Below are 171,903 nucleotides of genomic sequence, written 5' to 3' on the forward strand. Positions count from 1 at the left end.
CCCCGGTACAAGGAGCAGATCAAACTCCCGTGCCCGCGCGCAAAATGCCGCATCATCCTTCTCAAGTGCCTTTGGAAAGAGGTAGAAGGCTCCCTGTGGCTTCATGCAGGAAAAACCCGCGGCAGTCAGCCCTTCATAGAGCAATGCCGCATTGTGTGCATACGTGCTGAGATCGGCCGTCTTTCCTACGCAGCGCGCGATAACGAGCTGCCAAAGGGACGGCGCGTTGACGTGCGTCAGGACACGCGCTGCACCTGCAATGGCACCGTAGACGCGCGCAAAATCCGCGACAGAATCCGGCACAACGATGTAGCCGATGCGCTCGCCCGGCAAGGAAAAGGACTTGCTGTAGGAGTAGCAGACAATCGTGTTGTCATAGTAGAGCGGAATGCACGGGACGGTATTACCATCGTAGACAATCTCGCGATACGGCTCATCTGCGATGATAAAGATCGGATGCCCGAACTCCGTCTCCTTTCGGCATAAGAGTTCGGCAAGCTGACGAATGACCGACACGCTGTAGACCGCACCGCTCGGATTGTTCGGCGAGTTTATGATGACGGCTTTTGTGTGCGGTGTGACTGCCGCTTCGAGTGCCGTGAAGTCGATCTGGAAATCATCCGTCTTCGCGGGCACAACGACGAGCCGCCCCCCGCACGCCTCGACAAAGACGCGGTACTCCGGGAAGAACGGCGCAATCGTGACGAACTCATCGCCCGGCTCCGTCAGTGCCTTGCACGTGATTGTCACGGATGCTGCTGCGCCCGCCGTCAAAAAGAGATTTTTCCCTGCAAACTGCGTTCCGAAGCGCTTGTTCAGATCGGCGGCCAGCATCTCGCGCACCTGTGGCTTGCCGGGGGCAATCGTATAGCCGTGCACCTCCATCGGATCACTGTGTACGAGGATGTCGATGGCGGCATCGCGGATGAAGTCCGGCGTTGGCACGTTCGGATTGCCGAGACTGAAGTCAAAGACATTCTCCGCACCGACCTGTGCCGCACGCATCTGTCCGTATTCGAAGATCGTGCGGATGGTGGACTTCTTCGTGCCAAGTTCATACATCTGTTCCGAGACCATATAATGCACTCCTTTTTCAAAAGAAAGGGTGCCCCCGCCACCATACAACGGCAGGGGCACCTGCAACCCGACTCACGCATTCCGCAGGAATACGTCGTAGCCCTTCTTCATCTCGTAGATATCCACCTTGCTCGTGACCTCCCACGGCGCGTGCATGCTCATGACAGCGACACCATTGTCAATGACATCCATGCCATAGCGCGCCATGATGTAGGCGATTGTACCGCCGCCGCCAAGGTCGACACGCCCAAGCTCCGCAAGCTGATAGCTGACGTTATTTTCGTCCATCATGCGGCGCAGCTGCCCGAGGTACTCCGCGCTCGCATCGCTCGAACCGGACTTGCCGCGCGCACCCGTGAACTTGTTGAACACCATTCCGCGCCCGAGGTAGGCGACATTTTTCTTTTCGAATGCGTCCGCATAGAGCCCATCGTAGGCGCTCGATACATCCGAGGAGAGCATCTTCGAGTGCGCGAGCGTGCGGCGCAGTGCGATCTCCGTGTACTGTCCGCAGGCGGAGAGCACCTCTGCGACCATGTTCTCAAAGAAGCGCGACTGCATCCCCGTCGCGCCGACGCTGCCGATCTCCTCCTTGTCCACAAGCAGACAGCACGCCGTGCGCTTTGGCGTATCTGTCTCAAGCATGGAGCGGAGTGCGGTATAGGAGCAGACGCGGTCATCCTGCCCGTAGCCGAGCACCATGCTGCGGTCAAAGCCAAGCTCACGTGCGCGCCCTGCGGGAACGAGCGTCAACTCTGCCGAGTTAAAGTCCTCCTCAGCAATATCGTAATATTCCTTGAGGAGCGCGAGGATTCCATCCTTGACGGATTCCTTGTCCTCCTTTTTCAGTGCGTAACCACCGATAAGCACGTCCAGCTTCTCGCCCTCAATGACCTTCGACGCCTTTTTCTCAAGCTGCTCCTGCGAGAGATGAATGAGAAGATCGGTCACGCAGAAGACGGGATCGTCCGCCTTCTCGCCGAGCGTGATCTCCACCACCGTGCCGTCTTTCTTCACGACAACGCCGTGCAGGGCAAGTGGGATCGTCACCCACTGGTACTTCTTGATGCCGCCGTAGTAATGCGTGTCGAAATACGCAAGACCGTTATCCTCATACAGCGGATTCTGCTTCACATCGAGGCGGCAGGTGTCAATGTGTGCGCCGAGGATATTCATACCGCGCTCCATTGGCTCCGTACCGATGTGGAAAAGGACAACCGCCTTCTTCATATTGACGGCGTAGACCTTGTCCCCCGCCTTGAGCTTGGCGCCCGCCGCAATCACGTCTGCAAGGTCACGGTAGCCCGCCGCCTGCGCCAGACGTACCGCCTCCGTCACACTCTCGCGCTCCGTCTTGCAGTCCGAGAGGAAATCAATGTAGCCGCGCGCGAGTTCATCGACTGCAGCGCGCTCCGCCTCCGTGTACTTCGACCAGACCGAAGTCTTCTTATCGTCACTCATATATATCCCTTTCTATAGATCCCACGCATCGCGCAGAATATTGACAAACTCCTCACGCGACGCCGCGCGGTTAAATCGCTCACGCAGCTCCGCACTTCCTTTCAGACCGCGCGTATACCATGCCGCATGCTTTCGCATCTCACGGATGCCGATGTATTCGCCTTTATAGCCGACAAGCAGATCGAGATGCCGCAGGATGACCTGTGCACGCTCCGTGCGTGTCGGCGGGGGCAGCTCCTCCCCCGTGCGCAGCCAGTGAATGAGCTGCGGGAAGATCCACGGATTCCCCTGTGCTCCGCGCCCAATCATGACGGCATCTGCGCCCGTTATGTCGAGCGCACGCGCGAGATCGACGGGACGGCGAATGTCACCGCTCACGATCACGGGAATATTTACGGCACGCTTCACCTCGGCAATCGCCGCATAGTCTGCGTTGCCGCTGTAGAACTGCGCGCGTGTACGCCCGTGCACGGCGACGGCATCCACGCCGATCGCCTCTGCCATCCGTGCGATCTCCACGGCGTTGCGCGAGGCATCGTCCCAGCCGAGCCGCATCTTCACCGTGAACGGCAGCTTCGTGGCGCGGCGGATCGCCGTGAGAATCTCCTCCGCCTTTTTCGGCTCACGCATGAGCGCCGAGCCCTCGCCGTTCTTCACAACCTTCGGTGCGGGGCAGCCCATGTTAAAATCCAGAATATCTGCCGTGCCAATCTCCTCGATGTAGGCAGCTGCCTCCGCCGCCATCGCCGCCGACTTTGCGAAGATCTGCATGGCAATCGGACGCTCGCCCACCTCCGTCTTTAGCATCTTCATCGTATGCTCGTTGCGGTAGTGGATCCCCTGGCTGCTCACCATCTCCGCAAATGCGAGCGGGCAGCCCATATCGTGCGCAATCACGCGGTACGCGGTATCCGTTACCCCCGCCATCGGCGCGAGAAAGACGGGATCATCAAACGTGAACGCGCCTATTTTCATCGGACTCACGGCTGATTCCGCTCGTAGAGAACGCGCAGCCCCGTCAGCGTCAGGAAGTGATCGACTTTGTCAATCGTCTGTGATTCCTTTGCCACCATACGCGCAAAGCCGCCCGTCGCGACCACCTTCATCTCCATTGCAAGCTCTGACTTGATGCGTCGGACAATTTCATCAATCTGCCCGACGTAGCCATAGATGATGCCTGCCTGCATGCCCTGTATCGTGCTGCGGCAGACGACCGTCTTCGGTGGCACAAGTTCGATGCGCGGCAGCTGTGCCGCACGCTGAAAGAGTGCCTCAGCACTCGATCCAAGCCCCGGCGCAATGACGCCGCCGAGGAAGTCCCCGTTCTCCGCCACGATGTCGAACGTCGTCGCCGTCCCGATGTCGATGACAACGAGAGGGCCGCCGTACTGCTCGTGTGCCCCGACGACATTGACAATGCGATCCGCACCAATCGCACGCGGATTTTCATAGTTCAGGCGTATCCCGGTTCGTATGCCGGGGCCTACGATCAGCGGGCGGATGCGGAAATACCGCTCGCACATCTTGCGCAGGGGAACGACGAGCGGCGGCACAACTGAGGAGATGATGATTGCCTTGATATCGGACATCGCAATGCCCTGATAACGAAACAACTCATTGAACAGAATGCCGTATTCGTCGCCCGTCTTTTGCCGATCCGTCGAGATGCGCCAATGCCGCAGGAGTTTTTTCCCCTCGTAGGCGCCCATGACAATATTGCTGTTGCCGATGTCCAGTACTAGCAGCAATTTCTTTCCTCCATACTATTTCTTCGGGCGGATGGATACATCCCCCGCTAACACGCGCCTTCTCCCAGTCTCTGTATCAATCAGAAGGGCTCCCTCTGCGTCGATGTCCGCCGCAACGCCCTCGAACTCCTCGCCTGCGGGCGCAATCACACGTACCGTCTGCCCGAGCGTCACCGCGTATTCCCGCCATGCCGCCAAGACGGGTGCAAAGCCCTCCCGCTGCACATCTGCATAGAGTTCGTCAAGCGCTCGCAGGAGTTCCTGCAGGAATGTCACGCGCGGCAGCGGCTCCCCCTTCATCTGCATAAGTGACGTAGCGACGGATCTCAGTTCGGCGGGGAAATCCTCCGGCGCGATGTTCACATTGATGCCGATCCCGATCACAACGTAGTTGACGCGATCCATCTCCGCGCTCATCTCCGTGAGGATCCCCACGAGTTTGCGTCCATCGTGCAGAATGTCGTTCGGCCACTTGATCGCCGCGCGCAGTCCAAATTTTTCCATTGCACGCGCAACCGCAACCGCAGCCATCAGCGTGCACTTCGGCGCATCCTGTGGCAGAAATGTCGGGCGCAGGAGGATACTCACCCAGATCCCCTTGCCGGGCGGCGAGAAAAAGGAACGCTCCATGCGCCCACGCCCCGTCCCCTGACTGTCCGCGACGACGACCGTACCGTCCTCCGCGCCGCTGCGCGCAAGCTCTTTCAGCACAAGGTTGGTCGAGTCCACGGCATCGTATGCAATGATCTTTCGCCCGATCAGCTGCGTCTCAAGCCCCTGTGTGATTTCCGCCTCAATCAGGCGATCCGGTGCCGCACGCAAAGCATAGCCGCTGCGCGGGGCACTTGCGATATCGTAGCCTGCATTACGCAGTGCGGCAATCTTCTTCCAGACTGCTGCGCGTGTTACGCCAAGCCGCTCCGCCATCTTCTCCCCCGATATATAGCCACCCGCCGCACGCAGCAGCTCCAACACATCCCTACTCATGGAACACCACCCAATCGAAACGCCGTTATCCGCCCTATTATAGCGCAGATAACGGCGTCCTGCCACAAAAATATGGAAAAATACGAACCCACTACTCACGTACTGCGCGGAAAAGCCATTGGAAGGTATCCACGTCCTCCGGGTCTACATGAACGTTGCGCAGGGAAAGAATCTCCTCGCGAAATTCCCGCAATAATTGCTCAAAAGGATGTCGCTTGCCCCTGATCTCATCAATGACAAGCTCAGCACCTTCAAACAACTTAACTAGCTCGTACTTCGTAAAGAAACGATAATGTGTACGGTCTAAGAGTCCCATATCCTGATACGTCCAGCATCCGCTGAGGACATTATAGAGATTGCTGATATGCGCCACGTTCGGAATGCTCGCAATAATTGCCCCGCCTGATACGAGCAGTTCACGCATATTGCGGATCGCCGTCCATGGATCGAGCAAATGCTCAATCACATCGCCCATTACAATGTAGTCAAACCGCTCCGAGATTTCTGCAGGATCCAGATTTTCCACGTTCATGGAGAGAATCGTGGCAAACGGCGCAGCAACAGCAGCGGCGTGTTCGTTTAGTTCCACGCCATAGAGTCTCGCCGTGGGGTTGTGCATGCCAATCTCCCGCAGCGTCGCGCCGCAGGCACAACCAATCTCAAGCACACGCAGCCCCTCACGTTTCAGATCCATCATCTGAAAGAGATCCACGCGCGGATGAAATGAATAGTCAAGGGATACGCCCCATTTGGAGCGGAACATCAAACGTTCCCGTTTCTGCAGCTGATCGTATTCCGGCGGCTCCTGTGCAGGAATACTCTCCTCATGATGCACATAGGCACCCATCAAGGAGGCAATTCCATAACCCGCACGGGTCATGCGGATCGTATAATCATACGCCGCAAGCGCGGGCACTGTAAATTGCTCATCCAGAAAACCCGCTGCCTCTGCCGCATCCCGCCGCACCATCAGGGCAAACATCTCCGCAAGAATCTCGGGGTAGAGCGCGCTTTCTCGTGCGCGAAGTTCCTCTGCAACTGCAGCAAACTCCTCCCATGACCGATACTCCGACGGCGGAGCAACACGCGAACGCTCGTATGTACGAGAAGCGACAGCACTCACCGCCCCCACGGTGGGGTTCTCGATCAGGGCATCCAGCATATCCTCTGCCGTATGCGGCGCGAGCAGGACATCCGCATGGAGAAAGAGCAGCACCTCTCCCACGGACGCACGAAGCCCTGCATTCACCGCATGAGAAAAGCCATGTCGCTCCGCACTGCGAAGAATCCGTACATCGTCCCCCGCCGCCGTAACGACAATTCCTGCATCTTTCGAGGGTCCGTCATCGACAATGATCATCTCGTATGGAAAGCGTACTGTATTCCGTATTGCCGCAAGGCATTGATTGAGCTGATCGCCCATATTGTGTACGGGAATAATAATGCTTAGTTTTGCCATAACAGCCTCTCATCGTTGAATACAAAAGACAACGGTATCGCCCAGCAGAAAATGATGCAGCTGCTGACGATTCTCACCTGCACTGTCCAGAATCTTTACGGCAAGCTCTTCAAACGCCGTCATATCAGCAAAGAGATGCGGGCATCTCGCGTATCCAATGCGAACGGCATCGGACGAAAAGCGTTTGTTGACCTCTGTAATAAGGCGTTCCACGGGAAATACCCGCCGCCCATCCATCGGCAGAATACTGTCATAAGTGTCATGCGGGGTGTTATTCGGCAGGCTCTCCATCGTCCGCTCAAAGCTGTTGTAGTTGTGCAGAGAGGCATAGACGAATCCGTGCGGACGGAGGTGGTCATGACATCCTTGAAAGAACGGAATGATACGTGAAATCGGCAGATTGTTGAGCGGTGCGCCGACAACGATCATGTCATAGTGCACATTCTGTTCCGCAAAGAGATGATCCAAGGACTCCATACAGATGGTTTTGTCCGCCATATATTTCGTATCCTCCATGTATGCCGGATCGATAACAATGGCATCCAGTGTGACCGCCCGTCGAAGTTTACGAAAATAATTGCGGATCTGAAGAAGCCCCTCGCCAAACATCGGCTCGATAACGAGTACGCGCGCGGGAAAAGCGTCTGCGGACAGATCTTTGATAAACGCGTCCATAAAGTGCAGATGCCCGCGCGACTCCCACGGATCGACCTTCCACTTTTCGCGAAAGACGGGGCGCATGGAAACAATGCTCTTGTAGTTGCCGCGCTTGGTGCGCACCTCGTTCAGCGTGACTCCGCCAAAGTGGTGAATGAAGGTATCCTTTGCGAGGATCTGGTGAAAGCCCGAGCGGCGCAGCATTGCCGAGAAGTCATCGTCCTCAAAATCGCACATGACATAGCGATAGTCGGCACGAATCTCGGGTACGTCAAAGAGATTCGGCACGACGCTCACAAACGGCATGAGAACAGCGCGATCTTCCCAGAGAAGTGGATTGGACACGTTGTGGTGGGCGGCAAACGCCTCCATCTCCCCCATCGCCTCAAAGGTATTGTCATAGCTGACCGGGATTCCCTGATGGTTTGAGATGCAGTTTTCATTGCAGGTCGGCACAACCCAGAAGACATCCTTCTCCGCCGCATGAACAGCAAGCAGATTTTCGAGCCAATGCGGCGTTGCAACCGCATCGTTTGAAAAATAGACGACATACGCCCCCTCGGCAATGTGACGGGCAATGCCCCAGCCGAGATGATTGTATACGTTGTACTTCAGATTGATTTTCTTCTCATGCGGAAGACTGTTGAAGTATGCCTCCGTTTCATCGGACGAACCGTCGTTGATCGTGATGAGCTCAATGTCTCCCCGTGCAAAATCCGTATGACGAAAGAGACTTTCGATCGCACAGCGTGAGAACTCCACCTTATTGTAAGCGGGTACGATGATCGATATGCGGTACTTGAAGTCCGTTCGTCGCGGCCGTTGGCGCGCCGCTGCAAAGGCAGCGATCGTCTCCTGGAGATATGACGCATCCCTCTCGGGATGCCGCAGAATATGATATTCCAGATCAAGCTGGCAGCCGAGATCCAAAAAGAGTGGGCGCACCTCATATGCAAAGATTTTTCGCGCTTCCTCGACAGCGTTCACAGACAATACCTTTCCCGCCGAATGTGCTGCATTCAGCGCATAGCGGCGGCATTTCTCGACGAGCGTTCCCTCCTCCCGTGACAGACAGTCCGCCACGGACTCCATCGCCGCAGCAAAGTCCGTCAGTACCTGCCGCGTCTCCTCCGCAAGCACATCATGCACGTCCAGCGCGCGCCCGACATAATCGACCGCCTCTTCGGCTGTCGTCATGATCTCCTCATACCACTGCATACAAACCTCTCTTTGCATCGCTGCCCCAGATCGGGAGCACGGATCAATGCGGCACCAATTCCGCGAACTACACAGTATCAGTAATTCCTCTATACTATCGTCAAAACGTCGAAAATTCTAAAGAAAGGGCGCTGCTGCACACATTTCATGCAGCAGCGCCTTCGCTGTGTTCTCTATTTATTCCATCGGGTTACGTTGAACTTCGGCTCTGTGGTCGGAACAGGCGCAGGGCGCTCCTCCGCAGCACGCTCCGCCTCCTCGCTCGTCTGCGTGGAATCATCAATGACGACATCGACGGGGATCATCAGCGGTTTACCCGTATCATCAGGCGTGTCATCCTGCGTTTCCTTATCGCTGATCGCGCCCTTCGTCATGAGTTCCTCAAGCTCGCTTGCACTCAGTGTCTCACGCTCAAGCAGTTCATGCGCGATGAGATCGAGCTTGTCACGGTTCTCCGTGATGATGATGCGACACGCCTCATACGCCTCCTCAATGTAGCGGCGCACCTCACGGTCAATCTCGCCCGCGACTTCCTCGGAGTAGTTGCGGTCACGGTTGAAGTCACGCCCGAGGAAGACCTGATGGTTCTCCTCGCCGTAGGCGATGGGACCGATGGACTCGCTCATGCCATACTGCATAATCATGCTGCGGATGATCTGTGTCGCCTGCTGGATATCGCTCGACGCACCCGTGCTGATCTCGCCGAGCACAACCTCCTCCGCAACGCGTCCGCCGAGCGCAACCTTGATGCGGTCAAACAGCTCGGAGCGCGTGCGATAGGAGCGATCCTCCTTGGGCAGGGAGAGCATGTAGCCGCCCGCGCGCCCGCGCGGAATGATCGTGACCTTGTGCACGGGATCGGCGTGCTCGAGCAGGAGTCCGACGAGCGTATGACCGCCCTCGTGATACGCCGTGAGGCGCTTCTCCTCCTCCGTCATGACATGGGACTTGCGCTCGGGCCCTGCCATGACGCGCTCGATTGCCTCCTCCATCTCCGCCATGTAAATTTTCTTCTTGTTCCGCCGTGCGGCAAGAAGCGCCGCCTCGTTGACGAGATTGCTGAGATCTGCGCCCGTAAAGCCGGGCGTACGACGTGCAAGCACGTCCAGATCTGCGTCCTCAGCAATGGGCTTGCCCTTCGTATGCACCTTGAGGATCGCCTCACGTCCGCGCACGTCGGGCTTGTCCACGACGATCTGACGGTCAAAGCGACCGGGACGCAGAAGCGCGGGATCGAGTACATCGGGGCGGTTCGTTGCCGCGATGATGATGATCCCCTCATTCGAGGCAAAGCCATCCATTTCGACGAGCAGCTGATTGAGTGTCTGCTCGCGCTCGTCATGACCGCCGCCAAGCCCTGCGCCGCGCTGACGACCGACGGCATCAATCTCATCAATAAAGACGATGCACGGTGCGGACTTCTTCGCCTGTTCAAAGAGGTCACGCACGCGCGAGGCACCGACACCGACGAACATCTCGACAAAGTCCGACCCGCTGATTGTAAAGAACTGCACCCCCGCCTCACCGGCAACCGCCTTCGCAAGGAGGGTCTTACCCGTGCCCGGGGGACCAAAGAGCAGCACGCCCTTCGGGATGCGCGCGCCGAGTTCATTGAATTTATCTGGCGTCTTGAGGAATTCGACGACCTCCTCAAGCTCCTGCTTCGCCTCATCCGCACCTGCGACATCAGCGAACGTCACCTTTTTCTTGTCGCTCACCATCAGGCGCACACGTGACTTGCCAAAATTCATCATGCGTCCGCCGCCCATCTGGGACTGCTGCATGATGAAAAACCAAAAGCCGATCAGAAGTGCGATTGGAATGAGCGAGGTAAGCAGGGTCTGCCACCATGGCGGCTCGGGCGGGTTCTCCGCCGAGATATGGATGCCTTTGTCTGCAAGCCGCTTGTAGAGATCGCGGTCACTGTTCGGTGCATCCGGCGCAATGGTCGTGAACTCCGTGCCGTCTGTAAGCGTACCTCGAATATTGTTCTGGATGATGACGACTTTGTCTACCTCGCCCGCATCTACCTTTGCATTAAAGTCACTGTAGCCAAGTGCCGTCGCCTGTGGTCCCTGATGACTGCCGGACATGTAGTCGGCAATCGTCCACACAACGAAGAACATAAGCGCATAAAAAGCAAGATTTCTAAGGATTGATTGATTCAATTCCTACCTCCTCTGCATCATTCATAAACGGAGCGCTTGAGCACTCCGATGTAGGGCAGATTCCGATATTTCTCCGCATAGTCCAGACCATAGCCCACGAGGAATTCATCCGGCACCTCATGCCCCAGATAGTCGATCTCCACGGGGGCAATCCGCCGCGAGGGCTTCGACAGGAACGCGCAGATCTTAATGCTCTTCGGGTGACGCCCCTGAAGCATCTGCTTCAGATAGTGCATCGTTGTCCCCGAGTCAATGATGTCCTCGACGATGATGACATGCTTGCCCTCGATGGAGAAGTCAAGATCCTTGAGAATCTTGACCTGTCCGCTTGAAACAGTCGCCTCCCCATAGCTGGAAACAATCATGAAGTCAAAAGCGATGGGACGATCAATCGCGCGTACGAGATCGGTGAAAAAGACTGCAGCGCCTTTCAATATTCCGACACAGTAGACCGTTTCAGAAGCATCACGGTAGTCGTTCGTAATCTCCGCGCCGATCTCCTGCACACGCGCATGAATCTCATCAGCGGAAAAGGAAATGCGCTCAATGTCACTGCTCATCATTTGGCATCGTCTCCTTCACACATACAATGCTCAAAATATCCGTACTGGATGCCGTCACGGGAGCAAGCACACTACGCCGTCCGCCCGCAATCCAGAAAATCTCGTAGGTATCCGCAAGCGCAAGGAGAGGCATCCGATCCCGCACTTCCTGCGGAACCTTATCGTCAATCAAAATCTCCTTGAGCTTCTTTCGTCCAATGGGGAGCTGCATGAAATCCCCGGCACGCCGCGTCCGCAAGACAAGCGGAGGCAATGCCGCAAGGTCGGCATAGACAGCCTCCCTCTGCTTCATCCTGCGCCAATCCTGCTCCGTCATACACATCAGCCGCCGGATGTGAAACGCCATACCCCGAAAATTTATTATAGCATATTCACGGCTGAAAGGAAGTATAATTTCACTATTTTCCGCAGGGGCTTGCATCGCGGTCGAACGCTGCAGCGTAAGTATACCATAGCGTGCAATCCCCCGCCACCCGCCCGGCATCTCCGCATGTGCGGTTCCCTTTTCAAAGATGAGCGCACGCAGACGCTCCGCATGGAGATAGGAAAAGTCCTGTGTCGCTCCCGTCCGCTGCGTCCAAAACATGCGCAGAACGCGGCGCTGCAGCGCGGGGTGCAGTGTCTGCAGTACCGCAGTCAAGAGCCCCGCAGGGCAAAAGGCACGTGCAAGCGCATCGGCGGCGAGATCTGACAGAAGATCCGCCTCCTCGGCGGCAAGCGCACTGAGTCGCGTAAGTGCATCCTCGACCGCCGGATTGTACTGCGCACGAAGCAGCGGCAAGAGTTCATGGCGCACGCGATTGCGCCGTGCATCCACAGCATCATTCGTCGCATCATGCCGTGGCTTCATACCGCGTGTCCGCACATAGGCCTCAATCTCCGCGCGCCGCATGCTGAGGAGCGGGCGCAGATGTGTTCCATCCCACACACGCATGGCACCGAGCCCCGCAGGTCCCGTGCCGCGCAGAATGCGCAGCAGCACAGTCTCGGCAAGGTCGTCTGCATGATGCGCGAGTACAACGGCATCGCAGACCTGTTCCTCCCGCACCCGATGGAGGAAGTCATATCGGCAGAGCCGCGCCGCTGTTTCAAGCGAGAGCCTGTGCTCACGCGCATACGATGGAACATCCCCCGACGCACATACGCACGGGATCTCCCGTGCCCGGCAAAATTCCTGCACAAAACGTGCATCCGCACGAGAATCTGCCCCACGTATGCCATGCTCATAATGGGCACATACGATCTGTGCACCGCCGCTGCTCTGCAGCACAAACAGCACATCCAAAAGGGCAAGCGAATCCACCCCGCCGGAACAAGCGACGAGCAGCGTGCACGTGGGCGAAAAAAAATTATGCGCGCGAAGAACGCGCTCCACCTGTTGCTGCAATGTATGTCTCCGCTGCAAAAAGGGCACTCCGCATGGAGTGCCCTTTGTTATCCTCATCCGGACAGGTATGCCCTGTCGCTTTGGCATCAGCACTTCCCTGTGATCAGCCGCGGCGCGATCCGCGCCCCCCCCGCTTGGAATCCGTCTTGCGGCGCAGATCGGTCAATCGCTCATCACTGTCCTTCAGGAAGCGCGACAGCTTGTCCTCAAAGGAAGGAGAGCCAATCTGCCGTGATGCTGCGGTGCGCCGCAGATCACGCGGGGGACGCGGCGGGCGTGTCGGAGCCGCAGACGGCTGCACAGGGGCGGCCGGCTTATCCTGAAGCGCCTTGATGGAAAGCCCGATCTTGCCGCGATCATCCACCGTGAGCACCTTGACCTTGACCGAATCGCGCTCCTTGAGAAAATCGTGCACATCGTTCACATAGACATCGGCGACCTCTGAGATATGGATGAGTCCTGTCTTCCCCTCGGGGAGTTCAACAAAAGCGCCAAAATTGGTGATACCCGTTACGACGCCCTCTACTACACTGCCAACTTCGATGGCCAATACAACTCTTCCCTTCAACTACAAACCGTCAGGGGTCTCCCCCAGTATCATTACCCGCTCATTATACAGGGCAGGGATACTCTGTGTCAAGAAATTCTCAGCTGCCGCCGGAACGCTTTCCGGGTGCGTACGGAAGTTCCCCCGCCCCCGTCATCCCCAGCTCCTCGCGTGCCAGCTTTTCGATGTAAGGCAGCTCGCCAAGACGCGCCTTCTCCGCACGCAGACGGTCATTTTCCGCGCGCGCTTCCATGAGCCGCTGCGTCGCAAGCGTCTGATCCTCATGAACATGGGAAAGGTACAGTCCCTGTGATACGATCATTGCGCCAAAATAGCCCAGAATAAGCAGCACCGTGATGACAAACCAGCGCGGCCTTCTAGATGTTCTGCTCTGTGCCATACATACCTCTCTTCCTTGTCATCAGTGCAATCAAATCCGCCGCAACATCCTGCGCCGCCTCCTCGCGCGCGCATCGACGTGCCGCTCTGCGCATCTCCGGAATGCGGTGCGCAAGGATCTCCTCCACGGCGGGTGCCATGCGTTCCCCCGGATGCAGCCACACAGCCGCACCGCGCCGCGTCGCATAGATAGCGTTCTCCGTTTCGGGTCCCGGGATCGGATCGTGCAGCAGGAGCGGCAGCCCCGCCGCAAATGCCTCGCTGAGGGTCAGCGCTCCCGGTTTTGTAATGAGGAGATCCGCTGCACGCATGAGTACATGCACCTCATCAGTATAGGAAAAGACACGGATCGTATGCCGCGAGCGAGATGCAACGGCGCGTGCATGTGCCGCAAGCGCGGCATTGTGCCCCGCCACAACGAGAATGGAAAAGCGCTGCTCGATCGTCTCAAGTTCCGCGAGCGTGCGGTCCATGCCGCCGAGACCAAGCCCGCCGCCCATAAGGAGAAGGGTTGGCAGATCCTCCGTAAGCCCAGCCTTCGCCTGTGCCGCATCCCGCGCCATCGCATAGTCGGCGGACGCGATGGGAATGCCCGTTGCACGCACCATACTGCGATCAAAACCGCGCACTTCCATCCCCTCCACCATCGCCTCCGTCGCGACAAAGTAGAGATCCACACCGCGTACGAGCCAAATTGTATGCAGTGCATAATCCGTCAGGAGCGCCGCAAGCGCGTAAGTGCCGCCGTGTCGTGTGCGCCAAAGAGCTGCCGCCCCCTCGGGAAAGGGGTGTGTAGCGATGATCAGATCCGGAGCATACGCCCTTATGATCCGCCCCATAGTACGTACCATCACCTGTGCAAATGCGCTGCGCACAATGCCGCCGCTCGCGTTTTTTCCTGCGATGCGGAAAAACACATCGTAAAGATTGGGCACAAAGCGCAGCATTGTCAGGTAAATGCGCTTCATGAGGTAGTGAATCATGGAGACTTCACGCGCCATAAAGTCGACCACATCGACCTGCATAGCGGCTGCCTGCAGGTGTGCCGCAAGTGCCGCACGAATTGCCTCGGCTGCCCGCGTGTGTCCCGCGCCAATCGATGCCGTCAAAATGAGAATACGGGCACGCTCCATGTTTCACCCCCTCACACAATCATGATTATTCTATCACAATTTTGAACGACGGACAAAAGTTTTTTAGATTTACGCCGTCAGCCCGCCGTCAACGCGATAGATGCTCCCCGTCACCCACGCTGCAGCAGGAGATGCGAGAAAAGCGATCACCCCCGCCACCTCATACGGCGTGCCAATACGCCCCATGGGGTAAGGATCCGCCATCGCACGAAGCTGATCGGCGCGTGGGAGATGCGGAGAGAGCTGCCGCTCCGTGAGCGGTGTGAGCACATCGGCGGGTGCAACGGCATTCACGCGCACCGTATCGTGCGCCAGTTCGAGCGCGAGCGAGCGCGTAAAGGCAATGACCGCCCCCTTGGTCGCCGCATACGCCGCACAGCAGTAGTTGCCGTGCAGTCCCGCATCCGAGGCAACATTGATGATCGCGCCGCGCGTCCTCCTCAGATACGGCAGCGCTGCCTGCGTCAGCAGAACGGTTCCCTTGACATTCGTCGCCATCATGTCATCAAACGCATGCTCCGCAAGGTCGTCCAGCGCTCCCTCCGCATAGATCCCGGCGGAATTCACGAGGATATCCACGCCGCCAAACGCATGCGCACATTCCGCCGCAGCGCGCATGCAGTCCGTGCGCATACGGACATCCCCATGAACAACGCGTGCCCGTTTTTTCGCTCCAAGCACATGGAGCGCGTGCGCCCCACGTGCCTCATCACGTCCCATGAGGGCAACGCACGCCCCTCCCGCAAGAAAAATTTCTGCACAGGCAAGTCCAATCCCCGAGGTGCCGCCCGAGATCAGAGCGGTCTTCCCTGCAAAGGCATCGGCTGAAAAAATTGTCTTTTCCATATCCATCCTACGATATGAACAAAAAACCGGACTCCCCATCGGAAGTCCGGCCATCCTGCAAAATCAGTTCACAGAATCCTTCAGAGCCTTGCCAGCCTTGAACACAGGCATCCTCGAAGCCGCAATCTCGATCTCGTCGCCCGTCTGCGGATTGCGTCCCTTGCGCGCCTTGCGGTCTTTCACCTCGAATGTGCCAAAGCCGATGAGCTGGATTCTATCGCCCTCGCCAAGTGCATTCTTGATCGTTTCAAAAACGGCATTGACCGCCTTTTCTGCGTCCTTCTTTGTCAGACTTGCCTGCTCTGCTACGTTTGCGACCAATTCCTGCTTGTTCAAAGTAGCATCCTCCTTTAGATATTTTCCATTTACTCAACGACCACAAGGGGTCGCACTGTCATGAGAGAATTTAACAGAATTACCTAGAAAAATCAAGGGGGAAAATAAAAAAAGCAAGTTTTTTCCCTAAAATCCGGTGTTTTTTTAGGTATTTTCCCAAAAAGTAGGAGCGTATGGAATGAAAAGTGTGGTCAGATGGTCGATATCCGGCTGCCAATCGAGTTCAAAAAGCGGGATGCGCTGAATCCGCTCATCAGGCAGCGCAAGATGGTGCAGATAGATGACCTCCTGCGTATCGGAAAAGTGCTCCATCAGGAGAATCTTGAGATCGGAGGCAAGCTCGCGTGAGTAGACCTGCGTGATGATAAGATCCTGCGCAGGCGGTGCTGCAACGGCGTCCTCATTCATCGCGTCGATGATGGAAAGCCCGTCGGCAGGGTCGATGCTGAGTGCGGCGAAAAGAGGCTCCAAAAAGCTCATCGCCGGCAGAATCTCAAGGGGGATGCCTGCCTCTGCAGCATGCTCCCGCAGGAGCTGCACCGTGCGCTCCGCGACAAAGGGACTGCCCGGAACAAGATAGAGTACATCGTGCTCTGCTGCACGCGCAAAAAGATCATCGACAATCTCTTCATAGAGTTCCTCAAAATCATCCGCTTCCTCGTAAAAGTCATCGTAGGTCGCATAGGAGATCCCTTCCGCATCGAGTACCTCCACCGTCGGATGGATGCGCGTGCGCAGGATAATATGCTCCGCCGCCTCAATGCGCGCCCACGTCTCGCGCGTAATAAGCCCCGCGCTGCCGGGACCAAGCCCTGCCACTGTCAACTGATATGCCATGTGTCACTCTCCACTCACCATCTGCACGACTTCCAGTGCCGTGTCCAGTATTTCCCTGCGTTCCTGCGGCTGCAAGCGGATGCGGTAGCCATCGCCCTCGGGCAAGGGTCCGACCCGCCGCCCGTATGCGCGATCGAGGCACATCAGTGCCGGCAGCGGAAGTTTCTCCCCTGTCGGCAGCACAATGTCAAGCGCCTCTCCCTTCGCCCCAATGCTGCGGGCACCAAAACTGCGCGCATAGTTCTTGACCCGAGCGATATCCAGAAGCGCAAGCACTGGTTTCGTCGGCTCGCCAAAGCGATCAATCAACTCATCGAGCAGCGTGTCCAGATCCTCATTTGAGCGCACAGCGGCAACCTTCTGATAGATCTCGATCTTGTGCATAGCATCGTCGATGTAGCCGCCGTCAATATACGCCTCCACGGGCAGATCGATCACCGGCTCCACGGGCGGCGGAGGCTGTGCTTCACCGCGCTTACGAGCCACGGCTTCCTCAAGCAGCTTCACATACATCTCAAAGCCAACGCCTGCGATGTGTCCGTGCTGCTGCGCACCGAGGAGGCTGCCCGCCCCTCGGATCTCGAGGTCGCGCATGGCGATCTTGAAGCCCGAACCGAGCTGGGCGAACTCCTTCATCGCCTGCAGGCGCTTCTCTGCCGTCTCACTGAGTACCTTGTCACGCCGATAGGTAAAGTAGGCGAATGCCATCTTTGCCGAGCGCCCCACACGTCCGCGCATCTGATAGAGCTGTGAGAGGCCAAAGTGATCGGCATCGTAGATGATGATGGTATTCGCGTTGGCAACATCGATTCCGTTTTCGATGATGCTTGTTGCGAGCAGGATGTCATAATGCCCCTCGTAGAAATCCATCATAACCTGCTCGAGAATATCCTCGTTCATCTGCCCGTGTGCCGAAGCGATCCGTGCCTCTGGAACGAGACGGAGCAAGTGCTCACGCATCCGATCAATGCTCTCCACACGATTGTATATAAAGTAGATCTGTCCGCCGCGCGCGAGTTCACGTTCAATCGCGCCGCGTATCACCTGATCGCTGCTCTCGACAACGTAGGACTGCACAGGCAGACGGTCAGCGGGCGGCGTTTCGATAATGCTCATGTCACGCGCCCCCGCGAGCGACATGTGAAGGGTGCGCGGAATCGGCGTCGCCGAGAGCGTCAGCACATCGCCCCCCGCCGCAAACTCCTTGATCTTCTCCTTCTGTGTGACCCCGAAGCGCTGTTCCTCATCCACGATTAAAAGACCGAGGTTCTGAAAGCGCACGCGCTTCCGATTGAGGATCGCATGTGTCCCGATGAGGATGTCCACGCGGCCGTGCGCCACCTCGTGCAGCGTCGCTGCCTGTTCCCGCACGGAGCGAAAACGGCAGACCACATCCACCTTGGGGGCAAACTCGGCAAAGCGTGAAGCGAATGTCTGGTAGTGCTGCTGCGCAAGAACCGTCGTCGGCACGAGCACGGCGACCTGAAAGCCGTCCATTGCCGCCTTGAACGCCGCGCGTACGGCAACCTCCGTCTTGCCAAAGCCCACATCGCCGCAAAGCAGCCGATCCATCGGCTTTTCACTCTCCATGTCGCGCTTGATCTCGGCAACGGCACGCAGCTGATCCTCCGTCTCCTCGTAGGGAAATGCCTCCTCGAACTCGCGCTGCATCGCATCGTCCGGCGTGAAGGCATGCCCCTTTGCAAGCTGGCGCTCGGCATAGAGTGCGAGCAGGTGATCGGCAATATCCTCCACGGATTTCTGCGCCTTCGCGCGAGCCCTTGCCCAGTCCGCCGTCCCCATGCGATGCAGACGCGGAGCAGCCCCCTCGGAACCAATATACTTCTGTAGGAGTCCGACCTGATCCGTCGGCACAAAGAGCTTGTCGTCGCCGCCGTACTGGATGCGCAGATAGTCGCGGTGAACCCCCGCCACCTCAAGCGTCTCCACGCCGAGATATTTTCCGATGCCATGCGCAGCATGAACAACATAGTCGCCGGGCGCAATCTCACGGAAGTGACGAATGCGCTCCCCTGCCGATGCCGTACGGCGCAGCTTTGCCTTATGGCGTCCGAAGATGTCCTGCTCCGTGAGCACGGCGACCCGCGCCCCGCCCAGTTCAAATCCTGCACGCAGCGTACCTGAGGAAACGAGTACGGCATCCTTTGCCGTCTCCCCCTCTTTACGAAGGACAACTGCAGGAATCTTCCACCCCATCAGCATATCGCGGACAAGATTTGCGCGCTCCACACCGCCCGCGAGCACCAAAACCTGTACCTCATCCGCAAGATAACGGCGCAGCTCACTCTCAAGCATCGCAAACTGGCGCTGAAACGCCGTCATGGGCACTACATGAAAGCCGATCAGCATGGCCGGCGCACATGCCGGGAAAGAGCGGCTCATCAAGGAGGCAAAGACTTCATGCCCCTCCGCCCCTGCCGCAACCATGTCCTCCCATCGAAACAAGCGCGCCCCGCGCACCTCGTCCTCCTGCACGGCATCCGCCAGCGCCGCAGTCAGGCGCGTGGGTTCATCGAAGATCGTCATGCCCGCGCCGCCAAGGTACGTCAAAAAGCACGCCTCCCCCTCATCATCCGCTGCACACAGCGGCATGATGGAAGCCGTGCCAATGTTCTTGATGGAGCGCTTCGTCAGCGGGTCGTACTCACGCATGGAGTCGATCTCCATGTCGAAAAACTCCACACGGATGGGCGAAAGCGCATTGATCGGAAAGATGTCCACAATGCCGCCGCGCACGCTGAACTGTCCCGCGTACTCCGCCTCACTCACGTGTTCGTAGCCGAGTGTGCTCAAACGTTCTAGTAATGTCTCACGCGGAAGTTTCTCCCCAAGGCGCAGGGAGAGTGCAGCACGCGAAAACTCTGCCGTGCTCAGCCCCTTCTGTGCCGCCGCTGCAATATCTGCAAGCACAATGATCGGCTCGTGACGCAGCAGGCGTGCGAGGATATTCATGCGCTGCGCCGAGCGCTCCATCCCCTTTGCTGCACCGGGTGCGGCAAAACCAATGCGATCCAGCTCCGGCAGCTCATAGATGTCTGCCTCCGGAAGCAGTGCCGCCAGATCCTCCTGCCATGCACGCAATGCCTCACGTCCACTCGTCACGATGGCGAGGGGACGTGGGTGGCAGTCATAGGCAGCCGCAGCGGCGGCGTGCTTCATGGAGCCTGCAAAGCCATGTGCCAGAATCTGCTGCGGCGCCCCCGTAAGTGCTTCACTCAGTTGGCGTACCGCAGGATCCGTGCGCAGTATGGAAAAGAATGTGCTCATTTGGGCAGGGTAGAAAGTGCCGCACGCACAAAGCCCGCGAAGAGCGGATGCGGGTGATTCGGCCGCGACTTCAGCTCCGGGTGGAACTGCGAGGCGACAAACCATGGATGATCCGCGATCTCCACAACCTCGACAAGGCGGTTGTCCGGACTCGTTCCGGCAATGACCAGCCCCTTCTCCGTGAGCTGCTCCCGATAGGCATTATTGAACTCGAACCGGTGGCGATGACGCTCACTGATCTCAGCCGCATCGTACTCTGTGCGCGAACGGGAACCGTCTGCAAGCACGCAGGGATATGCCCCGAGCCGCATCGTTCCGCCCTTTTCCTCCACCTCCTGCTGATCCTCCATCAACGCAATGACGGGATGCGGCGTCTCCGCCACGAACTCCGTGCTGTGTGCGTTTGTAAGACCCGCGACATGGCGTGCAAACTCAATGACGGCACACTGCATGCCAAGGCACAGCCCAAGGAACGGGAGCCCATGCTCACGCGCATATTGGATCGCGCGGATCTTTCCCTCAACGCCGCGGTCACCGAACCCGCCCGGCACGAGAATGCCCTTGCAGCCGACAAAGAGTTCGTCGAGGTCGGCGTTCGGATCTTCCAGTTCCTCCGCATTGATCCACGTGATCTTCACCTGTGCATCGTTTTCGATGCCGCCGTGATGGAGCGCCTCGGTCACGGACATATAGGCATCCGGCAGAGCGACGTATTTGCCGACAACGGCGATCTTTACCTTCTTCGCGGGATGATTGATCTTAAAGACCATCTTCTCCCACGCCTCCATATTCGAGGGATCGAAATTCATCGCCATCTTTTCAAGAACGATGCGATCCAGCCCCTCCTGCTGCATCATGAGGGGAACCTCGTAGATCGTCGATGCCGTACGGTTCTCGATAACGGCATCTGCATCCACATCGCAGAAGAGCGCAATCTTCTCCTTCATCTCACGCGAAATCGGCTGCTCTGTACGGCAGACGAGGATGTCCGGCTGAATGCCGATGGCGCGCAGCTCCTTGACACTGTGCTGGGTCGGCTTCGTCTTGAGCTCGCCCGCTGCACCAATGTAGGGGAGCAATGTCACATGGATGTAGAGGGCGTCGTTCTTGCCGACCTCCTTCTTGACCTGACGGATCGCCTCCAGGAAGGGCAGACTCTCGATGTCGCCGACCGTCCCGCCGATCTCCGTGATGACGACATCGGCATTGTCCGCCTTTGCCACATCGTAGACGCGCTGCTTGATCTCATTCGTGATATGCGGAATCACCTGCACCGTCGAGCCAAGGTAGTCGCCATGACGCTCCTTGTTGAGCACAGACCAATAGACCTTGCCGCTCGTGATATTCGAGCGCTTTGTGAGGTTGATATCGATAAAGCGCTCATAGTGCCCGAGATCGAGATCCGTCTCCGCCCCATCGTCCGTGACAAACACCTCGCCGTGCTGATACGGACTCATCGTCCCCGGATCAATATTGATATAGGGGTCAAATTTCTGAATCGTAACCTTCAGCCCGCGATTCTTCAGCAGACGACCGAGGGAAGCCGCCGTAATGCCCTTGCCGAGCGATGAAACAACGCCGCCCGTGACGAAAATATACTTTGCCATGCCGTTCCTCCGAACATCTCAGGTCAGTTCTGAATACTCTCGAGTTTCTTCTTGCGCGCCGCTTCCTTGGTGATTGCCGTCTTTGCCGACGTTCCCGACGAACGGGAAGAGGAACGCTTCACCTCGGGCGGAACCCACTCGGTCAGCCCCCACTTGCTCTCTCCCTCGTAGTGAAAGCGGCTGTCCATATTGATCATCGTATAGATCTCGGAGATCGCCTGCGACTGCGACTGCACGGGCTTATGCGTCACCTCAATGACCTCAAGGATCAGATCCTTATAGTGCAGCGGCGTCCCCTTCTGCATGAGAATGTGATAGGCGGCGTCCACTTCTGACATACGTTCAAAATCCATTAAGATACGCTCCTTTCAAGCAGCGGTTACATCTTCTCCGGTGCCGTGACTCCAAGTACGCCAAGGCTGTGGCGAATGACACGCCCCGTCGCAAGGACGAGGGCAAGGCGTGCGGAAGCAAGTCCCTCTTCCTGACCGACAATGCGGCACTGATTGTAAAACGAATGAAATACCCCCGCCAGTTCATGACTGTAGCGTGCAATGCGATGGGGTGCAAACTCCGCCGCTGCGCGCTCGATCTCCTCGGGATAGGCAGCGATCTTTTTGATCAGCGCGATCTCCGTTTCATCCGTCAGAAGTTCCAGTTCCGCGCCAAACTTCGCGGCAAGCCCCACCTCATCTGCCTGACGGAAGATGCTCGCGATACGCGCGTGTGCATACTGGATATAGTAGACGGGGTTTTCGTTGGACTTCTTCGTTGCAAGGTCGAGGTCAAAGTCGAGCTGGCTGTCCAGTGAGCGCATGAGGAAGAAGTAGCGTGCTGCGTCGACGCCGACCTCCTCCATCAGCTCGCGCAGCGTAACCGTTTCTCCCGTACGCTTGCTGAGCTTCACGAGCTGCCCATTGCGATAGAGGCTCACCATCTGCAGAAGCAGCACCGTCAGCGCTTCGGGATCGTGTCCGAGTGCCGCCATGGATGCTTTGACACGCGCCACATAGCCATGATGGTCAGCCCCCCAGATATTGATGAGCCGCCCGTAGCCGCGTCCATATTTATCATCATGATAGGCGATGTCCGCCGCAAGATAGGTCGGCACACCGCTCGCACGGAAGATGACGCGATCCTTGTCGTCTCCGTAGTCCGTCGAGCGCAGCCAGACGGCACCGTCCTTCTCATACGCCGTACCGCGCTCCAAAAGGATATCCACGACGCGGCGCACGGCGCCCGGATGCAGCGTGCGCTCACTGAACCAGCGATCAAACGTCACACCGAAATCCGCCAAATCGTCCTTGAGTGTAGCAAGTTTTTCACGATAGGCGACATCCTGAAATAGTTTTAGGCGTTCCTCCCCAGGCAGCGCAAGATACCTGTCCCCGTCGCGATCAATGATGCGCTGTGCTGTCTCCGTGATATCCGCACCATGGTAGCCGTTGTCGGGAAACTCCACCTCTTTGCCGAGCAGTTCCAGATAACGTGCATTCACAGACACGGCAAGCAGATTCATCTGATTGCCCGCATCGTTGACATAGTACTCGCTGTCGACGGCATAGCCAGCCGTACGCAGGAGCTTCACCAGGGCCGAACCGACAGCGGCTCCGCGCCCATGCCCGACGTGCAGCGGACCAGTTGGATTCGCACTGACGTATTCCACCTGAATGCACGGCGCATCCTTCGGCGGGAGCGTCCCATAGGCCTCCCCTGCGGCAAGGACGGCACGCAGGGTATCGGCAATCACCGCCTTCTTGAGGTAGAGATTGAGGAAGCCGGGACCTGCGACCTCTGCATGATCGAGCCAATCCCCCGTGAGGTGCTCCCGAATCGCCGCCGCAATCTTCTGTGGAGACTGCCGGAATACGCGCGCCGACTGCATCGCAAAATTCGTGGCAAAGTCGCCGAGCTTCTTTTCCGGCGGCTCCTCCAAAAGCACGGGGGGCAGTTCCGCCCCCTCCGGCAGCTGTCCCGCAGCCACCGCAGCCTCCACGGCACGTACGAGCGCCTGCTCAATCTGCTGTTTAATATCCACCTTTGCTACTTCTCCTTTACATCGGCTCGATTCGTATTTCCAATGTGTTATCGCTCTGCCGCACGCCATCCACATAGAGGGTATAGAAGATGTAGATCTCCTCCCTCCCATCCGGAAACGCGCGCATGCGGAGACGCCGCGTCATCGTCTTGATGAGAAATGTGCCGTATGGTGTGCGGTAGTTGCTCGTGCGCTCCTCTCCGGCGGCAAAGTGCTGCGTCCAGCGCACGACACCGCGACGCTGGAGCATAACACCCGCAGATGCGATGCGCAGCACCGACGGAATGATCGCGCCGTCAATCAACGTACCATCATCGTAACTGACATAACGGCTCTCACCACGCAAAAAACGCCGTCCGGTAACGGACAGCGCAATGCGGCTCTCCTCGCCCGCAGCGTCCACCTGTCTCCCATCAAGGAAGACACGCACCTGCTCTGCACCCTTCATCGAATGCTCCCTCCGATAAAAAGTGTTCTGCACGGTTTACATTTGATCGACGGCAATCGCCAGATCCACCATCTGATCGCTGAAACTCATCTCAACGACGAGATATTGTCCATCGCTGATCTTGACCTCAAAATCCTTGCCGACAGTCAGCGACGGCGTGGATATATCAACATCAAGTCCGAGTCCCGTAATATTCGTCGCAGTATGTGCTGTCAGCATATTGCTGAGTTCCGAGATCGCACTCTGCGCCATCTCATCGAACGTCTCTACGGGCATGCCCATCATCATCTGGGACGCGATAAAACGCGCTGTTTCCTCACTCATATTGTAGACAACATTCCCACGGATCTGCTTCGTAAAGCCGACCAGCATCGACACACCGAAACTCTTGACCCGTGATGAGGCCGCATAGAGTTTTGTACGTGTCGGTTCTGGGAAGCCCAGCATCGGCATGACCGTTGTAAAGGCATCCACAAAAGGATTGATCAGTTTTGCATCCATTGACTACTCTCCCTCTGCAAAGCCCACATTCATTCGTACCATTCCGATTGGCAGCTGTATACTAATACAGAACGTCGTCATACGGGGGCTGACAATATGCACCTGCGACCCGCGGATCGTGCCCGGCGGTGTGAGTCGCAGTTCCTTTCCATCAAGCACATTGTTGATCTTCGAGACAGCACGCCCCGCAAGAATGTTTGCGGCCTCCTCCACGGCATCCACAGCCTCGACATCATCGACTTCCTCTACCGTCGCACGCCCAAGCATATGCATCGCAAACAGCTTAATCACGGGTTCGTCCACATAGAGGATCGCACGTCCCGTCGTAAATCCCGTGATCCCGATGATCACCGCCGCACCGCTCACATCGAGCGAGCGCGCGTCATACGACTCGATCACGACTTCTCCCTCCATGCCGAGCAGCCCCATAAGTCCCTGCTGAAGCGCACGCCCAAACGGCTTGGCGTAGAGTTCACGAAAAAGCGTTTCCTGACTTGCAGACGACTCACAGATCAAGTGGAGCGTATCCACCAGATCGGGCTTCGATGCCGGCTTCTGCAAAAATGCGCGGATACCGATTGCCTTCCCCTGCACGATGAGGTTCAGATCCTTCATCGCACTGACCATCAAAATCTTCGCATTCGGATCCGTGGCGAGAATGCGTCTGCTGCATTCCAACCCATTGGTATCGGGCAGGTTCATATCCATCGTCACAAGATCCGGACGATGTTCTGTGTAGAGTTTCAATGCCTCCACCGCGTCTGCCGCCATACCGCAGACCTCGAAATCCGTATCCCGCAGATTCTCAGCAATCATCACGCGGCTGATCTTGGAATCATCCACGATCAGCACCCGTAATTTCCCCATACAAGTTCACCCTCTTTTAACGGACTATTTCATGTATCCCCTATTATACACGAAAGTATGTCTTTCGTCACATGTTTTTTGGCAAAACTTCAATCCAGTATCCATCCGGATCCTCGACAAAGTAAATCCCCATCTCTGAATTTTCGTAGCAGATAATGCCCATCTCTGCATGCTTTGCACGTGCCTCCTCATAATCATCCGTGTGAAGGGCGAGATGGAACTCCTTTTCCCCAAGGTTGTACGGCTCTGTGCGTACATCCAGATGGGTCAGTTCCAGCTCAAACTCCGTTGCACCGTCCCACAGATAAACGAGCGTAAAGCCATCTGCCTCGAGGCGCCGCTTCTCACGAAATCCAAACGCGCGCTCATAGAAGTCCATGCTGCGTGCAAGATCGAGCACATTAAAGTTCACATGCGTAAATGTAAATGCCATCGTATTCTCCTATTCAAGCCACATTATAGCACAAAAGTCCTAAACGTACGGTAACGAATGCAACATCTACTGCCGTTTCACGCGGTCAAAGAGATCCGTCACCGCCGGCGCTGGTTCACGATCCAATTTGCTGACCACATAGATGGCAAGCAGCCCGAACAGGAAGCCGGGCACGATCTCATAGAGGCCAAGCAGCGCAAACTGCTTCCAGACGAGAACGGTCACACCGCCCGTCACAATCCCTGCGAGCACGCCGCGCTCCGTCGTACGCCGCCAGAAGAGACACATGAGAAGCGCAGGACCAAACGAGGCACCAAAGCCCGCCCACGCATACGCCACCATATCGAGAATGAAATTATCCGGACTAAGGCCAAGATAGAGTGCCGCCGCTGCAATCAAGAGTACCGACAGGCGACTCACCCAGACCAACTCTACCTGCTGTGCGTGCGGGCGGAAACTGCGCCGATAGATGTCCTGCGCAAACGCCGATGCCGCAACGAGCAGCTGCGCGGATGCCGTACTCATGATTGCCGCGAGCACTGCCGCGAGAATCAGTCCTGCAATCACGGGTGGGAAAAGATCTCCCGCCATCGCGAGGAAGACCGTCTCCGCAGCCGTACCCTCAAGCGGAGTTTTCAGATAGACGGCTCCGACCATACCAACCAGAATGGCAGCAGAGAGAGAAATGACAACCCACGCCATCGCAATCCGCGTCGCCTGCGGCAGCTCCTGGGCATGGCGAATCGCCATAAAGCGTACAAGGATATGCGGCTGACCGAAATAACCAAGCCCCCATGCCATCAACGAGATAAACTCAATGAAACCGATCGTACTCCCGTCCACCTTCGTCAGCGGAGAAAAGAACGAGGCGTGCGCCGTGTAGATCATCTCTGCTGTCGCCCCGAATCCACCGAGCATCATCGCAGCGCCCACAGGAACTACGAGAATTGCAAAGAACATCATCACGCCCTGTATGAAGTCCGTACGCGATACGGCAAGGAAGCCTCCAACCAGTGTATAGAAGACAACCACGCCTGCGCCGGCAAAGAGCGCCGTCAGATAGGGCAGTTCGAAGATCGTCTGAAAAAGGCGACCCGCCGCTACAAATCCCGAAGACGTATAGAGGATGAAGAAGATCAGGATAAAGATCGCCGGCACAATGCGCAGTGCGCCCGATGTGGCAAAGAAGCGATTCTCAAAGAAATCCGGCAGCGTCAGTGAGTTATTCGCTAGTTCCGTATAGACACGCAGACGCGCTGCGATGAACTGCCAATTTGCCCACGTTCCAAGTGTAAGACCGAGGGCGATCCAGCCTGCGTTCAGCCCCGCAATGTACGCAAATCCGGGCAGCCCCATGAGCATCCAGCCCGACATATCCGACGCCTCGGCACTCATCGACGTCACCCACGCCCCAAGTTTTCGGTTGCCGAGAAAGTAATCGCTCATATTGCGCGTACGGCGGTAATAGTAAACGCCGATCCCCATCATCAAGAGCATATATACAACGAAGATAATGCTGATTTCAATTTGCTGTGCCAAAGACAAGTCCCCCAAAATAAAACAATATGTCGTTCATTATACGGGATTTTCCTCTGAAAAGCAAAACATTTGAGCAGATCATATAGGAGTATGAAAAAACCCCGCTGACGCGGGGCCAATCTTCAAAAACGCAGTGCTACTCCTGCTGCTCAAACAGCGTCTTGTCCACGCCGCAGAGCGGGCAGACGAAATCATCCGGCAGATCCTCGAACGCGACACCGGCAGCCAGATCATAATCGGCATCTCCTGCCGCCTCATCATAAACCCAGCCGCAAACCGTACAAACCCATGTCTTCATGGGAAGCCCTCCTTTAATATAATACACGTTTCAATATAATACACACAATGTATCGGGATATTTGACTCATGTTCAAATTACTACCCAATAACGATTATTATATTACAACATTTTTTTGTTTTTGACTAGGGGGTTTGCAAAATTTTTATAAATTTTTTCCGTGCCGATACTCCGTCGGTTTAACCCCCATGTGTTTCTGAAAAATTTTGCTGAAATAGCGCGTATCCTGATAGCCGCATGCCGCTGCAACCGCATAGATCTTCTCATCGCTCTCACGCAGCATCTGCCCCGCACGGCGCAGACGGCAATCCGTCAGATAGGAACTGAACGAGGTGCCGCAGCGTGCAAAGAGTTTGTGCAGGTAGCTGACGCTGAGGCCGAGTTCCTCCGCCACCTCGCGCACGGTAATCGGCTCTGCCATGTGTTCCTCCATGTGACGAACGGCATGAAGCAAATAGCCGCGAATCGGCTCCTCCTCGGGCAGATTCAGGTGGACGCAGCCGCCATCGGCACTGGCAACATCATGCAGGTGAAAGCGGCGCTCCTCGATATGATCTGCCGCAAGCCGCACGGCGGCGGCAAGCTCCTCATCATCAAGCGGCTTCAACAGGTAGGCGCATACGCCAAGTGAGATAGCCTGCTGAGCATACTCGAACTCGCTGTATCCGGAGAGAATGATATACTCCGCATCCAGCTCCTCGCGCAGCCGCGCGATCACGTCCAGTCCGGAGAGCCCCGGCATCTTGATATCCACAATGAGCACATCGGGGCGATGTTCGCGCGCGAGGAGAATCCCCTCCATGCCGCTGCCCGCCGCGCCAATCACCTCGGCACCAAAATCCTCCCACGGTGTCAGGCGCACAATGCCCTGCCGCTGCATGGGTTCATCATCGATAATAAGCACTTTAATCATAACGAGGAGCCTCCTCCCAGTACTTCAGCGTCAGTATTACCTCGGTTCCCTTCCCCTCTGTACTGTGCAGTGTAATCCCGCAGCCCGCATCTCCATTCAGAACAGCACGCGTATGCACATTATAAAGACCAAAATGATTATCATCCCGCCGCGCAAGCACTTCCTTCTGCCGTTCCTCTGATATCCCCTGTCCATTGTCCTTTACGCGAAAGATCAGGTGCTCCTCTTCCCGCACACCTGTGATTGTGATATGTCCGCCACTCTCCGTCATCTCAATCCCATGTTGGATGGCATTCTCGACAAGCGGCTGCAGAATCAGCTTCGGCACATAGCAGCCATAGACCGCAGCATTGACGCGTACCGTCACGCGCAGACGCCCCTCAAAACGGCACTGCTGAATCTTCAGATAGGTGCGGAGAAAGGTCAGCTCCTCCACCACCGGAACAAACTCCTTCATGCTCACCGAGGCGCGCAGAAGTTTCCCCAGCTGCACCGCAATATCCGCAGCGCCCTCACTGTCCCCGAGCTTTGCGCTCCACTTGATGAGGTTCAGCGTGTTATACATAAAGTGCGGTCGTATCATCTCCGTCAGCGACTTCACCTGCGCCACACGCAGCGTCCGCTCCCGCTCCCGATTCTCCGCCAGCAGCGTCCGTACGTGCGTGACAAGACTGTTGAACGTGAGCGCCAGCTCCCCGATCTCATCACCGCGCTGTGCATCCACCTGCACGGAGAAATCATCCTGACTGCGTACGCGCCGCATCGCCGTCGCAAGCGTATGCAGCGGCCGCCAGAGATGACGGCTCAAACGATAGGCAAGGTACGCCGTCACACTGAGTGCAACAGCATCCACCATGAGCACGAGGCGAAAGAGATAGTCAAGCGGAGCCGAGTCCAGCCGCTGCCGCAGGTGAACGGAAAAACCGGTATCCGGCGAGGAATACGCATAGTCGCGAAAGACAGACTCCGAGGCTCCCTCCTCAGGCGCTGAGAAAACCGTGGAAAACCCCTCGCGGTGATGGTCAAGCATATCCATCATCACATAGTTATAGCGATCCGTCAGAATGATCTGTCCCTCGTTGCCATCCTGCACGCGCTGAATCAGCGGGACGAGCGCCTCACGCCGCATATCTACGACGGCAAAGCCAAGAACCTCATCCCCCTGACGAATTGCGCGTGCCATCGAAAAGACCGTCTCCCTGCGATCCGCCTCATAGCGATCCGCCGAGGAGATCACCCAGTCCTGCGCGTTCACGGCACGCCCAAGCAGTCCCCAATGCAGATGCTCCGGCAGCCGGTAGTCACGCGGCAGATCGTCCGTTGCAACGACCCGGCTCCCATCCGCCGAGAGGAGATAGATCGCCGACTCGCCGGATCGTCCCGCGAGAATCGCATAGAGATCCCCGTAGATATGCTCCACATCCGAACGCTCACCACGGAGAAATGCAAGCATCTCGCTGCGTACGAGCAGCGGTGTCATCAGGCGTTCGTAGCTTCCGACAAGGTTGTCGATCTCACGCGAGATCCGCTGCACCTCTGCGCGTCCCCCTTTTGCCTGTGTATTTTCATAGACACTGTCCGCCGCATAGAGTATCATCACGGAGGCAAGCAGCAGGGGAAACAGCCCGCCGACAAAGAGATAGGCAAGCAAGCGACTCTGATAACTGATCCGATATCGTCCCATGAATGGCGCAACTCCTCCCCAGCCGCAAAAACACACGGCGGAAAACGAGTAAAACAAAAAGCCGCCCTTAATCTTCAGACTATAAAGAAAGAATACGGATAAATTTCATTTCTGTCAAGTAAAATCGTAAAAACATCGAAAAAGGAAAACCGCCACACAAAGTGACGGTCTTGGAAGGGGAAAATATGGGAATGGGGGGATGGGGGGAAATGGGGATTTATTTGATAACCGCCGCGCGCCATTTGCTTAGGAATTCGTCTCGAAAGGAGACGGCGCGCTGCGTATCAAACCAAGTGTAACGAATCTCCGAAAGTGGACGAAGATTCGCGGGTGCCGGTATGTCGGCACGCGTGGAGCGCCGTTCAAAATCGCCGAGGCGCTCATGAACCTGACGGCTCATCAAAAAGTTGAGAAATCGTTTTGCATTTTCAGCATGTGGTGCGTTCTTGATGATTGCAACACTCCCAGCGGAGACAGCCGTCCCCTCTTGAGGATAAACAATCTTGATATGTGCACCGCTTGCAATGTATTTGAGCACCGGCTCCTCGAACGTCGCTGTGACCGCATACTCTCCATCGGAGAGTGCCTTGATCTGCTCCGCCGAACTGCCAATGATGCGTCCATCCAAATTCTCCGCTACTGCCCCGATGATATTCGGATCTCCACCGAGGGCATCCATCATCGTCAGGAGCACGTCATAGGAGGATGTAGATTTCGCAGGATCCGCGAGTGCAATGCGCCCATGGAATTTCGGATCAAGGAGATCCCGCCACCCCTTCGGAGCATCCGCCTCACTCACGAGATCCGTGTTATAAGCAATGACGTAGGGATCCATGACCATGTTGTAGAACGCATCGTTCCTGCGCACAAACTCTGGGCGAATCGCAGATTTTTCAGGAGACACATAGGATTCCAAATAGGATTCAAGTGAAACGTAGGCATCCGCCGTACCACCCCAGATAATATCGCCATGCGGGCTTTCCTGCTCCGTACGCACACGCGCCATGAGTTCTCCGGAACTTCCGCTGACAAGCTGTACCTGTATGCCTGTCTGCTCCTGAAATTCTTTGGCGATCGGAGCTGTCCAGTCATCGGCATTACAGTTGTAAACAACAACGATATTCTCTTCTGTCTGTTGGGTCTGCGCCGTATCGCCGCAGGCGAGAAGCAAGAGGCTCACGGTGAGAAGAAGCGTCGCACCCCATATCTGCATACGCTGAAAGATGATCATCGTGCGACACCTCCTCAATGAGATGTCATCAATTTCAAATCTTTTTGATTATTATAAAATAATCTGAACTTCCATGCAATCATACAGTTCGTCAATTTTGGGGGAGAATCCTATCTTCTATTGTTTTCCACGAAGTTCGCGCTGTGCTTCAAAGAAATGGAAGACCGCCTCCGCCGAAGGGCGATTCATTCCGGTGACAGAGGCGAGTTCATCGACCGAAGCCGCCTTGATTTTCTCCAACGTCCCAAAGTGCGACCACAGATTTTGTCGTCTCTTTGGACCAACGCCAACGATATGATCCAATACAGAAACGAGATTCCGCTTGCCGCGCAGCTTGCGATGAAAGGTGATGGCAAAGCGGTGCGCCTCGTCGCGAATGCGCTGAATGAGGTAGAGCGATTGACTGCGGCGCGGCAGTTCCACCGGCTCGGAATTGCCCTCGGTAAAGACGAGCTCAAACTGCTTGGCGAGTCCAACGACAGGCACATCCTTATGCCCCGCCTCGTTTCGGATGATCTCAAGCGCGGAGGAGAGCTGCCCCTTGCCGCCGTCAATGATAATGAGATCGGGCAGTTCATCCTCCGGCAGTCCGACGTAGCGACGCGTCGTTACCTCGCGCATGGAAAGGAAGTCATCGGGCTTGCCCTCGGCACTCCTGATCTTGAAGCGGCGGTAGTCCGACTTCTTCGGCATGCCGCCTTCGAATACGACCATCGAGGCGACGGTCTCCTGCCCCTGATTGTGTGAGATATCGAAGCACTCCATGCGATACGGCGGTCTCTTGAGTCCAAGATAGCGCCCGAGTTCCTCGACCGCGCCGAGTGTCTGCTCGTCTGCAAGACTGCGACGCGTTTCCTCGTCCGCGAGGAATTTTTCCGCGTTCCCCGTTGCCATCACGACAATATCGCGCTTCGTACCGCGCTGCGGTGTGAGGAGCGCGACCTTTCCCCCACCCTTCTTCTCCGCAAGCCAGCGTTCGATGATCTCCTGCCCCACCGCATCAATCGTATGCGGCAGCAGCACTTCGCGCGGGACAAACGTCGCCTGATTGTAATACTGTTCGAGAAATGCGCGCAGAATGTCCGCATCGCTCTCCTCCTCACTCCCGCGCAGGAGAAAATGCTCGCGCCCGATCATCTTACCGCCGCGGATGAAGAAGATCTGCACACAGACCCCCGCCGCAGACCGTGCCATGCCAATCGCGTCCTGATCGCCCGCGCCCGTCACGATGTTCTGCCGCTCCGCCGCCTTGCGCACTGCAGTGAGCTGGTCGCGCAGGCGCGCCGCCGTCTCGAAGTGATAGGCTTCTGCTGCAAGCGTCATACGGTGCTCCAGCTCGCGCTCCACATCATCCGTCCGCCCCTCAAGGAAGAGCAGAACGGCGCGGATCATTGCGCGGTAGTCCTCCTCCGTCACCTTCCCCACGCAGGGCGCGAGGCAGCGCTTGATGTGGTACTCCAGACAGGGGCGGTCGGGCATCGTCCGGCACGTACGCAGAGGAAAAAGGCGCTTCAGGAGCTTCAAGCTGTCCCGCAGCGCCGTCACATTCGTATAGGGGCCGAAGTAGCGCGCTCCATCACGCAGCACACGCCGCGTGATGAAGACGCGCGGATATTCCTCCTGCACCGTCACTTTTACGTATGGATAACTCTTATCGTCCTTTAGCCTGATATTGTAGCGGGGACGATGTTTCTTGATTAGGTTCGCTTCCAAAATCAAGGATTCGACTTCGTTTGCGGTCATGATCGTCTCGAAGTCGGCGATGTGCGAGACCATCGCCCGCACCTTCGGAGCTTGATTTCGGCTGCTCTGGAAATACTGCCGCACGCGGTTCTTGAGGACGATTGCCTTGCCCACGTAGATGATCTTCCCGCGCGCGTCCTTCATGAGATAGACCCCCGGCGAATCGGGCAGCAGTTTCAGCTTTTCGGCAACGAGGTCTGTCACGTTTCAGTGTCCTGCCTTCATCCGATTGATCGCACTAAAGAGAGCAAGGATGGACGAGGTGATGATATCCGTGTCCAGTCCCGCGCCCCAGTGGACATTGCCGTCCTCGTCCGTGATGCTGATGTAGGAAATGGCGCGTGAGGTCTGACCGATCTCAAGTGCGTGCTCGCTGTACGTCAGGTTCGTGTAGCGGAGTCCGAGATTCGCCTGCAGCGCATTCGAGATTGCATCAAGGCGTCCGTTGCCGCGCGCCTCATACGTGCGTTCCTCGCCGTCCACCTTGAGGTGAACATCGCCCATGCGTGTACCGTCCGGCTGTTTTTTCAAATGGAAATCCAAAAGCTCGAACGGGAAAGTGATATTGACGTATGTATCTGTAAAGACCTTATAGATTTCATCCGGCAGGAGTTCCTTGTGTCCACTGTCGGAGACAGACTTCACACGATAGCTGAGATCCTCGCGCATCTTCTTCGGCATGCTGATGCCGTACTGCTGCTCCATGATGTAGCCGACACCGCCTCTGCCCGACTGGCTGTTGATACGAATGACATCGCCGTCGTATGTGCGCCCGATATCCTTCGGGTCGATGTAGAGGTATGGCAGTGACCAGTGCTTCGGCTTGTTCTCCTCCCAGTGCTTCATGCCCTTGGCGATGGCGTCTTGATGAGAGCCGGAGAACGCAGCAAAGACAAGCGCACCGGAGTATGGCTGACGCGGATTGACCTGCATCCGTGTCACCTGCTCATAGACCTCGACGAGGTGTGGGATATCGGAGAAATCAAGCTTCGGGTCGACGCCGAGCGCGAACATATTCATCGCGACCGTAATGATGTCGACGTTGCCCGTGCGCTCCCCGTTGCCGAAGAGCGTGCCCTCAACGCGGTCTGCGCCCGCGAGCAGCCCCATCTCCGCATCTGCCACGCCGCAGCCGCGGTCATTGTGCGGGTGAAGGGAGAGAACGACGCTGTCACGATACTTCAAGCGTTCGTTAACATAGGCGATCTGCATACCGTAGACATGCGGCATCGACATCTGCACGGTCGAAGGCAGATTGATGATCGCCTTGCGGTCGGGGGTCGGCTGCCATACATCGAGAACGGCATTGCAGACCTCAAGCGCATACTCCGGCTCCGTGCCCGTGAAGCTTTCGGGCGAGTATTCAAACCGATAGTTCGCTCCCGCCTCCTCCGTCAGCTTCTTGAGGAGCTTCGCGCCGTCCACGGCAATCTGAAGGATCTCCTCCTTCGAGCGTGCAAAGACCTGCTCACGCTGTGCCGCAGATGTGGGGTTGTAGACGTGCACAATCGCGTTCTTCACGCCGCGCAGCGCATCGAACGTCTTTCGGATGATATGCTCACGTGCCTGCGTCAGCACCTGTACGGTCACATCATCGGGGATGAGATTGTCATCGACGAGGCGGCGCAGGAACTCGTACTCCGTCTCCGACGCAGCAGGGAAGCCAACCTCGATTTCCTTGAATCCCACACGCACGAGAAGATCGAAAAATGCCAGCTTCTCGTCCATGCTCATTGGGATGATGAGCGCCTGATTACCGTCGCGCAGATCGACCGAGCACCAGATCGGCGCCTTGTCGGGTGCGTCCTTGCGCAGCCAGTCCAGACGGATCTCGGGCGGCATATAGTATCCCTTGGTGTACTTCGTGTGATTCATGATCGTTCCCCCCGCATAAAAAATTCCCATATTGGGTCTACGTCAAATGTTACGGACGCGCGAGCTCCTCGCAGACCCCTCGTTACGCAAGCGGTCGGGCACTTATCTGCCTAAATACCTGCGGATTTCAAACGCGCTTCGCTTGGACGGTCAAAATCCGCAGGGGACAGAACGTGCCCTCTATTCCGCTTACTCCACTAGGGTTTGCTACGGAGCATCGCCGTCCGCATTCTTCCGTAACATTTATCATAGAACCATTATATACAAGAAAGTCCCTCGCCGCTGATGTGGGGCGAAGGACGAGCCTGCGTTATCCTAGCGTTGTGCTATCTTACCATATTCACGTGCAGTTTGCAAATCCGACCAAGGTCGCATTAAACTTTTCGATCAGCTTCTCGGGCTTGTAGGACTCCTTTGCCTTACGCAGCCCCTCGATCCCCATATCCTCCTCGCGGTTGATGTAGGTCAGATGGCTCCACGCGTGCTCCACGAACCCCTGATTGATCGCGGGATACGCGCCGCGCAGCTCGGGATCCGCCTTCTCGACATGAATCACCGCCGTATCCGTGTTCAGCTGCTCGCCGAAGGTAAAGGCGACGACGCGCCCACCGAGGAGAATTGCCCCTCCCTTCAGACCGAAGTCCGCGAAGTTGTTCAGCACCTCAAGGATCGCCGTGCGCTCATAGCCGATGAACGGATCGACTGTCCCGTCCTCCTGCTTGTGCTGCTTGTACCAGCTGTTCAGCTCAAGCTTGCACAGCGTTACGATCTCATCTGTAATCGGCACGAACTCCGCATCGGGATGCTCCTTGCGAAACGCATTCAGATGATTCTTCTTCGAGTGCAGCTTGCGCCCCGCGAGACTGATGAGCTTTTCCGAAAGGTACACATAGTCATAGTTGTCGCGGTCAGCGACCACCTCGAAGTTGGCGCAGTCGCAGCTGCGCAGGAAATCTGCATAGCCGCGCTCCATGTCATAGATGTGAAAGGGCTGCTCGATGTCCTCGAAGTACGCGAGCAGCTTCTTCGTCGCTGCGGGGTAGAGCGCGGGATCGCAAAACGGCTGCAGCGCTGAAACGCGCGCCTTCCACTCGCTCACCACATAGAGAACGCTATCCTCCTCCGCGATATGAACGTGGAACGGCTCGCGCCACATATAGAGATTCGTAAAATTAAAATGCGAATTCTCGTAGTAATTCGCACAAAAATAGCGATCAAGCAGGGGCTTGTCTTCCTTTGTCAAGGCATGAAATTCGATGAGTCTCACCTTCCCTTTGGGTTTCCTAGAAAGTTCTCCTAATGGTTTCATTATAGCAAAGCCGTCAAGCCCCGCGTGTCATATTTTACTAAGAATGAGCGCTCCGTCCCCACACAGTTCATAGTGTCCAAGCCCCGCCGGCAGGAACACCGACGCGCCCTTCTGCACACACAGTTCCTCCCGATTGCCGTGGAGCGTCAGTCTGCCGTCCAGTACGGTCAGGCACTGAAAGGAATCCGCGCCCGCATAAAGCGCACACGTCCCCTGGATTGCAAGATGATAGACGGTGAAGAAATCGCACGCGGCGAGGAGGCGCACCTCTGCTCCTGCAATAATGTCAATCGGCGGGGCAGAGGCGGCATGCTGCGTGACGGGAGCGAGACGTGTCACATCGAGAGCCTTTTCGATATGGAGGTCACGCGGCTTGCCGTCTGCTCCGATGCGTCCATAGTCATAGATCCGATATGTCGTGTTCGAGTTCTGCTGAATCTCGCAGATGAGGATGCCCTTGCCGATTGCATGGAGCGTGCCCGCAGGGATGAAGAATACATCCCCCTTCTTGACCGGCACGCGCCGCACCACATCGAGCAGACTGTTGTCCTCAATGCGGCGGCGAAACTCCTCCTTCGTGATCTCGTATTGGAAGCCATAGAGCAGTTCCGCGCCAACCGCGGCGTCCACAACGTACCACAGTTCCGTCTTGCCATATTCTCCCTCGACGCGCAGTGCATAGTCATCGTTAGGATGCACCTGCACAGAGAGATCGTCATGTGCGTCAATCAGCTTGATGAGTAGGGGGAAGTAGGGAAACTTCGTCGCCTTCGTTCCAAGCGCTCCCGCCCCTTCCGCCGCAAGCCAGTCCGCAAGTGTCCGTCCTGCTGCTGCACCATTTGCGATCACGCTCATGCCATCCTTATGACAGGCGAGTTCCCAACTCTCGGCAACTTTCGTCAGCTGTGTTTCTTTTCCGTATTCGTCCCTCAGCCGCGTTCCGCCCCAGAGATAATCCTTGAGCGGCGCTTTGAGTTTCATCGGGTATTTCATAGGTCACTCCTTATTCACGATCATTGGACTATCTTACCGAATCCTGTCAAAAAGTGCAAGGGGGGCAGAAATCGTGGCACTACGATAAATGTTACGAGCAAAAGAAAATGCGGTACTCCTAAGCAAGCCCTAGTGGAGCAAGCGGCGTAGAGTGTGCGACCCGCCCCCTGCGGATTTTAATCGTTCAAGCGCAGCGCGTTTGGAATCCGCAGGTATTTAGGCGGACGAGCACACGTCCGCTTGCGTAACGAGGGTTCTGCGTGGAGTACGCATCGCGAATCCGTAACATTTATCATAGACCCGAAATCGTCATTGTCCCCCGCCGCCGTCTATGGTATCATAAGGACGCCTGCCGCAGGCGGGCTTTATGTATTCAAACTTCCACAATCCATCTGAAACGGAGTGATCTTATGTCCCAAAAGACGATTGATACAACGGAGCGTCCGCCGCTCCTGACGACCATCCCCCTTTCGCTGCAGCACCTCTTCGCGATGTTCGGCTCGACGGTGCTCGTTCCGATCCTGTTCCACGTCAACCCCGCGACCGTGCTGCTCTTCAACGGCATCGGCACGCTCTTCTACCTGATTCTCTGCAAGGGGAAAATTCCCGCCTATCTTGGTTCGAGCTTCGCGTTTCTCTCGCCCGTCTTTCTCGTACTCTCGCAGTACAGCTACGAGGCGGCGCTCGGCGGCTTCATCGTCGTCGGCATTGTATTCTGTGTGGTCAGCTTCATCGTGCACACCATCGGGACAAGCTGGATCGACGTGATCTTCCCGCCCGCCTCGATGGGCGCGATCGTTGCGGTCATCGGACTCGAACTCATGCCGACGGCGGCAAATATGTCGGGACTGACAGGGGAAAACACGGATGCCACCGTCATCTTCGTCTCAATCGCAACCCTTGCCATCACCATCTTCGCCTCAATGGCGTTCCGCGGCTTCCTCTCCATCATCCCGATTCTCATCGGCGTAGTCGCGGGCTACATCATCGCATTCTGTGTGGGAATTGTCGATCTCTCGCACGTCGAGAGTGCGCCGTGGCTGGCGCTGCCGACCATCTACACGCCGGAGTTCGACCTGCGCGCGATCCTCATCATCCTGCCCGCCTCCATCGTCGTCATCGTCGAGCATATCGGACATCTCATCGTGACGGGCAACATTGTCGGACGCAACCTTGCAAAGGATCCGGGACTCGACCGTTCCCTCCTCGGCAACGGCATTTCGACGATCTTCTCCGGCTTCTTCGGCTCGACGCCGAATACAACGTACGGTGAGAACATCGGTGTCCTCGCCATCACGAAAGTCTACTCCACATGGGTCATTGGCGGTGCGGCGATCTTCGCGATCCTGCTCTCCTGTCTCGGCAAGCTCGCCGCACTCATTCAGAGCATTCCAACGCCCGTCATGGGCGGCGTTTCCATGCTGCTCTTCGGTGTCATCGCCGCCTCCGGCATCCGCATTCTCGTCGAGGCGAAGGTGGACTACAACAATCCGATGAACCTCCTCCTCACCTCCATCGTCATGGGCGTTGGTGTATCGACGGCGAGCCTCACCATCGGCACGGTCACGCTGCGCGGTATGGCGCTCGCAACCGTCATCGCCATCATCCTCTCCATCTCCTTCCGCATCATCCTCGCCCTGCGCGGGCAGGAACAAAAGCAGAGCGAATGACGGAGCACATTGTCGCACTGCCGGAGGGTGAAATTTGCCCCGCAAAGACATATCTGATGCGCGTATGCGGCATTTCGTCGGGGCTCTGGAAGCGGATCAAGCACAGCGGCACCTTCACCGTGAACGGTATGCCTGCCATCGCCGCGCGTACCATGCTGCGCGCAGGAGATATTGTCTCATACGAGCTACCAATCATTTCTTCGGTCATCCCCGAACAACTCCCCCTTGCGATCATTTACGAGGACGAGGATCTCCTCGTCCTCGACAAGCCCGCAGGACAGCTTGTTCATCCTACGACGAGGGAGGCACACGGAACTGTTGCCAACGCAGTCCTTGGACTCTACGCGGCGCGCGGCACACAGCTTGACTTTCATCCGTGTCACCGCCTCGACCGCAATACGACGGGACTCCTGCTGATTGCAAAGCATCCCGAAACACAGTATCAAATTGCAAAGCAGAACACGCTGACGCGCACGTACCTTGCCCTGATTGAGGGACTGCTCACACCAAAAGCGGGCACAGTCGATGCGCCGATAGCGCGTGCGCTGCCAAGCATCATCCTGCGCCGCGTTTCTCCCGATGGAAAGCCGGCGCGTACCCATTACAAAACGGAGTGGACAAACGGCAGTCATACACTCCTGCGCCTTCGCCTTGAAACAGGGCGCACCCACCAGATCCGCGTGCACCTCGCCCACCTCGGACATCCCCTGCTCGGGGACGACCTCTACGGCGGCAGCACAGAACTGATGACACGTCACGCCCTCCACTCGGCGCAGCTTACGCTCACACATCCGCGCACGCATGAAAATCTGACGGTCACAAGCCCTCTGCCGGAGGATATGGCACGTATTCTATCATTATAACGATAGAAAAGCACCGTAGACGGTAGCATTCCGTCTGCGGTGCTTTTTGTTATTCAGTGATTCCTTTACTTGCTTGCGCCGAACCACTTCTGATAGATTTTGTCGTATTCGCCGTTATCGTGCAGCTTCTTGAGCGCCTCGTTGATCTTCTTCTGGAGGTCTGCGTTATCCTTCGCCATCGCGATGCCGTAGTCCTCCGCAGAGAGCTTGTCCTCAAGCGACTTCACGCCGACTGCCTGCGACTGCTTGATGTAGTAGTCGTTGACGGGGCGGTCGTTGACGACCGCATCCACACCGCGCGCCTTCAGCTCCATAAAGCAATCAGCAGGGGTGTTGAGCTCTGTGACTGTAACGCCCTCCATCTCCTTGACCATGTTCGCACTCGTCGTGCCGATCTGGACGGCGACCTTGTGTCCCTTGAGATCCTTGAAGGACTTAATCGCCTCCTCATCGCTGCGCACAACCATCGTGAGTCCCGACTGGTAGTACGGATCGGAGAAGCTCACCTTCTGTTTGCGCTCATCATTGATCGTCATGCCGCTGATGATGACATCGATGTTCTTTGCCTGCAATGCGGGGATCAGCCCGTCAAAGCCGATGTTCTGAATCTCTGCCTCACTGCCCATCTCCTTCGCGACGGCACGGATGAGATCCATATCAAAGCCCTGATAGTCCTTCTGTCCCTCGTCCTGGAACTCAAACGGTGCAAAGTCGATTGCAGAACCGACGCGGAGCACCTTTGCCTCCTGCTTTGCCTGATCGCCGCCACCGCAGCCAACGAGAGCGAGGCTCACGAGAGCGCCGGTCAGAATGAGTGCCAATTTTTTCAGTTTCATAGGGAAACCTCCTCAAGTGAGATAAAATCAAAGGAGGGATGCCGCAATAACTGCAACAATCCCTCCATGAAGGGGGCTGTGCCCCTTAAACTCCTTAGAAACGTGCTGCGCGCTTCGCGTTGAAGCAGTCGCGGCAGTAGACCGGACGATCCGTCTTCGGCTCGAACGGGACTTCCGTGTCCTTGCCGCACTCGGCACAGACCACATGGAACATCTGGCGCTCGCCGCTGCTCTGCTCGTCACGACCACGGCGACGCTTGTCGCGGCAATCACGGCAGCGTGCCGGCTCGTTCTCAAAGCCCTTCTCTGCGTAGAACTCCTGCTCACCAGCGGTGAATACGAAGTTGCTGCCGCATTCCTTGCATACGAGTGTCTTGTCTTCAAATGCCATTCTTCCACAATCTCCCTTGAATAAATATAGAGTCTCTCCATTCGCCGAACTGGGAAAGCGTTCACTGAGATTATGGTACAGCAAAGCTTGCTTACATATACAAGGCTTCACACGTTCATTGAACGACTATCAGGTCTTGAGGAACGGATTTCAACGCTCTGTATTATACAGATGTTTTTCATAAAGTGCAAGCATTTTTTCGAGTCTATGGCAACTGTTACGGATGCGCGATGCGCACTCCACGCAGAACCCTCGTTACGCAAGCGGACGTGTGCTCATCCGCCTAAATACCTGCGGATTCCAAACGCGCTGCGCTTGAACGATTAAAATCCGCAGGGGGCGGGTCGCACACTCTACGCCGCTTGCTCCACTAGGGTTTGCTTAGGAGTACTGCATTTTCTTTTGTCCGGAACTTTTATCATAGTTTCATTTTTCTATGCCTGAAATGATCGGTCAAAACAGGCACTCCTGCACCTCCAACCAGCTTTCCTGCTGCGCCTCATGGATACGGTCACCCTTCTCCGCATGTCCGATCAGAAAGGGCGATGCGGGGTCATGGCGGCATCTGTTTTTTGCGACACGCGCGCAATTCGTATTTGCATAGCAGTAGCGACAGAGATGCGGGCAGCTGTCATACGCACCAATGTCCGCGCCGAGGTAGCAGTCACACTCCTTGCGCTGCCGCTGATACTTCGGGAAGCGAATGCGCCGTTCGAGCGCACGCTCGTAGATGCGCGGCGTCATGCAGCCACCCGTGTCCGCACCGCATACGGCAAGTTCATCCCCGCTGCCGCACGGGTAGACGGTCATGCCATGCGCTTTCGCCGTCTCAACGATGGATGCGCCGAGTTCAATCCGCTCTGCGTGCGCAACATCGCGCCCCTCGGGGAAGTTGCGCCGCGTCTTGGCGTAGCGCATGAGAAAGCTGATGACAACCATCTGCGTCGCCCCGGCAAGAATCTCCGCCATCTGCGCAAATATCTGTCGGTGCCAATCAAGCGTATGCCGTTCGTCGATGATGATGGGATCGTAGCGCCAGCCAATCGCGTGCGTACCGACAATCTCCGAGAGCCGACGAAACGTGCGTGCAACCTCCTGCCACGGCGGAACGTTCGGCTCGATATCTCTGCCGTAGGGCGTGATCGTGACGTACCAGAACTGCCCGAACGGCGCGAGGAGATTCATATAGGGGAGCATGGGCGCGGGATTCTTCGTACAGAAGGCAATGAGGTCGACGACGGACGGATCGAGACGATAGCGCGTGACCTGCTGCTCATTGTACGGGTTGCGCACACACACCTCGCCCGCACGCAGACGATTGACGAACCACGGCGTGTAGAACGCGGGAATATCCGTACGCATCCCCGTATGCAGAATCATGATCCTCCCCCCTTTTTCCATAGCGTAACACAAACAAGCGCAAAGATAAATCCCCGACTGCCGCTGCAATCGGGGATGCCATCGCACGAATCGTTCAGAGATAACGAATCCAGACGTAGATATTCGAGACGATGATGGTGAAGATCATGACGGGGAATGCGACCTTCATAAAGCCGAGAAAGGAGATCGGGCGGCCGCGCTGCGCCGACATGGAGGCGACAACGACATTCGCGCTCGCACCGATGAGCGTACCGTTGCCGCCAAGGCAGGCGCCAAGTGCAAGCGACCACCACATTGGATCGAGATTCGTAAGCCCCATCTCGCCCATGTCCTGAATGAGCGGTATAAGCGTCGCAACAAACGGGATATTGTCGATGAACGCCGATGCGAATGCACTCATCCAGAGGATGAGGATTGCCGTCGCGTCGACATTGCCGCCCGTCGCCTTAATTGCCTCAGCTGCGAGCATACGGATCACGCCCGTCTCAACAAGTGCACCGACGAGAATAAACAGACCGCCAAAGAAAAAGATTGCCGGCCACTCGATCTTGGAGAGTACCTTCACGATCGTCTCCTCGTCGCGCGTCGCCGTGAGGAGCAGCAGCAGCCCCGCACCTGAGAGGGCGACGGTCGCAGACTCAAGGCCAAGACTTCCATGCAGGACAAAGAGCGAGATTGTGAGAAAGATGACCGCAAGGCATTTCTTCAGGAGGCTGTGATCCGTAATCTGCGCACTGGCAGGCAGCCGCATGATCTTGTCCTGAAGCTCCGGCTGGGTATGCAGACCTTTGTGGTAGAGGGCAATAAGTATGAATTGTACCAAGATAAAGATAATGATTGAGATGAGTGTCAGATTTTCCACGAATGCCATGAAATCAAGTCCGACAGCACTGCCGATCATGATGTTCGGCGGGTCACCGATGAGCGTCGCCGTACCACCAATGTTGGATGCCAGAATCTGTGAGATAAGGTACGGCATAACATCGACCTTGAGTTGTGATGTAATACTGAATGTGATGGGCACGGTCAGCAAAACCGTTGTGACGTTGTCGAGGAGTGCCGAGCAGACCATCGTAATGGTCGAGAGAACGACGAGGAGCGCGATCGGCTGTGCCTTTACCTTCTGCGCCGCCCATATTGCGAGGAAGTTGAACAGTCCCGTCTCACTCGTGATGTTCACAATGATCATCATACCCATGAGGAGCCCCAGCGTATTGAAGTCGATATGGTGGACAGCGGTCTCCTGCTCGATGATTCCACAGAGGATCATAAGCATTGCGCCGAACAGTCCGACGATGGTGCGGTGCACCTTTTCAGAGATGATGAGCGCGTACGCGATGACGAAGATGACAATCGCCACAATCGTTGCATTTTCCATCATTACACATCCTTCTTCTCGTTACGAGAAATCCATCACGTTGCCGTGATAATCACCTGCCGGTCCTTGCGCTGAATTTTAAGCTTATAATGCTGCACGCCTTCCTGCGCCAACATCAGCTTCAGCTCCATCAGTACGCGACCAAGCTCATCCACCTGTGCAGAGGAAAGCCCTGCACGGGCAAGGTCGGCAGGAGGTTCCTGCGCTGCACTTGCGCGTGCGCGTTCCTCCGCCTGCCGTTCCTTTCTCAACAGGACTTCTGCGAGGGTCTCCTCCTCCTCAAAGCCTTGCATCATATCTTTGTCCGACCGGTTCTTCGGTATCTTTGCCACAGCAAACCTCCTTATGCCACCCGCATCGGGCGACATGACAGACACGCAGTGGGGATCACTTTACCTTGCTCCATGTGTCCTTCAGCCCGACCACGCGATTGAATACGATATGATCCGGTGTAGTATCCGGGTCAACCACAAAGTAGCCGACGCGCAGGAATTGGTAGTGTGCTCCTGCCGCCGTGAGGCGGACGCTGGGCTCGACCTTCGCGTCCGTCAGGATCTCAAGCGAGTGCGGATTGAGCGCGTCAATGAAATGTGCCGGCTCCTCCTCGCCCTCAGGTATATCACGCAAAAGGCTCTCGTAGAGGCGCACCTCCGCCGTGAGCGCGTGCTCTGCCGCAACCCACTGAATCGTCCCCTTGACCTTGCGGTTTGCCGCAGCACCGCCGCTGCGCGTCTCTGGATCATAGGTGCAGCGCAGCTCCGTAATTTCCCCCGCCGCATCCTTTATGACTTCCTCGCATTTGATGATGTAGGCGTGCTTGAGACGCACCTCACCGCCCGGCTTCAGACGGAAGAACTTCTTCGGCGCATCCTCCATAAAGTCCTCGCGGTCGATGTAGAGTTCCCGCGCAAACGGCACATAGCGCTGCCCCCCATGCGTGGGGCTGTTCTCCGCGAGCAGATATTCAGTCTCCCCCTCTGGGTAGTTGATGAGAACAAGCTTGACCGGACGCAAGACAGCCATCACACGCGGCGCATTGCGATTCAGCTCGTCGCGTACGCTGTGCTCAAGCATGGCGTTGTCTACCGTACTGTTGCTCTTGGCGACGCCAATCTCCTCGCAGAACGCGCGCACAGCCGCGGGCGGGTAGCCGCGGCGGCGCATCCCAGAGATGGTCGGCATACGCGGATCATCCCAGCCGCGCACATGTCCCTCCTCGACGAGCTGACGCAGCTTGCGCTTGCTTGTGATCGCCCCCGATAGATTGAGCCGTGCGAACTCAATCTGGCGCGGACGCTCTCCTGCCGGAAACCCAAGAGACTCAAGCAGCCAGTCATAGAATGGACGATGCTCTTCAAATTCGAGGGTGCACAGCGAGTGCGTAATCCCCTCGATTGCATCCGAGATTGGGTGCGCGAAATCGTACATTGGATAGATGCACCACTGATCGCCCGTCCGATGATGCGGCACATGGGCGATACGGTAAATCACCGTGTCGCGCATGACGAGATTCGGCGATGCCATGTCAATCTTTGCACGCAGGACGCGCGCGCCATCTGGGAACTCTCCCGCACGCATGCGCGTGAAGAGGTCGAGATTCTCCTCCACGGAGCGATTGCGGTACGGACTTTCCCTCCCCGGCTCGGTCAGTGTGCCGCGATGCGCACGAATCTCATCTGCCGAGAGATCATCTACGTATGCAAGTCCTTTTTGAATCAGCGAGACGGCATAAGTATACATCTGCTTGAAGTAATCTGACGCGTAGAAACGGCGATCCCCCCACGAGAAGCCAAGCCAGCGGATATCCTCCTGAATGGAGTCCACATACTCGACATCCTCCTTCGTCGGATTCGTATCGTCAAAGCGCAGATTGCAGAGCCCATTGTAGTCCTCTGCTACGCCGAAGTTGAGACAGATAGACTTTGCGTGTCCAACGTGCAGATAGCCGTTCGGCTCGGGCGGAAAGCGCGTATGAATGCCCTCCGCGTGCCGTCCTGCACGCAGATCCTCGTCGATGATATTGCGGATAAAATTCGATGTCTTTACGTCTGCCATGGTATCCCTCTATCCGTATAATTCCAATCAATCGTTCCGTGCGCAGCACCGTTCGATATAGGCACGCAGGTGCGCGACGCCCTCGGCAATCCCCTCCTGCACCGGAAGGCTCTCAATAAAGGCGTCCACATAGCCACGATCCACAATGCGGCGCAGTGTCCACATGAAATTGATGTCATAGATCCACATGAGCCGTACGATCTTGCGATCACCATGCGTGCGCAGGCGATAGTAGTCCGCCTGTCGTCCCGCCGCGAAGTCTGCCACGAAGTCAGGGCTAACCTCCTGTGCTGCATCCGACGGCACGAAGTTCGGCGCTTTCTCCGCCCCATCGGGCGCGAGAAACGGCAGGAGGACACGATAGATGTCAAGCTTGTCCGCGTCGCGGATCACCTTGGCAAAAAACAGCTTTCGCTCATCGTCCGTCGGTGCAATTTCCTTCTTATTGTGGTATTTTATCGCAAAGCGCACAATGTCCGCATCCGCGGGTGTGAGCCGCTCCAGAAAGTCCACTTCCTCTGCGAGCACCTTCAACCCGAGTTCGGCATGATCCTCTGAGGCGGCATCGTTGAACGTCTGATAAATGGCATACTGTCGGAACCGCCCCACATCGTGAAAAAGTCCAATGATCTCGGCGAGTGCCGTGTCGTGCGCATTGCATCCGAGAAACTTTGCAAGTGCACGCGCATTCGTCGTAACATAGCCCGTGTGAATCTCTTTGAGCCGAATTCCGCGCATGACCTCGGGATCATCCGTACGAAAGGAACGCATATAGTCATTCATCCATCGGTGCATCTCGTGCAGAAGCTCCTTCATCTGCGTTCCTCCTTTCACATACTTCCTGCCAATCAGCCCTCAGAAACAGGGATATACGTATCGTCAAAATCCGTCGCAATGAGCGTCGCCTGCACCTTTCCCGCCATCTCCTCCTGGACGACGAGTCCCACGATCACGTTGACCTCAGGATGGGCGCTCTTACGAATATAGTGCACCGCCTCATCGACATCGCGCAGACTCATCGTGGGATCACCCGTGAGATTCAGCACAACGCCGCGCGCGCCTACGACATCACGGTCGAGCAGAGGGCTTTCAACCGCCCTTTGCACGGCCTTCTGCGGTGTCTCAGCCACGCCGATGGCGAGCAGGGCATCACTCGATGGACTCTGCCGAAAGATCGTCGTCACATCCGCAAAATCGACATTGATAACCCCAGTGGTAAGAATCAGCTCCGCTACGCAGCCAACGGTATGCCGCAGCACCTCATCCGCGAGGGCAAAGGCATCGACAAAGGACATCGTACGGTCAGGTGCAATCTTGAGGAGATTGTCGTTGCGAATGGTGATAAAGGCGTCCGTATGCCCCTCCATTTGAGCGATTCCCGCCTGCGCCGTCTGCATTTTGCGCGCCATCTCGAAGTGGAACGGTGTGGTCACGACACCAATCGTGAGGATGCCCATATCCTGCGCGATCTCTGCCACAATAGGCGCTGCACCCGTCCCGAACCCGCCGCCCATCGTCGCTGCAATGATGACGAGATCGGCTCCTGCGATCATCCCGCGTATCGCCTTCTCCTCATCACGCGCCGCCTGCTCGGCAATCTCGACCCGTCCGCCCGTGCCGCGTCCGTTCGTCATTTTCTCGCCGACGGGCAGAACCGCAATCCCCTGCTTATGCAGTGTATTCAGCTGCCGCAGATCGGAATTGATGCCGATGAGCGTCATATCGAGATCGTATTTTTCGCGCACACAGCGCACGATATTGTTGCCGCCGCCGCCCACGCCGACCACCTTTATTGTGATTTTTGGTTTGATGATTTCAGCTGCCGGCATATACATACTCCTATCGAAGTACCGATTCCATCAGTTGTTCCGCATTTTCCCTGTCCCGCGTACCTGTGCCATAAGCGCACCGCCGAGGAGGAGCGCACAGCCCATCATCTGAACGCCGCTCATCGTCTCCCCGAGGATAATCCATCCCGCCACGGCGGCAAAGATCGCCTCCGTCGACATGAGGATCGCCGCCTGCGTTGGCTCTACATACGCCTGCCCTAGAATCTGACAGGTATAGGCAACACCGCAGGAGAACAGGCCGGCGTAAAGGATTGGAACTGCCGCACTCCAGAGATCGCTCCACGCAAAACTTTCGTAGATTGCAGCAAGAGCAGCACTGCCAACGGTACAGACAATCATCTGCATAAAGCAGAGCTCAATCGCATCGACGGCGCGTGCATAGCGGTCAATCAAGAGAATCTGCGCCATCCAAAAGAAGGAACAGATGAGGACAAGCAGATCGCCCGTGTTGATCGAACGTTCTCCGTATGCAGAGAGGAAGTAAACCCCCGCAAACGCAAGGATTGCGCCGCCCCACTGCACCGCGCGGACACGCTGTCCGAGCAGAACGGCGGCGAGCGGTACAAGCACAATGTAGAGCGTTGTGATGAACGCCGTTTTGCCCGCCGTTGTGTAGAGGAGCGCGACCTGTTGGAGCGTCACGCCGACAAACATGGCAAGCCCCACGGGAATCCCCGCGCGAAAGCCCGAGCGAAATGTCCCCGCGCGCCTCTGCGCCGCACGCTTGTCGCGGTAGAGAAACCACAGAGCCCCAATGAAGAGAACGCCAAGTGCAAAGCGTGAAGCTGCGTAGGTGTAGGGACCGAGCCCCTCCATCCCAAGGATCTGGGCAACAAAGGTCGTGCCCCAAAAAAACGATGCTGCCAGCAGCATCAACGTCCCGCGCAGATGCATCAATCAGAGCACCTTCGACAGGAAGCTGCGCGTGCGCTCCTCCTTTGGGTTCTCAAACACCTCGCGCGGGACGCCCGACTCAATGATGCGCCCCTCGTCCACGAAGAGCAGACGGTCGCCCACCTCGCGGGCAAAGCCCATCTCATGCGTCACAATAACCATCGTCATACCCTCGTTTGCAAGCGCACGCATGACATCGAGCACCTCGCCGACCATCTCGGGATCGAGTGCCGAAGTCGGCTCATCGAAAAGCATGACCTTCGGGTGCATGGCGAGCGCACGGGCGATTGCCACGCGCTGCTGCTGACCGCCCGAGAGATTGTCGGGGTAGGCATCCGCCTTCTCCGCAAGCCCCACGCGCGCGAGCAGCTCCCGCGCCGTTTTCTCCGCCGCATCGCGTGCGACGTGCTTCACCTTCATCGGCGCGAGCATGATATTTTCAAGTACCGTCATGTGCGGAAAGAGGTTGAACCGCTGGAACACCATGCCGACCTCTTCGCGCACCTTGTTGATATTCGCCTCACTTGAGAGCGTGATGCCGTCAACGACGACCTCGCCCCCCGTCGGCTCCTCAAGATGGTTCATGCAGCGCAGCAGCGTGCTCTTGCCCGAACCCGAAGGACCGATGATAACAACGACCTCTTTCTCATCAATCGAGAGATCGATCCCCTTCAGCACTTCGTCCGTGCCAAATGCCTTACGCAGTCCCTTGATCTCAATCATGGACGCGATACCTCCGTTCCAGATATGCGACAAAGCGCGAGATGGTCAGCGTCATGACAAGATAGATGACGGCGACGCTCATCCAGATTTCAAACGAGCCGTACGTCTTTGCAATGATGAGCTGCCCCCGACGCGTCAGCTCCTCGAAGCCGATGACCGAGACGAGAGACGAGTCCTTGAGCATGGCGATGAACTCGTTGCCGAGCGGCGGGATAACGCGTTTGAATGCCTGCGGCACAATGATGTAGCGCATGGTCTGCAGCCACGTCATGCCGAGCGAGCGCCCCGCCTCCATCTGCCCGTCGTCCACGGACTGAATGCCCGCGCGAAAGATTTCCGCCACGTATGCGCCCGAGTTGATCCCGCACGCCGAGATCGCCGCAATGAAGGGATCGATGCGCTGCCCCGTAATGACGGGCAGCGCGAAGTAAAAGAGAAAGATCTGCACGAGCAGCGGCGTCCCACGGAAGAACTCCACATAGACCTCCGCGAGCATACGCAGCACGCGCAGATTCGAGATACGCGCCACACCCACGATCAGACCAATCACAAAGCCAATCGCTGTCGAGAGCACCGTGATCTGGATCGTAACCCCCGCGCCGATGAGCAGCAGCGGAAATGAGTTAACGACGAGATTCATATCAAAATTCATAAGACCATCCATTCTCCCCGCAGGAATTGATAATTCCCATGATAATCATGCATAAATAGCCGTTCTCCATATTATATTTCAATCACAGAGTGGTGTCAATAAATTCGCGCCCTTTGTCGATCGCTATGTCAATTCGCATTCCCAAATCTCACGACACATATCTCTATTTTTGTCCCATTCATTATAGGCTTCGCTCTTTGTCCGATGAAATCCAAACTTAGCATAAAGATGGCGTGCAGGTTTCAGTATATCAAGCGTCCCCAAAAAAAGGTGGCGATAACCTTTCTTGTGGCAAAAAGAAATCGCCTCCGCCAGCAGGCGATTTCCAAGCCCATGACCCTGCACATCCATATCTACGCCGAGCCAGCGCAGCTGTGCCCTATCCGCGCCCTTTTTGATGACTGCAATATCGCCAATCATCTTCCCATCAAGCTCGGCAATCCACATCTGACTACCCTCCAAATCATCGTAGAGTTCCACCATCCCGCGCAGCATCTCCTGCTCATAAAACCCGTTGAAACCATACTGACGCCTGTAGAGTTCGTATTGAAAATAACAAACCTTGCTTGGATCTCCCGGCTGATAGGTACGAAGTATAATCTCACTTGCCATCTTCTCATCCCCATTTTATTTCATTCAGTGAATGAAATTTCCCCCATAAGCACACAGAACGATGCTGCTTATGGGGGACTGCTATTGTTTTCAAGTCAATGCCGATGCCTGCAAATCACAGCTTCTTGGACAGCGCCTCGATGCTGTCGGATATCGCCTTTGCCTCCTCAACGGACGCACTGATCTCCTTCATGTTCGCCGCCTGATTCTCGATCAGACCGTTGATGGACTTGATGCGCTCGGCAATATGATTTGCCGCCTTTCCCATAGAGCCGAGTTCTTCAAGAATTTTGCTTGCTGCATCGCGGCTGCTGTCAGCAAGTTTCCCGACCTCCTCCGCCACAACAGAGAAGCCGCGCCCTGCCTCGCCCGCGCGGGCAGCCTCAATGGAGGCATTCAGCGAGAGAAGGTTCGTCTGCTTCGAGATCGTCATGACAAGCTCAGACATCTTGAGTGTGTTCTCCGTCTGGCTGCGCGTATCCTCCGCCGCCTTCGTGATCTCCTCCTGTACGCTCGAGATCTCCATCGTGCGCTCCATCGTTTGGCTCACACTCTCTGTAATCGTGTCGATGGACGCATACAGACTGCTGAGCATCGTCTCAAGCTCGCCGTAGAATTTTTCCTTCTTCCGCGATGTCTGATCCAACGCCTCTGATTTCCGCTTCTCCTCGTCGATATCGATAAAGACGCCGATGATCTCCTCCGGATGTCCGCTTCTGTCGCGCACAACATTGCCAGAGGCATGAAACCAACGATAGCTGCCGTCGTGTACCTTCAGACGGTAGTCCACATCGTACGGAGTGCGCCCGCTGAGATCCTTGATGCAGGCGTTAAAGGAGGAAAATGTCCCCTCCACATCGTCCGGGTGCAGACGTGAACTCCACGCCTCCACTGTATTCGGAAAATCAGACTCTCCGCGGAACCCGACCATGCGGCGGAACTCATCCGACCAGATTGCATAGTCGATGCTGAAGTCCGGCTTGATCTTCATGTACCACATGCCGGAGTTGATCGCCTCATTGACCGTACGAAGACGGAACCGCTGATACTCAAGTTCCTCATTCATGCAGTCAATCAGCGCATTGAGTTCAGCCGCAAACGGCTCACTGCCACGTAGCTTCGTAAAGAGTTCGTTCTTCTCATGTCCTGCGACGATATTCTGTATCGTCCCCGCCAGATCCTGCGCCCCGGCTGCAGCGCTGTTCTTGTCAAACATTGCATTCCCTCCAAAAAGCATTACGCCCTGTATTAGGTTTATTGTACCATACCCCTCCATATATGCAAGCCCTAATGCGTGCACATATAAAAATTCCCTCGGACATTTTTGCCCGAAGGAATTTTTACAAAATGTACCCGATCAGAACTGATAACGCACGCCGATTTCGGCATAGCGTGCCGGCTGGGGGTAGCGTGTGCCGCTGTAGGAGGAGTAGGCCTGATTCGTCGCGTTGCGCAGACGTGCGTAAATCGTCCCACCATCTGCGAAGTCATAGCCTGCGCTTAACTCAAGCGCTGCATAGCGGCTGCGTCCGTAGTACTGCTTGGACAGACCGCTTGCCATCGTGCCGAGGACATTCGCGTGCCATCGACCATTGTCGTAGTGCACGCCGATGCGCCCGCCGTTCGGTTGGCTGATATGGTTAAGATAGTCACGCGCTGTGCTATTGTAGTCATCCTTGGACTCCGTATGCGTATAGGAATAGCCAAGATCATAGCTCCAGTGCTTATCTACCTTCTTCTGAAAGAGAATCTCCATGCCGCGCTTCTTCTCGTGCGCAATATTAGTGACACGGCTTGTAAAAGTCAGGGGATTATAGTACCAATGAATCGCATCACTGAGCTTCGACTGGAAGAAGTCCACACTAAGAGAAGTACGCGCATCGAAGTTGTGGGATATGCCAAGCGACTCCGTATGCCCGCTCTCAGGGCGAAGGTCTGGATTACCATACATCATCCACCCCATATTGTTATAAAACAAATCATCTGCCGTCGGAGCCTTGTAGACACGTCCCCACGAGGCGTAGACACGCGTCTTCTCGTCCGCATTGTAGTTCACAGCAAATTTTGGTGAGCCATGTGAGCCGAATCTGCTGTGATGATCGAGACGCACGCCCGGTACGAGTACCCACTTATCCCCGAGACGGATCGTATCCTGCACATAGACCGCCTTATTCGTGATCTTCTTGTTGCTATACCCGCCATTGGCAACATTTGTCGAGTGACTCGTACGCCACTCCAGTCCTGCTACAAGCGTATGATCCTTGCCCAGCTTCCAGCCGTTCTGATACTCGCCGCCCTGCACGTGTGTATCATATTTCCCACTGAAGTCCACGGACTTAAAATTGCCATAGTAGCGCAGATAACCCGGCGTTCCCGTCCCCTCCTTAAAATTATAGGAGGCAGATACGGTATTATAAATTGCATCATGATGCGACGAAGGAGCAAAATTATAATACGAATTTGCATCAACCGTCCGGTGCAGTACCGAGAGCGTTAGCGATTGACGTGGATCGATCCGGTGATCAAGGCGCAGGGAAAGGCTGTTGTTCGCATAGTCGCTGCTTGGCATCCGATGCGTCTTTCCATCCGTCCCCTTATACCTCATGTAGCTGCTGCGGTCAAGCCCCGCTGTGAACTGCCAGCTGAGGGTTCCATCCGTCCCCGCATGTGAGAGTTCATAGCCATGCGTACCCCACGATCCCGTACGCAGATCAAGCTCCGTCTGTTCCTTTGCCGCACGCTTCGTGATGATGTTGACGACGCCGCCAATCGCATCCGATCCATAGAGCGCCGACCCCGCTCCCTTGACAACTTCGATGCGCTTGATATTCTTCACCGATGGGATCATGCGCAGATCGACGCCGGCACGCCCGTTCACAACGCCCTGATCGTTGTTCAGACGCACACCGTCCACCATGACGACAACACGATCATCACCGTTTAGGCGCACATACTCCTCCCCGCTTGCACGATCAACAACGACGCCGTTGATGTGTTCGAGGGCTTCTGAAATACTCCGATAGTGGTTCTGCTCGATCTCCTGTGCTGTGATGACCGCAACATTCGCTGGTGCCTGACGCACGCTCAGTGGCGTGCGTGTCGCCGTGACGACGGTCTCTCCCAGTGAATGCTCATCCGCAGATGTACGATCATTTGCAGCATACGCTTGTCCCCCAATGGACAAGGAACCAACAGCGAGTGCGGCTGTCACAGCCATACGAATACTCTTCTTCATCGCAAACTCCTCCTAAAATCACCCTACTACTAAAACTTCTTATGACATGTCGGCATGGACTCCGACAGACAAAAGCATATTACAATCGCCCCAAGGCGAAGCACTGCGTGTGTATCTTCTGCTCCCAGTCCGCACGCGAGCGCTGGCAGAACTCATGGACGAGATAATCCGGCTGTATGGCATCGAGAATATGGCGTGCTGCATCTGTCCGAAACGGCTCATGCCGATCCACGTGCATGACATAATCCATCGCCTCCTGCCATTGCAGCGGACGCAATTCTCCCGCATGGCGGCGCATCATCTCCCGTGTATACGAACCCGAGAGCGACTGATGCAGATGAATTCCATAGACATACTTGCCCGCCGCGCCGAGGGCGCGGTAGATTTTTGTCACGTATGCCGCCCCCTCTTCCTCACTCCGCAGCGCAAGATTCGTATTCATCAGATGTCCGACATCCAGCATAAAGCCCGTATCGGGATAGTTGACCTGCTCCAGGAGCATGGCGGCGAGATGCGGCTGACAAAAGGTCAGCCCCGGCCACCAAAGGTTTTCAAAGAGAAGTTTGCAGCCCTTTGGGATTTCGGCGGCAATCTCATGCACCAGCTCGATGGTCGCACGGATTACATCCTCATCCGATAGTGAGAATCTTCTCTCATACATCTCCGATGTGCGGTTGTGTGCGACATGAAAGACGAGATACTCTGGTTCACACTCCGCCGCCCGCCGCAGATTCTCCTTCCACGCCGCGATCCAATCACCAACATCCAAAGAGCCGTAGTAGGCGCGGATCTTCTCCTCGCTGCCAAACTCCTCCATAAGCGCCGCGCGGTCGCCGTGCCAAAAATCCACCCACGTCGGCCAGAACAGGAGATGTACGCCCTTGATATACCTCGTTGGAAACACCGCACAATCCCACGGCGCACAGAGCATGAACTCAATGCCGTCCAGCCTGTGTGTGCGCAGGATCTCTGCGAGTGTATCCGAACTGTTTTGGAGCAGATCCTCTGCATCACAGTCTGCATTGGATAGATTCGTCAGTGTAAGCATATATGCCCTTTTCTACCAAATGGGTGGATGCGCGCGGCGATCAGAACCGATAGGAGTAGCTCAGGAGATAGTTGATCGGAGCGACGTAGTAGGCAGATCCATTGTGCATCGTTGTGTCATCACGGTCAAGCACGTTGTCGATGTGCAGACTGAGCTCACTGTTCTCATCCGGCGCATAGCTTGTGTTCCACGTCGTGAGCAGATACGGCTTGCAGCGATACGATGGTTCATCAGACGGTGACTGAACACGGTCAGCGAGATAGGAAGCCGTGAGCGCGGAGGTCCACTTGCCGCGCTGATAGCTCACACCGCCCGTCAGCTGAAGTCGCCCGAAGGTGCGATCCCATCCAATCGCCTTCTTGTTGCTTTTGGTCTCCGGATTCTGCCATGTCACACCCCAGTTATAGGAAAGTCCGTGCGATCCGCGAATCTCATTGGAGAGTTCCAATCCAATGTTGCGGAAGTCCTCATTCGTATACTGATATTCCGCACGTCCACTTCTGCGAGTGACCTTTGCTGTAATATTGTCCGCAACGCGCATATGGAAGAGCGCTGCCTTCCATGAATGTCCGTCATGCTTCTGCTTCCACCCGACTTCATAGGTAACGCCCTTCTGCGGGCGCAGGTTCGGCGCAGCCGTCTGACGATCATTGTTCGGGTACATCTGGGAAAACGTCGGCATGACAAAGGACTGACTGATGTTCAGATAAAGGCTGTTCTCGCGATTGAGCTTATGCAGCCACTGCCCAGATGCGCTGAGATTGTGATAGTTCTGATCGCGTGCAGCACCCGTCGTCCATGTTTCACGCAGCCCGAAAATCCCCGTGTTTTTCTCATCGAAGCGTTGCTCCCATTGCCCAAAGATCCCCCAGTTGTTGCGCGAATACCGTGCGTCATCGGTACTTACCGGCGTTGGAAGATCCGCAAACATCTCATGCATAAGATCCATGCCCAGAATAGCGGTTGCCTTTGGATTCACCTGCCATGTTCTCTGCAGATCAATGCCGTACGTCGTGTTTTTCTCACGTGTGTGATACCGGCCGTCCGGCGTTTTTTTCCCTGTTCTGTTGTTAAAGTAGCTCGGCCCCATAAATTCCAGCGTTCCGGTGTTGAAGAACAGGCTCCCCTTCCAGTCCGTGTCGCGATAGTTCAGCTGCGTAATATACTGCTTCGTTTCATACTTGCGCTGGTTGTACGGCGCTCCGACGGGGATGCGCTGCATACGCGTAGGTGCGTGCGTATTATCCACAGCAGTGATCGTCCGCTTGTATTTCCCCTCTGTCTCATAGTAGCCAATCTGGAAATCAAGGCGCGGATTCACATGATAGGTCACGCCCATATTCTGCTTGAGAATATCGTAAATGTCTGTACGTGTCTGTCCACGAAGCTTGTCCTGTGCATACTCCGTGTAGCTCACGCCGTCCCTGCGCCCAAACTTATCGTAGTTGTAGTAGAACCCAAAGCGTTCATCCCCGGCACTGACGCCATAGCTGCGCTGCCCATAGTTGCCGAATCCCGCGTGCACCTCATTTGCATGCTTCTTCTTCGTAATGATGTTGACAACACCGCTCATCGCCTCACTGCCATAGAGCACAGAGACGCCGCCCTTGACAACCTCAATGCGCTCGATCTCACTCGCTGGGATTTGATCGAGGTTATACTTTCCACGCCATGCAATCGGATTCCCGTTCATAAGAACGAGCGCGCCGCTCTTGAGGCCTCGCACATTGACTTCGTTTGTCATTGCTCCCATCGCTGCACCATTGGGACCAAAGGACTTATAGACGAAGCCGTCGACCTTCGAGAGCACATCCGCAGCATTCGATGCGCCGCTTTGTTTGATGTCCTCTGCTGTAATCACTGTCGTCGCCGCCGGCACATCAATATCCCGCTTCTGCGTACGTGTTGCCGTCACGACAACCTCGCCGAGGGAATATGTCGGCAGTGCCTCGTCATCGCCCGTCCCCGTATGCGCCGTCTCCGCCGCATAGACCTGCCCCGTCATCGCCGAGAGCGCGACCACGGCCGCAAGAAATTTCTTGTTCCACATCTTCATTGTCATACCTCCATAAAATCAATTCAACTGAAAGCGGAAGGTCTTTGTCCAGACACCCCGCCGCCCATTGTCCCCCGGATTAAACTGAAACTGCCAACCGGCAGCGACCGCCGCCCTGTCCATCGCACGATAGCCCGATGAGGACGCGACATCGACTGCCTCCACGGAGCCGTCTGCCGCGACAAGAATCTTGATTGTTACCGATCCCTCGACATCATCGTCGATGAGTTCCTGCGGATACTCCGGCCGAGCCTCCACACGCAGGCTCGCCTCCACACGTTCCTGCGGCGGTGCGGGAGCGGCGCCAAGCCCCGCAGTCCCGTCGCTGTTTCCCGCGCTCGTTCCGCTGCCCACACCGACGGTGCCGGAGCCAGTTCCGCTTCCTTGCCCACTGGCGTTGCCCGCAGTTCCCGTCTGTGTCGCACGGACAGGACCCTGCGTGGGGCGCGACGTATTCATCTGCGGTTTTCTCTCCTGTTCCCTCTCTTCCTGCTGCACAGTATTCTTGTCCTGCACAACAATGTCATCCACCGTCACCACAGGAGCCGCAGCCGGTGCAGAATCCCCTACGGCGCTGCTTCCTGCATCACTCCCCGCATCGTAGAGCACAACATCGATGGGCGGCCGTTTGCCTGGCGGGTTTGCGACGGAGAACAGCCCCATCGCCGCCGCAGTCAAAAAGAGTGTAAGATGCAGCAGCAGAGAAGCCCCAAGCGCTTTACGCTCGCCGTCACGCTCCATCACATCCTCATCCATGTCACCCTCCCTCCTTCATGTGTCTGCGCAGCAGATACAGGAAATAGGGCGTGCCGATGAATGCCGTCATGATGCCGACACGGATCTCCATCCCATGCAGCAGGATGCGTCCCAGCGAATCACAGAGCACGAGGAACACCGCGCCCGCAAGGAGACTCGCGGGCAGCAGCCGGCGATGATCGGGACCGATGAGGAGGCGCACCATGTGGGGCACGACAAGCCCCACAAAGCCGATGTTGCCGCTGATACAGACTCCGGACGCCGTCGTCAGCGCCGCAAGTACGAGAAAGAGCAGGCGAAATGCCGTCACGGGCATCCCCGCCGCACGAGCCTCCACTTCACCGAACGCGAGCAAATTGAGGTGACGTGCAAGCAGTACCATGATCGACATGCCGACGCCGATTGGACCGATGCCGAGCAGGACGTGATCCCAGCGGCGATAATCCAGTCCGCCGATTGTCCAGAAGAGATATTGCTGCATCTTCTGCTCGTTCATCACCGTGAGGATCGCTGCCGTGCATGCCGCGAGGAACATCCCCACGACAACGCCCGAAAGAAGGAGTGTCATGACCGGAATCCGCCCACGCCGCATCGACAGCGACACGGTCAGCCCCACCGCGAGGATGGCACCCGTGAAGGCAAAGGCAGGCAGTGTGAGCACGCTTCCCGCCGTCACGCCGATGCCGATGGCAAGGACCGCTCCGACGGAGGCACCGCTCGATACACCGATGATGCCGGGGTCGGCGAGCGGATTGCTGAAGATCCCCTGCAAAACGGCTCCCGAGACACCGAGCCCCGCTCCAACCATCATGCCGACAAGCGTGCGCGGGAGACGAATGTGCCAGAGCACCGCCTCCTGCTCCGGTGTCACAACGACATCCGGGAGGAAAGGAAGCCCTGCCGCATGGGCAAAGGAGGCAACGACAGCCTCCATCGGTATATCATACTGCCCCGAGCTCATGGACAGAAGGAACGCAAAGAGGAGCGCTCCCACGAGAGCACATAGAAAGAGCTGTGTTCGATGCCGGTCAAGACTCATGCCGTCACCGCCCTTTCATCCGCACGCCCAAGAATGACAGAGAGAAGCTGCTCCTTTTCCGCTGCGGCCGTCTCTGCCTCGGTAAAAACCTCTGCGTGATGCGTCAGCGGGTTCTCAACGACCCGCACGGGAGCACCGTATGCCTGCGACAGGAGCTCATCCGTCAGGACATCTCTTGGCGCGCCGTCAGCAAGCAGTTTTCCATGTCCGATGAAGAGCAGCCGCGAGCAGAACCGCGCAGCGAGGCTCAGTTCGTGCGCGACAAGCAGGACGGTCTTGCCCGCCTCACAGAGTTCACGACAGAAGCGGAAGATCTCCTCCTGATAGATGATGTCGAGTCCCGTCGCAGGCTCGTCGAGAAAGAGCACGGGCGTCTGCTGCGCGAGCACCTTCGCGAGCAGGACGCGCTGCCGCTGTCCGCCCGACATGGCGTGCAGGGGCTTATCGGCAAGCTCCGACACGCCTGCATACGCCATACACGCCTCGGCAATCGCCAGATCGTCCGCCTTTTCCTGACTCCACCACGAGAGATATGGATAGCGTCCCGCAAGCACGACATCACGCGCTGTATACGCAAAGGTCATCGCAACGTGCTGCTGCAGATATGCCACGCGGCGCGCAAACTCCTTTGCATCGAGCACATTGATATCGTCCCCCATCAGCGTGACCGTCCCGGACAAGATGGGAAGAATGCCGCGCAGCGTCTTGAGCAGCGTGCTCTTGCCCGCACCGTTCGGACCGATCACACCGACGATCTCCCCTGTCCCCACGGTAAACGACACATCGTCGAGAATGACCTTTCCATGATACCCCGCGTAGATATGTTCTGCGCGAATCATCTCATCCAAGCAAATCCCCCCTTCCAGATGATTACTTCACCGCCGAGAGGTGTTCATCCTCCCCCTGCTTGAACGCATCACCGTAAACGCGGTATGCAATCTCCTGCACGCCGAAGACAAAGTCCTGCGAACAGTTGTAGATATAGCCCTCGAACGGCTCGGCGAACGCCTTGCTGCGGATCGCCTTCATCGTCTGCAGAGACGGATCCCCCAGATAGTCCCTGCGGAACGCATCGACATCGTATTTTCCGCGATCATTGTACGTCGGCAAAAAGAGGATGTCGGGATCGATCTGAACGAGCTGCTCCTTTGTCATGACCTGAAAGTCACGAATCCCCAGCTCCGCACGCCCGTTGATGACCCCCGCATAGCGGCACGCCTCGTCAAAGCTGCTGCCAAGTCCGCCATAGCCACCCATGAGCGAGATGAGGACGACACGCTTGCGCTCTGCCTGTGGGATCTTCTCCACCTTTTCCTCAATTTCCGCGAGTTTCTCATCCATCATCGCGAGGAGTTTCTGTCCACGCTCCGGCTCTCCCGCTGCGGCAGCGAGCAATGTGACGGTCTCGCGAATCTCAGCAAGATTACTTGCCCCCTTGCAGACGACTACCTTCAGCCCTGCCTCACGAAGCGAGGGCACGATGGTGAGATCGCCCCAGTCCGGCACGACGACGAGGTCGGGCTGCAGTGCCATGATCTCCTCCACCGTCGGACTGCCGATGCGCTGCGGAATGTCCTTGACAAGTGCCGTCACATTGGAGCTGACGGGATCATCGAGCAGCCCATTGACCGCCGCCATGCGCTCCGGCTCCACAAGGCCGAGCATTGTCTCATCCGTACTCATTGAGAGCGTGACAATGCGCTTCGGCGGTGCAGGGAAGTCGACCTCCGTTCCCTCGATATCCGTCACCGTATATGCCGCAGGCTTCTCCTCAGCCGCCTTTGGTATGCTGCATGCCGTGAGCAAGACACACAGCATACAGAGAAGAACCACAGGGAGCTTTTTCTTTAACAACATCTCTCTTCCTTTCCGGCACGTCTATGCAAATGATCTTGATCCGACCGATTCCCTTTATGAAAGAGAGATCTTTCGCCGCAAGATATTGCCGTTCCAGAGCTGCTCCTCGATATAACGTGCGCCGCGCAGCCCCATAAATGGACTCTCTGTCAAATGCAGCGCATCCTGCACGGGATAGGCAACGGCAAGATACTGCGCCCCCTTCGGGTCGATGTGCGCCGACTCGTTGCTGCTGCCGAGCAGCAGTCCGCCCTCCATCACAGAGAGTAGCCCCTGTATCCTGCGTGCATCTGTCTCGCCGAGGATCTCGTCCACAATCGCCGACGCCTCACGCCCCCCCTCAGCATCTGCTGCAACGACGAGGTGACATACATCCGCCCACTCCGTGCGCAGTGCCTGTGCAAGTCCCCACGCAACGGAGCGCGGGGCGCGAATGAATGCAGTGTCATAGCGGAGCTCTCCCCAGAGGCTCTTGCACTCATTGATGCGCAGGAAGTCCTCGCGCGTTATGCGTGCGATCTCCGCCTCTGCATCTTCCATACGCGGGGATGGCAGTGCGTGCCCAATCTCCTCAAACCATCGCCGCGTCCCCGCGCGTCCATACGGCGGCAGAGGCGTGATATAGGGCATGCCGCAGATGCTCTCAAGCAAGCGGGCGCTCTCTACCGCCAGTTCATCATGCACCACGATATTGAGTGCCGCACACGTCAGATCCCCCAACGCAGCGGCGGACATCTCACTGCCGAGAACAGCATTCACCGCATAGCCGGCAGACTCAAGCAGTTGGATCAGCTCATGTGCATCATTCCCACCATTGTAGTAAGCGCTCGTCATGCCGAGCAGATTGACAGCATTCGCCTTTGCTATCTGACGTGTCGGAGGAAATGCCTGAAGCGTGCAGCACGCCGCCTTGTCCCATCCGTCCGCAAAGCTGCCGATGAGTCCGCTGCTGTCAAGTACAATGATCGGACAGGTGATCCCCGCCCCGCGTGCAATCGCCTCGACATCGTCACCGATCAGCCCCGCCGCGCAGCTGCTGATGATCGCAAGCAGCGTGGGCGGCTGCTCCACATAAGGGGCAAGAGCCTCGTGCAGATATTCCTCTGCACCGAATACAATGGCGTCATTATCCAACTGCGTGCAGATCATACGATGAGAGATTGTACTCTGGCTATGCTCAATATGACGCATCGCGAAAAAATAACACCAGAGAGGCCCATTGACCACGATCACAGCGTCCTTGATCCCCGCAAAAAAAGCAGATGCACCGGCAAGCGCGCAGGTGTCCGTACACATACAGACATCATCAAAGGATCGTTCCCGATCAGCCATAGATCAGTCCTCCCCTGCTCTCATGGCGGTGCAATATCTGCCGCATATCGTCCATGAGCTGCCGCCCCATCGACCAGCCGACCGACGGCAGCAGTGCGAGGAAAAGCTGGCGCAGCTTCGCATCGACGAGTTCGTGTGTCGTGAGGACGAAGTCTGCCGCATGCAGCATCTCATCTGCCGCCGCATCCCCCTCGTAATGGATGGGGACATCAGTCAGGCACCGCAGAGCCTCCTCCATCACGGCACGCCGCTCCGGCATAAAGCAGTCGAGCAGAACGATTCCGGTAAGTGTCACGTTGACCTTATCCAGCAGGCGCAGGATGATCTCCGGCTGGAACCACGTGAGATCACGTCCAATCGCAAGAGCGCAGCAATGCCCTGCGAGATTGGTACGAGCCTTTTCTGCTGCGACAGCAAAGGCAGCCTCCTCCGCCGCGATGACACGCTCAGCCTCCGCTTCCCGATGACAAAGTGCCCCAACACGGCGCAGCCAGACCTTCGTCTCCTCCGCGCCGACAGCATAGACATCGGCGAGATACGGCGTGCCGAAGCGCTCATGTATATGCTCCGCCAGCTCTGCAAGTTGTGCTTGTTTCTCATCGTCCATCCGTCTCCCGAGCAGGATGATGAGCTCCGCCTCCGGCACCGCCTGCATTTCATCGAGAGAAAGGTAGGACGGGAACTGCGCTGTCACCTTGAGATCGAGCAGGGCGAGCAGCCGCCGCAGCTCCTTCACATATTCTCCGTGCAAGCCCCCGCAGTCGCCGAGCAGGACAACGGTTCCCACCTTTCGCTCGGCGGGCTGCATAAAGCGATCCACAAGTGCACGCGCAGTATCAAGGTAGCCCGCATAGTACTCCCCATCGAGGAAGCCATGCGCTGACACCGCCATGACAGGAATCCCAAGCTCCGCCTCCATCTCCTCCGCAATCGCCTTCGTATCGTCGCCAATCACGCCGCTGACACAGGAGTTCGCGATAAATACCGCTTGCGGGTGATACTTCTCTGCGGCAAAGCGGATGCACTCCCGCAGCCGATCCTCCCCGCCGAAGATCGCCTCGTTCTCCCCAAGACCGCTTGTCAGGAGCGGTACGGGAGAGAGCCGTACCGAGGTTCCAGCAGCCGTCAGGCGATGAAAACTGCTCACATCCATCCCGTGCGCGATGTGTGCACATGGACGCGGGCTGTGGAAAATGACAAGCGCACCGCGCACGAAGGACAGCGCACGCCAGACACCCGGCATGCTGCAGCTGCAGTTCGTTCGGCGGACACCAACGCGCTTGACCTCAATCCCCATAGCGCTCCACCAGATCCTCAAGCTCTTCGAACTCCATCGGCGTCGGAACGGTCAGCATTTCGTTCGTATCGATTGCCTGTGCAAGCCGGACGTAGTACTGTGCCTGTTCCGACTCCGGCGCGTATGCAATCAGCGTCTGCCGATGAATCTCCGCCTCGTGCACGGCGCGCGAACGCGGGATGTAGGCGATGAGCTGCGTTCCGAGACGCGCGGCAAACGCCTCAAGGAGTTCCTGCTCGTTCAGCACATCACGACCATTGCCAATGATGCCGCCGAGCTTTACCGCGCCACGTGCGGCAAAGCGCTGCACCCCTTTTGCGATATTGTTTGCCGCATAGAGTGACATGAGTTCGCCCGAGGAGACAATGTAGATTTCCTCCGCATATCCCTCGCGAATCGGTACGGCAAAGCCGCCGCAAACCACATCTCCGAGGACATCATAGAGTACAACATCCAGATTATCAAAGGCATGGAGTGCCTTGAGCCGCTCAAGCGCAACGATAATCCCGCGCCCCGCGCAGCCGACGCCGGGATCCGGCCCGCCGGCCTCAATGCAGCGAATGCCGCTGAACCCCTCGTGGACGAGATCGGCGAGCGTCAGCGCCGCCCCCTTTTTCTCCCGCTCCAGATCAAGGATCGTGGAGGGTGCAATACGTCCGAGCAGGAGGCGCGTCGAGTCATTCTTCGGATCGCAGCCGATCTGGCAGACGCGCCGCCCCATCTGCGCAAACGCAGCCGATACATTCGCGGCGGTTGTGGATTTTCCGATGCCGCCCTTGCCGTAGAAGGCAATTTTTTTCATAGGATCACCTTATTCCACGGCCGTAAGGAACTCGTGGCGCGACTGCTTGAAATCGTCGCCGTAGAGAATCCATGCCGTTTCCTGAATACCATACACAATGTCCTGCGAGAGATTGTAAACATAGCGCGCCCACGGATGACCGATCTGGCGCTCCCGCACGGCAGTCATCTGAGCAAGCGAGGGGTCCTCCAGATACTGCCGCCCGTAGTTCTCCTCGTTGGTCGCACCATCTTCATAGCTTGGGAAAAAGAGGTAGTCTGGGTTCGCCGCAACGAGCTGCTCCTTCGTCATCTCCTGCCCCATGCGGTTGCCTGCCGCCGCCTTGGCATTGATCGAGTCCGTATAGCGGCAGAGTTCGTCAAAGGTACAGCCCGCACCGCCGTAGTTCACCATGATGGAGATGAGTGCAATGCTCTTATGTTTCTTCTCCTCGGGAACCGCTGCTACCTTGGCGCGAATCTCCGCGAGCTTTTCCTCCATCATGCCGATGAGTTTCTCTCCGCGCTCTGTTTCGCCGACAGCCGCCGCATAGAGTCGGATATTATCGTGAATATCCTCCATGGTCGCAGCAGATTTGCAGACAATTACGGGCACATTCAGCTCGCGGATGGCATCGATGTTCTCACGCGGCATCCACGGCGTCACAACGACAAGATCCGGATGCAGCGCCGCAATTTGCTCTACCGACGGGCTGCGGGGGACGACCGTCGGAATCCGGTCACACACCCACGGGATATTCGTATGCTCCCGATCAGCGAGAGATTCATTGATCGCCGCCATGCGCTCCGGCTCCACAAGCCCGAGCATCAATTCGTCCGTACCGGCACTGACGGTCAGAATGTGCTGCGGCTTGTGTGCAAATGTGACGACCGTGCCCTCCACATCGGTCACCTGATATCCGCCTGCCGGCTCCTTGGACAGATCGACACAACCGCCGAAAGCGCATACTGCAAGCATGATAAAAAACACAAAAAGAAGCCTCATTTGATTTCTCACAGCATTCCCTCCGCCCGTTCCTCAAGATCCCCCTCGATGGAGAGGTAGAGGCTGCGCAGTTCGGCAAGGGTATCCTCGGATGCGTTCCACAGTCCGCGCTGCTGTGCCTCAAGCAAAACCTCCGCCATGCGGTGAAGCGCCCACGGGTTGACATCCTGCATCCATTCCTGCATCCCCGCATCCAGCACATATTTGCGTGCGTAGCCCTCGTACATCCAGTCCTTCATCACGCCGCTTGTCGCATCCCACTGATAGCTGTGCGCAAGATAGTTCGCGAGATCGGAGGCTCCCTTATAGCCGTGCCGCTTCACGCCATCGATGAACTTTGGATTCATCGCCTCCCCGCGAAAGAGACGCGCCGCCTCCTCCGCAACGGTCCGCACAACGATGCGCTCGCGGTCACTTGAGTCGCCCGTGTAGGAATGTGGAGCCTTGCCCGTCAGCGCCCGCACAGTCGCAATCATGCCGCCGTGGTAGGCGTTGTAGTCATCCGAGCTGAACATGTGCGTCTCACGCGTATCCTCGTTCTTGACCGTGACATCCAGCCCCGCCATGCGTCGCTGAAAAACCTCGGGATCATAACCGCGTGCGAATCCGTCACCGCCGTATGCAGTCCCTGAAAAGCGCGTATAGACCGCTGCCAGATCATCGAGCGTCTCCCACGCCTTTGATTCGAGCAGTGCACCGATGCCCGCGCCGTAAGCACCCGGCGGATCGCCGAAGATGCGTACGGAGGCACGCTCCCATGCGCTTGTCCGTTCTTCCCCCTGCTCCTCAAGCCACGCGGTATCTGCAAGGACATGCTTGCGCACATAGTTCTCCTCATCGCTCTCGTCGAGGTCGCGCACCATGCGCACAGCCTCATCCCCCCAGTGCACGGCGTTGGGCACAGCATCGCGGAACAGACCGCTGATGCGTGCTGTCACGTCGATGCGCGGCCGCTTCAGCTCCGCGATGGGGATGACCTCAAGGCCGCAGACGCGCTGCGATGGTCGCCGCCATACAGGACGCACGCCCATGAGATAGAAGAGCTCTGCAATGCACTGCCCGTGGCTGCGCATATTCGAGCCCGCCCAGAAGACGATGCCGACCGCCTCGGGGTAGCGCCCCTCGTCGTTGATGTACTGCTCGATGAGTGCATCTCCAAGCTGTTTCCCGTACTCCCATGCGGCAGGTGTCGGCATACAGCGCGGGTCAAGACCGTAGAAGTTCCGCCCTGTCGGCAGGACATCCACGCCGTTTGTCGTCGGTGCTCCTGCAGGGCTCGGCTCAATGTATCTGCCTGTGAGAGCGCGCAGCGTCTCCGTAATCTCCCCCTCCGTGCGGCGCAGACACGGCACCATATCCCCCGTGATCTCGCGCAGCGCATGGGCAAATGCGGCACGCGCCTCCGCAGAGGATGCGGCAATCACAGGGAGCATCATCGCCCGCTCGACCGCCTCCGGCGCATAGTCATGTGCACCGAGGAAGGAGATCAGAGCGCGCATCTCCTTCTCGACCGCATCCAGCTTTCTGCCGTAGGTCATGCCGTCCGATGTCATACGCTCGCTGTGCGTGAGGAGCTCCTCATAGTCATAGCCTGCCTGCTCTGCGATCAGGCGGAGGAGCGATTTTTCCCCGCCGTGCTCCATACGCACGAGTGCACACAGGAAATCGATCAGCTCCTCGCCCTCGGGCGCACGCCCGAGAATATGCAGTCCCGTGCGGATCTGCATATTCTTGATGTCAGTCACATAGTTGTGGAGACGCGCCGCATAATCGTCGAAGTCATCCCCCTCATCAACCTCGCCCTCAAAATGACAGGCAGCCGCCTTTTCACGGACAATATCCCGCACAGCCTCGATGTTGTCCGGCTGTGCTGCACGGAAGTGGACGTACTCATCGAGTGCCTGTTCCAGTTCCTCGATCTCCTCAAATCCGCCCGCAAGCTGCATGGGTGGCGAGAGATGACTGATGAGGCATGCCGCACCGCGCCGCTTTGCCTGAATCCCCTCTCCGACAATCGTAATCCAGTAGGGATAGATGTCCGGCAGATCACCCAGCGACACATCCGGATAGCACGTATTCGAGAGCCCCGTCCCCTTGCCCGGCAGCCACTCAAGCGAGCCGTGCGTCCCGACGTGAATGACCGCGTCTGCCCGCCAGATATCGCGCAGCCAATGATAGTAGCCGATGTAGTGATGTGTAGGCGCGGCATCGGGCGAGTGCAGGAGCTTGCCGGGATCCTCACCGAATCCGCGCGGCGGCTGCACCGTGATGAAGATGTTGCCGTTCAGTGTGCCCGGGACGAGGAGCGCACCGTCGTAATTGAACACATCCCCCGGAGCCTCCCCCCAGTCTTGCACGAGCTGCGTGCGCACCTGCTCGGGCAGCTCCGTAAAAAATGCGCGGTATTGCTCTGCTGTCAGCTGTCCGTCGGCAGACTTTGCCTGTTCCATACTCATAAAGCGGCGGTCATTCGTCGCGTGATCCGTCAGCAGCTTCATAAACGCCTTGCTGCTCTCCGGAATCTCATCCATGACATAGCCTGCGGCACGCATCGCCGTGAACAGACGGAGCACGCTCTCGGGGGAATCCAGTCCCGCTGCACTGCCGATGTTTGCGTTCGTCGGCGGATAGTTGTGGAAAACAATCGCAATCTTTTTCTCCGCATTTGGCTTATGCCGCAGTACCGCCCATTTTCGCGCCTTGCGTGCGATCCGCTCCATGCGTTCATCGAGGGCTGCATAGCTGATCTCTCCACTCTCGTCGCGCACCTTCGCCGCAATCGGTACGGCATGGATCACGCCGTCAAACTCGGGCATGGCAACGCTCATCGAAACCTCCATGGGGTCAAGCCCCGCCGGAGATTTCTCCCACTCCTCCTTCGGAGCGAGCACCGTGTACGCCTCAAGCACGGGAATGCCGAGTGCATAGAGATCCTCGATGCGCGTGCCGCCCGCCTTGATGGAGAACTTCATCGTGCTGATGATGACATCGACAAAGGGCTGTCCGTCCCTGCAGAAATATTTCTGAATCGCATCCATCAGCGTCGGCGACTCTACACGTTCGTCGCGATAGGCGTTCGAGAACACGGCGACCGCATTCATCCCCTCTGCCTCGATTGCACGAACAAGTGCTGCATGATAGGTAAAGTCTCCCGTAATCCACTCCGAGCGATAGAAGATCACGCCGATGTTCGGTCGTCCATTCTCGTAATGAGCGGCGAGGTACCCCGCGATGTCCTCGGGATCCCCCGCCCAGTCCGGATGATAGACACCGTTCCATGCGAGCGGACGCGGCGGCTCTGCCGTGCAGGCAACCCCCCCGAACTCCCTGCCGAGCCAAAGAAAGAGATTGCGCATATTCTCCTCGCCGTCATAGCGAAAATATGCCCATGCCGTCTGGATCTGTTTCTCCGAGAAGCCATACGTCACCTTATCATGATCGGCATTGTCCACGACGATCAGATGCGCAGTCCTATGCTTCTGCAAATAGCGCGACGCCTTCTTCAGGAATTCATTGTCAAGCCCCGTACCCATCCAGAGAAAGAGATGGAGATCGGCCTCTGCGCGCATCGCATTCCAATCGTCCATGCCGCTGACAGGGCACACGCACACCTCGGGTTCCGCCATATCGGCGGCGCATCGGCGCGCGAGCACAGTAACGCGCAGGATGTTCGTATAGACTGCAATCTTCATCTATTCTGACTCCTTTTCTTTGCAGGTGCTATCTCTGCATGCTGCGGGATGCGCGAACGATCTCAAGTACGCCCTCTGCCGAGAGCCGCTCCAATGTATAATAACGCGCATTCATGTGACGCGCAAGTTCCGGTGCAAGTCCGACGCGCGGAACGGAGCGCTCCGTATCGAGGACAAGCGTGAGCGCCTGCGTGTCCGCGATCTCTTCCGCCGCACGCAGGGCACGCTGCACGCCGTCATCGCCATCCCGCACAGTGTTCGTCCGTCCGTCTGTGATGAGGACAAGTACCGTTTTCTCGCTGCCCTTGCGCTCCAGTTCACGCAGTGTTTGCAGAGCACAGGCGAGCCCCTCGGCAAGCGGTGTCCGTCCGCCCGTCGGCAGGTCGCGCAGCTGCTTTTCTGCCAGCTCCACACTGCGCGTCATCGACAGGAGCATCTCCGCACGATCCCGCCGAAAGGCGATCAGCCCGACACAGTCACGCTTTTGATATGCCTCCTGCAGAAGGGCAAGGATGGCTCCCTTCACCATCCTCATGCGCTCGCGTGCGCCCATCGAACCACTTGCATCGACGAGAAAAAGAATATTCGCCGCCGCGTGTTTCGCACGCACCCAGACGCGCACATCTTCAGGTCGGATCACAACCGTCTGCGTCCCCTGGCGCGTGCGTTGATACGGGGCTGCTGCACGCAGCGTAGCGGAGAGTGCGAGATCGAGGCGGGCACCTGCGCGCGGCAGTTCCGTGCGCAGGCAGCGACCATCCGCCGTATGCGTCTGGACAATGTTGCGTTTTCCGCTCTTTCCGCCCTGCGCACGCATCGTCATAGAGAGCAGTGAGAGTCGCGCCATGACGTTCTCAAGCGGTGCTGCGACACGATCATCTCCACCTTCATGTGCCTCCTCCGGCGGGGACGGAGCGTCCTCCCCATCCTGAGGCTCATTCTGTGATTCGTTCTCCGACGAGGCTTCATGAGGCATTTCCGCGCCGCCATCCTCCCGCGGAGGAGGTGTTTCCTGCGGCTCATTCGGCATCTCATTCCCGTCCTGCTCCGGGGCATTCCCATCATCGGGCGGCTGCTGTTCCTCCTGCGGACGGCTCATCCGATGCACGAGCACGAACGCTGCGGCCTCCTCCACATCCGTAGGCATGACGAACGCTCTGCCTGCGAGCGCTGCAATCGCACACGCTGCCTCGATGAGATAAATCTCCGCATGGTTGCCGATACAACAGGCACGCGCAGCACAGGCGGCCGCAAAGTGAAGAATGGCAGACGGAACCTCTACGCACGGCAACAATGCGCGAGCACGGCTGATCATCGCCCCAAATGCCACCTCCTGTGCAGCGTAGGAGGCACGAAAGGAGGCCGGATCGCGCTCGTACGCGAGTACACGCGCGGCAATCGCGCTCCGCTGTACCGGATCCTCCTCCTCCTCCATCGTCACAAACATGCCGAAAGAATCCAGCAGAGCAGGGCGAAGCGTGCCCTCTGCGGGATCCATCGTACCGACGGGCGTATAGGAAACCTCCTCGATGAACGACAGCCCATCCCGTTCGAGGCGAAAAAAACTATCTCTCGCACACTTCAGAACCGTGGACAGAATATCCTCGCGCAGGAGGTTGACCTCATCCATATAGAGGATGGTATCGTGCGCACGGTGCAGAAGTCCGTGCCGCAGGCAACGCTCCCCTTTTTGGAGTGCCGCCTCCATGTCGATTGTGCCGAAGATCATATCCTCCGCCGCGCCGAGCGGCAGCTCCATAATTTTTCCGGTTGGTGTAAACGGTGCTGCCGCACGGACGAGAACGGATTTTGCCGTGCCCCGCATGCCGGAGATCAGGAGACCTCCCGCACGAGGGTTGATGAGTGCAATCGAAAGTGCGCGCCGTGCGTGCTCCTGCCCGACAACGGCCGTCAACGGATAACGCGGAGTATCCAAGTTTTTTCCTCCGAAAAGCTATTTATGCACGTTCTCCCAAGATCGCGTCCACCGCACTCCAGTCGACCGCGCCCTCCTCGAACGGGCGGCGGCGCATGCGGTGTGCAAGGACGAGGCGGCTGACGCGCCGCAGATCCTCCGCCATCACTGCACTGCGCCCTGCAAGTGCCGCATGTGCAATGCCCGCCTTGATGAGCGTGATGTCTGCGCGGTGTCCGTCGACGCCGAGCGTCAGCGAGATCCGAGCAGCATAGCCGAGGATTTCATCCGGCACTTCCACGTGGGCGACACGCGCACGCGCCGCTATGATCTTTTCACGCAACTCCTGCTGGGTGTCTGCATAGGTTTCAGCAAAGGCATCGGGATCACGCTCATAGGCAATCCTGCGGCGGATGACCTCGACGCGCGTCCCTGCTTCGCGTTCCCCCGCAACGGTCACGGAGAGCGCAAAGCGATCGAGGAGCTGCGGGCGGATGTCCCCCTCCTCCGGATTCATCGTCCCGACGAGGACAAAGCGCGCCGGATGGGCATAGGAGATGCCCTCACGCTCCACGGTATTGACCCCCATCGCCGCAGAGTCGAGCAGGATGTCAACGATATGATCCTCAAGCAGATTGATCTCATCTACATAGAGGATGTTGCGGTTCGCCGCCGCCAGGATGCCCGGCTCGAACTCCTTGCGCCCGTGCTGGATCGCCGCCTCCATGTCGAGTGTCCCGACCACACGATCCTCTGTCGCGCTGACGGGCAGCTCCACCACGCGCATCGGAATTTCCTCCGCCGTGAGATCTTCTCCGGTTGCCTGCCTTACACGGCAGGCATCACAGTACAGATCTGGCAGCGCAGGATCACAGTGGCACGTACAGCCGCGCACCGCCCGCAGATCCGGCAGGAGTGCTGCAGCGGCACGAACGGCAGTGGACTTCGCCGTCCCTTTCTCGCCCTTGATGAGCACACCTCCGAGAGACGGCATGACAATGCTGAGTAAGAGTGCTGTCTTCATCTCCTCCTGACCGACAATGGCTGTAAACGGATAAACCGCTGTTGTTTTCATGTGGGTATCCCTTCGTATGTATGACTATCCGAAATATGTACCGTCTGCATCGCCGCCCGTTTCAGTGCACATTCGGCATTGGACAGAGCCGAATGCTGCTGCCCCGCCCAACGTGCATAACACGCACCGCCGCAGCCCGCGAAGTCTGCACACGCCCTGCAAAACGCCATGGCACTCTGCATCTCACGTGCCACCTCCTCCTGCCGCTGAACGTCGATTCCGTGCTCCACATCGCCGAGCAGAAAGCGCGCATCACCGACAAAGGAAGAACAGGCGTAAGCCCGTCCGGCGGCATCAATATGCACGCCCGCCCCACTCATCGCGTGACAGTGGGAAAAACCATCGCCCGTGCGCTGCGAAAGACACGCCGCCTGCTCCTCCTGCGCAATCGAAATGCGGTATCCGTGCAGCCGACCAAGGTGTTCGTTCCGCACAAAGACCTCCGTCATCGCCCGCGCCATCTCCCCCTCGCGCGCGGGGCGGACAGCCGCGCCGCGCCCCTGCATGCGCAGAAGATCAAAGCCGATATGGCGCACATTGCCGAGGTAGTATGCCATCTCTATGATGCCGGGGAGTTCCCCGACATTCTCCGCCGTAACAACACAGGTCAGGCCGACCGCGATGCCGCGCTGACCGAGACGCTGAATCCCCGCAATCACATCCATCGACGAGCCGCACCCATCAGGGTAGCAGCGGTGCACATCGTGAACATGGGGTCTGCCGTCGAGGCTGACGCCGATGCCAATGCCCGCACCGCGTAGGAAGTCTGCCGTCTCATCCGTAATCAATGTCCCATTCGTCTGGAGATCCATGCGAGCCCGTATTCGATTGATGCGGATATAGTCCGCCATCTGCCGCAGGAGAGGAAGTGACAGCAGCGGCTCTCCGCCCGAGAACTGGAGGATGAAAGAGGTTCCACCCTCCGCTGCGAGGTCGATTGCACGCCGTGCCGTCTCCCACGTCATCGTTCTGCGGTCTTGAGCGGATGCGTAGCAGTAACGGCACGCAAGATTGCAGTTTCCCGTGAGACTCAGCACAAGCATCCGCAGCGGCATCATTCTCGTTTTCTCACTTCTCATCTGCAAAGCGCTCGGGGTAGACCGCACGCGCAAGCTCATAGACACACTCGATGGCATTCTGTCCCGCGCTGTACCGGTAGGTATCGGGCACGGTGTAGAGATGATTCTCCCGCACCGCCTTGACGTGCATAAACAGGGGATCATTGCGCAGCTTTTGACGAAAGTCCTCGGTCTTTTCCCCCTCTGCACTCCATGTTGGCAGAAGGAACACATCGGGATCAAGCGCAACGATCTGCTCCATAGATACCGGTGTATCTGCTGTGAGCCCAACCATGGCGGCACCGTTGCGGAGGGATGCGTGCCGACACATATCGTCAAAGAGACCGTCCTTCTGCCCGAACACGCCGCTAAACGCAAACGCCACGATAATCGGTCGCTTCTCCTCGGGGATGTCCCCGACACGGCGCTCGACATCGGCGAGACGTGCACGCTTCGCGGCGATAAGTGCAGCGGCATTTTCCTCCTGACCGATGAGCTTTCCAATGGTATCAATCCGCGTGAACACGCCCTCGATGCGCTTCGGAGTACGTGAGGCATAGACCGTCAATCCGAGGTCGCGCAGACTCTCAACCAGTTCTTTTGGCACACCGTCCGTTGTGAGAACGAGATCAGGATCAAGTGCGAGCACACGCTCCGGGCTTTTGTCCTTGAGCTTGACCGAGACCGCCTTCGCCGCCTCGCTCATAGCGGATAGTCCGGGATCATCCGAATACGAGGTAAGCGCGGCAATCTGCTCGGGCGGTGCAATCGCAAGGAGGATCTCGTCTGTGGCAAGCCCGAGCGAGACGACGCGCTGCGGCTTCTCGTGCAGCACGACCTCCATCCCCATATCGTCCGTCCCACGATAAAACACAGATTGCTCTGCCACATTCTGCTGCTCCCCCGCACAGCCGGCAATCATGCCGACGAGCGAGAGGAGCAGCAGAAGCGCACAGAGCTGTACATTAGAACGCATGCGTATACGTCAGTCGGAAGTTGCGCCCAAGATCGAGATTGCCATAGCGGTTGGAGTAGTTTTCACGGTTCAGCAGGTTGTAGATGCCAAGCGACACCACGTCATCCTTGCTCGCCGTATAGATCACATTCATATTGAGCTGGATCTTGTCGGGTACATCCTGTGCAGCACCATATCTTTGCGCCGTGTACTCACGGTCGCCAAGGTATTTCAGATTGAGATTTCCCTGCCACTTCGCCATCTGATAGTCGAGACGGACAAGCCCTTCGAGGCGTCCGGCATCCTGCACCCATTCCTTTTTCTTGGCACTCGGATCCTGTACCTTGGGATTCGATACGCTCCCGCCGAGAGTAAGTCGCCATGCGTCATTAAAGCGTTTCGTATACTCGACCTCGACGCCTGTATTTTTGAAGTTCCCCTTGTTCGTGGGATAATTTTCCTGTGTTGCCGGATCCTTCGCCCAACCTATTTTGTTCTTCATGTCCATGTGATAGACGGCAGCTTTCCATGTGTCGTTTCCATGGCGCATCTTGAGCCCTGTTTCATAGGTCCATCCTTCCTCCGGCTTCAGCCCCGAGGGATTATACTTCGTATAGCTGAAGCTGTCATCTACGGTCGGCATTTGGAACGCCTTGCCGACATTGATGTACCATGCCGTATTCCGATCAAATTCATAATTGGTCTGAAACTGCGGCATGAAGACGTTTTGATCCTTCACAGGGTCATTGATGAACTCACCACGCAGACCAAGCGTAAAGTTAAACTTCGGCGTAAACTGTTTGCTGTAAGAGGCATAAAGGGAGTTGCCTGTACGAACTGCAGAACGCCTTTTTGCAGGTGTATCAATCGCCTCACGCTTGTAGGAATATCCAAAAACAAGGGAGTCTGCATCAAACTTCCAGTTCTTTTGGACATCAAAGATCTCTCCATCCATGGTCGCATTGGACGCTGATGCACGGTTTGCAATGAAATCGTACCCCCATACCTTGCGGTAGGTATAGCCGAGAAGCGCGCGAATGCCGTTCTCCTTTCCCTGATAGACGAGACTTGTCGTGTGGCGATAGTCGTTATGACGATAATTGTATTTGGTTCCCTCGGGGACAAGCGCCGTCCCCGCAGGATTCTTTTTATAACGAATCCCACCGCGCGTGATATCAGCATCCATATAATTGTAGTTGAGCGAAACTTCATCGGTGAGTTGAGCCATGATGCCGATGCGATTCTTTTTCCCCTTGCCGACCCACCAGTCAACCCAAGAGATCTTATCGATTCCAAAACCGTTGGAGTGCGGAAGATCCTTCGACCATTCGCGGCTCACATCAACAACGATTCGCTCCCCTACATAAGTCGCCTCGCTCTTCTTAAAGTAATTGCCAACGGTCTGACTGAGTTTAAACTCGGTTTCCTGTTCCGTCGGTTTCTTCAGGATAATGTTAACGACACCGCCCATCGCATTCGCACCATAGAGTGTCGATGCTGCGCCCTTAACAATCTCAATGCGCTCCACCATCGATGCGGGAATGCCTTCTGTACTTGGATAATTCTTGAGATTCATCGGTACACCGTTCACCATGACGAGCGTACCGCGGTCAAAGCCGCGCAGGACAATGCGCCCCGCAGCAAAGCCAAAGTCCTGCCCTGCCTCACCGTACGACGTACTCGTCGAGCCGATCTGCTGGTCGATTGCCTCGAAGACGTTGCGGTAGCCCGCCTTCTCGATTTCCTTCGCTGTGATGATCGTCGTCGTTGCAGGCGTATCAAGATCGCGCTTTACTCGGCGCTGCGCCGTCACAACCGTATCGCTGAGCGCGTGCGCCTCTGCGGAGTCTGCTGTCTGCTCCGCTGCATACGCCGTTCCCACAAAACTTGCACCGGAAAATGCTGCAAGTACCGCAAGCGTCCACTTTTTCTCTCTTGTCATGATCCTTTGTCACCTTTCTTTTTCGCGCGCTCCATGCGCCACATTCATATTTTAAAAACTTTTAGTCATAGCAGAAAATGAAAAGCCCCTTCCTGCCAAAGCAGAAGAGGGCTTAATTTACACACAATAGAAGAGTCTGAATCCCCATCCCCATCACTCGCAGGTCAAACGGCGATTGTTAATCAGGCAGTTCTCCTGGCTCCAGTTCGCCGCTCGCCCGCGCCTTCCCAGGGGTCATCCCCCAGTGGCATTCGTGGAAATACAACCCGTATTTCCATGCGGGTTCGCTCACTGTCACAGTGGCGGGACCGCTCCGGCTTTATCGGAAATATTCCCTTTACCGGATTTTCTATTAAACATTCGTACCTGACCCAATGCTATAAAGTTTTTGTAAAATACTCTGATAAAGATAGCATTGGATGAAGTACTTGTCAATACGTCAAAGAGATATTTTACGAATCATCTCAATATACTTCTCTCTTGCCCTATTTATTTTCCAGCAGATAGAGATAGTCCCCATAGCCCTCGCGCTCCATGTCCTCCTTCGGAATGAAGCGCAGGGAGGCGCTGTTGATGCAGTAGCGTAGACCACCCGTCGCCGCAGGACCATCGTTAAAGACGTGTCCGAGGTGTGCACCGCTGCCCGCCGCCATGACCTCCGTACGCACCATGCCATGTGAGCGATCCTCGTGCTCGGCAATGAGCGCACTGTCAATTGGACGCGAGAATGCCGGCCAGCCACAGCCGGAGTCGTATTTGTCCGTCGAGATGAAGAGAGGCTCGCCCGTCGTAATGTCGCAGTAGATCCCTGCGCGGAATTCATGATCGTATTCGTTGCGGAAGGGCGGTTCCGTCGCCTTCTCCTGCGTGACGGCATACTGCATCCCCGTCAGACGCTCTTTGAGTTCGGCATCCGATGGCTTTTCATACGTACGTGTAGGCTTCGCCGCCTCCGCACGCTCTGCCGCCGCACGCTTCTCGCGCATCTTGGCGATGAGTGCGGGTGAAATATGGCAGTAGCCATTCGGATGTTTCTCGAGATACTCCTGATGATCCTCCTCCGCACGGTAGAAATTCACAATCGGTTCCACCTCAATAGCGACCTTTTTACCGATGCGCTTCTGCAGCGCCTCGAGCGAGGCACGGATCACGGCGGCATCCGCGCTCTCGCTGCCGTCCGCATTCGATACATAATAGATTCCGGAGCGGTATTGACGTCCGATGTCGTTGCCCTGCCGATCCACCGTTGTCGGGTCGATGGAGTCATAGAATGCCGTGAGAATCTCATCAAGCGAAACGATCTTCGGGTCATAGACAACGTGAACCGCCTCCGCATGGCCGCTGCCGCTGCACACCTCACGATAGGAGGGGTTTGCGGTAGTCCCGTTCGCATAGCCACTCTCTGCGGAGACAACACCATGGATCAGATCGATATAGAGTTCCGTTCCCCAAAAGCAGCCGCCCGCAAGATAGATCTCCTTCTGTCCCTCCGTCGGCGCGTTTTTCTGTACGATCTCATGCGGCATCTCCGCCGATGTTGCGGCAGGTGTTCCGCAGCCGCCGAGGCAGACGAGCAGACCAAGTGCACAGATATTGCGCAGGGATGAAATTTTCATGATATTTCTCCTTTCCGCTGTTTTGTGATGGAGTAACACATACTTTTACAAAATACCGTTCAGTCTTCCGATTTCCTGTATTTTCTCCGCAGAGAGTTTGGTAACACGCGCGATCAGATCGAGCGACATTTTCTCCCGCAGAAGGGCAAGCACCGTTTCCATGCGCCCCTGCTCGAGTCCCTGCTCGAGTCCCTGTTCGAGGCCGTATTCCACGCCATCCCTATATACACCTTCGCTCAAATTGCACATTTGTGCCACCCCTTTCTCCAAATTCGGCGTCATGATAACATTATATCAGCGATTCCTAAATGTATCCCTAAATTCTATGTCGTGATCTCCTCCGCCGGCGGAAGCTGCCACTCGATTGGCGACTCACCTGCTGCCATGAGAAAATCGTTGACACGCGAAAAGGGGCGGCTGCCGAAGAAGCCGCGATGCGCCGAGAGCGGACTTGGGTGCGGCGACTCGACGATGAGGTGGCGCGGATTCGTAATGAGGCTGCGCTTCTTCCGTGCGGGGCTTCCCCAGAGGATAAAGGCGAGCGGCCGCTCACGCGCGCCGAGCAGCTGAATGATGTGGTCGGTAAACCGCTCCCAGCCATGTCCCTGATGGGAGGCTGCCGCATGGGCGCGCACGGTCAGCACGGTGTTGAGGAGCAGCACGCCTTGCTTCGCCCACGGGATGAGACAGCCATGCGCGGGCGGTACGATGCCGAGATCGTCCTGCAGCTCCTTGTAGATATTCAGCAGCGACGGCGGCGGGTCGATGCCGACCTGCACAGAGAACGAAAGCCCATGCGCCTGACCGTCGCCGTGGTACGGATCCTGCCCGAGGATGACGACCTTCGTATCCGCAAAGCTCGTATAGTGCAGCGCATTGAAGATCGCAAACATATCCGGATAGATGCGCTTCGTACGATACTCCTCAATGAGGAATTGGCGCAGCTCCCGATAGTACGGCTGCGCCATTTCGTCTGCAAGCAGTTCCTGCCAATCGTTGTGAAAAATTTCCTTTGCCATGCTAAACTCTCTCGTAAATTTCAAATATACAGGTCTCTCCGCCCCGACTGTTTGTCAATGCAAAGCCTTCAAGCGGGGGTAAGAATACATCTGCTCCATACGCCCCCGGCAGGCGCGTGATGTATGCCCGCCGCGTATACGGCAGGAGCGTTCGATAGCATTCCGCGCCGCCGACAGCAAAGATCGGCCGCGGCATGGAATGCGTCATCGTACCGAGCAGCGTCCACAGTTCCGCAAGATCATGCACGATATGAAAGCCCTCCGCCCGCTCCATCGTCCCTGAGAGCACAACATTCTCCCGTCCTACGAGCGGTCTCCGTGCAGGCAGACTCTCCATCGTACGCCGCCCCATGACAAGGATCCCGCCCATCGTCGTCCGACGAAAATGAGCCATATCCTCGGGGCAGTCCGTGAGCAGCTGCCCCGCCCGTCCAATGCCCCCCTCCTCATCACAGGCGGCAATCAGTTCGAGCGGATACGGCTCAGAGAGTTCACGCGCACGCACAATGCCCTCCGTATCGGCCTCGGCAAGCCATGCAGCAGCGGACTGTCCATGCACCATCAGATTGGGCGCAATCTCCGCCAGCGGCACGAGCACAAAGGCGCGCTCCGTGAGATAGGGATGCGGCAGCCTCAGCGCCGCATCCGCACACGTTGCCCCCTCGACATAGAGGACATCGAGATCGATCGTCCGCGCGCCCCAGTGTTCATGACGCACGCGCCCGAGTTCGTGTTCAATGCGTTGGAGTACCCTGAGCAGCTCGTGTGCGCTTCCGTCAAATGAAATGCACGCCGCCGCATTCAAAAACAGGGGCTGATCCGTCTTTCCCCACGGCGGCGTTTCGTAAAAATGCGACACCCGCTCCACGCGCAGATGGGGGTGCTCCGCCATCCGCCGCAGAGCCGCACGCATCGTTTCCCCACGATTGCCGAGATTCGCTCCAAGCCCGATGTACGCTATTCCCATTGCACATCCTTACGTCGGCGGAGGATTGTCACACCAACATCCGAAAAGAACGCGTTGATCGGCGCTGTGGGCTTATGAACGGTGACGCGCACCCAGCGCAGCGGAGAAAACTGCCAAAAGAGATCATCCGCAATCTCCTCCGCCAGTGATTCAATCAGCTGCTTCGACGCTCCATCCATAATGGAAGATACCGCACGGTAAACCTTGGCATAGTTCACCGTATCACTGAGATCATCGCTCTCTCCCGCCGCACGCAGATCAAGACCAAGCTCCACATCCACCTCGAACGGCTGCGGAATCTCCTGCTCGTGCGGAAGAACCCCGTGGCAAGCCATAAAACGCATTCCACGCAGAAAAATACGATCCATATTACGCCCCCAGAATTGCGTCCGTCATGCGACACATACGCCCTATCGGCTTCACATCGTGTACGCGGACAATCGAGGCACCGCGCACAATGCCGAGGACGCACGCCGCTCCCGTCGCCTCCATGCGCTCCTCGACGGGCAGACCGAGCGCCGCGCCGATGAAGCTCTTGCGGCTCGCTCCGAGGAGGACGGGATAATCCGTACCGTCATACGAGATGAGTTCATCCATACGGCGCATAACGTGCATATTCTGCTCCGCCGTTTTGCCGAAACCGATCCCGGGGTCAAGGATGATCTTGTCCCGCGCCAGTCCTGCCGCGTCTGCCAGTGCAAATGAGCGTTCAAAGAACGCACGCATCTCACCGACAATATCCCCATCGTACGCCGTCCCATTCTGATTGTGCATCACAACAACGGGCGCATCTGCCTCGGCTGCGACGCGTGCCATCTCTCCCGGCTCCTCCGCATACTGCAGCCCCCAGATATCGTTCAGCATATCAGCACCCGCAGCGAGTGCCGCCCGCGCCGTCTCCGCCTTGAACGTATCCACGGAGACGGGTACGGGGCATTCCTGCAAAACCGCCTCAAGAAGCGGCAGAAGCCGCTCCGTCTCCTCTGCCGCCCCCATCGGGACGAAGCCGGGACGGCTCGACTCTGCACCGACGTCAATGATGTCGGCGCCGTCCTGCACCATCTCCTCCATGTGACGGAGCGCCGCGTCCCGCGTATTCCACCTGCCGCCGTCCGAAAACGAATCCGGTGTCACGTTCAGAATCCCCATGACGAGCGTACTCCCGCCAATCGTCAGTTCCTTGCCGTCACGGAAGCGATATATTCTCTCTGCCGTCATTCCACTCACCTAACATCTGCCATGCCTGCAGTTCCATCGTTTTGTCATCGCGAAAGATGCCGCGACACGCCGAGGTTGTCGTCCTCGTACCGTGCGCACGTGCCCCGCGCATCGTCATGCAGAGCTGACGTGCATCGACAACGACGAGCACCCCCTCCGCACCGAGTCCCTGCTCCATCTCGCGTGCAATATCCGTTGTCAGGCGCTCCTGCAGCTGCGGACGCCGCGCCATGCACTCGACGAGCCGCGTGAAAACGCCAAAGCCCGCCACGCGGCCTGCGTGCGGGCGATAGACAATATGTGCTGTCCCAAAGAATGGGAGCAAATGGTGCTCACAGATGGAGTGGAACGAAATCCCGCGCACGGCAACAAGACCGTCCGTCTCCTCCGTCAGCACATCCGCCCAGAGATCCCGCGTGTCCGCGTGCAGCCCCGAGAACAGTTCCGTATAGAGCTGTGCCACGCGTGCAGGCGTTTCCGCCATCCCCCGTGCAGCGAGATCAACCCCGACCGCCGTGAGAAATTCGCGCATGGCGCGCTCCGCACGCGGGAGATCAACCGCTGTGCGCCCTTCCTCCATTTCCGTCACCTCACCTTGTTCAATTCTTTGCCCATGCGGCTATGTCCGCGATCTCACGCGGCGTTGTCCTGCAGCAGCCGCCGATGAGCCGCGCGCCCGCCGCATACCAGCGCCGCGCCTCCGTGCCGAAATCTGCCGTCGCACCATACCATCTCCGCTTATGGACATCATACATCTCACCGGAGTTCGGATAGACGACGATGGGCTTCGCCGTCTCGCTCCGAATCGCGCGAATCAGCTCCTCCGCATACTGCGGAGCCGTACAGTTCAGCCCGATCGCCGCAGCCTCCGGCACAGTGTCCAGCCACCGCGCACATGCCGCAATCTCCATGCCGTCACTGATGTGCGCAGCATCGCGGCAGGAGAACGAGAACCACGCGGGAATCCGTATCGCTCTTTCGCGCAGCGCGCGCACAATCGCACGTGCCTCCACCAGACATGGCAGCGTCTCACAGGCGAGCAGGTCAGGTTTTTCCTCTGCAAGCAGCGCAAGGCGCTCCGCATGAAACGCGACAAGTGCGTCCTCGTCGATGCCATAGTCGCCGCGATACTCCGAGCCATCCGCACGATACGCACCGTATGATCCAACCGATGCCGCCACAAGCGGCACGCCGCCATCCACACCGCGCTCCGAGCAGTACAGTTCACATGCCTCCCGTGCCAGACGCACGGATTTTTGCAGGAGCGCGGCAGCCTCCGCCTCCGTAAAGCCGCACCGCATAAAGCCCTCGACCGTCGCCTGATAGCTCGCACTCGTCACCACATCTGCGCCCGCGCGCAGATAGTCCAGATGAACCTCACGCACGAGATCGGGACACGCAAAGAGAGCCTTTGCCGACCAGAGCGCATCGCTGATCGAACATCCGCGTGCCTCGAGTTCCGTGGCAAGCGCACCGTCGAGCACGATTACATCCTGCCGCGCAAGACGCTCCGCAATCGGATTCACGCCATTCCTCCCCACAAACAGGAAAACGCTCCCCCATCGTGAAGGGCAGCCCCACACAAGAGGAGAGCGTCTGACATCATTTCAGCAGGCCATGTGCACGCAGAGCCGCGTCCAGCTTCGCCGCATTCGCCGGCTCCATCTCCGTGAGAGGCATACGCAGGGGACCCGCATCGTAGCCGAGGCGGCGCATCGCCGTCTTGACGGGAATCGGGTTCACCTCGCAGAAGAGCGCGTCGATGAGATCGGCATACGCAACCTGCATACGCCCTGCCTCCGCCGCATTGCCGTCGAAATAGTGCTGGCAGATATCATGCGTCGCCTTCGGCGCGATATTCGAGAGCACAGAGATGACACCCGACCCGCCGAGCGAGAGAATGGGGACGATCTGATCATCGTTGCCCGAGTAGACGGCGAAATCATCGCCCGTCGCCGCACGCATGCGCAGGATCGCGGAGAGATCACCGCTCGCCTCCTTAACCCCGACGATGCGCGGGTGCTTGGCGAGCGCCGCGTATGTCTCCGTCTTGATATTGACTCCCGTGCGCGAAGGTACATTGTAGAGAATCGCGGGGATATTCACGCTGTCTGCAATCTTCGTGTAGTGCGCGATCAGACCGTTCTGCGTGCACTTATTGTAGTACGGCGTCACGAGAAGGAGTGCGTCCGCACCGAACTGCTCCGCATACTTCGACAACTCGATTGCGTAGGAGGTTTCATTTGAGCCGGTTCCCGCCACAACGGGAATACGCCCCTTCACCTGCTCCACCGTATAGCGGATCGCCTCACGGTGCTCCGCATCCGTCATCGTCGCGGACTCGCCCGTCGTCCCTGTGATAACGATGGCATCCGTGCCGCCCGCGATCTGATCCTCGATAATCCGCCCGAGTTCCGTATAGTTCACGCCTGTCTCTGTAAACGGCGTAATGATGGCGACGCCGGCACCACGGAAAACTTTCTTCTTCATGGCAGGTTCCCCCTTCAAAATCATCTTCTGCTATTATCCCACGCGCGGTATGAAAAGTCAAAAACTTTATGTCCGCAGTGCGGGGCAGATCTCATCGAAGAGCGCGGCATTCGCGCGAATCTTCTCCTCGCCGCCGAGGACGCAGCGCACATTTTCACGCATCGCCGCCTCCACGAGCGGCGCGAGTGCACGCACATCCTCCTGACGTGCCGTCAGGATCTCCTCACGCGCACGCTGGCGATCCTCCCACGTAATGCCGCGCAGGTGGAACGTCGCCGCGATATCCCCCTTCATCTGCGGCGTCAGCGGCGCGTCCACGCCGCTCATCGTACCGATGATGAACTTGTCCATCTCGCGGTCGGACACGTCGAACGACCGCACATAGTCCGCCGTCTCATCGAGAACGGCAAACGTCTCCGCGAGATTCGGATCGCGGTAGGAGGAAAAAATCATAAAGCCGTTTCGATTGAACTGCGTCATAGCACCGTACGCACCGCCCTGCACGCGGATGCGCGTCCAGAAATAATCATAGCGCAGCAGCGTTTCCAGCACACGCAGAACTCCCGTATAGGCGAATCCAAGCTTGATAAAGTTCGCGCCCTTCGCCACATACTGAACGCGGCTCTGCGTCATCAGCCCCTCATTCTTCGGCACAATCTCCCATGTGTACGGCGCTGCAGGAAACAACACGGATGAGATCTTTTGTTGGAACTCCGCAAGCCCTGCTGCAATCTCATCATAGTCAGCGGCAGGTGCCGTGACGCTGACCATCAGATCATTTGCATTGAAGATCTGCGGCAGAATGCGCCGAAACGCCGCCTGCATCTCCACATGGCGTGCTTCGAAGTTATCCTTGAACGTGCGCAGGAAGTCATGGAACGGCAGTCCGCCGACCTCGGCATAGCGCCCCGCGGGCGTCAGATCGGCAGCGATCCGCGCAGCAACTACCTGATTTGCCGCACGCTGGAGCGAGAGCTCCATCCCCGTCTTTCCCTCATCGATCAGCTCGCGGACACGCTTTGCCCCCGAGAAGTCGCTCTCCGTCATGATCTCCGCAAGCAGATCAAAGAGGCGCGGCAGATTCCCCTTCAGTACCTTCGCGCGGAGCTTGAAGCGCGGCAGGAGAGAGTCCGGCTCGCCCGCGCGCGTGTAGGCAACGATGTCCGCGCCGAAACCGCCCGTGTAGAGACTGCGCAGCATCGCGAGCTCCGCATAGCTGTGCCGCGCGGTATCGACTGCTCCGAACATCTCCGCGAGGAGGTACGCATACGGCAGATCTGCCTGTGCGACCGCCGCCATCGGAAAGTAAAAATTCAGATAGACAATCCCGTTCGTCTCGATATCCGAGTAGAGTATCTTCGTCCCTGCACAGTCACGCAGATCGAGCGGCAGACGCTCCGCCTCCGCACGGATATCGGAGCGTGCGAGAATTGGAATCGACGCAAGCGCCTCCTCCGTATCCGGCTCCTCCTGCGCCTCCTTGAGCGCCGCACAGGACGCTAAGACCTCTGCAATCTCCTCGGCACTCATCGCGGCTTTTTTCTCCGCAAGGATCTTCTCCTGTGCCGCCTCGCGCTCCTGCCCGAGCGTACGGCTCGGCGCGAGCGTCACGAGAGCCTCATGCGGATTCTCAAGGAAGGATTCTCGAATCACCTGCTCAAAATAGCCGTTTTCGAGTCCTGCTTTGAGTTCGGCAAGCACGTCCTCATAGCGCAGATAGTCCGCAGGCGCGCCATCGTAGAGCCACGTCTTCATCATGCGGATGCCGTAGATCAGCCCCTTTGGCGACGACCCGAAGTCCGACTCGCGCAGACGGAACTCAAGCGTATTGAGCGACGCCTGCACGAGCGTGTGATCGAGTTCCCCGTCCGCGAGTTTCCGCAGCGTATCTTTGACAATCCGCACAAACTCATCCGCGCGTGCCGTCTCTGATTTGCTGACAATGATGCTGAAGAGCGGCTGCAGAATATCACTCTCATAGTTCGAGTCGACATCGCGCCCAAGCCCCGCATCGATGAGTGCCTGTCGCAGCGGCGCACCCTGCATACGCAGCAGCGCATGGTCGAGGATCTGGAGCGCCATCACACGCTTTCGATCCGCCGTGTCGCCGATCACCCAGTTCAGCGAGAGAAAACTGTTTTCCTCCAGCGGCTCCTCCGCCCCAATCGGATAGAAATGTGCCTTGTCGACGCGCCCCGCGAACGCCTGTTGACGGTCGATGCGCGAGGGCACGGAAATCCGCTCGAAATGCGAGAGATACGCGCGGTCGAGGTAGGCGAGCTTCTCCTCGATATCCATGTCTCCGTAAAGATAGATATAGCTGTTCGACGGATGATAGTAACGCGCGTGGAAATCGAGGAACATCTCCTGTGTGAGCGTCGGGATCGCCTCGGGATCGCCGCCCGACTCACAGCCATACGTCGTATCGGGATAGAGCGCCGCCATGATGCGGCTGCCGAGGAGATCATCGGGCGCCGAGAGCGCCCCCTTCATCTCATTGTAGACAACGCCGCTGTAGGAGAGCGGTGCATCCGCATCCTCGAGTTCGTAGTGCCAGCCCTCCTGCATGAGCACCTGCGGATTCGTGCGCATCGCGGGATAGAAGACCGCATCGAGATACACGTCCATGAGATTCTGAAAATCACGGTCGTTGCGGCTCGCGACGGGATACATCGTCTTGTCGGGGAACGTCATCGCATTGAGGAACGTGTTGAGCGACCCCTTCACGAGTTCGACAAACGGCTCCTTCAGCGGGTACTTGCGCGAGCCGCAGAGTACGGAGTGCTCCACAATATGCGCCACGCCCGTATCATCCACGGGCGGCGTGCGGAAGCTGATCGAAAAGACCTTGTTGTCGTCCGCCGTCTCGAGGAAGAAGAGCCGTGCGCCCGTCTTCTCGTGGACAAACGTATGCCCCCGCCCGTCTGCTTCCTTGATCTCCTCCGAGCGGATCAGGCGAAAGCCGTGAATGATATCATCTATCTTCATGTGAAATATCCTCCTTCATACAATGGATTTCATTATAGCACAGCGCAGTGTTTTCGCAAAATAAAAGAGATTCCAAACGCCGCACATGGCGCATAGAATCTCTTACAATCCCGCAGGATCAGTTATTCAGACAAATATTCAAAACAACCCCCATGACCGGACTCGATGCAACCGAATACTGCGGCGAATTCACGGGGACAAGCCCGTTCTTGCTTTGCGACTCTGACAGTCTATACTTCCAATCTCCATTCGTATAGACAAACTCCCATCCTTCCACATCATACTCAGAGCGGCGCACACTCTTCGTGCGCACGTTGAACTTCTTATCCCCGCTCCAGCGAATCGTATGCGTCATGACATAGACATCAGCCCCCTGACTCGTTGCGGCATACACATCCTGTGCATGAGCCTGCTTTACTGCCAAGTCATCGGGTACAACCCCCGTGTCGAAAGCTCCGCCGAGAGCCAAGCAAGCCGCAAAACCACCCAGCAGTACCGACTTCTTCATCACGGATTTCATAAACTTCTTCATTTTGATTTCCTCCTATGAATGAAACACAATGCATCGACTGCATCACGACCCGATAAACTTTCGCAGGAGATCCAGCTCCCCGCCGCCCGCATTCCGCTGTGGTGGATTCTGCGGAATGTTCTGCTGCGCTTCAAGACGGGCAAGCCGATCTTGATTCTGTGCCATGAACTCCTGTGACTCCCGCGCAATCTCTTCAATATCTTTGCCGTGCGCCAGATCGAGGAACGGCTTCCATACGCCGTTTACCATCATATCAACATTCTCAAGTGCCTCCGCCGCATCTTCCGCTGATATTTTATTCTGCGCAGCATCATGTTGAATCCTCGCAATGACTTCCTGTAACATCTCGTCGCTCGTCGGCAGTTCCTGTTCACGCTTTTTCCCAAACATCATAAATTCCTCCTGTCCCTGCGAACTGCTGTCATATCCCATTACAGCAGTCTGTGCGCGTCTTTGGACGATAGGCGCAATCAGCTCATCCATCAGTGCATTTGCCTGAGAATGGGGGAGTCTGCAGCGTATCAGATTGTCGATAAATGCTGGTGTCATACGCTGCTGCAAGGCGATTGCGACCGCATCCGCTTCGTCACGGGTAAGCCGATACTCCTGCCCCTTATGCTTGAACGCACCCTCGAGCACATCCATGACATCCACAGGCTCCGGCTCAAACTCATCATCGCTCAGTGCAGAAGTCAGGGTACGCATAGTGGATGAACCTGTCGAGCTACCGATAACGCTGCCTAAAAAGCCGCCGATCATACCGCCTGTGGCAGTCCCTATAACAGGGACTGCCGAACCGATGGCTGCGCCTGTCGCCGCCCCGGTGCCCCAGCCAATTGTACCGCCTGCAACGCCGCCCGCCGTATGCGTAAAGTTCTTCGCGAACGTTTGCCTGCTCCGCCGCGAATCCATGCCCGCGTGCTCCATGAAACAACTCCGTCACACCGTTGTTCGCCGCGTTGCGGTTCACACCATCCGCAAGAAAGGGATTCTGCCGTCGCTTCTCCTCGTCACGATTCATCCGCTGTCCTCCTCTCCGAAAAAATCTTTATGCCGTCACCATATTCTTTGCAAAATTCTTGACCGTCTCGATCATGGAGCGGGACTGCTCCATGATCGTTTCCACCGTCTTGGTCGCCACAGGGCGGATCTTATCGAATCCCTCCCATGCCATAGCGCTGATCTTCTGTTCCATTTTGAGCCGCATCGGCTCACTGACTACCATGCTGAGCGCACTTCCCGCAACTGCTCCGACGCCCGGAATTATTGTCAGCACCTTGCCGGTAATGACATGGCTTGCCAGCTTTCCAATCATTGCACAGTTGACGCGCCCCATGCGTTCAACTGCCTACACCGTACTGATCTGACGGTTCGCAAGCTGCCCGGCGATGCGAAAATTCTCCATTCCCGAGCACCCAATCGCAATGAGGGCAGGGAGAGGTGTCATCTTTAGGATCCCCGGCAGTTTTCCCTTCTGCGCTGCAACCTTGAGCACGCCGACCGCCACCGTCTTCAGTCCGATGTCGATTGCCGTGCCGCGCATATTATCCTCTGCACCCTCAATCTCTACAGGCAGCTCCATCGGCACATCGGGACGTGTAATATCCATCGCTCCGCCCATCGCCCCCGAGAGTGCTGCCTGCTGCCCGATCTCACGCGCATAGTCGTTGATCTGAGCCTGTGTCCAGCCTCCCGTCATCTCCGCCTCCGGCATGGGAATCTCCGTCACGAGCTCGCCCATCTCGAGCGTGCGATAGGCGGCGGCGTTGCCCGCCTGCAAGCCGTCCCGCACCTCCATAAGATAGCGTCCTCGCTCCTCCATGTCCATCGGCAGCTCCCTCCTCCGCACGTTTCCGCGGTACCACCGTACCGCTCCGATCACAGAGTGATTGATAGCGCTCGTCGAACTTCACGTTTTGGAACGTGATATACTTCCGTTCAAAGTCAACAATCTCATCGCTCTCAATAACGGCGACCGCCTTACCCGCACCGTAATATTTCGTTCCGCGTGCCTTGAGCGGAATCGTGAAACGCCCATCGCAAAGCACGATCTCCTCCGCCCCCTCGTCGATCAGAGTATCCAGATCCTCCTGCGAGAACGCAGTATTCTCCGCCAGATCCAAGAGATACGGATCCGTTGTATAGTCCCGCAGCTTACGCAGCCGCCACGTCCGCTCCGAGAGTTCCGCAACATCCACCGCATCATGGTCGGCTGCCTCCACGCCGAGAACGTGGCAGAACACGGACTTAAAATTAGAGTCATCCTCATCCAGATCGTCCAGCTGCGCCGCCTCCTCTGCATATCCGTTGCGTTTCAGCCACCGCTGCAGCTTGCCCTCCTTATACAGGCCAAGCACCGTCTCAAGGTCGAAATGCTCCCGCAGCTCCGCAATCTCCCGCTCGACCTTGTGTCCGTCCTTCATCGTCAGACTGAAATTCAAAACTCTTGCAATGATGATCCTCCCTATTGTCTAATATAGAACATTCTGCTCATTTCACGCGCGGCACCCGTTTATAAAGCGTCAGCTCCCACGAGGCAGAGCCGCTTTGCACCCGATAGATATGATGCTCGATGATGCGGCTGAGCAGCTGTCCGATTTTCACCGCCACAAACTGAATCGCACCGAGGAGGAGGACAATGCAGTCAAATCCCCAGACGGAAAGTACAATTGCACCCGCAAAGGTGAGGTACAAAAGAGTTATCAGCTTCGCGAGCACAATGCCCAGTACCGCCCCCACCGCACTGCGCCGCAGGAGTCGGATGTTCCGGAAGTGCTCATCGAGGAATCTACGTATATGACGGTAGATTTCACGCGGCGATTTCAGACTGCGAAGAATGACAAGAAGGCGTTCTCGCTTCCAGTACAGCCAATCTGACAGACGTGCATTCACGTAGCGGAGAGCCTCGGGCAGTGAGGAAAACCGTCCCAGCCCCTGTACCCAATGCCCGACATCCAACAATCGCGTAAAGGCGCTGCGAAGGAAGCTCCAAAAATGGATGTCCATTCTCCGCAGATGCTGCATGATCTCCCGCAGAGATAAATCTGCCAGCCGAAACGGTAGGTAGATAAAGATACGCAGGAATACGAACTCAACCAGAAAAAGGCAGCCTCGCAGGAAAAACGCCAGTCCATAATGCCCCGCATAGATCCCCGGATGCCGCACGATTGCACGCCGCTTATAGCGTAATCGTTTCCATAATGCCATTGTCCACCGCCCCTCTATCATCATCCTCTCGATTACGAGATCTTGACTGCTGTGATACTCGTGACCTTCACGCTCGTAAAGATCCGCTGCCGCACCTTCGCCTTTGCCTCTGCCATTGAGGTGGCGCTGACCGTCGTCACCTTATGCGCCGGATGTTTTGCCCCCGGTGAGAGTTCATCCCACTTTACGCGATACGTTGCCATTGTATTATCCTCACTTTTCTTCGATACGATATTTTTCATTATGTGGATTGTTATTTTATCATGAGTGCCTCCCCCCGCGGGACAGTACGCAATAACAAAAAACAGATCAACAATGCGGCTGAATTTATCAGTGCTTCACTAAATCTCCTGCACTTTATTATCTGTAGTATAATCACGATATTGGACACGCTCTGTCCAATTTACAATTTTTATTTTATTGTAGTACGTTTATCCTATCCTGTAAAGTAAATTTCAATTTTATTTAAAAACTCCTAATAATTTTAGGAATCGCTGATAAAATGAAGTCCGTCAGATTGGTGTAGATTTTTCTGTCCGACCGAGGAGGCAAACCGGACGCATAGCCAAAGCTATGTGGAGGATTTGCAGGCATTGTGCGGGCAAAAAAGATACGCTAAGATGGCGCGGCTGAATTTATCAGTGCTTCCCGAGGTTTTTTCTTCGTTCAACACTCCTCGATCTCTACGCTCTCGCTCAGCCTTTGACGAGTGCCGCATACTTTGCGCGCTCCGCCGCCGGAATCTGCAAGACGTCCATCGCCCTTTCGAGAGGGAGGTTCAGGCTTTTCATCACACTGCCGATGGATGATACCAACCCTTTCTCCATGCCTTTCTCCATGCCTTTCTCCATACCTTCTTCACGAGCTTCCTTCGCACGGACTTCCAAGGCACGCTCTTGATCCCAAACAAAATTCAGCATGTCAAAAACCTCCTCTTTGTGTTTTTGCCGAAAATATTCTTTCAGATAATCATTGTCTATGCAGTAACGTACCGCCTCGCCAACCGCAGCCTCTAGTGTCCTGCCGTTTTCGACCTGTTCCCGCACCCGTGCGATGAAGACACTGTAGCTTTTCAGCGCGTGACATTTTTCCAAAATGGGACAATTCGGACGCTCATTGATATTCAACACTTCGACGACGAGCTCCATCGCGCCTTGACGTTCCCCAAAGGCGTCGGATAGCCGCAACGTCCAAGCATCAGGCATTTCCTCTACGCCGTTGTAGAATACATAGAACCTCGGTGCCGGCAATGGAAGCAAATTCTTCTTATAGATGGCATCCTCATCCACATATCGCCGATAGACTTCAGCGAGATACATGAAGAGGCGCAGAGGCATATTCGCATTGATGGTGCTCTGATGCTCAATCAGCAGCACATGCTGATTCCCAACGATGAAGCCAACATCGTTCTGAACGCCCGTGAACAACGTTTCCTCCATTGTCGCAAGTCGGATGTCCTCGGGAGTCGCCTTACAGTCGAGAAGTGCCTCATAAACGCTCGGCAGGCGCTCTACATTGTTGAAGATGTCGCGAAAAAGGGAATCTTTATAAACACGCTTTGCCTTTCTCATTCCTCGCCCTCCTAATTTATATTATACAATAATTCTCCGTTTTTTGACAAGAATGCCTCCAATGACGGAAATCAAAAAGAGCAGCGATCCATGAGAAATCTCATACATCGCTGCTCTTTTTTCGAGTCGAACACAACTGCGCGAGCTTGGCATCAGACCGGCGGGAACGCCTTCGCCGGATACATCTCGCGTGATACAGCATCATAGCGTCCGATGCCGAGAAAGCCCCCCTCGGCATACACGCGGTAAAAGCCTTCGGCAAGTTTCATGCGGCGCTCCGAGGTCGACAGTCCACTGTAGAACGCCTTCACGCGCTGCGGGTCGAGCCCATACACGGGCAGATCAAGTGCGGTATCGGGAGCGCGGAGCGCCGCCGCCCCCGCCTCCGCGAGTTCTTCAAGTGTGTAGGAATCCGCGAGACGGAAGCCGCCGACACGCGTGCGCAGGAGAAAGCGCATGGTCGTGGGAAGATCCATCGCCGCTCCGATGTCCGTGCAGAGCGCGCGGATATACGTCCCCTTTGCGCAGTCCACATCGATGAGGATACGCGCGTGCGCCGCATCCATACATACAAGCTCCACGCGATGAATCGTGACCGTGCGTATTGGAATCTCCACATCTTCCCCCTGCCGCGCGAGGTCGTAGGCACGCCGGCCGCCGACCTTGATCGCGGAGTAGGCGGGGGGTGTCTGCGTGATCTCTCCGACGAAGTGCGCGAGTACGCCGCGCAGTTTCTCCTCGGATGGCATCACGGGATGCGGTACGCTCTCGATCACGTCGCCGTACACGTCCCCCGTATCGGTTGCATAGCCGAACGCGAGCTCCGCGCGGTAGGACTTGTTCGCGCCCTCCATATACTCCACGAGGCGCGCGGCTCGTCCGAGTGCAATGGGCAGGAGGCCCGCCGCCGCAGGGTCGAGCGTGCCCGCGTGCCCGACGCGTTTCTGCTTAAAAATACGCCGCACGATGTCAACGACATCATGCGACGAGAGTCCCGTAGGTTTCAGTACATTGATGAATCCGTCCACGTCTTAACGGTTCAGCTCCTCCCCAATCGCCGCGAGGATGGTTTTCTTCGCCTCATCAAAGGAGCCATGTAGCGTGCAGCCCGCCGCACGGATGTGACCGCCGCCGCCGAAGCCCTGTGCGATACGCGAGACGTTCGTACCCTTTGAGCGCATACTGATGCGGTAGGTGTCCTTCTCAAGCCACTTCATGAAAAAGACGACCTGTGTCCCCTCGATCACACGGAGCTTGTCGAGGAGCCCCTCCGTCGTCGTGACTTCCTTCGCCCGCTCCTCATCGATGAAGACCGCCGCAACTTTGCCGTCATAGAACATCTCAAGATTTCGGATCGCGCGCACCTGCGCCATAACCTCATCGTAGGACTTCATTTCCATTGCGACGGAGATGATGTTCGGCCGCACCCCGACCTCGACGAGATCCGCCGCCGCGCGCATCGTGTGCGGGGTCGTGTTCGAGAAGCGGAAAAATCCCGTATCCGTCGCCATCCCCGTATAGAGACAGGTCGCAACATCAAGCGTAAATGTACCGCCCATCGTGCAGATCAAATCGTGCATGATCTCACAGGTCGCGGCGTAGTCCGGATTCAGATAGAGATACTCCGCCGCCTCGTCATTCGTCACATGATGATCGATGTTGAGCACGCGCACCGCATCGACCGCATCGAGCACCGCACCCGTACGCTTCAGCTCCACATCGCAGACGATGAGGAGGTCTGCCGTATAGCGTTGCCCCTCTGCGGGACGTTCGATCATCTCAATCCCCGGCAGGACGTTAAAAATGCGGGGAAGCTCATCATCGATCAGTACGCGCGCATCCTTGCCCTGCTCTCTCAGGTAGTGCATCAGCCCGAGCGTCGAGCCGATGGCGTCCCCATCGGGACGGATGTGCGCGGTGAGGATGATGGTCTGAGCGTCGCCTATGATTTTGGCTGCCTCATCAAGCGCAATTTTCATGCCTCTTCCTCCCTCTGCCCTGACGGACGATCCTCATGAATCTCATTGAGCAGTCGCTGGATGTGATCGCTGTAGTTGAGCGAAGTATCGAGCGCAAAGCTGATCTCGGGGGTAAAGCGCAGACGGATGCGCTTGCCGATCTCGCGGCGCACAAAGCCGAGTGAGCTCTCCAGTCCATACAGCGTATCGCGAGCCTTCTTCTTGTCGCCCATGACGCTGACGTAGATCTTTGCCTCACGCAGATCCTCCGTGCACGCGACGGAGGTCACGGTCACGAAGCCAATGCGCGGATCTTTCAGTTCGTTAAAGATGATGTCGCTGATTTCCTGTTTGATTAGTTCCTGTAGTTTTTCAACGCGAACCTTTGCCAAGGTGCGCCTCCTCTCTCTATAGGAATCACTGATAAAATGAAGTCCGTCAGATTGGCGTAGATTTTTTCGTCCGAACTAGGAGGCAAACCGGACGCATAGCAAGGGCTATGTGGAGGATTTGCAGGCGTTGTGCGGGCAAAAAAGATGCGCTAAGATGGCGGTGCTGAATTTATCAGTGCTTCCTATACAAAGGGGTACAGCCCCTGTCCCGCATACAAACACGGGGCAGATGGCTGCACCACCTAGATGATTATTCTGCGTTTTCTTCCGCTGCGGCCGCCGCGGCAGCTGCCGCAGCCTGTGCCTCGCGCTTCTGCTCCGCCGCCTTGTTCGCCTCAGCGATGGAGGTCTCAATCTCCTCCATCGTGTACGCCTCGATGATGTCCCCTTCCGTAAAATCACGGAAGTCGACGATGGAGATGCCGCACTCGTAGCCGGCGGCGACCTCCTTCACCTCATCCTTGAAGCGGCGCAGGGAGTCAATCTCTCCGTCGAAAAGCTCGACGTTATCGCGCAGGATGCGGATCTTCGAGTTGTTGTGAATCTTGCCCTCAAGGACGTACGAGCCGGCGACAAGTGCCTTCGAGAAGCGCATGACCTGACGGATCTCGACGCGTCCCTGAATGACTTCCTTGTATTTCGGCTTGAGCATGCCGCTCATCGCATCCTTGACATCGTTCAGCGCATCGTAGATAACGCGGTAGGTGCGGATGTCCACATTCTCCGTGTCCGCAAGACGACGTGCATTCGCATCCGGACGCACGTTAAATGCGATGACGATCGCCTTCGATGCTGTCGCGAGCATGATATCCGACTCGCTGACCGCACCGACGCCCGAGTGCACGATGCTCACACGCACTTCATCGTTCTTGTTCAGTCCGAGCAGCGCAGAGTTGAGTGCCTCGACCGAGCCCTGCACGTCTGCCTTGACGACGATGTTGAGATCCTTGATGTCGCCCTGCTGGATCTGCTGGAAGAGTGCATCGAGCGAGACGCTCTTCGACTTGATGAGGTCGCGGCGCTGGTTGCCGAGGCGTGCCTCCGCAATCGAGCGTGCCTGTTTCTCATCGACGGCGGCGAGGATGTCCCCCGCCGACGGAACGTCGTTCAGGCCGAGGATCTCAACCGGCATGGAGGGACCAGCCTTCTTCACATTGTCGCCGCGGTCGTTAATCATCGCGCGGACGTGTCCGTACGCCGTACCGACGACGATGGAGTCGCCGATGCGCAGTGTGCCGCTCTGGACGAGCACCGTTGCGACGGAGCCGCGTCCCTTGTCGAGCTTTGCCTCGATGATGACGCCGCGTGCCTCACGATTTGGATTCGCCTTGAGTTCCTCCACCTCGGCGACGAGCAGGATGTTCTCAAGCAGGTCGTCAATGCCAATGCGCTGCTTCGCGGAGACGGGAACCATGATGGTATCGCCGCCATATTCCTCGGAGACAAGCCCATACTCCATGAGTTCCTGCTTGACGCGCTCTGGATTTGCGCCCGGCTTGTCGATCTTGTTGATCGCAATGATGATCGGCACCCCTGCCGATTTCGCATGGTCGATTGCCTCAATCGTCTGCGGCATAACGCCGTCATCCGCCGCAACAACGAGAATCGCCACGTCCGTGATCTGCGCACCGCGCGCGCGCATCGCCGTGAACGCCTCATGCCCCGGTGTGTCGAGAAAGACGATCTTCTTGCCCTGACAGACGACCTGATAGGCACCGATGTGCTGTGTGATGCCGCCCGCCTCGTGTGTACTGACGGAGGTGTTGCGGATCGCGTCGAGCAGCGAGGTCTTGCCGTGGTCGACGTGACCCATGACGGTGACGACCGGCGGGCGATCCTTGAGCGTCTTCGGGTCGTCCTCGATCTCCGGGATCAGCGTCGGATCGACATCCGGCGGCAGTTCCTCCGTCGTCACGCCGAACTCCGCCGCGACGAGCGTCGCCGTATCGTAGTCGATCTCCTGATTGATGCTTGCCATGACGCCCATCAGCATGAGCTTCTTGATGATATCCGACGCCGTGTAGCTCATCTTGGACGCGAGATCCTTGACCGCAATCATCTCCGGCAGCTTGATGTGCTTCGGACGCGCGATCTCCACCTTCGCCACAGGAGCCGGTGCCGCTGCGCGTCCCTTGCGCCCCTTGCGCGCGCCGCCGCGGCTGCGCTCTGCCTGACGCAGATCTGTGCGCTCCTCACGGTCACGGCGTGCTCCACCGCGTCCGCTGCGGCTGCGATCACCGCCGGCAGAGTTCCCATCACCACTGCGTCCGCCGCCACGGCGACGATTCTCCCCGCGTCCCTCACTCGGAGGCGGCGGAATCGCCGCAGCAGAAGAAGCAGGACGCGCACCGCCGCGTCCACCTGCGGGACGTGCCGAGCGCCCGCCCGCACTGCCGGACGCACTGCCCGACGAACGGGGGCGATCCTGCGACTCCGCACGAGTCTTGGCAGGTGCCTGACGCACGATCACAATGCCGGGTGCCTTTGTACGCGCCCGCAATACGGGCTTTTCCTCCGGCGCAGCCGGTGCTGCGGGCTCCGTTGCTTTCTCCGACGAAGCGCGCTTCGGTGCAGCAGGTTCTTCCGCCGGCTTTTCGGATGCCGTCGGCTGTGCGGGGCGTTTCTCCTTCTTTGCAGGACGCTCGACGGCCTTCGGAGCGGGGGATTTGCTCTGCAGGGACTCCTTGCGCACAGGCTTTGCGGTGCGGCCAAGTTCAGCCTTCACCGCCGCGCGCTCTTCTTCACCGACTGCACTGAACATATTCTTAACTTTATAGTTCTTGCTCTTTAGAATATCAATAATGGTATCTTTGTCCGTCTTGAATTCCTTTGCCAAATCGGTGATTCTGTATTTCGATTCTGACATCAATCCACCCCCGTCGATATATCCTGCAAATAGGCGCTGAGCCTGTCCGCAAATCCTCTATCTATCAGCACAGCAACCGCACGGTACTCCTTGCCGAGACAGTGCCCAAGCTGCTGCATGGTCAGTAGTTCCGCTGCCGGCACACGCATCTGCGCCGCCATACGGGTAAATTTCGTCTTGGTCTCCTCCGAGGCGTCCGTTGCCAAGAGGAGGAATTTCCCCTGCTTCTTCTTGAGCGCCTCTTCTGCCGCAAATGCGCCGGATACGATCCGTCGTCCACGCGCCGCCATACTGAGGAGATTCATGACCCGCTGCTCAATCTCTGCATTCATTGTCCGCCCTCCTCTTGCTCTCGGAGAACCTCCGCGAGTGCATCGTAGACGGAGGGTGCAACGCGCCCCTTGAACGACCATGAGAGTCCGCCATGCTTACGCGCCAGTCGGAGGCAGTCGACAGATGGACAAAGATACGCACCGCGTCCCGGACTCTTGCCCGTTGGGTCGTACGTGACCGCCCCCTCGGCGTCGCGCACAATGCGCATGAGTTCCCCCTTCGGATGCAGCTGACGACAGCCGACGCACAGCCGCTCGGGCTGTTTCGCCTCTGCCATTATGCCTCCTCAGCACCGAGGTCGGCATCGGCGGGGGCATCCGCAGCCTCTGCCTCCAGCAGCTCCTGTGCCTGCGACTCGCTCTTGATGTCGATCTTCCACCCCGTCAGCTTTGCTGCAAGGCGGGCGTTCTGCCCTTCCTTGCCGATGGCAAGCGAGAGTTGGTAGTCCGGCACAATGACGCGGGAGACCTTCTCCGCCTCATTCACGGCGACCGATATGACCTTGGCAGGATTCAGCGAGTTTGCAATATAGGTTGCAGGATCGTCGCTCCACTTCACGATGTCGATCTTCTCGCCCGCAAGCTCGTCCACCACTGCCTGTACGCGCATATAGTGCGGACCAACACATGCGCCGATGGGGTCAACGCGCTCCTCCGAAGACCAAACTGCGACCTTTGACCGGCTGCCCGCCTCACGTGCAATCGACTTGATCTCAACCACGCCCTCCTGCATCTCGGGTACCTGCAACTCGAACAGCTTCTTGAGCAGTCCCGGATGCGTACGCGAGAGCATAATCTGCGGGCCGCGCGCCGTACGCTTCACCTCAATGATGTAGGCGCGCAGGGTATCGCCGTAGTTGTATTCCTCCGTCGGGAGCTGCTCCGTCGCCATGAGCACCGCCTCGGCACGTCCGATGTCGACGAAAACATTGCGCCCCTCAACACGCTGCACAATCCCCGTCACAATATCCGCCGAGCGGCCGCTGTACTCCTCGTAGACAATACCACGCTCCGCCTCGCGCAGACGCTGCATGACGACCTGCTTTGCCGTCTGTGCCGCAATGCGTCCGAAGTTCGCAGGAGTCATCTCGATCTCAACCACGTCGCCGACCGCATAGTCTGGATTGATGGCACGTGCCTGTGCGAGGGAGATGTGCTCGATGTCGTTTTCCGCCTCCTCGACCACCGTCTTGATGGCAAAGACATGAAACGCCCCCGTCTCACGCGACAGAGAGATACGGACATTCTCCTTCGAGCTGAAATTGCGCTTGTATGCCGAGATCAGAGCCGCCTCGATGGTCTCAAAGAGCAGTTTCTCATCAATGCCCTTCTCGTACGCAAGCTCCTTCAGCGTCTGAAGGAACTCCTTTCCGCCATTCTTCTCCTTTGTGATTTTTCTTGCCAAAACCCAAATCCTCCCTAAAAGTCGAGATGCAGACGTATTTGTGAAACCTGCTCCATCGGAATCCGAATCCCCTCGTCGAGGGTCAGCGTCTCTCCATCACAGCCCGCAAGTGCGCCCGTCCACTGCTTCTTTCCATCAAGGGGCGCATAGAGCGTCACATCGACCATCTTTCCATGCTCGCGCTCAAAATCACGCGGCTTTCGCAGCACGCGGTCAAGTCCAGGCGAGGAAACCTCTAGGATATATGCGTCCGGAATGAAATCCTCGCGGTCGAGAACCTCCTCCAGTCGTTCGCTGAGCCTCTCACAATCGTCGATATCAATGCCGCCCGTCTTGTCGATGTAGACGCGCAGATAGTAGTCGCGCTCGCGCACATATTCGACATCGACCATTTCCAGTTCCGGCACATCTGCTAGGAGATCCTGCACAATCTCCTCAACGCGCTCCTCGATCTTCGCGCTCATGCTCTCCCTCTTCCTCATACGTAATGAAAGAGTGGGCTTTCACCCACTCTTCCCAGATCTTAAATGAATTTATTGGAGTATATCATAGGATGGAACTTTTGTAAAGTCCTATCCATGATTTTTCGCGCTTCTGTGCACTACCGCCCATACAGGCGGTGCATCAGCCACGCCATAATGCGTCCGCGCCCGATGAGACTGACAAGCGCGCCGAGCAGAAGGACGCCGATGACGACCATGACAATCGCGGGCAGCGCGACAAAGAGGAAAAACGCGAGGAGTGTTCCAAGGACGGCGGCCCACACGAGACTCGTCAGGAGGGATCGCTGCGGGCGCATCCCGCCGATCCTGATATACCGCACCGAGCCGCGCGGTGCACCGCTGCTCCACGCCTGTCCCTCGTCCCGTCCCGGCTCTGCGCCGCTCTCGTCCACTGTCACGCCGCGATACGCGGCATTTTCCTCACGGCTCATCGGCCGTACACGCGAATCCTGTTCCATAGAAGCCCTCCTTAGAAGTTCGCTTTCCCATGAACAACGCTGTAAAGCATTGTCACAAAGCCCTCCTCCCCGAGGTATCGGGGATCGAAGGGGACACACCCCAACGCATCACGCATACGATCACACGCCGCACGCACGGCCTTCCGATCCGACCCAAACACGTGATAGAGTTCTTTGATAGGCGTAAGATCGATGTTGTTGATTTCGGCGAAGAGAAAAAGCATCGCCGTCAGTGTCTCCGGCGTCTGTGCCCGCCCGAGATCCGTCTGCGCATAGTCCAGAAACATCTCGCACATCAGCACCTGCGAGTGACGGCTGAACCCAATTTTCTCCGAAATGATCTGAAGGACGCCAAGCTCCTCCGCACACACATGGGGATCAATCGTACGCGAAATGGGCTGCGGCAGTGCATGACGCGGCAGCACGTTGATCTGTGCCAGCGTCGAGAGCACGTGAATCGTATGGCGTACGAGAGCTGCCTCCCGTGCGAGGAAATGATCCATCGTCGCATCGGGTGCCTGCATACGAAAGAGCTCATACTCCTGTTGAAGGGTGTCACGGATGCGCCGCTGGAGACGCTTGCTCGCAGGGATCGCCGTGATATAGTTGAGCATCATCATACCCTCATCGCAGATATGCCCAAAGAGAATACTCTTCGTGAGCGTCCCCGGGAGGTCGGGATGCGGCAGGACGACCTCCTCATCGCGCAGGATATCACGGCAGACGACGTGATCTTCGTACTCCTCCTCTACGGCGAGCACGGCAAAGCGTGCCGCCAGGAGATCACGGATGATCTCACGCTCGTCATAGTCGAGCTTATCCCACTCGCGCTCGCTGTAATGCGCAATCGGCGTTTCATCGGTTGCAATGAGATGATAGTCGAAGAAAAAATAATCCCAGAACCGCAGCCAAAAGGTTTCTTTCTCCTCCTCGGATGCGTGTTCATATTCGTTCATATCATAGAGATCGCCCGTGTAAATCATCGCCGCACGGCCGATATCCAGCTGATAGGCTGGCTGACGAAAGTACTCACCGATGCTGTGCAGGAGATCGTTGAGCTGAATGTTCAGCTCCTCCATCTCGATGCGCTCGTCCTCCTCGATGTCCTCAATCGTCAGCCCGTTGATCTCCTCCCACTCGACGCGCTCGGGCAGCCGAAAACGCCCCGTAATATAGAACATCTCGAGATCCGCGTCCAGCTCGCCAATGTCGACATCATAGTCGCCGGTCTCATCCAGATAGGTCAAGAATGCACGCATACGGGCAAAGTAGTCCTCTGCGTGCCGCTTGAGCGGACGGCGGTCAATATGTGCGTCAGCATAGCGAAAGAAGAGTGCCAGATAGTCGATGCGGATAAAGAGCCGTGCGAGTGAGTCATCGCGCCGCTGGATGACAACGAGAAAATCCTCAATACAGTACCAATCCGTACAGAGATCCTCATTGCTTCGCCCGCGCCACGCCGCCGCACGCAGATATCGCTCAATCAGCGTACGCGGAACGAAGATATTCGCTCGTCCATGCGCCGAATAGAAACGCTTGACTAACGCGTAGACATTTTCCATGCAGCCCTCCCGCCACCAAGCATCTCTCAAAATACCGATTTCAATACGGTCTATCCTAACAAATGCACGAAATAATGTCAATGCAGAAAAAGGGGCTGCCCTGCGAAGCGAACAAACTTCGTAGGGCAGCCTCGTCTATCATTATGCAAAGAGATCCTTGAATTTCTCCTTAAAACTCTTCTGCTCTGGATTCACCGTATCGCCACTGAGGGCAGCGAATTCCTTGAGAAGTTCCTTCTGCTTCGAGGAGAGCTTCTGCGGCGTCGTAACCTTGACGCGGACATGCTCATCGCCGCGCCCCGCGCCGCGCAGGTTCGGAATGCCCTTCCCCTTCACGCGCAGCACCGTTCCCGTCTGGATGCCGGCAGGGATCTTCAGATCGACCGCACCGTCGAGCGTCGGCACCTGCACGGTATCGCCGAGCGATGCCTGCACGAACGTGATGGGGATCTCGATGAGGACATCGTTCCCGCGCCGCTGAAAGAGTCCATGCGGACGGATGTAGATGTATACATAGAGATCGCCATTCGCGCCGCCGCGCACCCCCGCCTCTCCGCCGCCCGAAACGCGGACGCGCTGTCCGTCGTCCACGCCGCGCGGGATGTTGACCTTGATCGTCCGCGTAACACGCTTGCGCCCCGTACCGTGACAGTCAGAGCATGGGTTCTTGATGATCTTGCCAGAGCCGTGGCACTTGCTGCACGGTCGGGAGGTCATCATACTGCCGAGCATCGTCCGCTGAACCACCTGCTCCTGCCCTGTGCCGTGACAGGTCGAACAGGTCTCAGCCGTCGAGCCTTTCGCCGCGCCCGAACCATTGCAGGTTGGACACTGCTCCTCCCGTGGGATGGAGAGTTCGACCTCCTTGCCGAATGCCGCTTCCTCGAATGAGATCTCGAGATCGTAGCGCAGATCCGCGCCGCGTTCGGGACCCTGCCGACGCGCACGACGACCACCGCCGCCGAAAAAATCTCCAAAGAGATCGTTGAGATCGAACCCTTCAAATCCGCCGAAGCCGCCGGCTCCGCCGAAGGGATTCCCTCCGGCAGAACCGCCGCGCCGCGGGTCGAAGGCATCGTGACCGAACTGATCGTATGCCGCCTTCTTCTGCGGATCCTTCAGTACATCGTATGCCTCGTTGACCTCCTTGAATTTCTCCTCGGCGGTCTTCGGGTCGTCACGGTTAAGATCGGGATGGTACTTGCGCGCGAGTTTCTTGTATGCCTTTTTGATCTCATCGTCCGAGGCGCCCTTTGGGACGCCCAGAACTTCGTAGTAATCGCGTTTCTCGCTCACGATACCACCTTACTTCTTATCGTCCTTGACTTCGGTGAACTCCGCATCGACCACATTGTCATCCTGCGACGCGCCGCTCTGCGCACCCGCATTTGCCTCCGCGCCCGGTGCAGCCCCTGCCGCGCCCGCCGCCTGCTGTGCCTGCTGATAGGCAGCTGCGGAGAGTTCGTAGAGCGGCTGACGAGCCTCCTCGGTCGCCGCCTTGATCGCCTCGATATCCGAGCCTTTGAGGGCTTCCTTCAGCTTGTCAATGGCAGTCTGCGTCTTGGAGACAAGTGCCTGATCTGCCTTCTCGCCAAGATCCTTGATCGCCTTCTCCGCCTGATAGACGAGGGAGTCACCCGCGTTGCGTGCATCGACGGCTTCCTTCTGCTTCTTGTCCTCGGCGGCGTGCGACTCCGCCTCCTTGACCATGCGCTCAATGTCCTCTTTGCTCATGCCGCTGTCGGACTGAATCGTGATCTTCTGCTCCTTGCCCGTGCCGAGATCCTTCGCCGACACATTGACAATGCCGTTCGCGTCGATGTCGAACTTGACCTCGATCTGGGGTACGCCGCGCGGTGCGGGCGGGATGTCCGTGAGCTGGAAGCGGCCGAGCGTCTTGTTGCCCGCCGCCATCTCGCGCTCGCCCTGCAGGACGTGGATCTCAACGCCCGGCTGATTGTCCGCCGCCGTCGAGAACACCTGACTCTTCGAGGTCGGGATGGTCGTATTGCGGTCGATGATCTTCGTGCAGACACCGCCGAGTGTCTCAATGCCGAGCGAGAGCGGCGTAACATCGAGGAGCAGCACGTCCTTGACCTCGCCGACCAGCACGCCGCCCTGGATCGCCGCGCCGATGGACACGCACTCATCGGGGTTGACCCCCTTCGAGGGCTCCTTGCCGAGGATCTTGCGGATGGCTTCCTGCACGGCAGGGATACGGGACGAGCCGCCGACGAGAATGATCTTGTCGATATCGCTGCCCGAGAGTCCTGCGTCCTCCATCGCCTTGCGCGTCGGCACCATCGTGCGCTCCACGAGATCCGCCGTCAGCTCATCGAACTTTGCGCGCGAGAGCGTGAGATCGAGATGCTTCGGTCCCGTCGCGTCCGCCGTGATGAACGGCAGGTTGATATTCGTCTGGCTCATGCTCGAAAGCTCAATTTTCGCCTTCTCCGCCGCCTCGATGAGACGCTGTGCGCTCATCTTGTCCTGCGAGAGGTCGATGCCATTCTCCTTCTTGAACTGCTCGACCATCCAGTCCATAATCTTCTTATCGAAATCATCGCCGCCGAGTACGGTGTCGCCGTTCGTCGCCTTGACCTCGAACACGCCCTCGCTCAGTTCGAGGATGGATACGTCGAACGTACCGCCGCCAAGGTCGAAGACGAGAACCGTCTCATCCTGATCCTTGTCAAGACCGTAGGCAAGTGCTGCCGCCGTCGGCTCGTTGATGATACGCAGAACCTCAAGACCTGCAATCTTGCCCGCATCCTTCGTCGCCTGACGCTGGCTGTCATTGAAGTACGCAGGGACGGTGATGACCGCCTGCGAGACCGTCTCGCCGAGGTATGCTTCCGCATCGCTCTTGAGCTTCTGCAGAATCATTGCCGAAATCTCGGGCGGCGTGTAGTTCTTGCCGTCAATCGTTACATGATAGTTTGGATCGCCCATGTGGCGCTTGATGGACGAGATCGTGCGGTCAGGATTCGATACCGCCTGATTCTTCGCAAGACGCCCGACAAGGCGCTGCCCGTCCTTCGTAAAGCCTACGACAGACGGCGTGATGCGGCTGCCCTCGGGGTTCGTGATGACGACCGGCTCGCCGCCCTCCATAACGGAGACAACGGAGTTCGTTGTACCAAGATCAATACCAATTACTTTAGCCATTTTATATTCCTCCAAAATCTTATTTAAGGAATCGCTGATAAAATGAAGTCCGTCAGATTGGCGTAGATTTTTTGTCCGAACAAGGAGGCAAACCGGACGCATAGCAAAAGCTATGTGGAGGATTTGCCGACACAGTGCGGGCAAAAAAGATGCGCTAAGATGGCGTGGCTGAATTTATCAGTGCTTCCTTAAGATGTTATTTACGTCGTTAGTTACCGGCTACCTGCACCATCGCGGGTCGGATCACCCTCCCCTTTGCCTGATAGCCCTTCTGCAGCACCTGTGTGATCGTACCGTCCTCCACATCGGGATTCTCGACACGCATGACCGCCTGATGCACGTTCGGGTCGAAGGGCTTCCCCTCCGCCTCGATGTTCTCAAGCCCATGCTTATCCATCACCTCGCGCAGCTGCGTGAAGATCATCTCCACGCCCTTTTGGAACGCCTCACCATCCGTCTGCTCCACCGCCATCGCCCGCTCGAAGTTGTCGAGCAGCGGCAGGAGATCCGTGAGCAGATTCTGCGTGATGACGGCGGCGAGTTCTTCCTTCTCTTTCGCCGTGCGGCGACGAAAGTTTTCAAAATCCGCCTGAAGGCGAAGGATGCGGTCACTCTTTTCCTTGAGCTGTGCCTCAAGCGCGGCAGTGTCATCCTCCTCTGCGGGGACATCCTCCACCGTCACCTCTGTGGGCTCCGCCTCCGTTTCGGTTGTTTCCTCCACGGGCTGCTCTGCCGCCTCCTGCGCTATCTCTTCCTTTTCCTGCAAACCGTTCACCTCTCCTACCATTTGAGTTGATAGATCATCTCTGTTAAATTCGTATTCACGTAGTCGAGAATGCGCATCGCCTTCGCGTACTCCATGCGCGTAGGACCGAGCACTGCAATCGTCCCGAGCAGTCTGCCGTCGACATGATACGTCGCCGTAATAAAACTGCTGTCCCAGAATGTGCTGTTCGTGTTCTCGCGCCCAATCGTGACCTCAAGCCCCTCACCCGCATGCGTGTGGAGAATATCCTTCACGAGATCCTCGCGTTCAAGTACGAGCAGCATTGCACGGACACGTTCGAGATCTTGGAACTCCGGATTCCCGAGCAGCTGCGCCGTACCGCCAAAGTAAAGGCGATCCTCCGAGCGCCCTTCGAGGGCACGGTGCATGACCTCCACGGCAGCAACGAATATGGACTCATCGCCAATCGCGTCGCGCACGCGGCGCATATCCGCCTTCGTCACATCGCTGAGAGCCTTGCCCGAGAGAACCCCGTTAACCGCCCCCGCCATGCGTTGAAAGTCCGCAAATGTCGCGCCGTCCGGAATCTCTACGATGCGGTTCTCGACAAAGCCCGCATCCGTCATGAGCACGGCAATCGCGTGCCGCATATCGAGCGGCAGGAACTGCAGCATGCGAAACGTCGACTGCACAGCCTGCGGTGCAAGCACGAGCGAAACATTGTGCGTCACATCTGCAATCAGCCGCGCCGTCTCCTGAAAAACCTCATCGAGCCGTCGCACGCGTCTGCTGTACCAATCATGAATCTTCTTCTTCTCGGCATCTGTCACAGGTGCGATGGGTTGAAGACCATCGACGTAGAACCGATAGCCCTTCGATGAGGGAATGCGTCCGGCGGATGTATGGGGATGCTCCAGATAGCCGAGCATCTCGAGATCCGCCATCTCATTCCGAATAGTGGCAGGGCTGATGCCGAGATTGTATTTCCGTGCGAGTGTCCGTGACCCGACCGGTTCCGCCGATGCGATATAGTCATCGACGACCGCCCACAGGATCTGACTCTTGCGCGCGTCCAGATCGTCTGACATTCACCCCTCTCCTCTCCTTTCAATTTCTGTTAGCACTCTATAAAACTGAGTGCTAATCAAAATCTATACTGAATATACACGGTAAAAAGCAAAAAGTCAAGAGAAAATGACAAAAAGTCAAAAGGATTTTTCACATAAAAAGCCTCCCTCGCTAGTGCGTGGGAGGCTTTGGCACTACGGCATATTAGCTTCCCCCGTCAAAACGGGGGAAGTGGCGAACGCAGTGAGCCGATAGGGGCGCCAGTGGGAGATGCGACTTTCTTACGATAGAGAGTCATATGTCGCTCGTGGCGCCCCTTCCACCATGCTGCGCACGGTTCCCCTCCCCCGTTGTGACGGGGGAGGCTTTTGGATAACGGCATATTACTCTTCACTCTTCCCATCGAGTACGTTGAAGATATAGACGGCGCGAATCTCCACAGGAGTTACGCCAAGATCCTCAATCGCAGTGAGAATCCCCGATGCAAGCACGGCGCGTTCCGCCTTGCGGTCTGAACTCGTGATGATATTGAGCGACGCGTCGTCCGTCGGATAGAGTGCCACAATGCCGTTGCCGAACGTCACCTCGTATGCACCATTCTGTGTCTGGTAGAGGAAACTCAGCCCCTTCTCGGACGTATTGCGGATCTCCTTCGGATCGGGAATGTCAACCTTCTTCGATGAGGGCTTGATTGCCAGCTTCTCAGGCGAGTAGTTGACCGAGTAGATCCCATCGAGGTCGCGCGAGCCGCCATCCGTAAAGAGCACAGGGATTGCCTCAGACGTATTGTTTGCCGGATCCTCAGGGCGGAACCCGCGGTCACCGCGTGTCCTGCGGAGGTCAAAGCCAAACGTACCGTCCGGCTCTGCGACGAAGCTGTGTGCCTCGGACGCCTTGCCGTTCGATACGACAACACGGTTCGCCCAATGCGCGGACGCTTGCTCCTGCGGCATCTGAATCGTCACACCGTCAGCAAACGAGCGATCCTGCTTCGCCGCTGCAGAAACAACGGTCTGTGCTGCCCCCGATCCGTTCCCGGTCGAAGCCGCAGCGTTCGTATCGCCTGCACTTCCTGTGCCGTCGACATTGCCTGTACTTCCTGCACTGCCGCCGCTCATTCCAGCAGCACCATTGCTCGTGCCGCTGTTTCCATCAATGCCACCGACATTTCTGCCGCCTGCCGTGCCTGTACGTCCACCTGCACCACTTGCACCGCCCGTGCCGATCCCCGTGCTGCCCGCGCCAGTGCCGCCATAAGGGCTGCCCGGAATGCGGTTTGCAGCCGCGCCGGTGAGCCCTGCGGTCACCTGTGTGACAGAACCCGTACTCGTGATTACGGCTCTGCCCTCGGGCGTGCTCATGTCGAAGCCGCGCATCTGTATCTTGAGCGTTCCAGGTGCATAGCGGAAACGATAGTTGGAAATCGCCGAGGCACCTGTGTAGCCGGCGGTAACGGACGCCGGATCGATATGGATCACGCCCGGATAAGAACCGCCCTGCGTCGTCGGTGTAATTGCAGCATCATAGTAAGAACGGATGCCGCCGACCTCGTCGCCCGCAAGCAGACCGCGCCACGAGGTGCGGTCACCGCGCTCGACCACATACTCTGTCACAACAGGATTCGGCGCACCGTAATCGCGAGTAACATCGCCCGCAGTCACAAGGACTTCACGCGGAACGATGGCAAATCTGCCATCCACGTAGAAAATATTGTAATTGGCATCCGTGCCCTGAGAGAACTGTGCAGCAGAGGCACGCGTCCAAAGACCACTCGTGCCCGCATCCGTTGTGACCGTTGCTGTGGGATCAATCGTCTCCGTAATGGAGGAAATTGCATCGCCGTTTGCAAGCCCCGTCGTGGCATCAGACGGACGCACATTGATGCGCTGCGTACCGTTCACATACTGCGCCGTTGCATTCTCCGCTCCAAAGGCACGTTCCTTGTCACCCGCCGTGATGTAGAGGTCGCGCTTCGTGATATCGAAGCCGCCGTCCACATAGCTGATATTGTAGTTCGACGCCTTACGGTTGCCCATGAGGCGCATATTCGTGATCTGTGTCTTGAGTCCGCTCTCGCCGACATTGCTCGTAACGAGTGCATTGGTCGTCTCATCGACATCTGCAATCGTATCATCGTTTGCTAGACCCGTGGTCGCCGTCGCGGCATCCGCGCGGAACTTCGTCGTGCCGCCCGTATAGACGGCGGTCGCGTTCTCCGTGCCGTAGATGCGCGTCTTATCCCCCGCACGCAGCGTGAGGTCACGCGGCGTGATGGCAAAGCTGCCGTCCTCGTAGGAAACATCATAGTTATTGGCATTTCCTGTGCCGAAAACAGCACTGCCGATCATCGTCTTGAGTCCTGCCGTACCTGCATCCGTCGTGACGGCTGCACGCGGGTCAATCGTCTCCGTGACCGAGGAAATCGTATCGCCGTTCACGAGGTCCGTGCCCGCCTTGACGCGGAACAGATTCGTACCGTTCACATAGTTCGCGGTGCTGTTCGCCGTGCCGTAGATACGGCTCTTGTCGCCCGCGACAAGCGTCAAGGCACGTTTTGTGATGGCAAAATTGCCATCTGCGTAGTGGATATTATAGTTGGCATCCGTGCCCTGAGAGAACTGCGCAGCGGAGGCACGCGTCCAAAGTCCGCTGGTGCCCGCATCCGTTGTGACCGTTGCTGTGGGATCAATCGTCTCCGTAATGGAGGAAATTGCATCGCCGTTTGCAAGCCCCGTCGTGGCATCCGTCGCACGCACGTTGAGACGGCTCGTGCCGTTCACATACTGCGCCGTTTCATTGCCGTCGCCGTAAATGCGGCTCTTGTCGCCTGCCGTGATATAGAGGTCGCGCTTCGTGATTGCAAAGCCACCGTCCACATAGCTGATATTGTAGTTCGACGCCTTACGGTTGCCCATGAGGCGCATATTCGTGATCTGTGTCTTGAGTCCGCTCTCGCCGACATTGCTCGTGACGAGTGCATTGGTCGTCTCATCGACATTTGCAATCGTATCACCGTTTGCTAGACCCGTGGTCGCCGTCGCGGCATCCGCGCGGAACTTCGTCGTGCCGCCCGTATAGACGGCGGTCGCGTTCTCCGTGCCGTAGATGCGCGTCTTATCCCCCGCACGCAGCGTGAGGTCACGCGGCGTGATGGCAAAGCTGCCGTCCTCGTAGGAAACATCATAGTTATTGGCATTTCCTGTGCCGAAAACAGCACTGCCGATCATCGTCTTGAGTCCTGCCGTACCTGCATCCGTCGTGACGGCTGCACGCGGGTCAATCGTCTCCGTGACCGAGGAAATCGTATCGCCGTTCACGAGGTCCGTGCCCGCCTTGACGCGGAACAGATTCGTACCGTTCACATAGTTCGCGGTGCTGTTCGCCGTGCCGTAGATACGGCTCTTGTCGCCCGCGACAAGCGTCAAGGCACGTTTTGTGATGGCAAAATTGCCATCTGCGTAGTGGATATTATAGTTGGCATCCGTGCCCTGAGAGAAGTGTGCAGCGGAGGCACGCGTCCAAAGTCCGCTGGTGCCCGCATCCGTCGTGACCGTTGCCGTGGGATCAATCGTCTCCATAATAGAGGAGACTGCATCNGCGGTGCTGTTCGCCGTGCCGTAGATACGGCTCTTGTCGCCCGCGACAAGCGTCAAGGCACGTTTTGTGATGGCAAAATTGCCATCTGCGTAGTGGATATTATAGTTGGCATCCGTGCCCTGAGAGAAGTGTGCAGCGGAGGCACGCGTCCAAAGTCCGCTGGTGCCCGCATCCGTCGTGACCGTTGCCGTGGGATCAATCGTCTCCATAATAGAGGAGACTGCATCACCGTTGACAAGTCCCGTCGTGGCGTCGGCAGGGCGCACGTTGATTCGGCTCGTGCCGTTCACATACTGCGCCGTTTCGTTGCCGCCACCGTAGATGCGGCTCTTGTCGCCGCCCTTGATATAGAGGTCGCGCTTCGTGATAGCAAACCCGCCGTCCACATAGTGAATGTTGTAATTCGATGCCTTGCCCGTGCCGAAGCGTGCATTGGTGATCGTGGTCTTGAGTCCCGTCGCACCGACGTTTGTCGTGCGCGTCGCATTTGTCGACTCCGTGACATCGGCAACGGCATCGCCATTGACAAGCCCCGTCGTCGCCGTAGCCGCGTCAGCGCGGAACTTCGTCGTGCCGCCCGTATAGGTCGCGGTGCTGTTCTCCGTGCCGTAGATGCGCGTCTTGTCTCCTGCACGAAGCGTCAAGTCACGCGGCGTGATGGCAAAGCTGCCGTCCTCGTAGGAGATGTCGTAGTTATTAGCATTTCCCATGCCGAAAACAGCACTGCCGATCATCGTCTTGAGTCCTGCCGTACCTGCATCCGTCGTGATGGTCGCACGCGAATCAATCGTCTCCGTGACCGTCGAGATTGCATCGCCGTTGACAAGATTGCCCGCCGCAACGCGGAACAGATTCGTACCGTTCACATAGTTTGCGGTGCTGTTTGCCGTACCGTAGATGCGGCTCTTGTCACCTGCGGCGAGCGTTAGCGCGCGCTTCGTGATGTTGAAATGTCCGTCAACGTAGGTGATGTTGTAGTTGTTTGCCGTCCCCGAAGAGAAGTGCGCGGCGCTTGTTTTTGTCCAAAGACCTGCCGTGCCCGCATTTGTCGTGACGGTTGCTGTCGGATCGATCGTCTCCGTCACATCGTCGATGACGTCGCCGTTCACCAACCCCGTGGTCGCGGTAGCCGCAGCGACGTTGACCTTCGCCGTGTTGTTGACATACCCCGCCGTTGTATTCGCATCGCCGTAGACACGCGACTTGTCACCCGCCGTGACGGTCAGCGGACGCTTTTTGATTGTGAGCGTGCCGACCGTCGAGGTGATATTGTAGTCCGTCGAAATGCCGCGGCTGCCGGGCGCAAGTGCAGCGCCATTAAGGTTCATCGTATACGTCCCGACACCCGTACGCTCCGTAACGGGATTGCCGCCGTCAGTCGCAGTGACCGTGTACTTCGCAAAGCTGTCGCCCGAGGCAAGCGTACCCGTATACGACGGCGCGGGAATTGTCACACTGTCATTCGCCGTACCGTAGATGCGTTCGCCGCTCGGTGCGGTAAAGTGGATGTCGATCGGTTTGATCGTCAGCTTGCCCGGCACGTATTTGAACTTGTAGTTCGTCGCGGAAAGCGTGCTGTTTTTCAGGTCAACACTGTACTCGCCCGCATGAATCGCGCCCTGTGCGTAGCCCGTCGTCTTCGTCGCGTCCGCAATCGGCGTATAGGAAACAGAGCCCGAGAGCAGTCCCGACGTGTTTTCCGTCTGGCTGTTCGCGAAGTTCGAGAATGTGACGCCCGCGTTGCCCGTATAGCTGTGCGGATTGCCATCGTAGTTTACGGTCGATGTCTTGCCCGTGACCGTGACGACGCGCGGCACGATGCGGTAGTCAACCGTAATCTTGTAGTTAAGATCGTTATGTCCCTGATAGGTGATCTTCTCATTGGCAATAGTCGAATCCGAGCCGTAGGTATGCGCCCCCGAACGCATATTGACATCGGTCATTGCATTCGTCACTGTGCCGTCCGCCGTATTGACGTCGGCATTGACATTTGTCAGCTTCGTCGTGCCGAAGTTATGCGTGCCCGAGTCAATCACATGGTCGCGGATATAGTCGACCTCCGTCTTGTCAAGCGCACGACGCTTGACATTGCCGTCGTCTTCGATATGGAAGCCCGCCGTCGAGTTGAAGAAGGCCGCGTTGTCATCGCCGTAGGCACGCGTCGAGTAGAGCTTGAGTTCGGGCTGGTACTTGTAGTACATGGCGTTCTTACCGGCAGGAGCGGGGAAAGAACTGCGATTGCTGTAGTCTACGCCGTATTTGCGGAACTGGAATACAAGCCCGTCGATCTCGTTCTCGACGGAGTCCTCCGTATGGACGACATAGCGCTGGCCTGGTGCAGTCTGGATGGCATTTGCGCCGCCCTTGTTCTTGAATGCGCCGCCCTTCGCCTCGATGAGGACATCGGACGTGCCCGTGCCGACGATCTGCCCGCCGGGTGCGATCGTGACGTTGCCGCCGTCCGTGTTTGTGAGGTTGATCGGAGCGTTATTGCCCGTGATCTTGCCCGTGACATTCGTTCCGCCCTTCGTCTCGACGGAAACGCCTGTGGCGGACGTGATATTGCCAAGGTTCTTGATCTCGTTCGGCCCCGTGAGATTTACGTTATGTGCATCTACTTCGAGCGTCGGAACGGATTTCAAGACGCCCGTCGAGGTGACATCTTTGTTCGTCTTGATGGATACGGCATCGGCAAGCCCCTCAGGCAGATCGACGTTGCCGACCTTGATATCTCCTGCATTCGTGCCGCCGATGCGGATCTTCTTAAAGCCCTTGCCGTCGGGGTTCTTGCGCAGAAGTCCCGTGCCGCTGAAGATGTCGGACGGAAACGTGGGATCGGAGGCAGAGCCGCCCGCCCCAGGCGTGCCGAAGTTGAGCGTCTTATCCGGCGTATAGGTGTCGAAGGAGACGTCGCCGTGGCCTGTGATCGTGCTGCCGTTCGCCGTGTTGAGCTTGTCCGCCTGGATGGCGACGTTGCCGTCATGATCGCGGTCAGCGCCGTCGGCATTGATATGCGCATCATCGAGATTGACTTCACGGCTGGCAACGGTGTAGTCCCTGCCGTGCGTATTGATCGAACCGGAGAGGTTGACGCCGCCCGTGCCGCTCGTGATCGCCTGCTGGATCTTGACGGTGAACGGCATGTCGATCGTACCGCTCTGGTAGAGCCTACCGCCGCCTCCCTTGTCTCCGATGTTGATGATCTCATACTCCCAGAACTGACGGTTGTTTCCATTGAAATACTTGTCAAGCAGCGAGAGCTTCGCCGGATCGTTCACCGTGCCGCCGAGCTTGAGGTCGCGATCGTGCGAGATCGGCAGGATATTGAGCGCCTTCTTGCCCTTCATCTTGCCATTCAAGTCCATCGCATCGGTCTTGAGCGTGAGTGCGCCCGTGCCCGTATCGACATTGCTTCCCGCATCGGTCGTCAAATCCTTCGATTCGAGTGCGAAATCGTTGCCGTTCGTCTGAATGTTCGCCGAGCCGTCGACCGTCATCGAGCCTGCCGTAGCACCGGAGCGGATTGTTGTCGGATCGACGAAGTTCAGATTGCCGCCGACCTTTGTCGCTCCCGTCGCATCTTCGCGGCCGAGATAGACATGCTTGAAACCATCCTTGATCTTCGCGCCGCCGAAGAGATTTTCCGGCAAAGTCAGCCCCGTGCCCGCCGTGCCGACGTTGAGGTTCGTCGCGGCCGTCGCCTGCTGTACGGTCAAATTGCCCTTGCCCTCAACGGTCTTGTCGAAGGTCATGGCGTCCGCCGAAAGCACGACGTCGCCCGCCGTGCCGCCGGATTCGCCCGCCTTGACGCCCGTAATCGTGCGCGAGGGGACGGATGCGCCCACAGGCGTCGTGATCTCGCCGATCGTCAGCGCGTTCGACTTGACCTTGACGGAGAGCGCGTCGGCAGCGAGCGTGCCAATCTCGTTCGCCTTTTCAAGCGCGATGTTGCCGCCGACGGCGGCGAGCTTCGCCGCCTTGATCTTGCCCGCCGTCTGGTTCGTCGCCGTCTTGGCGTTGACAACGAGCGTCTTTCCCGCCGCAAGCGTCATATCCCCTGCGAAGTTGATGTTATCCGCTTGGAGCGTCACATCCTGTGTAAGATTTGAGCCTGCGACGTTGATCGTGCCCTGCGTGCCGTTGCCGATGGCGTAATGCGAGAAGTCCGGACCAAATACCTGTGTGAACTTGTTGTTCGTCAGCTGCAGGTCACCCGTCGCACCGTCGCCAAGCCCGATGGTCTTCGAGCCGTTGTACGTCCCAATGCCGAGCGTGCCTGTGCCCGTAACGGACGGACTGCCGCTGCTCGGGGTGAGGTTCGCGATGCTGTTCGTATAGAGATTCAGCGCACTTCCCTCACCAATATTCATTTTGCCGCCGGACGGGTTCTCGATTGCGCCCGTCGTCAATGTCACATTGTAGGGATTGTTCGATCCATCGGTGCCGACTTTGAGACCGCCCGCACCGATTGTGACCTTGCCCGTCTCCGCCGTCTTGACGACGACGCGGTTATTTGCCTCAAGGCCATCAATCGTGACCGTCTGGCTGCGGTTGTCGCCGAGAACCAATTCGCTGAAATCCTTGCCAAAGAGCTTGCCGTTGAGCTGGTCACTCGTGACATGAAGCCCTGCGCCCGTCGAAGCGTTGTTTAGCGTCAGATCGCCGCTCGTCTTGCGCGTGATGACGAGTCCGCTCTTGCCGACGATGTTCGTCGTATTATCGTCCGCCGCCGGCGTGACGATTTTATCCGTATGCACGCGCAGCGCACCGACGGTATCGGTGCCCGAGTCGAGCTGAGCGCCTGCATCAAGCTGCAGCTTATTGCCCGTCACGTCGACCCAAACAGGCGTAGAGCCGGGGGCGACCTGCACCTTGGCGTTGTCCTTCAGAACGACATCGCCGCTTCTTGCATTGAGCGTCGCCATGGCATAGTTGCCCTCGACCTTCAGTGTAGCTCCCTGTTCCAGATGGATGTCACTGCCCGTCTGGATGTTGATCTCCGCGCCTTCGCCCTTTTTCGTCGCACCCGAGCCTTTCACATGGACGGTCTTGCCCTGCTTAACGGTGAAGCCGCCCGTGATGACCGAGGCGGGATCGTGCCCCGCCTGCGTCGGATCTGCACCGATCGTGAGCTTCGTACCCTTGCCCTCGATGGAGAGATTGTCGCGCACCTCTACGCCAAGCTTACCCGCCGCGTTGATGGACTTCTTGACTGCGCCGCCGTAGAAGTATACATGCTTCTCACCCGCGACATCGAAACCGCCGAAGCCATCGAGCGTATTGTTGATCGTACGGTAGGCAATGCGGAACTCCGTGGAAGGAGCATCTGCGGCATTGTCACTGATATAGATGTCCTGACTCGCCGATGCGCCCTTCGCCGTAACTTTGCCGTCCTTTTGTCCGTTGATCTTGCCAAGACCGAGATCGATACCGCCCGAGAGGTCGAGGTCGAGATTCTTGACAGCGAGCGTATCGGACGCCGTCGGCAGTTCTGCCGTATGCGCCTTGATTTTCATGTCGGACTTACCATCCGCGCCCGCCTTCGTCGCGCCCGTCAGCGTGACCTTGCCCGTGGTCTCGATGTCCGACGGCTTCTTGAACGTTGCGCCCTTGATATTGACATCGCCCGTCTGTGAGGCGCCGCCGATCTTGATCTTGCCGTAAGCGGCATTGTCGATGTTCCAGTCGCCCGTGCCCGTGCCGACGTTGATGGTCTGCGCCTTATTTGCCTTTTCGAGCGTGAGCTGCTTGCCGACGTTGACCTTGTTATTCCCAAGGTCGAGGTCGTCGGCTTCGATCTTCGTGTCGTCCGTGGAGTTCAGCTTGCCCTCAACCGTGAGTTTCTGCCCCGCCGCCATCTGGATGTCCGTCGATTTCGTCTTGAGGCCGTCGACGTTCTTCGCAGGATTTACCGTGCGGTCTTCAACGACGGCGACCTTCATGTGGACGTTGTTCTTGAGCTTCAAACTACCGTCCGACATATCGGCGGCAATGTTTGAAATCGCATTCGGCTGCGTACCGAGATTCATCGAGCCTTTGCCGAGGAGCAGCAAGTTGCCGACCGAAATGGGCGCACTCTGGGAAAGCCCATCGCCAAGCGTCGTGCCCGGAGCATCGGCATGGAGCGCGAGCGTATCCGTCGCCGCACCGTTGATCGCGCCCGTGATATTGATTTTCCCCTGCGTCAGGATGCTCGTATACTTAGGCATATTGCCCGCTGAAATGCCCGCGATGGTCGCCGTGCCGCCATTGTCCTTTGCACCAACGGAGACGTTCTTAAAATTGCCCGCCGCAAGCTTTCCAAAGCCTGCATCCGTTACAAGGCCTGCCGTGCCGCCGACGGTGAAGCTTCCTGCCGTCTTGGGCTTCAGGACAAACGTGCCTGCTCCGTTCGTATCAGCGAACGCGGCATCGTTCCAGTTCGTGACGCTGTTCGCTGTCATCGTCATCGTGCCCGCGCCCGAGGCGAGATTCGCACCCGAAGCAAAGTCGATGGTATTTGCCTTGAACGTCGTGTCCTTGCCCGCCGCATTCGTCAGTGCGCCCGAGAATTTGATGGTTGCACCCGATTCCACCGTCAGCGGCGCCTTGACGTCGGCTGTGCCGATTTCGACATTGCCCGTAGACGCATTGCCCAGATGGACTTCGCCCGTGCCGGAGTTGATGAAATCGAGGTCATTCATGTGGACATCGGCACTCGAAGAGCCGACGGCGATCGTCTTGCCCGCTTGTCTAGTCTCAACTGTGACCTTTCCGTTTGCACTCGAAAGAGTGCCCTGCGCTCCTGCGGGGAGCGTCAGCGCATCCGCCTTGACATCAATCGTGCCGCCTGCTGTCGATACCTTGCTTGCCGTGTCGAAATTGACCGTCGTCGCTTCGAGCGATGTCGCCGCCGCACCCGTCGACTTGACCTCAGCATTCACATCGAGCTTGAGCGTGCCGCTCGCCTTGAGCTTCATCGCGCCCGCGCCGTTCGTGATGCCGTGTGCGCCGACCGTGAGATCGCCCGCCGTCACTTCGACGTCCGCACCGTTCATCGTCACAAGCCCCGTATCTTCGCCGACCTTGAGATCGCCGCCGTTCTTGAGTGTCAGCGCCTTCGCCTTGCCGTCGAGCTTCTTGACAGCGTTCGCGCCCGTGAGATTCACAGTTGCATCCGCCGCATCAAGCTTGAGTGCATCTGCCGTGATGACGCCCGCGCCCGTCATGGCATTCTTCGAGCCAAGCGTCAGTGCGTGCGTCGAAGCGATATTCACCGCGCCGCTGACCGTCAGCGTGCCTGCACCCGTATACATTTCCAGATCTTCGTCCGCCGTCACGCCGTTTGCGATGATATTCGCCGACTTCGCGGCATCGCCGACGATGTTCTTCTCGAAATTCTTGATCTTGCCCGCACTTGAGAATGTATTACCCGCAAGGTCAAGCCCGCCCGTGCCTGTGCCAAAGTTGATGGTCTTGCCATCAGAAAGCGTCCAGACCTTTGCCGAGCCGCTCGGGTCGTTATCGCCCGTGATCGTGCCCGAGAGGTCGAGGGAATCCGTGCGCAGTTCGACCGAGCGCGTCGTGATGCCTGAGCCGCTGTCGATGGAGATTCCCTTGGCAAGCGCCGCATTAGTTCCCGTGGACTTGCCGATCAGCGTGACCTTGCCCGTGCCCGCCGTAATCGTCGTGCCGGAGAGAGCTACGCCTGCCGCGTCTGCTGTCGTACTGCCTGCGAGTTCGACATTGCCGCCCGCTGTACCAGCCGCCGTGGTGTTGATCACGGCATGATCGAGCATGATGCCCGCTTCGCCCGCGCTCTGCGAATTGGCAAATCCAACGCCGCTGTCCATGAGACCGCCGCCGATCTTGACATTGCCGCCGAGCGTCTTGATATTCTTTCCGCTTGCAACGCTGACACGACCGCCCGCACGGTGGTTCGTATCGGATGTAATGTCCACATTGAGCTTGCCCGCCGTCGAGCTGATATCAGCGTTGATGTTGACGCTTCCCGTCGCCTTCAAGGAGAGGGTCGCGTCGCCGCCCGCCGTCTTGTTGATGGCGTCCGTCACGGTGATGGAGTGATCGTCATTTCCCGTGAGGTTCGCCGTCTGGATAGTTACAGATGTACCGCCGTTCAGCGAATTGGTGACGGTCTGCACGTCCGCCTGAGAGCCAGCTTCGGGGTCCCCCGTCCCTCGCGTCTTGACCTCAATATCGCCGGGATCGATCAGCCACTCGCCCGCCTTGCCCGCCGCTGACGAAGCATCGACGCGTCCCGTGATCTGCACCTTCGTGCCCGAGGTCTCGACCGCGCCGCCCGCGCCCGTGCCTGCACCGCGTGCCGTGATCTCGCCCGCGAACGCCGTCTTAGCGTCCGACCAGACGGCGACCGTGCCGCCCGCGCCGCCGTCTGCCGTCGCATCTGCACGCACAGCCGCGCCGCGCTCGATCGTGACACTCTGAGCGTGCGCGAGGTCGCCCGTGCCCTGCCAGCCGCCGCCGATCTCAACCGTGCCGGCCCTCGCGCCGCTCACGTCCGTCACGCTGCCCGCCGCCAGACGCACATCGTTTGCCGTCATGCGCACACTGCCCGCCGCCCCGTCAAGGCTCGCGGCACGCACGATGCCCTCCTGATTGACCGCCGAGCGCGTCAGTGCGTCGCCCGTCGCTGCGGACATGAAGACGAGGCCTCCGTCCGCTTCGACGAGACCTTTATTCGTGACTGCCTGTTCCAGTGCCGCCGTGGTCGGCACAACGGACACCTTGCCATCGCCGTTAAAATCAATCGTCACGGCTTCACCCGCCGCAAGCACCGCTGCACCCTTACGCGCAACAATAACGCCCTCGTTCACGACATCCTTGCCGAGCAGGGCGACCGTTCCCTCATTCTGAGCGATGAGAGAGGCACGATTGATAACTTTTCCGTCATTCGGCGTGCCGATAAAGGCGTATTTGCCCGCCATAAAATCGGCATTTGTAATATTCATCGCAGACGCAAGAATCGAGCCGGCATTCACCTGAGCACCGGGTGCAAAGAGAACGCCCGCCGGATTCACGAGAAAGACGCGCCCGTTCGCCTGCAGCGTGCCGAAGATCTCCGACGGATTGTTCCCAATCACTCGGTTGAGCAGTGCCGCCTGTGCGCTCGGCTGAAAAATATTGACACGTTCTCCCGCCGCAATATTGAATGAGTTCCAGTTGATGACGGCACTCTCCGTTGCCTGTCGAATCGCCATCTCCGCCTGTGTCTGCGCAATCTCCGCCGCCCCCGCTGCGACCGTGCCCCCCTGCGGCAGAGCGTAAGCCTCCTGCGCGCCACCGATCATCAATGCACCCGCAGCCAAAATGCCGACACCGCTGTGCAGACTTTTTCGCAGCATACTGCGACGCTGTTTCCTCATCATGCTCATGGTCTATTCCCCTCAATCAAAAATCATGTAACTGCTACACAAAGTCTTTTTGACGCGTACAGCAACTCTTCGTTTGTGTTGTCCAGACGCTCAAAGCGCCCCTTCCACCGCTTACGCGGTCCCCCTCCCCCGCTCTGGCGGGGGAGGCTTTGCTATGCCGGTTCTTCGCCGTTCAGAAGAATTTATAAATCTGAAACCAGAATCGCCCGCTGCGATCCGTATCCGAAACAGCATCCTCCGGGCCGATCTTCCATGCGTAATGTGCACGCGCAACCCAGTTCGCCTGATTGCTCCAATTCACGCCGACGCCTGCGCCGTAGAGGCTGCGCCCTGCAGCTCCCACATAGCCCGCAGGAACGTTGTGGTAGGCATTTACATGACCGCCATCGACAAATGCGATCAGCTGCCATACATTCTCATCGCCCTCGCGTGTCGGCAGATTCCAGCGCAGCTCCGAAGTCCAGCGCCAGCCGTCGTCGCCCGATGCCTCGCCGACAGGATAGGCGCGTACCCCATGCGGTCCTCCGAGCGAGAACTTCTCCGATGAGTCGAGATTCTTCATCGCCCACTGCCGCTGATAGCTCAGATAGAGGGAGACGCGTTCACTGACATGCTGAAGGCGCGTCAGTTCGAGGTTCCACTTTCCGAAGTGCCCTGCTGTCCGCGCCGTCCCTGCATCATATACGCGCTGGCGTTCATCGTCAATCGAGAGATCTCCATGCGTATAACTCAGAGAGAACGTATTTTTTCCGCCCGTCCAGAAGCGATCCAGACTGTCTCCATTGATGCCGTACACCCAGTTGCGCGCACTTTTCGGATTGCTGTACGCCATGCTCTTTGCCTCATCATCAAGGCTCTTCATGTCAAAGCGAATCGTCCCATAGATGTTCACATCGCGGCTGCGCTTAAAATTATGCTGAAAGTGCAGGCTCAATGTCTCTGCCGTACCCGTATAGCCAAGCGCGGTGAACGCGCCGCCGAGCGAATAGTGCGAGCGCGCATAGCTGATGCCGACGCGCTCCCCCTGCTTTGCAACCGGTGTCATATACGATGCCGAGCCGGACCACATGCCGCCGTTCGACACAACACCGCCCACCGAGAGGAGATCCCCCTCGCGGAAGGGACTCGCATAGTTGATAAAGGCACTGTACTGATAACGCCCCGTATGACGATAGCCGCCGTTGTCGACACCGACATACCCCCACATACGGTGCCCCTTGTTCTTCACGTTGACGACGAGATCCGTCGTCCCCTGCCGGCTGCCCGCCTTGATCTGCGTGTTCGTCTCAACGCGCGAGAGATCGTTCGTCAGCCAGACACCACGATTAAGCGTACTTTTTTTCACAAGTTCGCCCGGGCCAATGCCGATCTCACGTCGAATCGCAGCTTCGTGGAGATAGGATGTATTATTGACAACAATATTGTCATAGCGCCCCGGTACAATCGTAAAATTCACAACGCCGTCCTTGAAATCCTGCGGCGCAAGGTAGGCAAATGCAACGAAGTAGCCCTTCGTGTGCAGATACTTTGTGATCTCCTCCGCCTGCGCCTCAAGCTGCGTCAGCGTCGCCTCCGTATGGCGATGTGCCGCGAGCACATCCGCCAGCTCCGCCTCTGTCACCGGATTCTCACCCGAGAACGTATAGCGTGCGACCCATATACTCTGTTCTGTCACAGTGCTTGTTTCTTCGGCAGAAGCAGGAAAAGAACAGACATTCATTGCCGCACAGAGCGCAATAAAAAAGCGCGCGGTGTGTCTTCCAACACGCTGCACACCTTCACAGTTCTTATTCTTACGTTTCCTCATAGATTCACGAGCCTCCGACAGTCTGATGATATTTCTATCTTGTAGGTATTATCGTTTATTTGCATGATATCTTAACATATACATGACCATATTCCTAGATTTATGTGTTCTAATTATATATTTTCATATAAAACTAATATGAATAATACTCTTCTTCGCATGAAAAAACCGCCTCCCCTTGCAGGAAAGCGGTTTGAAAATCCGTTTTGACCGAATTACTTCAGCTCAACCGTTGCGCCAGCCTCTTCAAGCTTCTTCTTGAGCTCCTCAGCCTCAGCCTTGGCGATGTGCTCCTTGACCGGCTTCGGTGCGCCGTCAACAAGCTCCTTCGCTTCCTTCAGTCCAAGACCCGTTGCTTCACGGACAGCCTTGATGACGTTGATCTTCTTGTCGCCAGCAGCTGCGAGAACAACCGTGAACTCCGTCTTCTCCTCATCAGCGCCGCCCGCAGGAGCAGCACCGCCGACAGCAGCGACAGCAACCGGTGCAGCTGCGCTGACACCAAACTTCTCCTCCATAGCCTTGACGAGCTCGGAGAGTTCGAGAACGGTCATGTTCTCAATGGCTTCCAGAATCTGATCCTTGTTCATGATATACCTCCAAAGTAATGTGTTTTCTCTCTGTATGTTCTGCAATATGCCTTATGCGGACGCCTTCTGCGCACGCACTGCCTCAAGCACATAGACGGCATTGCGGATAACGCCCTGAAGCACGTTCACCGTATTCGAGATCGGCGCGTTCATGCTGCCCATGAGCTTTGCAATAAGCTGTTCGCGCGACGGGAGCGACGCAAGCGCCTGCACTTCCTTCGCCTCGATCACCTTGCCCTCAACGGTACCGACCTTGACGGACAGGATTCCCTTGTCGTCGAGCTTGTTCTTCTTGATGTAGTCGCAAATGACCTTTGCAGGTGCAACCGCATCCTCTGCCGAGAATGCAAATGCCGTCGTGCCCTCAAGATGCGGGTCAAGCCCCTCAAGTCCGAGCGCATCGGCTGCGCGGCGCACCATCGTGTTCTTCACGACGTGGTACGTGACGCCTGCAGCGCGCAGCTCGCGGCGCAGCTCCGTGTCCTGTGCGACCGTGAGCCCACTGTAGGTTGTGAACACAGCGCCCTTCGCCGAGGAGAGCTGCTCTTTCAGCTTCTCGACGATGACTTCTTTCTTATGATCTGCCATGTAATCATTTCCCTCCCTTCTTGTCGCCGTTCATCTTGGCATATCCTTCCGTTCTCGCTTCCTCGAACAAAAATCCGCACCAATCTGGACGGCTCTTATTCTTTCGAATGAAAAATCTCCGGCTGCTACACTGCCGGAGATGAATGTTCAAATTCACGTCCGGCCTCGGCAGGCGACAAAAGTCGTTAGATGCTTGCGCAAACCTGCTGTCTACAGCCCGGGGAAATTCCGTACGCTCTTAACTTCTTAGCTGAGCGCAACGGGGACGGCAGGTCCCATCGTCGCCACAACGGTGATGGAGCGGATGTACTGCCCCTTTGCCGCTGCCGGCTTCACGCGGATGAGCGTGTCGATGACTGCCTGATAGTTCTCGCGGAGCTTGTCCGCATCGAACGACGCCTTGCCGATGGGGACATGGATGTTGCCCGCCTTGTCCGTGCGGTACTCCACCTGTCCAGCCTTGATCTCGCCAATCGCCTTCTTGAGATCCATCGTGACCGTGCCGAGCTTTGGGTTCGGCATGAGTCCGCGCGGACCAAGCACCTTGCCGAGACGGCCGACCGTGCCCATCATGTCGGGCGTTGCGACGGCGACATCGAAGTCGAGCCAGCCGCCCTGGATCTTCTGCACGATCTCATCCGAGCCAACGAAGTCCGCGCCGGCAGCCTCTGCTTCTGCGACCTTTTCGCCCTTGGCGAAGACGAGAACGCGCTGTGTCTTGCCCGTGCCGTTCGGCAGGACAAGTGCGCCGCGCACCTGCTGATCTGCATACTTCGGATCGACGCCGAGGCGCACGTGCAGTTCGATGGTCTCGTCGAATTTGGCGGTTGCCGTCTTCTTTACGAGTTCCATCGCTTCCTGCGAAGCGTAGAGCTTGCCGCTCTCGATGAGCTTCGCAGCGTCTTGGTATTTCTTACCAAACTTTGCCATGAGTAACTCCCTTCGTGGTCATAGCGGGCGCATGCCCTTCCACTGTATCACAGATTAGTCTGTGATCTCGATTCCCATGCTGCGGGCAGTGCCCTCGATCATGGATGTCGCCGCCTCGATCGATGCGGCATTCAGATCCGGCATCTTGGACTCCGCAATCTCACGCGCCTTCGCACGCGGAAGCTTCGCCACTTTCACCTTGTTCGGCTCGCCCGATGCCTTCTCAATGCCCGCCGCCTTCTTCAGCAGAACTGCTGCCGGAGGGGTCTTCGTGATAAAGGTAAAGGAACGATCCTCAAAGACCGTGATCTCAACCGGAATAATCAGCCCCGCCTGCTTCGCCGTACGCTCGTTGAAGTCCTTGACGAACGCCATGATGTTCACGCCCGCCTGACCAAGCGCAGGTCCTACCGGGGGAGCCGGTGTCGCCTTGCCCGCAGGAACCTGCAGCTTTACGACACGCGCAACCTTCTTTGCCATCGACACATCACCTCCTTTCGGTGCCTATTATGTGAGACCGTCAAATCAATTCGACCTGATCGATCTCCACATCGAGGGGAGTCCCCTCCACGTCGACCTGCACGCGCAGCCCCGACGAATCAATCGATGTGATCTTGCCCGCATAGTCCTCGAATGCACCCGAAGCGATACGAACGGTATCGCCGACGTTCACCTTCGTGCGGCGCTTCGGCTCTCCGCCGACCGAACCCGAGAGGATGCGCTCCGCTTCCTCCGCCGTCAGCGGGATCGGGTGCTTCTCCGAGCCGACAAAGCCCGTTACGCCCGTTGTATTGCGAACGACGTACCACGAGTGCTCGTCAACGATCATATCAACCAGCACGTAGCCCGGGAACACCTTGCGCGGAACGACCTTTTCCTTGCCGTCCTTCATCTCAATCTCGTTCTCCACAGGAACAACGACATTGAAGATCATCTCGCTCATGCTCGCCGAGTGCATGAGGCGCTCGAGATTCGCCTTGACCTTGTTCTCGTAGCCCGAATAGGTGTGGATGACATACCAAGCCCGGTGTGGGTTCGCCTGTCTGAGATAGAGTTCTTCCTTATCCGCCATGTCCCTCACCCAGTCTAGTAGTGCAGTATGACCTGAAACACACGCGCAAAAATTGTGTCACAGATCCAGATCAGCGCGCAGACGACAACGATCGCGATACCGACAACGCCCGTATAGGTTGCCAGCTCGCGCTGCGTCGACCACGAGACCTTCTTCATCTCTGCGACAACCTCACGCAGGAATTTGACTATTTTGCCCATGACTGAGAACGCTTACTTCGTCTCTTTGTGCGGCGTGTGCTTGCGGCAGAACTTGCAGTACTTGCTGAACTCCAGACGATCCGGATTGTTCTTCTTGTTCTTGTTCGTGCGATAGTTGCGGCTATGGCACTCCGTGCACTCAAGCGTAATGTTGTTGCGCATGAATATCTCTCCTCAATAAGTTCTTTGGTTTCATCGGAAACGACTCTTACCAATTTATCATACTTGGAAAATGCTGTCAACGTATGCAGCGCATTTTCTCAAAGAAACACCGGCGTGCCCCTTGAAAGCATAAAAGAACCCCCGAGATGGGGGTTAAGGAAGCACTGATAAATTCAGCACCATCATCTTGGAGTATCTTTTTCGCCCACTCTTCGTCGGCAAATCCTCCACAGAGTACCTCTCTGCGTCCGGTTTGCCTTCTTGATTGGACGAAAAATCTACACCAATCTGACGGACTTCATTTTATCAGTGCTTCCTATATTGCAAAATGGTGGCGGCACAGAGATTTGAACTCCGGACACTGCGGGTATGAACCGCATGCTCTAGCCAACTGAGCTATGCCGCCGTTATATGGAGCTGATGACCAGGATTGAACTGGTGACCTTATCCTTACCAAGGATACGCTCTGCCGACTGAGCTACACCAGCGCATAGACTTGGTTGCGGGGACAGGACTTGAACCTGTGACCTTCGGGTTATGAGCCCGACGAGCTACCGACTGCTCCACCCCGCGATCAAAGTGGTGGGCAGGGATGGATTCGAACCATCGTAATCCGAAGATGACAGATTTACAGTCTGTTGCCTTTAACCACTCGGCCACCTACCCATGAAAGCTATGTAATTGGTTGCGGGGACAGGACTTGAACCTGTGACCTTCGGGTTATGAGCCCGACGAGCTACCGACTGCTCCACCCCGCGATAATCTCGTTTGCGCATTTGCGCTAACAAGACGGTATTATACGGCAAATAAGCTGCCGCGTCAATACCTAAACACAAAAATGGAGCAGAAAATTTCTGCTCCATCGTTTCCTGTCTGTGTTACTCCGCAGCGTCACCGTCGAAGAGGTACGCATAGCGCTCCTTGAACTCGTCGTGTGTCATGCGGTAGGCGTTTGCAAGCCCTGGATCCTCAAGATCGCCCTTTTCGAGGCGCATCATAAAGCCGCGTGCAATGCGATAGTGTACGGAGTTGATGTTGACCTTGCGCACCTTCGTCTTGCCCGTCTCGGGGTCGCGGATCTCATCGAAGCGCATGGGCACCGCCTGATTGTCCTGGATCGTAATGATCGCACCCGTATCGCCGCGCATGAGGAACTTGACTGCGGAATAGCCGAGGGAGCGGCAGTAGTCAATGTCGTACGCAATCGGTGCCGTGCAGCGCAGCTCGTAGCCGATCTCCTTGTCGATGACCGTGATGGTAATGCCGAGCTTCTTTGTCTCAGCCAGTACAGCCTGTTTCAGAATCTCGCCGAAGTCGAGTTCGCTGTAGCGGATGTGTCCGTGCTCATCCGTGACGACGTTGCCGAGTTTTGCGAAGTCCTCCTCCGCAATCTTCTCGATCACGCCCTCGGCGATGACGGCGACGCCGTAGTTGCGTCCCGTGAGGTAGCGCTTCACAATCGAGCCGGTGATGACATCGACGACCTGCTGCAGCGGGATCTTGTCCTGTGCAAACTCCTCGGGGATGATTGTGATTGCCGCGCCCGCGCTGCGCCCCATGCCAAGTGCGAGATGCCCCGCCGTGCGTCCCATGGCGATGGTAAAGTACCAGCGGTTGTTCGTCGTGCTCGCGTCCTCCATGAGGTTCTCGATCTCCATGGTGCCAAACGCGCGTGCCGTCTCGAAGCCGAATGTGGGTACGCCCTCGGGCAGCGGCAGATCGTTGTCGATGGTCTTCGGAACATGGACGACGTTGATCGTGCGCCCCATCTTGCGTGCGTACTCAGAGACCGCCATCGAGCTGTACGCCGTATCATCGCCGCCGATGGTGACGACGTGGGTCACGCCGAGCTCGGTGAGCGTCTCGACAACCGTACGGAGGTCGGATTCCTTCTTCGTCGGGTTGAAGCGCGACATCTTGAGGATGCAGCCGCCCGTCAGATGAATGCGGCTGATGCTCGCGGGCTCAAGGCGCACGTAGTTCTTCTCGCCGCGTGCCAGCCGCGAGAAGCCGTCATAGATGCCGAGCACGTCCCAGCCGTGGCGCGTTGCCTCGCTCACCACCGCCGAGATGACGCTGTTGATGCCGGGTGCCGGGCCGCCTCCGCAGATAATCGCAATGACATTCTTGATCCCAATCATGAATATGCCTCCTTGGTAAAATTATCTGTACCTTGTATAAATTCGACGAAATAAATCGTTTTCCTGCTGCGTGAAAACTTTTGGGTCTATGGCAGCTGTTACGGATTCGCGCTGCGTACTCCACGCAGAACCCTCGTTACGCAAGCGGACGTGTGCTCATCCGCCTAAATACCTGCGGATTCCAAACGCGCTGCGCTTGAACGATTAAAATCCGCAGGGGGCGGGTCGCACACTCTACGCCGCTTGCTCCACTAGGGTTTGCTAAGGAGTACTGCATTTGCTTTTGTCCGTAACATTTATCATAGTGCCAAACTTTTGGTCACCGACGTTTCCGACTGCGCCGTCCGATATTTGTGACAGTCTTGCCCACCTTCTTGCTGCGCGGCTTCGGCTTTGCGCTTTTCGGCGCGCTGCCGCGCTTCACACCGTGTGCGGAACCCAACTGCTGCCCATCCGTCTCCGTCGAATATGGACGCGGACGCGGCTTTTTCTTGACGGCATCGCGGCGCAGACGCTCCTTGAGTGCCGCCTCCATCTTGCGCAGCTTCTCGTGCTGATGCGCAGCGACGAGCGTGATCGCCTTCCCCTGCGCTCCCGCGCGTCCCGTGCGCCCGATGCGGTGGATGTAGTCCGTGACGGTCGGCGGCAGATCGTAATTGTAGACGTGGGTCACGCCCTCGATGTCTAGGCCGCGTGCAGCGATGTCCGTGGCACACAGAATCTGCAGCTTTGCCGCACGGAACCGGCGCAGGACAAATGCGCGCTGCGTCTGCGTGAGATCGCCGCTGAGTGCGTCGACGAGGTAGCCACGCTGTGCGAGTTCCATCATAAGTTTGCGCGTGCGTTCCTTCGTCGCACAAAACACCATCGCGAGATACGGCGCCTCCTCATTGATGGAGGCACAGAGGCGGTCGAGCTTCGTTCCCTCACTCACGGAGAGTGCGATCTGCTCGATATTTTCGAGCGTTGCCCGTTCCCCTTCTATGCGTATGTGCGCAGGATTCGTCATGAAGCGCTTCGTCAGGCGCACGATCCGCTCCGGCATGGTCGCGGAGAAGAGTGCAAGCTGATAGTCCTGTGCCGTCTTGGTGAGAAGTGTCTCGACATCCTCGATAAAGCCCATCTTGAGCATCTCGTCCGCCTCGTCGAGCACGACCTTGTTCACGCTGCCAAGTGCGAGCGTCCCGCGCCGCACATGATCGAGCAGACGCCCCGGTGTGCCAATGATGAGCTGCGGCTGACGGCGCAGCTTCTCCTTCTGCCGCTCGATGTCCGCGCCGCCATAGATAACGACCGTACCGATGCCAAGCGCTGCGCCGAGCGGCTCCGCGACACGCGTGATCTGGATGGCAAGCTCGCGCGTGGGCGCAATGACAAGTGCCTGTGCCGCAGCCCCCTGCGGTTTGATCTTCTCAAGCAGAGGCAGGAGGAAGGCGAGTGTCTTGCCCGTGCCCGTCTGCGCCTGTGCGATGACATCGCGTCCCGCACGCATGGGCGGGAGCGCTTGCTCCTGCACGGGGGTTGGCTCCGTGATGCCCTGCTTTTTGAGCAGGGCACACAGCGTCTCCGACACACCGAGCTGATCGAAATGCGTCATGATGAAAGCACCTCTGCGCCTGTCTCCGTAATGAGGATGGTCTTTTCCCACTGTGCCGAAAGCGTATGATCCTTCGTCCGCACCGTCCATCCGTCCTCTTTGTCCACCGTGACATCGTAGTCACCTGCGTTGATCATCGGCTCGACCGTGAACACCATGCCCGGCACCATGAGCATGCCTGTCCCCGCCTCGCCCTCATGCGGCACAAACGGCTCCATGTGGAAGTCCTTGCCCACGCCGTGCCCGCCAAGCGCCGTGACGACCGAGTAGCCGTTTGCATGCGCCCAGTCGCCGCACGCGGCGCTCACATCCCCGAGGAAATGCCACGGACGCGCCGCCGCGATGCCGCGCTCCATACATTCCTTCGTTACCTGCACGAGGCGCTCCGCCGCCGCCGGCACCTTGCCCACAAGGTACATACGCGACGCATCGGCATAGTAGCCGCCCAGAATGACGGTCGAGTCGACATTGATAATGTCGCCCTCCTTGAGCACATCCTTTTTCGACGGAATCCCGTGACAGACGACATTGTTGATCGAGGTGCAGATGCTCTTCGGGAACCCTTCAAACCCGAGGCACGCCGGAATTCCGCCGCGCTCCGTGATGTAATCATGCGCCGCGCGATCCAGCGACTCCGTGTCGATGCCGGGACGCACGAGCGTCTCCATGAGATCAAGTACCCCGTCGTTGATGACGGCAGCCTTGCGTATTCCCTCAATATCCGCCGCATTATTGATGATCTTGCGCGGCGGACGCACCTGTCCTTTGATGACATCATATCGAATGGACGCGATACGCTCATCAAAGTCCGCATGACACTTCTTGTATTTCTTTCCGCTGCCGCACCAGCATAGCTCGTTTCGATTCATTCCTTCGCCCCTTTACCTATTGTTACTACCTCTGCATTATAGACCGAAAACGCATTTTTATCAACGTTCGCCTGATACTTGACACATGACAAGGTATAAGCTACACTTATCATCGTGTGATTGATTCTGCAAAGAAGGTAATATAATTGAAACGCACACGTACATGGTTGCTGTACCTACTGATTGCCGCAGTCGGATTCCTCATTGTCGGCGGCATTGCTCTGATGCAGACGGCAAGGGGCGTCCCTGTTCTGAACTATCATCAGGTCGAGGAAAAGAACGGCAATCCGCTGACCCTCTGGCCGGATCAGTTCGAGGCACAGATGGCGTATCTTGCAGACGAAGGCTATACCACCATCACAATCGACGAGATGATGGATGCCCTCGAAAACGGAACGCCGCTGCCGGAAAAGCCCGTCATCATCACATTTGACGACGGCTATGCAGACAACTACGAGTACGCCTACCCCATTCTCAAAAAATATGGATTCAAGGCGACGATCTTCCTCATCTACGATTTCACAAATACCTACCCGAACTATCTGACATGGGATCAGATTGAGGAGATGAAGGCATCGGGGCTGGTTCACTTCGAGAGTCATACAATGACGCATGCGAACCTCGCCGAGCTGACCTCCGTCGATGACCTGCGCCACGAGATTGCGGACTCCCATGATCTGCTCTCCGAGAAGCTCGGCTATGATATGCACTACATCGCCTACCCCGGCGGGCGCGTCAACGAGGAGATCGAGGAGATCACGCATGCAGCCGGCTATCGTGGGGGCTTTACCGTACACTACGGACTCTCAACGCCCGACGAAGGGAAGTATCAGATGGATCGCATACCGATCTTCGGTGCCAATATGCACACGCTTACCCGCTTTAAGCTGCGGCTCGCCCTTGCCCCGCTCATCGCACCGCTTGAGGATCTGCGCCTCTGTCTGCGCGCATGGGGGTTTGATAGACTGGCAGGCTGTCTGCTGATCCCCTGAGAAGGCGCTGCTATTTTTGCGAAAAATCTGTAAAAGCAGGGGACAGACGCGGAAAGTTATGCTATAATACGATCATCGGTTATTGTGTTTAAGGAGGGCTTTTCATGGATTTTGAGGCACTGGTCAAGGCGAAATTTGACGAAGCTTATGCGGCGTCGGAACACCCGAAGAAATTCTTCCTCACGGAGAACGGGCGCGGTGTTGTCGACGGCGGCGAAATGTATAACGCACTCCTCCACGACGTGCTTGACGTTGTGCAGCGTGCCGTTGTCGGCATCCTTAAGGACAGCCATCATACGCATTGACAATCGGATACAGAAAAGGAGCGACCGCAGCTGTGGTCGCTCCTTTTGTATGGACCAATCAGTTTTTCTCGTAGTGGAAGGGTTCCAATTCCCAGACAGCGCCTGAGATCTGCTGCAGATCGACATCCGAAAAGATCCGCAGGCTCGGGCGAATGTTCTTCTCGGGGAAGATGGCGATGGTCGCCGCCTCCTCCCCGTGCTGGAAGAATGCCTCCACTGCACCATGATCGACGTAGAGGCGCATGGACAGCCGCTCCTCGGCGTAGAGTTTGAACACACGCTTGCCGCGTCCGCCGAGCTTCATGCCCGTGCGGTCGATGGTCATAACCTGTTCGAGCCGGTTGTAACGGAAGACGAGCTTTTCAAGGCCAAAGACGAGTTCGACAGAGACACTGTATGCCTCTCCCATCGTCAGATCGAGAATGAGTTCCGTGAGATCATAGAGGGTCGCAGAGAACTCGCTCTCCCCCTCCGCCTCAAGTGTACGCTCCGTCTCACGGTGACGCAGCGCTTTCAGCTCGCGTACCGGCTCGGAGAAGATATGTCCCTGCCTGAGCGTCAGCACGCGCGGCAGTGTCAGGCTGTGCATCCACCCCTCTTCGCGCGTGGGGTACTCGTCCTCGCGGTCGGGCATGCCCATCCAACCGATGAGGATGTGCCGCCCCTCGTGCGTGACGATCTGCGGCGCGTAGAAATCAAAGCCGTGATCGAGCTCCTTGAACCGCCCGTGCATGAGCATCTCCATCGCGTCCATCGAGGCATGCCCTGCGATGTAGCCCGCCTGATAGACATTCTGGCGGTCGTATGCACGCGCCTCCACGCCCTGCGGGCAGAAGACGAGCACGTCGCTGTCGCCGAACGAGAGGAGATTCGGGCACTCCCACATATAGCCGAAGTCCTTCAGCTGCGTGCGCAGTTCCCCAAGATACTCCCACGTGATCGGAGCCTCGCGATAGACGAGCACACAGCCGCGCTTCTCCTCCGTCTGCGCACCGATGACGAGGTGGCGCACGCCGCGCCATGTAAAGAGATAGGGGTCGCGGAAATGCGCCGTAAAGCCTGCGGGCGGACCGTCAATAATGATCTCCTCTTTCTGTACCGCCCCCGTTGCCTTTGTATACGTACCGAACCGCTGTACGGAGCTGCGATTGCCCTGTGCATCCTTCGCGTTGCAGTTGTAGAGGATGCGCAGCCGCCCATCCTCCTCCGTGCCGCAGCCCGAATAGCAGCCGTCCTTGTCGTGTTCGTCCGACGGCCAGAGCGCGAGCTGTGGAATCTGATAGGTGCAGAAATCGCGCGTCTTCGTATGCGCCCACGATTTGTTCTTGTGCGCACAGCCGAACGGATTCCACTGGTAGAAGATATGGTACGCACCGTTATGATACGTCAGACCATTCGGGTCATTGATGAGTCCGAACGGCATCTCAAGATGAAAGCGATTGTGCCAGCGATGCGTGAAGGGGAAGCCCTCCGCAAGCTTCGCATCAATTTCCCGCTTGTCGAACTTCTCCACAATACTCACTCCTCGGGACGGAAGAAGGTGAAGGTCAAGCCAAACGCGACACCGAAGCCGACGGCGTTGACGAGAATGTATTCGGCGAGATGGTCAAGGTAGAGCAGCGTCCCCGGCAGCACCGTAATACCCATGCCCGTACCCGCGAGGTGCAGGAAGCCCGCAATCGCTCCTGCGCACGCGCCGCCGACCAAGCCGTAGATGAACGGCTTCATGAAGCGAAGGTTGATACCGAAGATCGCCGGCTCCGTAATGCCGAGGAAGGCTGGAACCGCCGAGGAGATGTAGAGAGCGCGCTTCTTCGCATCGTGCGTGCGTGCCGCAACGGCAACCGCCGCGCCGCCCTGCGCCACAATCGCCCCCGTGATGATGGCGTTGAACGGGTCAAGCCCCGTCGTGGCAAGCAGCTGTACCTCAAGGGCATTGAATACATGGTGCACACCGAACACGACGATGACCTGATGCACGCCGCCGACAATGAAACCGCCGACGCCGTACGGGAGTTCAAGGAAGGTGCGCACCGCGCCGAAGATGACAATCTCAAGCGTGTGCATGATGGGTCCGATGACGAGAAGGCCAAGCAGCATCGAGACGAACAGCGTCAGGAACGGGGTCACGATGAGGTCGATGATGTCCGGCACAAAGGTCTTGAACCACTTTTGCAGGCGTGCGGCAAAGATACCGAGCACGAGCGCGGGCAGCACCGAGCCTTGATAGCCGACAACGGGGATCGGAATCCCGAGAATTTCCATCGAGAGAGGTACAGCATCGCCTGCCGCAATCGCATAGGCGTTTGGCAGCTGCGGTGCCACGAGCATGAGTCCAAGCACGATGCCGATGACGGGCGTGCCGCCGAAGCGGTTCATCGTCGACCAGCAGACGAGTGCGGGCAGGAAGGCAAATGCCGTGTCTGTGAGGATCTGGCTCATGCGGATGAGATTCTCGCTCATCTCGATGCCAAGACTCTGTGCCGCACCGCGCAGTCCCATGAAAAGACCGGTTGCAACGAGCACGGGGATGATCGGGACGAACACATCGCCGAGCGTGCGCGAGACCTTCTGCAGCGGCGTCATCTGATCGTACGCCTCCTGCTTGCTGTTGACCGCACCCACGAGATTCGTGCCCGCGACAAAGGCGTCGAACACCTTGTCGACAAAGCCCGTGCCGAGGATGATCTGGTACTGTGCGGCGGCAAAGAACTGCCCCTTCACGCCGTCGATGTTCTCGATTGCCTTCTCGTCGATGATCGACTTGTCGTTCACGATGAGGCGCAGACGCGTTGCACAGTGCTCTGCGCTGCGCACGTTGCCCGCACCGCCGACATACTTCCAGATCAGCTTTGCGACGCGCTCCTCCTTTGGCAGATTCGGATCGATATCATCGTCCACAGGAGCCTTTGCCTCTGCCTTTGCTTCCTCGGGTGCGTCGCCGCCCGAGGAGATCTCTGCATCGCCCAGCGTGAACGTGATCTTCCCATAGTCCGCCGCGTTCGTCACGAGCACGGGAGTCGTCGTCTCATAGCCCTCCGCACGGATCGCCTCTGGATCAAACTCAAGCAGCAGCTGCCCGCGCTTGACCGTGTCCCCCTGCGCAACGTGCGCCGTGAAATGCTTTCCCTCAAGCTTTACCGTGTCCACGCCGACATGGATGAGAAGATCAATTCCATCCGCCGAGTGGATGCCGATGGCGTGCTTTGAGCCGAAGAGTACCGTAACCTCGCCGTCCACCGGTGAGACGACGCGCCCCTCGGGCTCCGCAATCGCCGCACCGCGCCCCATCGCGCCGCTCGCAAACGCCGGATCCGTCACCTCCGAGAGTGGGATCAGCCGCCCCTTCAGCGGGCTGTCAAGCCGAATATCCTGCATATCAAGTCCCCCCTATAAAATTTTCGTATTGGAATCCTCCCATACTGCTTTCAGATTCCTTCCATGATAAAGTGTACTAATTTCTTTTTCACTTGTCAATGCAGAAGCAGTGGGAAAAGGTTTTACATCGGCGGTTCTATATGGTAAAATATTTATAAGAAATCACAGGAAAGTTCGGATGATGATCCGGGGAGGCATTACTCATGAGCGTAAAATATGAAGTCACCGTCACTGCCATCGGCAAGCTGGCGCGCAAATTCCTCGAAACAAACAGCAGCGTTATCCTGCTGGACGAAGGTGCGCACCCGAACCTTGCCGAAATGGTCATCGAACATACACCGAGCGAGCTGGCGAGCGACCTTGTCGCCGGTGATACACTCACGATTGGGAAGCAGAAGTATAAGGTCGTGCGCGTCGGTGAGAACGCAAACGATACGATCCGCGAAAGCGGGCACTGCACCCTCCTCTTCAACGCAAAGGGCTCCATGCCCGGACAGATCGAGCTTGAGGGCACGACTGTCCCCTCGCTCGCGCAAGGTCTCAAATTTTCCTTTGCAGGGAAATAACGACAACGCCGCAGTAAGAGTCAGCCGTAGTGTTCTCGCGGAGGCTGACTCTTTTCTTTGTATAGGGAATCGTTGATAATGTTTGAGAGGTAATCCATTTGAAGAATTTTATCCTGCTGCTCTGCACCGCCCTTACCTTCCTCATTGCCGGCTGCACAGGGGCGGGCGGCGGTATCAATGAGAACAGTCACGCGGATTCTTCCGTACTCGACCTCACGCGTCCAATCCAGCCTCCTGCGGATCTTGTAGGCAAACGCGTCCTCGTCGCGTTCTTCTCGCGCACGGGGGAAAATTATGAAGTGGGCTACATTGAGAAGGGAAATACACACATTGTCGCAGAGCAGATTGCTGCACTGACCAAGGCGGATGCAGTCTTCGAGATACAGACGACAGCCCCCTACCCCGTCGATTACCAGGAGATGACGCGGGTGGCAAAGGAGGAACAGGCGGAAAATGCGCGTCCGGCGCTCGCTGCACGCGTGGAGGATATGGCATCCTACGATGTCATCTACCTCGGCTATCCGATCTGGTATCAGGATCTCCCCATGCCCGTCTATACCTTCCTTGAGAGCTATGATTTCACGGGCAAGACCATCATCCCGTTCTGCACGGGAATGGGCAGTGCCATGAGCGGCAAGGAGGAGGATATCCCGCTCTTTGCAAAAGGAGCGCAACTGCGCGCGGGGTTGGGGCTGCAGGGAAAATTCGTGCAGCAGCATCCGGAACAGGCAAAACTGGAAATCGCCAACTGGCTCGCCACACTGGGGTATACGAACTGATGCGCATACTACTCTATATTCTCATCTGGGCAGCCATTCTCTTTCTGCCGAATCGGCTGCTGACGAACGAATATTATCATGAATATCTCGGACTGACCTTTCTCCTGCTCGGCGGCATCCATCTCCTACTTGTCCGCCGCTATCTAAAGGCACTTGTTACACTGCGCCTGCGGGTCACAGCACTCAATATCGTCAACGTGATGATGCTCACGCTCCTCGTCCTCGTGATTGTGACGGGCATCCTGATTTCACTCTACGCAGTCCCCGTCATCCGTCTGCGCGGGCTCACGTCCATCTACGTCCATGGGACGCACATGGCGGCGGCCGTCATCTTCTACCTCATCGTCGGCATTCATGCAGGGTTCCATTGGCGTGCAATCTGGAACGGCATCCTGCGCCGCCTGTCCCTGCGGCTGCCGCCCATACTCACACGCCTGTTCAACGCATGCGGCGTACTTATCATCATCGCAGGGCTACACGCCTTCGTCACGACACACATCTATGAGAAAATCCTGTTCGAGCACATGTCGTTCGGCGGTCTCCTCGGCACATGGGAGTATCAGCTCGATCTGCTGCTCATCTTCGTCGCGTGCATGAGCTGCTCCTACTTTTACGAACAGATACGCAGATAAAAGTAATAGGGGTGCTGCATGAAGCCAAAAACTTCGTGCAGCACCCCTTATCATTATGTCAGCAATATCGTTACAAGCGCCCCTTCCACCGCTTCGCGGTCCCCCTCCCCCGTATCGAGCGGTCAACGTCATCCAATCACACTTCGCTTACGCTTGTGTTCTTGGGACGTTTTCCCATACGACCTGTTTCCCAATCAGCTTCGTCCTGCGGACTTGCTTCTTGGACAGGTCAGCAACGGGGGAGGCTCTAAGGATTATTGCATCTTAGCTTCCCCCGTCACAACGGGGGAAGTGGCGAGCACAGCGAGCCGATAGGGGCGTTCGTGCAGCACCCCCATTTTTAGGAATCGCTGATAAAATGAAGTCCGTCAGATTGGCGTAGATTTTTCTGTCCGATTGAGGAGGCAAACCGGACGCATAGCCAAAGCTATGTGGAGGATTTGCCGACAAAAAGCGGGCAAAAAAGATACGCTAAGATGGCGCGGCTGAATTTATCAGTGCTTCCTTTACATCAGGGCGTCCATCGTATCGAGGATCGGCAGGAGCACAGAGAGGACGACAAAGAAGATAAGTGCGGCAACGAGGACGATCATCGCGGGTTCGGCAAGTGATTCCATCCGTGCAGCATACGCGCCCGCCCTGCGCCTGCAGTAGTCTGCCCCGTACTGAAGCAGGTGTTCCAAGTCCCCCGCTTCCTCCCCTGCGGCAAGCATTCCGTGCAGGAGGGGCGGCATAAAGGGGACGCCCTCCATGGCGTACGCAAAGGTGCGCCCTTCGACCAGGCACTGCTCCACTCGCACGAGGCAGACCGCAAGCGCACGGTTCTCCGTTGCCATGCGGGCAAGTCCCACGGCAGCGTCCAGACGGATCCCGCTGCGCAGGAGGATCGCCATGGTACGCAGGATCATCTGCCACGCTGTAAATCGCAGAAAGGCACCAAGGATGGGCAAACACAGCAGGAGTCCATCCAGCCTGCATCGCAGCGAAGGTACATACAGAATGGCTGCGAATACAAAGCAGATTCCGAGTCCGACAACGGGAAGCTGATGTGCATGCTCCACCAGCAGATCGGACAGAGAGAGCAGGATTTGTGTCGGCAGCGGCACTGTGGCACTCAGATCACGCAAAAGCGAGGCAAAGACCGGCAGCACAAACATGACCATCAGGATCAGGGAAAGCGCGGTTGCCGCAAGCAGGAACAGCGGGTAAGCAAGTGCACTGCGCATGGATTCGCGCATATCGTTGCGCTCCATAAGAATCGTCGCCGCCTCCTGCAGAATGGTCGCAAGCGTTCCACTCTCCTCCCCCGCCCGCACCATCCCAACGATGCTTTGAGGAAATGCCTTCTGTATCTCCATCGCCTGCGAGAGCGGCACTCCGCGCAAAACCGCAGCGTGCAGTGCAGCGACAAGACGACCATAAGAAGCGTTTGGAGCCGCACCGTCCACGAGCCGACGCAGAGCCTCATGAACCGGAAGCCCCGCCCCGAGAAGCGTCATCAGTTCATGCAGAAAGGCAATCTGTTCCTCCGCGCTGATACGGCTGCGCGAACGCAGTACGGACGGCAGACGAACATCGTGCCGCTCGCTGATGGCGAGTGCAATCTTCCCCTCTGCCGCAAGCGTGCGGGCAGCAGCAGGCGCGGAGGCGGCGGCGATCTCACCGCGCAGCACACGGCCATCAACCGTACGCGCACGATAGGTGAACGTCCTCATGCGATCAGCCCCTTGGAACGCAGCACCGCCTCCCCCATCTCAGCCGTCTGCATTCCCTGTGCCGCCCCGCTCATCATCACGGAAGCCAGCTGACCGTAGCTGCCCTGCCGCAGCATACTGCGCACGGCAGGGGTTGCCGTAAGCACCTCAAAGGCGGCAATACGTCCGCCGCCCACGTGCGGCAGAAGTCGCTGCGCAAAAATCCCTGTAAGGACATCGGCAAACTGTACCCGCACGGCATCCCGTACATCCGCTGCAAACAGGCTCTCCACCCGCAGTGCCGTCTGCGCCGCACTGCGCGTATGGAGCGTCCCGAGCACGAGTACACCCGTCGTGGCAGCCATGAGCGCTGCCTCCATCGTCGCATGGTCGCGGATCTCACCGATGAGCAGGACGTCCGGATCCTCGCGCAGAGCAGCACGTACAGCGTGCGGAAACGCAGAAAAATCACGTCCTGCTTCACGTTGACTGAGGAAGGACTGCGCGGGCGAGAAAATATATTCGATGGGATCTTCCAGCGTAATGATGTGCGCGCACTGCGTCTGATTTATCATCTCGATCAGAGCGGCAAGCGTCGTCGTCTTGCCCGCGCCCGTTGCGCCACACACGAGTGCCAGCCCATCCCGCGTCGCTGCGAGTGCGCGAAGTGCCGCCGGCATACCGATCATCTCCGGCGTCGGTATCCGTTTCGGCAGAAGCCGCAGAGCCAGCCCGACGCCGTTCTGCATACGATAGGCATTTCCGCGAAAGCGCCGCCCCAGATAGACCCACGCAAAGTCCACGTCAGACCTGTGAAGCGTGACACGCTGCGCATCCGTGAGCATCGTATCAAGCATACAATCCATGTCATGCGCGGTAGGGGTGAATATTTCCGGCACAAGCACACCATCAAGACGCATTCGTACACATTGATCCGGTGCGAGGTGCAGATCGGACGCCTCTGCCGCGATCATCCGGCGGAGAATCTCCTCCCATGCGAATCCCTCAGCCATAGAGCGCCCTCCCCACCTCCGCAAGTGTCGTCTCTCCCGCGCACGCCTTTGCGACACCATCCTGCCACAGCGTCTCCATGTCATCTGCCGCAGCCGCACAGCGCAGCGCCTCCTGATCGCCCGCTCCAAGAATCGCCGTGCGAATGCGCGCTGAGATGGGAAGGATTTCATGAATTGCCATGCGTCCACGGTAGCCTGTGCCATGACAGTGGTCGCAGCCACGCCCCCGCACAAGTTCCATGCCATCCTGATAGAGATCGCCCAGCTGCACCCGCTCACGCGAATCCGCAGGAACGGCATACGCCTCGCGGCAGTGCACGCACACGCGCCGCACGAGCCGCTGCGCAATGACGCCGGAGAGCGTCGCCGCAAGCAGATAGGGCGGAATGCCCATCTCGATCATGCGAAAGACCGCCGATACCGTATCCTCCGTATGCAGCGTAGAAAAGAGTGCATGCCCCGTAAGTGCAATCCGCACTGCCATCTCCGCCGTCTCGCGGTCACGAATCTCGCCGAGCAGGATCTTCTGCACATCCTGACGGAGCGCCGCGCGCAGTCCCGCTAAAAAGGTCAGCCCAGCCTCCGCATGCACCTCAAACTGACTGATCCCCTCAATGCGCCGCTCCACCGGATCCTCAAGCGTCATGATATGACAGCTCGGCTCATTGAGTGCAGAGAGTGCCGCATAGAGTGTCGTCGTCTTGCCCGAGTTCATCGGCCCGCAGAGGAGGAGCAGCCCCGTTGGACGATGAATCAGTCGCTCAAACAGCTCCTGATTGTACGCCGTAAAGCCCAGCTCCGCACAGCTGAGAAAACGTTCCTCCGCATCCATGATGCGCACAACCATGCGCTCCCCCTCTACCACAGGCAGCACAGCCACGCGCATATCAATCGACCGTCCGCCGCAGCGGTAGCGGATCTGTCCGTCCTGCGGACGGTTGCGCTTTGCGGTGTCAAGCCCCGCCATCACCTTCAGACGCGCAATGATGACCGGAGCCAGTTCCGGCGGCAGTTGAACGGGACGTTCCTGCAAGAGACCATCCACACGCAGGCGTATGCGCAGACCGGCACTGATTGGCTCAAGATGAATGTCCGTTGCCGCCTCTCGAAGTGCCGTATCCAGAATGGCATTGACGAGAGAAACAACATGGCTGCCGCGCGCCCCCTCATCAAGGGATCCTCGACGCACCTCACGAACAGCCTCCGCCACCAGACGCTGTGCTGCCTCCTGTTCCATACGGATCAGCCCCCTTCTTCGTTTGCGCCCTCATAATCCACGCTGAGCAGATACAGCCCACAGGCAGGTGCTGTTGGACTTGCAAGCCGCCGGTCACGCGCGGCAAAGATCTCGGCAAAACGCTCCAAAGAAATGCGTCCAACCCCCACGCTCACCACCGTACTCATGATGTTGCGCACCATGTGATAGAGGAAGCCATTGCCGTGCAGATAGCAGGAGAGACGACCTCCGCCTTCCTCCGTCAGCCGGATCTCATCGAGGGTGCGTACGGGCGACATCGGTGCCCCGCCCGCCGCACGAAACGAGGAGTAGTCATGTGTCCCCACGAGGAGTGCAAGTGCAGCACGCATCGCATCGAGATCCAGCGGCTGAAAGAGCTGCCACGCATAACTGCGCGTAAAGGGATTTGGAACCGCGCACTCCTCCAAACGATACACATACGCCTTGCCCCTTGCCGAATGCCGCGCACTGAAATCCCGCGCCGCCTCCCACGCCTCCGTCACAACAATATCGTGCGGCAAAAGACCGTTCACCGCGCGCGGCAAACGGTTCGTCGGGATACGTCCGTCCGTAAAGAAATTCACCACCTGACCGTAAGCGTGAACACCGGAATCCGTGCGCCCCGCTGCGGCAAGCTCCACCTGCTCACCGCAGACCTTCGCCAGTGCGCGTTCGAGCACATTCTGCACGGCGACCACGGGCGGCGTCTGCCGCTGAAAGCCATGATAATGCGTGCCGTCATAGGAAACCTTCAGTGCAATATTGCGTGCACGCGCCTTCATCCGCTCCACATTCTCAGGGCGCAATGCTCAGCCCCCCAAGACTCACGGCACAGATCCCTGCCGCACCGATAAAGAACACGGCAATCGCCGTGTAGTCCAGCCGCTCCGCGCGCAGCTCCTTCATCTGCGTACGCCCCTCCCCGCCGCGATAGCAGCGCGCCTCCATCGCAAGTGCGAGTTCATCCGCACGGCGAAACGCCGAGAGAAAGAGCGGCACAAGGATCGGCACAACGGCGCGCAGGCGCTGCACAATATTCCCGCGCTCAAAGTCCGCGCCGCGCGCCTTCTGCGCCTTCATGATGCGATCCAGCTCCTCCAGCAGCGTCGGCACAAAGCGCAGGGCAATCGTCATCATCATCGAGAGCTCATGCACAGGCACATGAATACGTCTGAGCGGTGAGAGCAGCGCCTCCAGACCATCCGTCAGGCGCAGCGGACTCGTCGTGAGCGTGAGCAGCGTACTGAGCAGTATCAGCAGCACCAGACGCAGCCCAATGTATGCACCGCGTGCAAGCCCCTCCCATGTTGCCGTAAAGGGTCCGAGGCGCAGCATCTCCTCCCCCGGCGTCATAAAGAGATGCACAGCAAATGTAAAGAGCACGATCCAGAGAATCGGACGAATCGAACGCAGCTGCATCCCGAGCGGTACCTTGGAAAAGATCATCAGGAGCGCGACGCTCACAGAGAGTGCAGCAAACCCTACCGCATTTTCCACAAAGAAAATAAGCAGCAAAAAGAAAAAGAGCAGAACAATCTTCACGCGCGGATCCATGCGATGCAGAAACGAATCCCCGGGCAGGTAGCGTCCAATCTGAATATCTTGCAGCAAAAGAGATCACATCCATTTCGTTTTTCCCATTATAACATTAAAGCAAGGTTTTTACATTTCTTTTTCTCCATATTTATGGTATAATACACGCAATGTAATAGGTTATCATTCTTCTTTTCAATCTATTTGAAGGCAGTGCTGAATGGATCAGTGCTTTCAGAGAATCATAGAAAGGTTCTATCATGATGGAAGAAGCATTCATTGGCCGGCAGGCGATATTGGATCAGCAGCAAAAGGTATACGCCTACGAAATTCTCTTTCGCAGTGGACTCAAGAACGCCTTTGATCCAACTCTTGACGGCAACGTAGCAACACAGAGTGTCATGGTAGGCGCGATGCTCGAATTTGGTCTAAAGAAACTGGTCTCCGACAAAAAGGCATTCATCAACTTCACCGAGCAAAACCTGCTGAACCGCGCACCAAAACTCCTTCCGCCGGAAAACGTCGTCGTAGAAATTCTCGAAAACGTGCAGCCGACGCCTGAGATCGTGGAGGCAGTACGGGAACTCAAGGCAGAGGGCTACAAGATCGCACTCGATGACTTCGTTCTCCTGCCCGGCTACGAGCCGCTCATCGAAATGGCAGACATCATCAAGGTCGACTTCCGCATCACAACCGATCCTGAGGAACGTCAGAAACTGCGTGAGATCTTGCCAAGCCACGTACGGCTGCTCGCAGAGAAAATCGAAACCGAGGAGGAGTTCCATCAGGCGATGGCGTTCGGCTATGTCCTCTTTCAGGGCTACTTCTTCTGCAAGCCGGCAATCCTGCACCAAAAGAAGCTGACAAGCAACGCCCTGTCCAGAATGCGTCTCCTCAAGGAAATCAATCGGCAAAACGTCGACTTTGCCTCCATGACCAACGTCATCTCCTCGGATACCAACCTCGTCCACAAGCTGCTCACCTACATCAACTCTGCGGGGATCGGGCTTGTGAACCATGTCTCCAACCTCAAACAGGCAACGGTACTGCTGGGTGCCAGCGGCGTAAAGCGCTGGGTCACACTCATCAGTCTGCAGACCTTCTCGGAGGACAAGCCGCCCGAACTCTTCACCCTCTCCCTCCTGCGCGCAAAGTTCTGCGAACTCATTGCCGGGGAACTCAAGCGCCCTGGACTCACGCAAGACGCAGGCTTCCTCATCGGAATGTTCTCGCTGCTCGATGTCCTGCTGATGCTGCCCATGGAAGAGGTGCTGAAGGAGGTCGCTCTCGCGGACGATCTCAATGCAGCACTCCTTGGCGAGGACAACGACCTACGCCGCATTCTCGATCTCGTCATCGCCTACGAGAAGGGTGACTGGGACAAGGTCATTGCATGCTGTGAACGTGAACACATTCCGGTCGATCACCTCAAGCCCAAATATGACGCCGTACTTGAGTGGTACAACGCACTGCAAAGCGTCAGCTGATGCGATATCAGCGATTCCTATAAAGAAAGCCCATCGGAGCAAGAACTCCGGTGGGCTTTTTGCTTGTCGTTTCAAAAACTTACTTCAACTTACTTTGGATTGTACTCCACAATCGTAATCTTCGTGTTCTCGTTGAGATCGATCACCTCGTCCTCCGAGATCGTGACAATCGGGAGCGGCACAACACCGTGCGGATACGCTGTGATCGTTCCCTCGCGATGATTGCTGAGCAGCACGCGCGAGCCGAGGAACGCATTCTTGATATTCGTCAGCACGGGGATACAGACCTGCGGGTCGAGCGACGTATACATCTGACGCGCAATCTCCGCCACAGCATCAAACGGCGTGCGGCGTGTATAACCCTCGCGCTCAACCGTGATATTGTCATAGAGATCAGCGACCGCAACAATCCGCGCATACAGGTGAATGTCTTCCCCCTTGATATTAAACGGGAAGCCGCTGCCATCCATGCGCTCATGATGCTGCAGTGCCGCCAGACGAACGCCCTCCGTGAGCCCCGCGACATTGTTGAGGATCTGTGCACCATCCACAGTGTGCTGAATATACCTCTCGTAGTCCTCACCCTTGAGGCTGTCGATATTCTTCTCAAGGAGGCGCTGGTCGAACTTCGACTTGCCGACATCGTGCAGGAATCCAGCAAGGACAACGTCCTTTGCCGTTTCACGGTCAAGCTGCATCCACTTCGCAATGACACCCGAGAGAATCGAAACGCGCAGGGAGTGATTGTAAATATCGCTTGCCAGATGATTGATCTCGTTCAGATAGTCAATCGTGCCGCTGCGGCGCGAGAGCGGCAGCAGATCACCCTGCACCATCTCATTGGTCTCGGCAACGGGAACAGAACCCGTTTTCTTCGTCTCCTCAAAGATGGATTTCGCCGTTCCAACCACATTTTCATACTGTTTGATGAACAGATTGCTGCGCGAGAAGATCGGCGACCGATCCTCCTTCAGTTCCGTCTCATCCTTAATGTAGACAACGGGAATCTTCAAAAACTTGAGTCGCGTGATATGCGCCGCCGTCAGCTCAGTATTCTCGGATACAACAACAACGCGTTTCGCGTTTGTGATCGTTCGCGCAAGTATCATTCCACTTTCAAGATCGCTCACGGATATTGCACGCAAGATAAGCCCTCCCTCGATTGACCCCTGTAGAAGCACCGCCGTCGATGCTCCCTTCGTTACGCTCAAAACTATTGCACCTATAAATATTTCGACCTTTATGAAAAAAAACCTGCCTCGATAAAATAAAACTTGACATAATTTTAATCCATACCGTATAATATTCCACGTTAGCACTTTATCTTATTAAAGAGATAGCAAGGAGAGTTATGAAGATGAACTGGAAAAATATCTTTATGGGCGCAGCGGTATTTGCGTTGTCGGCAGCACTGCTCACAGGCTGCGGCGGCAGCGAGAAGAAGGTTGTCTCGACGGACAATGCCGCAGAGATGGGAAAGATCATCGTCGGACTTGATGACAACTTCCCGCCGATGGGCTTCAAGAACGAGAAGAACGAGATCGTCGGCTTCGACGTGGATCTCGCGAAGGAGGCGGCGAAGCGTCTCGGACGCGATGTGGAGTTCAAGGCAATCGACTGGTCGAGCAAGGAGGCGGAGCTGAAGAGCGGACGCGTCCAGATCCTCTGGAACGGGCTCGACATCACCGACAAGCGCAAGGAGAATATGCTCTTCTCCAATCCCTACATGGACAATCGCCAGATCATCTTCGTGAAGAAGGGCAATACCTCCGTCACGGATGAGAAGAGCCTTGCGGGCAAGACCGTCGGCACGCAGAGTGCGGGCACAGCGGAGGAGTACATCGACGCGACCCCGTTCTACAAGGACGAGGTCAAGGCGGTCAAGAAGTACCCGGACTATGTCGCAGCATTTATGGATCTCGAGAACGGCAGACTTGATGCGGTCATCGGCGATGAGATCGTCGGTCGCTACTACATGAGCAAGCACCCCGATGAGCTTGCAGCACTTGACGTGGTCGTCGGTCCCACGAGCGAGTTCGGCATTGCATTTGCCAAGGACAATACGATACTGCGCGATGAGGTGCAGAAAGTGCTCGACGAGATGAAGAAGGACGGCACGATGGCAAAGATCTCCACCGAGTGGTTCACGAAGGACATCACAAAATAAATAACGGAAGAAGGGCTGCCGTTTCGCGCGGCGGCTCTTTTTTCCTGCAAGGACGATAAAACGAATGGATAAAACACTGGATACGATACTGCTCATGCTCGAGGGCTCGACCATCACCCTCGAGATTTTCTGTGTCACGCTCGCACTCTCCCTACCGCTCGGACTCTTTGCTGCGCTTGGGCGGCTTTCACGTTTCCGGCTGCTCAGCCGGCTGCTCGAAATCTATATATGGATCATGCGCGGCACACCACTGATGCTCCAACTGCTCTTTGTCTACTTCGCCCTGCCGATGGTCGGCATCATGCTGCCCGATATTGCAGCGGCACTCCTCGCGTTTGTCCTCAACTACGCCGCCTACTTCGCCGAGATCTTTCGCTCCGGCATACAGGCAGTCCCGCGCGGACAGTTTGAGGCGGCGCGTGCGCTCGGCATGAGCGCCCCGCTCACCATGCGGCGCATCGTCCTGCCGCAGGTACTGCGCATCACACTTCCACCGGTCAGCAACGAGACCATCAACCTCGTCAAGGACACCTCGCTCGTCTACATCCTCGCCATGAACGACCTCCTGCGCGTCGCACGCACCATCGTCCAGCGCGAGTTCGACATGACCCCCTTCCTCATCGCTGGCATCTTCTACCTCGTAATGACTGCCGTACTCACATGGGGATTCAAGAAACTGGAGGCGCACTATGGCAGATACGACAGCTAAGGAAATCATGCTCTCCATGCGCGGCATTCACAAATCCTTCGGCGATCTCGGTGTCCTCCGCGGCATCGACCTCAGCCTCGCACGCGGCGAGGTGCTCGCCATCATCGGCTCATCCGGCTCCGGCAAGTCGACCCTCCTGCGCTGCATCAACAAACTTGAGACGATCGACTCCGGCAACATCACAATTCGCGGGGAAAAGCTCTGTTGGACGAAGGACGGAGAAAGCACCGCGACCTACGCAAGCACTGCCGACGTACGACGCATCCTCATGTCCACGGGCATGGTCTTTCAGCAGTTCAACCTCTTTCCACACATGACCGTCATCGAAAATCTCATCGAGGCACCCATTCACGTCAAGGGGCAGTCCAAAGATGAGATCCTCCCCTACGCACGCGAACTCCTCGCAAAAGTCGGACTCTCCGACCGCGAGAACTACTACCCGAGCCAGCTCTCCGGCGGACAGCAGCAGCGCGTCGCCATCGCGCGCGCACTTGCCATGAAGCCTGACATCATGCTCTTTGACGAACCGACCTCCGCGCTCGACCCCGAGCTCACGGGTGAGGTACTGCGCACCATGCGTGCCCTCGCCGCCGAGCGCATGACCATGATCGTCGTCACGCATGAGATGGCGTTCGCCCGCGAGGCAGCAACCAATGTCATCTTTATGGAGAACGGTGTCATCGTCGAACAGGGCGAGCCACAGACCTTCTTCCGTGCGCCGAAGGAAGAACGGACACGGGAGTTTCTGCGGAATATGCTTTGAGATTCCAATAAGGCTATGATATTTCTTCAATGGTATGGTATAATAGAACTATGATAGGAGGGAATATGAAATGCCTGCGCTAAGTATGTTCTTCGGAATCATCATTTATATGTACCGTGAAGTCGGTGGAAAACATAATAGTCCACATATACATGCCGAGTATCAGGACTATGAAGCGGTCATTTCCTTAGATGGAGAATTGATTGAGGGCGAACTTCCACGCAAGAAACTGAAACTAGTCGTCGCATGGCTCGAAATACATGCGGATGAACTGACAGCAAACTGGAAACTTCTCAGCAATGGCGAAGCCCCGTTCAAAATTCCTCCTCTGCAATAAAGGAGTACATATCATGCCACAGCCAAAAGTACTCGATGTACAGCCCCTTCCTGATTATAAATTACTGCTGCTTTTTGAGACAGGCGAGAAGAAAGTTTTTGATGTAATGCCGTACATCAAAGGGTCATGGTACGAAAAGCTAAAAGTTCCCGCTGTTTTTCAAACAGTCCATGTATCAGGTGCTACAGTTGCATGGGCAGATGGGCAGGACATTGCCCCACACGAGCTCTATGACGATTCTGTACCCGCTGTTTGATGAAAAAGGAGGAATCTCATGTCCGCACAGATCATCGACCTCAACCGCATCAAGGAACTCGAAGTAGACGAACTGATCGACATCTTTAACGAGATGATCGAGGAAGCCCCCGCGCAGGGAATGCCCGAAGTCGCCGCAATGGCGCAGGAGGTCAAAAAGGATATTCTGAAGACGGTTATAAAAGGCGAGTAACGCTAAACAGGGCAGATGCAGAGGTGACGAACCTCTGTATCTGCCCTGTTTTTGTTTGTATCAAAGATAATCAACGATACAACGATTATTTAAGGATTCGAGGGTAACGAGGCTGAGTTTCGCCATCTCCTCATCGGTGAATTCATATTCGCAGTCACCGATAAGCCGAGCCATCAGGAGCAGGAAGAGACGAACGTTCGTTAAGCCCATCATCTTATCCCACTCAGCCGTATTTTCCAAATTAGTTGTATCTCCATCCGATAAACAAATTTGGAATGTTTTCCTATTCCCATTGATAAAAATCACATCTGAGATCCCTGTATATGGTGTCCAATTTGCATTGCCACTTTCTCCTAATAGATAAACTCCACGATTCGTAAATATGATTTCCTCATTCGAGGAGAACAAATTAACACTTGTTGTTCCTCCAATAATAATTTCATCACGCTCTACGATTCCCTTGCGAATCCACTCCCGATCCGATGTGATGTTTGGATTTATCTCATAGGTATAGCCATTCTTCCAGTATCCTTCTTTCTCCCAGAGAATTTTGCCTGATTTCAAACATCCCAGAATCATGACGGAACACAGTTCTGCCATAACATGAGCGTTGATGATATGTCCATTCATCCATTTAATTGCGGGTCTTATCCCCTCACCTGCTGCCTTGGCATACCATTTCCACGCCAAATCAAAGTTTTCCTGAACGCCGTCACCATTATCATAACAATTTGCTAAATTGCACATTCCCCATCCAAAGCCTGCTTCTGCTGACCTTTGAAACCATTTAGCAGCTTGTTTGGCATCCTGTGTCACGCCATTCCCACGAGAGTATAGCACACCGATTCGATTCATGGATTCAGCATCCCCTTGTTCAGCAGCCATTTCATACCAACGCAGTGCTCCCGTATACATCTCATCAGTAGCACTGTATCCCCCCATGCGCCGCTGCGCAGGAGCATAGCCTTCATCGGCAGCTTTACGATACCATTTCTTTGCCTCCGCATCGTTCTGTTCTACGCCAGTACCATACTCATAATCAAGGGCTAAATAGTACATTCCTTGTGTGTTTCCTGCCTCGGCAGATTTACGATACCACTCTGCACCAAGAACAGGATTCTCCGGAACGCCATTCCCCTCATCGTAAAGCATTCCGAGGCTCCACATGGCATAAGAATTTTCTAATGCAGCAGATTTCTCATACCATTTTATCGCTTCGCCAATATCCTCCCCCGTTCCCTCACCGTCACGGTAGCAATCTCCTAGCCACCACATCGCCCCATCATGCCCCGCACGTGCCGATTTTAGAAACCAGTCAAACGCTTTTTCTAAATCTTGCTCAACAACCTTCCCCTCACGATATTTAACACCCATCCACCACATAGCATCAGCGTCCCCCAGTAAGGCTTGCTTTTCCGTCCACCGTATCGCACTTCTATAGTCTTCAACCTCTTCAAAATGTGTTTCTAAGCGATCCATCGCCCCGACATTGCCCTGATTCCCCGCCTTGACCAAAAGGCGGATCATCGCCTCTTCTTTGCCCTGCTTTTCATACAGCTCTGCAAGAGCAAGAATAGCATCGTCACAGCCGAGGTCGATTGCCTTTTGATAGCACTCGACGGCTTTCTTATCCTTTCCATTTTCCTCGTACTGCTGTCCCTGCTCGAAGTATTTGCGCGGCTCGTCCGCCACGGCTTCCCGATACTGCTCATCAAAGGGCAGATCGACAAAATGAATCCCCAGTGCCTCAAAATCGACCGCCGTCTTGCTGTCAACCACAGCGACGGCGTTCCCAACACCGAGATAGGTCTTGTTCTTCACGTTCAATGGGATGTGGAAATTCTCTTTACACAGAATTATCTCCTGTGCCCCCTCCTTGATGAGCCTGTCCAAATCCCCCTGCTCGAACGCAGCGAACTCCGCCATATCGCATAGAATGGGATTCGTTGTGTACTGACTGAGCCGCTGGCGGTTCTCCTCGCGTTTTTGGATAAGGCTGCTGTCCACATGATCCGTGGCAACCCCCTCGACGCCAAGGACGGCGCAGAGCTGTGCGGCGAGATCGGGGGCATCGCCGTCAAGAGCCGCGACCTGCTCCGCCATCTCCGGCAAGTAGTGATCGTCGAGCCAGATTTTCAGTCTGCCGTTATGGAACTGGGCGATTATTTTTTCGAGATCAAAATGCGTGCGCACCTCCTCGATATTGCTGCGTGCCAGATAGCCGTCCTTCAGTTCCAGTGGGAATTTCACCTTTCGTGCCATGATGCTTCCTCCACATTTCTTTATTGCGCCCCTGTTATGTAGTGACATTTGTCAAGAGCAAAAACGAAAAAACATGAAGGAAGGGACGACATTTTGAAAGAGCCTTAGAATATACAGTTCACGTCAGTGCCACTCTGTTATGCGCGGATTGGGTACCGCAGTGGAATGGTTCGCCGAGAGCTCTACGATCTTCCAGCGTGAATCACAACCTGTGTCACATAGGGGCGACGTAGATAGCTGAACCTTGCTGTGCCAAGGCTCCATCAAAATGCCGTCCCTTCCCTGCTTGGTGGTTTAGATTGCTGTGTGCCCAGTCATCATCCCCCATATAAAACAGCTCAGTTCTCTGGCAACGGCTGTGACAGCGACGTTATGCTTCTTGTTATGCCGCAACACCATGCGGTAGAACTTGCGCCGCAGTCGCTCATTCGCCTTGTCCGCGTATGCAATGACCTCGGACGTATTTCCCTGTTGGCGCTCCTTGAGCAGTCTTGACTTGTAGCCGGGCTTGCCGCGTCCATAACACTGGGATGCCTCAACCAGCAGTTTCCTCAGATGCGTGTTTCCCGCCTTTGTGATGCCGGTACGTGACTGCTTGTCGCCACTGGAACGCTCGCCGGGCACAAGCCCCAAGAAGGCGGCATATTGTTCGGCTTTGGCAAAGCGGCGGAAATCGCCTGTTTCGGCAACGAGTGCCAGGGCGGTATGCGTGCGCACCCCGATGAGGCAGGAGAGCTTCTTGACGTTTTCGGCATAGCGCTCCCCTTGGGCAAGTTCTTCGATACGTGCATCAAGGCGCTCGATCTTGTCGGCGAGCTGGTGCAAGGTGACGAGGTACTCATCGAGGACTTCACGCAGGAGATCATCGAGCGCAAGCGCTTTCAGCCAAGCAAGATGCCTCTGCGTCCAATACGATCTGCCCTCGGTGAAGTGCAGATCGTAGCGCATGCAGAACGCCTGGATCTGCTGCTTGATCTTCTTGAGGGCGATCTTGTGGTCATCGCGCATGCGGATGAAATCCTTGACGGCGGCGTCCTCCTTGGTGGGGATATGGACGGGGCGGAAGGCACCAAAGGCAAGACAGCGGGCAATCTTCATGGCGTCGCGCCGATCAGTTTTGATCTCGTTACGATGGAAGGGGGGCATGGTGGAGGGTGCGAGAATGGTGCAGGGAATGCCGTGCTTTTGGAGCTGGTGGTAGAGGGAGAAGCCGAGGGCGCCTGCTTCGTAGCCGCAGAGGAATTCACAGGGGGTTCCAAGATTGCGCTGTACCTTCTTCAGGTACGTTAGGATGTTCTTGACCTCTGGTTCCATTTGGACGGTAGCGAAGCATTCATCGTTGGTGAGAGTGTAGCAGGAAAGCGTGTAGTTTGAGGCATGGACATCCATGCCGACATAGACTATACTATTCATGGTGGCCTCCTTTTGTATGCGGTAATTCCTGAGATAGACTCTACCTCTATTCTACAGGTAAATCCACGATTTACAAATGTGAGGTCACTACATATTATCTTCCACCGCAAGCGGTTCCCCTTCCCCGCTGTGGCGGGGGAGGCTTTTTTACTACGGCATATCAGCTTCCCCCCCCGAAGCGGGGGAAGTGGCGAGCAATGCGAGCCGATAGGGGCACCTCATTCTCTCAATCAAATATGCTCAATATCGCCCTGCCAAAGCTCTTCACGGTCTCCACCGCCTTTGTCGCGACCTTGTGCAGTCCCTCGGCGACGGTGGTTACGGCGGGTTGGATGATCTTGAAGCCCGCATGAACAGCAGAGGCGATTTTCTTGCCCGACTGACTGCTGATCGCAGAGCCGACCGCCATGCCAAGGACGGGACCGACAACGGGAATTGCAGAGAGCATACGCGCACCGATGCCCTTTGAGCAGAGGTCGCCGATGGCTGCGGAGGCGACGCGCCCCACACGGTCAACCGCCGCCGCAACACTGAGTTTCCCGCTGAACACCTGCGCGGCGGTGCGTACGCCCTCGACACCCCAACAGGCGATGTTCGTGAGCACGGGCAGCGGCGTTGCCTTCTTAAGGAACGGAACGATGCCGCGCTCGACGGCAACGTAGAGTGCCCCCGTTGCGACCGCCTTGATGCCGCGATCAGTCTCCGACCCGGTCGGCTCCTCTCCAAGATCAATCCCCGTATTGAGCGGCTCGCTCGTCTCCCCCTCGGCATATTTCAGTCCCGTATCCAGTGCCGCGCCGCCGACGCCTGCAAGCACGGCTTGTTCGGCAACGCCCTGTGCAACGATCTGCGCAGGGATTGTCTGCCACGATGTACCGCCCGCTCCATCGGGGACACGCTCCTCGACGGCGGCGGGAAGCCTTAGGTCTGCGCTTTGCTCCGCGCTGTGCAGTGCGGCATATACCTCGTTGTTGCCCGCTGCAAGTGCCACCTGCGCCTCGGCGAGGTAGCGTGCCCGCTCCTCCTCGGTCGCGCCCGGTACGGAGAGCAATTTTTGCTGCAGCCACGTTTCCTTTGTCCCGCCGCTCTGATAGGTCTCCTCGATGGCGTTCATGTTCTCCGTGAACTGATCGACACCGTCCATGATGGAGGAGCTGAGTTCCTGCGCCGCCTCCGCCGTCATGCCGCCGACGCGCTGAATGAACTCCTCACCGAGCCAGACGGCTGTGCTCTTTTCCTGCGGCTTTTCCATCCACGAGGAGATCATGTCCTTTGCAAGGGAGAAAAGCCCCTTGGATTCCTCCGTCCGAAATCCTTCCAGATGAATGTCGCGTGCCATTCCTACTCCTCCCGTGATGCGTTCGTGAATTTCTTGGACTTGTAGGTCTTGTCCATCTCCTCGATGGCATCCTCCATCGTCTCGGAGATGGGGTGCGTGCGTCCGATTGCAGCCTGCAGATCCTCCGTGGTGACGTGATCCTTGCCCGCGACAAATGCCGCCTCGATGCCGTCGCGCACGACACTTTCGATATCCGCGCCGCAGTACCCGTCCATCTTGCGCGCGAGCGCGGCGACGTCGATCTTGGCGAGATCGGCACTCCGCCGCTTACCAATGTGGAGGCTGATGATCTTTTCGCGCTCGCTCTGATTCGGGAAGTCCACATAGAAGATCTCGTCAAAGCGCCCCTTGCGCATGAGCTCGGGCGGCAGATGTGAGATGTTGTTCGCTGTGGCGACAACGAAGGCAAGGCTGTCCTTTTCCTGCATCCATGTGAGAAAGCTGCCAAAGAGGCGCGTCGTCACCTCGGAGCTGCCGCCCTGCGCTCCCGCTCCCGCAAACGCCTTTTCGAGTTCGTCGATCCAGAGGACGCAGGGCGAGCTTGCCTCCGTCAGCTGCAGCGCACGACGCATATTCGCCTCGGACTCGCCGACGTATTTGCCCATGAGCCTCCCCATGTCCATACGCAGGAGCGGCACGGCGAACATACTTGCCGCCGCCTTTGCCGTAAGCGACTTGCCGCAGCCCGGCATCCCCGCAATGAGTACGCCCTTCGGAATGTCGACACCGAACTCCTTCGCGCGGCGCACGTCGCGGAAGATCTGTGCCTTTGTCCGCAGCCAGTCCTTTAGGTTCTGAAGACCGCCGATATCCTCGACGGTCTCCTTCACCGTCACCATCTCAAGGATGCCGGACTTTTTGATCATCTGCTGTTTTTGACGGAGCACCATCGGCAGGTCACTCGCGTCAAGCTGCCCGTCATCGCTCACGGCAAGTGAGAGAATGTTGTCGATCTCCGTCTCACTCAGCCCACGCAGGTGCATCGCAAAGGTGTCAAGCAACTCCTCCACGGGGGCAGGCATATCGTTACTCTCAAGAAAATGAAGAATGTGCTCCCGTATCTTCTCGGGGCTTAGATAGTCCAGACTCATAAGGGTAATATACGGCTCAAGTGCACGTGGAATCGTGCCGAGCGGCGAGAGAAGAACGACGGTACAATCGTCCATCGTACCGCCCGCGATACGCTCGGCAATGCAGCGCAGACGCGAGACAATCGCAGGTGATTCGAGTTCGCCTGCGACATCTTCGAGCACGAGGATCTTACGTGCGAAGTTTTTATCCAGCAGTACTGTGTCGAGTGCTCCGCTCAGAGGCGACGGATAGCGAAGCCCCGCGCCCGCGTCCTCATAGCCGCTGTGCAAACTCCATTTGATGATGCCGCGCCCCTTCTGCGCCGCAAGCTCAGCGAGAATGTCCTGCACTTTCCCGTTCTCAAGTGTATCGACGTAGAGAATGGGCAAATATGCGTCCATGTACTGTTCAAGTTCCTTGCGGAATACCGGCTGATCGTTCATGATGCTCCCTCATTTCTCATCCATGTGGATTAGGGAATCGCTGATAAAATGAAGTCCGTCAGATTGACGTAGATTTTTTCGTCCGAACAAGGAGGCAAACCGGACGCATAGCAGGGCTATGTGGAGGATTTGCCGACACAGTGCGGACAAAAAAGATGCGTCAAGATGACGTGGCTGAATTTATCAGTGCTTCCTTAGTACGTCCGATTCACCACCCATGAATGTGGCTGATTGCCCGGCTTGCGCGGGCATTTCCCCGGCTGAGGACGCCCTGCCTGCATACTCTTCTGCTCCTTTTTTCCGCAGTAGGTACACATAAACTCGGTCATTTTTGGTGCTGCCATGATGCTTCATCCTTTCTCTGATCCTTGCACATCGGCAAGTTATCCACAGATTACCCTTATCTTAGGAATCGCTGATAAAATGAAGTCCGTCAGATTGGCGTAGATTTTTTGTCCGAACAAGGAGACAAACCGGACGCATAGCCAAAGCTATGTGGAGGATTTGTCGACACAGTGCGGGCAAAAAAGATGCGCTAAGATGGCGTGGCTGAATTTATCAGTGCTTCCTTTATATAATAGCACTTGTCACCCCCCCGTAAAGACGTTGGCAATACAAAAAGAGCAGACGAATCTGCTCTTTTTGTATTGAGAGATATTCACTTACGCTGTCTGCCGCAAGGTCTTCTCCGTCCAGAGATAGGCAAGTACGACAGGAATCGCCGCGCCGATCCATGCGAGTGGATTCGCCATGCACGCGCCGAGGAAACCGAGGGAACTGCAGAGGAAAATGGCTGCAGCCGCGCGCATGATGAGCTCCATCGCGCCCGCAATCGTCGGTATGACGCTCTGACCGAGCCCCTGTAGGACGTTGCGGTAGACAAGCAGGAGCGCGAGGATGATGTAGCACGATCCGTTGACGATGAGGAAGGTATGCCCGTAGGCGATGACCGCCGCCGCCCCCTCCGCATCCGCACCGACGAAGAGCTCCAGAAAGAATGTTCCGAACGCAATGAGGAGGATGCCGATGCCGACGGCAAACGCCATCGACATTTTGAGACACGCGCGCACGCCCATGCGGATGCGCTCGTACTGCTGCGCTCCGTAGTTCTGTGCCGTATACGCTGCCATCGCATAGCCGAACGAGAGCATGGGCATGACGGCAACCGCATCGATCTTCTGCGTCGCTGCATAAGCTGCGACGGGCAGTGCGCCGAGGTTGTTCAGCGCGACTTGCAGGATGATCGCACCGATGGCAATGACGGAGGACTGGAACGCCATCGGCAGCCCCATGCGCAGATGTGCCATGAGGACTGCGCCGTTGGGCTTCCAATCCGACCAGTGCGTATGGAGCGCGGGTATGCGACGGCGAATGTAAATGTAAAAGATGAGCGCACCAATCGCCTGTGAGAATACCGTCGCGCCTGCCGCGCCCGGAATGCCCCAGCCAAGCACGAGGATGGCAACCGGTTCGAGTGCGATGTTGATGCCGAGCGTGATGGCAAGAATGATGGTTGGTGTCTTGCTGTCACCAAGCGCACGAACAAGGCAGTTTTGCAGATAGAGCAGAAGAAAGACGATGAGCCCCGCAAAAATAATCGAGATAAAATCGTATGCTCCGTCAACAATCTCGGACGGTGTCTCCATCAGGATGAGCAGCGTCCGTGTCAGCGGCAGGACAATCGCGGTCAATACGAGCACAAACACCACACCGAGCAGAATGCACGCCGCTGCACTCTGCCGCACGCCGCGCCGATCTCCTGCACCGAACCGCTGTCCCGTATAGATCGTCACTCCCGTGCAGAATCCCATGATGAACCCGAGCGTCAAAAACATGAGGCTGCCCGTGCAGCCGACCGCCGCGAGCGCATTGACCCCAAGGAAACGTCCGACAATGAGCGTATCAATAAAGGCGTAGAGCTGCTGCATCATATTGCCCGCAACAAGCGGCAGGGCAAAGAAGAAGATGAGCCGTGCGGGATCGCCCTCCGTCATGTTTTTCGTCATTCGACATACCTCGTCACAAAAATGCGCAGCTTCTCTTGGAGGAAATAGGTATTCGTATAGAGAGCATTCACATTCGGCGCAAATTTGATAAGATAGAGCTGCGGATTTCCGCTCACCCAGAAATCTGCGGGATACGGTGTCACCGCAAACCCTTCCCTTTCAAAATAGAGTACGGCACGCGGCAGGTGGAACGCCGAGGTCACGAGGATCGGCTGCGTGAAGCCCTCACGCCGCAGAATCTCTGCGGAATAGCGCGCATTCTGCCCCGTCGTAAGACTGCGTGTCTCGACGTAGATCATCTCATCGGGCACGCCAAGCGATAGGAGAACACGCCGCGCGATCTCCGCCTCCGACCCCGTATCACTGAACACCTGCCCGCCCGAGAGGAGGATCGGCAAATTGTAGCGCCGATGAAGCCGCAGCGTCGTGAGCAGACGCGAAGACGGACTCTGCGCGAGCATTCCCACGCCGTCCACATCCTGCACATCCGCAATCGCCCCACCGCCAAGCATGACGATCACATCCCCCTGCGCTTCCGCAGGTACACCGTATGTCCGCTCAAGGGTTCCCATCAGACGATCAGCAACCGCTCCGATGGAGAGCAGATACAGCGCACACGCAAGCGCGGCGAGCAGCCCCGCTGCACGGTGTTGATGTCGTTTTTTCCAAAGATAGACGGCAATCCCGAGCATCGCAAGAATGAAAATGCCCGGCGGCAAAATCCATGCCGCACCAAATTTCAAAATATAGATCAAGTATCATCAGCCCTATCAAAACACAATACAACACATCAAAAATAATCCAAACTTCGTATCGTTACGCAATTTTGCACATATATGAGGTGCGTGTGCAACGAATCATATTATAGGATATTTTAGGGAATTTTTGTAGCCATCACAGACAAAAGAAAAAGGAAATGGCATACCACAGGCTTATAAAAAGAGCACCTTTTCAGATGCTCTTTTTCATCTTGATTTTCTGTTTGACACACCCAACCCAAACACTGCTTCCATCTCTATGCCAGTGCTGCAAGCTGCTCGCGCGCAATAGCTATGTCTCGACACCGTCTCTCATAGATTTGTCGGTCAAACTCCACGAGTGTAACAAAGCAATCGGTATATGCAGAGGTATCGATATCGTTGACGTTACTCGCAGGTGGATAATCTCTTTCCGATACCCCCTCAAGCATACATCCGATCGCATCCTGCGCCATCCACATCGCCTGTTCCAAGGTTCTTCCCTCCGTGAAGCATCCCTCAATATCGGGGACTGTCACAGTATAACCACCCTCTTCGGCCGTCTCGAACACCGCCGGATAATAATGCTTCATTTCTATCCACTCCTCCAAACAGGATGATTCCAAGAATCCATTGCTATATAAGACCTGCCTGTTTCAAAATCTTATGCCCCAATCCCTTCCCCAATGTACCCGCGTGAATCGGAACAACTGTTGTTTTTCGTGTCAGTGGATTCCACATCTTTTGATGCGATCCGGAACTTGATACGGCTTTGCGAAATCCATTCTTCTCCAGCAGCCGTATCATTTGCCTCGCAGTCATCGGCATCCCAACCGCCTCCCATCACAAATTATAAGGTGTGTAGATAGGAGCGTCAACATCCTTTCACCAATTTATCAGCGATTCCCTAATTACAAAAAAGGAAAATACGCCTCCATCGCGAATATTTAGAATATATAACGAAGCACGTTTTTCTGCGCGCTTCTTCGTTCATTCTATCAAAATCTGTGTAGAATTACAAAGGAGAGTTTATTCATGGCAATCATCGAATCCGAGCACATCGATGCCGAGAAGCGCTTTGGCGGGAATGGTACCATCCACATTCAGAAGCTCCTCAGTCCGACCGAACTCGATGGCAAATGCGCGATGTATGCGCGCGTGACGATCCCGCCGCACGCATCGATGGGCGTGCACAAACACGAGGGCAACACGGAGACCTATCACATTCTCTCGGGGCGTGCACGTTACAACGACAACGGCACGGAGATCGAGATCGGTCCGGGCACGACGACGTTCTGCGGCGACGGCGAGGTACACGCCATTGCCAACGCCTCCGAGACCGAGGATCTCGTCTTTATGGCGCTGATTATCAATAAGTAGCGTGATGTGCTCGACTTTCTCAATCAACACGAGGAGGTGCTTGATTGGCTGATATCAAAACGGAGATTGGCGGCTTTTTGCTCGAATGGGATGTGGAAAAAGAAAAACTCAATCGAAGAAAGCACGGCATATCCTTTGAAACAGCAGGTCGCATTTTTCTCGACACGAAGCGTATCGAATACTATGATGTACTGCACAGCATGGATGAAGACCGTTTCGTAACGATTGGCATAGTTGACGGCTTGTTATCTGTCGTCTATACAGAACGTGAAAATGATGTGTTACGACTGATTTCAGCGCGAAAAGCTACGGAAAAAGAAAGGAGAGCTTATGAACGCAGATCATTCTGAAATACTGCTCGATAACGACAGTCCGGAACTCACGGATGAGCAGCTGAAAATCATGAGCCTTGTCCTCTCCCATAAAGGAACGCGCGGAGGCTCACGAAAGGCACTGTATATTCAGGGACGTGAGGAGGAACGTATCAACGCACTGCGGAATCTGATGGACAGCATGAGTATGTCGCTTCAACAGGCAATGACCGCTCTGAAAATCCCCTCCTCGGAGTATAAAAAATACGCAGCTGTCATCTAGACAGACACGAATCCCCTCATGGAATATGTATCCGTGAGGGGATTCGTGCATCTATTCATACCGCAGCGCATCAATCGGATCCAGCCGTGCCGCCTTGCGGGCGGGGTAGATGCCGAAGAAGAGACCGATGCCGACGGCAAAGGAGAACGAGACGAGGATCGGCAGGAGCTCGATGGTGGTGGTAAGCCCGCCAAACGAGCCAATCAGTTTGGAGAGCGAAACGCCGAGCGTGATGCCGATCACGCCGCCGACGATGCCGATGACCATGGACTCGATCATAAACTGCATGAGCACATTCGAGGAGGTCGCGCCGAGTGCCTTGCGGATGCCGATCTCGCGCGTACGCTCGGTGACGGAGACCATCATGATGTTCATGATGCCGATGCCGCCGACGAGCAGCGAGATACCTGCGATCGATCCGAGGAGCAGCGTAATCATATTCGTGTTCTCCGTAAAGCTCTCCATGAGGCTCGTCATGTTGCGAACGGTGAAATCGTCCTCTGCCCCGTGACGAATGTGGTGCCGCTGACGCAGCAGATTCTCAACGTCTGCCTGCACCTGATTCATCCGCTCGGGACTCGACACCTGTATGTTGATGGCTTGGACGTAGGTAATGGCGAGCATACGCTCCTGTGCCGTCGTGATGGGGATATAGATCACGTCGTCCTGATCCTGTCCGATGGACTGCCCCTTCTCCGCCGTCAGTCCGATGACCTTGAACGGCTGATTGTGGATGCGGATGTTCTTGCCGATGGGGTTCTCCGTGCCAAAGAGATTGGAGGCGACGGTCGGTCCGATGACGGCGACACGACTGCGCTTTGCCATATCGTTTGCGGTGATGAACGACCCGTTCTCGACCTTGAGTGAGCGGATCTGCATCAGCTCCGGCGTGACGCCCTCCACCGTCGTATTCCAGTTGAGATTCCCATTCACGACCTGATAGGCACCGGAGACCGAGGGAGATACGTAGTCGATCCCTTTGATCTTGCTCTCAATCGCCTTGGCATCATCGTATTTCAGTGACTTGCGCGAGCCTGCCTTGCCGCGCACACCGCCCGTATTCGCGGAGCCGGGCATGACGATGAGCATATTCGAGCCGAGGCTCGCAAAGGAGTCCGCAACACTCGTACGCACGCCCATACCGATGGAGACCATGGCGATGACGGCCCCCACGCCGATGATGATGCCGAGCATGGTGAGGAGGGAGCGAAGCTTGTTTGCGAGCAGGGCGTTCACCGCCATGCCGAAACATTCCTTAAACAACATCCATCACCACCCCCTTCCCCTCATCGCGCGTGATCCTGCCGTCGCGGACGAGCAGCTGACGGTTTGCACGCAGGGCGATCTCCGGCTCATGCGTGACGAGAATGATCGTGTGCCCCTTCTCGTGCATCCGCGCAAAGAGATCCATGATCTCCTTTGTCGACTTCGTATCGAGATTGCCCGTCGGCTCATCCGCCATGATGATGTGCGGGTCGTTGACGAGGGCGCGGGCAATCGCAACGCGCTGCCGCTGCCCGCCCGAGAGTTCGTTCGGCAGATGCGCCCCACGGTCAGAGAGCCCCACGGCGGCAAGCATCTCCTGTGCCCGCTCCGTGCGCTCGCGCCGCCCAACACCTGCATAGACGAGGGGCAGGGCGACATTGTCGAGCGCGGAGATGCGCGGGAGCAGGTTGAAGTTCTGAAAGACGAAGCCGATCTTCTTGTTGCGCGTCGCGGCAAGGGCATCATCGCTGAGACCCGCGACCTCCGCGCCGTCGAGTTTGTACGATCCTGCGCTCGGTCGATCCAAGCAGCCGAGGATGTTCATAAGCGTGGATTTCCCCGAGCCCGATGGTCCCATGAGCGCGGCAAACTCGCCGCGCCGAATTTCGAGGTCGATGCCGTCCAGTGCAGCAAGCGTCTCGCCGCCGATCCGGTAGAGCTTGCGGATCCCATGCAGGCGGATGGTCGGTATTTTCTGTTCCACTGCGATCACCTCCGCATCAGAACGGCGGCGGTCCGCCCGCGTGCATACTCATCGGAACGACCTTTGCCGTGTAGGTGCTGACGACGCGCTCGCCCTCGCTGAGCCCCGAAAGGATCTCGACATACTCATCACTGTAGATGCCCGTCTCGACGTAGCGCATCTCCTGCGTGCCATCCTCCTGCAGGACGAGGACGTAGGAGCCCGCTGCGTCCGTCTTGAGCGTCGAGAGCGGTACGACGAGCGCATCGTTTCGATCTGCCGTGTTGATGACGACGCGTGCCGTCATCGCAGGCAGCAGGAGATTTTCGGGATCGTCCACATCGAGAGTCACATAGTAGTAGATGACGCTCGTGCTCGATGAGGCGGATGAAGCGGATGAACTTGTATCCCAGCTGTTCGTCACGTCGGTCTGCGAGATCTTCGAGACGCGTGCCGTAAATTTCTTGTCCGTAAAGGCATCGACGGTAAACGTCGCCTCCTGCCCGATGCGGATGTTTCCGATATCCGTCTCATCCACCTTCGCCTTGATCTGCTTCTTCGAGAGGTCGGCAATGCGCATGATGACGGTCGGATTGTCCGAGCCCTGCACCGCCATCGTCCCCGCTGTCTTTGGCTCGCCGACGACAACGCCCGAGATCGGTGCGGTGATGATCGTCTCATTCGCATCGGAGTTTGCTTCTTCAAGGGTCGACTGTGCCGTATCGTAGTTGTATTCCGCATCCTCAAGGTCGGATTTGGACTTCGCGCCGATGCTCTCAAGATAGCTCATGCGGTTGTACTTTGCGCGTGTATTCGTGACACGGTACTGCGCCTGGTCGCGCTTCGCCTCATAGTCCTTGCCGTCGAGCGTTGCAACCACCTGCCCCGCCGTGACGGTATCGTTTTCCTTGACGAGAACGGAGCTGATGCGCGCTGTGATTTTCGAGCTGACCTCCACCGAATCCACAGGGCGAATCGTCCCCGTTGCCTCGACAGTCGACTTGATGTCCATACGCTGCACGGCAACCGTCTCGACGGCATGTGCCGTCTTTTCTGCCGCACTCGACTCCATGTACCAATACACGCCGCCCGCAGCCAGCACCGCCGCGACTACACCAATGCCGATGATTGTCCTTCGTTTCATTTACTCCACCGCCTTCGCCGCAGCGTCCGTACCGCCCTCAATGTATGCTGCCTGTGCCGCCGCACGCTCCTCAGCGGTCACGGTGGGAAGCCCCTCCGCTGCCGCGCGCTCGCTTTCCGTCAGCGCTGCCCCCATCAGATTCTCGACCTGCGCACGATAGCGTGCGTAGTCATAGCGTGCACTGATCGCATTCGTCTCCGCTGCACTGAGTGCCGTCTGCGCGTCGATGATGTCGAGCAGGATGCCCTCGCCCGCGCGGTAGCGTTCATTCGCGATGTAACCGTCCTCGCGTGCCTGACGCACAGCATCTCCCGTCGAGGCAAACCGCTGCTCCGCCTCGCGCATATTGAGGTATGCCTTGCGGAGGTCAAGGTCTATACTCTCTTCCTCCTTCTTCACGTTCAGCAGAGCAATGTCGCGCTCCGCCTCCGTCGCCTCAATCGCGGCGCGCGTGACACCGCTGTCAAAGATGTTCCAGCTGACCCCCACGGACGCAGATACGTCCGCGCTCGTATCATGACGCGGCTGGAACTGGCTCGTGAGCCCCGTGCCGAGGGTGAGACTGACGGAGGGTTTCTTCCCTGCCCGTGCGCTTTCGACGGCAAGTTCACGCTGCCGCAGCTGATCACGCGCGGCTGCAAGATCAAGGCGGCTGCGGTATGCGTATGAAATACAGTCTTCCACGGATGTCCCAAACGGTTGAACGGCGACCTCTGTCGTGAGCGTCAGCGGCTCCGCATGGTCGATGTTCAGCAAATTGCGCAGCGCTGCGAGATTCACCGCATAGGTATTCTCCGCGCGGATCAGCTCCTGCCGTGCGTTCGAGAGCTCTACAGATGAGCGGAGCACATCAATTTTCGCCTGTGCGCCCGCATCATAGAGTGCCGTGACATTCTTCAGGTGCGCGTCGTATTTGTTCACGGTGTCGCGCTGCACTTCGATCTTCTTGGCTGCCTCCACGGCATTCCAGTAGGCGGCAGTCACCTCGTATTTCAAATCCTCACGCGCACGCTCGGTCGTGAGACGCGCCACACGCGCACCAATCTCGCCCGAGGCAATATTCGCCTCGTTTGCACCGCCGCTGTAGAGCGGCAAATGTGCCGAGACGCTGAGCGCATTACTCGTCCGTGCGTTCTCGTCCCGCGCCTTGCTCATGCGCAGGGTATCACTCGCCTCTGCCGAGATGCTGTTCTTGCCGCGTGCCTGTTTCAGCGCAGCATCTGCCGTCCGCTCGCCCGCCTGCTTGATGCGCAGTCCCGTATTCGCCGCGAGCGCCGTGTCGATTGCCTCGTCGAGCGTGAGATTCATCGCATGCACAGACAGTGGTAAGATAAGTGCCGTACTCAGAACGGCGGCGGCAAATACACGGCGGCACTGCCGCCTTTGCCTATCACGAACCATAAAGTCCTCCTCAGTATAGGAAATACGTCCATATAGCAATGCGCCCATGCTAATGCAGGGGCGCTATGTGCTTATTAAAAACCTGTTATTTTTCTGTTAGAGCGTCGGATGCTCCGTCAGATACTGCTTCGCCGCCTCGAACTGCACATCCGTCGTGTCCTGTGGACTCCGCTCGACTGTGATGTCGGGCGTGATGCCCGTGCCGTCGATGGAGCGGCCGTTCGGCGTCACATACTTTGCGATTGTGAGCTTTAGCCCATCTTCGTGAAAGAGCGGCAGCACTGCCTGCACGGATCCTTTGCCGTATGAGGTTGTGCCAATGATCGTGCCTGCGCCCGTATCCTGGAGTGCCCCCGCGAGAATCTCTGAGGCGCTTGCACTGTTCTCGTCAATGAGGACAACGATCGGATATTTCCGTGCGCCGAGGGAGGAGCGATAGACCTCCGCACCGCCGTCGCGGTCAATGACAGAGACAATCGTGCCCGCCGGAACGACCTGCTCGGCGACTGCAACACAGCTAGTGATGAGCCCGCCGGGGTTCTCGCGCAGATCGATGATGAGTGCGGTCATCCCCTCACCCGCGAGGCGGTTCATCTCCGCCGCAAACTCCTCGCCCGTGTGCTCGGCGAACGATCCAATGCGAATGTAGCCGATGGTCGTTCCCTCGACGAGCACGCCGCGCACGGACGCAACCTGTATGATGTCACGCGTGATCGTATACTCCTGCTCTGCACCGTCCCGCAGGATGCGAAGCACGACCTGTGTGCCCGCCTCGCCGCGGATGCGCAGGGCGACCTCCTCATTCTGCAGCTCGCTCGTCGGCGTACCGTCCACGGCGAGGATCTCATCGCCCGCACGCAGCCCTGCCGCCTCACCGGGCGTGCCCTCGAGGACAGAGATAATCTTGACGTTGTTGTCTTTAAACCCCATCGTCACGCCGATGCCGCCGAACGAGCCCTCTGTATGTTGACGCAATTCCTTGAACATCGAGGGCGGCATGTAGACGGAGTGCGGATCGTCGAGCGAGGCGACCATGCCGTTGATCGCGCCGTCAATGAGTTCCGTCGTATTCGGCGGGTTCACATAGCGCGCCTGAATGAACTTCATCACACCGAAAAGGCGCAGCACATCATCCGCATACAGCCCTGCCGAGCGGAGAAGTACGCCCGTCGCGAGCATGGTCAGCATACTCCCGAGAAGTACAGACAAAACGACAATGAAAATTAGTTTTTTTCTGTTCATATTCTCTTTCGTTTACAAATATGCGAGCGGATTGACCGGCTCGCCATTGACGCGCACCTCGAAGTGGCAATGGGGTCCTGTCGAGTTGCCCGTAGAGCCGCACTCGGCGATCAGCTCGCCCTGAGCGACACTCTGTCCCGTGCTCACATCGAGCGACTGACAGTGTCCATACAGTGTCGAGATTCCACCGCCATGATTGATGATGACGGCATTCCCATAGCCCGAGATCCACCCCGCATACTCGACCGTTCCCGCCTGTGCCGCATAGATCGGATCGCCGTAGTCGCCGCCGATATCGATGCCGCTGTGGAACCGCTGTGCCCCCGTGATCGGATGCGTACGCCAGCCGAAATCCGACGTGATCGATCCCGCAAGCGGCCAGATCATCGCTCCCGACCCCTGCACTGGGAGATTGCGCAGACCGCTGTGCTGGAGCATACGCGTAATGCGTTCCGATGCTGCGCGGGACTCGTCCTGCTTGCGGTCAATCGTCTCCTTATCGTATTTCATCTGATCGATGAGTGCCTGCTGCGCCTCGATCTTCTCCTCCATCGCGAGCCGTGCCTCACGCGCCTTCTTTTCCAGCGGCTCTTGCGCCGCCCGATCCTTTTCGAGTTCTTCCTTCAGCGCACGCATTGCATCGCGCTGCGTGAGCACCTCATGGACGAGATCATAGTCCTGCTTGATGACACGTTTGAGGAGATCCATGCGCGTCAGGAAGTCCGAAAAATCCTTTGCACCAAAGAGTACATCGACGTATGAGATCTGTCCGTTGATGTAAATATCGCGCACGCGCCGCCCCAGCGCCTCACTCTTGCGGTCATAGTCACGCTCCGCGACCACAAGTTTTTCCTCGTTCTCCTCAAGTCGTTCGAGCGTTGCATTGAGCTCAGCGCGACGCGCCTTGTGCTCGGCGATTGCCGCCCCCGCCTCCTCATCGAGAATACGCTTCTGCTCGGAGAGCGAATCGATCTTGCCGGCGAGCTCATCACTCTGCCGCCCCAGTTCCTCAACCTGCGCGTCGTAGCTGTCGCGCTCCTCCTCAAGCGTTGCCGCCGCTCCCTGCCCTGCCGTAAAAAACGCAGTGACAACGAGAGCGGCAACCGTCTTTTGCATTGCTGATTTCATCGATTACACCTTCAGGAAACGCTTGAGTGACACCCATGCACCCACCGCACCAATCGCCATGCCGAGCAGCACGATGACAATGCTCACGTACGTCATGAACGGAGACTGCGGAATGAGCGGGAAAAACGCCAGCGTATCGTAGACCTTGTTCGCCACCCCGGCATAGAAACTGCGCAGAACGAATGCCGAGATCATACCGCCGATACAGCCAAGGACAATGCCCTCAAGCACGAATGGCCAACGAATGAACTCATCCGTGGCACCGACATACTTCATAATCGCGATCTCCCGCCGCCGCGCAAAGACCGTCAAACGGATCGTATTCGCAATGATGAAGACCGTCGCGCCGCCGAGCATGAGAATGAGCAGGACGCCGAAGATGCGTACAAGACGCGTGATATCAAAGAGATGCTCCACCACATCCTGACCGTATTTCGCCGACTCCACACCGTTCATGCGCTCGATCTGCTTCGCCGCCGTCTCGACCATGTCCGGCTGGCGTACCGTCACCTCATAAGCATTGGGGAGTGGATTCTTGTCCCCCAGTGCATCCAGCAGATATTTTTGCTCACCAAGCCGCTCGGACAGACGCTTACGCGCCTCCTCACGGCTCACATATTTGACCGACTCAATCCCCTGCAAGGCACGAATCTGCGTCCCCAGTTCCTCCTCCGCATCCTCGGAAAGGTCATCCTTCATATAGACGCTGATCTGCACCTGTGACTCAAGGAGCGAAGCGGCACGGTTCATATTCAGTGCGAGGATCAGAAAGACCCCCAGAATAAAGAGAGAAACAGCAACCGTACCGACCGCCGCGAACGTCATCCAGTTGTTGCGGCGCAGGGAGCGAAAAACCTCCTGCACATAGTATTCGGCGGTTCTAATCTTCATATCCGTATCCTCCGCGCAGCTCATCGCGTACAATGTGTCCACCCTCAATGGCAATGACACGGCGCTGCATCGTATCGACAATGTTCTTATCATGCGTTGCCATGACAATCGTCGTCCCCGCCGCATTGATACGCTTAAAGATATCCATGATGTCCCAGCTCGTCTCGGGGTCGAGATTGCCCGTCGGCTCATCCGCAATAAGAATCGCAGGATCGTTCACAATCGCACGCGCAATCGCCACACGCTGCTGCTCACCGCCCGAAAGCTGCGAGGGGAAGTTGCGGTACTTGTCACGCAGCCCGACCACGTCCAGCACTGCGTTCACACGGCGCTGGATCATCTGGCGCGGCGCCTCAATGACGCGCATGGCAAACGCCACGTTCTCATAGACCGTCTTGTCCGACAGCAGACGATAATCCTGAAAGATAACCCCCAATCCGCGCCGGAGGTACGGAACATCCTTCAAATCCATATTGACAACGTCGTGCCCGTTGACGAAGAGCTCGCCCTCGGTCGGCAGCTCCTCGCGAAAGAGCATCTTAATGAACGTGGATTTCCCCGCGCCGCTCACACCGACAACGAAGATAAACTCCCCCTTGCCGATCTCAATGCTCACATGATCGAGGGCAACGACACCATTGTCATATATCTTTGAGACATTTTTCATCCGAATCATATATCCGTCTCATTCCTCTCCAAGCCGAAACTCCCGTATGAATCAAGAGTCCCTGAAAAACCATCTCATATTATAGCACAAATCGAAAAAACAGCAAAACACTGCGTTGCCATTTTTGCTGTCTCATGCTATTCTCTTTAGAGTAACGGAAGCATTGATAAGGAAAACTACGATGGTTCTTAAAAAAATTTTCTACGTGACGCTCGGACTTCTCAGTCTGGCGCTCGGGATACTGGGTGCCTTGCTGCCCATTCTGCCGACCGTCCCGTTTGTTCTGCTCGCCGCCTTCTGTTTTGCACGCGGCTCGCAGCGCCTCGATGCGTGGCTGCGTACAACACGCATCTACCGCCAAGCCATGCTCCTCATGCGCAACGGCAGGCGCGGCATGACGAACGCGCAGAAACTGCGCATCATGCTGCCCGTAACCACGCTTATGGGCATCTCCTTTCTCCTCACCGAGCACCCGCACGCACGCATCGCCATTGGAGTGATGTGGGCGCTGCACGTCATCTTCTTCGTATTCCGCATCCCCAGCGTCAAAAGGGGAACATAAAATTAGGGAGGTTTTTATGACAAACTGCAAAGAAGTGAGTTGGCACAGCACGCGGCTTGACCGCATGATGAATATACGCATCTACGGAAAGCCGACGGGTGCGCCCCTCCTCGTCTTTCCGACACAGGATGCAATGAGCGACAACTTCGAGAACTTCGGTATGATCGAGGCAATGGCGAACGATCTCCGGAGCGGGCGCATTCAACTCTTCTGCGTGGACACCGTCGACACCGAGACATGGTCAAACGTATGGGGCGACAAGCGGTGGCGTGCGCAGCGGCAGGAGCAGTACTACGGCTACATCATCGACGAGGTTGTCCCGCGCATCTACCTGGAGAACACGAGCAAGCAGCTGCCGATTGCTGCGGGCTGCAGCCTTGGCGGACTGCATGCTGCCATCGTCTTCTTTCGTCGCCCCGATCTGTTTGGCGGCGTGCTCGCCCTCTCGGGCGTCTACGACGCAAAATTCTTCACCGACGGCTGGATGAACGAGACACTCTATGATAACTCGCCGCTCGACTTTCTCGCCAACATGCCCGAGGATCACCCCTACATCGACCTCTACAACCAGCGGCGTATCGTCCTCTGCGTCGGACAGGGACGCTGGGAGGAGGAGGGGCGACGCACGACCGCGCTCATGGGCAATCTGCTCTACAGCAAGGACATCCATGCGTGGGTCGACTTCTGGGGCTACGATGTCGATCATGACTGGGAGTGGTGGAAGAAGCAGTTCACCTACTTCCTCCCCTTTGTCCTGCGTGAAGACACATAAGGAGGTGCACACATGAATTTTATCTTTGTTTCCCCACAGTTCCCGCGCGTCTATTGGAACTTCTGTGACCGCCTGAAAAAAAAGGGCGTAAACGTTCTCGGCATCGGCGACACGCCCTACGACCAGCTGCAGCATGAAGTGCGCGAGTCGCTGACCGAGTACTACTTTGTGCCCTCGCTCGCCGACTACGATCAGATGCTGCGTGCCGTCGCATTCTTTACCTTCAAATACGGCCGCATCGACTGGATTGAATCCAACAACGAATACTGGCTCGCGAGCGATGCACAGCTGCGCACGGACTTCAACGTACGCACGGGCTGGCAGACAGGCGACATCGAACACATCAAGAACAAATCTGCAATGAAGCCCTTCTACCATAAGGCGGGCATTCCCACGGCACGTCTCGCAAAGGTCACAACACTCGCGGCAGGTGAGGAGTTCCTTGCCGAGGTTGGCTACCCCGTCATCGTAAAGCCCGATACGGGCGTCGGTGCAACGGACACCTACCGCATCGACAACCATGACGAGCTGCGCCATTTCTATGCGTCCAAACCGACCGTTCCCTACGTCATGGAGGAGTTCGTCACGGGTGATATCTGCTCCTATGATGCCATCGTCGATGCGGACTCGAACCCCATCTTCGAGTCCATGACCGTCTGGCCGCCGTCCGTCATGGACATCGTGCTCTATCAGCTCGACCTCTCCTACTATACGACGGACATCGTTCCCGATGCCTTGAAAAAGGCAGGACGCGCCACACTGAAGGCATTCCACGTACACAGCCGATTCGTTCACCTTGAGTTCTTCCGTCTGACAAAGGACAAGCCCGGACTCGGCAAAGTCGGGGACTTCGTCGGACTTGAGGTCAATATGCGCCCCGCCGGCGGCTACACCACCGACATGATGAACTTTGCGCATTCCACCGATGTCTATGAGATCTGGGCAGATATGATCACAGCGAACCGCCGCCTCCTGCCCGACCGCAACGAACACTACTACTGCGCGTACGCGAGCCGTCGCGACTTCCATCGCTATGTGCATACGCACGAGGACATTCTCGCACGGTATGCGGGCAAGATCGTCATGTGCGAGCGTATGCCAGAGATGATGTGGCCGCAGATGGGCAATCACATGTATACAGCAAAACTGAACGGGCAGGCGGAGACCGACGAGTTCATCCGCTACGTACAGGAACAACAGGGATAACGGCACGAAAAAAGTTGTTGTATGAGATCAAACGACCTCGTACAACAACTTTTTTGATTGACTGACCTGAGGAAGCAGCACTGATGCTGCTATCGTACCACAAATGGAGAAATGCGTAGACAGCACCACTCCATCACCGCTCTCCGCGCACAGCAATCCAGTACGTCCCCTCTTTGAAATCCAGTGCGACCACACGGAAGCCCGCCGCATGAAAGAGACTGCGGAACTCCGTCGGAGTCGGATTTGTCAGCGAATATTCCGCGACCTTCGCGCGGATGCCCTCGGGCAGATCATCCCGCCCATAGATCTCCGCAAGGAGCACGAACGACCCGCCCGGCTTGATCACGCGTCTGACTTCCTTCAGGCTTTTCTCGGGCGAAGGCCAGAAATAGAAACTCTCCACCGTCACCACCGCATCAAAGCGTTCGTCCGCAAACGGCAGCTCCTCCACCGATCCATGCAGAATCTCCATCCGTCCCGATTCGATCAAAGGGGCGTTGAACGCACGCGATGCCTCCACCGAAGTCTTTGCATAGTCGATGCCGACGAGATGTCCCTCCGTCACGCGTTCGGCTATGCGTGCAAGCGTATTGCCGCCGCCGCAGCCGATATCGAGCACCGTATCATGTGGAGCGAGGTCAATGTGCGCAAGTCCCCACTCCACAAGCTTTGCATGACTTTCGTTCATGCGTGCAAGCATCGCACGCCCTGCCTCCCCCTCGGGGCAGCGGGGATTCCCCTCCGCCGTCTCCCGGTCTATCTTCTGCCAGTCTGCCTCTGCCATCTATTGCACCCCCATCGTCTGTTTCGACAGATCAAAACCGAACTGCATCGGGTCGGCAGGATCCCAGATCCGCGTCTCCTCGTTGTAGCGGACAGGCACATAGAACGTCACCGTGCCGATCGGCTCAAGTTCGCGGTACGCCTCTGCCGTCGCCTCGACTGCCGTCTTGCGCAGCTCCTCCGGTGCGGCATCCAGCTTCATGCGCTGTCGCATGAGAGAGGTTGCCTTTTCGCGTGCGGCGATCATATTGTATCGCGTTACCGTCACTTCAACCATTGCCTGACCGCGCCCCTCCTCCGTCACAGCCGTTTCGACCGTCGCCGTACGCAGGGACTCCATATAGGCATCGCCAATCTCCGCCGCCTCCTCGGGCGAGAGCATCGCCCCAGACGTTTGCAGTGCATTCGAAAACGCCGCTTTCATGTTAAAGGACTCCGTCGGCGCACCATAGGAGGCAAGCCGCTTCTGCGCCGCCTCATCCTGCCGCACAAACGCGTCACAGTAAAGCTTGATACTCTCCGCTGCATCTGCCCGCTCCATGCGTCCAAACGTCGCGAAATAGAGTGCTGTCAGAATCGCCGCAGCAAAGATTGCCACAAAAATGATGGGAAATCGAATTTTTGATGAAATCACCGTATTATCACTCCTCTATTATATTCTATCGCACAAAGATCCGCGCCGAATTAGCACAGGGCTCTATTTCATCAGAATATAATATGCGCATGCATTAGATGGCGTGGCTGAATTTATCAGTGCTTCCATAAGGATTGCTATGGTGAGATCATTGTACCATAAAAAATTTTTGGGAGGCGAGCACGGAATTCACCTCACACGAGCAAAATAAAAAGCCCATCAAAAGACAGGCTTTTCGCAAATTTTTCATGCGTCATTCAGATCCGTTTTCGTAAATCTCCATATCCATCTGATCCATACGCTTTGCGATCACAGCGGTTCCGACAAGGTCACCCGTATTGTTCAACAGCGTATGCGGCGGATCGATGACCGGCCAGATTGCAGCAAAGATTGGAATGACATCCAACGGCATACCAATTGCTTCGAGGAGAACAGTGCTCATGACAATTCCTGCGCCCTTCACGCCGGCAGCACCGACAGACAGGATAATGCCGAGGAAGATATAGAGTACGAGCTTGCCAAACGTAACCTCCACGCCATAGATGTGACCACAGAATATGCAGCAAAGGCCAATAAAAACAGCAAAACCGTTCATGCCGCAAGTGTTTCCAAGTGGAAGTGTGAAACCGTAGACATTTTCCGGAATGCCAAGTTTACTGCCCGCAACCTTTAAAGATACAGGCAGAGTCGCAGCCGACGAGGTGGTCGACACGGCAACAAGCATTGGTTCAGAAATGCGTCGAAAGAAACCGAGCGGTGAAATTCCGGCAGCAACTTTTAGAATCAAGGGATATAGAATGACAAGAACAAGCCCGCAGGTGAGATAATCTGCTGCAATGAGAAGCAAAACATCCTTGACCGTCGCCCCAGAGATGGTTGTTACCATAGTTGCCATCAGAGACGCAATGCCAATGGGCGAAAACGCCATGACAAAATCCGTGATTTTCAGCATGACGGCAGCACATTGATCTAGTAGGCGGATAAGTTCCGCGACTTCCTTCCCAAGTATGAGTAAAGCACAGCCAAGGAAAATAGCGAACACAATAATCTGCAGCATATCCTGCTTGACCATTGCATTCACAATGTTCTCAGGAAACCATGAAATGATGTTGTATAAATAAAGTTGACAACTTCTTCGCAAGGATTTTAGATAAGGTCAAAGAGGAGAAGGAGAGGTCAAAATAGCAGCAAACAGGCAATACGATGACGAATTTAAGGTGCAGGCAATCAAGCTGGCGCAGGAAATCGGTCAAGCGAAAGCCGCCAAAGAGCTAGGAATTTCCAAGAATACGATGTATACATGGACACGCG

General features: G+C 57.0%; 158 protein-coding genes, 5 tRNA genes, 2 pseudogenes and 1 riboswitch (1 of these 166 cut by a window edge). Of the genes and pseudogenes, 24 read left to right on the plus strand and 141 right to left on the minus strand.

Features of this window, described 5'->3' with window-relative positions:
• The 33 genes from C8273_RS07755 to C8273_RS07915 all read right to left on the minus strand — a co-directional run.
• Positions 1-1,077, minus strand: the 5' portion of a protein-coding gene (locus C8273_RS07755; RefSeq protein WP_106627162.1) for a pyridoxal phosphate-dependent aminotransferase. The gene continues 120 nt to the left of window position 1, outside the view; only the first 1,077 of its 1,197 coding nucleotides appear in the window; it begins with the start codon at positions 1,075-1,077; its stop codon lies off the left edge, out of view.
• 72 nt (positions 1,078-1,149) lie between these two features.
• On the minus strand, positions 1,150-2,538 hold the full coding sequence (locus tag C8273_RS07760; RefSeq protein WP_106627163.1) for an aminopeptidase: 1,389 nt from the start codon (positions 2,536-2,538) through the stop codon (positions 1,150-1,152).
• A gap of 12 nt (positions 2,539-2,550) precedes the next feature.
• A complete protein-coding gene (gene dusB, locus C8273_RS07765) occupies positions 2,551-3,513 on the minus strand; it encodes a tRNA dihydrouridine synthase DusB (protein ID WP_199821030.1) in 963 nt (320 codons plus the stop codon).
• Between the two features lie 5 nt (positions 3,514-3,518).
• A complete protein-coding gene (locus C8273_RS07770) occupies positions 3,519-4,286 on the minus strand; it encodes a type III pantothenate kinase (RefSeq protein WP_106627165.1) in 768 nt (255 codons plus the stop codon).
• A 15-nt stretch (positions 4,287-4,301) separates the two neighbouring features.
• The gene (locus C8273_RS07775) at positions 4,302-5,273 is read right to left on the minus strand and encodes a biotin--[acetyl-CoA-carboxylase] ligase (protein WP_106627166.1); all 972 of its coding nucleotides are present in this window, start codon (positions 5,271-5,273) and stop codon (positions 4,302-4,304) included.
• A 91-nt stretch (positions 5,274-5,364) separates the two neighbouring features.
• Positions 5,365-6,732, minus strand: coding sequence for a bifunctional glycosyltransferase/class I SAM-dependent methyltransferase (locus tag C8273_RS07780; protein WP_106627167.1), 1,368 nt, complete (start codon positions 6,730-6,732; stop codon positions 5,365-5,367).
• 9 nt (positions 6,733-6,741) lie between these two features.
• Positions 6,742-8,607 (minus strand): glycosyltransferase family 2 protein, encoded by a 1,866-nt coding sequence (locus C8273_RS07785; RefSeq protein WP_106627168.1) that lies wholly within the window; start codon positions 8,605-8,607, stop codon positions 6,742-6,744.
• Positions 8,608-8,780: 173 nt separating this feature from the next.
• Positions 8,781-10,775 carry an ATP-dependent zinc metalloprotease FtsH gene (gene ftsH, locus C8273_RS07790; RefSeq protein WP_106627169.1) on the minus strand — a complete coding sequence of 665 codons (1,995 nt, stop codon included), beginning with the start codon at positions 10,773-10,775 and terminating at the stop codon, positions 8,781-8,783.
• A 17-nt stretch (positions 10,776-10,792) separates the two neighbouring features.
• Entirely contained in the window at positions 10,793-11,338 is a 546-nt protein-coding gene (gene hpt, locus C8273_RS07795) for a hypoxanthine phosphoribosyltransferase (RefSeq protein ID WP_106627170.1), read from the minus strand.
• On the minus strand, positions 11,325-12,782 hold the full coding sequence (gene tilS, locus C8273_RS07800; protein WP_106627316.1) for a tRNA lysidine(34) synthetase TilS: 1,458 nt from the start codon (positions 12,780-12,782) through the stop codon (positions 11,325-11,327). Before tilS ends, hpt begins: the two co-directional genes overlap by 14 nt.
• A gap of 46 nt (positions 12,783-12,828) precedes the next feature.
• Positions 12,829-13,275, minus strand: a complete 447-nt coding sequence (locus tag C8273_RS07805) for a S1 domain-containing RNA-binding protein (protein WP_106627171.1) — start codon at positions 13,273-13,275, stop codon at positions 12,829-12,831.
• A gap of 97 nt (positions 13,276-13,372) precedes the next feature.
• Positions 13,373-13,672, minus strand: a complete 300-nt coding sequence (locus C8273_RS07810) for an FtsB family cell division protein (protein WP_106627172.1) — start codon at positions 13,670-13,672, stop codon at positions 13,373-13,375.
• Complete coding sequence (locus C8273_RS07815; RefSeq protein WP_106627173.1) at positions 13,650-14,804, minus strand: MGDG synthase family glycosyltransferase; 1,155 nt, start codon at positions 14,802-14,804, stop codon at positions 13,650-13,652. Before C8273_RS07815 ends, C8273_RS07810 begins: the two co-directional genes overlap by 23 nt.
• A 69-nt stretch (positions 14,805-14,873) precedes the next feature.
• A complete protein-coding gene (locus C8273_RS07820) occupies positions 14,874-15,650 on the minus strand; it encodes an SDR family NAD(P)-dependent oxidoreductase (protein WP_106627317.1) in 777 nt (258 codons plus the stop codon).
• Between the two features lie 63 nt (positions 15,651-15,713).
• Positions 15,714-15,986 (minus strand): HU family DNA-binding protein, encoded by a 273-nt coding sequence (locus C8273_RS07825; protein WP_106627174.1) that lies wholly within the window; start codon positions 15,984-15,986, stop codon positions 15,714-15,716.
• Between the two features lie 144 nt (positions 15,987-16,130).
• Positions 16,131-16,823, minus strand: coding sequence for an SAM-dependent methyltransferase (locus C8273_RS07830; protein ID WP_106627175.1), 693 nt, complete (start codon positions 16,821-16,823; stop codon positions 16,131-16,133).
• 3 nt (positions 16,824-16,826) lie between these two features.
• Positions 16,827-20,111 (minus strand): transcription-repair coupling factor, encoded by a 3,285-nt coding sequence (gene mfd / locus C8273_RS07835; RefSeq protein ID WP_106627176.1) that lies wholly within the window; start codon positions 20,109-20,111, stop codon positions 16,827-16,829.
• The gene (locus C8273_RS07840) at positions 20,108-21,718 is read right to left on the minus strand and encodes a CTP synthase (protein ID WP_106627177.1); all 1,611 of its coding nucleotides are present in this window, start codon (positions 21,716-21,718) and stop codon (positions 20,108-20,110) included. Before C8273_RS07840 ends, mfd begins: the two co-directional genes overlap by 4 nt.
• Before the next feature lie 23 nt (positions 21,719-21,741).
• Positions 21,742-22,071, minus strand: coding sequence for a DNA-directed RNA polymerase subunit delta (gene rpoE / locus C8273_RS07845; protein WP_106627178.1), 330 nt, complete (start codon positions 22,069-22,071; stop codon positions 21,742-21,744).
• Positions 22,072-22,097: 26 nt separating this feature from the next.
• A complete protein-coding gene (argS, locus tag C8273_RS07850; RefSeq protein WP_106627179.1) occupies positions 22,098-23,756 on the minus strand; it encodes an arginine--tRNA ligase in 1,659 nt (552 codons plus the stop codon).
• 16 nt (positions 23,757-23,772) lie between these two features.
• Positions 23,773-24,204 carry a DUF1934 domain-containing protein gene (locus tag C8273_RS07855; RefSeq protein ID WP_106627180.1) on the minus strand — a complete coding sequence of 144 codons (432 nt, stop codon included), beginning with the start codon at positions 24,202-24,204 and terminating at the stop codon, positions 23,773-23,775.
• Positions 24,205-24,240: 36 nt separating this feature from the next.
• Positions 24,241-24,705: a chemotaxis protein CheX gene (locus tag C8273_RS07860; RefSeq protein ID WP_106627181.1), complete on the minus strand. Its 465-nt coding sequence runs from the start codon at positions 24,703-24,705 to the stop codon at positions 24,241-24,243.
• A gap of 3 nt (positions 24,706-24,708) precedes the next feature.
• On the minus strand, positions 24,709-25,572 hold the full coding sequence (locus C8273_RS07865) for a response regulator (protein WP_106627182.1): 864 nt from the start codon (positions 25,570-25,572) through the stop codon (positions 24,709-24,711).
• Between the two features lie 67 nt (positions 25,573-25,639).
• Complete coding sequence (locus C8273_RS07870) at positions 25,640-26,005, minus strand: VOC family protein (RefSeq protein WP_106627183.1); 366 nt, start codon at positions 26,003-26,005, stop codon at positions 25,640-25,642.
• 66 nt (positions 26,006-26,071) lie between these two features.
• A complete protein-coding gene (gene putP / locus C8273_RS07875) occupies positions 26,072-27,544 on the minus strand; it encodes a sodium/proline symporter PutP (RefSeq protein WP_106627184.1) in 1,473 nt (490 codons plus the stop codon).
• A 136-nt stretch (positions 27,545-27,680) separates the two neighbouring features.
• On the minus strand, positions 27,681-27,842 hold the full coding sequence (locus tag C8273_RS07880) for a rubredoxin (protein ID WP_106627185.1): 162 nt from the start codon (positions 27,840-27,842) through the stop codon (positions 27,681-27,683).
• Positions 27,843-27,987: 145 nt separating this feature from the next.
• A complete protein-coding gene (locus C8273_RS07885; RefSeq protein ID WP_106627186.1) occupies positions 27,988-28,755 on the minus strand; it encodes a response regulator transcription factor in 768 nt (255 codons plus the stop codon).
• Positions 28,748-30,439, minus strand: coding sequence for a cache domain-containing sensor histidine kinase (locus C8273_RS07890; RefSeq protein WP_106627187.1), 1,692 nt, complete (start codon positions 30,437-30,439; stop codon positions 28,748-28,750). The genes C8273_RS07885 and C8273_RS07890 overlap by 8 nt, the downstream gene beginning before the upstream one ends.
• A 217-nt stretch (positions 30,440-30,656) precedes the next feature.
• Positions 30,657-31,670, minus strand: a complete 1,014-nt coding sequence (locus C8273_RS07895) for an ABC transporter substrate-binding protein (protein WP_106627188.1) — start codon at positions 31,668-31,670, stop codon at positions 30,657-30,659.
• 117 nt (positions 31,671-31,787) lie between these two features.
• Positions 31,788-33,617, minus strand: coding sequence for an excinuclease ABC subunit UvrC (uvrC, locus tag C8273_RS07900; protein WP_106627189.1), 1,830 nt, complete (start codon positions 33,615-33,617; stop codon positions 31,788-31,790).
• Between the two features lie 3 nt (positions 33,618-33,620).
• Entirely contained in the window at positions 33,621-35,288 is a 1,668-nt protein-coding gene (locus C8273_RS07905; RefSeq protein ID WP_106627318.1) for a 2-isopropylmalate synthase, read from the minus strand.
• A gap of 340 nt (positions 35,289-35,628) precedes the next feature.
• Positions 35,629-36,555, minus strand: coding sequence for a DUF2156 domain-containing protein (locus tag C8273_RS07910; protein ID WP_106627190.1), 927 nt, complete (start codon positions 36,553-36,555; stop codon positions 35,629-35,631).
• A gap of 69 nt (positions 36,556-36,624) precedes the next feature.
• Positions 36,625-37,590, minus strand: a complete 966-nt coding sequence (locus C8273_RS07915) for a type I phosphomannose isomerase catalytic subunit (protein ID WP_106627191.1) — start codon at positions 37,588-37,590, stop codon at positions 36,625-36,627.
• 410 nt (positions 37,591-38,000) lie between these two features.
• Here C8273_RS07915 and uraA point away from each other — a divergent pair, with 410 nt between their 5' ends.
• Together uraA and C8273_RS07925 are read left to right on the plus strand one after the other, a co-directional pair.
• Positions 38,001-39,260, plus strand: a complete 1,260-nt coding sequence (uraA, locus tag C8273_RS07920) for a uracil permease (protein WP_106627192.1) — start codon at positions 38,001-38,003, stop codon at positions 39,258-39,260.
• Positions 39,257-40,123 (plus strand): RluA family pseudouridine synthase, encoded by an 867-nt coding sequence (locus C8273_RS07925; RefSeq protein ID WP_106627193.1) that lies wholly within the window; start codon positions 39,257-39,259, stop codon positions 40,121-40,123. Before uraA ends, C8273_RS07925 begins: the two co-directional genes overlap by 4 nt.
• A gap of 65 nt (positions 40,124-40,188) precedes the next feature.
• Here the strand turns inward: C8273_RS07925 and C8273_RS07930 are convergent, their stop codons facing one another.
• The 52 genes from C8273_RS07930 to rbfA form a co-directional block, all read right to left on the minus strand.
• Entirely contained in the window at positions 40,189-40,959 is a 771-nt protein-coding gene (locus tag C8273_RS07930; RefSeq protein WP_106627194.1) for a basic amino acid ABC transporter substrate-binding protein, read from the minus strand.
• A 94-nt stretch (positions 40,960-41,053) separates the two neighbouring features.
• Entirely contained in the window at positions 41,054-41,350 is a 297-nt protein-coding gene (locus C8273_RS07935; protein ID WP_106627195.1) for a zinc-ribbon domain containing protein, read from the minus strand.
• Between the two features lie 453 nt (positions 41,351-41,803).
• Positions 41,804-42,730 carry a DUF1848 domain-containing protein gene (locus C8273_RS07940; RefSeq protein ID WP_106627196.1) on the minus strand — a complete coding sequence of 309 codons (927 nt, stop codon included), beginning with the start codon at positions 42,728-42,730 and terminating at the stop codon, positions 41,804-41,806.
• 94 nt (positions 42,731-42,824) lie between these two features.
• Positions 42,825-44,111, minus strand: a complete 1,287-nt coding sequence (locus tag C8273_RS07945) for an ArsB/NhaD family transporter (protein WP_106627197.1) — start codon at positions 44,109-44,111, stop codon at positions 42,825-42,827.
• Between the two features lie 32 nt (positions 44,112-44,143).
• The gene (locus C8273_RS07950; protein WP_106627198.1) at positions 44,144-44,440 is read right to left on the minus strand and encodes a hypothetical protein; all 297 of its coding nucleotides are present in this window, start codon (positions 44,438-44,440) and stop codon (positions 44,144-44,146) included.
• Positions 44,441-44,495: 55 nt separating this feature from the next.
• Positions 44,496-46,163 carry a glutamine--tRNA ligase/YqeY domain fusion protein gene (locus tag C8273_RS07955; RefSeq protein ID WP_106627199.1) on the minus strand — a complete coding sequence of 556 codons (1,668 nt, stop codon included), beginning with the start codon at positions 46,161-46,163 and terminating at the stop codon, positions 44,496-44,498.
• Between the two features lie 27 nt (positions 46,164-46,190).
• Positions 46,191-46,979 carry an HD domain-containing protein gene (locus C8273_RS07960; protein WP_106627200.1) on the minus strand — a complete coding sequence of 263 codons (789 nt, stop codon included), beginning with the start codon at positions 46,977-46,979 and terminating at the stop codon, positions 46,191-46,193.
• Positions 46,980-47,011: 32 nt separating this feature from the next.
• Entirely contained in the window at positions 47,012-47,992 is a 981-nt protein-coding gene (locus tag C8273_RS07965; protein WP_106627201.1) for a cell division protein FtsZ, read from the minus strand.
• A 30-nt stretch (positions 47,993-48,022) separates the two neighbouring features.
• On the minus strand, positions 48,023-48,907 hold the full coding sequence (locus C8273_RS07970) for a DMT family transporter (protein WP_106627319.1): 885 nt from the start codon (positions 48,905-48,907) through the stop codon (positions 48,023-48,025).
• A 3-nt stretch (positions 48,908-48,910) separates the two neighbouring features.
• Complete coding sequence (locus C8273_RS07975; protein WP_106627202.1) at positions 48,911-49,630, minus strand: amino acid ABC transporter ATP-binding protein; 720 nt, start codon at positions 49,628-49,630, stop codon at positions 48,911-48,913.
• Positions 49,623-50,282: an amino acid ABC transporter permease gene (locus C8273_RS07980; protein ID WP_106627203.1), complete on the minus strand. Its 660-nt coding sequence runs from the start codon at positions 50,280-50,282 to the stop codon at positions 49,623-49,625. The genes C8273_RS07975 and C8273_RS07980 overlap by 8 nt, the downstream gene beginning before the upstream one ends.
• Before the next feature lie 123 nt (positions 50,283-50,405).
• A complete protein-coding gene (locus C8273_RS07985; protein ID WP_106627204.1) occupies positions 50,406-50,894 on the minus strand; it encodes a GNAT family N-acetyltransferase in 489 nt (162 codons plus the stop codon).
• 115 nt (positions 50,895-51,009) lie between these two features.
• Entirely contained in the window at positions 51,010-52,110 is a 1,101-nt protein-coding gene (locus tag C8273_RS07990) for a methyl-accepting chemotaxis protein (RefSeq protein WP_106627205.1), read from the minus strand.
• A 141-nt stretch (positions 52,111-52,251) separates the two neighbouring features.
• Complete coding sequence (locus C8273_RS07995; protein ID WP_106627206.1) at positions 52,252-54,129, minus strand: TonB-dependent receptor plug domain-containing protein; 1,878 nt, start codon at positions 54,127-54,129, stop codon at positions 52,252-52,254.
• 79 nt (positions 54,130-54,208) lie between these two features.
• Positions 54,209-55,177 (minus strand): TIM barrel protein, encoded by a 969-nt coding sequence (locus C8273_RS08000; RefSeq protein ID WP_106627207.1) that lies wholly within the window; start codon positions 55,175-55,177, stop codon positions 54,209-54,211.
• A 40-nt stretch (positions 55,178-55,217) separates the two neighbouring features.
• Complete coding sequence (locus tag C8273_RS08005; RefSeq protein ID WP_199821034.1) at positions 55,218-57,239, minus strand: TonB-dependent receptor plug domain-containing protein; 2,022 nt, start codon at positions 57,237-57,239, stop codon at positions 55,218-55,220.
• A gap of 12 nt (positions 57,240-57,251) precedes the next feature.
• Positions 57,252-57,989, minus strand: coding sequence for an energy transducer TonB (locus tag C8273_RS08010; protein ID WP_106627209.1), 738 nt, complete (start codon positions 57,987-57,989; stop codon positions 57,252-57,254).
• Between the two features lies 1 nt (position 57,990).
• Positions 57,991-59,028, minus strand: coding sequence for a FecCD family ABC transporter permease (locus C8273_RS08015; protein WP_106627210.1), 1,038 nt, complete (start codon positions 59,026-59,028; stop codon positions 57,991-57,993).
• Positions 59,025-59,867, minus strand: coding sequence for an ABC transporter ATP-binding protein (locus C8273_RS08020; protein WP_106627320.1), 843 nt, complete (start codon positions 59,865-59,867; stop codon positions 59,025-59,027). The genes C8273_RS08015 and C8273_RS08020 overlap by 4 nt, the downstream gene beginning before the upstream one ends.
• Before the next feature lie 31 nt (positions 59,868-59,898).
• Positions 59,899-60,885, minus strand: a complete 987-nt coding sequence (locus tag C8273_RS08025; RefSeq protein WP_106627211.1) for an ABC transporter substrate-binding protein — start codon at positions 60,883-60,885, stop codon at positions 59,899-59,901.
• A 54-nt stretch (positions 60,886-60,939) separates the two neighbouring features.
• Positions 60,940-62,217: a nitrogenase component 1 gene (locus tag C8273_RS08030; RefSeq protein WP_106627212.1), complete on the minus strand. Its 1,278-nt coding sequence runs from the start codon at positions 62,215-62,217 to the stop codon at positions 60,940-60,942.
• Positions 62,210-63,514, minus strand: a complete 1,305-nt coding sequence (locus C8273_RS08035; RefSeq protein WP_106627213.1) for a nitrogenase component 1 — start codon at positions 63,512-63,514, stop codon at positions 62,210-62,212. The genes C8273_RS08030 and C8273_RS08035 overlap by 8 nt, the downstream gene beginning before the upstream one ends.
• Positions 63,504-64,316: a nucleotide-binding protein gene (locus C8273_RS08040; protein ID WP_106627214.1), complete on the minus strand. Its 813-nt coding sequence runs from the start codon at positions 64,314-64,316 to the stop codon at positions 63,504-63,506. The genes C8273_RS08035 and C8273_RS08040 overlap by 11 nt, the downstream gene beginning before the upstream one ends.
• A gap of 9 nt (positions 64,317-64,325) precedes the next feature.
• Entirely contained in the window at positions 64,326-65,273 is a 948-nt protein-coding gene (locus tag C8273_RS08045) for an ABC transporter substrate-binding protein (protein WP_234343945.1), read from the minus strand.
• A 35-nt stretch (positions 65,274-65,308) separates the two neighbouring features.
• Complete coding sequence (cobN, locus tag C8273_RS08050; protein ID WP_106627216.1) at positions 65,309-68,992, minus strand: cobaltochelatase subunit CobN; 3,684 nt, start codon at positions 68,990-68,992, stop codon at positions 65,309-65,311.
• A 28-nt stretch (positions 68,993-69,020) separates the two neighbouring features.
• Entirely contained in the window at positions 69,021-70,928 is a 1,908-nt protein-coding gene (locus C8273_RS08055) for a VWA domain-containing protein (protein WP_106627217.1), read from the minus strand.
• A 22-nt stretch (positions 70,929-70,950) separates the two neighbouring features.
• Positions 70,951-71,982: an ATP-binding protein gene (locus tag C8273_RS08060; RefSeq protein ID WP_106627218.1), complete on the minus strand. Its 1,032-nt coding sequence runs from the start codon at positions 71,980-71,982 to the stop codon at positions 70,951-70,953.
• Positions 71,979-73,037 (minus strand): radical SAM/SPASM domain-containing protein, encoded by a 1,059-nt coding sequence (locus tag C8273_RS08065; protein WP_106627321.1) that lies wholly within the window; start codon positions 73,035-73,037, stop codon positions 71,979-71,981. The genes C8273_RS08060 and C8273_RS08065 overlap by 4 nt, the downstream gene beginning before the upstream one ends.
• 13 nt (positions 73,038-73,050) lie before the next feature.
• Positions 73,051-74,016 (minus strand): ABC transporter substrate-binding protein, encoded by a 966-nt coding sequence (locus tag C8273_RS08070; RefSeq protein ID WP_106627219.1) that lies wholly within the window; start codon positions 74,014-74,016, stop codon positions 73,051-73,053.
• Entirely contained in the window at positions 74,006-75,937 is a 1,932-nt protein-coding gene (locus tag C8273_RS08075; protein WP_106627220.1) for a TonB-dependent receptor plug domain-containing protein, read from the minus strand. Before C8273_RS08075 ends, C8273_RS08070 begins: the two co-directional genes overlap by 11 nt.
• Before the next feature lie 168 nt (positions 75,938-76,105).
• A riboswitch (cobalamin riboswitch) is annotated at positions 76,106-76,322 on the minus strand.
• Between the two features lie 100 nt (positions 76,323-76,422).
• Positions 76,423-77,553 carry a peptide-methionine (R)-S-oxide reductase MsrB gene (gene msrB / locus C8273_RS08080; protein ID WP_106627221.1) on the minus strand — a complete coding sequence of 377 codons (1,131 nt, stop codon included), beginning with the start codon at positions 77,551-77,553 and terminating at the stop codon, positions 76,423-76,425.
• 45 nt (positions 77,554-77,598) lie between these two features.
• Positions 77,599-77,802, minus strand: a complete 204-nt coding sequence (locus tag C8273_RS08085; RefSeq protein ID WP_234343948.1) for a monoheme cytochrome c — start codon at positions 77,800-77,802, stop codon at positions 77,599-77,601.
• Positions 77,803-77,876: 74 nt separating this feature from the next.
• Positions 77,877-78,572, minus strand: a complete 696-nt coding sequence (locus C8273_RS08090) for a uracil-DNA glycosylase (protein WP_106627223.1) — start codon at positions 78,570-78,572, stop codon at positions 77,877-77,879.
• A 1-nt stretch (position 78,573) separates the two neighbouring features.
• Positions 78,574-79,539, minus strand: coding sequence for a 2-amino-4-hydroxy-6-hydroxymethyldihydropteridine diphosphokinase (folK, locus tag C8273_RS08095; protein WP_106627224.1), 966 nt, complete (start codon positions 79,537-79,539; stop codon positions 78,574-78,576).
• Positions 79,530-79,907, minus strand: a complete 378-nt coding sequence (gene folB, locus C8273_RS08100) for a dihydroneopterin aldolase (protein WP_106627225.1) — start codon at positions 79,905-79,907, stop codon at positions 79,530-79,532. Before folB ends, folK begins: the two co-directional genes overlap by 10 nt.
• Before the next feature lies 1 nt (position 79,908).
• Positions 79,909-80,757, minus strand: coding sequence for a dihydropteroate synthase (gene folP, locus C8273_RS08105; protein WP_106627226.1), 849 nt, complete (start codon positions 80,755-80,757; stop codon positions 79,909-79,911).
• Positions 80,726-81,337 carry a GTP cyclohydrolase I gene (gene folE / locus C8273_RS08110; RefSeq protein WP_106627227.1) on the minus strand — a complete coding sequence of 204 codons (612 nt, stop codon included), beginning with the start codon at positions 81,335-81,337 and terminating at the stop codon, positions 80,726-80,728. Before folE ends, folP begins: the two co-directional genes overlap by 32 nt.
• A 19-nt stretch (positions 81,338-81,356) precedes the next feature.
• Positions 81,357-82,283, minus strand: coding sequence for a homocysteine S-methyltransferase (gene mmuM, locus C8273_RS08115; RefSeq protein ID WP_106627228.1), 927 nt, complete (start codon positions 82,281-82,283; stop codon positions 81,357-81,359).
• 76 nt (positions 82,284-82,359) lie between these two features.
• Complete coding sequence (dapA, locus tag C8273_RS08120) at positions 82,360-83,247, minus strand: 4-hydroxy-tetrahydrodipicolinate synthase (RefSeq protein ID WP_106627229.1); 888 nt, start codon at positions 83,245-83,247, stop codon at positions 82,360-82,362.
• Positions 83,248-83,313: 66 nt separating this feature from the next.
• Entirely contained in the window at positions 83,314-86,235 is a 2,922-nt protein-coding gene (locus C8273_RS08125) for an insulinase family protein (protein WP_106627230.1), read from the minus strand.
• Positions 86,236-86,353: 118 nt separating this feature from the next.
• Positions 86,354-86,767, minus strand: a complete 414-nt coding sequence (locus tag C8273_RS08130; protein WP_106627231.1) for a hypothetical protein — start codon at positions 86,765-86,767, stop codon at positions 86,354-86,356.
• A gap of 42 nt (positions 86,768-86,809) precedes the next feature.
• Positions 86,810-87,472 carry a hypothetical protein gene (locus C8273_RS08135; RefSeq protein ID WP_159060745.1) on the minus strand — a complete coding sequence of 221 codons (663 nt, stop codon included), beginning with the start codon at positions 87,470-87,472 and terminating at the stop codon, positions 86,810-86,812.
• A 19-nt stretch (positions 87,473-87,491) separates the two neighbouring features.
• Positions 87,492-87,788, minus strand: coding sequence for a hypothetical protein (locus tag C8273_RS12640; protein WP_159060746.1), 297 nt, complete (start codon positions 87,786-87,788; stop codon positions 87,492-87,494).
• A gap of 27 nt (positions 87,789-87,815) precedes the next feature.
• The gene (locus C8273_RS08140; RefSeq protein WP_159060747.1) at positions 87,816-88,082 is read right to left on the minus strand and encodes a hypothetical protein; all 267 of its coding nucleotides are present in this window, start codon (positions 88,080-88,082) and stop codon (positions 87,816-87,818) included.
• 33 nt (positions 88,083-88,115) lie between these two features.
• A complete protein-coding gene (locus tag C8273_RS08145; RefSeq protein WP_234343951.1) occupies positions 88,116-88,508 on the minus strand; it encodes a hypothetical protein in 393 nt (130 codons plus the stop codon).
• Entirely contained in the window at positions 88,420-89,208 is a 789-nt protein-coding gene (locus C8273_RS08150; RefSeq protein ID WP_106627235.1) for a hypothetical protein, read from the minus strand. The genes C8273_RS08145 and C8273_RS08150 overlap by 89 nt, the downstream gene beginning before the upstream one ends.
• A gap of 49 nt (positions 89,209-89,257) precedes the next feature.
• Positions 89,258-89,974 (minus strand): hypothetical protein, encoded by a 717-nt coding sequence (locus C8273_RS08155; RefSeq protein ID WP_106627236.1) that lies wholly within the window; start codon positions 89,972-89,974, stop codon positions 89,258-89,260.
• A gap of 32 nt (positions 89,975-90,006) precedes the next feature.
• Positions 90,007-90,177, minus strand: a complete 171-nt coding sequence (locus C8273_RS08160) for a hypothetical protein (RefSeq protein ID WP_159060748.1) — start codon at positions 90,175-90,177, stop codon at positions 90,007-90,009.
• Positions 90,178-90,669: 492 nt separating this feature from the next.
• Positions 90,670-91,545, minus strand: a complete 876-nt coding sequence (locus tag C8273_RS08170) for an Rpn family recombination-promoting nuclease/putative transposase (protein ID WP_106627238.1) — start codon at positions 91,543-91,545, stop codon at positions 90,670-90,672.
• A gap of 152 nt (positions 91,546-91,697) precedes the next feature.
• On the minus strand, positions 91,698-92,573 hold the full coding sequence (gene truB / locus C8273_RS08175; protein ID WP_106627239.1) for a tRNA pseudouridine(55) synthase TruB: 876 nt from the start codon (positions 92,571-92,573) through the stop codon (positions 91,698-91,700).
• Between the two features lie 3 nt (positions 92,574-92,576).
• Entirely contained in the window at positions 92,577-93,524 is a 948-nt protein-coding gene (locus C8273_RS08180; protein WP_106627240.1) for a DHH family phosphoesterase, read from the minus strand.
• Positions 93,521-93,895 (minus strand): 30S ribosome-binding factor RbfA, encoded by a 375-nt coding sequence (gene rbfA / locus C8273_RS08185; protein ID WP_106627241.1) that lies wholly within the window; start codon positions 93,893-93,895, stop codon positions 93,521-93,523. The genes C8273_RS08180 and rbfA overlap by 4 nt, the downstream gene beginning before the upstream one ends.
• Before the next feature lie 79 nt (positions 93,896-93,974).
• Here rbfA and C8273_RS13185 point away from each other — a divergent pair.
• A pseudogene (locus tag C8273_RS13185) lies at positions 93,975-94,079 on the plus strand (secretion protein HlyD); the annotation flags it as partial.
• A gap of 66 nt (positions 94,080-94,145) precedes the next feature.
• On the opposite strand, the gene infB reads toward C8273_RS13185, so the two are convergent.
• The 9 genes from infB to dnaK all read right to left on the minus strand — a co-directional run bounded on the left by infB (position 94,146) and on the right by dnaK (position 104,189).
• A complete protein-coding gene (gene infB / locus C8273_RS08195; RefSeq protein ID WP_106627242.1) occupies positions 94,146-96,761 on the minus strand; it encodes a translation initiation factor IF-2 in 2,616 nt (871 codons plus the stop codon).
• A complete protein-coding gene (locus tag C8273_RS08200) occupies positions 96,761-97,093 on the minus strand; it encodes a L7Ae/L30e/S12e/Gadd45 family ribosomal protein (protein WP_106627243.1) in 333 nt (110 codons plus the stop codon). Before C8273_RS08200 ends, infB begins: the two co-directional genes overlap by 1 nt.
• Complete coding sequence (gene rnpM / locus C8273_RS08205) at positions 97,090-97,371, minus strand: RNase P modulator RnpM (RefSeq protein ID WP_106627244.1); 282 nt, start codon at positions 97,369-97,371, stop codon at positions 97,090-97,092. The genes C8273_RS08200 and rnpM overlap by 4 nt, the downstream gene beginning before the upstream one ends.
• Positions 97,371-98,498 carry a transcription termination factor NusA gene (nusA, locus tag C8273_RS08210; RefSeq protein ID WP_106627245.1) on the minus strand — a complete coding sequence of 376 codons (1,128 nt, stop codon included), beginning with the start codon at positions 98,496-98,498 and terminating at the stop codon, positions 97,371-97,373. Before nusA ends, rnpM begins: the two co-directional genes overlap by 1 nt.
• A 14-nt stretch (positions 98,499-98,512) precedes the next feature.
• On the minus strand, positions 98,513-98,962 hold the full coding sequence (locus C8273_RS08215; RefSeq protein ID WP_106627246.1) for a ribosome maturation factor RimP: 450 nt from the start codon (positions 98,960-98,962) through the stop codon (positions 98,513-98,515).
• A 137-nt stretch (positions 98,963-99,099) separates the two neighbouring features.
• Positions 99,100-99,459, minus strand: a complete 360-nt coding sequence (locus C8273_RS08220; RefSeq protein ID WP_106627247.1) for a peptidase M48 — start codon at positions 99,457-99,459, stop codon at positions 99,100-99,102.
• A gap of 11 nt (positions 99,460-99,470) precedes the next feature.
• Positions 99,471-101,021 (minus strand): hypothetical protein, encoded by a 1,551-nt coding sequence (locus C8273_RS08225; RefSeq protein WP_106627248.1) that lies wholly within the window; start codon positions 101,019-101,021, stop codon positions 99,471-99,473.
• A 141-nt stretch (positions 101,022-101,162) separates the two neighbouring features.
• Positions 101,163-102,317: a molecular chaperone DnaJ gene (gene dnaJ / locus C8273_RS08230; protein ID WP_106627249.1), complete on the minus strand. Its 1,155-nt coding sequence runs from the start codon at positions 102,315-102,317 to the stop codon at positions 101,163-101,165.
• 9 nt (positions 102,318-102,326) lie between these two features.
• The gene (gene dnaK / locus C8273_RS08235) at positions 102,327-104,189 is read right to left on the minus strand and encodes a molecular chaperone DnaK (RefSeq protein WP_106627250.1); all 1,863 of its coding nucleotides are present in this window, start codon (positions 104,187-104,189) and stop codon (positions 102,327-102,329) included.
• Positions 104,190-104,255: 66 nt separating this feature from the next.
• Here dnaK and C8273_RS13190 point away from each other — a divergent pair, with 66 nt between their 5' ends.
• Complete coding sequence (locus tag C8273_RS13190; RefSeq protein ID WP_234343967.1) at positions 104,256-104,381, plus strand: secretion protein HlyD; 126 nt, start codon at positions 104,256-104,258, stop codon at positions 104,379-104,381.
• A 16-nt stretch (positions 104,382-104,397) separates the two neighbouring features.
• On the opposite strand, the gene grpE is transcribed toward C8273_RS13190, so the two are convergent.
• From grpE to map, 19 genes are all read right to left on the minus strand, one after another.
• The gene (gene grpE, locus C8273_RS08245) at positions 104,398-104,976 is read right to left on the minus strand and encodes a nucleotide exchange factor GrpE (RefSeq protein WP_106627251.1); all 579 of its coding nucleotides are present in this window, start codon (positions 104,974-104,976) and stop codon (positions 104,398-104,400) included.
• Positions 104,970-106,004, minus strand: coding sequence for a heat-inducible transcriptional repressor HrcA (hrcA, locus tag C8273_RS08250; RefSeq protein WP_106627252.1), 1,035 nt, complete (start codon positions 106,002-106,004; stop codon positions 104,970-104,972). Before hrcA ends, grpE begins: the two co-directional genes overlap by 7 nt.
• 363 nt (positions 106,005-106,367) lie before the next feature.
• Complete coding sequence (locus tag C8273_RS08255; protein ID WP_234343954.1) at positions 106,368-118,973, minus strand: MBG domain-containing protein; 12,606 nt, start codon at positions 118,971-118,973, stop codon at positions 106,368-106,370.
• 172 nt (positions 118,974-119,145) lie between these two features.
• Positions 119,146-120,780 (minus strand): ShlB/FhaC/HecB family hemolysin secretion/activation protein, encoded by a 1,635-nt coding sequence (locus C8273_RS08260; protein ID WP_106627253.1) that lies wholly within the window; start codon positions 120,778-120,780, stop codon positions 119,146-119,148.
• Between the two features lie 215 nt (positions 120,781-120,995).
• Positions 120,996-121,370: a 50S ribosomal protein L7/L12 gene (rplL, locus tag C8273_RS08265; protein ID WP_106627254.1), complete on the minus strand. Its 375-nt coding sequence runs from the start codon at positions 121,368-121,370 to the stop codon at positions 120,996-120,998.
• A 51-nt stretch (positions 121,371-121,421) separates the two neighbouring features.
• On the minus strand, positions 121,422-121,958 hold the full coding sequence (gene rplJ / locus C8273_RS08270; protein WP_106627255.1) for a 50S ribosomal protein L10: 537 nt from the start codon (positions 121,956-121,958) through the stop codon (positions 121,422-121,424).
• A gap of 246 nt (positions 121,959-122,204) precedes the next feature.
• On the minus strand, positions 122,205-122,888 hold the full coding sequence (gene rplA, locus C8273_RS08275) for a 50S ribosomal protein L1 (protein ID WP_021684286.1): 684 nt from the start codon (positions 122,886-122,888) through the stop codon (positions 122,205-122,207).
• Positions 122,889-122,942: 54 nt separating this feature from the next.
• Complete coding sequence (rplK, locus tag C8273_RS08280; protein WP_006307104.1) at positions 122,943-123,368, minus strand: 50S ribosomal protein L11; 426 nt, start codon at positions 123,366-123,368, stop codon at positions 122,943-122,945.
• A 40-nt stretch (positions 123,369-123,408) separates the two neighbouring features.
• Complete coding sequence (nusG, locus tag C8273_RS08285) at positions 123,409-123,960, minus strand: transcription termination/antitermination protein NusG (RefSeq protein ID WP_106627256.1); 552 nt, start codon at positions 123,958-123,960, stop codon at positions 123,409-123,411.
• Positions 123,961-123,974: 14 nt separating this feature from the next.
• Positions 123,975-124,160, minus strand: a complete 186-nt coding sequence (gene secE, locus C8273_RS08290; RefSeq protein WP_006693409.1) for a preprotein translocase subunit SecE — start codon at positions 124,158-124,160, stop codon at positions 123,975-123,977.
• A 12-nt stretch (positions 124,161-124,172) separates the two neighbouring features.
• Entirely contained in the window at positions 124,173-124,322 is a 150-nt protein-coding gene (gene rpmG / locus C8273_RS08295) for a 50S ribosomal protein L33 (protein ID WP_006307107.1), read from the minus strand.
• A 329-nt stretch (positions 124,323-124,651) separates the two neighbouring features.
• Positions 124,652-124,728: transfer RNA gene (locus tag C8273_RS08305), tRNA-Met, on the minus strand.
• 6 nt (positions 124,729-124,734) lie between these two features.
• Positions 124,735-124,810, minus strand: a tRNA-Thr gene (locus C8273_RS08310).
• Positions 124,811-124,819: 9 nt separating this feature from the next.
• Positions 124,820-124,895, minus strand: a tRNA-Met gene (locus C8273_RS08315).
• Positions 124,896-124,902: 7 nt separating this feature from the next.
• Positions 124,903-124,988, minus strand: a tRNA-Tyr gene (locus C8273_RS08320).
• 16 nt (positions 124,989-125,004) lie between these two features.
• Positions 125,005-125,080: transfer RNA gene (locus C8273_RS08325), tRNA-Met, on the minus strand.
• Positions 125,081-125,200: 120 nt separating this feature from the next.
• Positions 125,201-126,463, minus strand: a complete 1,263-nt coding sequence (gene pfp, locus C8273_RS08330) for a diphosphate--fructose-6-phosphate 1-phosphotransferase (RefSeq protein WP_106627257.1) — start codon at positions 126,461-126,463, stop codon at positions 125,201-125,203.
• A 319-nt stretch (positions 126,464-126,782) separates the two neighbouring features.
• Positions 126,783-128,060 (minus strand): DEAD/DEAH box helicase, encoded by a 1,278-nt coding sequence (locus tag C8273_RS08335; protein ID WP_106627258.1) that lies wholly within the window; start codon positions 128,058-128,060, stop codon positions 126,783-126,785.
• On the minus strand, positions 128,057-128,929 hold the full coding sequence (gene map / locus C8273_RS08340; protein ID WP_106627259.1) for a type I methionyl aminopeptidase: 873 nt from the start codon (positions 128,927-128,929) through the stop codon (positions 128,057-128,059). Before map ends, C8273_RS08335 begins: the two co-directional genes overlap by 4 nt.
• Positions 128,930-129,153: 224 nt before the next feature.
• On the opposite strand from map, the gene C8273_RS08345 reads away from it, so the two are divergent.
• Both C8273_RS08345 and C8273_RS08350 read left to right on the plus strand, forming a co-directional pair.
• The gene (locus tag C8273_RS08345) at positions 129,154-129,921 is read left to right on the plus strand and encodes a polysaccharide deacetylase family protein (protein WP_106627322.1); all 768 of its coding nucleotides are present in this window, start codon (positions 129,154-129,156) and stop codon (positions 129,919-129,921) included.
• 104 nt (positions 129,922-130,025) lie between these two features.
• Positions 130,026-130,226 carry a hypothetical protein gene (locus C8273_RS08350; RefSeq protein WP_106627260.1) on the plus strand — a complete coding sequence of 67 codons (201 nt, stop codon included), beginning with the start codon at positions 130,026-130,028 and terminating at the stop codon, positions 130,224-130,226.
• Positions 130,227-130,284: 58 nt separating this feature from the next.
• Here the strand turns inward: C8273_RS08350 and C8273_RS08355 are convergent, their stop codons facing one another.
• On the minus strand, positions 130,285-131,739 hold the full coding sequence (locus tag C8273_RS08355) for a sucrose-6-phosphate hydrolase (RefSeq protein ID WP_106627261.1): 1,455 nt from the start codon (positions 131,737-131,739) through the stop codon (positions 130,285-130,287).
• 5 nt (positions 131,740-131,744) lie between these two features.
• Positions 131,745-133,604 (minus strand): glucose PTS transporter subunit IIA, encoded by a 1,860-nt coding sequence (locus C8273_RS08360; RefSeq protein WP_106627262.1) that lies wholly within the window; start codon positions 133,602-133,604, stop codon positions 131,745-131,747.
• Between the two features lie 203 nt (positions 133,605-133,807).
• Here C8273_RS08360 and C8273_RS08365 point away from each other — a divergent pair, with 203 nt between their 5' ends.
• From C8273_RS08365 to C8273_RS08375, 3 genes are all read left to right on the plus strand, one after another.
• Positions 133,808-134,170, plus strand: a complete 363-nt coding sequence (locus C8273_RS08365; RefSeq protein WP_106627263.1) for a PTS glucitol/sorbitol transporter subunit IIA — start codon at positions 133,808-133,810, stop codon at positions 134,168-134,170.
• 98 nt (positions 134,171-134,268) lie between these two features.
• Positions 134,269-134,949 (plus strand): flavodoxin, encoded by a 681-nt coding sequence (locus C8273_RS08370; protein ID WP_106627264.1) that lies wholly within the window; start codon positions 134,269-134,271, stop codon positions 134,947-134,949.
• Entirely contained in the window at positions 134,949-135,581 is a 633-nt protein-coding gene (locus tag C8273_RS08375) for a DUF4405 domain-containing protein (protein WP_106627265.1), read from the plus strand. The genes C8273_RS08370 and C8273_RS08375 overlap by 1 nt, the downstream gene beginning before the upstream one ends.
• A 506-nt stretch (positions 135,582-136,087) precedes the next feature.
• On the opposite strand, the gene C8273_RS08385 is transcribed toward C8273_RS08375, so the two are convergent.
• Genes C8273_RS08385 through C8273_RS08405 form a run of 5 tightly spaced genes read right to left on the minus strand, consistent with a single transcriptional unit; the run spans position 136,088 to position 141,136 of the window.
• On the minus strand, positions 136,088-137,296 hold the full coding sequence (locus C8273_RS08385; RefSeq protein ID WP_106627266.1) for a type II secretion system F family protein: 1,209 nt from the start codon (positions 137,294-137,296) through the stop codon (positions 136,088-136,090).
• Positions 137,293-138,288 (minus strand): type IV pilus twitching motility protein PilT, encoded by a 996-nt coding sequence (locus C8273_RS08390; protein ID WP_106627267.1) that lies wholly within the window; start codon positions 138,286-138,288, stop codon positions 137,293-137,295. Before C8273_RS08390 ends, C8273_RS08385 begins: the two co-directional genes overlap by 4 nt.
• The gene (locus C8273_RS08395) at positions 138,281-139,525 is read right to left on the minus strand and encodes a GspE/PulE family protein (RefSeq protein ID WP_106627268.1); all 1,245 of its coding nucleotides are present in this window, start codon (positions 139,523-139,525) and stop codon (positions 138,281-138,283) included. The genes C8273_RS08390 and C8273_RS08395 overlap by 8 nt, the downstream gene beginning before the upstream one ends.
• A 5-nt stretch (positions 139,526-139,530) precedes the next feature.
• The gene (truA, locus tag C8273_RS08400) at positions 139,531-140,307 is read right to left on the minus strand and encodes a tRNA pseudouridine(38-40) synthase TruA (protein WP_106627323.1); all 777 of its coding nucleotides are present in this window, start codon (positions 140,305-140,307) and stop codon (positions 139,531-139,533) included.
• Positions 140,308-140,320: 13 nt separating this feature from the next.
• The gene (locus tag C8273_RS08405; RefSeq protein ID WP_106627269.1) at positions 140,321-141,136 is read right to left on the minus strand and encodes an energy-coupling factor transporter transmembrane component T family protein; all 816 of its coding nucleotides are present in this window, start codon (positions 141,134-141,136) and stop codon (positions 140,321-140,323) included.
• 185 nt (positions 141,137-141,321) lie between these two features.
• Here C8273_RS08405 and C8273_RS08410 point away from each other — a divergent pair, with 185 nt between their 5' ends.
• Positions 141,322-142,545, plus strand: a complete 1,224-nt coding sequence (locus C8273_RS08410; protein WP_106627324.1) for an EAL and HDOD domain-containing protein — start codon at positions 141,322-141,324, stop codon at positions 142,543-142,545.
• Positions 142,546-142,634: 89 nt separating this feature from the next.
• Here the strand turns inward: C8273_RS08410 and C8273_RS08415 are convergent, their stop codons facing one another.
• Positions 142,635-143,654: an HD-GYP domain-containing protein gene (locus C8273_RS08415; protein ID WP_106627325.1), complete on the minus strand. Its 1,020-nt coding sequence runs from the start codon at positions 143,652-143,654 to the stop codon at positions 142,635-142,637.
• A 248-nt stretch (positions 143,655-143,902) separates the two neighbouring features.
• Here C8273_RS08415 and C8273_RS08420 point away from each other — a divergent pair, with 248 nt between their 5' ends.
• From C8273_RS08420 to C8273_RS12645, 6 genes are all read left to right on the plus strand, one after another.
• Positions 143,903-144,712: an amino acid ABC transporter substrate-binding protein gene (locus C8273_RS08420; protein ID WP_106627326.1), complete on the plus strand. Its 810-nt coding sequence runs from the start codon at positions 143,903-143,905 to the stop codon at positions 144,710-144,712.
• 64 nt (positions 144,713-144,776) lie between these two features.
• Complete coding sequence (locus C8273_RS08425; RefSeq protein ID WP_106627270.1) at positions 144,777-145,421, plus strand: amino acid ABC transporter permease; 645 nt, start codon at positions 144,777-144,779, stop codon at positions 145,419-145,421.
• Entirely contained in the window at positions 145,402-146,184 is a 783-nt protein-coding gene (locus C8273_RS08430) for an amino acid ABC transporter ATP-binding protein (RefSeq protein WP_106627271.1), read from the plus strand. The genes C8273_RS08425 and C8273_RS08430 overlap by 20 nt, the downstream gene beginning before the upstream one ends.
• A 70-nt stretch (positions 146,185-146,254) precedes the next feature.
• A complete protein-coding gene (locus C8273_RS08435; protein WP_106627272.1) occupies positions 146,255-146,521 on the plus strand; it encodes a DUF4160 domain-containing protein in 267 nt (88 codons plus the stop codon).
• A 13-nt stretch (positions 146,522-146,534) separates the two neighbouring features.
• On the plus strand, positions 146,535-146,777 hold the full coding sequence (locus tag C8273_RS08440) for a DUF2442 domain-containing protein (RefSeq protein ID WP_106627273.1): 243 nt from the start codon (positions 146,535-146,537) through the stop codon (positions 146,775-146,777).
• Between the two features lie 18 nt (positions 146,778-146,795).
• Positions 146,796-146,969 (plus strand): hypothetical protein, encoded by a 174-nt coding sequence (locus C8273_RS12645; RefSeq protein WP_159060749.1) that lies wholly within the window; start codon positions 146,796-146,798, stop codon positions 146,967-146,969.
• Between the two features lie 60 nt (positions 146,970-147,029).
• Here C8273_RS12645 and C8273_RS08445 read toward each other — a convergent pair whose 3' ends face one another.
• From C8273_RS08445 to C8273_RS12745, 5 genes are all read right to left on the minus strand, one after another.
• A complete protein-coding gene (locus C8273_RS08445) occupies positions 147,030-149,231 on the minus strand; it encodes an SEL1-like repeat protein (RefSeq protein ID WP_159060750.1) in 2,202 nt (733 codons plus the stop codon).
• A 294-nt stretch (positions 149,232-149,525) separates the two neighbouring features.
• Positions 149,526-150,644: an IS110 family RNA-guided transposase gene (locus C8273_RS08450; RefSeq protein WP_106627275.1), complete on the minus strand. Its 1,119-nt coding sequence runs from the start codon at positions 150,642-150,644 to the stop codon at positions 149,526-149,528.
• Between the two features lie 226 nt (positions 150,645-150,870).
• Entirely contained in the window at positions 150,871-151,983 is a 1,113-nt protein-coding gene (locus tag C8273_RS08455) for a hypothetical protein (protein WP_106627276.1), read from the minus strand.
• Between the two features lie 2 nt (positions 151,984-151,985).
• Positions 151,986-153,497, minus strand: coding sequence for an AAA family ATPase (locus tag C8273_RS08460; RefSeq protein WP_106627277.1), 1,512 nt, complete (start codon positions 153,495-153,497; stop codon positions 151,986-151,988).
• Between the two features lie 194 nt (positions 153,498-153,691).
• Positions 153,692-153,841, minus strand: coding sequence for a hypothetical protein (locus C8273_RS12745; protein WP_172664495.1), 150 nt, complete (start codon positions 153,839-153,841; stop codon positions 153,692-153,694).
• Positions 153,842-153,944: 103 nt separating this feature from the next.
• Here C8273_RS12745 and C8273_RS13210 point away from each other — a divergent pair.
• Positions 153,945-154,067, plus strand: a pseudogene (locus C8273_RS13210) (secretion protein HlyD); the annotation flags it as partial.
• Between the two features lie 92 nt (positions 154,068-154,159).
• Here the strand turns inward: C8273_RS13210 and C8273_RS08480 are convergent.
• The 4 genes from C8273_RS08480 to C8273_RS08495 form a co-directional block, all read right to left on the minus strand.
• Entirely contained in the window at positions 154,160-155,503 is a 1,344-nt protein-coding gene (locus C8273_RS08480; RefSeq protein WP_106627278.1) for an MATE family efflux transporter, read from the minus strand.
• Positions 155,500-156,258 (minus strand): YdcF family protein, encoded by a 759-nt coding sequence (locus tag C8273_RS08485; RefSeq protein WP_106627279.1) that lies wholly within the window; start codon positions 156,256-156,258, stop codon positions 155,500-155,502. Before C8273_RS08485 ends, C8273_RS08480 begins: the two co-directional genes overlap by 4 nt.
• Before the next feature lie 260 nt (positions 156,259-156,518).
• A complete protein-coding gene (locus C8273_RS08490) occupies positions 156,519-156,833 on the minus strand; it encodes a type II toxin-antitoxin system HicB family antitoxin (RefSeq protein WP_106627280.1) in 315 nt (104 codons plus the stop codon).
• Positions 156,834-156,876: 43 nt separating this feature from the next.
• Positions 156,877-157,068, minus strand: coding sequence for a type II toxin-antitoxin system HicA family toxin (locus tag C8273_RS08495; RefSeq protein ID WP_106627281.1), 192 nt, complete (start codon positions 157,066-157,068; stop codon positions 156,877-156,879).
• A 207-nt stretch (positions 157,069-157,275) separates the two neighbouring features.
• On the opposite strand from C8273_RS08495, the gene C8273_RS08500 reads away from it, so the two are divergent.
• From C8273_RS08500 to C8273_RS08510, 3 genes are read left to right on the plus strand one after another with little or no spacing between them, the layout of a single operon-like run.
• The gene (locus tag C8273_RS08500; protein ID WP_106627282.1) at positions 157,276-157,620 is read left to right on the plus strand and encodes a cupin domain-containing protein; all 345 of its coding nucleotides are present in this window, start codon (positions 157,276-157,278) and stop codon (positions 157,618-157,620) included.
• Between the two features lie 44 nt (positions 157,621-157,664).
• Positions 157,665-157,970, plus strand: coding sequence for a BrnT family toxin (locus C8273_RS08505; RefSeq protein WP_106627283.1), 306 nt, complete (start codon positions 157,665-157,667; stop codon positions 157,968-157,970).
• The gene (locus tag C8273_RS08510; protein ID WP_234343956.1) at positions 157,951-158,214 is read left to right on the plus strand and encodes a hypothetical protein; all 264 of its coding nucleotides are present in this window, start codon (positions 157,951-157,953) and stop codon (positions 158,212-158,214) included. The genes C8273_RS08505 and C8273_RS08510 overlap by 20 nt, the downstream gene beginning before the upstream one ends.
• A 51-nt stretch (positions 158,215-158,265) precedes the next feature.
• Here the strand turns inward: C8273_RS08510 and C8273_RS08515 are convergent, their stop codons facing one another.
• From C8273_RS08515 to ftsE, 8 genes are all read right to left on the minus strand, one after another.
• Positions 158,266-159,480, minus strand: a complete 1,215-nt coding sequence (locus C8273_RS08515) for an ABC transporter permease (protein ID WP_106627284.1) — start codon at positions 159,478-159,480, stop codon at positions 158,266-158,268.
• Positions 159,470-160,183, minus strand: coding sequence for an ABC transporter ATP-binding protein (locus C8273_RS08520; RefSeq protein ID WP_106627285.1), 714 nt, complete (start codon positions 160,181-160,183; stop codon positions 159,470-159,472). The genes C8273_RS08515 and C8273_RS08520 overlap by 11 nt, the downstream gene beginning before the upstream one ends.
• 16 nt (positions 160,184-160,199) lie before the next feature.
• Positions 160,200-161,306, minus strand: a complete 1,107-nt coding sequence (locus C8273_RS08525; protein WP_106627286.1) for an efflux RND transporter periplasmic adaptor subunit — start codon at positions 161,304-161,306, stop codon at positions 160,200-160,202.
• A complete protein-coding gene (locus C8273_RS08530; protein WP_106627287.1) occupies positions 161,307-162,707 on the minus strand; it encodes a TolC family protein in 1,401 nt (466 codons plus the stop codon).
• Positions 162,708-162,803: 96 nt separating this feature from the next.
• Positions 162,804-163,949, minus strand: a complete 1,146-nt coding sequence (locus tag C8273_RS08535; protein ID WP_106627288.1) for a S41 family peptidase — start codon at positions 163,947-163,949, stop codon at positions 162,804-162,806.
• 12 nt (positions 163,950-163,961) lie between these two features.
• On the minus strand, positions 163,962-165,077 hold the full coding sequence (locus tag C8273_RS08540; RefSeq protein WP_106627289.1) for a murein hydrolase activator EnvC family protein: 1,116 nt from the start codon (positions 165,075-165,077) through the stop codon (positions 163,962-163,964).
• A gap of 3 nt (positions 165,078-165,080) precedes the next feature.
• Positions 165,081-165,968, minus strand: coding sequence for a permease-like cell division protein FtsX (ftsX, locus tag C8273_RS08545; protein WP_106627290.1), 888 nt, complete (start codon positions 165,966-165,968; stop codon positions 165,081-165,083).
• Complete coding sequence (gene ftsE / locus C8273_RS08550; protein WP_106627291.1) at positions 165,958-166,644, minus strand: cell division ATP-binding protein FtsE; 687 nt, start codon at positions 166,642-166,644, stop codon at positions 165,958-165,960. Before ftsE ends, ftsX begins: the two co-directional genes overlap by 11 nt.
• Positions 166,645-166,816: 172 nt before the next feature.
• Between ftsE and C8273_RS08555 the strand changes: the two genes are divergently transcribed.
• Genes C8273_RS08555 through C8273_RS08565 form a run of 3 tightly spaced genes read left to right on the plus strand, consistent with a single transcriptional unit; the run spans position 166,817 to position 169,175 of the window.
• Positions 166,817-167,197 carry a YbaN family protein gene (locus C8273_RS08555; RefSeq protein WP_106627292.1) on the plus strand — a complete coding sequence of 127 codons (381 nt, stop codon included), beginning with the start codon at positions 166,817-166,819 and terminating at the stop codon, positions 167,195-167,197.
• Positions 167,198-167,213: 16 nt separating this feature from the next.
• Positions 167,214-167,969 carry an esterase family protein gene (locus tag C8273_RS08560; RefSeq protein WP_106627293.1) on the plus strand — a complete coding sequence of 252 codons (756 nt, stop codon included), beginning with the start codon at positions 167,214-167,216 and terminating at the stop codon, positions 167,967-167,969.
• Between the two features lie 12 nt (positions 167,970-167,981).
• On the plus strand, positions 167,982-169,175 hold the full coding sequence (locus C8273_RS08565) for an ATP-grasp domain-containing protein (RefSeq protein WP_106627294.1): 1,194 nt from the start codon (positions 167,982-167,984) through the stop codon (positions 169,173-169,175).
• Between the two features lie 133 nt (positions 169,176-169,308).
• Here C8273_RS08565 and C8273_RS08570 read toward each other — a convergent pair whose 3' ends face one another.
• The 3 genes from C8273_RS08570 to C8273_RS08580 form a co-directional block, all read right to left on the minus strand.
• The gene (locus C8273_RS08570; RefSeq protein ID WP_106627295.1) at positions 169,309-169,959 is read right to left on the minus strand and encodes a class I SAM-dependent methyltransferase; all 651 of its coding nucleotides are present in this window, start codon (positions 169,957-169,959) and stop codon (positions 169,309-169,311) included.
• Positions 169,960-170,592 carry a hypothetical protein gene (locus C8273_RS08575; RefSeq protein ID WP_106627296.1) on the minus strand — a complete coding sequence of 211 codons (633 nt, stop codon included), beginning with the start codon at positions 170,590-170,592 and terminating at the stop codon, positions 169,960-169,962.
• A gap of 253 nt (positions 170,593-170,845) precedes the next feature.
• Positions 170,846-171,733: a dicarboxylate/amino acid:cation symporter gene (locus C8273_RS08580; protein WP_267895799.1), complete on the minus strand. Its 888-nt coding sequence runs from the start codon at positions 171,731-171,733 to the stop codon at positions 170,846-170,848.
• Positions 171,734-171,773: 40 nt separating this feature from the next.
• Between C8273_RS08580 and C8273_RS13490 the strand changes: the two genes are divergently transcribed.
• Positions 171,774-171,903, plus strand: a 130-nt coding sequence (locus tag C8273_RS13490; protein WP_159060751.1) for a transposase, incomplete at its 3' end; no start/stop codon positions are given.

This window comes from Candidatus Centipeda massiliensis (assembly GCF_900290285.1).
GTDB lineage: Bacteria > Bacillota > Negativicutes > Selenomonadales > Selenomonadaceae > Centipeda > Centipeda massiliensis.

Coding starts and splice junctions, on each gene's coding strand:
- C8273_RS07760 (WP_106627163.1), bottom strand. CDS start 2,538: ATGAGTGACGATAAGAAGACTTCGGTCTGGTCGAAGTACACGGAGGCG.
- dusB (WP_199821030.1), bottom strand. CDS start 3,513: ATGAAAATAGGCGCGTTCACGTTTGATGATCCCGTCTTTCTCGCGCCG.
- C8273_RS07775 (WP_106627166.1), bottom strand. CDS start 5,273: ATGAGTAGGGATGTGTTGGAGCTGCTGCGTGCGGCGGGTGGCTATATA.
- C8273_RS07780 (WP_106627167.1), bottom strand. CDS start 6,732: ATGGCAAAACTAAGCATTATTATTCCCGTACACAATATGGGCGATCAG.
- C8273_RS07785 (WP_106627168.1), bottom strand. CDS start 8,607: ATGCAGTGGTATGAGGAGATCATGACGACAGCCGAAGAGGCGGTCGAT.
- hpt (WP_106627170.1), bottom strand. CDS start 11,338: ATGATGAGCAGTGACATTGAGCGCATTTCCTTTTCCGCTGATGAGATT.
- tilS (WP_106627316.1), bottom strand. CDS start 12,782: ATGAGGATAACAAAGGGCACTCCATGCGGAGTGCCCTTTTTGCAGCGG.
- C8273_RS07810 (WP_106627172.1), bottom strand. CDS start 13,672: ATGGCACAGAGCAGAACATCTAGAAGGCCGCGCTGGTTTGTCATCACG.
- C8273_RS07815 (WP_106627173.1), bottom strand. CDS start 14,804: ATGGAGCGTGCCCGTATTCTCATTTTGACGGCATCGATTGGCGCGGGA.
- C8273_RS07820 (WP_106627317.1), bottom strand. CDS start 15,650: ATGGAAAAGACAATTTTTTCAGCCGATGCCTTTGCAGGGAAGACCGCT.
- C8273_RS07830 (WP_106627175.1), bottom strand. CDS start 16,823: ATGGCATATCAGTTGACAGTGGCAGGGCTTGGTCCCGGCAGCGCGGGG.
- mfd (WP_106627176.1), bottom strand. CDS start 20,111: ATGAGCACATTCTTTTCCATACTGCGCACGGATCCTGCGGTACGCCAA.
- C8273_RS07840 (WP_106627177.1), bottom strand. CDS start 21,718: ATGGCAAAGTATATTTTCGTCACGGGCGGCGTTGTTTCATCGCTCGGC.
- rpoE (WP_106627178.1), bottom strand. CDS start 22,071: ATGGATTTTGAACGTATGTCAGAAGTGGACGCCGCCTATCACATTCTC.
- C8273_RS07855 (WP_106627180.1), bottom strand. CDS start 24,204: ATGAAGGGTGCAGAGCAGGTGCGTGTCTTCCTTGATGGGAGACAGGTG.
- C8273_RS07860 (WP_106627181.1), bottom strand. CDS start 24,705: ATGGATGCAAAACTGATCAATCCTTTTGTGGATGCCTTTACAACGGTC.
- C8273_RS07865 (WP_106627182.1), bottom strand. CDS start 25,572: ATGGGGAAATTACGGGTGCTGATCGTGGATGATTCCAAGATCAGCCGC.
- C8273_RS07870 (WP_106627183.1), bottom strand. CDS start 26,005: ATGGCATTTACATTTACGCATGTGAACTTTAATGTGCTCGATCTTGCA.
- C8273_RS07880 (WP_106627185.1), bottom strand. CDS start 27,842: ATGAAGACATGGGTTTGTACGGTTTGCGGCTGGGTTTATGATGAGGCG.
- C8273_RS07885 (WP_106627186.1), bottom strand. CDS start 28,755: ATGATTAAAGTGCTTATTATCGATGATGAACCCATGCAGCGGCAGGGC.
- C8273_RS07890 (WP_106627187.1), bottom strand. CDS start 30,439: ATGGGACGATATCGGATCAGTTATCAGAGTCGCTTGCTTGCCTATCTC.
- C8273_RS07895 (WP_106627188.1), bottom strand. CDS start 31,670: ATGATCATCTTTCAGCGTATGCAGATATGGGGTGCGACGCTTCTTCTC.
- C8273_RS07905 (WP_106627318.1), bottom strand. CDS start 35,288: ATGAATCACACGAAGTACACCAAGGGATACTATATGCCGCCCGAGATC.
- C8273_RS07915 (WP_106627191.1), bottom strand. CDS start 37,590: ATGAAATACCCGATGAAACTCAAAGCGCCGCTCAAGGATTATCTCTGG.
- uraA (WP_106627192.1), top strand. CDS start 38,001: ATGTCCCAAAAGACGATTGATACAACGGAGCGTCCGCCGCTCCTGACG.
- C8273_RS07925 (WP_106627193.1), top strand. CDS start 39,257: ATGACGGAGCACATTGTCGCACTGCCGGAGGGTGAAATTTGCCCCGCA.
- C8273_RS07930 (WP_106627194.1), bottom strand. CDS start 40,959: ATGAAACTGAAAAAATTGGCACTCATTCTGACCGGCGCTCTCGTGAGC.
- C8273_RS07935 (WP_106627195.1), bottom strand. CDS start 41,350: ATGGCATTTGAAGACAAGACACTCGTATGCAAGGAATGCGGCAGCAAC.
- C8273_RS07940 (WP_106627196.1), bottom strand. CDS start 42,730: ATGATTCTGCATACGGGGATGCGTACGGATATTCCCGCGTTCTACACG.
- C8273_RS07945 (WP_106627197.1), bottom strand. CDS start 44,111: ATGATGGAAAATGCAACGATTGTGGCGATTGTCATCTTCGTCATCGCG.
- C8273_RS07955 (WP_106627199.1), bottom strand. CDS start 46,163: ATGGCAGACGTAAAGACATCGAATTTTATCCGCAATATCATCGACGAG.
- C8273_RS07960 (WP_106627200.1), bottom strand. CDS start 46,979: ATGAAGGAGCTTCTGCACGAGATGCACCGATGGATGAATGACTATATG.
- C8273_RS07965 (WP_106627201.1), bottom strand. CDS start 47,992: ATGCCGGCAGCTGAAATCATCAAACCAAAAATCACAATAAAGGTGGTC.
- C8273_RS07970 (WP_106627319.1), bottom strand. CDS start 48,907: ATGCATCTGCGCGGGACGTTGATGCTGCTGGCAGCATCGTTTTTTTGG.
- C8273_RS07975 (WP_106627202.1), bottom strand. CDS start 49,630: ATGATTGAGATCAAGGGACTGCGTAAGGCATTTGGCACGGACGAAGTG.
- C8273_RS07980 (WP_106627203.1), bottom strand. CDS start 50,282: ATGAATTTTGATATGAATCTCGTCGTTAACTCATTTCCGCTGCTGCTC.
- C8273_RS07985 (WP_106627204.1), bottom strand. CDS start 50,894: ATGGCAAGTGAGATTATACTTCGTACCTATCAGCCGGGAGATCCAAGC.
- C8273_RS07990 (WP_106627205.1), bottom strand. CDS start 52,110: ATGTTTGACAAGAACAGCGCTGCAGCCGGGGCGCAGGATCTGGCGGGG.
- C8273_RS07995 (WP_106627206.1), bottom strand. CDS start 54,129: ATGAAGAAGAGTATTCGTATGGCTGTGACAGCCGCACTCGCTGTTGGT.
- C8273_RS08000 (WP_106627207.1), bottom strand. CDS start 55,177: ATGCTTACACTGACGAATCTATCCAATGCAGACTGTGATGCAGAGGAT.
- C8273_RS08005 (WP_199821034.1), bottom strand. CDS start 57,239: ATGACAATGAAGATGTGGAACAAGAAATTTCTTGCGGCCGTGGTCGCG.
- C8273_RS08010 (WP_106627209.1), bottom strand. CDS start 57,989: ATGGATGAGGATGTGATGGAGCGTGACGGCGAGCGTAAAGCGCTTGGG.
- C8273_RS08015 (WP_106627210.1), bottom strand. CDS start 59,028: ATGAGTCTTGACCGGCATCGAACACAGCTCTTTCTATGTGCTCTCGTG.
- C8273_RS08020 (WP_106627320.1), bottom strand. CDS start 59,867: ATGATTCGCGCAGAACATATCTACGCGGGGTATCATGGAAAGGTCATT.
- C8273_RS08025 (WP_106627211.1), bottom strand. CDS start 60,885: ATGTTGTTAAAGAAAAAGCTCCCTGTGGTTCTTCTCTGTATGCTGTGT.
- C8273_RS08030 (WP_106627212.1), bottom strand. CDS start 62,217: ATGGCTGATCGGGAACGATCCTTTGATGATGTCTGTATGTGTACGGAC.
- C8273_RS08035 (WP_106627213.1), bottom strand. CDS start 63,514: ATGGGGATTGAGGTCAAGCGCGTTGGTGTCCGCCGAACGAACTGCAGC.
- C8273_RS08040 (WP_106627214.1), bottom strand. CDS start 64,316: ATGAAAAAAATTGCCTTCTACGGCAAGGGCGGCATCGGAAAATCCACA.
- C8273_RS08045 (WP_234343945.1), bottom strand. CDS start 65,273: ATGCTTGCAGTATGCGCTTTCGGCGGTTGTGTCGATCTGTCCAAGGAG.
- cobN (WP_106627216.1), bottom strand. CDS start 68,992: ATGAAGATTGCAGTCTATACGAACATCCTGCGCGTTACTGTGCTCGCG.
- C8273_RS08060 (WP_106627218.1), bottom strand. CDS start 71,982: ATGAAAACAACAGCGGTTTATCCGTTTACAGCCATTGTCGGTCAGGAG.
- C8273_RS08065 (WP_106627321.1), bottom strand. CDS start 73,037: ATGCCGCTGCGGATGCTTGTGCTGAGTCTCACGGGAAACTGCAATCTT.
- C8273_RS08070 (WP_106627219.1), bottom strand. CDS start 74,016: ATGCGTTCTAATGTACAGCTCTGTGCGCTTCTGCTGCTCCTCTCGCTC.
- C8273_RS08075 (WP_106627220.1), bottom strand. CDS start 75,937: ATGACAAGAGAGAAAAAGTGGACGCTTGCGGTACTTGCAGCATTTTCC.
- msrB (WP_106627221.1), bottom strand. CDS start 77,553: ATGAAAATTTCATCCCTGCGCAATATCTGTGCACTTGGTCTGCTCGTC.
- C8273_RS08085 (WP_234343948.1), bottom strand. CDS start 77,802: ATGTGCAATTTGAGCGAAGGTGTATATAGGGATGGCGTGGAATACGGC.
- C8273_RS08090 (WP_106627223.1), bottom strand. CDS start 78,572: ATGGCAAAGGAAATTTTTCACAACGATTGGCAGGAACTGCTTGCAGAC.
- folK (WP_106627224.1), bottom strand. CDS start 79,539: ATGGGAATAGCGTACATCGGGCTTGGAGCGAATCTCGGCAATCGTGGG.
- folB (WP_106627225.1), bottom strand. CDS start 79,907: ATGGATCGTATTTTTCTGCGTGGAATGCGTTTTATGGCTTGCCACGGG.
- folP (WP_106627226.1), bottom strand. CDS start 80,757: ATGACGGCAGAGAGAATATATCGCTTCCGTGACGGCAAGGAACTGACG.
- folE (WP_106627227.1), bottom strand. CDS start 81,337: ATGGAGGAAGGGCGCACAGCGGTTGATCTCCCGCGTGCGGAGCGCGCC.
- dapA (WP_106627229.1), bottom strand. CDS start 83,247: ATGAAGAAGAAAGTTTTCCGTGGTGCCGGCGTCGCCATCATTACGCCG.
- C8273_RS08125 (WP_106627230.1), bottom strand. CDS start 86,235: ATGAAGATAGATGATATCATTCACGGCTTTCGCCTGATCCGCTCGGAG.
- C8273_RS08130 (WP_106627231.1), bottom strand. CDS start 86,767: ATGAAGAAGTTTATGAAATCCGTGATGAAGAAGTCGGTACTGCTGGGT.
- C8273_RS08135 (WP_159060745.1), bottom strand. CDS start 87,472: ATGCGTACCCTGACTTCTGCACTGAGCGATGATGAGTTTGAGCCGGAG.
- C8273_RS12640 (WP_159060746.1), bottom strand. CDS start 87,788: ATGAATCGTGACGAGGAGAAGCGACGGCAGAATCCCTTTCTTGCGGAT.
- C8273_RS08140 (WP_159060747.1), bottom strand. CDS start 88,082: ATGATTGGAAAGCTGGCAAGCCATGTCATTACCGGCAAGGTGCTGACA.
- C8273_RS08145 (WP_234343951.1), bottom strand. CDS start 88,508: ATGGGCGAGCTCGTGACGGAGATTCCCATGCCGGAGGCGGAGATGACG.
- C8273_RS08155 (WP_106627236.1), bottom strand. CDS start 89,974: ATGGCATTATGGAAACGATTACGCTATAAGCGGCGTGCAATCGTGCGG.
- C8273_RS08160 (WP_159060748.1), bottom strand. CDS start 90,177: ATGGCAACGTATCGCGTAAAGTGGGATGAACTCTCACCGGGGGCAAAA.
- C8273_RS08170 (WP_106627238.1), bottom strand. CDS start 91,545: ATGAGAAAGGCAAAGCGTGTTTATAAAGATTCCCTTTTTCGCGACATC.
- C8273_RS08180 (WP_106627240.1), bottom strand. CDS start 93,524: ATGAAAATTGCGCTTGATGAGGCAGCCAAAATCATAGGCGACGCTCAG.
- infB (WP_106627242.1), bottom strand. CDS start 96,761: ATGTCAGAATCGAAATACAGAATCACCGATTTGGCAAAGGAATTCAAG.
- C8273_RS08200 (WP_106627243.1), bottom strand. CDS start 97,093: ATGAATGCAGAGATTGAGCAGCGGGTCATGAATCTCCTCAGTATGGCG.
- rnpM (WP_106627244.1), bottom strand. CDS start 97,371: ATGGCAGAGGCGAAACAGCCCGAGCGGCTGTGCGTCGGCTGTCGTCAG.
- C8273_RS08215 (WP_106627246.1), bottom strand. CDS start 98,962: ATGAGCGCGAAGATCGAGGAGCGCGTTGAGGAGATTGTGCAGGATCTC.
- C8273_RS08220 (WP_106627247.1), bottom strand. CDS start 99,459: ATGGAACAGGATTCGCGTGTACGGCCGATGAGCCGTGAGGAAAATGCC.
- C8273_RS08225 (WP_106627248.1), bottom strand. CDS start 101,021: ATGGAAAATGTCTACGCGTTAGTCAAGCGTTTCTATTCGGCGCATGGA.
- dnaK (WP_106627250.1), bottom strand. CDS start 104,189: ATGGCTAAAGTAATTGGTATTGATCTTGGTACAACGAACTCCGTTGTC.
- grpE (WP_106627251.1), bottom strand. CDS start 104,976: ATGGTAGGAGAGGTGAACGGTTTGCAGGAAAAGGAAGAGATAGCGCAG.
- hrcA (WP_106627252.1), bottom strand. CDS start 106,004: ATGTCAGACGATCTGGACGCGCGCAAGAGTCAGATCCTGTGGGCGGTC.
- C8273_RS08260 (WP_106627253.1), bottom strand. CDS start 120,780: ATGAGGAAACGTAAGAATAAGAACTGTGAAGGTGTGCAGCGTGTTGGA.
- rplL (WP_106627254.1), bottom strand. CDS start 121,370: ATGAACAAGGATCAGATTCTGGAAGCCATTGAGAACATGACCGTTCTC.
- rplJ (WP_106627255.1), bottom strand. CDS start 121,958: ATGGCAGATCATAAGAAAGAAGTCATCGTCGAGAAGCTGAAAGAGCAG.
- rplA (WP_021684286.1), bottom strand. CDS start 122,888: ATGGCAAAGTTTGGTAAGAAATACCAAGACGCTGCGAAGCTCATCGAG.
- rplK (WP_006307104.1), bottom strand. CDS start 123,368: ATGGCAAAGAAGGTTGCGCGTGTCGTAAAGCTGCAGGTTCCTGCGGGC.
- nusG (WP_106627256.1), bottom strand. CDS start 123,960: ATGGCGGATAAGGAAGAACTCTATCTCAGACAGGCGAACCCACACCGG.
- secE (WP_006693409.1), bottom strand. CDS start 124,160: ATGGGCAAAATAGTCAAATTCCTGCGTGAGGTTGTCGCAGAGATGAAG.
- rpmG (WP_006307107.1), bottom strand. CDS start 124,322: ATGCGCAACAACATTACGCTTGAGTGCACGGAGTGCCATAGCCGCAAC.
- pfp (WP_106627257.1), bottom strand. CDS start 126,463: ATGATTGGGATCAAGAATGTCATTGCGATTATCTGCGGAGGCGGCCCG.
- C8273_RS08335 (WP_106627258.1), bottom strand. CDS start 128,060: ATGACGCATTTCGATCAGCTCGGTGTGTCGGAGACGCTGTGTGCCCTG.
- map (WP_106627259.1), bottom strand. CDS start 128,929: ATGAATCGAAACGAGCTATGCTGGTGCGGCAGCGGAAAGAAATACAAG.
- C8273_RS08345 (WP_106627322.1), top strand. CDS start 129,154: ATGCAGACGGCAAGGGGCGTCCCTGTTCTGAACTATCATCAGGTCGAG.
- C8273_RS08350 (WP_106627260.1), top strand. CDS start 130,026: ATGGATTTTGAGGCACTGGTCAAGGCGAAATTTGACGAAGCTTATGCG.
- C8273_RS08360 (WP_106627262.1), bottom strand. CDS start 133,604: ATGCAGGATATTCGGCTTGACAGCCCGCTGAAGGGGCGGCTGATCCCA.
- C8273_RS08365 (WP_106627263.1), top strand. CDS start 133,808: ATGAGCGTAAAATATGAAGTCACCGTCACTGCCATCGGCAAGCTGGCG.
- C8273_RS08375 (WP_106627265.1), top strand. CDS start 134,949: ATGCGCATACTACTCTATATTCTCATCTGGGCAGCCATTCTCTTTCTG.
- C8273_RS08385 (WP_106627266.1), bottom strand. CDS start 137,296: ATGAGGACGTTCACCTATCGTGCGCGTACGGTTGATGGCCGTGTGCTG.
- C8273_RS08390 (WP_106627267.1), bottom strand. CDS start 138,288: ATGGCTGAGGGATTCGCATGGGAGGAGATTCTCCGCCGGATGATCGCG.
- C8273_RS08395 (WP_106627268.1), bottom strand. CDS start 139,525: ATGGAACAGGAGGCAGCACAGCGTCTGGTGGCGGAGGCTGTTCGTGAG.
- truA (WP_106627323.1), bottom strand. CDS start 140,307: ATGAAGGCGCGTGCACGCAATATTGCACTGAAGGTTTCCTATGACGGC.
- C8273_RS08410 (WP_106627324.1), top strand. CDS start 141,322: ATGGAAGAAGCATTCATTGGCCGGCAGGCGATATTGGATCAGCAGCAA.
- C8273_RS08415 (WP_106627325.1), bottom strand. CDS start 143,654: ATGATACTTGCGCGAACGATCACAAACGCGAAACGCGTTGTTGTTGTA.
- C8273_RS08420 (WP_106627326.1), top strand. CDS start 143,903: ATGAACTGGAAAAATATCTTTATGGGCGCAGCGGTATTTGCGTTGTCG.
- C8273_RS08425 (WP_106627270.1), top strand. CDS start 144,777: ATGGATAAAACACTGGATACGATACTGCTCATGCTCGAGGGCTCGACC.
- C8273_RS08430 (WP_106627271.1), top strand. CDS start 145,402: ATGGCAGATACGACAGCTAAGGAAATCATGCTCTCCATGCGCGGCATT.
- C8273_RS08435 (WP_106627272.1), top strand. CDS start 146,255: ATGCCTGCGCTAAGTATGTTCTTCGGAATCATCATTTATATGTACCGT.
- C8273_RS08440 (WP_106627273.1), top strand. CDS start 146,535: ATGCCACAGCCAAAAGTACTCGATGTACAGCCCCTTCCTGATTATAAA.
- C8273_RS12645 (WP_159060749.1), top strand. CDS start 146,796: ATGTCCGCACAGATCATCGACCTCAACCGCATCAAGGAACTCGAAGTA.
- C8273_RS08445 (WP_159060750.1), bottom strand. CDS start 149,231: ATGGCACGAAAGGTGAAATTCCCACTGGAACTGAAGGACGGCTATCTG.
- C8273_RS08450 (WP_106627275.1), bottom strand. CDS start 150,644: ATGAATAGTATAGTCTATGTCGGCATGGATGTCCATGCCTCAAACTAC.
- C8273_RS08455 (WP_106627276.1), bottom strand. CDS start 151,983: ATGGCACGCGACATTCATCTGGAAGGATTTCGGACGGAGGAATCCAAG.
- C8273_RS08460 (WP_106627277.1), bottom strand. CDS start 153,497: ATGAACGATCAGCCGGTATTCCGCAAGGAACTTGAACAGTACATGGAC.
- C8273_RS12745 (WP_172664495.1), bottom strand. CDS start 153,841: ATGGCAGCACCAAAAATGACCGAGTTTATGTGTACCTACTGCGGAAAA.
- C8273_RS08480 (WP_106627278.1), bottom strand. CDS start 155,503: ATGACGAAAAACATGACGGAGGGCGATCCCGCACGGCTCATCTTCTTC.
- C8273_RS08490 (WP_106627280.1), bottom strand. CDS start 156,833: ATGAAGCATTATTATCCGGCGGTGTTCGAGACGGCCGAAGAGGGTGGT.
- C8273_RS08495 (WP_106627281.1), bottom strand. CDS start 157,068: ATGCCGATGACTGCGAGGCAAATGATACGGCTGCTGGAGAAGAATGGA.
- C8273_RS08500 (WP_106627282.1), top strand. CDS start 157,276: ATGGCAATCATCGAATCCGAGCACATCGATGCCGAGAAGCGCTTTGGC.
- C8273_RS08510 (WP_234343956.1), top strand. CDS start 157,951: ATGAACGCAGATCATTCTGAAATACTGCTCGATAACGACAGTCCGGAA.
- C8273_RS08515 (WP_106627284.1), bottom strand. CDS start 159,480: ATGTTGTTTAAGGAATGTTTCGGCATGGCGGTGAACGCCCTGCTCGCA.
- C8273_RS08525 (WP_106627286.1), bottom strand. CDS start 161,306: ATGAAACGAAGGACAATCATCGGCATTGGTGTAGTCGCGGCGGTGCTG.
- C8273_RS08530 (WP_106627287.1), bottom strand. CDS start 162,707: ATGGTTCGTGATAGGCAAAGGCGGCAGTGCCGCCGTGTATTTGCCGCC.
- C8273_RS08535 (WP_106627288.1), bottom strand. CDS start 163,949: ATGAACAGAAAAAAACTAATTTTCATTGTCGTTTTGTCTGTACTTCTC.
- C8273_RS08540 (WP_106627289.1), bottom strand. CDS start 165,077: ATGAAATCAGCAATGCAAAAGACGGTTGCCGCTCTCGTTGTCACTGCG.
- ftsX (WP_106627290.1), bottom strand. CDS start 165,968: ATGAAGATTAGAACCGCCGAATACTATGTGCAGGAGGTTTTTCGCTCC.
- ftsE (WP_106627291.1), bottom strand. CDS start 166,644: ATGATTCGGATGAAAAATGTCTCAAAGATATATGACAATGGTGTCGTT.
- C8273_RS08555 (WP_106627292.1), top strand. CDS start 166,817: ATGGTTCTTAAAAAAATTTTCTACGTGACGCTCGGACTTCTCAGTCTG.
- C8273_RS08560 (WP_106627293.1), top strand. CDS start 167,214: ATGACAAACTGCAAAGAAGTGAGTTGGCACAGCACGCGGCTTGACCGC.
- C8273_RS08565 (WP_106627294.1), top strand. CDS start 167,982: ATGAATTTTATCTTTGTTTCCCCACAGTTCCCGCGCGTCTATTGGAAC.
- C8273_RS08570 (WP_106627295.1), bottom strand. CDS start 169,959: ATGGCAGAGGCAGACTGGCAGAAGATAGACCGGGAGACGGCGGAGGGG.